We start from the raw sequence: 228,155 nt of genomic DNA, 5'->3' as shown, positions 1-228,155 counted from the left end.
CCGCATTGCCGCGATCGAGCCCCGGCTCGCCTGCGACGCCGTCGCAATCGACCTCGGCGGGCACCTGGCCCTGCCCGGCTTCGTCGACACCCACATCCATCTCGACAAGGCCTGCCTGCTTGGCCGCTGCGGGCACGATCACGGCAGCGTCTCGGAAGCCATCCGCGCCGTGGCCGGCATGAAGAAGGATTTTACCGTCGAGGACGTCTATGCGCGTGGCGCCCGCGTGCTCGAACGCGCCATCGTGCACGGCACGACCCGCATGCGCACGCATGTCGAGATCGACCCGCGCATCGGCCTCCGCGGCTTCGAGGCGGTCAAGGCGCTGAAGCGCGACTATGCCTGGGCGATCGACCTGGAGCTCTGCGTCTTCCCGCAGGAAGGCCTGACCAACGATCCCGGGGCCGAAGAGCTGCTGGTCCAGGCGCTGCGCGATGGCGGCGAAGCGATCGGCGGCTGCCCCTATATGGACACCGACCCGAACGCCCATCTCGCGCGCATCTTCGATCTTGCGCAGGATTTCGACGTCGACGTCGACCTCCATCTCGACTTCGACCTCGATCCCTCGTGGTGGCATCTCGACGAGGTCTGCCGGCAGACCGAGCGGCGCAACTATGGGGGACGCGTCGCGATCGGGCACGCCACAAAACTGTCGGCCTTGCCGCCGGAGCGGCTGAAGGCCGCCACCGCGCAACTGGCGAAAGCGGGCGTCGCCGTCACCGTACTGCCGGCGACCGACCTCTACCTCATGGGCCGCGAAGCCACCCACAACGCGCCGCGCGGGCTGACGCTGGCCCACAAGCTCGCCGGCGACGGCGTGCTGTGCTCGGTCGCGACCAACAACGTGCTCAATCCCTTCACGCCGTTCGGCGATGCCTCGCTGCTGCGGATGGCGAATTTCTACGCCAATGTCGCGCACGCCGCGGTCAGCGATTTCGACACCTGCCTCGATCTCGTGACCGACCTGCCGGCGCGGCTAATGAATCTCGGCGATTACGGCATCAAGGTCGGCAATCCCGCCGATCTCGTCGTGCTCGACACGCAAGACAGCCGCTTCGCCATCGCCGAGCTGCCGGATGTCGTGATGGGGTTCAAGCGCGGCCGGCAGACGTTTGAACGGCAACGGCCGACGCTGTTCCGCCCCGGACGCTGAACGGCCATCGCCTTCCCGCATCTTGCGCCGTCCGCGGCGCTTGCGCGACTATCGCTACAATCAATCAACGGAGGAACCAAAATGGCCTTCGAAAAGATCTTCCTGAACGCGCGCTTCGACGGCGGATCTCGCCATCACATCGCGGTCAAGGACGGCCGTATCGCTGCGATAACGCCCGTCGATGAGAGTCCCGCCGCGAACGAGGCCATCGACCTCAACAACGCCCTCGTCGTTCCCGGCTTCGTCGAAGGCCACATCCATCTCGATACCAGCTTCTACGGCGATGCCTGGCGGCCCCACAAGCCGTGCACCAACGGTTTCGACGTGCATGAGCGCGTCGCCTTCCAGGCCGAGAACATGGCTGAGGCTGCGCCGATGGATGTGCGGGCGCGCAACCAGCTCGATCTCTGCATCGGACACGGCACCACGCAGATGCGCAGCCATGTCATGGTGGACGGTTCCGTCGGCCTCAAATCGCTCGAGACCATCTTGCGCGTGCGCGAGGAGTACCGCGACTTGATCGATATCCAGCTCGTCGCCTTTCCCCAGAGCGGCATTTTGGCGAGCCCGGGCACGCCGCAATTGCTGGACGAGGCCATCGGTCTCGGTGCTGATCTCGTCGGCGGGCTCGATCCCGCGAGTTTCGACCGCGACGTCGAGAAGCATCTCGACGTGGTGTTCGGCGTCGCGGGCAAGCATGGCGTAGATGTCGACATTCACCTGCACGACATGGGCACGCTCGGTGCCTTCGAGATCGAGCAGATCGCGGCGCGCACGCGCGCGCTCGGAATGGAAGGCCATGTTGCGGTCAGCCATGCCTATGGGCTCGGCGACATCTCAGCCGACCACCTCAAGAAGATGGCCGAGTTGCTCGCGCGCTCGGGCGTCGCGATCATGACGAACGCGCCGGGCGCGCGGCCGTTTCCACCGATCCTTGCCTTGCGCAATGCCGGCGTCACCGTCTTCAGCGGCAACGACAACATCCGGGATTCCTGGTGGCCCTATGGCGACGGCGACATGCTGCGCCGGGCGACCACGCTCGGCTATCGCTCCGGCTTCAATATCGACGAGGAGCTGCGCACCGCGTTCGATGTCATCACCGAAGCTGGTGCAAAGGCTCTCCGGCTTGCAGGCTATGGCCTGCGCGTCGGCGCCAAGGCCGATTTCGTCACGCTCAACGCCGGACACGTTCCCGAGGCCGTCGTCGCGGTGCCGCAAGGCCGCGCTGTTTACAAGGCAGGTATGCTCGTTGCGTCGAACGGTAAGATGGTCGGGAGACATCGATGATCGCTGGACCATTCGGGCCCGATTCACCGCCAATTCGCCCCGAAATCCCGGTCCCGCAAAATCCCGGACCGTAGCTGCCCGCGTTGCGAGGTCGGCCGCAGTGATCATACTGGGAGATGCGCACTGACCAACTGCGCTCTCCGGGGAAGTCATGGATTTGTTCAGCGCATTCGGCGGCATCGATTATCAGTCGATCCGGGCCAGCACGCCCGCCGAAGCGGCCATCAAGCGATTGAACGGCATCGGCGAAGTGCTGTCGGGCCTCGATATCTCGGCGATCCAGACCGAGAGCGACATGGCTCACGCGCTCTGGGCGCTCGATACGGCCGACAAATGCATTCGCATGATCCTGACCGAGTTCCGCGCCGAGCGCAGCACTGACGTCGTCCGCAAGGCCAAGAGCCTGATCGGCTTGATCGAGCAAGCGCGCGACGAAATTTCCGGCTATGGCGACGGCGGCAAGCCCCCGAGCCGAACGCGCGCGGTCAGCGCTTGATCTTGGCGAGGATGCGGTCTGCCTCGGTGCGCCAATCGGCGCTGCGGGCGAACTCCTTCGTTCCCTTCTTGCCGAACAGACCTTCATCGGCGAGATCGGCAATCCAGGCCTGACGCTCAGCCGTGCCCTGCGCCGACCACGGCGTCAGCCCCGCCTCGCGCACGGTTTCGGCGACCTCGCGCACTTCCTCGGCCCGGCGGCGGCCGTGCTCGATCACGCGCTGGAAGAAATAGGCGCCCTGCTTCTCCCAATCGATGGCGGGAAAGGTTTCCCTAAGCGAGGCCAGCACCGCGTCCTCGACGCCATAGGCCCGCGCGGTGGTGAAGCTTTCGATGACCATGGCCTCGAGGCCCTTGATCATGATGCTGCGGCACATCTTGACGGCCGAGGACACGCCAAGCTTGTCGCTCGCGACCTTCGCGGCAAAGCCGATCGCGTTCAGGAGCGGCTCCAGCTCCTTCGCGCCGGGACCACCGAGCAACAGCGGCACCTTGATCCGGTACGGCGGCACCGAGGTCATCACGGCGCCCTCGACATAGCGTCCCGCGGCAGCGTCGATCAGCGCAGCGGCGCGCTGCTTGGCGCCGGGCGAGGCCGAATTGAAATCGAGAAACCACGTGCCCTGGTTGATCGCGGCCGCGCAGGCCTTTGCGACCGGAACGGCCTGGCTCGCGGTGACGGCGGAGATGATGAAATCGGATTTTGCAGTCAGCTCGGCGTGAGACGCCGCGAGCGTCACCCCGTGCTTCGCCGCATGCTCCGTCAGCGGCGCGCCGTGCTCGGTCCCGAGCTTGATGTCATAGGCTGCGACCTTGATGTCCTGCTGGCGCAAATCCTCGGCAAGGATGCGGCCGACCTCGCCATAGCCGACCAGCCCGATCTGCCACCGTTTCGGATCCGCCATCAGTTCAATCCTCGTGTCGTCTCGTCGAACAGTTCCTCGACCGCATAGCGGCGCGGGATCAGCGCCTGCTGGAATGCGTAGTCGACGATCAGCTCCAACGGTTTTCGGTTCGCCTCGATCCCGAACGGAACGAGGTCCGGTGTCGCCGCAGTGCCCATCTGCTGCTTGTTGCGCTTGAGCAGATCATAGACGCCCGCGACCACGTCGGGACGCGATTTCGCGAGCGGCTCGGTCACGACCACGAGATGATTGACCGGCACGACGCCGCGCCGCGCGTACCATTTGGCCGCTTCCGCGGAAGGATCGGGGAAGAGCGGCTTCAGCTTGGGATCGTTGGAGGTCTCGCCGAGGACGGCATCGAGCTCGCCGTCGATGAGCATCTGAAGGACCTTCTTGTCCTTCGGCGCACGCTCGGTGGTGTCGATATATTCGGCGACGTGCGGGTTCTCGAAGGTGACCCATTTGATCTTGTCGAGATTGACGCCGTAGTCGTTGGCGAGGATGCCCCTGATCCAGGCGCCGGTCGTGGTCGTAAACGAGCGGATGCCGACCCGCTTGCCTTCGAGATCGGACGGTCCGAGTGTTCCCTTCGCCGGATTGTAGAGCGCATAGGAATGCTGGAAGCGCCCCATCATGGTCGCCGGCAGCAGCACCAGCGGCTTGCCGTGCGCCTTCGCCATCAGAAAAGTGACGATCGCCATCTCGCAGACGTCGAACGCCTGCTCGCGCACCATCGGCTTGAACGCCGTATTGGTGGGTGTGTATTCAACGAAATCGAGGTCGAAGAGGTCGGAGCGGAGCTCGCCGCTCTTCACCGCTTTGACATGGGGATGACTGCCGAGCACGGCCTTCAGCTTGAGACGATCCATCCGCCCGCTCCGCTTCTCTTATCCGCTCAGACGTCCTCGGGATGGTCCACATAGACAAGGCCCGCCTTCGCCAAGGCCTCGCGCATGCTGTACATGTCGAGCCCCAGCTCACCCGAGGCGAGCCGCTTGCGCTTGCCGCCCTCGTCGGCGTTGCGCTTCTTCGCCTTCTCCGCGACCTCGGCGGCGTAACGCTTCGGCACCACGACGACACCGTCGTCATCGGCGACGATAATGTCGCCGGGATCGACGTTGACGCCGGCGCAGACCACGGGAACGTTGACCGAGCCGAGCGTCGCCTTGACCGTGCCCTTGGCCGAAACCGCACGCGACCACACCGGAAAGTTCATCTCGTGCAGCGCTTTGACGTCACGACAGCCAGCATCGATGACCAGCCCCTGCACGCCGCGCGCCTGGAGCGAGGTCGCCAGCAGCTCGCCGAACATGCCGTCGGTATTGTCGGTGGTGCAGCCGACGACGAGGATGTCGCCCTTCTTGCACTGCTCGACCGCGACATGGATCATCCAATTGTCGCCGGGCTGCGCCAGCACGGTGACAGCTGGACCGGCAATCGAGGCGCCCGCCCAGACGGGGCGCAGATACGGCTTCATCAGGCCGATGCGACCATAGGCCTCGTGCACAGTCGAGACGCCGTATTCCGCCATGCCGGCGGGATCGGCCCGCTCAATGTTGCGAACGACGACGGGCTTCATGCCAGCTCCTCCGCAACGGTCGGGAACAGGCGCTGATAGGCCTCGCCATAGGTCATGGGCACGCCGGTGTTGCGGCTGCCCTGGATGCCGCGGTTGAGCGCGACGCGCTCGTAATAGCCCCAGAGGTGCTTCTGCGCGGCCAGGATCTGGAACGCTTCGTACTTCTGCGTCCAGACCTCGTCGATCTTGAGTAGCAAGTCCGGCTTGTAGTTGCACTGCTCGGGCTGGTGCGGCTCGAACAGGAACACCGGCGGCGCGGAATATTTGTACTGCGCGCCGGGCTTGTGACCCATGGCCTGCGCGACCACGCGCGTCTCCTGGGCGAAATGCGCCGCGTTCGGATGGTCGAAATTATAGGGGTCTTCCAGTGCATGGGTCAGCACGAAGCTCGGATTGAGCTCGCGGTAGATGTCGACCATGCGGTCGAAATGCGCTTCCGTCAGCTTGAGCGGATAGTCGCCGCAATCGAAGAACTCGATCTCGGCCCCTAACAGCTTAGCGGCCCGCTCTGCCTCGTCCTTGCGGCCGGCCTTGACCGATTCCAGCGTCGCGCCCTTCTCCTTCCAGGCGAACTGACTCTCGCCGCGCTCGCCGAAGGACATGCAGACGATCTTCATGCGATAGCCCTTCTTCGCATGCAGCGCGATGGCGCCGCCGGCACGCCAAACGAAATCGCCGGGATGGGCGGTAACGACAAGACCTGTTTTCATGGGACAAACTCCCCTCTTCGTTCGTAAGCAGCATAGGCCGCCTGCCGCATGCAGGAAGCCAATTCATCAGGCCGCGACGGCCGCCGGTTCCTCGCCGTCGAGCACGCGCTTCAACCGCTCGCCGTCGAGCGCGCCTTCCCATTTGGCAATCGCGATGGTCGCAACCGCGTTCCCGATCAGATTGGTCGGCGTCAGTCCCTGCGACATCAGGCGGTGGATGCCGAGCACCAGCGCCACGCTCGTCACCGGGATGGAGCCTGTGGCCGAGAGCGTCGCCGCCAGCACGACGAAGGCGGCGCCTGCGATCCCCGCCGCGCCCTTGGAGGTCACGAGCAGGATCAGCAAGAGCTCGATCTGCTCGGCGAGTCCGAACGGCGTGTTGGTCGCCTGCGCGAGGAACACCGAGGCGGCGGCAAGATAGAGACAGGTGCCATCGAGATTGAAGGAATAGCCGGTCGGGATCACGAGCCCCACCACGCTCTTCTCGCAGCCGGCCTTCTCCAGCTTGGTCAGCATTCGCGGCAGCACCGTCTCGGACGACGTCGTGGCGATGCAGATCAGCAGCTCCTCCCAGATGTAGCGGATCAGCTTGAGCAGCGAGAAGCCGCACAAACGCGCGACGGGGCCGAGCGCCACGAAGATGAAGACCACGCAGGTCAGATAAAAACCGCCGAGCAGCTTGCCGAGCGAGGCCAGCGAGCCCACGCCGAACTTGCCGACGGTAAAGGCAATCGCGCCGAACGCGCCGATTGGCGCCGCCCACATCACGAAGCCGACCACCGCGAACACCATCTTGGCGGCGATGTCGATCAGGCTCACCAGCGGCGCGGCACGCTCGCCAAGCTGCACCAGCGCGAAGCCGCACAGCACGGAGATAAATAGCACCTGGAGGATGTTGCCTTCCGCGAAGGCACCGATGAACGTCGCGGGCACGATGTTGAGGAGAAACGGCACGAAGCCGATGGCGCCGGTCTGCTTGACGTAAGGCTCGATCGCGCTGGCATTGATGCTGGCGGGATCGATGTTCATGCCGACGCCGGGCCGGAGCAGGTTAACCGCGACGAGACCGATGATCAGCGCGATCGTCGTCATGATCTCGAAATAGATGATCGCCTTCACCGCGACGCGCCCGACGCGCGCCATGTCGGCCATATGGGCAATGCCGTGCACGACGGTGCAGAAGATGATCGGCGCGATCAGCATCCGGATCGCTTTGATGAAGGCATCCCCCAGCGGTTGCATCTTGGCGCCCGCCTCGGGGCTAACGATCCCAAGCGCGATGCCGGCCGCCATGGCGATGAGCACCTGGATCCAGAGCTCCTTCCACCAGGCGCGGCCGCGCGGCTTGTCGATCGCCATAGCGGTCATCGGTCGAACTCGAACAGGCGCGCGGGATTGTCGACGAGAATCTTCTGCTGGAACTCCGGCTCCGGCGCGAACAACGGAATCAGGTCGACGAGATCGCCGTCGTTCGGCATCACCTTGACGTTGGGATGCGGCCAGTCGGTGCCCCAGATGACGCGGTCGGGCGCGGTCTCGACGATCTTGCGCGCGAACGGCACCGCGTCGGTGAAGGGCGGGCCGGCCGAGGAGACACGTTCAGAGCCGCAGATCTTGACCCAGCACTTCTCGTCGCGCTGCATCAGCTCGATCAATATCTTGAAGGGAAGCTGATCAAGCCCCTCGGAGGCCTTCACCCGGCCCATATGGTCGATGGTGTAGCTCAGCGGCAGCCTCGTCAGCATGTCGGCATATTCAGGCAGGTCGATCGCATCGAAATGCAGATCGATGTGCCAGCCGAGCGGCGCGACCATCGCGATGATACGGTTGAACACGCGCTTGTCGGGGACGCCGCCGAGATGGCGGACGAAATTGAAGCGGCAGCCGCGGAAGCCGCCCTCGTGCAGCACCTGGAGCCCGCGCTCGGTGATGGTGTCGTCGATATTGGCGACCGCGCGATACGCGCCATTGCTTTTTGCGATCGCATCCAGCGCCACCGTGTTGTCGGTGCCGTGCACGCTGGCATTGACGATGACGGCGCGCTCGACGCCGAGCTTGGCGTGCAGCGCGCGAAAATCCTCAAGCGGCGCGTCCGGCGGCGTGTAGGAGCGATCTGGCGCGTAAGGATATTTCGAGCCCGGCCCGAAGATGTGGCAATGCGCATCGCACGACAGCTTCGGCAGCTTGAATTTTGGCGTGCGCGTGTTCGGATCGGGTGGCGGAATGGTGGGTGTGTACATCATCGTCGTCAGGTGAACTTGAATAGCCGAGCGGGGTTGTCGACCAGCAGCTTTTGCCGGATTTTCTCATCAAGCGCGTAGAGGGGAATGAGGTCGACGAGATCGCCGTCATTCGGCATGACCTTGACGTTCGGATGCGGCCAGTCGGTGCCCCAGATGACGCGATCGGGCGCATTTTCGATCAGCGCCTTCGCGAACGGCACAGCGTCGTGGAACGGCTTACCGGCCGCGGATGCGCGCTCCAGGCCCGTGATCTTGACCCAGCACTTCTCGTCCTTCTTCTGGAGGTCGAGCAGCGCGGTGAAGCCGGGATCATCCAACCCCTTCCCCGCCTGCACCGTGCCCATGTGATCGATCACGTAAGGCGTCGGCAGCGCGGTGAGGATCGGCGCGAACTCGGGAATCGTGCCCGGCTCGAAATAGACGTCGATATGCCAGCCGAGCTCGGCGACGCGATGCACGATGCGCTGGAACTTGTTCATGTCGCCGACGCCGCCGAGGCGCTTGAGGAAGGCGAAGCGGCAGCCGCAGATGCCGCCCTTGTCGAGCGCCGCCAGCTCCTTCTCGGTCATCTCGTCATTGACGTTGGCGATGCCCTTGTAGGCGCCCTCGCTCTGGGCGATGGCATCGGTGACGACGCGATTGTCGGTGCCATGCACGGTGGCATTGACGATGACACAGCGCTCGACGCCGATCTTCTCATGGAGGCTGCGGAACATCTCCAGCGGCGCGTCGGCCGTGTTGTAGGGCCGCTTTTCCGCGAACGGATAACGCGAGGCCGGCCCGAAGATGTGGGTATGGCTGTCGCAGGACTTTGGCGGCAGCTTGAAGGACGGCGTTTTGGGATTTGGGTCCGGCGGCGCGATGGTCGGCATCACCTTCGGCTCGATGCCTTGCGCGTTCACCTCCCCCGCAAGCGCCGCGCCGGCCAGTCCGGTCAAGAGATGCAAGCACTCCCGCCTGTTCATATCCTAAAGCACCCAGTCACATGGACCGCTTGCGAGCGGAAACGCTGGATGCGCTCCCCTCAGCGGTCTCTTTCAAGTCTTGCTGCTTGCGACACTCCGCCGCCGTGCCGGCGCGGCCTGATCAAGCGCCGGTGCCTGGAACGCAGCGACGGTGGCCTGCACCAGTTGCTCGATCGCGCCCGCGGCATCGCTGCCGTCGGCCTCGCCGCGCGACAGGCGCGAGACGCGATCCGGCGTCACCAGCGAATAATAGAGTGCACCGAGCAGGAAGTGGCTGCGCCAGACGATGTCGGTGCGCGGAATGTGCGGCAGGCTCTCGTGGATCGCATCGATGAAGGCGTGGCTGGTGTCGTCGAAGGTCTGCGCGATGATCTTTCGCGCGACCTCGTTGCCTTCCGCCGACATCACGGCGCGCAGCCGCGTGAAGCGCGCTCCCCCGCCGGCGAGATCGCTGCCGGAGGTAAAGGCCGGCACCACATAGGCCCGCACGATCGCCTCGAGCCGATCCTGGAGATCGCGCACGCGTTTTGCGGCGGCGAGCAGCTCGGAACGGCGCAAATTCATCGGCCCGCAATGGCGCCGGTAGATTTCCAGCAGCAGGCCGTCCTTGGTCTTGAAATGATAGGTGACGCTGCCGGGATTGGCCCCGGCGGCCTGTGCGATGTCGCGCACCGAGACGGCGTTGAAGCCGTTGGTGGCGAACAGCTCCTCGGCCGCGGCGAGAATCGCCTCGCGCATGTTCGGCTTGCGGGCCGTTTCCTTGCTGGTGGGCTTGCGTACCATGTGATTTGTACTATCGTACAAAAGATCAGGTCTCGTCAACAAAAACCATGGGCAGGGTCCGGACGGCTCGGAGACCGCCGCCAGGCGCGCAAACGCCCTTAAGGAGTGCTGGGAATGCTGGGTTTGAACAAGACAATCGGCCGACTCGCGGTCGGTGCAGGCTTGCTGCTGGCTGCGAACGCCGCGCAGGCCGCCGACACTTATCCGAGCAAGCCGGTCCACATTCTCGTGCCCTATGCGGCTGGCGGTGCGGTCGACGTGCTCGCGCGCACGCTGGCCCAGGCGCTGGCGAAGACTTGGGGCCAGCAGCCTGTGATCGACAACCGTCCCGGCGCCGGCGGCATCGTCGCCTCGCAGGCGCTGACGCAGGCCGCGCCGGACGGCTACACGCTGATCCTGGTCGCCAGCGGCCATCCGCTCAACCAGTTTATCTATCCAAGCGTGCCCTACGACACGTTCAAGGATTTCACCGCGATCACCGAGGTCGCCTCCTCGCCGCTCGCGATCGTGGTGGCGAAGGACAGCCCCTACAAGACGCTCGGCGATCTCCTTGCCGCCGCCAAGAAGGAGCCGGACAAGCTCTCCTACGGCATGTCCGGCAACGGCACCTCCGCGCATCTCGCCGGCGAGCTGCTCAAACACATGTCCGGCACCAAGATCGTCGCGATCCCCTACAAGGGCGGCGCGCCGGCGCTGACCGCCGTGATCGCCGGCGAGATCCCCCTCAGCATCAACCCGCTTGCGGAAGCGATCGGCCAGCTCGAAGGCGGCCCGGTGCGCGCGCTCGCGGTGACCTCGGCCGAGCGCTCCAAGGCGCTGCCGAACGTCCCGACCGTCGCGGAGTCCGGTGTCCCCGGCTACGACGTCTCGGTCTGGTGGGGCGTGCTTGGACCGGCAAAGATGCCGCCGGAAATCGTGGCAAAGCTCGAGACCGATCTGAAGGCGGCGTTGCAGGATCCGAATGTGCTGTCGACGCTCGGCAAGATCGGCGCAGCCCCGGTCGGCTCCTCCGCCAAGGACTTTGACGCCTACATGCACGCGGAGGCGACCAAGTGGGAGCCGGTGCTGAAGGCCGCCGACATCCGCGCGCAGTGAGGTCTTCCGCATGAGGACCTCTTCTGTGCTATTTGCGCGCACCGCCCTGCTCGCGGCGGCGATCATCGGTTTCATCGGCGCGCCCGCGCGCGCCGATGGCGAAGCAAAGCTGCTGGCGCCGAGCGGCACCCTGCGCGTCGGCATCTATCCGGGCAGCCCGACCTCGATGGTGACGGATGCGAGCGGCAAGCCGCACGGCCTCGCCTATGATCTCGGCGGCGAGCTGGCAAAGCGGCTCGGCGTCGGCATCGACTACGTCCGCTTCCAGCGCGTCGCCGACATCGTCACTGCGATCCATGACGGCCAGGTCGATTTCACCGTGACCAACGCCACGCCGGCTCGCGCCAATGAGGTCAGCTTCAGCCAGCCGGTACTCTCGATCGAGCTCGGCTATCTCGTTCCCGCGAACTCGCCGATCAGAGAGATCGAGGATATCGACAAGCCAGGCGTGAAGATCGGCGTGACCAAGGGCTCGACCTCCGAGCGCACCCTGCCCGCCAGGTTCAAGAACGCGACCATCGTTCCCGCCGAGAGCGTCAAGGTCGCCATCGGCATGTTTGGCCGAGCCGAGATCGATCTCTACGCCACCAACAAGCCGACGCTGTTCGAAATGTCAGATCAGATGCCGGGCGCAAAGATCCTCGACGGCAATTGGGGCGCCGAGCATATGGCGATCGCGATCCCCAAAGGACGCGAGGCCGCGCTTCCCCTGCTCAACAGCTTCGTCGCGGAAGAGCAGTCATCCGGCGCGCTGGATACGATCCAGCAGCAGGCGGGCCTGCGCGGCACGATCAAGGTTCAATAACGGCCGCGCTTTCAATTGTGGGCGCTCGCCCGCATCTTCTCCGGCGCGGCGGGGCGCTGGAGCAATTCGATATCGTCGCCACCGCCCTGTGGGATCAGGATCGCGCGCTCGCGCGGCAGGGCTTCCGGCATCTCGTCGCGGATGAAGGCGATCAGCTTCTCCCGCATCTCGCAGCGCAGGTCCCAGGATTGCGGTGCGTTCCGTGCGCTGACCAGCGCGCGAAGCTCGATGGTGCGCGAATCTGCGTCGATCACCTGGAGATTGACCACCGCGCCGTCCCACAGCTTGGATTCCTTTACCGCGCCCTCCAGCCAGCGCCGGATCCGCGGCACGTCGGCGCGATAATCGACATGGAGCGCGATCACGCCGATCAGGGACGCCGTGTCGCGGGTCCAGTTCTGGAACGGCTTTTCGATGAAATAGGACAACGGCACCACCATGCGCCGCCAGTCCCACAGCCGGATCACCACATAAGTGGCGGCGATATCCTCGACCCAGCCCCACTCGTTCTCGATAATCACCGCATCCTCGATGCGGATCGGCTGGGTGATCGCGATCTGGAGGCCCGCGATCAGGTTGCTGAGCAGCGGCCGCGCGGCGAGACCGACGATGATACCGGCGGCGCCGGCGGAGGCGAACAGGCTGACGCCGTACTGCCTGACCGAATCGAACGTCATCAGCGCGGTCGACACCGTGATGATGACGATGATGATGTCGGTGACGCGCTTGAACACCCGCACCTGAGTGACGTGCTTGCGTGCGACGAAATTCTCGGTGACGTCACGAAAGTTCTGCAGATAGCGCGCCGCGCTCATGTCGACGATCCGGATCGAGATCCAGCCGATCAGCGCGATGAAGGCGACCACGAACAGGCTGGTCAGCGGCATGCGGAACGCGTCGCTGAGTGGCGCGAGCGGCAGAACCAATGCGACGGCGGCGAGGCAAAGGGCCAGTTGGGCGGGCCCCGACGTGCGCTCGATGAACACGCTGATGAGAGGCAGGCGAGTTCCGAAGGCGCGGTTGAGCAGCCAGGCCGCGAATCGGTGGAACGACAGCGCAAGCAGGATGGCCCCGGCAACCAGCCCGAGACCGATGATCCATGAGGGAATCCACCCGAACATCTTATCGATGTCGGCCATGAGAGCCTGCCAATTCATTCACGTCCCCGGATTTGCATTCGCTGCTCGCCAACGCGTTCCGCCCGGCTTCGCTCCCCTGCCTTACGCAACGCAGCATTCTCCTGGTGCAACCGTGCCGAATTGCGCTAATTTGAGGCATACATGACCAGACGCACCGGCAGCGCCGATCTTCCTCTTCACACCGGGCGGGTTCCGCCGTGGCTGGCGAGCCGCATGGCCTCGCTCGGGGCGATCGTCACGCAGGCGATCGTGCTCCATTACGGGCGCGATGCATTCCTGCAGCGTCTATCGCATCCGTTCTGGTTCCAGTCTTTCGGCGCCGTGATGGGGATGGATTGGCACTCCTCGGGCATCACGACCTCGGTGATCGGCGCGCTGAAGCGCGGCCTCGGACCGCTCCAGGACGAGCTTGGCATCTATGTCTGCGGCGGCCGCGGCCAGCATTCGCGCAAGACACCGGACGAGCTGTTGCAGCTCGGCGATCGCGTCGGCTTCGACGGCGTGAGCCTCACCCGCGCCAGCCGCCTCGTGGCGAAAGTCGACAGCGCCGCGGTGCAGGACGGGTTTGACCTTTATCTGCACGGCTTCTTCGTCACGACCGACGGCAAATGGACGGTGGTGCAGCAGGGCATGAACGGCGACAAGCGCCAGGCCCGCCGCTATCACTGGCATTCCGAGGCGCTGAAGAGTTTTGTCGACGCGCCGCACAGCGCGATCGACGGGCCGCAGCAGGGCGAGATCGTCAACCTCACCGACCATCGCGCCGATATCTCGCGCACCGCGCAGCTCGAGCTGCTGAACGATCTCGGTCCGGATCGCATCCTCACCGAATTCGAGCGGCTCACTGGAACGGCGCCGGAGCCGGCACAGGCCATGCTGCCGCACCTGATCATGCCTGATCATCACGATGTCAGGCCCAAGGACGTGTTCGCGCGGCGCCTGCATGGAACCCTCGCCGCCGCGGCCGAGCGCGGCCCGGTCGATTTCCCGGAGCTATTGCTAACACCCGGCGTCGGCGCGCGCACGGTGCGCTCGCTGGCGATGGTCGCCGAGGTCGTGCATGGCGCGCCCTATCGTTTCAGGGATCCCGCGCGCTTCTCACTCGCCCATGGCGGCAAGGACCGGCATCCCTACCCCGTCCCGATCAAGGTCTATGACGAGACCATCCGTGTGCTGAAGGGCGCGATCCAGAACGCAAAGCTCGGGCGCGAGGAAGAGATGCAGGCGATCAAGCGCCTCGACGAGCAGGCGCGGCGGCTCGAGCGCACCGCGCGCGGGCCGTCGGTCGAAGCCTACATTGCCGGCGAGCGCGCGGCTTCGCCCGATCTCGACGGCCGCTCCGTGTTCGGCTGGGAGCGTGATCTTGCCGCCACAAAAAATCGGACCGGCTGAGGGCCGGTCCGCGAGGTCGTCGGTCGCGGAGGACACGACCGAAGTTGATCTTCTCAGGTCTCAGTCTTCATCATCGCTTCCGAGCCGGTTGGCAGAGTGATCCTGATATTGCTCGGTCTGGATCGACTTGCTGTCCATGCCGCGGATGTCGGAATGCTGCTTCTTGTCTCGGTTGGACAGCACCATGTTGTCGCCGATCTTCTCCTTGGGCACTTCGGCGAAGGCGCCGGTGCCGTCGCTCTTGCCGTGCATGCCGGACCTGAAATGCGTCTTGCTGCCATGTCCACTTGGCATTGATCTCTCCTCTTGCAGTGATCCGTCCGGCTCCTGGCGGATCATTTTCGCGGCTTCTGACCACCCTCGTTGGGGCCAGTGCCGCGCTCGCTGTCATCAGCGGCGCGCAATGCGTGATCCAGCTCGCGCGCATCGGGCGTGTCAGGCTTGCGCTCGAGAATGCGCATCTGCTGCTCGTGGGTTTTCTTGCCTTGCATCTACGGTCTCCGGCCTCTGCGGGGCGCGCCGCTGTGCGCGACGTCCTTGTCGATACCGCCTGCGAACGTCACGTCATTTTCGCGGTCGCCCTCGATCGTGTTCTCGCCGAGCGCATCCTCGATATCGTCGGGCGATGCGCTCGCCATGTTTGCGCCCTTGGATCCGCCGATCAGCGGATTGTCGCGAAGATCCTTGCTCGTCGGTGCGTATAGTTTCGCGTGCTTGCTGCTCATGCCCGATTAGCCTCCGCCCTTGTCCGCGGGGTCGTGCCGGTGATGGGAATCGCGCTCGCCTCCGCCGCCGGACACGCGGCTGTGGCTGCGCTGCGGATCGTCAGGCGCGGGCTTCTTGACCTCCAGCGGCGCCTTCGCATTTTCATGCGAGGCGCCGGGTCCGCCCTGACGAATGCTGTTCGGTGTCTTGGTGGATGTCGACATCAGTGTCGCCCTCCTCAGCGGTCCTGCTGGTAGCCTTGATTGGTCGTGTTCTGCTTGATGTTGCCTTGCTGGCCCTGCTGGTCAGGATTTTGCGCGCGCTGCTGGCCATGCGCCGCCTGATCCGCGGCCGCCTGCTTGCTGTCGCCAGTTCCCTTCGTGCTTTGATTGGCTGGTGGAACGGGTGGCATCTTGCCAGTCATGGTTTGCCTCCGAGAGATGGGAAACCCTTGCGGCGGGTGGCACGGAACTCGTGCCGGACTTTCGTCGCCGCGAGGTCTCAGGACAACGATGGCCACCACACCCCGTTCCTGACGGATCGCACCACGCGAAGATTTCGAAAGAAGATTTCGAGAGAAGAAGCGTCAGCTCGCTTGAGCCAGGGAACGATCAACTGTCGCGGATGCCGCAGCCGTCACCCGTGTTCCCTCGGACTCGGCTGTGACCGGAAGTTTCGCAATCATGCGAATGCCGGGCCGCTTGCGCCAACGAATCTGCGATGGATCGACGGCAAGACCGAGCCGCGGCCAGCGCGTGAACAAGGCCTCGAGCGCGCAACTCGCCTCGATCCGCGCGAGCTGATGTCCGAGACAGAAATGAATTCCCGTGCCGAAGGACATATGGCGGTTCGGCTTGCGTTCGAGATCGAGCCGTTCCGGCTGGTCGTGCACTGCAGGGTCCATGTTCGCGGCGGCGAGCATGACCATGACGCGATCGCCCTTCTTCAGGCGCACGCCGTCGAGCTCGATGTCCCGCCGCACATAGCGCGGTTTTGAAAATTGCACGGGCGAGACGAAACGCAAGAACTCCTCGACGGCGAGGGCCGCGCGGCCCCAGTCCTGTTCCAGCCAATCACGCAAGCCGGGATTTCTCAGCAGCTCGTAGACCGAGCCGCTGATGAGATGCGTCGTCGTCTCCGAGCCCGCCGCCAGCAGCAGGAACACCATTGCCACCATTTCGTCCGGCGTGATCTGGCCACCCTCGCGTTCGACCTGGACCAGCTCGGCAATCAGCCCCTCGCCGCCCTGCTCGCGCGCGATCTGCAACTGCTCCGCCAGATACGCGCGCATGTTGCGGAAGGCGAACAACAGGCGGACGAAGCTGACGACATTCGTCAGCGAGGACATCGCATTGGCCCAGGCGATGAATCTCGGGCGATCGGCCATGGGCAGGCCGAGCAGCTCCGAAATCACCGACAGTGGCAGGATGCGCGCATAGCGCTCGACGAGATCGGCCGGGCTTCCGGCCGCGAAAAGCTTTGACGCGAGATCGTCGGCAATGGCACGGATGCGCGGCTCCATCGCCACGATGGCGCGGCGGCGGAACGCCTCGTCGACGATGCTGCGCAGCCGCGTATGATCAGGCTCGTCCATCGTCAGCATGTTGTTGGCGATGGTGGTGACGAGTTTTGGCATCCACCAGCGGACGCCCGCGACGCCGCCGCCTTCTTTGCGCAGCGTGAAGGTCGCACCGTCCTTCAGCACCTGGGCAGTTGCATCGTGCGTGGTCGTGATCCAGACGTCGCCGACCAGGGGAAAGCGCGTCGCAACGACGGGGCCCTGCCCCCGCAACGCGGCGATCGCCCTGGGCGGATCGCGAAAGAAGGCCTCGCTGGTGAAATCGAGGCGCGGTGTCATGGGATCACCGGGATGGTTGGTGGCGCCTCAACCAGATGGGATGCGGGGCGGCAGGCGCAAGAGCCGGAAACCGCCTCGCGGGCGGGCGCGAGATGCCTATCCGCGCCCGGACGAGCGCTGGCCGGTCTTGCGCTGCTGCTGGTTGGTATAGGCGTCCCAATGGCTCCAGCTGCCGTTGCTGAGGCTTTGCAGATCGGTGCCGAGCGGACGGCGCGTGCGCTTGTCGTGATCGGCGATGACGCGCTCGGACTGCCCGATCTTGCGCTTGAGTTCCGCGATCGCCTTCTGGGTCTGCCCGTTCCGCTTCGAGGACGCGATCTCGCCGATCGTGAAGCGCGCGGTCTCGAGCGCCTTCAACTCGGCGCGGTTCTTCTTCAACTGGACCCGGTGCCAGGCGATGTTGCTGTCGCTGTCTGCAACCATGTGGGAACTCCGCTGATTCGTTCCCACAAGTGTATCAAGCGCCGAATCGACGGGGCAACGCCCGCGCCGCGGCGAAAATGCGGTCTTATTGAGCAGGAATTCCGGGTTTAGCGCTCTGCAAACGCCTTTTCGACCACGAACTGGGCCGGCTCGCCGTGATTGCCTTCGACGAAGCCGCGCTCGCCGAGCAGCACGCGGGTGTCCGCCACCAGCGCCGGACTGCCGCAGATCATGACGCGGTCGTGGGCGGCTTCCAGCCCCGGCAGGCCGATATCGCTGAACAGCTTGCCTGACGTGATGAGGTCGGTGATGCGGCCGCGGTTGCGGAAGGGATCGCGGGTCACGGTCGGGTAGTAGATCAGCTGCTCGCGGATGTACTCGCCGATCAGTTCATCCTTCGGCAGCGTCTCGGTGATCATCTCGCCATAGGCGAGCTCCTTCACGTGGCGGCAGCCGTGCAGCAGCACGACCTTCTCGAACCGCTCATAGGTCTCGGGGTCCTTGATCACGCTCAGGAACGGCGCGAGGCCCGTGCCGGTGCCGATGAGGTAGAGGTTGCGGCCCTCTTCCAGATTGTCGATGACGAGCGTGCCGGTGGCCTTGCGGCTGACGATGATCTCGTCGCCTTCCTTGAGGTGCTGGAGCCGCGAGGTCAGCGGTCCGTCCGGCACCTTGATCGAGAAGAATTCGAGGGTGTCCTCGTAATTGGCGCTGGCGACGCTGTAGGCCCGCAGCAACGGCTTCTCGCCGACCTTGAGCCCGATCATGGTGAATTCGCCGTTGCGGAAGCGGAAGGTCGGGCTGCGGGTGGTCTTGAAGGAGAACAGCGTGTCGGTCCAGTGGTGGACGCTCAGAACGCTTTCCTGATTGAAATTGCTCATCTCACCTTCCCTGTCGCGTCAATTGCGGTTTCCGAGGCGGGCAGCTATGCGTCGTTTGTACACGATCATTCGTGTACTAATGAATAATCCTGCTTGATCCCGGGGTCAAGCCTGCCCAAGATCGCGAGCGTTGCAGTTAGGAATAAGGAGCCCTTCCATGGCGCATGACGCACCCCAGGCCACCGGACCCTCGAAGCTCGTGATCCGCAATATCGGCCTGATCCTGTCCGGCGCTCTGGAAAAGCCGATCCTGGACGGCGACACCATCGTGGCCGAGAACGGCAAGATCACCGCGATCGGCCGCTTCAAGGACCTCAATACGGAAGGCGCGACCACCATCGTCGATGCCAACGGCACGACGGTGACCCCCGGCCTGATCGACAGCCACGTCCACCCCGTCGCAGGCGACTGGACGCCGCGCCAGAACCAGATCAACTGGATCGACAGCTCGCTCCACGGCGGCATCACCACCATGATCTCGGCGGGTGAAGTGCATATGCCCGGCCGCCCCCGCGACGTCGTCGGCCTCAAGGCGATGGCGATCTTCGCCCAGCGCGCGTTCTGGACCTTGCGTCCGGGCGGCGTGAAGGTGCACGCCGGTGCGCCCGTGATCGAATGCGAGATGGTCGAGGAAGATTTCAAGGAAATGGCCGCCGCCGGCGTCAAGCTGCTCGGCGAGGTCGGCCTCGGCGGCGTGAAAGACGGCCCCACAGCGCGGAAAATGGTCGGCTGGGCGCGCAAATACGGCATCCAGAGCACGATCCACACCGGCGGTCCGTCGATCCCCGGCTCCGGCCTGATCGACAAGGACGTGGTGCTGGAGGCCGACACCGACGTGGTCGGTCACATCAATGGCGGCCACACCGCCCTGCCCGACGACCAGATCCGCTGCATCTGCGAGGGTTGCAAGCGCGGGCTCGAGATCGTTCACAACGGCAACGAGCGCTCGGCGCTCTACACGCTGCGCATTGCGCGCGAAATGAACGAGCTGCATCGCGTTATCCTCGGCACCGACGGGCCGGCCGGCTCCGGCGTGCAGCCGCTCGGCATTTTGCGCATGGTCTCGATGCTGTCGTCGATCGGCGAGTTGCCGGCCGAAATCGCATTCTGTCTCGCCACCGGCAATACCGCGCGGATGCGCGCGCTCGATTGCGGTCTCATCGAGGTCGGCCGCGCCGCCGATTTCGTCATCATGGACAAGGCGCAGCACTCGCCCGGCAAGAACATCCTGGAGAGCGTCCAGCTCGGCGACCTCCCCGGCATCGGCATGACCATCATCGACGGCATCGTGCGCACCCAGCGCAGCCGCAACACCCCGCCGGCCGGCCGGGTGCCGGAGGTGGTGGCGAAGTGACGGCACTTGCCGTCATTCCGGGGCGCGCGTCAGCGCGAACCCGGAATCTCGCGCGACAATCTCTGGATTCCGGGTTCACGCGCGATGCGCGTGCCCCGGAATGACGAGCACCTCACCTCGGTATCGTAGGGTGGGCAAAGCGAAGCGTGCCCACCACAGCGCCTGTGAAGTGAGAGATCGTGGGCACGGCGCTTTGCGCCTTTGCCCACCCTACGGCACCTATTTTCGCGGCGCCGTCGTCACCGCAGCTTGTTCAACAGCCCCACCAGCAGTTCGCGCTCCTTGGCATCGAGCGGCGCCAGGGTCTCCCGCGTGATCGCGAGTGCGTTCGGCGCAAGCTTCTCCGCCAGCTGCTGGCCGGCGCGTGTGAGACTCACCAAGAGCCGCCGGCCGTCCTCGGGATCCTGACTCGTTTCGGTGAGGCCGCGCGCGGTCAGGCGGTCGATCACGCCCTTAATGGTCGCGACGTCCATTGCCGTCAGCCGACCGAGCTGGTTCTGCGAACACGCCCCGGTCTCGGCAAGCTTCGACAACGCCGCCCATTGCGTCGGCGTCAAGTTGGTGCCGATGTCGCGGGAGAAGATCGCGCTGTGGCGCTGCCAGACCTGGCGCAGGATGAAGCCGACCTGCTCGTCGAGCACGTAAGGCGACTTGGAAGGCGATTTGGCCGGCTTGACGCCCTTCTTCACCGCGACGCTTCTCGCCATCCCTTCCCCACCCCTCACAACGACAGATGCGCGTCGCGGATATCCGGACGCGCGTCGAGCTCGGCCATGGTACCGCCGAAGCAGATGCGGCCGCGCTCGATGATATAGGCGCGATCGGAGATCAACCGCGCGAAATGCAAATTCTGCTCGGAGACGACGATGCTGACGCCCTCCTTCTTCATGGTCAGGATGGCATCGACCATCTGCTCCACGATCTTCGGCGACAGGCCTTCCGAGGGCTCGTCGAGCAGCACCAGCGACGGATTGCCCATCAGCGTGCGCGCGATGGTCAGCATCTGCTGCTCGCCACCGCTCATGCGGCCGCCCGGGCGGTTCTTCATTTCGCCGAGATTGGGAAACAGCGCGAACAGCTTTTCGCGCGTCCAGTGCGGGGCGTTTGGCCGCTTCGGCTGACGGCCGACTTCGAGATTCTCCTCCACCGTCAAATCAGTGAAGATGCGCCGCTCCTCCGGCACATAGCCGAGCCCCTCGCGCACGATCTCATGCGTCGGCTTCGCCGAGACGTCCTTGCCCTCGAACATGATGCGGCCTGAGCGCTGCGCCACGAGGCCGACGATCGAGCGGAACGTCGTCGACTTGCCGGCGCCGTTGCGCCCGAGCAGCGCCACCACCTCGCCCTCGCCGACCTCGAAACCGATATCGAACAGGATGTGCGCCGGGCCGTAATGGCTGTTGAGGTCCTGCACCGAGAGCTTCATGCCGAGGTCCCCTCGCGATGGCGGGCATCGTAGACGAGGCCCTCGCCGAGATAGACCGCCTGCACCTGCGGATTCCCGCGCACCTCGGCCGGCGAGCCCTCGGCGATCAGCGTGCCGCGATTGAGCACGATGATGCGGTCGGCATGCTCGAACACGACGTCCATGTCGTGCTCGGTGAAGAGCACGCCGATGGATTTCTCCCTCGCGATTTGCGCGGTGAGCCGCATCAAATCGACGCGCTCGCGCGGCGCCATGCCCGCAGTCGGCTCATCCATCAAGAGGAGCTTCGGCTGGTTTGCAAGCGCCACCGCAAGCTCGAGGCGCTTGAGGTCGCCATAGGCGAGCTCGCCGCAGGGCCGATCGGCATAGCCCCCCATGCCGACCAGCTCCAGCAGCCGGCCGGCCTCGCCGCGATCGAAATGCGGCGCGGAGCCAAAGAGATTGAACAGCTGCTTCCCGTGCGAGATCAGCGCGACCTGCACGTTCTCGCGCACGGTCATGGTGGCGAAGGTCGCGGTGATCTGGAAGGTCCGCCCGACACCCATGCGCCAGATCTCGCGCGGCTTCTTGCCCGTGGTCTCCTCGCCGAGCAGACGAACATGGCCGCTATCGGGCTTGTTCTGGCCGTTGAGCATGTCGAAGCAGGTGCTCTTGCCCGCGCCGTTCGGCCCGATCAGCGCAAGGATCTCGCCGGCGCGCAGTGAGAACGAGACGCCACGCACTGCGTGGATGCCGCCATAGGATTTGGTCAGGCCTTCGACCACGAGAAGTGTGGGTGCAACGCTCATTCGGCGGACTCGATCGGCTTGGCCAACAAGGGTGATCCCGGCGGCGATGACTTCCGGCGGCGCTGCGCCAGCATCTCCAGCATGCCGACGATGCCCTTGGGGAAGACGACGACGATCAGCACGATGAAGCCGCCGAGCACGAGTTTCGACAGATCGGTCTGGCTCACCAGCCAGATGTTCAATGCCTTGTAGACGATGGCGCCGATCACCGCGCCCGACACGGTCTCGACGCCGCCGAGCAGCACCATGACCAGCGCATCGACGGAGAGCGAGATGCCGAGATTATCAGGGAAGACGCTGCCCTTGAGGTAGGCGAACAGCGCGCCGCCGATGCCGGCGGTGGTGCCCGCGATCACGAAGGCGGTCCACTGGATGCGCTTGGCGTTGATGCCGACGGCTTCGCTGCGCAGCAGCGAGTCGCGCGTGGCACGCAGCGCGTAGCCGAACGGCGAGAACACCATGATCCGCAACGCGACGGTGACGAGCGCGGCAACACCGAGCGCCAGCCAGTAGAAGTGCGACGGGCTCGCCGCCCACTTCTCGGGCCACACGCCGAGAATGCCGTTGTCGCCGCCTGTTACGTTCACCCACTGGAACGCGATCGACCAGACGATCTGCGCGAAGGCGAGCGTCAGCATTGCGAAATAGACGCCTGAGAGCTGCACGGCGAAGAAGCCGAACACGGCGGCGCCCATGCAGCCGAGCAGCGGTCCGAGCAAGAGGCACACGATCATCGGCAGCCCCGCCATCTTGGCGAGGAAGGCGACGCCGTAGGCGCCGAGGCCGAAATAGGCGGCGTGGCCGAACGACGCGAGACCGCCGACCGACATCAGGAAATGCAAGGAGACGGCGAAGATCACGAAGATCGCGATCTCGGAGCCAACCGTGAGGAGATAATTGCCGGCAAACAGCGGCAGCATCGCCGCGATCACGAGCGCGGCAAGCGCAGCCAGCCGCTCGTTCGAGGTCAGCGGCCGCCAGGGATTGACGGTGAGACCCGGTGTCTTGCGCGCGGCCGCCTCCGGCTTGCCGAACAGGCCCCAGGGGCGGACGATCAGCACCACCGCCATCACCAGGAAGACCAGGATGATGGAGATTTTCGGGAAGATCAGGATGCCGAAGGCATTGAGCTCGGACACCAGCACCGCCGCGACGAACGCGCCGACGATGCTGCCGAGGCCGCCGATCACGACCACGACGAAGACCTCGACGATGATGCGCAGGTCCATGGCGTGATGTACCGCATCGCGCGGGATCTGGAGCGCACCGCCGAGGGCGGCGAGGAAGACGCCGACCGCGAAGACGCTCGTGAACAGCCATTTCTGATTGACGCCGAGCGCTGCGACCATGTCGCGGTCCTGCGTCGCGGCGCGCACCAGCACGCCCCATCGCGTGCGCTGGAACAACAGCCAGAGAATGCCGAGCACGACCGGGCCGAGCACGATCAGGAACAGGTCGTAGCTCGGGATGTTCTGGCCGAAGAAATCGATCGCGCCCTTGAAGCCCGGCGCGCGGCGGCCGACGAGATCGTCGGGACCCCAGATCAGCACGACGAGATCCTCGACCATCAGGGTCAGGCCGAAGGTCGCGAGCAGCTGGAACAATTCTGGCGCATGATAGATGCGGCGGAGCAAGACCATCTCGACCAGCACGCCGATCAGCGCCACCGCAAGCGCGGCCAGCACGATGCTGCCCCAGAAGCCGAACGCGCCGGACAGCCGCTCCGTCAGCGTGAAGGCGATATAGGCGCCGATCATGTAGAAGGCGCCATGCGCGAAATTCACGATCCGCGTCACGCCAAAGATGATCGACAGGCCCGAGGCCACCAGGAACAGCGACGCTGCGCTGGCAAGACCTGTCAGAAACTGTACGACGTAAAAGGCCATCGGCGGTCCGGGTTAGGTGTTTGGTTCACCTCTCCCCGCTTGCGGGGAGAGGTCGAATTTGCGCAACGCACAAATTCGGGTGAGGGGGAGTCTCCGCGGGGCTCACTATCACCTCCCCCGCGGAGGCTCCCCCTCACCCCGACCCTCTCCCCGCAAGCGGAGAGAGGGAGAAGGAAGAAACTAATCCTTCGGCCGCAGCTTCTCGACTTCGGCGTCGCTCGGCAGATAATCCGAACCCTTCTTGTAGGACGAATCCACCATCACGCCCTTGCCGTCCTTCAGCGCGGTCTTGCCGACATAGGCCCCGAGCGTCGACTGATGGTCGATTTTGCGGAAGGTGATCTCGCCGAACGGCGATGGCATGGAGAGCCCCTCCGCAGCGGCAATCAGCTTCTCCGGATCGGTCGAGCCGGCCTTGGCCAGGATCGCAGCCGCCGCCTTGATGGTCTGGTAGCCGACGATCGAGCCGAGGCGCGGATAGTCGTTGTACTTGGCCTGATAGGCCTTCAGGAACGCGTCGTGCTCGGGCGTCTTGATCGAGTACCAGGGATAGCCGGTGACGATCCAGCCCTCCGGCGTCTCGTCCTTGAGCGGATCGAGATATTCGGGCTCGCCGGTCAGGAACGACACGACCTCGCGCCCCTTGAACAGGCCGCGGGTGTTGCCCTCACGCACGAGCTTGACGAGGTCGGCGCCGAAGGTGACGTTGAGGATGGCTTCGGGATTGGCGGCGGCAACCGCCTGCACAACGGGACCTGCATCGATCTTGCCCTGCGGCGGCCACTGCTCGTCGACCCACTGGATGTCAGGGCGCTTCTCCGACATCAGCTTCTTGAACACCGACACCGCCGACTGGCCGTATTCATAGTTCGGCGCGATCGTCGCCCAGCGCTTGGCCGGCAGCTTGGCTGCGGCTTCCACCAGCATCGCGGCCTGCATGTAGTTGGAGGGACGCAGGCGGAAGGTGTACTTGTTGCCCTTCGCCCAGGTAACGGCGTCCGTCAGCGGCTCGGCCGCGAGGAAGAACACCTTCTTCTGGTTGGCGAAGTCGCTGACCGCGAGGCCGATGTTCGACAGGAACGTGCCCGTCAGCATCGCCACGCCTTCGCTGGAGACGAGCTCGTTGGCCGCGGTCTGCGCATCCGCCGGCTTGCCGCCGTCGTCCTTGGAGATGACGACGAGCTTCTTGCCGTTGATGCCGCCGGCCGTGTTGATCTCTTCCACCGCGAGCTGCCAGCCCTTGCGATAGGGCTCGGTGAACGCCGGCAGCAGCGAATAGCTGTTGATCTCGCCGATCTTGATGTCCTGCGCCATGGCCGAATGGGCCATGCCGCCGGCCAGAAGCGCGAAGGCCGCGCCGACGAAGTAATTTCTTGCTCGCATCCCAACCTCCAGTTTTGAACTTTTACGCCTCGAACATGTCCCGAGAGCTGTGCCCGCCCCCGGATCATGCCCTCATCTCAAACCGTCTTCGCCCTTCACTTCCGCGACCGTCAGCCCGCCCACGCGCGGGAGCGGACGGCCGCTGTCTGTGACGGCGACCGCGACCATGATCTCGTTGGCGCGCGGCGCGTCGTTGATCTGCACTTCCATGCCGTCAAAGTGGCTACGCACGAAGGCCGCGTCCTTGTGCCCGAGCGGAATGTCGAGCGTCGTGCCGGGACCGCTGCGCTTTTTCGACGACGGGATCAGCGCCGCCCCCTTGCTCAAAACTTTCCGCACCGGCGCGCCCATCTTCGGATGAAGGATCGCGGCGGCGTGCTCGAGCTCGCCATTCTCGCCGACAGCCGCGGCCTTGCCGTAGCTCTGCGCCTTCGCGCCATCGATACCCAGCGCAGCCACCGCGCGCTTCGACAAGAGTTCGCCGAGCTCCTCGCCGATCGCGATCAGCGGCGAGAGATCCTCGACATATTTTCCGGCAAAGGGATTTTCGATCACGGCGATCGCGGCCGCACGCCGCGTCGGCGGCGAGACCTGGCGGCCCATCTCCATCTGCGTCTCTTCGACGACGGTGACGATCTTGCGGATGATCGCGCTCATGTTTCGCTTCCCTGTTCAGGCACTGACCGCGTTCTCCAGCACAAGCGGGCGCGGTCGTTGCTCTTCTATATCCTTGGTTCCGATGACAAGCATATCACCACAAAGCCTGAGCATGGCACCCTCAATCAATCCGCGATCGAATAATTGCCGTGCACATTCCGCGCCAGATTCCAGCGCAGCGGATATTTCCTTCTGCGACAATTCACCGACATTGCGGGTGACGAGACGTGCGCCGAGATCGCTGTCGGACTGAAGCTCGTTCGCACGCGTGCGGATGATGGCGGGATGCCCGGGCAGATCGACGGCATTGGCAACGATCGTCGCCGCCGCATCGGCCCGCGACGCCGTCGCCGCCAGCACCGTCACCGCATCGGCAATGCCGAGCGAGAAGCTGCGGCCGTGGCGGCCGCTGGTCGCAATGCCGCGCACGGGATCATCGGCATCGACCCGCATGGCTCGCATCACACCGTCGCGATCGGGCCGGTCCATCAGGCCAACAGAAAAATGTTCGCCCCCGCTCAAGTGAAGCGCGATGTCGCCGCCGTTGTTGACATAAGCCTGATCGAGCGTCGCGACGCCGAGCATCGCGCCCAGAACTTCCTCCGCGACGCTGCCGGCAACCGCGGCCATCGGCGTGATGAAGCAATCGGCAGCATAGGGCGCGACGGCGGCATGCATGCGACGCGCCACTACGCCCTTCAGCGAGGTCCGCGCCCCAGCAGCCGTCCGCAGCTCCGGCAGTTCCGCACAGAGTTCGTCGAGCAGTCCGGTGAACCTTCGCGCCGCAGCCTCATAAGCCGCGCGCACGGCGTCCGCGCGCCCCCTCGCCTCAACGATCAGATCAATCGGTCCATCCTGCAAATGCAGCCGCCGGCCATCAGACAGCAATGCGATTTGCGGGAGCCGTGTCATGCCCGCGGTCCCGGGATCGGATTCTGCCAGGGCAGCTGACGGACGTCCTCACCGTTCTGCACCTCGGCGAGCGGCTTGACGTAATCCATGTGGCCGCCGAGCGCAGCATAGTCGGTCAGCTTCATCGTGAACTCGATCGGCGCGACCAGCGCCGGCGTCGGCACATAGCCGAACGCGCCCGCCGGTATCTGCGTGACGTCGACCATGTAGGTGATGCCGCCGCCGGGCCAGACATAGACCGGCGCACCGCCGCTGGTGACGCGCGTCAGTGCATCCTTCACCGAGCGCGTCAGCCGCACCGGATTGTCGGTGACGCCGGCGCGCAGCGAGCCACCGGCACCAGCCATGAACAGCACCGTGCACAGCGCCGGCTCGCAATTCTCCTGGATCCGCTCGACCGAGAATTTCAGGTCGGCCGGCATCTCGGTCTCGACCGGGCTCAAGGCCTCGTCGAGCACGTAATAGGACGAATGCTCGCCGGTCGTGGAGACCATCAACATGGTCAACCCGGCCTTCGCCTCCTTCTTGTCGAAGGGCCCGAGAATCGACAGCGGATCGGAGATGTTGGTGCCGCCCCAACCGGTGCCGGGATCAGCGACCTGGAAGTAGCGGCCGGGTGTCGAGCGGCGGCCCTTCATCTTGATGCCGGTGTCGGCGATGTCGAGCAGTTTTCCGGCCTGGTGCTCACTGAGCACACCGGTGATGTGGTCATCGACCACGACGACTTCATCGACCTTGCCATGCCATTGCTTGGCGAACATGCCGATCGTCGCCGAGCCGCAGCCGACGCGCATGCGCTCTTCCTTGACGCCGTTGACGATCGGCGGCTGGCCGGCTTGCACCACGACCGTGGCGCCGCCGTCGATGGTGAGCTCCACAGCCTTGCAATTGGCGAGGTCCATCAGCGTGTCGCAGGTGACGCGGCCCTCCTTCTTGGAGCCGCTGGTGAGATGATGCACGCCGCCGAGCGACAGCATCTGCGAGCCGTATTCGCTGGTGGTGACGTGGCCCACCGCCTCGCCCTGTGCGCGCACGGTCGCGGTTTCGGGGCCGAGATAGCGGTCGGTGTCGATCTTCACCTTGATGCCGCAATAGGAGAAGATGCCCTCGGTGACCACGGTCACCATGTCGACGCCGTCGACCTCCGCGGAGACGATGAACGGCGCCGGCTTGTAATCGGGATAGGTCGTGCCGGCGCCGATTGCGGTGACGAAGGTGGAAGGCTCGTGGACGATCTTCCCGTCCCAGTCTTCGGTGCGGCTGAACGGCACCAGCTTGCCGCCGTGCTCGACGGTGCGCTCCAAAATCACATGCGGATCGACGCGAACGAGCTTGCCGTCATGGTTGGCATAGCGGTCGCAGGCGCCCGCCGCGCCCGGCTTGATGTAGCACATCACCGGACAGGCATCGCAGCGGATCTTGTCGGTGGCAGCGCTCGTCGTTTCCATCACCATGTCAGAGCCAGCGGAGACTTGGTTATCATTCGTATACGAACGATGTTGCGCGCGGTCCCCGGGGCTGTCAAGCACCGGTGCAGCGCAAAAGATGCCGCTGCCGCATAAAACCTCATTTGCCTAGCCGCGCTGTCCACAAACAAGGCAACCGCGCTGCAGTGCGGCATGCACGGCTTGCACGTTTGTGTACAAACGGTATCGTCGCGACGTCGATTTTCTTGCGGGCTTGGAAACGAGGATGACGCAGACACCGATCCGCCTCACGGTGAACGGAGGGATCCACGAGGTCACGGCGGCGCGCGAAACGCCGCTGCTCTACGTGCTGCGCAACGATCTCGCGCTCAACGGCCCGAAATACGGTTGCGGCCTCGGTGAATGCGGCACCTGTACTGTCCTGATCGACGGCGCCGCCGCGCGCTCCTGCGTGATTCCGCTCAGTGGCTGCGCCGGGCGCGACATCGTGACGCTCGAAGGGCTCGGCACCCGCGCCGAGCCTGACGTGGTGCAGCAGGCCTTCATCGACGAGCAGGCCGCGCAATGCGGCTACTGCCTCAACGGCATGATCATGACGACCAAGGCTCTGCTCGCGATCAATCCGCGGCCGACCGAGCAGGAGGCGCTCGCCGCGCTGCGCTACAATCTCTGCCGCTGCGGCACCCATGTCGAAATCCTGCGCGCGGTGATGCGCGCCTCCGGCCAGCTCACCGAGGCCGCGGATTGATGGCCTCCCCTGTCTCGAACGCAGCTGAGCGGCCATCGGGTTCGCTCGTCGTCGTCCGCACCGTGGACGAGGTCACATCCGAGACGTTCGTGCGCATCACCGCGGACGGTTCGGTCACGGCCTATAACGGCCATGTCGATCTCGGCACCGGCATCCGCACCGCGCTCGGCCAGATCGTCGCCGAAGAGTTAGATGTGTCCTTAGCGCGCGTCGTCGTCGTGCTCGGCGACACCGCCGTGGTGCCGAACCAGGGCGCGACCATTGCCAGCGAAACCATCCAGATCACCGCCGTGCCCTTGCGCAAGGCCGCAGCCCAGGCGCGGCAGTTCCTGATCGCGCGCGCGGCCGAGCGGCTGGAGCTGTCGGCGGCTGAGCTGACGATCGAGGACGGTCTCGTCCGCGGGCATAATCGCAGCGTCAGCTATGGGGAGTTGATCGGCGGCGAAGAAATCCGGCTCGAGCTTGCCGACGACGTTGAGGTCAAGCCTGTCGGCGATTACGCCATCGTCGGCCGATCCGTCCCGCGTATCGACCTGCCCGCCAAGGCAACGGGCGAATTGACCTTCGTGCACGATATTCGCCTGCCAGGCATGCTGCACGGCCGCGTGGTGCGTCCGCCCTATGCCGGCGTCGATGCCGGGCCGTTCGTCGGCACCAGCCTGATCGCCGTCGATGAATCGTCCGTCCGAGATATTCCCGGCCTCGTCGCGGTGGTGCGCATCGGCGATTTCGTCGGCGTCGTCGCCGAGCGCGAGGAGAATGCGATCCGTGCGGCCGAGCAGCTCAGGGTGAGCTGGAAGCCGACGCCTGCCCTCGCCGACCTCTCCGATGTCGAGACCGCGCTCCGCGCCAATCCGTCGACGCCGCGCACGCTGATCGACAAGGGCGACGTCGACAAGGCGATATCGGGCGCGGCCAAGCCGATGCAGCGCACCTATGTGTGGCCGTATCAGATGCATGCCTCGATCGGCCCCTCCTGCGCCGTCGCCGATGTCCAGGACGGCAACATCCGCGTCTGGTCGGGCACGCAGAACCCGCACGTCCTTCGCGCCGATCTCGCGCTGCTGATCGAACGTCCCGAAAGCGAGATCGAGGTCATCCGCTTGGAGGCCGCCGGCTGCTACGGCCGCAATTGCGCCGACGATGTCACCGCCGACGCCTTGCTGCTCTCGCGCGCCGTCGGCCGTCCCGTCCGCGTGCAGCTCACGCGCGAGCAGGAGCACGCCTGGGAGCCCAAGGGCACCGCGCAACTGATCGACGTCAATGGCGGCCTCGATGCCGACGGCGGCATCGCCGGTTACGATCTCGCGACGCGCTATCCCTCGAATGCCGCGCCGACGCTCGCACTGCTGCTGACGGGACGCATTCCATCCGAGCCCGTCGTGCTGCAGATGGGCGACCGCACGGCGATCCCGCCTTACGACTACGAAAATATGCGCGTGGTCGCCCACGACATGCCGCCGATCGTGCGCGCCTCCTGGTTTCGCGGCGTCTCGGCGCTGCCGAACACCTTTGCGCATGAATCCTATATCGACGAGGCCGCGACCGAGGCCGGCGTCGATCCCATCGAATACCGCCTGCGCTATCTAAAGGACCCGCGCGCGGTCGATCTCGTCAATGCGGTCGCCGAGCGCGCGGGCTGGACGCCGCGCCCGGTGCGCGAGGAGAAGGACGGCGAGATCGTGCACGGGCGCGGCTTTGCCTATGCGCTCTACGTCCACAGCAAGTTTCCGGGCTATGGCGCGGCATGGTCGGCCTGGATCGCCGACGTCGCGGTGAACAAGACCACCGGCGATGTCAGCGTCACGCGCGTCGTCGCGGGGCAGGATTCCGGGCTGATGATCAATCCGGACGGCGTGCGCCACCAGATCCACGGCAACGTCATCCAGTCCACCAGCCGCGCGCTGATGGAGGAGGTCTCATTCGAGCGCGGCGCGGTGGCGGCGCGCGAATGGGGCGCTTATCCGATCATCCCCTTCCCCGATGTGCCCAAGATCGACGTGTTGATGCTGCCGCGGCCGGACCAGCCGCCGCTCGGCGTCGGTGAGTCCGCATCGGTGCCGAGCGCAGCCGCGATTGCGAACGCGATCTTCGATGCCACCGGCGTGCGCTTTCGCGAGCCGCCATTCACGCCGGAGCGCATCCTTAGGGGTCTGCATGGCGAGACATCGCCCGTGCCGCAGGCCCTGCCCGCGCCGGCTGCGCCAAAACCGTCGCGCATCTGGGAAAATCCGTTCGCGAAGGGTGCCGGCATCTTTGCGACGATTGCGGCCGTCTGCACCGCGGCGATCGGTATCGGCGCCGCACTCCTGCCAGGCCGCGCCATCGCGCCGATCGCACGGCCCGATGCATCGGTCTATTCCGCAGCGACCATCGCGCGCGGCCAGCAGCTTGCCGCGCTCGGCAATTGCGCGGAGTGCCACACCAACCTTGGCGGTGTACTTAACGCCGGCGGCCGTGCGCTGGAAACGCCGTTCGGCACGATCTATTCAACCAACATCACCCCCGACGTCGAGACCGGCATCGGCGCCTGGTCCTATTCCGCCTTCGAGCGCGCGATGCGCGACGGCCTGCATCGCGACGGACGGCAGCTCTACCCCGTCTTCCCCTACACGCATTTTGCGAGGACCAGCGAAGCCGACATGCAGGCGCTGTACGCCTACCTGATGACGCAGCCTGCGGTGCGCGCAACGGCGCCCGCCAACACGCTCGCCTTCCCGTTCAACCTCCGCCCACTGCTCGCCGGATGGAACGCGCTGTTCCATCAAGCAAACGAGTTCAAGCCCGATCCCGCCAAATCGGAAGTCTGGAATCGCGGCGCCTATCTGGTCGAGAGCCTCGGCCATTGCAGCGGCTGCCATTCGCCGCGCAACGCGCTCGGCGCCGAGCAGCGTGGCGCCTATCTCGCCGGCGGCTTCGCCGAGGGCTGGGAGGCGCCGCCGCTGACCTCGCTCTCGCACGCGCCGATCCCCTGGAGCGAGGACGAGCTGTTCACGTACCTGCGCACCGGCCATTCGCGGCATCACGGCGTCGCCGCCGGCCCGATGGCGCCCGTTGTCAGGGACCTCAAGGCGCTGCCCGATCAGGACATCCGCGCGATGGCGGTCTATCTCAACTCGTTCAACGACACCGCGACTGACGCGCCCGCGCTCGCCGCAAAGCTCGAGAGCGCGACGCAGGTCACCGTCGCCTCGTCCACCGGCGCACGACTTTACCAAGGCGCGTGCGCCGTCTGCCATGAGGTCGGCGGCCTGCCGCTGTTCGGAAGCCGCCCCTCCCTCGCGCTCAACAGCAACCTGCACAGCGCGAAGCCCGACAATCTCTTGCAGGTGATCCTGCACGGCATCGCTGATCCCGTGTCAAGTAATCTCGGCTACATGCCAGCGTTCAGGAACAGCATGAGCGACGCGCAGGTCGAGGAGCTCGTCAGCTTCTTGCGCAAGCAGTTCGCGCCCGACAAGCCGGCGTGGACGGGCGTGCGGGAGACGATCGCACGCGTCCGGGCGTCGGTGCACTAGCGCCTGACTGGGATCAGCCCCGATGCCGCCTCAGCGGAGGTGTGTTCCCTCGCCCCTCGGGGAGGGCTAGGGAGAGGGGTGGCCCAGGAAAAGGCGCCAGTTGTTGACGATGCACCAAGTGCGGGTGCGCGACGGACAGAGTCCCCGTGTGGTACCCCCCTCCCTGCCCCTCCCCCACAAGGGGGGAGGGAACGGATAGAGCGCCGCTGTCGGTCCGACTAAATCCGACATCAATCCGGTACGTTCAAATGCTCACCCGTGCTTCTTCATCTCCACCGGCGGCGTGCCGTGGGTGTGGAAGGACTCGATCGTCTTCAAGCCCCAGGCCTGGCCCTTCTTGCGCTCCTCCTCGGTCCACACGATCGGCTTCCAGTCGGGTGCGAGGATGAGGCGCGCGCCGGCATTGGCGACCTCGACGCGGTTACCGCCGGGCTCGTAGACATAGAGAAAGAAGGTCTGCTGGATCGCGTGCTTGTGCGGGCCGGTCTCGATGTGCACGCCGTTTTCCAGGAAAATGTCGGCGGCGCGAAGGATCTCCTCGCGGCTGTCAAGCGCGTAGGTGACGTGGTGGAAGCGGCCGGGCGTACCGGAATGGTCGAGCGAATAGGCGAAGTCGTAGCTCTTGTTCGACATCGTCAGCCACATCGCCGCTTCCCGCCCGTCGTTGAGCACGATCTGCTCGGTCAGGCGGCAGCCGAGATAGTTCTCGAAGAACTCGCGGTTGGCCTTGATGTCGACGGCGAGGCAGTTGAGATGATCGAGCCGGCGGACATTGACGCCGCGTGCGGGAAAGCGCTGCGCCTGGTTCTTCAGCGCGGGCTTCAGCTCCGGCGGCGCCTGATACCATTCGGTCTCGTAATAGAGCTCGACGATGTGGCCGTCGGGGTCGCGGCAGCGGAAGGTCGGCCCCTGCCCCATGTCGCCGTCGATCCAGCCGATGTCGAAGCCGGAGCCCTTCAGCGCGGCGACGCGGCGCTCCAGCGCCTGCTGGCTGCGCGCGCGCAGCGCCATGTGCTCCATGCCTGAGGTCTTCGACGCCGTGAGCTTGAGCGAATAGCGCTCGTAATCGTCCCAGCCGCGCAAGTAGACCGACTCGCCCTTCTGGCCGCTGACGGTCATGCCCATGACGTCGACGAAGAATTTAAGGCTCTCATCGGGCTTCGGCGTCAACAGCTCCATGTGGCCGAGATGGGCGAGATCGAGGATCGGTTCGGGCTGCATGATGTCCTCCAGAGCGTGGCTTGCGATCCGCTGCACCAGATCGCGCATTCGGGCGCAGAGCTGCAACGCGCTCACGCCCGGGCGGCACCGAGGCCGCGGGGTTCATTTGTACTAATGTACAAATGATTAGGTCCCGTCAACAAATCAAACCGCGAAGGCCCGATCGACGGCCGCCTGTCCCCGATGACAACCATCCGTCAAACCACGGACGGACTCGTCGAATGGTAAAATCTTCCTTAAGCGCCTTCGGCCGCGCCGGCCCAGAAAAGCAGCAGTTTTCGGCCGTTTCTGCTCCAAAGTATGCATTGGGAACAAAGCGAGCGGCGGAATTGTCGCGGATTTAACGAAGCGGGCGCGCCTGCCGTTTAACCGTTTGTCCAGCGACGGCCCCGCATAGTCGGAGAAACATTCTGTCTTCTCGGGTTCATCCATCGTGACATCCTTTGGACGCGTGATTTCGGTTCGCGGATCGCTCGCCCGGGTCGGGCTTTTGGCGGCAAACCAATTGTCGATCTCGGAAGTTCGGGCGACCGTCGGCCGCTTCGTCAGCATTCGTTGCGCCAGCTCGGTCATCGTCGCCATGATCACCGAGGTGTCCTGCGAGAATTTGTCGAGCGCCGACAATTACATCGCCATCGCCTCGGTCGACCTGCTCGGCGAGATCCTCAACGCCGCCGACAAGGCGAAATTCCAGCGCGGCGTCACCAATTATCCGACCATCGGCGATGCGGTCGACCTGATCACCAGCCAGGAGCTGCGCACGATCTACGCGCCGACCGGCTCGGACCAGATCAATGTCGGCTTCCTCCAGCAGGACCGCTCCGTCGTTGCCTATGTCGACGTCGAGGAAATGCTGTCCAAGCATTTTGCGGTGCTGGGATCGACCGGCGTCGGTAAATCGACCGGCGTGTCGCTGCTGCTCAACGAAATCCTGAAGGCGCGGCCGAACCTGCGCATCTTCCTGCTCGACGTCCACAACGAATATGGCCGCTGCTTCGGCGACCGCGCGCTGGTGCTGAACCCGCGGAACCTGAAGCTGCCGTTCTGGCTGTTCAATTTCGAGGAAATCGTCGACGTGCTGTTCGGCGGTCGCGCCGGCGTGCCCGAAGAGCTCGACATCCTCGCCGAGGTGATCCCGCTCGCCAAAGGCGTCTACACCCAGTACCAGAACGCCGATCGCATCGGCCTCAAGCGCATCGATCCCAAGCAGATCGGCTACACCGTCGATACGCCGGTGCCGTATCGTCTCGTCGACCTGCTGTCGCTGATCGACGAGCGCATGGGCAAGCTCGAGAACCGCTCCTCGCGCATCATCTATCACAAGCTGATCTCGCGCATCGAAGCCGTGCGCAACGATCCGCGCTACGCCTTCATGTTCGACAACGCCAATGTCGGCGGCGACACCATGGCCGAAGTGATCAGCCATCTGTTCCGCCTGCCGGCCAACGGCAAGCCGATGACGGTGATGCAGCTCGCCGGCTTCCCGGCCGAGGTCATCGATTCCGTCGTGTCCGTGCTCTGCCGCATGGCCTTCGACTTCGGCCTGTGGAGCGACGGCGTCTCGCCGCTACTGTTCGTCTGCGAAGAGGCGCACCGCTACGCCTCCGCCGACCGCAACGTCGGCTTCGGCCCGACCCGCAAGGCCGTGTCGCGCATCGCCAAGGAAGGCCGTAAATACGGCGTCTATCTCGGCCTCATCACGCAGCGCCCCGCAGAGCTCGACGCCACCATCATCTCCCAGTGCAACACGCTGTTCACGATGCGTCTTGCCAACGACCGCGACCAGGCGCTGCTACGTGCCGCGGTGTCGGACGCGGCCGCGAACCTGCTGTCCTTCGTGCCCTCGCTCGGCACCCGCGAGGTGCTGGCGTTCGGCGAAGGTGTCGCGCTGCCGACCCGCCTGCGTTTCAAGGAGGTGCCGCCGCACCAATTGCCGCGCGGCGAAGCGACCATCTCGAGCGTGCCCTCCATGACCTCCGGTCACGACATGCATTTCGTCAGCGCCGTGCTCGAGCGCTGGCGCGGCGCCACCTCGCAGCGCGACGTGCCGAACGATCCGGTGTTCGCGGCCCCGCCCGCCAAGACGATGTCCAGCCTCGAAGCCCCGATGCTGCAACCGTCGATGGGCCTCGACCCCGATCGCTTCTCGCTGCTGAAGAAGCCGCTGCGGTAAGCCACAAATCACCGCACCCGTAGGGTGGGCAAAGGCGCGCCAGCGCCGTGCCCACCTCGTGTCAGCGCACGCGGACAAGAGTGGTGGGCACGCTTCGCTTTGCCCACCCTACGGCAGCGGTGCCGGCGACGTTGAGCACCGCCCCCGCATCGACTATGTTTCCCGGTCCCCAGCCGGAAAACATGCCAATGACAAAACCACAACGCTTCCCCGCTCCCGCCCTCGACACGCTGCCCGAGGACATCCGCACGCGCCTGCTCGCGGTGCAGGAGAAGAGCGGCTTCGTGCCGAACGTGTTCCTGACGCTGGCCTACCGACCGGACGAGTTCCGCGCCTTCTTCGCCTATCACGACGCGCTGATGGAGAAGGACAGCGGGCTGACCAAGGCCGAGCGCGAGATGATCGTGGTCGCGACCTCCGCGGCCAACCAGTGCCAGTATTGCGTGATCGCGCATGGCGCGATCCTGCGCATCCGCGCCAAGAACCCTTTGATTGCCGACCAGGTCGCGGTGAACTACCGCAAGGCCGACATCACGCCCCGCCAGAAGGCGATGCTGGATTTCGCGATGAAGGTGTCCGCCGACGCGCAGCGCGTCTCCGAGGACGATTTCGCGGCGCTTCAACCCCACGGCTTCAGCGACGACGACATCTGGGACATCGCCGCGATCTCCGCCTTCTTCGCGCTCTCGAACCGCCTTGCCAACTTCACCGGCATGCGCCCGAACGAGGAGTTCTACCTGATGGGACGGCTGCCGAAGACGTGACCGACAAGACATGACCGAGCTGGACTGGCCCGAGATCCTGCTGCGCCTTGGCGTTGCGACGCTCGCCGGCGCCGCAATCGGGCTTGACCGGGACCTGCACGACAAGCCGATCGGGCTGAAAACGCTCGGCATCGTCGGGCTCTCCACCGCAACCGTCGTGCTGCTCGCCGTGCAGTTCGCCGAGCCCGGCAAGATCACCGACGCGGCCAGCCGCGTGATCCAGGGCATCCTCACCGGCATCGGCTTTCTCGGCGCCGGCGTCATTGTGCGCGAGGGCCATCGCTTCCGCGTCCATGGATTGACCAGCGCAGCCTGCGCCTTCCTCGCCGCCTGCCTCGGCATCGCCTGCGGCGCCGGCGAATGGAAGATCGTCCTGGTCGCGCTGGTGATCGCGATCGTGCTGCTCACGGTCGGCCGGCCCGTCGAGCGCTGGCTGCACCGCCTGCTCGGCGGCAATGACACTCAAACATAGGACGGAAGCGACGCGATAAGTCTGATGCGCACGCAGATGCGGCTCGCGAGAGTGCCGGGTTCCATTTCATCGCTTGCGTCCAAGCACGATTATGTTCGAAATCGCCATCATCGCGCTTTAGACCGTTGTTCGCGCGTCGTCTTTTCGAAATGCGATTGCCTCATCTTCCGCATCATGCGCAAACCATCGCGCGCCGACATCCTGTTGGCGTAATCGCTTCGACGTACACGTGTCACATGCGCGTCGTCGGCCACACTCGATAATCGCTCCCCGTTGCAGACAACATCCGCGCAGATTGCGCAGCCAGCCTGGGGGCGATCACATGAACAAGAAGATTCTCCTTTCCATGATTGCCGCGATGTCGCTCGCCACATCGCTGGCCGGTGTTGCGACGCCTGTGCGTGCGGGTGACGACGACCGCGACTTCGACAACTTCCGCAATCGCGATCACGGTGGCGGCCATCACGGCCACAAGTCGAAGCAGGTCGTGCTGATCTCGCTCGACGGCGCCAAGCCGAATTTCATCCAGCAATTCATCGAGGAAGGCGTGTTGCCGCGGGACGGCGGCCTGGCGCGGCTGAGCCGCCATGGCGCGGTCGCGCTGCAGAACGTGACGGCCTCGCCGTCGCTCACGGCGGTGTCGCATATCGAGATTGCCACCGGCTCGAACGCGGTTCACAACGACATCCCCTCGAACACGTTCCAGGCCGCCGTCGCGCCGATCACCTCGAGCATCAGCGGCTTCGCAGCCCCGATCGGCGGCTATCAGGAGAGCCCGCTCGGGCCTTCGCCGCACCCGACGGCCGAACCGCTGTGGGTGCAGCTCCGCCAGCAGGGTAAGAAAGTCGCCACCGCGACCTGGCCCGGCGGCGACGGCGCCGACATCTCCATCAACGGCACCGTGGTGCAAGCGGCGCAGCCGACCCGCGTCGTCAACTACACCGTGCCGTTCGGCGCGTTCGGCGGCCTCTCCGCCCAGGGCTTCTCGTTGACCCAATCCGACTTCGCACCCGATGCGGGCGTCGTCGCAGGCCTCCAGGCGGCCGGCCATTTCTCCTTCAGCCCGGTGCTGGTGACGACCAACCCGATCGAGTCGTTCTCGTGCTCCTCGGCGCAGACCTCGACCTGCTCCAGCAACGCGGCGACGTTCGACGTCAAATATTCGATCCGCGTCGCGGCGATCGACACCACCAACGACAACAAGGTGAACTACGACACCCTGGTGTTCTTCGACAGCACGCAGGGCATCAAGCGAGGACCGTTCCACGCCCCCTCGACGGGGCCTGCCTATGCCAAGTTCGGCGACGAGAACGCGCCGTTCTTCTTCGAGGGCAGCGGCGCCAAGGTCGGTGCCGCCTATTACGTCTCGCAGCTGTCGGCCGATCTCTCCGTGGTGCGCTTCGCCCGCTATGGCGCCAACTTCATCCCGCGCAACACGCCGGTGCTGGCGGATGTCGACGACATCAACAACAACATCGGCTTCTGGCGCCCGCAGGCCGATTTCCGCATTCCGGAGCGGCTTAGCCCCGGCTTCACCAACTTCCCCGACGTCGAGATCGAGGCGATGTTCGAGGACATGGTCAAGACCTTCGTGCGCTACCAGGCCGAGATCGGCGAGCGCGCGATCCAGAATCATCCCGACGCCGACCTCGTCATGGTCTATATCGAGCAGCCCGACGGCTCCGAGCATCAGTTCCTGCTCACCGATCCGCGCCAGGGTACCAACCCGAAGGACCCGAACTCGATCGGCGCAGGCCAGGATCCGGCCAAGGTCAAGCGCTACGCCTCCTATATCCGCTTCGCCTATCAGGTTGCCGACAAGGCGGTGAAGAAGATCGCCGATGCAGCGGGCCCCGACAGCAACGTCATCGTGGTCTCCGACCACGGCTTCGCCCCGTTCCACACCTCGGTCAGCATGACCAACATCCTGAAGAACGCCGGCATCGACACCACCAAGCTGGCGATCCGCACCTCGGGTCCGGCGGTCAACATCTACGTCAACCTCCAGAACCGCGAACAGGGCGGCACCGTCGATCTTGCGACCTACAAGGCGCTGGTTGCGCAGATCACCGATGCGGTGAAGAACGCGGTCGATCCCAATCCGAAGTTCAACTACTCGCTCGACAGCGGACGTCTGTTCAACGTGGTTGAGACCCGGCCGCTGCAATGCAACGCCGGGACCGGGCTGTGCACCAGCAAGACCATCGGCCAGGATTTCGGCGATGTGTTCGCGCTGATGGCGCCGGGCTACAATTTCGACGGCATCCAGAGCCCCGGCGTCGCCCGCCTCGGCGACCCCGCGTTCAATGCGGCAACGACCACGGTGTCGATGCCGAACTTCTACGGCGCGCACGGCCATGATCCCGAGCTGCCGGTGATGAGCGCGACCTTCATCGCCGCAGGTCCCGACATCCGGAAGACCACGATCCGGCGCATGCGCAATCTCGACGTGGCGCCGACCATCATGCAGATCCTCGGCGTCAGGCCGCACCAGGTCGACGGCGAGGTGCTGCGTGAGATCCTACGCTAAAGCAGGTCGCATAACCTTCGAGCCCAGCCGATGGGCGCCGACCGGCGCTCATCGGCATTTTTCTTGGCGCCGTGCCGCTCACGTCTTCCGCCGCAGGCTCCAGAGCGTTCCGGCGCCCAGGATGGCGGTCACGAGCAGGATGGCGACGAAAGTCTGGATGATGGTGAAGTTGAGCGCATCGCGCGCCACGAACAGCGCGGTGATGGCGCCGGCCGCGACAAAGAGGATGCGAAAGATCAAGCTCATGGCCGTGCCTCCAGATCGGCATGACCTGGAGCCCCGCGCCCTGGACATCGGGGCGCAGCACGCCGTAGTCGATCATGCGGGGCGGACTCTAGCTGGCCGCCACGACGCGGATTTGCGGCAGATCAAGCCTGCCCCGAAGCGTATGCCGCTATTGCTTCGCCATCAGATCCAGCGCCGGCGCGAAGCGCTCGGCAAACGTCAACGACTTGGCGTGGTTGACCGCGGCGAACGATGCCGAGATTCCTGCTGAAGCAACCGCGAGCAAGGCAACTACCAAAACCAGACGGCGCATGTCCGCCTCCTGTGTGAGCTCGACTACCCCACAGAGATGGGACCGCTCTGTTTCAGGACGGTTTCATGGGCGCGGAAAATGATTTCGCTCAAGCGGCTGTGATCAGAGCCGTCTTATCGGGCCGCGTGCGCTAACCAACTAATAAGTGTTGCCGCTGTCTTGCGGCGAGCGCGGACCGGGTCGGGAATTTCGCACCCACGATCGCGATCGTGAAGGACAGGGCGACCGCAACAGCCAGCTTTTGCTGGAATGCGGAGTTATCGAGGAATTACGCAGATGAAAGTCGTCATCCGGAAGCTCAACGGCCTGTGGCACCTCATCGTCGGATCGAGCCAGATCCGAACGCCCTTCCTGGACACCCAGGACCGCGCGCTAGTCGTCACTTACGCCCGACGCGCCTATCCCGGCGCCAAGATTTTTCAGCGCGACTGATGCGGGCGCTGGCGCCTAATCATCATCCGCCGGCCCGCACCAGCCGGGCAGATAGATCGCGTCCTTGCTCTTGGCCGATGACAATGCCTTTTCCAGTGCCTTGTCGAAATTGGCGTCCACCGCCTTGCGCGTCAGCTTCCGGCGCAGAAAGTCGGCCCACAGGAATTCCGAGAACGGCGTCGTGTCCTTGGCGAAGCCGCCCATGCGGCGGAGCTCGCCGGCAAGGCTGCGGAACGGATCGTCCTTGAGATCGGCGACCGATTTCGGCAGATCGCGGAACGGGCGCCGCTCGCCTTTGGCGTCGTAGGGATAGACCCAGCGCTTGTTGTCCATCACGCCCCAGAACGCCTCGCGCTCGACCATCCGGAGATCACCGACGACGGTGACAAGCACCTCCTTCACACCCTCGTCATGCAGCGCGCGGCCGAGATGATGATGGTCGATCACGTAGTAGCGCAGATCAGGCCCGTAGACGACGGGGATCATGTGAGTGCCGAGCAGCTCGGACTGCTTCTTGCTGCCATGCTCGCGCCAGCGCTTGCGCTTCTCCTTGACCTCTCGCATGCCGACCGTCATCTGCGTCGGCCGCAGCGACAGGATCGGCACCGGATGCACTCTCGGCTCGCGCGCGTTGGTGGTGGTCATGATCGAAGATCCTTCGCATTGTTTCGCAACCGGTGGTCCCGGTTCCCGGATTATGACACGGGCCCGACAGCGGCAAAATGCATTCGGTTCCGGCAGCGGGATCACAAGCCGATGTATACGGCGACAGCGCCGTGGCCGTTGCTGCAGCGCAACGCGCGTCTTCCTGACTCAGAGATGACAACCGGCTCCGCGCTCGCCAGCAGCGCCCCGAGGCGAACAGTGCGAACCCACAATGCACGTGCGCGTTGAGAAGATTTTCTGCAACGCTTTGACCACGTGTGCTATCTAAAAATCGCTGCTTCGGAGTTGATCCTCACACATGAAGACCCAGCGGCCCATAAGCTCTGATGACGAGCACAGGGTGCTCCAGTTCAGGCCGCGCAATTCGCCCTCCCCGACGGTCCACCGGGGCAACGGTACCGTGCAGCCGCTCCGCGTTGCGCCAGAACCGCTCGACCTGTCGCGCTACGAGCAGCCCCGCACCGAGCCGGACGATTTCCGCCACCGCATGCTCGCCAACATCGCCGCCCTCGCCTTCACCGTCGCGCTGACCGCGATCGGGATCTGGCTCGCGGTGAGCATCGCCGACCTCAGGCGGACCCAGGATTGCGTGCTGATGGGCCGCCGCGACTGCGTCAAGATCACGACACCGCACATTTAGGCCCATGCCGCGGCCGGCCCCGGCCGAAAGGCTCCGGGAAGCATCCCCAGCCCTGTCGGAGCGGCCTGTCCGGCTCCATTGAACTCAGGGCGGCGCTCCGATATACGGGCTTTCGACCCGGCCAGAGGGGGGTTTGAGGGCGTCATCTGGGGCGCGATGCCCGCCCACCGTGCCACTCTGGAAATCTGACAAATATCCGCAATATATCAAAGGCTTAGTGATGTCTTCCACATTCGATCAGGTCGCCACGATCATCGCTGAAACCTGCGACATCCCGCGCGACACGATCACGCCGGATAGCCATGCCATCGACGATCTCGGCATCGACAGCCTCGATTTCCTCGACATCGCGTTTGCGATCGACAAGCAGTTCGGCATCAAGCTGCCGCTGGAAAAGTGGACCCAGGAGGTCAACGACGGCAAGGCGACCACCGAGCAGTATTTCGTGCTGAAGAATCTGTGCGCCCGCATCGACGAACTGGTTGCGGCCAAGGGCGCGAGCGCCTAAGCGCGCGGTCATGCAACTCGAATACTTCCACATGATCGATCGGATCGTCGACCTCAAGGTCGACGAGAAGAAGATCGTCGTCGAGGCCCAGGTCCCCAAGGAGAGCACCATCTTCGAGGGGCACTTCCCGGGCTATCCCCTGATGCCCGGCGTGCTGCTGATCGAATCGATGGCGCAGGCCTCGGGCTGGCTTCAGCTCGGCGTGTTCAAGTTCGAGCGCATGCCGATCCTGGCTGCGGTGAAGGAAGCCAAGGTCCGCGGCTCGGTGTTCCCCGGCGACCTCATGAGCATCGAGGCGAGCCTCACCCATGAGGGCTCGGGCTATGCCATGACCGAGGCCAAGATCCGGGTCGGCGGCAAGCTGCGCGCCAACTCAGCGCTCACCTTCACGCTGATCCCCTTCCCCAATGCGGATATGCGCGGCTACATGGCGAAGGTCGCCGAACGCGTCGGCTTTCCGCAACAGGCCGTATCGCCATGACTGACACTGCTTCGAAGCCCGGCCAGACGGAAGTCTGGATCACCGGCATTGGGCTTGCCACCTCGCTCGGCGAGGGCCTCGACGCCAACTGGGCCGCGCTTGAAGAGAAGCGCATCAATGTCGACGAGAAGGGCTTTGCGCCAAACGTCGTGCATCCCTTGATGCCCGTCTCCTTCGACAGCCAGATCCCGAAGAAGGGCGACCAGCGCCAGATGGAAGCCTGGCAGCGCATCGGCACCTACGCTGCCGGCCTTGCACTCGACTCCGCGGGAATCAAGGGCAACAAGGACATCCTGGCGAAGATCGACATGGTGGTCGCCGCCGGCGGCGGCGAGCGCGATCTCAACGTCGACAGCGGCGTGCTCACGGCCGAGGCCAAGGGGGCGAACGCGCCCGGCTTCCTCAATGAGCGGCTGATGAGCGACCTCAGGCCGACGCTGTTCCTGGCGCAGCTCTCGAACCTGCTCGCCGGCAACATCGCCATCGTGCACGGCTTGGGCGGCACCTCGCGCACCTTCATGGGCGAAGAGGTCGCGGGCGCAGATGCGGCCCGCATTGCGCTTGCGCGCATCGCCTCGGGCGAGAGCGACATTGCGCTGGTCGGCGGCTCGCATAATGGCGAGCGCAAGGACCTGATGGTCCTCTACGAATTCGGCGACTTCAACTTGAAGGACAAGTTCGCTCCGGTGTGGGCGCGCAAGGACCACCCCGGATTCGCGCTCGGCTCGGCCGGCGCCTTCCTGGTGCTGGAGTCGAAGGCGCATGCGGAAGCGCGCGGCGCCAAGCCGTTTGCAAAGCTGTCGAGCGTCGTTGCCGACCTCGCCCGGCGCAAGCAGCCCGGCGACATGGCCGCGACCTTGGAGAAGCTTTGGGAAAAGCTGCCGAAGCGCGAGGGCAAGGGCGCGATCATCTCGGGCGCGACCGGCACCGAGCCCGCGACCAGCGAGGAGCGCAGCTTCCTGAAGAATCATACCGACTTCCCGGTGCGCTCGACCGGCACGATGTTCGGTCACACCATGGAAACGCAGTTCCCGCTTGGCATCGCGCTCGCCGCGCTGTCGATCTCGCGCGGCGCACTGTTCCCGCCGAACGATTTGACCGGGACCGAGATTGAAATGCAGGGGGCGCCCACCCAGATTGTTGTGGTGGGAGCCGGACACTGGCGCGGCGAAGGCATGGCGCTGGTCGAGGCGGTGAGCTGAAGCGCGTCCGCGCTTTGGCTGGATGACGCTCTAGCTCTATCGGGGGATCGACATGACTGCACCACGCGACAAACTCGGGCGTCCCGTCGTCGTCGTCACCGGCATGGGCATCATGACCTCGCTCGGCAACGGCAAGGCCGACAATTGGGCCAAGCTCGTGGCCGGCGAATCCGGCATCCGCACCATCACGCGCTTTCCGATCGAGGGCCTGAAGACCACGATGGCCGGCACCGTCGATTTCGTCAGCGTCGATCCGTTCTCCTCCACCGCCCTGTCCGAGCGGATGGCCGAGATCGTGACGGAGGAAGCGCTCGAGCAGGCCGGCATCGGCGCCAAGGCCGATTTCCCGGGTCCCCTCTTCCTCGCCGTTGCGCCGGTCGAGGTCGAATGGCCGCAGCGCCGCGAGCTCGGGCGCGCCGTCGGCGCGCTCGACATCAACTATGACGATTTGCTGCGCATCTCCGGCGGCGGCAAATACACCGCCTATCATCACCGCTTCATGTTCGGCTCGGTCGCAGCCCACCTCGCCGAGACCTTCGGCACCAAGGGCTCGCCGATCTCGCTGTCGACGGCTTGCGCCTCGGGTGCGACCTCGATCCAGCTCGGCGTCGAGGCGATCCGCCGCGGCGAGACCGACGCTGCACTGTGCGTCGCGACCGACGGCACCGTGAATCCGGAGGCGCTGGTGCGCTTCTCGCTGCTCTCGGCCCTGTCGACCCAGAACGATCCGCCGCAGGCGGCCTCCCGCCCCTTCTCCAAGAACCGCGACGGCTTTGTCATGGCCGAAGGCGCCGGCGCGCTCGTGCTGGAAAGCTATGAAGCGGCAACTGCGCGCGGCGCAAAGATCCTCGGCGTGATCGCCGGCTGCGGCGAGCTCACCGATTCCTTCCATCGCACCCGCTCCTCGCCCGATGGCAAGCCGATCATCGGCTGCATGAACAAGACGCTGGCCGATGCCGGCATGACGCCGGACCAGATCGACCACATCAACGCGCACGGCACCGCGACGCCCGAGAACGACAAGATGGAGTTCAACACGACATCGGCCGTGTTCGGCGATCTCGCGCAGAAGATTCCGGTCACCTCCAACAAATCGATGGTCGGCCACACCATCTCGGCCGCAGGTGCAGTGGAGGCGATCTTCTCGCTGCTCACGCTCGAGCATCAGCGCATCCCGCCGACAATCAACTATGACAATCCGGATCCCACGATCCTGTTCGACGTTGTCGGCAACAAGGCGCGCGATGCCCGCGTCACCGCGGTGATGTCGAACTCGTTCGGCTTCGGCGGCCAGAACGCCTCGCTGATCCTGACGCGCGAACCGGCCTGACCCGGACGCATGGCGCTGATTTCTCTCGGCACGAAGATCCGCGCACGCAATGCTGCCAAATCGATCAGCGGAAGCCTGATCGGCGCTGCCACCGTCGGCATGTTGCGCACCACGCGCTATTTCGACCCGGTCAAGACCTCGGACTTTTTCGCGCGCGTCACCAAGACGATCGGCCCGCGTCTGCGCGAGCATCGCATCGGCCGCGCCAACCTCACCGCGGCGTTTCCCGAGAAATCGCCGGAGGAGATCGAGCAGATCCTGATGGGCGTGTGGGACAATCTCGGCCGCGTCGGCGCCGAATTCGCCCATATGGACCACGTCTGGGACTACGACCGCGAGCATCCGGAGAAAAGCCGGATCGAAATCCCGGCGCGCAGCATCGAGTTGTTCGACCAGATCCGCGACGACGGCAAGCCGGCGCTGATCTTCGCCGCGCATCTGGCCAACTGGGAGTTGCCGGCGCTCGCCGGCGTCGCGCACGGGCTGGACGCCGCGATCCTCTATCGCCGCCCGAACATCGCCTCCGCCGACCGCATCATCCAGGAGATGCGCCAGGTCAACATGGGCACGCTGATCCCGGCGGGCCGCGACGCACCTTTGCGGCTGGGTCAGGCGCTGAAAGAGGGCAAGCACGTCGCGATGCTGATCGACCAGTATCTGACCGGCGGCGTCGAGGTCACCTTCTTCGGCCGCAAGACGCGCGCCAATCCGACGCTGGCCCGCCTGCTCCGCCAGGTCGAATGCCCCATCCACGGCGTCCGCATCATCCGCCTGCCCGGCGGCCGCTTCACCGGCGAGCTGACCGAGGAAATCCCGCCGGTGCGCGATGCCGACGGCAAGATCGACATCCAGGGCACGATGCAGGCAGTCACCAGCGTGGTGGAGAGCTGGGTGCGCGAGCATCCTGAGCAGTGGCTGTGGCTGCACAGAAGGTGGCGGTAGGCGCCCCATTGTTGTCATTCCGGGGCGATGCGAAAGCATCAAACTACGGTGCGCAATTGCGCACCTGAGAATCTCGAGATTCCGGGTCTGGTGCTTACGCACCATCCCGGAATGACGCAGAACTTCACTGCTCCGGCAGTCCAGCATCCACCTCGGCCTGCACGACGCGCTCCCAGGCTGCGATGCAGATCGGACTTGCGTTCTTCATCGGCGGCCAGACGCTTTGTCTGTTCGTGCCGGGCCGCAAGCGCAGCCCCTCCGCGATCGCGGCCTTCGCCTCCTCGGCCCGGCCCGTTCTCTGATAGGCGGCAGCGAGCAGGAAATGCGAGCGGCCCGTCCCCGGCGTGATGGCGATCGAACGCTGCAGCCACGGCAGCGCCTCCTCGTAGCGGCCCATCAAGGCATGCGCCGTGCCTACGCCGAGCAGCCAGGTCCAGCGCGAGGCCGGCGGCGTGTCGTAGCGATCGGCTTGCTGGAACGTCGCGAGCGCATCCTCGAAGCGGCCGAGATAGATCTGGCCCAATCCGATCAGATAGAGCGCAGACCCGTTCCACGGATCGAAGCTCAAGGCCTTGGCGCAGGTGACAACGCTTTCGACGAAATGGTTGGTCGCGCTGAGGAAGCGGCAAGTGGCCTCGAGCACCGGAATCGAATTCGGCTTCGACCGCAATGCCTGCTCGAGCGTCGCATTGGCCCTCCCCTCGACCGCAGCAGCCTCCTCCGGGCCGAACCAGACCATCTGGATGCCGCGCATCTGCAGCGAGGCGAGCGCGACCGCGATGTCGAGATTGTCAGGATCGTCAGCGAGCGCCTTTTGCAGCATGGCCTGCGCCGCGCCGAAACGCTCGCGCGTGGTCTGGTTGATCGAGGCGAGCGCCTGCTCGACGGCCACCTTGTCGCCGCCGACCGAGGATTTGCGGCTCGCAGATGACGATCCGCTCGGCTCCAGAATCTCGTTGAGACGGCGCGCGAGCACATGACCGACGCCGGCAACGAGCCGCGACTGCGCAAGTTGCGCGTCCGCATCGTCCGCGGCGACCGAAGCTGCAACGACCGACTGAACCTCGCCGGTCGCGGCCTTGACGATACGCGCGCGCAGCGTCCAGGATCGATCGCCATGCTGCAACTCACCCTGCAGCTCGTAATCGGATGATGCGGCGGATGCAGCAGTGCCGTCGCCGCTCCTGGCCGCCATGCGTGGCGCAACCACGCTGATGTTCTGGATCTTGGCAAAGCCATCCGTCAGACGACCGGTGACCTCTGCCGCCATCGCCGCGCCACGCGGGTCGTTGCTGTCATCAGCGATCGGCATCACCGCGAGCCGCGGCGGCGTTCGCCTGAACAGAAGGTCCGGCTTCAGCACGGGCGCGGCAACCGCAAGCCCCATGACGATCACAAAGAGCGCGGCCACGGCGGCGACCGTGGCCTGCCGGCTCAAGCCGAACATCGCGCGCCGCGACCTCACGGGCGGCACAGCAGCCTCGGCCGGCGGCAGGGGCGCGACCTCGTCGCCCGGGTCCGGCCGGGCCTGCTCGGCCTGCACCGGGCCGGATTCGGGCGCAGCCTCAACCTCCGCCGCCAGCAGGTAGCCGCCGCCGGAGGCGAGCTTGATCAACTGCCGCCGGTCGTCGCCGAGCGCGTTCCGAAGCTCTCGGATGCATTGGAACAGGCTGTCCTCGCCGACATGGACATTCGGCCAGACCGCCTCCATCAGCTCCTGCTTGCTGAGCACCCGGCCGCCGCTGGTGGCAAAGAGCCGAAGCATCTCGAACGTCTTGGGCCGGAGCTTGATCGGCGTGCCATCGGCACCGCGCAGCTCCGCGCGCGGCAGGTCCAGCTCGAAGCCGGCGAAACGAAGCAAGTGATCCCCCAAAACGTCTCTCAAGGTGGCCCATATAGCGGAAGTCTGCCGAAAATGCCCGGAAATCGGGTCTGAAGCGCAAATATCAGAAACTTTCAGAAACTGGCCAACCCCTTATCAGGACACCAATCCCCACCCGATGCGATGAATCCGGTCGAGGACTCGGACCGCGTGTTGGGGGAAGTGGTGAGGACGGGGAAAGATTATTTTAAAGCGACCCGCCACCTGCGGGCCGCCCTGCTGACGTCGTCGGCGCTGGGCCTGGCCTGGGCGCTACCGTCCGCGCCCTCGCGCGCCGCCGCGAATGGCACCTGGCTCACCTCGCCCGGCAGCAACGATTACGGCAACGGCGCCAACTGGGACGGCGGCTTCGTGCCTGTCGGCACGGCCTCGTTCGGCACCTCCAATACCACCAGCCTGGCGATCTCGAGCGCCAGCGTCGGCGGCTGGACGTTCAATGCCGGCGCCGCGAACTACGTTTTTGACGTCAGCGGCCAGTTGAACTTCACGGGCGCCGGAATCACGGTCAATGGCGGCAGCGTCACGATCAACTACAACGTCAGCTTTTCGACGTCCACGTTCACCGGTTCAAGCACCGCGGGCGACGCCACCCTCAACGTCAACAGCGACCTTGCGTTCTACGGCAACAGCACGGCCGGCAATGCCACGATCAACAACAACAGTCAGATCGAGTTTTTCACGACCGGCCCCCTCACAGCCGGCTCGATCGCGGGCAGCGGGGTATTCGACCTTGGCGGCAACCAGCTGACGGTTGGCTCCAACAATCTGTCGACCGTCGTAACCGGCCAAATAGTCGACGGGTCGCTGGTCAAGATCGGCACGGGCACGCTCACGCTGTCGGCTTCCAACACGTTCGGAGGCGGCGTTACGCTCAGCGCGGGGACGCTGGGGCTTGCCAACAACAATGCAGTCGGCACTGGCGCGCTGACGATATACGGCGGGACCGTAGCCTATGCCGATGGCATCGCCATCGGCAATGCGATTGACCTTCGCGGCAGCGCAACGCTCGATGTCACGACCGGCAGCGCGACCCAGGCAGGCGCCATCGGCCAAACCGGCGGCGCGTTCGGAATCGTGAAGACGGGCACCGGCACGCTGATCCTGAGCGGCGCCAACACTTACACCGGTGGCACCACGGTCAACGGCGGCCTGTTGCAACTCGGCAGTGCCGGCGGCGTCGGCTCCATTGTGGGGACCGTCAACGTTGGCGCCAACGGCAGGTTCAGCGTCGTCAACGCCGACACCAGCGGCATCACTGACATCTCCAACGCCGGTCTCACGGTGTTCCAGAACGCAAACAGCGCCGGCTCCGCGACCATCTCAAATAGCAGCACCCTCTATTTTTCCGACACGAGCACGGCCGGCAACGCCTCCATCACCAACAGCTCCTTCGGCGGGCTCGGATTCGCTGGATTCGCCACAGCGGGCAATGCGAGCATCACCAACAACGGGGGCATATCTTTTGTCGGCAACAGCACGGCCGGCAGCGCGACTATCACCAACGGCAGCGGCGGCCTGCTCTCTCTCTTCGACAACGCCACGGCCGGCAGCGCAACCATCACCAATAACTACAATATGTTTTTCTACGCCAATAGCACGGCCGGCAACGCCACGATCACGAACAATGCCTCCCTGAATTTCAACGACCATAGCACTGCTGGCGGCGCGACAATCACCAACAGCGCCACAGGCAACGTCTACTTCAACAATTCGAGTTCGGCGGGCAGCGCGACGATCACCAGCGACAACAACTACCTGTATTTCAACGATACCAGCACTGCGGGCAGCGCAAACATCACCAACAGCGTCAACAGCAGAGCCATTTTCCAAGGAAACGCCACGGCCAGCAACGCAACCATCACCAACGGCGCCTACCTTTATTTCTACGGCAGCAGCACGGCCGGCAACGCTGCTATCACCAACAACAATTGGCTGTCTTTCAACGACACCAGCACGGCAGGCAGCGCTACTCTCACCAACAATCGCTGGCTGTATTTCTACAACGACAGCACGGCTGGCAGCGCGGCCATCACCACGTCCAATTTGCTGGTTTTCCGTGACAATTCCACGGCCGGCAACGCCTCCATCACCAACAGCAACACCATTAATTTCGTCGTCAGCAGCACCGCCGGCAGCGCGACGATTACCAACAATGCCGGCGGCACGACCTCCTTCCAGGACAACTCGACCGCCGGCAATGCGCAACTGATCAACAACGCGGCCAATGCCGTCTTCGATTTCTCGGGCAGCACCGGCCCGAACGGCGACCACAAGCTCAGCGCCGGCTCGATCGCCGGCAACGGCACCTTCTCGCTCGGTGCCAACGAGCTCACGGTCGGCAGCAACAATCTGTCGACCGCCGTCAGCGGCGTGATCGCCGATGGCGGCGCGAGCGGCGATACCGGCGGTTCGCTGGTGAAGACGGGTACCGGCACGCTGACGCTGTCGGGCGCCAACACCTATACCGGCGGCACCACCTTCGCCGGCGGAACGGTCAGCGTCTCATCGGACGCCAATCTCGGCGACCTCGCGGGCAGCCTGACCTTCAACGGCGGCGCCTTGCAGGTCACTGGCACGGCATTCACCGCCACCACGCGCACCATCAACTGGGGCGCAGCAGGCGGCACGTTCGACATTGCGAACGCCGCCAACAATTTCACCGTCAGCCAGACTCTCAGCGGCGGCGCGCTGACGAAGTCCGGCGCCGGCACGCTGACCTTGACCGGCGCGGACACATTTTCCAGCGTGACGGTATCCGCCGGCACGCTGGTGTTCCTCAACAACTCTGCCGGTAGCGCTGATATCGCCAACAACGCGCAGTTGACGTTCTACGGCAACTCCACAGCCGGCAGCGCGACCATCCACAACAGCGGCAATGTGCTGTTCGACGGCAACTCCACGGCCGGCAACGCGCAGCTCGTCAACACCACCTCCAGCGCCGTCATCGACTTCAACACCCCCGGCCCGGGCAGCGACGGCAAAATCAGTGCCGGCTCGATCGCCGGCGACGGCCACTTCAACCTCAACGGCGAGGAATTGACGGTTGGCGGCAACAACCTGTCGACCACCGTCACCGGCGTCCTCACCGGCGACGCACACAACACCGGAACATCGCTGATCAAGGTCGGCACCGGCACGCTGACGCTTTCGGGCATCAACACCTACACCGGCGCAACGATCGTGAACGGCGGCACGCTGGCGGTGAACGGCTCGATCGCGTCCTCCAGCGGCGTCACCGTGAACAGCGGCGGCACGCTCGGCGGTGCTGGCACCGTCGGTAACACGACGATCGCGAGCGGCGGCACGCTGGCGCCGGGCAATTCCGTGGGCACCCTCACCGTCAGCGGCAGCCTCACCTTCAGTGCCGGCAGCTTCTACCGGGTCGAGGTCTCCACGGCTGCCGTGGACCGGACCAATGTCTCGGGCACCGCGACGCTCACCGGCGCCACCGTGCAGGCGGTAGCGATTCCCGGCAGCTTCCGGAGCCAGACCTACACCATCCTCAATGCGACCGGCGGCTTTGGCGGAACGCAGTTCGCCGGGCTAAGCGTGAGCGGCAGCTTCAGCCCCACGCGCAATCCGCATCTCACCTACGACCTCAACAACGTCTACCTCGTGCTCGATCCCGGTACGATCGCGCTGCCGGCGGGCACCGGCGCCAACCAGAGCAACGTGGCCGGCGCCATCAACGGAGCCGTCGCAAGCGGCGGGACGCCGCCGGCCGGCTTCGATGCGCTGCTCAACATGGGCCAGCCGCAGCTCAACGGCGCGCTCGGCCAGGTCTCGGGACAGCCAGGCGCCGCCGGCACTCAGGCCTCGTTCAACGCCATGCAGCAGTTCGTCGGCATGCTCGATCCGCTTGGCGGCGGCGCGGATGGCGAGCGCGGCGCAAGCGCTGGCGATGGCGGGACGCTGGGCTACGCTTCGACCGCACCGAACGACGCAAGAGTACGCGAGGCCTACGCCGCGGTGACGCCGCGCGATGCAAGCGGCGATGTCATCGACCGCCGCTGGGGCGTCTGGGCCTCTGCTTACGGCGGCGCCAGCACGTTGAACGGCAACGCCGCGGCTGGTTCGACCACCACAAGCAGCCGCATCTACGGTACCGTCGTGGGCGCTGACTATCGCGTCTCCCCGAACACGCTGCTTGGCTTCGCCCTCGGCGGCGCTGGCTATAATTTTACGCTGTCGGACAGTCTCGGCGGCGGCCGCGCCGATCTGTTCCAGGCCGGCGTCTACGGGCGCCACACATTCGGGCCGGCCTACCTCTCGGCAGCGCTGGCCTATGGCTGGCAGGACGTCACCACCGACCGCACCGTGACGGTCTCAGGCACCGACAAGCTGACTGCGAATTTCAAGGCCAGCACCTTCTCCGGCCGCTTGGAAGCCGGCTGGCGCTTCGCACCGATTCCCGCCTCGACTTTCGGCGTGACGCCCTACGCAGCGGTGCAAGTCACCACCTTCCACCTCCCCGGCTACGGCGAGACCGCGATCGTCGGCAGCAACCAGTTCGCGCTCTCCTACACCGCGCAGGACACCACCAATGTCCGCACCGAGCTCGGCGCTCGCACCGACCAGCGCTTCCTGGTCAGCGACGGCGTGCTGACCTTGCGCGGCCGCCTCGCCTGGGCGCACGACACCAACACCAACCGGCTCGTCAGCGCGGCCTTCCAGACGCTCCCCGGCGCGGCGTTCACCGTCAACGGAGCGCAGCCTGCCGCGGACTCCGCACTCGTTGGCGGCCGCGCGGAGATGAAATGGAAGAGCGGTCTCTCGCTCGCAGGCACGGTCGAGGGTGAGTTCTCCCAGAGCACGCAGACTTACACGGGCAAGGGAACGGTGCGTTATGAGTGGTGAGCGGCGCTGCGCGCGGTGTTGCGCCCGCGTGTCGATTAGGCCAGCCCGGATCGTGACTTAGGCGCCGTCACCGACGGTGACCCGCAGATGGCGCTTCTACTGTGCAAGGGGTTGTTTTGCGGATTTGGTTTGCCGGGCTGGTTCCCGAGCCGACTACCGCCCCGTCTTCACCTTGGTCCAGAGCCGGTTGATGATGCGCTGCGTTGCCGGCTCGCGCGCCGTGATGACGAACAGTTTTGAAAGCGTCGCCTCGTCCGGATAGATGTTCTTGTCGTTCAGGATTTTTGGATCGACCAGCTTCTGGCTGGCGAGGTTGCCGCTCGCGTAGGACAGGAAGTCCGAGTTCTTGGCGGCGACGTCGGGGCGATAGAGATAGTTGATCAGCTCGTAGGCCTCCTTGACGTTCTTGGCATCCGCGGGGATCGCGAGATTGTCGAAGAACATCTGCGCGCCCTCCTTCGGAATGGCGTAGCCGATCTCGATGCCGCTCTTGGCTTCCGCCGCGCGGGCGCGGGCCTGCATGATGTCGCCGGACCAGCCGACCACGAAGCAGATCTCGCCAGTGGCCAGCGCGCTCAAATATTCCGACGAGTGAAACTTGCGCACGGACGGCCGAACCTTGGCGACGACGTCGGCGGCCTTCTCGAGGTCCGCCTGCTTGGTCGAGTTCGGATCGAGCCCGAGATAGTTCAGCGCCGCCGGAAAGATGTCGTCGGCGGAGTCGAGCATGTGGACGCCGCAGTCCTTGAACTTGGCGAGGTTCTCCGGCTTGAAGACGATGTCCCAGCTGTCGATCTTGGCGTCGGGTCCGAGGATCTGCTTCACCTTGGCGACGTTGTAGCCGATGCCCGTCGTGCCCCACATGTAGTTCGCGGCAAAATCGTTGCCGGGGTCGTAGGTCGCGAGATGCTTGGTCACCATCGGCCAGGCATTGCCAAGGTTCGGCAGCTTCGACTTGTCGAGCTTCTGGAAGATGTTGGCCTTGATCTGGCGCTGCAGGAAATAGGCTGTGGGCACCACGACGTCATAGCCGGACTTGCCGGCCATCAGGCGCGTCTCCAGCGTCTCGTTGGCATCGAAGGTGTCGTAGACCACCTTGATGCCGGTCTCCTTGGTGAAGGCCTCAAGGACATCCGGCGCCATGTAGTTGGACCAGTTGTAGAAGTTGACGACGCGTTCCTCGGCTCCCGCTGGAGCGGAGAGCAACGTCAGCGCGGCGGCGATTGCAAGACCGAGGCGAAACCGCGAGCGGCTGACGTTCGTCATCTCAAATCTACCTCTTGCGTCCACGCACCGCGTCCGACAGCCGCTCCAGTGCGGTGTCGAGGGTCTCGTCCTTCTTGGCAAAGCAGAAGCGCACCACCGAGGTCACCGGGTCCTGCTCGTAGAACGCCGAGACCGGGATCGCCGCGACCTTGTAGTCTTTGACGATCCGCCAGCAGAACTCGGTGTCGCTTTCGTTCAGCCCGAGCGGCGACAGGTCGACGGTGAGGAAGTAGGTGCCTTGCGACTTCAGCACCGGGAAGCCGAGGCTTTCGAGGCCCTTGGTGAGACGGTCTCTGCTCCGCGTCAGGTCCTTGCGCATCGACAGGAAGTAGTCGTCGGACTTGCCGAGACCGTAGGCAACGGCGGCCTGCAGGTTCGGCGCGGTGGTGAAGGTCAGGAACTGGTGCACCTTGGCGGCGACGCGCAAGAGCGGCGGCGCGGCGCAGACGAAGCCGATCTTCCAGCCGGTCAGCGAAAAGATCTTGCCGGCCGAGCCGACCTTGATGGTGCGGTCACGCATGCCGGGGATGGTGATCAGCGGGATGTGCTTGTGCTCGTCGAAGGTGACGTGCTCCCAGACCTCGTCGCAGATCGCGATGACGTCGAACTCCTGGCAGTAGCGCGCCAGGAGCTCGAGGTCCTCGCGCGGATAGACCACAGCGGAGGGATTCAAGGGGTTGTTGAACAGCACCGCCTTGGTCTTTGAATTGAAGACACTTTTCAGCATGTCCTCATTCAGCCGCCAGTGCGGCGGCTCGAGCCGGACGAGGCGCGGAATGCCGCCGGCCTGGCGGATGATCGGCAAGTAGGAATCATAGACCGGCTGGAAGCAGACCACCTCGTCGCCGGGCTGGACCACTGCGAGGATCGCCGACGTCAAAGCCTCGGTGCCGCCGGAGGTCACCATCACCTCGCTCATCGGATCGAGCTTGAGGCCGTGCCAGTGGCCGTAATGGGTCGCGATCGCCTGGCGCAGCTCAGGCAGGCCCATCATCGACGGATACTGGTTGTAGCCGTTCAGCGAGGCGTCGGCCGCGGCGCGGCGGATGTCCTCGGGGCCCGGATCATCAGGAAAGCCCTGGCCGAGATTGATGGCGGCATTGTCGCGCGCGGCCTGCGACATCGCCTCGAAGATGGTGACAGGAAGGTCGGCGAAGACCTTGTTCAGGGACGAGCTCTTGGACATCGGGCCGATCAGCCACCGACCTTGCTGGGAAGACCCGCCGCCTTCCAACCGAGCATGCCGCCGGCCAGATGCTTGTCGTAAGGCAGGCCCGCCGCCTGCGCCGCCAGCGAGGCCGTCACCGAGCGCTTGCCGGAGCGGCAGGCGAATACGACCTCCTTGCCTTGCGGATCGGGGATGGCCTTGGGATCGAAGGTCGAGAGCGGCACCACGACGCCATAGGGGTAGGCCTCGGCCTCGACCTCGTTCGGCTCGCGCACGTCGACGAGGAGATAGCGGCCTTCCGCGACACCCTTGGAGACCTCCTCCGGAGTCAGATCCTGTACTTGATTTGCCACATCATCCTCCAACGTCGCGGGGTCCTTGCCGGGGCGATCCCGGCGGGCGGCAACCTCGCCTCTCGGCAGACGAAAATCAAGCGCTACAAAGGCTTGAGCTGCCTTGCGCAAGTTAAAGCTAAATCGCAGCGACTTGAAGTGTGCTTTGAATCCTAGGCCGGGATGCCCGGCCTAGATCGTCACCTGCGTTCCGACCTCGACCACGCGGCCGCTCGGGATCTGGAAATAGTCGGTGGCATCGTTGGCCGAGCGGCTCAGCGAGATGAACAGCCGGTCCTGCCAGCGCGGCATGCCGGAATGGGCGGCGGGCTTGAGCGCCCGGCGCGACAGGAAGAACGAGGTCGACATGATGTCGAACTGCCAGCCGAGCTTCCGGGCGATGGCGAGGGCCTTCGGCACGTTGGGCGATTCCATGAAGCCGAACTTCAGCGTCACCTTGGAGAAGGTTGGCGAGATCTGCTCCAGCTTGACGCGCTCGGCCGGATCGATGCGCGGGGTCTGCGCGGTCTCGATGGTGAGAATGACGTTCTTCTCGTGCAGCACCTTGTAGTGCTTCAGACTATGCATCAGCGCGGTCGGCGCGCTGAGCGGGTCCGAGGTCAGGAACACGGCGGTGCCGGGCACACGCTGCGGCGGCCGCTTCTCCAGCATCGCGACGAGGTCGGCGAGCGGGAACTCGAGCTTGCGCGACTTCTCGAACAGCAGCCGGCTGCCGCGCCGCCAAGTGTACATCAGCAGGATCATCAGCGAGCCGAGCGCCAGCGGCACCCAGCCGCCCTCGAACACCTTGAGCAGATTGGCGGCAAGGAAGGTGAAGTCGAGGCACAGGAACGGGACGATCAGCGCCGCGGCGGCGACCGGCGACCAGCGCCAGGCCTTCCAGACCACGACGAAGCCCATCATTCCCGTGACGACCATCGTGCCGGTCACGGCGATGCCGTAGGCGGAGGCCAGCGCGCTGGAGGAGCGGAACAGCAGCACCATCAGGATCACGGCGACCAGCAGCAGCTGGTTGATGCGCGGGATGAAGATCTGGCCGGAATGGGCCTCGGACGTATGGCGAATTTCGAATCGCGGGAGCAGACCGAGCTGGATCGCCTGACGCGTCAGCGAATAGGCGCCGGTGATGACGGCCTGGCTCGCGATCACGGTCGCCATGGTGGCCAGCACGACCATGCTGCCGCGCAGCCAGCCTTGCGGGAACAGCTGGAAGAACGGGCTCACGATCGCCCCGGGGTCATCCAGGATGAGCGCGCCCTGCCCCAGATAGTTCAGCGCCAGCGACGGCAGCACGATGAACAACCAGGCGGTCTGGATCGGCCGCTTGCCGAAATGGCCGAGGTCGGCATAGAGCGCCTCGGCGCCGGTCACCGCCAGGAACACCGCGCCCAGCGTCACGAAGCCGATGATGCCGTGGTGGAGCATGAACGACACCGCATAGAGCGGGTTCAACGCGAACAGAATTTGCGGCTGCCGGATGACCGGCCCGATCGCCGCGACCGCAATCACGGCAAACCAGACGCACATCACCGGGCCGAAGAACGCGGCGACACGGGCTGTGCCGCGCGACTGCACGGCGAACAGGCAGACCAGGATCACAACCGTGAGCGGAACGATATAGGGCTCGAAGGTCAGCGTGACGTCCTTCATGCCTTCGATCGCCGACAGCACCGACACAGCCGGGGTGATCACGGCATCGCCGTAGAACAGCGCGCCGGAGATGATGCCGAGCAGGACGATGGTGGCCCCGCCGGTGCCGACCGCGCGCTGGGCCAGCGCCATCAGCGCCAGCGTGCCGCCCTCGCCATTGTTGTCGGCGCGCAGCAGGATCACGACGTATTTGAGCGTCACCACGACGATCAGCGCCCACAGGATCAAGGACACCACGCCGAGCACGGCCGCCGTCGTCGGCGCGCCCTCCGCGCCCGAGGCGGCCAGCACAGCCTCGCGGAACGCGTAGAGCGGGCTGGTGCCGATGTCGCCATAGACGACGCCGATGCTGCCAAGCGTCAGCGCGCCGAAACCGGCGGTGGTGTGGGCCTCGCCATGCCCATTGGCCGCCGCCGTTTCCGGGGCGGAAATCGCTACGTCGCTTGTCATGGGAGAGCCCGATGGCCTCTAAAAATGCTTCACTGCACAACGGCGGAAGAGCGCGCGGCTTATAGTCCTGCGCTGCCGGCATAGCCTAGCCCGATTCTGGGCCCTCGCCATGCGAATTTCGCATGGGTTCAGCAGTTGCGTTTTCAAATAGTCACTTGGGTTCCGACTTCAACCACCCGCCCGGTGGGAATCTGGAAATAGTCGGTGGCGTCGTTGGCGGACCGGCTCAGGGCGATGAACAGATGGTCCTGCCACAGCGGCATGCCCGACTGGGCCGACGCCTTCAGCGACCTCCGCGACACGAAGAACGACGTCGACATGATGTCGAACTGCCAGCCCTGCTTGCGTGCGATCGCAAGCGCCTTGGGCACGTTCGGCTGCTCCATGAAGCCGAAGCGCAGGCGGACCTTCGAGAACTTGTCGCTGATCTTCTCCATCCGGAACCGTTCGGAGAGATCGACCCGCGGCGTATGCGCGGTCTCGATGGTCAGGATCACGTTGTGCTCGTGCAGCACCTTGTTGTGCTTGAGATTGTGCAGCAGCGCGGTCGGCACGAAGGCGGGATCGCTGGTGAGGAACACCGCGGTGCCCTTGACGATGTGCGGCGGCCTCTTCTCCAGGCTCCGGATCAGGTCGTCCAGCGGCACCTCGATCCGGCGCGTCTTCTGGATCAGGATTCCCGAGCCCTTCCGCCATGTCCAGATCGTGCCCGCCATGGCCGCACCGAACAGCAGCGGCACCCAGGCGCCTTCGAGCAGCTTGAGCAGATTGGCGCTGAAGAAGGTCATGTCGACCATGACGAAGGGCAGGATCACGACCGCGGCGGTCGCGGCGCGCCAATTCCACAGCTTCCAGATCACGACGAAGCCCATGATGCCGTCGGCCACCATGGTGGTGGAGACTGCGATGCCATAGGCCGAAGCCAGATTGCTGGGCGTGTGGAACAGCAGGACCAGCAGCATCACGCCGATCAGCAGCAGCCGGTTCACCCGCGGCAGATAGATCTGACCGGCATGGGTCTCGGAGGTGTAGCGCACCTCGAAGCGCGGCAGGAGGCCGAGCTGCACCGCCTGATAGACCAGCGAATAGGCGCCGGTGATCACCGCCTGGCTCGCGATCACGGTGGCCGCGGTCGCAAGGCCAACCAGCGGCAGCACGAGGCTCTCGGGCACCATGCGATAGAAGGAATGTTCGATCGCGCTGGGATCAGACAGCACCAGGGCGCCTTGTCCGAAATAGTTGATCAACAGCGAGGGCAGCACAAAGAACATCCAGGCCGACTGTATCGGCTTGCGGCCAAAATGGCCGAGATCGGCGTAGAGCGCCTCGCCGCCGGTGACCGCCAGGAACACGGCGCCGAGCGTCACGAGACCAATCGTGCCGTGCAACAACAGGAATTGCAGCGCGTAGTAGGGATTGATCGCCGCCAGCACCGTCGGATCGTCGGCGATGTGGACGGCGCCCATCACCGCAAGGCAGGTGAACCAGATCACCATCACCGGCCCGAACGCCGAGGCCACCAGCGCGGTGCCCTTGCTCTGCACCGCGAACAGCAGCGCCAGGATCAGGACCGTGAGCGGCACGACATAGTGCTCGAACGCAGGCGTTGCGAGCTTCAGTCCGTCGACCGCCGACAGCACCGAGATCGCCGGCGTGATCATGGAATCGCCGATGAACATGGAGGCGCCGACCACGCCCAGCGCTAGCAGGAACCAGCTCCGACGTCCGAGCGCGCGCTGGCCGAGCGCCATCAGCGAGAGCGTGCCGCCCTCCCCGTTATTGTCGGCGCGCAAGAGCAGCAGGACGTATTTGGCGGTGACGACGATGAACAGCGCCCACAGGATCAGCGAGAGCACGCCAAGCACGATGACCCGCGAGACCGGCTCGCCACCGGCGGCGCCCCGTACCGCCTCGTGGAATGCGTAGAGCGGCGACGTGCCGATATCGCCGAAGACGACGCCAATGCTCCCGAGCGTGAGCGCCCAAAAGCCTGTTTTGACCGGCCCTTCCTGGGCCTCGGTCGATGTAATGCTCGCCGCCATGAGGGTGGAAAACGCTTCTTCCCTTGAATTGATCCGGCGCCTTTTGACGCTTCCTGCGCGCGTGTCAATTGGCACAACATAGCAGGCGCAGCGGCAGATGCTGTGACGGCGCAGCCACGCCGTCGCCTGCGCGACGAGATGCCTCAGGTAGAATGGTAGCGCAAGGGGTTACGGCTTCAGATTCGGCGGCAGCGGCGGATCTTCGCGCATCAGGGTGATGGTTACCCGCCGGTTGGCCGCGAGCGAGGGATCGTCCGGAAACAGCGGCTGGGTGTCCGCCTTGCCGGAGACGGCGAAGATGTGGGACGGCGGCAGGCCCTCGCGTTCGAGTATCTGGCGCACGGCGTTGGCGCGGTCGGCCGAGAGGTCGAAGGCGCCGTAGTCGCTGCGAGTCGGCACGAATCCGGCCGCAGTGTGGCCGGCGATGGAGACGCGCAGCGGCGTCGCCTTGAGCGGGATAGCGAGCTTCTCGATCAGACGGCGGGTGCGGTCGTACGGCACCTTGGAGCCGTCGGCGAACATCGAGCGGCCATCCTGGTCGACGATCTCGAGGTTAAGACCCTGCTTGGTCTCCTCAAACATGATGTGCTTGGACATCTCGGTTAGTTCCGGCATGTCCTGCAAGGCCTGGCGCAGCGAGGCCGCGGCGAGCGCGAAATTGCGATCGACCTTGATCTTCGCGCCGGAGGTCTTGTCGCGATCCTCCTGGTCCGGGGTCGGCGTGTTGGAGGCATCCTCGGGCTGGATGTGGTCGACGTTCTTCAGCCGCGGGCGCGTCGGCAGGCCGTCGGATTCGACGATGCCCGCATAGCGCGCTTCGCTCTGCACGCCGAAGGCGTCGCGCATCGAGCCGGCGACGATCTTCAGCTTGTTGGCGTCCTGCGTCGAGAACGCGACGAGCATCACGAAGAAGCTCATCATCAGGCCCATCAGGTCGGCGAAGGTCACGAACCAGCCGTGACCACCGCCGTGAGCATCGCCGCGCTTCTTCTTGGCCATCTCGCAAGATCCCGGCGGGCGTTACGCCGGCACCGGCTCGCCCTCGGCGTGACGATGCTTCTCCGGCAGATAGGCCAGCAGCATTTCGCGCACGAGCGTCGGGCTCTTGGAGTCGCGGATCATCAGGATGCCGTCGATGATCAGGGTGCGGTTGGTCTCTTCGTCCAGCAGCTTGCCGTGCAGCTTGTCGGCGATCGGCAGACAGAACAGGTTGGCGACCAGCGCGCCGTAGAGCGTCGCGAGCAGCGCGGTCGCCATGAACGGGCCGAGCTTGGAGGGGTCGGTCATGTTGGCGAACATCTGCACCATGCCGATCAGGGTGCCGATCATGCCGAAGGCCGGGGCGCAGTCGCCGATGGCGCGGTAGATCTTGCTGCCCTCGTCGAGGTGCATCAGGAAGTTGTCGCGGTCGCGCTCGAGATTGTCGCGGATGAAGTCGAGGTCGTAGCCGTCGGCGACGTAGCGGATGCCCTTGGCCAGGAACGGCTCGTCGGTCTCGACCTTTTCGAGGCCGACCGGGCCCTGCTTGCGGGCGATCTCGGCGATACGAGCGAGCTCGTCGACGAGGTCGTGCGCCGACAGCCGGCTCATGGTGAAGGCGAACTTGGCGCCGAGCGGAAGGCCGTGCAGGAGCGCCGAGAGCGGAAAGCGGATCATGGTGGCGGAGATCGAGCCGCCGAAGATGATGATCATCGCATGTTCGGAGATGAACATGTGGAGGTCGCCGCCCATGAAAATCATCGCCGTGATGACGATGATGCCGGCCGTGAGCCCAACGCCCGTCATGATATCCATGGGAGACTCCAACGCGTCCGCAACAACGGCCGTCCTGGCCGATGGCGCGGCCCAACCCCGAACCGCATCGGAAACCCTAGAGCGCCGCCCTTAAAGCCGCGTAAAGGTTAAGTTGAACGGGACCGCCGGACCGGCGCAGCACGCTGAGGGACGCCGGCTTTGCCGGCTGCCGACAGGAATCTCAACGTTTCACTAACCATGATTGCGGCAGCAGGCGATAATGTCTCCGGCGTCGAGGCATGGGCTCGATAGCGCGCAGCCGTGACCGATTGCCTTATACAAAGCGTCGAGGTGAATCTGATGGGTTTCTGGATAGCGGGTGCGATTGGGTCGGCGATCGCTTACCTCTTCGGTTCTCTGCCTACGGGCTACCTGGCGGGGAAGCTGCTTCGAGGCATAGACATCCGTGAGCACGGCTCCAGATCCACCGGCGCGACAAACGTGTTGCGCACTCTCGGGAAATGGCCCGCGCTGGTCGTGCTTTTGGTCGATGTGCTGAAGGGCGCCGCGGCGATCGTCTTCGCCCGCTGGTTCTATCGTTGGCTCTCGACATCGCCAACTGTCACGCCGACCGCGCTCGATCTGGAAACCTGGATCGCCTGGGCCGTGTGCCTTGCTGGACTTGCCGCGCTGTTGGGGCACAGCCTTTCGATCTGGCTCAACTTCACAGGCGGCAAATCCGCTGCGACTGGGCTCGGCGTCCTGCTGGCAATGTCCTGGCCAGTCGGTTTGGGGGCTGCAATCGCCTTTGGCGTTGTGTTGGCTGCTTCTCGCATTGTGTCACTGAGCTCGATCATGGCCGCGCTGACTGCGATCGCCCTCGTTTGCGGCCTGGAGCAACCGCTACCCTATCGGTTACTCGTGATTGCAGGCGGCATCTACGTGATCGTCCGCCACCGCGCCAACATTCAACGGCTGCTCGCAGGGACAGAGCCGCGGTTCGGACAATTCAGTCCAGAACCCGGGCCGGGATCGTAAGGAACTGCCGAGACGTCAGCTGCTTCCAGGCGACTGCGGCCCTGCGCCACATCCGCCGCGAGAGACAATGAAGTATCCTATGGCCCTGCGGCCTGCTCCATCGCGGGAGCCATCGCAATGCTGACGCTGTTCAGTCTTCTCACCGCGCTCCCCGCGGTGCTGGCGTTTCATCTGCTCGCGCCGGAGCTCGTACTTCCGGCCTTCAGCGCGCTGCTCTTCGTCGAGGCCGCCTTCGCCGTGGTTGCGGCGCGCTTGCTTCACAGTTCCGACAGCACGGATGAGATCACGCTGTGGGATCTCGCGGGCGGCTTCACCCTGATCGGATGCGCCGCCGCGGTGTTCGGCGAGCCGGATCAGGCCGCCCTGTTTCTGACAGAGCAGCAGGGCCTACGGCCGGCGTCGCAGCCGTAGGCCGTTTCATCGCCCGCTCAGTGAATCTCCGCCGAGCGCTTCAGCGCGGCCTTGAGCTTCTCCAGCGAGAAGTCGGGGCTGCGCGCGATCTCCAGGATCGGCGTCTCGCGGCGACCGCAAAGCTCGGCGGCCTCCGGCAGCTTTGCGGCGACATCGAGCGGGATCACGATGGCGCCGTGCTGGTCGGCGTGGATGAGGTCGTCGGACTTCACCGTCATGCCGGCGACGCGCACTTCGCCACCAAAGCTCTCCGCATGCACCCATGCATGCGACGGGCCGATCGAGCCGGCCAATGCCTGGAAGCCAGGGGCCCATTGCGGAATGTCGCGGATCGAGCCGTCGGTGATGACGCCGAGGCAACCGAGCGCCTTGTGCACATTGCTCTGCACCTCGCCCCAGAACGCGCCGTAGCCGACATCGGGACCGTCGATGTCCTGGATCACCGAGATGCGCGGGCCAAAGCCGGTGCCGACATATTCGTAATATTCGATGCGGCGCTTCGACTGCTCTTCAGGAGGCAACGACGATTTCAGCACCGAGCGGATCGCGACCGTGCGGGCGTAGCCGACGATCGGCGGCAGGTCGGGGAACGGGCAGACCAGTTGCTTGGTGGTGTAGCCGATCAGGCGGCGTTCGGGCGCCACGATCTCCATGGCATTGCAGATCGTCGGCGTGTCATAGCGGCCCAGCGCTTCGAGGACGGAAGCGGGCAGCGGCCCGGTCGCGGTATCAGTCACGGCGTTCTCTCCCAGATTGGCGGCCGCTGTTGGCGCGGTGCCGCCGGCACAGGGCGATATAGCCGAGATCGGGTCTCAACCCAATCGGGACGTCCTCATGGCAGATATCCGCGTGGGTCCGCTCAGTGCAGCCGGCCGGGACGATCGTCGTCGTGCGGCGGGTCGGACAGATTTGCCAGCGTCGGCGCCGACGGCGGCGACGGCACCTCGCCGCCCGCGGGCGCAGCGGCTTCGGTTGCCCGCGCCTGGTCGCGATAGGATTTGTAGCCGAGCGGCAGGCAGAGCAGATACAGCACCGTCCCGATCGAGAGCACGTGCCAGGGATAGGCGATCAGGATCGCGATGAAGACGATCACCGCGACGAAGGCCGGCAGCACCAGCTCGGGCGGCACGCGCATCCGCTTGGTCTTGCCGGAGAACACCGGCAGGCGCGACACCATCAGGAAGGCGATCAGGAGCGTGTAGGCCGCCGTCACCGCCGCGGGCCAGCGGCCAAGATCGAGGAACGCGACATAGATCGGCAGCAGCACCGTGATGGCGCCGGCCGGCGCCGGCACGCCGGTGAAGAAATTGGCAGCAAACGCCGGCTTGTTCGGATCGTCCATGGTGGCGTTGAAGCGCGCAAGCCGCAGGCCGCCGGAGATCGCGAACACCATCGCGGCGATCCAGCCGGCATTGCCGAGCTCGTGCAGCTGCCAGAAATACAGCATCAGGCCGGGCGCGACGCCGAAATTGACGAAGTCGGCGAGGCTGTCGAGCTCGGCGCCGAATTTCGACTGGCCCTTGATCAGGCGCGCAACGCGGCCGTCGATGCCGTCGAGCGCGGCCGCGAACACGATGGCGTAGACCGCGAGCGACATCCGCCCTTCGATCGACAGGCGGATCGCAGTGAGACCGGCGCAGATCGCCAGCAGCGTGATGACGTTGGGCACCAGCATCCGCACCGGGATCGGGCGGAACCGCCGGCGGCGTACATCGGGATCTCTCAAATCATAGGGCGTCATGGCTGTCCTCACCTCAAGGCGAGATATAGCAAGCCGCGTCCCCCTCCGCCATTGCGGCCGAAGGCCCCCAGGGACAGGCTTTTGGTTAATTGGCGCGGAAAGCGCGGCTCGGGTCGTCGCCGGCAAGGTCGGCCAGGATGGTCTCGCCGGCGATCGCGGTCTGGCCTTCCGAAACCAGCGCCTTGGTGCCAACAGGCAGATAGACGTCGAGCCGCGAGCCGAAGCGGATCAGGCCAAAACGCTCGCCGGCGCCGATCGCCTGCCCCTCCTTGACGAAGCAGACGATGCGCTTGGCGACCAGCCCTGCGATCTGGACCACGCCGATCCGCGCCGTCGGTGTCGAGATCACCAGCGAGTTGCGCTCATTGTCCTCGCTCGCCTTGTCGAGCTCGGCATTGATGAACAGGCCCGGCCGATAGGCAATGCGGTCCACCCTGCCCGCGATCGGGCTGCGGTTCACGTGGCAGTTGAACACACTCATGAACACCGAGATGCGCGGCAGCGGCCGGTCGCCGAGCCCGAGCTCGGCCGGCGGCAGCGCCATGGTGATCATCGAGACGCGGCCGTCGGCCGGCGACACCACGAGCCCCTCGCGCACCGGCGTCACACGGACGGGATCGCGGAAGAACAGCGCACACCACACGGTCAGGATCGTGCCGATCCAGCCCAGCGGCGACCACAGCCAAAACAGGATCAGGCTTGCCAGCGCAAAGCCGCCGATGAAGGGATAGCCCTCCTTGTGGATCGGCGGGATCTGACGCTGGATCGAATCGAGAATGGACATCGGTATCTGCCGCTCGAGGTTAATGGCACGGGTCGTTGCGCGGGCTTGTTTAGGCCAGAGTTGGGACCGGAGACAAGGTCACTCCGCGGCCGCCGGCGCCGCGAGGGCGTCCTCGACCGGCGGCGGCTCCCGGTTGGGCGCCTCGCTGTTGTCGGCCATCTGGGCCAGTTTCTCGCGCGCCGCCTCGGCCTCGCGCTGCCTGTTCCACATGCTGGCATAGAGGCCGCCGTGCGCCAGCAGTTTGGCGTGGGTGCCGCGCTCGGCGATGCGGCCCTGGTCCAGCACGATGATCTCGTCGGCCCCGACGATGGTCGAGAGCCGGTGTGCGATCACCAGCGAGGTGCGGTTCCTGGCGACGCGGTCGAGCGCACCCTGGATCTCGTGCTCGGTATGGGTGTCGAGCGCCGAGGTCGCCTCGTCCAGCACCAGGATCGGCGGCGCCTTCAAGACGGTGCGCGCGATCGCGACGCGCTGCTTCTCGCCGCCGGACAGTTTCAGGCCGCGCTCGCCGACCTGCGTCTCGTAGCCCATCGGTGCCATGCGGATGAAATGGTCGATCTGCGCGAGGCGCGCCGCCTCCTCGACGTCGGCATCGCTGGCGCCCCAGCGGCCGTAGCGGATGTTGTAGCGGATGGTGTCGTTGAACAGCACGGTGTCCTGCGGCACCATGCCGATCGAGGCACGCAGGCTCGCCTGCGTGACCTCGCGGATGTCCTGGCCGTCGATCAGGATCTTGCCGCCGGAGACGTCGTAGAGGCGGAACAAGAGGCGCGAGATCGTCGACTTGCCCGCACCGGACGGACCGACGATCGCAACCGTCTTGCCGGCCGGCACCTCGAAGCTGATGCCTTTCAGGATCGGCCGCGTCGGCTCGTAGGCGAAGCGCACGTCCTCGAAGCGGACCGTGCCGGCGGACACGTTCAGCGGCTGCGCGCCCGGCACGTCCTTGATCTCGGCCTCGCGGCCGAGCACGCCGAACATCTTCTCGATGTCGATGATCGCCTGCTTGATCTCGCGATAGACCATGCCCATGAAATTCAGGGGCTGGTAGAGCTGGATCATCATGGCGTTGACCAGCACGAAATCGCCGACCGTGTTGGTGCCGTTGCGCACGCCGATCGCGCACATCAGCATGGTCGCGGTTAGCCCGAGCGTGAAGATCACGGCCTGGCCGGTGTTGAGCACGGCCAGCGAAGTGTAAGTGTGGACGCTCGCCTCCTCGTAGCGCGCGACCGACTTGTCGTAGCGCTGCGCCTCGCGGGTCTCGGCGCTGAAATACTTCACGGTCTCGTAGTTGAGCAGCGAGTCGATCGCCTTGGTGTTCGCCTCGGTGTCGGAATCGTTCATCTTGCGGCGGATGCCGATCCGCCACTCGGTCGCGATGTAGGTGTAGTACATATAGACCGTGACCGTGATCAGGGTTGCGACCACGTAGCGCCAGTCGAACTGCCAGAGCAGCACCGCCATCAGCAGCGAGACCTCGACGATGGTCGGGATCAGCTGCAGGATCACCATGCGCACGATGACCTCGATGCCCTCGCGGCCGCGCTCGAGCACGCGCGTCAGGCCGCCGGTCTTGCGCTCGAGGTGAAAGCGCAGCGACAGCTCGTGCATGTGGACGAAGGTGATGGTGGCGAGCTTGCGCACCGCATGCATGGCGACGCGGGCGAAGATGCCGTCGCGCCATTGCGTCAGCACCGCCATCAGGATGCGCATCGCGCCATAGCTCGCGGTGAGCAGCAGCGGCGAGGCGATCACCCAGAGGTGCCAATTGTCGGCCGCCACCGGCGCGGTGTTGGCGCTGGTCAGCGCGTCGGTCGCCCATTTGAAGCTGAACGGGACCGCCAGCGTGATCAGCTTGGCCACGAGCAGCAGCACCATCGACCAGACCACGCGCATCTTCAGGTCGAAGCGGTCGCCCGGCCAGATATAGGGCCACAGATGCGCCAGCGTGCCCATCAAGGTGGCCCCGGCCGGCGCTCCGCCGGCAGGTTCAGGAACGTCGGCGCCGTCGAACGATTGAGGTTGGTCCATCAAGAAGCCTGAAAGCCCGCCGGATGCGGACGTCGCTGCGATTAACGGTTTTCGCCCGTCATATAGAGCCTTCCCGATGCCAGCGCACCCCGCCAGATGGCGAATCTTCGATTGTTTGTCGCCATTTACCGGTAGATTCCCGGTCAGGTCGAATCACCGATTGGGCTTGACGCCCCTTCGCTGCAATGCATCATGACACCAATGAGCACCATTAAAACCGTCTGTGTCTATTGTGGCTCCGGCCCCGGAACCAATCCCCGCTTCACCGAAGGCGCCAAGGCGTTCGGCAAGGCCCTCGCCGAGAACAACATCCGCCTCGTCTATGGCGGCGGCTCGCTCGGCCTGATGGGCTCGGTCGCGACCTCCGTGCTCGATCACGGCGGCACGGTCACCGGCATCATCCCCGAATTCCTCCGCAAGCGCGAGAACGCGCTGACGCGCGTGCAGGAGATGATCGTCACCCCCGACATGCACGAGCGCAAGCGGCTGATGTTCGAGCGTTCGGACGCTTTCGTGGCGCTGCCGGGTGGCGTCGGCACGCTGGAAGAGCTGGTCGAGCAGCTGACCTGGAAGCAGCTCGGCCGTCACGCCAAGCCGGTGTTGCTCGCCAATATCGACAATTTCTGGGAGCCGCTGTTCTCGCTGCTGTCGCATATGCGCCAGACCGAGTTCATCCGCGCCGGGCTTTCGGTCGACATCCTCAAGGCCGATCGCGTCGAGGAGATCTTGCCGAAGCTGAAGGCGGCAGCAGCCCAGATCGCCGAGGCGGAAAAGCAGCTCGCCCCGGAAGTCGCGCGCAGGCTGTAGCAGCTCCTGGTTTGAGCATGATCGTCCGGAAAACCGCTACACGCTTTTCCGGATCATGCTCTACTCGCCCGGAAACGTCACCGCCTCGATCCGGTTACCATCGGGATCGAGGACGAAGGCTGCGTAATAGCGCACACGGTCGTGTGGCCGCAGGCCCGGCGCGCCGTCGGAGACACCACCGGCGAACACCGCGGCGGCATGAAACGCATCGATCTCGGCCGTGGTCTTTGCCCGCAGGCAGATGTGCACCCCGCTCTCCGGCCCAACGCGCTGCATACCCTCGCGAAGATTGATCCAGAACTCCGGATAGGCCTTGCCGAAGCCGACCGTCCGCGGCCGCGTGACGAGACGCGTGAGGCCGAGCGTTGCGAGTGTGGCCTCGTAGAACTTTGCGGAGCGATCGAGATCGCTGACGCCGACGGAGATGTGGTCGATCATGTGACGCGCTCCCCTGCCTCCCCCTGTCATTCCGGGGCGATGCAAAGCATCGAACCCGGAATCTCGAGATTCCGGGTTCGCCTCTTCGAGGCGCCCCGGAATGACGGCACACAGTCTTACGTCGGCGCGCCCGATTTCACGAGCTTGTAGATCACCGAATCCATCAGCGCCTGGAACGAGGCGTCGATGATGTTCGGGGACACCCCGACCGTGGTCCAGCGGTCCCCGTTCTCGTCCTCGCTCTCGATCAGCACGCGCGTGACCGCCTCGGAGCCGCCGTTGAGGATACGCACGCGGTAGTCGATCAGCTTCAGGCCGTCGATGTATTTCTGGTACTTGCCAAGATCCTTGCGCAGCGCGACGTCGAGCGCGTTGACGGGACCGTTGCCTTCGGCCGCCGAGATCAGGCGCTCGCCGGCGACGTCGACCTTGACCACCGCCAAAGCGACGGTGACGCGCTCGCCGTGCGAATTGTAGCGCTGCTCGACATTGACGTCGAACTGCTCGACCTCGAAATAATGCGGCACCTTGCCGAGCGTGCGGCGCGCCAGGAGCTCGAACGAGGCATTGGCGGATTCATAGGCGTAGCCCTGTGCCTCGCGCTCCTTCAATTCCTCGACGAGCCGCGTCAGCTTCGGATCGCTCTTCTCATAGGGAATGCCGGCACGATCGAGCTCGGCGATGACGTTGGAGCGGCCGGCCTGGTCCGACACCAGCACCTTGCGGTGGTTGCCGACCGTCTCGGGCAGGACGTGCTCGTAGGTCTGCGGATCCTTCAGCACGGCGGAAGCATGGATGCCGGTCTTGGTGACGAAGGCGCTCTCGCCGACGTAAGGAGCATGCCGGTTCGGCACGCGATTGAGCATGTCGTCGAGCGTGCGCGAGACTTTGACGAGCGTCGTCAGCTTCTCAGCGGTGACGCCGACCTCGAAGACGTCGGCAAACTCCTTCTTCAGTTTCAGCGTCGGGATCAGCGAGCAGAGATTGGCGTTGCCGCAGCGCTCGCCGAGGCCGTTGAGCGTGCCCTGGATCTGCCGCGCGCCGGCGCGCACCGCGGCGAGCGAATTCGCCACCGCCTGCTCGGTGTCGTTATGGGCGTGGATGCCGACATGGTCGCCGGGGATGTGTTTTGTCACCTCGGTGACGATGGCCTCGACCTCGTTCGGCATGGTGCCGCCATTGGTGTCGCACAGCACCACCCAGCGCGCGCCGGCCTCATAAGCGGCCTTGGCGCAGGCAAGCGCGAAGCTGGAATCCTCCTTGTAGCCGTCGAAGAAATGCTCGCAGTCGAGCATGACTTCGCGGCCCGCGGCCTTCGCCACCGCGACGCTGTCGCGGATCGAGGCGAGATTCTCCTCTTTCGTCGTCTCCAGCGCGACGCGCACCTGGTAGGCCGACGACTTTGCCACGAAGCAGATCGCGTCGGCCTTGGCTTCGAGCAGCCCGGCGACGCCGGGATCGTTGGAGACCGAGCGCCCTGCCCGCCGCGTCATGCCGAAGGCGGTGAAGCGCGCATGATTGAGCTTTGGCCTCGCCGCAAAGAATTCGCTATCGAGCGGATTGGCGCCGGGATAGCCGCCCTCGACATAGTCGATGCCGAGATCATCCAGCATCGCCGCGATGATCTGCTTGTCGGTCAGCGTGAAATCGACGCCGTTGGTCTGCGCGCCGTCGCGCAGCGTGGTGTCGAACAGATAGAGGCGCTCTTTGCTCATTGCGGCGCTCCGAGCGTCTTCTTCATGGTGGTGTTGGCGAGCCACTCGTCATTGATGGTGACGCTGTTGCGCCGCTGGGCGGTGTAGCCGCGCTTGGCGAAGAAGTTTTGGGCGGTGTCGCTGGCATCGACGGTCAGAGCCGTTGCGCCGCGGCTGCCGGCGAGCTTCTCCAGCGCGTCGACCAGCATGGTCGCGATGCCCTGCCCGGCGACGGCCGGATGCACATAGAGCATGCGGATATGATCGGTGCCGCGCAGCGAGACGAAGCCGACGGGCGAGCCTTCCAGTGTCGCGATCAGGGTCAGGTCGGAGGCGAGGTGCTTGCCGAACTCCTCGTCCTCCGCGGCCTCCATCCAGGCCTGCTGCTGCGCCTCGCTGTAGTCGTCGCCGGTCAGCTCCTCGATGCTGGCGGTGAAGATCGCGGCGAGCACCGGCACGTCATCCGGCAGGAACGGCCGCAGGCCGGGCTTTGGCAAACTCTGTCCCATCGTCCTCACCACATCCCATAGAGTTTCAGCGCGATCGCCACGGCGGCGCCGAGCAGCAGGATCTTCAGCGCGATGTAATACAGCCAGTGCCGCGGGAACGGCGTGTCGGGCCGTTTCATCGCGCGATCTCCCAGGTCGTTCCGTCCTTGGAGTCCTTGATCGCAACGCCCATCGCCGCCAGCAGATCGCGGATGCGGTCGGACTCCTTGAAGTCCTTCCGACCACGCGCCGCCGTCCGCTCCGCGATCAGGCGCTCGACCTCCGCGGCATCGACGCCGCTTGCCTGCTGCTTGCGCCCTTCCCATTGCGCAGCGCTCTCGGAAAGGAACCCAAGCAGGCGCAACGAACCCGACAATGCATCGGCATCGCCACGCAAGCCGTGCAGCGCTGCAATCGCGAGCGGCGTGTTGAGATCGTCAAGCAGCGGCTCGACCACGGATGCCGCGGGCTTACCGGGTGCAACGTCGGCCGCGACGCGATACCAGTCATCGAGCGTCCTGGCGCTCTCTTCCAGCGACTTCATGGTCCAGTCGATCGGCGAGCGGTAATGCGTCTTCAGCATGTTCAGGCGCAGCACCTCGCCCGGCCAGTCCTGGAGCAGCTCGTGAATGGTGATGAAGTTGCCGAGGCTTTTCGACATCTTCTCGCTCTCAACCTGCAGGAAGCCGTTGTGCATCCAGTAGTTCGCCATGCGCTCCTGGTGGAAGGCGCAGCAGGTCTGCGCGACCTCGTTCTCGTGATGCGGAAACACGAGATCGATGCCGCCGCCATGGATGTCGAAATGCTCGCCGAGATGCTTCCACGCCATCGCGGAGCACTCGATGTGCCAGCCGGGACGACCCTCGGCCTTGATGCCGGCCGGCGACGGCCATGACGGCTCGCCCGGCTTGGACGGCTTCCACAGCACGAAGTCGGTATTGCCCTTCTTGTAGGGCGCGACGTCGACACGGGCGCCGGCGACCATCTCGTCCAGCGAGCGGTTGGACAACGCGCCGTAGCGCGGCAGGCCGGAATTGGCCGCGTTCATCGCCTGCGGCGAGAACAGCACATGGTCCTCGGCGGCATAGGCGAAGCCGCCCTTGATCAGCCGTTCGATGATCTCGCGCATCTCGACGATGTGCTCGGTTGCGCGCGGCTCGACGCTCGGCCTGAGCGCACCGAGCGCATCGACGTCGGCGTGAAACTGCTTGCCGGTCTGCTCGGTGACCTTGCGGATCGCCTCGTTCAGCGGCAGGCCGGGAAAATCGCGCGCGGCGCGGTCGTTGATCTTGTCGTCGACGTCGGTGATGTTGCGGACATATTTGACGTGCGCCTCGCCATAGAGATGGCGCAGCAGCCGAAACAGCACGTCGAACACGATCACCGGCCGCGCATTGCCGATATGGGCGAAGTCGTAGACGGTCGGTCCGCACACATACATGCGGACGTCCTTCGCATCGAGCGGCACGAAGGTGCGCTTTTCCCGGCTCAGCGTATCGTAGAGGCGTAATTCCATATGGATACCCGTCGGCTGTTGGCCGGGCGTCCAGTGCTCTCAATGTGTTTGAGAAAAGACGGCTCCAGCCAGCGAATCGCTAGCTCGTAATCTCGCAAATGATGCAAATGGCGAGGAGACCGTTCATGCCGGAACATATGGGCCATGAGGCGGCCCTGCGTCAAGGGAGCCGCGAAAATGCCGCTTTATTTCCGCAAAGCGCGGCCTCGCCGCCTTCATGGTTCGTCATCCTTAACCTTTTGAGACTATTCAGAAGCTGGCGGTTCCCCAAAGCCCCGGTATTTCCATGCGATCGATATTTGCGCTCATTTCCTGTGCCTCCATCCTTGCGGCATCCGGCGCTTTGGCCGAGACCCGTGTCTTCATCATCGCCAACCAGGCGGACGGCTATGGCATCGACCAGTGCCTGGCCAAGGGCGACAAATGCGGCGCACAGGTCGCGCGGACCTATTGCCAGTCACGGGATTTTGCCCAGGCATCAAGCTATCGCCGGGTCGATCCTGACGAAATTACCGGGTCTGTCCCCAAAACCGGCGCAAACTGCTCCCATGGCCATTGCGACGAATATGTCGCAATCACCTGCCAGCGCTGAATTCGCTCGGAGCTGGCGTACCTTAGGCCCGATCTTTGGCCCCTGAAACGACGTGACGATGCCGCAGGAAGCGGCTATGGGAGGGCGCGCTTCGGCCCTCCAAACTCACTTGGAATGTCACATTGGGCCGTGACCTCGCTAGAATGGCGGATATGCCTGAATTTTTCTCTCTCTCCCGTGCCCGCTCCCTCCTTGCCTGCACCGTGCTCCTCGGCACCGTCATGCTCGCCAACGGCGCTTTCGCGCAGGCCGGCCCGCCCCCAGGGCCGCCGCCGCAGCCGGGCCAGAACGGGCTCGGGCCGAACCCGATGTGCTCACGGCTGGAAGGCCAGCTCGCCGCGCTCGATCGCGGCGGCGGCGGTGGCGACCCCGCGCGCGAAGACCAGATCCGCCGTTACCAGGAATCCCAGAGCCGCCAGCAGGCCGAGCTCGACCGCGTCACCATGCAGGCCAAGCGCATGGGCTGCGATTCCTCCGGCTTCTTCTCGCTGTTCAACGGCCAGTCGGCGCAATGCGGCCCGGTCAACACCCAGATCCAGCAAATGCGCGCCAATCTGGACCAGATCACCGGCAATCTCGAGCGCCTGCGCGGCGGCGGCCCCGGCGGCTTCAGCCCGGAGCGCGACAATCAGCGCCGCTCGGTGCTGGCGGCGCTCGCACAGAACAATTGCGGCCCGCAATATGCCAACGCCGCGCAATCGCAAGGCGGCGGCAACTTCCTGAGCAATCTGTTCGGCGGCAACAACAACCCCAACAATCCGCAAGGCGTGCCGCCGGCCGATCTCGGCCCGCAGTCGGGCACCTATCGCACCGTGTGCGTGCGCACCTGCGACGGCGCCTATTTCCCGATCTCGTTCGCGACCGTACCGGCGCGCTTCGCCGACGACGAGAAGACCTGCAAGGCGCTGTGCCCGGCCGCGGAAGCCGTGCTCTACACCCATCGCAATCCCGGCGAGGACATGAACTCGGCGGTCTCCACCGCCGGCCAGCCCTACACGGCGCTGCCGACCGCGTTCAAATTCCGCAGCGAGTTCAACCCGTCCTGCTCCTGCAAGGCCGCCGGCCAGACCTGGGCCGACGCGCTGAAATCGGCCGACGACAAGGCCGCCGCCGAGCAGCAGGGTGACATCATCGTCACCGAGGAGAGCGCCAAGAAGATGCAGCAGCAGCGGCTCAGCAAGGGCACGCCGCAGCCTGCCAATGGCAAGAAGGGCGCGGCGCCCGCGCCGACGACGGCCACCGCACCTGCGGCAACGCCGCCGGCGGACAGCGGCGCGGCGACGACGTCCTCAGAGAACAAGCCGATCCGCTCGGTCGGGCCGACCTTCCTGCCGCAACAGCAGAAGTAAGCCCTAATCCGTCATGTCCTGTGAAGGCGGTCGCCAGGCGCGGCCGCTTCGCGGTTACTGTTCACCCTCGCGGCTCCACGGGAAGAGATTGGCCGGAAAATCCGCTGCGTAGCGCTTTCCCTTCGGGGGCGGCGGCAGCTCGTCCGGTGGATTTGGATTCGGCTCGACCACCCGCCGATAGAGATGCCAGGTGGCGTGACCGAGCACCGGCAGGACGACAGCGAGACCGACGAAGAACGGCAGCGAGCCGATCACGAGCAGTGCCGCGACGATGAGGCCCCATCCGGCCATCGCAACCGGATTCTCCGCCACCGCTCGGAGCGACGTGCGGATCGCGTCGATCGCAGTCGCATGCCGGTCGAGCATCAACGGAAACGACACGACGCTGACGCACAAGGCCACAACCGCAAACAGGAAGCCGACACCGCAACCGACGACGATGAGCGACCAGCCTTCCGGCGTCGTCAGCACGCGCGTTGCGAAGTCGGGAATGCTTGCGGCCGCCGCGTGACCGAAGATCGTGACATAGATTGCGTTCGCGACACCGATCCAGGCCCCGAACAGGACCAGCAGGAGCACGCCGAGTTCGACCATTGCGCCGAACGACGGTGCGCGCAGCACCTTGATCGCATCCCATGCATCGACCTGCTCGCCGCGCTCGCGACGCCGGCTGAGTTCGTAGAGACCGATCGCGGCAAAAGGGCCGATCAAGGCAAAGCCGGCAGCCAGCGGAAACAGGAGCGGCAGCACCGAATAGCCGAGAACCATCCTGAACAGGACGAGGCCGAGAACGGGATAAATCACGCACACGACGATCGCGTGGCTCGGCATCGCCTGGAAATCCTCCCAACCCAGGCGCAGCGCCTCGGTCAGGTCGGACAAGCTGATCTTGCGAATGGGATAGGAGGCCGCTTCGCCGAAGACGTGCCGCCTGATGACGTCGTGGGAGTACAGAGTGGCCATGAACGGACCCTCCCGTGCTGAAAATCGCGGTTTTCGATCACGCGCGCTTTCCAGCCACGCGCATCCGCCTGTCGAGCAGGAAACGCGGTGGGCCGAGTACGACAAGTCAGGTTCAGCGAAAAGAGCCTGGCCGGACGGAACCCGTCGCGACCTGCCCCGCAAGCTTAGCGCGCGCGGGGCACGGCTGCGCTCACGGTTAGGTGAATATGCACCTGATTTGTGCGTTGCATCGCCCGGAACGCCGCCACCCAACATGCACCTGATGCTTTGTCGACTGCCCGGGTGATGGCAACCACGCCATGTCGGAGCACCCGCATTGCTCTATTGACGCCGGATTGGGCTGGTATCATTTTAGACGCAGACGCCCTTAGAGTTTGGTCGCGAGCGTTCTGTTGATTTCGCGACCGGTAGAAGGGGCGAGGCAAGAGGCCGGCGATGGCATAGATGCCAGCCAAGAAAGGCCAGCCATCGCGACATGAGCTCCGCCCTGGATTCGTATCCGTAGCCTTCGATGGCAAGGATGGATCAGGATGGCTGTCGCACTGATACTGCTTCTGGTCGCGATCGGCTCGGTGCTGTTTCACCTCTACAGCCCGTGGTGGTGGACGCCGATCGCCACGAACTGGGCCTATATCGACCACACCATCAACATCACGTTCTGGATCACCGGCTTCGTTTTCGTCGCGGTCATCGCCTTCATGGCCTATTGCATCTTTCGCTTTCACCACAAAGACGGAAGACGGGCTGACTACAATCCGGAAAACAAAAGGCTCGAATGGTGGCTGAGCGTCGGGACCGGCGTCGGAGTCGCGGCCATGCTGGCGCCTGGCCTCGTGGTCTGGCACCAGTTCGTGACGGTGCCTGCGGATGCCACCGAGGTCGAGGTCATGGGCCAGCAATGGCAATGGAGCTTCCGCCTTCCGGGCAAGGATGGGCGGTTGGGCACATCCGATGTCCGCAACATCGCGTCCGACAATCCGATGGGACTCAATCGTGACGACCCCCACGCGCAGGACGACGTCGTGATCGAGAACGGCGACCTGCACCTTCAAATGGGAAAGCCGGTCAAGGTCCTCCTCCGCTCGGTTGATGTCCTGCACGATTTCTACGTGCCCGAATTCCGCGCCAAGATGGACATGGTTCCTGGCATGGTGACCTTTTTCTGGATAACGCCGATCCGAACCGGAACGTTCGACGTTCTGTGTGCGGAGCTTTGTGGCGCGGCTCATTATCAGATGCGGGCCAAGGTCATCGTCGACGAAGAGCGCGAATATCACGCTTGGCTGGAGCAACAAAAGACGTTTGCCGAATTGTCGCCGGCAAAAGCTGTGGTGAAGGCGACATACCAATCCGGTGGCAAGTAGCAAGCTGCCGCTGCGAAGACGGATCGGGTGCACGAGGCCAACGCCTCACCCCCGATGGAAACGACCGAGGAGGTTTCTAATGGTCGATATTCCATATGAAGGGATCGCAGGCATCCCGCCTGCCGAAGTACCTGATGTCGAGCTCTATCATCCAAGGAGCTGGTGGACACGGTATGTCTTCTCGCAGGACGCCAAGGTGATCGCCATTCAGTATTCGCTGACGGCCACGGCCATCGGGCTGGTGGCCCTGGTGCTGTCGTGGCTGATGCGACTGCAACTGGGATTCCCCGGCACCTTCTCTTTCATCGATGCCAACCAGTACCTCCAGTTCATCACCATGCACGGCATGATCATGGTGATCTATCTGCTCACCGCATTGTTCCTGGGCGGCTTCGGCAACTACCTGATCCCGCTGATGGTCGGCGCCCGGGACATGGTCTTCCCTTATGTGAACATGCTGAGCTACTGGGTCTACCTGCTCGCAGTCCTGGTGCTGGCCTCGACATTCTTCGTGCCCGGTGGCCCCACCGGCGCCGGCTGGACGCTATACCCGCCGCAAGCAATCCTCTCCGGAACGCCCGGGCAGGATTGGGGCATCATTCTCATGATGTCGTCCCTGATCCTGTTCATCATCGGCTTCACCATGGGCGGGCTGAATTACGTGGTCACGGTGCTCCAGGCGCGCACCCGCGGCATGACGTTGATGCGCCTGCCGCTGACGGTGTGGGGCATTTTCACGGCGACCGTCATGGCGCTCTTGGCATTCCCTGCCCTCTTCGTTGCCTCGGTCATGCTGCTGCTCGACCGTCTCCTGGGAACCAGCTTCTTCATGCCCTCCCTCGTCGAGATGGGACAGCTTTCGAAATATGGCGGCGGCAGCCCGCTACTCTTCCAGCACCTGTTCTGGTTCTTCGGCCACCCCGAGGTCTACATCGTCGCCCTGCCCGCCTTCGGCATCGTCTCCGATCTGATCAGCACGCATGCCCGCAAGAACATCTTTGGTTACCGCATGATGGTCTGGGCGATCGTGGCCATCGGCGCGCTCAGCTTCATCGTATGGGCGCACCACATGTATGTGAGCGGCATGTTCCCGCAATTCGGGTACTTCTTCGCCACCACGACGCTCATCATCGCCATCCCCACCGCGATCAAGGTCTACAACTGGGTGCTGACCTTGTGGCGCGGCGACATTCATCTCAGGGTGCCGATGCTGTTCGCACTCGGCTTCATCATCACCTTCGTGAATGGCGGCCTCACCGGCCTCTTCCTCGGCAACGTCGTCGTCGACGTGCCCCTCTCGGATACCATGTTCGTGGTCGCGCATTTCCACATGGTGATGGGCGTGGCGCCAATCATGGTCGTGCTCGGCGCGATCTATCATTGGTACCCCAAGGTCACGGGGCGGATGCTGAACGACGTCCTGGGCAAGTTTCACTTCTGGGTCACCTTCCTCGGCGCCTACCTGATCTTCTTCCCCATGCACTATCTTGGACTGCTCGGGGTTCCGCGCCGGTATTTCGAACTCGGGGACACGGCGTTCATCCCGTCCTCGGCCCATTCACTGAATGCCTTCATCTCCGTGGTGGCCTTGACCGTCGGCTTCAGCCAGATGGTGTTCCTGTTCAATCTTGCCTGGAGCCTGTTCAAAGGTGAGGCCTCAGGCGGCAATCCGTGGCGGGCGACGACGCTGGAGTGGCAGACGCCGGAGACGCCCCCTGGACACGGCAACTGGGGCAAGGAGCTCCCGGTCGTGTACCGCTGGGCCTATGACTACAGTGTGCCCGGCGCCGCGGAGGACTTCATTCCGCAGAACCAGCCGCCACGCGCGACGCAGCTCGTTCAGGGAGCTGCTTCGTGAGCGCCATCATCCTGTTCCTGACTGTGCTTGCGGTGATCGCCGGATGGTGGCTGTCGCAGCAGCGGCTGACGGCCAAGCCCTGGCTGGAGGAAGGCTCGGTCGGTGACTTCCCTGGCGGCGATAGCATGTCCTGGCCGGCAGCAAAGGTCGGACTTGGCGTGTTTCTCGCCGTCGCGAGCGCATTATTCGTCCTCTTCATCAGCGCCTACTCGATGCGCATGAGTGTGGTGGACTGGCGGCCGCTGCCGGTCCCGCGGCTGCTGTGGGTCAACACCGGCGTCCTGGTCCTGAGCAGTGCCGCGCTGCAATGGTCGTACGTGGCTGCCGGGCGACACGATACCGAGAACGTCAAGATCGGTCTGCTCGCTGGCGGAGCATCTGCCGTGATCTTCCTCGCCGGACAGCTCCTGGCCTGGCAACGGCTCGGGGCAGCCGGATATTTCGTGGCGTCCAATCCGGCGAATTCCTTCTTCTACCTGTTGACCGCGGTGCATGGGTTGCATCTGACGGGTGGCCTGGTCGCCCTCGGGCGAACGTCGGCCAAGGTGTGGCGTGGCGCCCCCGACACGCGCTTGAGCGTGGAACTGTGCGCCATCTACTGGCATTTCCTGCTGCTGGTCTGGCTTGTCCTGCTCGGTCTCCTCACGGGGTGGACCGACGATTTCGTCAACATCTGTCGCCAATTGCTGAGCTAGGGAGGCGAGACCAGATGGCTGAGACCGTACTGACACATTCGGGCCAATCGCCTGCGCGGCTTGAAGGCTGGCGCGGTATCGCCGCCGACTGGGCGTCCGATCAACGCGCCTTCAAGAACGTGTCCTGGGGCAAGGCCATGATGTGGATCTTCCTCCTCAGCGACACCTTCATCTTCAGTTGCTTCCTGCTCTCCTACATGACGGCGCGCATGTCGACGACCGTGCCGTGGCCGAATCCAAGCGAAGTCTTCGCCCTCAACTTCGCCGGCAAGCAGATTCCGCTGATCCTGATCGCGATCATGACCTTCATCCTCATCAGCAGCAGCGGCACGATGGCGATGGCTGTCAATTTCGGCTACCGCCGCGATCGCGTCAGAACCGCGGCCTTGATGCTGGTCACGGCGGCCTTCGGCGCGACCTTCGTCGGAATGCAGGCGTTCGAATGGACCAAGCTGATCATGGAGGGCGTCCGGCCCTGGGGCAATCCATGGGGTGCACCACAGTTTGGTGCAAGCTTCTTCATGATCACCGGCTTCCACGGCACCCACGTGACGATCGGCGTGATCTTCCTGATCGCGATCGCGCGGAAGGTCTTGCGCGGCGACTTCGACGTCGAGCGGCGCGGCTTCTTCACGAGCCGCAAGGGCTATTACGAAATCGTCGAGATCATGGGCCTGTACTGGCACTTCGTCGATCTCGTGTGGGTGTTCATCTTTGCATTGTTCTATCTTTGGTGAGGTCGGCGCATGACAAACGCGACGGTACACATGGAAGGCCAGCTCCACGCTCCGGCGCACGGCGCAGTCGCAACAGCAGCCGTGCACGCCAAGGGGCAACAGCACCCGATCAAGCTCTACCTCGTGGTCTGGGGCTGGCTGTTCGTCCTCAGCACGTGCTCCTACCTCGTCGACTACTTTGGCCTGCAGGGCTATCTGAGGTGGTCGCTGATCCTGCTGTTCATGATGTTGAAGGCCGGCCTGATCGTCGCCGTCTTCATGCACATGGCCTGGGAGCGACTAGCCCTCGCCTATGCCATCCTGCTGCCGCCGATCGCGGTGCTGGTGTTTGTGTCGATCATGGTGCTCGAATCCGAATACACCCACTTGCTGCGGGTGCTGTTCTTCGCAACCCCGTCGTAGCGCCCGCTGAAGTTCAGCCCTCGAACGCGTCGATCGACGCCTTGTTGCCGCGCGAGACCAGCGTTTCGTCGGGCGCGGGCAGCTTCTCGCCCTTGTCGCGGAAGCGGTTGGTGATGGGATAGCGGCGGTCGCGGCCGAGATTCCTCGCCGTCACTTTCACGCCGGGCGCGGCCTGGCGGCGCTTGTATTCGGCGACGTTGAGCAGATGGTCGATGCGGGCAACCGTGTCGCGGTCGAAGCCGGCGGCGATGATCGCCTCGAGCGGCTCCTCGCGCTCGATGAGGCGCTCCAGGATCGCATCGAGCACGTCATAAGGCGGCAGGGAGTCCTGGTCGGTCTGGTTCTCGCGCAGCTCCGCCGTCGGCGGACGCGTGATGATATCAGGCGGGATCACCTCACCTGCGGGCCCGAGCGCGTCCTCAGGCTTCCAGCCGTTGCGCAAGCTCGCCAGGCGAAACGCCTGCGTCTTGTAGATGTCCTTGATCGGATTGAAGCCGCCATTCATGTCGCCATAGAGCGTGGCGTAGCCGACCGACATTTCCGACTTGTTGCCCGTCGTCACCACCATCAGCCCGGTCTTGTTGGAGATCGCCATCAGCAGCGTGCCGCGGGTGCGGGCCTGCAGATTTTCCTCGGTGATATCGGGCGGCAGGTTCTTGAAGATGCCCGACAGGATCGTCTCGAACCCGGTCACGGCTTCCGCGATCGGCAAAACCTCGTAGCGGATGCCGAGATGGCCAGCGAGCTCGCCGGCGTCCGCGATCGAATGTGCGGCCGTGTAGCGATAGGGCAGCATCACGCCATGCACCTGATCGGCGCCGAGCGCATCGACGGCGATCGCCGCGCACAGCGCGGAATCGATGCCGCCGGAGATGCCGAGGAGCACACCGGGAAAGCCGTTCTTGGCGACATAGTCGCGAAGGCCGAGCACGCAGGCGGCGTAGTCGGCGCGGTCGCCCTCGACCTGCGCCGCGATGGGACCGGTACAGCGCCAATCGTCCCCGTTACGCGTGAAGCGCAGCGTGGCGATGCTCTCCTCGAACGCCGGCAGTTGCGCCGCGAGCGAGAGATCGCCGTTGAGCACGAAGGACGCGCCGTCGAACACCAGCTCATCCTGGCCGCCAACCTGGTTGAGATAGACCAGCGGCAGGCCGCTCTCGGTCACGCGCGCCACCGCGACCGACAAGCGCACATCGTTCTTGTCGCGAGCGTAAGGCGAGCCGTTCGGCACCAGGATGATCTCGGCGCCGGTCTCCGCCAGCGTCTCGACCACGTTCTCGTAGTCCTCGGACTCCTCCAGCCAGATGTCCTCGCAGATCGGCACGCCGATGCGCACGCCGCGCACGGTCACGGGGCCCGCGGCAGGCCCGCGCGAAAACAGCCGCTTCTCGTCGAAAACGCCGTAATTCGGCAGGTTGCATTTGAAGCGAAGCGCGGCGATGCGGCCGCCGTCGAGCAGCGCGCAGGCATTATGAAGCCTGCCGTCCTCGACCCAGGGCGTGCCGACCAGCATCGCCGGTCCGCCGTCGGCGGTCTCGCGCGCCAGCGCTTCGATCGCGGCGCGGCAGGCGGCCTGGAAGGCCGGCTTCTGCACCAGATCTTCCGGCGGATAGCCGGCGATGAACAATTCGGGAAACAGCACGAGATCGGCGCCGTCCGCGGCCGCCTGCGCGCGCGCGGCCCGTGCCTTGGCGGCGTTGCCCTCGATATCGCCCAGGGCCGGATTGAGCTGGGCGAGCGTGACCGCGAATGCGTTGAGACGTTCGGTCATGGCCACAGCGCTCCGATCTCGTGGCTAGAGCGTGATCCGGAAAAGTGTGAGGCGGCTTTCCGAAAGGATCATGCTCAAACAAAAAACTAAAGCGCAATGCGCGCTTTAGAGGAACCCCAGACGCTCGACGATGGCGATGATCCAGAACGCGCCGGCCATCAGCAGCGCGACGCCGACCGCGGCCGAGCCCATGTCCTTGACCCGCCCGATCTGCTTGTCGTGATCCATGGTGAGGCGGTCGGCGAGCTTCTCGATCGCGGTGTTGAGCAGCTCGACCACCAGCACGAACGCGACCGAGCAGACCAGTTCGACCGCGCGCATCGCGGTCGCGGCGACGAGCCAGGCCAGCGGCAGCGACAACAGGAGCGCAAAAATCTCCTCGCGGACGGCCTGCTCCGAGCGGAACGCAAAGGCCAGACCGTTGCGTGAATTGATCGTGGCCTTCCAGATCCGCAGCAAAGTCTTAGAGCCCCGCTGCGGCCGGCATCGGCTTGACCTTGCCGGCGCGTTCCTGCTTGAGCAGCTCGGCGACCAGGAAAGCCATGTCGATGGATTGCTCGGCGTTGAGGCGGGGATCGCAGACCGTGTGATAGCGGTCGTTGAGATCCTCGTCCGTGATCGCGCGGGCGCCGCCGAGGCATTCGGTGACGTCCTTGCCGGTCATCTCCAGATGCACGCCGCCGGCATGGGTGCCTTCGGCGGCATGGATCGCGAAGAACGACTTCACCTCGGACAGGATGCGGTCGAACGGCCGCGTCTTGTAGCCGGTGGTGGAGGTGATGGTGTTGCCGTGCATGGGATCGCACGACCAGACCACCACCCTGCCCTCGCGCTGGACGGCGCGGATCATGTTCGGCAGGTGCTCGCCGATCTTGTCGGAGCCGAAGCGGCCGATCAGCGTCAGCCGGCCCGGCTCGTTGTCGGGGTTGAGCACGTCGATCAGCTTGAGCAGCTCGTCGGGCTTGAGCGAGGGGCCGCACTTCAGGCCGATCGGATTCTTGATGCCGCGGAAATATTCGATATGGCCGTGATCGAGCTGACGGGTGCGGTCGCCGATCCAGATCATGTGGCCGGAGGTCGCATACCAGTCGCCGGTGGTGGAATCGACCCGGGTCATGGCCTGCTCGTAGCCGAGCAGCAGCGCCTCGTGGCTGGTGTAGAAATCGGTGGCGCGCAGCTCCGGATGGCTCTCGAGGTCAAGGCCGCAGGCGCGCATGAAGTTGAGCGCATCGGAAATGCGGTCGGCCAACTCCTTGTAGCGGCGGGACTGCGGCGAATCCTTCAGGAAGCCAAGCATCCATTCATGCACGCTGCCGAGATTGGCGTAGCCGCCGGTTGCGAACGCGCGCAGCAGGTTCAGCGTCGCGGCCGACTGGCGATAGGCCATCAGCTGGCGCTGCGGGTCCGGCACGCGCGCTTCCTTGGTGAAGGCGATGTCGTTGACGATGTCGCCGCGATAGCTCGGCAGCTCGACGCCGTTCAGCTTCTCGGTCGGCGACGAGCGCGGCTTGGCGAACTGGCCGGCGATGCGGCCGACCTTCACCACGGGGACGGCGCCGGCATAGGTCAGCACCACCGCCATCTGCAAGAGCACGCGGAAGAAGTCGCGGATGTTGTTGGCGCCGTGCTCGGCAAAGCTCTCGGCGCAGTCACCGCCCTGGAGCAGGAAGGCCTCGCCGGCCGCAACGCGGCCAAGCGCCTTCTTCAGGTTGCGCGCCTCGCCGGCGAACACCAGCGGCGGAAAGCTCGCAAGCTGCGCCTCGACGTCGGCCAGGGCCTTGGCGTCGGGATATTCGGGCACCTGTAGCACCGGCTTGCTGCGCCAGGACTCGGGCGTCCACCGCTCGGACATCGCAATCTCTCCGTGAAGCAAAAAAGTGCAACCTGATCTATGGGTTGCGAGGGCCGCCTTATACACAGGCTGGCACGACATCGCCAGTTGTAAATCCATTTCGCATTGCAAACCCTTGCGGGCAAAGCCGAATTCGCATTTGCTAGGGAACGCGACGAAACCGGCAAGACACCTCCCGCCCATGGACGCGGCACTGGACGACGTTTTCATCGACGAGATCAGCTTCCCGGCGACCGACGGGTATGCGCTGGCCGGCACCCTGTTCCTGCCGCGCGGCGCCAAGCGCCACGCCGTCCTGATCAATTCGGCCACCGCCGTGCCGCGCAAGATCTATCGCGGCTTTGCCTCCTATCTCGCCCATCGCGGCTGCGCGGTACTGACTTACGACTACCGCGGCATCGGCGGCTCCCGCCTGCCGGCGATGGTCGGCTACAACCAGCCGAAATCGCTGGTCGGCTTCAAGGCCTCGATGTCGGATTGGGCGGCGCTCGACGTCACCGCCGCGGTGCGCTGGATGCGCGAGCGCTATCACACCATGCCGCTCGCCTATGTCGGCCACTCCTTCGGCGGCCAGGCGCTTGGGCTGATCGCGAACAACAGCGAGATTTCGCGCGCGGCCTTCGTGGCCTCGCAGGCCGCGACCTGGCGGCTGATGACCTCGCCGGAGAAATACCGCGTCTTCGCCTTCATGAATTTCGTCGGCGTGCCGCTGGCCCACGCGTTCGGCTATGCGCCGGGCTGGGCCGGCGTCGGCGAGGACCTGCCCAAGGGCGTCTTCCTGCAATGGGCCGAATGGGTCTCGAGCCCGCGCTATCTGTTCGATTCAAAGCTGCTGGCGCTGGAGAATTTTGCGAAATTCAAGGGCGAGCTGCGCGCGCTCTGCTTCTCCGACGATCCCTGGGCGACGCGGCCCGCGGTCGAGCTGCTCACAGGCGGATTCACCGCGATCAAGCCGGAAGTGTTGACCGTAAAACCGTCAGACGTCGGCGCCAAGGGCATCGGCCATTTCGGCTTCTTCCGCCCCGACCACCGCGACACGCTGTGGCGCGGGGTGGCGGAATGGATCCAGGGCGAGTGAGGCTTCAGGCGTCCGCTCCAGGCAGCTTGACCAGGACCCGCAAACCGCTTCGGCCGCCCTCGGCAAGGTTCACGGCTTCAATTGTCCCCTCCAGGCGGTCGACGATTCGCTTGACGATCGAGAGGCCAAGGCCCGCGCCATCCCCTGCCGGGCGCTGTCCGCGGAAGAACGGATCGAAGATGCGGCCGAGTTCCGCGGAAGCAACGCCAGGCCCGCTATCCTCGATCTGGAGGAGTGCAGCATCGCCGTCGCGATAGACACATGTATCGATCCGTCCACCCTGCGGGGTGAAACGGAGCGCGTTGTCGAGCAGGTTACGGACCACCGCCGCAAGTATCACCGCTTCACCGCGGACCAATGCAGGTTCGAGGCGCGCAAAACCAAGATCGACGCCGCGGCCGGTCGCCTCGGGCAGAAGGTCGGCGACGACCTCCTTCGCGACATCGTCCAGCTTCACGACGGGCATTGCCCTGGTGTCATCCTGACCCGCATCCTGTCTCGCGAGGGCAAGCAACTGGTCGAGCAGATGCCTGGTCCTGCCAATACCCTGCCGGAGGGCCACGACACGACCGCGCGCATTCGCCGGCAGATCGACCGCGTCGAGATTCTCCGCCTGTAAGCTCAGCGCCGTGATCGGCGTGCGCAGTTCGTGCGCGGCGTCGGCAACGAAGCGCCGCTGCTGATCCATCAGCAGACCCACCCGCTGCAACAGCCCGTTGATCGAGGCGATGAAGGGATGCAGCTCGCTCGGCATCTGCCCGGCCGGCAGCAGCGTCATGTCATCGGCGCGCCGTCCGTCGAGATCATCGGCAAGGCGCACCATCGGCCGCAGCGAGCGCGCGACGACGATGGCCGTGACCAGCAGCAGGCAGGGGATGAGTGCCGCAATCGGCAATACGGTGCGGAACGCCATGTCGCTCGCGATCTCGTCCCGCACGGACGTGCGTTGCGCCACCGCGAACCTTGTTCCGTCAGGCCGCGTCCGCAGCAGCACGCGGATCGGCTGCCCCTTTCGCGTCGCCAGCGCGAGGCCGTCCTTCACGCTCCACAGCCTCGCCTCATCGCCGGAAGCCTGCGGCGTTGCGGCCTGGTCGATCAGCCAGACCTCGGCATCCTCGTCCACCCCGTGCAGCTCGCGACCGCCGGTAAGGCTGCCCGCCTGCACGAGGCTCGCGATCTGGATCAGGACGGAATCCTGCATTTCGATGGCCTCGTTGAAGGCCCAATGATGAGCGAACAGGCCGCCGATGAGTCCCGTCAGCAGGATGATCGCGGTAAGGCCGGCAAAGAGACGGCCCCGCAGGGATTTGATCATGGCCGGTCCACCATCCAGCCGACACCACGCACGTTGCGGATAGCGTCGGCCCCAAGCTTCCTGCGCACCGCATGGATCAGGAACTCGATCGCGTTGCTCGCGACCTCCTCGTTCCAGCCGTAGATTTGCCGCTCCAGCTCGCTGCGTGACAGGATCGCGCCTGGCCGCGACAGCAGCGCCTGCAGCAGCGCGAATTCGCGCGCGGTGAGCACCGCGGATTTCGTCAGAAACGACGCCTCGCGACTCGCGGGATCGAGGCTGAGCTTGCCATTGCCGAGCTGCGCCGGCGAACCGCTGGCCTCGCGGCGCGTGACCGCACGCATCCGCGCCAGCAATTCGCGGATCTCGAACGGCTTGATGATGTAATCGTCCGCGCCGAGATCTAGACCCTCGATCCTGTCGTCGATGGCATCGCGCGCCGTCACGATGATGATCGGGAGCTTGCGACCGTCAGAGCGCAGCCGGCGCAGGATGTCGCGGCCATCGACGTTCGGCAGGCCGAGATCGAGCAGCAGCACCTCATAGGATTCGTTTTTCGCGGCAAGCAGCGCAGTCTCGCCGTCCCTGACCCAGTCGACCGCGTAGGCAGCATCCTTCAGCGCCTGTTCGACGGCGGCGCCAACCATTCTGTCGTCCTCGATCAGCAGAACCCGCAAAGTCGATCCTCGAATTGCGCCGAACCATCCGGCCTCAAATCATGGCCGGCCCGACTTAGCGCAGAGTTAGCGAGCGCCAGCCGGCCCAAATTGCGGCGAAGGCCGCCCGATCAGGAAATTTCCCGTCCCTAAGTCGGGCCTAAGTCCCCGGCGCCACGGTCAGACATCGCTTCGGCTTTGGGAGATTTGGGCGTGTCGCAATATTCAGGGTTTGGCGCAAGACGGATACTGAACAAGGTTCCGGAGGTCACCGCGATCTTCTGGGTCATCAAGATCCTGTCGACCACGGTCGGCGAGACCGGCGCCGACTATCTCGCGGTCCATGTCGGCCTCGGCGCCGGCCTGACCGCAATCTGCATGACCGGCCTGCTGGTGGCCGCCCTGCTGCTGCAACTGAGCCGCCGTCTTTATGTACCCTGGATCTACTGGCTCACCGTCGTCCTCGTCAGCATCGTCGGCACGCAGCTCACGGACCTGCTGACCGACAAGCTCGATATCAGCCTTTACATCAGCACCGCGGCGTTCGCCGTGGCGCTCGCGGCGACTTTCGCGGTCTGGTACCGCGCCGAGCGCACCCTGTCGATCCACAGCATCGTCACCACGCGGCGCGAGCTGTTCTACTGGACGGCGATCCTGTTCACCTTCGCACTCGGCACCGCCTCCGGCGATCTCGCGACGGAAGCGCTCGGGCTTGGCTTCCAGCTCGGCGTCGTCGCCTTCGGCGCGCTGATCGTGGCAGCGGCACTGGCCTACGCCGTCGGTGCCAATTCCGTCCTCACCTTCTGGCTCGCCTACATCCTGACGCGCCCGCTCGGCGCCTCGCTCGGCGATCTGCTGTCGCAGGCGCGCGAATATGGCGGCATTGGCCTGGGCACGATCCAGACCAGCATCGTCTTCCTGACCGTGATCGTCGGCCTCGTCGCCTGGGTAACGTTCGAAGGCGACGGCGCGCGCCGCGTCGATCCCGCGCAATAATCCCAATCACGACTTCAACACTACCTGCACAGAAGCAGGAGCCAACTGGAGAACGACATGATGAAGCTTATTCCCGCCGTCGCCGTCTGCCTGCTCACAACTTTCACCGGCGAGCCAAACATGCACGCGAGCCAGCACTTCACCTTCGTGCCGCTCGTGGAGGCCGCGACCGCCAAGCTCGGCGATCTCACGCCATTCCGGACCATCGTGGTCGACGTCGCAGCACTGATCGACAAGGGCGACCTGCCCGGCGCCAAGACGCGCATCAAGGACCTCGAGACCAAATGGGACGAAGCCGAAGCTGGACTGAAGCCGCGCGCGGCTGCCGACTGGCACACGGTCGACAAGGCGATCGATCGCGCGCTGGAGGCGCTGCGCGCGGGATCGCCGGATGCCGCGAAATGCAAGCAGGCAATCACAGAGCTGCTCGCGGTGATGGATGGCGTCGCCAAGGCCTGATGCCGCTTCCGACCCATCAATCGGACGCGTCAGCCGCGGGCGGAATCCCCGGCTGACGCAACAAGGAGGATAGCATGCAGGATTCTTGGAAGAGCGGTGCCGCCAGCGAGAGCAAGGTCCCCGCAGTCACGCTCGGCTTCTGGATCATCAAGATCGCGGCCACGACGCTGGGCGAGACTGGCGGCGACACCGTCACGATGACGTTGAACTGGGGCTATCTCGCAGGAACCTGCCTGTTCCTGGCGGTCATGATCGGTCTGGTTGCGGCACAAATCCGCGCAGACAAATTCCACCCGGCCCTGTATTGGGCCACCATCGTCGCCTCGACCACCTTCGGCACGACCATGGCCGACTTCGCCGACCGCTCGCTCGGCATCGGATACACGGGCGGATCGACGCTGCTCCTCACCTGCCTCATGCTGGTGCTTGGCCTATGGTATCGCGCCGAGGGAACGATCTCGGTCAACAGCGTCAGCACGCCGAGGGTCGAGGCCTTCTATTGGGGCGCGATCACTTTTTCGCAGACGCTCGGCACCGCGCTCGGCGACTGGATCGCCGACACCGGCGACATGGGCTATCGCGGCGGCGCGCTGATCTTTGCGGCCGGGCTTGCAGTCATCGCAGCGCTCTATGTCTGGACCCGCGTCTCGCGCGTGACGCTGTTCTGGGCCGCCTTCATCCTGACGCGACCGCTGGGCGCCACGGTCGGCGATTTCCTGGACAAGCCGCTCGATCATGGCGGCCTGGCGCTGAGCCGGCCGATGGCCTCGGCTGTGATCGCTGCCTTCATGCTGGTCTGCCTGCTGCTGATCCCGCAACGCGCGGGACAGCATCCCGGAGATCATGCAGCCGAGCGCGCCTAGCGGATGATCGTCGTCAGCGACGAGTAACGCTTGGCCGGTTTTGCCTCGCTCGGCGCAAACTGCGCGAACGCTTCGCTGACACGCACCGCCGGCGGCGTGTCGCTCGCGAAGCGAAACTCCTTCGGCTTCGGCGCGTAGAAGCTGGCGCTGTAATAGTTGTCGTCGAAGCGCGTCTCGCCGACGCCGAACAATGCGTCGCAGACGAACAGGAGCGCGTAGACTCCCGCGACCGCCGCGACGATCTCCTTGAAAATTGACATGACAATGCCCCAGCCTTTTGCGGTGAGGATGCACGCCGGTTCCAAAGCCGAGGTTTAAGGCAGAGGCCTTCTTGCCCGCAGGGTTTGCCGCCGCTGACGGGATTGCAGACAATTTTATCGATCTCAAAAAAGAGCCCGCCTGACCGGATCAGGCGGGCTCAGGATTGGCCGATCGGGAGGTCTTCAGACGGCCAGATTCATCCAGACAGCCTTGGGCTCGGTGAAATTGTCGATCGCGGCGGTGCCGTGCTCGCGGCCGAGGCCGGAGTCGCGCTCGCCGCCCCAGGGCAGGCGCACGTCGGTATAGCCATAGGTATTCATCCAGACCGTGCCCGCCCGCGCCCGCTTGGCGAAGCGTTGGAGCCTGCCGATGTCGCGGCTCCAGACGCCGGCGGCGAGGCTGTAGGCCGTGCCGTTAGCGATCCGTAAAGCATCGGCCTCGTCGGTGAACTTGATGACGCTGACGACGGGGCCGAAGATCTCCTCCTGCGAGATCCGCATCTCGTGCGCGACATCGGCGAACACGGTGGGGCTGATGAAATAGCCGCGCTCGCCAACCTTCTCGCCGCCGGTGACGAGCCTCGCGCCTTCCTTGCGGCCGATGTCGACATAGTCGAGGATCGACTTCATCTGCTTCTCGGAGATCACGGGACCAAGCGCCGTCTTGCGGTCGAGCGGATCGCCGATCTTGATCGACTTCGCGCGCGCCGCGAGCCGCTCGACGACCTCGTCATAGGCCCTCTCCTGCACCAGCACGCGGGAGCCGGCCGAGCAGACCTGGCCGGCATTGAAGAAGATGCCGGAGGCCGCGGCCTTGGAGGCTGCTTCCAGATCAGCGTCGTCGAAGATGACATTGGCCGACTTGCCGCCGAGCTCGAGCGAGACGCGCTTGAAGTTGCTCGCCGCGCCTTTCATGATTCCGCGGCCCACGCCAGGCGAGCCGGTGAAGGTGACCTTGTCGACATCAGGGTGATTGACCAGCGCGTCGCCGACGACGCGGCCGGGACCGGTGACGACGTTGAAGACGCCCGCCGGAAGACCGGCTTCGAGCGCGAGCTCGGCGATGCGCAGCGCCGACAGCGAGGTCAACTCGGCCGGCTTCATCACCACGGTGCAGCCGCAGGCGAGTGCCGGGGCGAGCTTCCACATGCCGATCATCAGCGGGAAATTCCACGGCACGATCGCCGCGACCACGCCGACCGGCTCACGCATGGTGTAGGTCAGGGCATCGTCGCGCACCGGCACGACGTCGCCGCTGATTTTGTCGGCCCAGCCGGCGTAATAGATCAGCGTGTCGACCGCCGCCGGAAAGTCCTGGCGCATCGTCGCGGAGATCGGCTTGCCGGCATCAATCGACTCGAGCTCGATAATCTCTTCGGCGTTGCGCTTGAGCAGGTCGGCCCAGCGCAGCAGGATCTGGCCACGCTCGGAGGCCCGCATCGTCCGCCACGGGCCTTCGAAGGCGCGGCGGGCAGCTGCGACCGCATGCTCGACATCGGCCTCGCCGCCCTCGGCGATGGTGGCGATCACCTGGCCGGTGGCGGGATTGAGGGATTTGAAGGTACGGCCGGAGCTCGCGGGGACGCGGCGGCCGTCGATGAGCAGATGCTGCGGCCGGGCCATGAACTCGGTGGCCGGCGAATGCGCAAAATCATATGCAACAGACATCATATTTCCTCCTGATCTGGTATACCAGACTAGGCGCCCGATTGCGGTAGTAAATATGATATCTTCTGCAAATGGACGCCCCACATATGAAGCGCAGTTCATAAGGATGTCAGATGCTTCAGATCGAGATCGAGGCCGTCTGGCGGTTTCGCCGCGAGGGCAGCCCGCGCACCGCCGTCGTCATGCTCGGCGTGCTCAACGAGATCCGGAAGACCGGAAAGATCACGAGTGCGGCGAGCGACGCGCACCTCTCCTACCGGCATGTCTGGAATCTGATCGAGCAATGGTCGGAGTTCTTCGGCACGCCCTTGGTCGAGACCCAGCGCGGCAAAGGCTCGAAACTCACGCCGTTCGGTGAGCGGCTGGTGTGGGCCGGCGAGCGCATGCAGGCGCGGCTTGGCCCGCAGCTCGACAACCTCGCGCAGGAGCTCGCCAGCGAGATCAAGCCGTTCCTCGAGCAGCGCCCCTCCGTGATCCGCGTGCATGCGAGCCACGGCTTTGCGGTGGCAAAGCTGCGCGAATTCCTCGACCGCGAGCCCGGCATCGGCGTCGATCTGCGCTATGTCAGCAACCAGCATTCGCTGGTCTCGCTGGCGCAAGGCGCGTGCGACCTCTCCGGCCTGCATCTGCCGCACGGCGCGCTTCGCGCCCAAGGGATCAAGGCGGCGCGCGAATGGCTCGATCCGCGCGAGGACCGCATCATCAGTTTTGTGACGCGTGAGATGGGCCTGATGGTCGCGCGCGGCAATCCGCTGCGGATCGCCTCGCTTCACGACCTGACCAAACCAAATGTCCGCTTCGTCAACCGCGACCACGATTCCGGCACGCGCCTGTTGTTCGACCAGTTGCTCGCCGCAAACGGCATCGACGAGAGCAGGATCAACGGCGCGCAGCAGATCGAGTTCACCCACGCCGCGGTTGCCGCCTATGTCGCGAGCGGCATGGCGGACGCGAGCTTCGGCGTCGAGGCCGCCGCGCGGCATTTCGGCCTCGATTTCATCCGCATCCTCACCGAGGATTATTTCTTCGTCTGCAAGCGCGCCTTCCTCGATACCGCGCCGATGCAGCGCATCCTCGAAATCATCCGCAGCGCCGATTTCCGCGCCGCCATCGCCACCCTGCCCGGCTACGTGCCGTCCGATACCGGCAACGTCACCGGCGTGAAGGCGTTTCTGGAGATGCACGCCGTGCGGTGATACGGCCTGCCGCGCTCGCCTTGTCGGCGGCGGGCAAGAGTGGCAATCTGCGCTGCAATCATCAGAGACCCCGTCATGCCGCGCGCAAGCGCCAAATCGCTTCCTCAACTGAGCCTTCGCATCGACCTCGACGGCCAGGATCGGATCGGGCCCGGCAAGATCGAGCTATTGGAGCAAATCCGCGAGCAGGGCTCGATCTCGGCGGCCGGCCGGGCCATGGACATGTCCTACAAACGCGCATGGGATCTCGTCGACGAGATCAACCGCATCTGCGGCCATGCCGTGGTCGAGCCTCAGGCCGGCGGCAAGAACGGCGGCGGCGCGATGCTGACACCCTTCGGCGAAAAGCTCGTCGCGCGCTACCGCAAGATCGAGCGCGACGCCGCGCGCGCCGTCCACAAGGAGCTGGAAGCGCTCCGGAGCGACATCAGCCGTTCGCGCAAGTCCTGAACGCGGTTTCCGACAGGAACCGGCCGTCCGTAGCCTCGGGCGGCCACTTGCGATTTAACGACCGATCGGTCTATATATCGGCAAATGAACACCCAAGCGCGATCGCAGCCGTCCCGTGGCCGCCCCCGAAGCTTCGACATGGACGCCGCCGTCGAACGCGCGATGGAGGTGTTCTGGTCGCGCGGCTATCACGCCACGGCGCTGCCGGACTTGCTTCGTGCGACGAAGCTCTCGCGCGGCAGCCTTTACGCCGCTTTCGGTGACAAGCACTCGCTCTTCCTGCGCGCGCTCGATCGCTACATCGCCGACGCCGTGACGCGGATGGATGTTGAGCTCGCCGGAGAACCGGTCGACGGTCTCAGGGCCTATCTCGCCGGCTATGTTGACCGCACCAGCGGCGCGAAGGGGCGCCGCGGATGCCTGCTGGTGGCGACGGCTATGGAGCTGGCCGGCGAGGATGCCGAAGTCGGCCGTCGCGTTGCGGGCTTCTTCAAGGCGATGGAGACAAGGGTCGCGGAGGCACTGTCCCGCGCGAAGACGGCCCACAGGCTCGCCGATGGTGTCGAGCCCTTGAGCGCCGCCAAGATTCTCGTCTGTTTCGTCGAGGGACTGCGCGTGGTCGGCAAGACGGCGCCTGCCCGCGCAACGTCGCAAGCCACCGCCGACGCGCTCCTCGACCGTTTCATCAGGTAACGACCTCATGGACGCCTTCGCCCGTGGCGCGCTCATATTTGGACTAAACGGTCTTGAAAGGAAGATTGCCATGACTGCCATCCAGATTGTCTGCGCGATCTTCGTTCCCCTGCTCTGGGGTTATCAGTTCGTCGTCATCAAGGTGGGCGTGACGCAGTTTCCGCCGCTCTTCTTCCTCGCGCTGCGCTTCCTGGTCATCGCGGTGCTGCTCGTCCCGTTCGTCGCGCGGCCGACGCGCCGACAACTCGGCCCCGTCGCGGCGATCTCGCTCTTCCTCGGCGGACTAAACTTCGGGCTCTTCTATGTCGGCCTCGGGCTTGGCTCGGGAAGCCTGTCGGCTGTCGCCTATCAACTCGCCACGCCCTTCACCGTCTTGCTGGCCTGGCCGCTTCTCGGCGAGAGGCCGTCCCCCACCACGTCCGCCGGAGTGGCGCTTGCCTTCATTGGCGTCGTCGTGCTGGGAGCGGGGCCATCGGCAAACGCGCTTCCGCTGCTGCTTGTAGTCGGAGCGGCCTTCTCCTTTGCGGTGTCCAACGTCCTGACCAAACGCCACGGCCCCTTCGATCCGTTCATGCTGATGGGCTGGTCGTCGTTGCTCACGGTGCCGCAGGTCGTGTTGATGTCGCTGCTGCTTGAGCATGGGCAGCTAGCGAGCCTCGTCACGGCGGATGGACGCGGCTGGCTGGCCCTCGCCTACACGATCGTCATCGGAGGAATTGCCGGCTTTGGCTTATGGTTCTGGCTGATCGCGCGTTGCTCCATGAGCCGCGTCGCCCCCTTCGGCCTGCTGCTTCCGGTATTCGCCTTGATGTCGAGCGTGGCGTTCCTCGGCGAGCACCTGACCTCGAAGTTGATTGCAGGTGCGCTGCTCGCAATCTCCGGCGTGGCAATTACGCAAATCAGACCGGGCGCGCAGTCTGCTCTGCGGCGCGGGACCGAGTCCGTGACCTAGTTCGGTCGCACCGACATTTCCGGCATCGGCTGGGTCAGGGCTTCGCCGAGCAGGCTCTGCTCGTCCCTGGGGATCGAGAAGCGGACCTTGAAGCCGTCCTCGGTCTGGAGCGTGATGATGCGCTGGGTCGTATCGGTCGACTGCTCGATCGCCCAGGAGGCCAGCGGATAGGCGTAGCGCAGGCTCTGGTCGCCGTAGCGGGCCTTCAGCGCCGCCTCCAGCAGTCCCGGCAGGGTCATGATCAGCGCGCCGACCTGGTTGAGCGAGACGCTGACCGCTGCGGGATTGCCCGTCACGTCCTCGAAGCCCAGCGAGATCGCGCCGCCGTCAGCCGCCACCGCGCAGGTCGTGAGCTGCCTCACCTTGATTTCCATCGCCAGTCCCGAAAAGCGCACTTCGCTATATCCATCACGATATATCGATAAGTCCACCCGCGTCCAGCCCGCTTTTTCTGGAATTGATCGAGCCCGCTGCCATGGCCGGTCAGGCGCAAGCGTGATATATAGTTCGATATAACGAGGCCCCGAACGGCCCGTTTCTGCAAGGGAGCGCAAAGCCAATGAGTGACTTCAATCTTCTCATCGACGGCAAGATGGTGCCCGGCGACATGACCATGCCGGTTCTCAATCCCGCGACCGAAGAGGTGCTGGCCGAGTGCCCGCGCGCCTCCAAGTCCCAGTTGGACGCGGCCGTGGCCGCCGCGAAGGCCGCCTACCCCGCCTGGGCCGCGACGCCGATGGAAGATCGCCGCAAGGTCGTGATCAAGATGGCCGATGTGATCGAGGCCAATTCGGGCGAGCTCGCGCGCCTGCTCACCTCAGAACAAGGCAAGCCGCTGGCGGATGCCACCGGCGAAGTGCTCGGCATGGCCGCCTTCTTCCGCTATCTCGGCTCGCTCGAACTACCGATGAAGGTGATCGAGAATTCCGGCGACCGCAAGGTCGAGGCCTATCGCCGTCCGCTCGGCGTCGTCGGCGCCATCATCCCCTGGAACTATCCGCTGCTGATCCTCGCCTTCAAGCTTCCCTCCGCGCTGCTCGCCGGCAACACGCTGGTGGTCAAGCCGGCGCCGACCACGCCGCTGGCGACGCTGCGCTTTGCCGCGCTGATCAAGGATGTGGTGCCGAAGGGCGTGCTCAACTTCATCACCGACGCCAATGATCTCGGCGGCGAGATGACCAAGCACCCAGATATCCGCAAAATCTCCTTCACCGGGTCCACCGCGACGGGGCAGAAGGTGATGGCGAGCGCGGCACAGACACTCAAGCGCATCACGCTCGAGCTCGGCGGCAACGATGCCGGCATCGTGCTCGACGACGTCGACCCGAAGAAGGTCGCGCCCGGCATTTTTGAAGGCGCGTTCCAGAATTCCGGGCAAGTCTGCCTCGCCATCAAGCGGCTCTATGTGCACGAATCCGTCTATGACGAGCTTTGCAACGAACTGGTCGCGATCGCCAAGAACACGGTGGTCGACGACGGCTCCAAGCAGGGCACCAAGCTCGGGCCGCTGCAGAACAAGATGCAGTACGAGAAGGTGAAGGCGTTCCTCGAGGACGCGCACAAGAACGGCAAGGTGGTTGCCGGCGGTGCCGCGATGGACAGGCCCGGCTATTTCATCGAGCCGACCATCGTGCGCGACATCCAGGAAGGCTCGAAGCTGGTCGATGAGGAGCAGTTCGGCCCGGTGCTGCCGCTGATCAAATATTCCGACAAGGACGACGTGATCCGCCGCGCCAATGCCACCACCTACGGCCTCGGCGCCTCGGTCTGGTCGTCCGACATCAAGCGCGCGCATGAGGTGGCGACCCAGCTCGAGTCCGGCACGGTCTGGATCAACAAGCATCTCGACATGGCCCCGCACATCCCGTTCGGCGGCGCCAAGCAGTCGGGCATTGGCACCGAATTCGCCGAGGAAGGCCTCGCCGAATTCACCCAGCTCCAGATCATCAACGGCCCGCCGGCGGCTTAAGCTGAAAATCGGGCCGCGGCGGAACCGCCGCGGCCCCTCTTAATTCGTGCTGGAAACGGAGGCCGACCATGTTCGATGCGCAATGCGACCTCGGCGCCCTCGTCTACGAGCCGCATCAGGATCCCGACGCCGTCCTGCGCGACTTCGCCGCGGATTTGAGAGCGCACGGCCGCCGCGTCGTCGGGATGGTGCAGGCCGGCCAATGTGCGGACTCCAGTCTCTCGGCGGTGCTGCTCCACAGCGGCGAGAAACTCTTGCTCGCCCAGGATTTCGATCCGGCCGCGCAAGGCTGCCGGCTCGATCTCGCGCGGCTGCAAAATGCCGCCGAGCGTATCGCCGGCGCCCTCGCCCACGGCGCCGACCTCGTCATCATCAATCGCTTCGGCAAGCGCGAACGCGACGGCAAGGGCTTGTCCTATCTGATCGAGCGCGCGCTCAATGCCGACATTCCCGTGCTGATCGCGGTCGGCAGGGACCATTTCGCCGACTGGATCAAATTCGCCGGCGGCATGAGCGTCAGGCTCGGCTGTGACCGCGATGCGCTGGAGGCGTGGTGGCAGGGCGTCACGGCCGTAGGTGCGCAGCCGGACGGCGGATCACGTCCGACCGTCTGCGAGATTCTCAAATAGACACCTGTCCGCAGACGTCCTGCTCGCCCGGCGCTCAGCCGTGCCGCGCCTCCTTGCGGTGCCCGTTCTCGCTGAGACGGTCGACCCAGGCGATGCCGATCGCGGAGATGATGAAGGTCAGGTGGATCAAGACCTGCCACATCACACCGCCCTCGGTGAAATTGCTGCGCGTGGTGCCGAGATTGCCGGCCTCGATGAAGGTCCGCAGCAGCGAGATCGAGGAGATGCCGATGATGGCCATCGCAAGCTTGATCTTGAGCACGCTGGCATTGACGTGGCTCAGCCATTCCGGCTCGTCGGGATGGCCGTTCAGGTTCAGGCGCGAGACGAAGGTCTCATAGCCGCCGACGATCACCATCACCAGCAGGTTCGAGATCATGACGACGTCGATCAGCCCGAGCACGACCAGCATGATCTGCTGCTCGCTGGCGTCGAACGAATGCACGACGAGGTGCCAGAGCTCCTTCAGGAACAGCAGCACGTAGACGCCCTGCGCGATGATGAGGCCGACATAGAGCGGCACCTGCAGCCAGCGCGAGCCGAAGATGAGCTGGGCGAACGGGCCGATTTTCGGCTGCGGCACGACGTGCGCCGAAGGTGCTTTGCGTTCGGACGTCATATATCACTCCGGATTGCGGACAAGAAGGTTTGCCTTAGAGACTCGCAATGACCGGCGCAAGCTCGAGCGAGCCGCGATAGATCATCTCGAAGGCGACGTAAACGATGATGGCGAGGCCGACATAGGCGATCCAGCGCTGCTTCTGCAGCACGCGGCCGAGCAAATCGGCGGCGACGCCCATCAGCGCGACCGACAGCAGCAGGCCGAAGGCGAGGATGTAGGGGTGCTCGCGCGCGGCGCCGGCAACGGCGAGCACGTTATCGAGTGACATCGAGACGTCTGCCGCGACGATCTGCAACGCCGCCTGCCCGAAGGTTTTGCGCGGCACATCTGCGGTGCCACCGTTACCGCCGTGGCTGAACGCGAGCTGGTTCGCATGCGCGGCCTGCTCGCGAATCTCGCGCCACATTTTCCAGCACACCCACAAGAGCAGCACGCCGCCGGCAAGCAGGAGGCCGATCACCTGGAGCAGCTGGGTCGCGACGCCGGCAAAGACGATCCGCAGCGCGGTGGCGGCGACGATGCCGACGATGATGGCGCGCCGGCGCTGCGCGGCCGGGAGGCCGGCGGCGGCAAGGCCAATGACGACGGCATTGTCGCCGGCGAGCACGAGGTCGATCAGGACGACTTGAAACAGCGCGGTCAGCGCTTCGGGCGTGATGAATTCGGTCATGATTGATCATTTTTCGATGCGGAGGGATCGAGCCATTGCGGCTTCTTCCGCTCGACCCAATCCAGGACCTTTGCGCGCGAGGAGCGCAGCGCAGGCACGTCTTCGGCAAGCAGCGCCAGGCCGAGCGGCAGCATCCAGACGCCGAGTATCGGCAGGAACGACAGCACGCCGCCGACGATGAGCAGCGCGCCCGAGGGAATCCTGACCCAGCGGCTGGACGGCTTGAGCAGATAGGTGACGGTGTCGCTCATGCGCGGCGGCAGGCGATGGACGAGCTTGTCGAGGCGCGGGTCACCGCCGGCCATCTGGCCGGTGGTGCCCTCGTTTACAGTCGTCGACTCGTCCGAAGCTGCGCTCATGCTCACTCCTGTTTGGCGGCGCTCCCCGCGCCCGGGCCGACCGGTTTTGCGCGCGGCAGCACCAGGGTCAGCAGGCGCAATAGCTTGATCGCCTGCACCTCGTGCGGATGCACGTCCTCGTCGGCGGCCGCAACGTGCTCCGACAGCTCGATCAGATGGGACGACAGCGGCATGTTCGAGACCGGCCGCAACGTGTCGATCACCACATTGGCAAAGTCCGGCTCCTCCAATCGTTCCGCCAGCTCGTCGAACATCGAAAACAGCCGCTCGTCATCGATATGCGGCGCCAAGCCGCGGTCCCGGATGAAGCGGATCACCTCGTCGCGCTCGACCGGCGAGACCCGCCGATCAGCCACGGCGACCAGCGCGCCCGCAATGACCAGCGCCACCGCGGCCTGCTCGTTTAGGCTGGACGGCTCGGTGATCTCGATTTCGATGGGATTTGAAGTGGCGTCAGACATCGTTGCTCCTCAATCTTGCGAAATGGCCGCACGGAGCTGCGATGGGGACGATGAGTCGGAAGGAACTCGAGAAGGCCCGACGATCGGCCGATCCATCGCATTCGCGCGGGACAGGTCATCCGACATCGCGAGGTTTACCGACATTCGTCGGCGTCCTCGCCAGAGGGGCCCGGATTCTTGTTCGGTTCACAGATAAAGATGGGTCGGACGGAATCAAGGCGACAGACGTGCGACCAGCCGCCGCATCGGGTTCCGTGTTTACGTCCCCGCTCTCATCGCCCGCGAAGGCGGGCGATCCAGTACTCCGAGACGTCAGTGGTTCGTCGAGAACCCGCGGCGTACTGGATTCCCCGCCTTCGCGGGGAATGACAGCGGAGCGTCGAGCTCGCAGCCTATCCCACCTTCTCCACAAGATACGCGCGCGACGGCGACGGATCGAACCGGTCGCCGAAATACTGCGTCTCGTGCGCCACCAATCCCTCGCGGAATTCCATGATGCTGACGACGTAGGACGGCACGCCGTCATAGCTCAGGACGAACTCGCTCACCCAGAGATCGCCACCGCCGATGATCCGCCGGACCATGAAGCGCTTCTTGTTCGGCTGCACGAACCGGCTTTCCTGAATCTTCCTGCGACCATGGATGCGCTCGCCGGACTGCGGATAGTCGAGCACGGCGTCCTCGCGATAGATGTCGTGCTCGGCCTCGAAATCGTTCGCGTCGGACGCAGCCCAATGACGCTGCAGCGCCGCCAGCTTCGCCTGATCGTCCATCGCGACCTCCCATCCTTGCGGTTTCCAGCCTCAGATTGGCGCACAGTCGGGCGGCAACAAGGCTCCCTCGCAACGTCTAACAACGACTAACGCGCCAAAAATCCGACTTGGGTGCAGATTGACATTGCCGCGATCTGGAACTCGCCGGGTCGCGTCACGCCGGGAAATGCCCATGGCACGTTTGCTCTCCGTCAATGTCGGCCTGCCGCGCGACATCGCTTGGCAAGGCAGGACCGTTCATACCGGCATCTGGAAAGCGCCCGTCAGCGGCCCGCGCAGGGTGCGGCGGCTCAACATCGACGGCGACGGCCAGGGCGATACGGCCGGTCACGGCGGCGAACAGCGTGCCGTGTTCGTCTACCAGGACGATTCCTATCGCTATTGGCAGAAACATCTGGGCCGATCGAACCTCGTCTACGGTCAATTCGGCGAGAATTTTACCGTCGAGGGCCTCGCCGACACGGAGGTCTGCATCGGAGACCGTTACAAGATCGGCTCTGCCCTGTTCGAGGTGACGCAGCCGCGCGTCACCTGCTACCGGCTTGGCATTCGCATGGAGGAGCCGGACATGGCCGCGCTGCTCGTCAAGCACGGCCGCCCCGGTTTCTATTTCCGTGTAATCGAGGAAGGCGATGTCGAGGCCGGTGACGAGATCACGCAGGTCATTGATGGCCCCGAGCGCATGAGCGTGTTCGAGACCAATGCGCTGCTTTACCTGCCCCCGCACCCGCGCGAGCGTCTCGAACGCGCACTGAAAATTCCGGCGCTGAGCCGCGGCTGGCGTCATTCATTCGAGGCGCTGCTCGACCAGCAGCGCACCGACCATGCGGCAGTGGGAAACGCCGGACTTGGCCCGGCCGCAAGCCCGCCTCCGGCCTGGCGCGGCTTCCGGCCGTTTCGCGTCTCGCGCAAGATCGCCGAGAGCGGCAACGTGACATCGCTGGTCCTCGATCCCCAGGACGGGCATGCCGTGGCGGCCGCCCTGCCCGGCCAATTCGTGATCGTGCGGCTCGGGCCTTCCGCCACGGCCGCGATGACGCGCAGCTATTCGCTGTCGAGCCGCGCCGATGCCGCGTCCTATCGCATCAGCATCAAGCGGGAGGCGCACGGAGCGGCCAGCAAATATATCGCCGATGAGCTCCAGATCGGCGACCTCGTGCAGCTCGGCGCGCCGCGCGGCAGCTTCACGCTGCGGCAGGATGCGCGGCCCGTTGTCTTGCTGAGTGCCGGCATCGGCGTGACGCCCGTGCTCGCAATGCTTCACGCACTTGCCGCGGAAGGAACGACGCGAGAGGTCTGGTGGCTGCACGGCACCCGCAACGGCCGCGAGCATGCGTTCGCCGCCGAGGTGCACAGACTGCTGGCCGGACTGCCGCATCATCACAGCCATGTCTGCTACAGCGCGCCTGATCCTGACGATCGCGCCGAGGTGGACTACGACACAGCCGGACGTCTGGATGCGCCTCTACTCGAGCGGCTCGACGTGCCGCGCGACGGCGACTTCTATCTGTGCGGCCCGGCCGCCTTCATGAGCGATCTGACCGCTGGCCTCGCCGCATTGGGCATCGCACCCGATCACATCCACACCGAATTGTTCGGCTCCAAACCGTCGCTGACACCAGGCATCGCGGCGGCGCCGAAAATGCCCGCGCATGTGCCGGCCGGGGCACCGGGTCCGGGGCCGTTGGTGTCATTCGCGCGCAGCGGCCTCAATGTCTGCTGGGGTCCATCCTACGCCAGCCTGCTCGAGCTCGCCGAAGCCTGCGACGTCCCCGTGCGCTGGTCGTGCCGGACCGGCGTATGCCACAATTGCGAGAGCGGGCTCGTGGCCGGGACAGTGAGCTATGCGCCCGATCCGCTCGACGCGCCGGCCGAGGGCAATGTCCTGATCTGCTGCGCGCGGCCGCAGAGCGACGTCGTGATCGATCTCTAGACATGGGAGAGTTTGATGCGGACTGACATGGTGCCGGGAGCGACCTTCCCGGATTACGAGCTCAGCGACCACACCGGCAAGCACCGCAAGCTCTCCGAGCTGCAGGGCGGCGATCCCATGATCGTCGTTCTCGGCCGCGGCGGCTTCTGTCCGAAGGATCGCCGCCAGACCGACGGCCTGTTGCAGCTTCATCGCGAAATGGAGGTCGGCTATTGCCGGCTGGTCACGATCACCACCGACAACATCACCGAGACCAACGAATACCGAAGCGGCGCGGGCGCGCACTGGCCTTTCCTGTCCGATCCCAGGCGGATCGTTCAGAAGGACCTCGACATCGCCGAATATACCGATCCCGTCCACAACCCGATGATTCCGCATGTCATCGTGCTGGAGCCGCGCTTGCGCATTCACAAGATCTACAACGGCTACTGGTTCTTCGGACGTCCGACGGTCGAAGAGCTACGCCAGGACCTGCGCGCCGTCAGCATGACGTGCCGCCCGGATTGGGACATCACCGCACCCGGTTTCAGGGCCCTCTGGGACCAGGGCCGCAAGGAACATTTTTACCCCTACGGCAAGCCTTTTGTCGCAACTCTCGGCGACCAGGGTTAGAAACACATTCCGACCTTGTCCATTCGGCCTGGAATGTGAATGACCCGGATGCAAACCAATCCCGGCGCGCGTGCCGGCCACATCGGCGCGCGCCAGATCTACGAGGCGCTGCGCGATCAGATCATGGCACGGGTGTATGGCACCGACGGCCAGTTGCCGTCCTCGCGCGCGCTGGCCGGCGAGATGGGCGTGGCGCGCTCGACCGTCACCGTCGCCTACGAGCAGCTTGCGGCCGAAGGCTTCATCGAGACGCGCCATGGCGCCCGGCCCCGCGTCGCTCGCGCCGTCGTCGAGCGCGGACGCACGCGCGTCGCCTCGCATGCGCCGGCGCGCAGGGTGCACCTGTCGCGCTTCGGCGAGCGGCTGCGGCAGGACCCGCCGCGATGGATCGAGCCGCCGCGCGGCCTCGTTGCCAACTTCCGCTACGGCGAGCTCTCGCCATCGGACTTCCCGGTGCTGGCCTGGAAGAAGGCCGTGACCGCGGCGATGGCGCGCCGGCCCGAGCGGCTCGCCTATGACGACCCCTGCGGATCGCTGCGGCTGCGCACCGCGCTGCAGGGTTATCTGTGGCGATCGCGCAGCGTCCGCTGCGAGGTCGAGCAGATCGTCGTCGTCAACGGTTCGCAGCAGGGTCTCGACATCTGCGCCCGCCTGCTGCTCGATGCCGGCGACCGTTTCGTGATGGAGGATCCCGGCTACCAGATGGCGCGCCACACCTTTGCGGCGACGGGCGCCGAGACGGTGCCGATCCCGGTCGACGCGGATGGGCTCGAGACCGGGCGGCTCGACGGCGTCGAAGCCCGCCTCGCCTATGTGACGCCGTCGCATCAATATCCGCTCGGCGGCGTCATGCCGATCGGGCGCCGGCATCAACTGCTCGCCTGGGCGCGCAAGAACGACGCCTATGTGATCGAGGACGATTACGACAGCGAGTATCGCTACGACACCAAGCCGATCCCGCCGCTGCATGCGCTGGAAGGCAGCGGCAGCGTGATCTATCTCGGCACCGTCTCCAAGACGCTCTCCCCTACTTTACGGATCGGCTATCTCGTGGTGCCCTCGGGGCTACGATCGCTGTTCGCCGCCGCCAAGCAGGTCATGGACCGGCACACGCCGCTGATCGAGCAGGAGGCGCTTGCCGCGATGCTGGAGAGCGGCGCCTACGACAGCCATGTCAGGCGCGTGCGCCGGCATAATGCCGAGCGCCAGCAGGCGCTGCTCGGCGCGCTGCGCCGCCGGTTCGGCGATCGCGTCCGCATCGACGGCACGGCTGCCGGCCTGCACGTGGTGGCCTGGTTCGATGACCTGCAGCAGAAGCGCGAGGATGCGTTGATCCAGGCCGCCCGCGCCAGGGGCGTCGGGATCTATCCCGTCTCCGCGCTGCGCGTCGGCCCGCGCCGGTCGAAGACGGTCGGCCTCGTCATGGGCTATTCGGCGCTGGAGATCGCGCAGATCGAACGCGGCTGCAAGCTGCTGGCGCAGGCCGTCGCCGAACTGGACTGACGAAATCATTGGAAACTGGCAGTTTCTCACAGGCCAGATGGCCGCTATCTCCGTCACCAGAACGGAGACACGCCATGTACATTCCCCCCGCCTTTCGCGACGACGACATCGAGAGCATCCGGGCGACCATTCGCAGTGCCCGCCTCGCCAGCCTCGTGACGGCCACGAGCGAGGGGCCGGTCGCAACGCCGCTGCCGCTGTTCCTCGACGAGAGCGAGGGCGAGCACGGCGTGCTGTACGGGCATGTGGCGAAGGCCAATCCGCACTGGCAGCTCGCCCCGATCGGCCACGCGCTGGCGATCTTTGGTGGGCCCGAAGCCTATGTGACGCCGTCCTGGTATGCGACCAAGCAGGAGACCGGAAAGGTCGTGCCGACCTGGAATTACGTCGCCGTGCACGCCTATGGCCCGGTCGAATTCTTCCAGGAGCCCGAGCGCCTGCTCGACGCGGTGACGCGGCTGACCAACCGGCATGAAGGCGCGCGCGCCAAGCCGTGGGCGGTCAGCGATGCCCCCGCCGATTTCATCGCCGCGCAATTGCGCGGGATCGTCGGCGTGCGCATCCCCGTGGTGCGGTTCGAAGGCAAGCGCAAGATGAGCCAGAACCGCCCCGAAGCCGACCGCGTCGGCGTTGCCCAGGGGCTTTCGGCGAGCGACAACCCGCACGACCGCGAGGTCGCGCCGCTGATCCCGATTCCGGCGTGAGGCGCAACGGCGGGCTGAACAAGGAGACCAACCGGCCATGCTGAAACTGGCGCTTCCGATTGTGCTCGCCGTGACGGCGGGGATCAGCCTCGTCGTGCAACAGGCGCTCAATGCGAACCTGCGCACCGCGCTCAATTCGGCGGCGTGGTCGGGCTTCATGAGCTACTTCCTCGGCGTGCTCTGCATGGCGGCGCTGGCGATGCTGATGCGCGATCCCGTCCCCTCAGTGGCGACCGCGGCCCGCATACCCTGGTTCGCATGGAGCGGCGGCCTGTTCGGCGCCATCTTCATCGGCCTTGCAATCTTCCTCGTGCCGCGGCTCGGCGCCGCGACGTTCTTTGCGCTGCTGATCGCCGGCCAGATGCTGGGATCGATCGCGTTCGACCATTTCGGCGTGCTCGGCGTACCCGTGCATCCCGTGAGCGCCGTCCGCATCGCCGGCGCCGCGCTGCTGGTCGCCGGCGTGGTCCTGATCCGCATGTAGGTGGAACCATCGTGCCATCAGGCCTGTTGGTGGACCTCAGGACACGTCCGCGACAGGAACACCCATGTGCCGCTGGATCGCATACCGGGGCGAGACCACCTCGTTCGAGCCTTATGTCACCGAGCCCGAGCACTCGCTGGTGGCGCAGAGCATCCGCTCGCTCCAGTCGACGGCAGGATCGAACGGCGACGGCTTTGGCCTCGGCTGGTATGGCGAGCATCCGGAGCCTGGCCTTTATCGCGAGACGCGGCCGGCCTGGTCCGATGAAAACCTGCGCTATCTCTGCCGCCATCTGCGCTCGCACCTGTTCTTCGCCCATGTCCGCGCCGCCACCGGCACGGCGGTGACGCGGCAGAACTGCCATCCTTTCGCCTGCGGCCACTGGATGTTCATGCATAACGGCTTCGTCGGCAGCTGGAACAGGCTGCGGCGCAAGGTCGAGGCGCTAATCCCCGACGCCTATTATCCATCGCGCCTCGGCACGACCGATTCGGAAGCCGTGTTCCTTGCCATGATGGGCGCAGGTCTCGAGAACGATCCGCTTCGAGCGACGCAGGCCGTGCTGCAAGCGCTCGTCGGCCTCGTCAATGAAGGCACGCTGCGCGAACGGCTGCGCTTCACCAGCGCCATCGCCAACGGCCGGGATCTCTACGCCTTCCGGATCGCGGTCAATGACGCCGCCAACACGCTCTACTTCCGCGAGGATGGCGGCCAGGTCATCGTCGTATCCGAGCCGTTCGACAAGGAGACGGACTGGACGGAGGTGCCGCCCAACCACGCCCTGATCGCGCGCGCATCCGAAAGCGCGAAAATTGTTCCGTTCGACCTTGCAATTTCCAATGGGTCCGCGGAACCGGCTCCGGTCAGGCGGATTATAGCCCGCAGATAGCACTCCTGCCGGGCAGGCATGATGACAATTGCTTCGGACGTCTTGAAACTGCTGCGGCTGGATCCCTCCGACGGCGGGCAGCACCTCGTCATTCGCTCGGCCGGTGCGCGCGGCAAGGCGGCGGACTATTCGTTCGGCATCGAGGAGGAATATTTCCTCGCCGACCGCCGCACCCTGGAGGTCGCAATCCAGACTCCCAACGAGCTGTTCGAATCCGCGAACTGGTCGACCGGCGGCCAGGCGATGCGGGAGATGCTGCAGTCCCAGCTCGAGGTCGCCACCAACGTTCACGTCGACGTCAACGACGCGCGAGAAGAGCTGAGGTTCCTGCGCCGCGAGGTCGCGACCGTCGCCGCGCAGTATGGCTTCGTGATCATGGCCTGCGGCACGCATCCGACCGCAATCTGGCGGATGTCGCAGCCGACCCCCAAGCCTCGCTACGAGGAGATGATCGAGGATCTGCGCAGCATCGGCCACCGCAACATGATGTGCGGCATGCATGTGCATGTGCAGCTGCCCGATCCGGAGAAGCGCATGGCGGTGATGCGGGCCATGCTGCCGCATCTGCCGTTGTTCATCGCGCTCTCCGCCTCCTCTCCGTTCTGGAATTCCCACAAGACGGGCCTGAAGGGCTACCGGCTCGCCGCCTATTCCGAGCTGCCGCGCACCGGCCTGCCCGAATTGTTCGAGAGCCGGCAGGACTACGACGAATATGTCGGCGCCCTGCGGCGCTCCGGCGTGATCCCCGACGAGAGCCACATCTGGTGGGCGATGCGCCCGTCGATGAAGCATCCGACCCTCGAGCTTCGCGCGCCTGATACCTGCACCTTCATCGATGACGCCGTTGCCATCGCTTCGCTCTACCGCTGCCTGACGCGCCACCTCTATCTGCGGCCCCATCTGTCGAAGCAGGTCACCGTGGTCGAACGCGCCATTGCCGTCGAGAACAAATGGCGCGCCCAGCGCTACGGCACCGACTGCATCTTCGCCTCCAGGGACGGGCCGGTCACGATCTCGGAGCTGCTCTCGCGCGTGATCGACGACACGGCCGAGGACGCCGCCGCGCTGAATTGCGCAGCCGAGGTCGAGCACTGCCGAACCATCGTGGAGCGCGGCAGCTCGGCGGAGTTCCAGCTTCGCGTCTACCGCGACAACGCCGACGACATCGCAGCCGTGTCACGTTGGATCGCTACATCTACGATCTCCGGCACGAGTGCGCCGATGGATCGCAGCCCCGCGCCGTCATAGCGCCCGCGCAAGCTTCGGCAGCCAAGGTGCCGCCCTCGAATTCGACGATCGTGGAGAAAAACATGAACCGCATCACATCGTGCGCCGGCTGCGGCCATGCCCTTGTCCCGATGCTGACGGCCAAGGGCCGCGCGGAGCTGAGCTGTCTCTGGTGCGAAGGCATCGACGCGCGTGCGCTGGAGATGGCGAAGTGGGCGGACAGCCCCTCCGGCAAGCCCGAGCGGTCCGCCCGTACCTCGTTCGAATGAGCCGTTTCCGCCGCCGGGCCGCCGGCGTTCGATGATCCCAGCGGCTTTGGCGGCTGCATGCCCTTTGCAGGGCATGCCGACAAATTAGACAAGGCGCGTCTCTTCTCCGGGCTTGCGCGTCTCGTGAACAGAGCGAGGCAAGCCGGTGAAACGGCTGATCTAACCTCAGGTGCAACCTCGGCTTTTCTTGCCGCCGCGCGGGTCGGAGCGCCCATGCGCGGGTGACGCGCGCCGACTGGCCCAGAATTCGCAAGACGGCATCAGGCCTCAGTCCCTGCTCCTCTCACCACGTGGAGCAGCAAGATGCGCGCGCCAGCTCCGGGATCGATGGCCCAGAATCGGAGAATGCCATGAACGTGCATGCCGCGGGCGATCTCAAATTCACCGGCCTCACCCGCCCGGATGGCTCACCCCTTCGCTTGAACGATCAGGATTTCGTCGCGATCGACCGCGACAAGAACGCGAAATTCGAGGCGACCTACCGGCCGCAGGCACTCTACAACCGCGCCAACGAGGGATTTCACGCCAACAACGAGACCTTCCTGCTGCACGAGGTCGCGACCAATCTGCCGATCTATCGCCCCGACACCGGCCCGACCGATTTCCATCTGCATCTGCCGCCGGGCGGCTTCCAGCTCGTGCTGGTCACCTCGGGCGCGTTCACCTTCGACTACGACGGCCGCTTCTACAATGTCGGCCCAGGCGCGGTCATGCTGCAAAGCGCGATCGTGCACCGCCAGCTGTTCTACACCTGGTCGGGCCTGTCGACCGAAGAAAACCTGAAGACGCCGCAGACGGTCGTGCCCGATCCGATCTCCATGGGCTACTCCGGCAAATTCCTCGAAGCCTTCGTCACCGACCCGACAACCTTTCCGAACCCGACCATCGTCGGTCCCGATCAGATCAACGAAGCCGAGACGCCGCGCGTGGCCTGGAGCCACCCGCTGCACAACCGTCCGGCCGATGCCGGCTTCTGGCTGCAGGATCCCCTTGCGCTGGATGCGCTGTTCAGGCCGCTCACCGACGGCTCCGTCAAATCGGCGATGCCGGTTTGCGTGCGCGATATCGGTATCGAGATCCCCAGCGGCCATCTCGTCACCGGCCACATCATCGCCACCGACCCGAGCGGCCAGTCGCTGCTGCCAAAGAGCACGTCGACGCCCGCGGACCCGGCCTGTTTCGCCAAGGGCGAGGTCGTGATCTACCGCGTCATTCGCGGCACGGCCGAGTTCAAGAAGAAGTCCGGCGAGAGCTTCGAGCTCTCTGCCGGCGATGTGGTGACGGCGGGCAAGGAGTCGGTCAGCCTCATCGGCCTCAGTGAAAACACCCAGGTCCTCCGCCTCGGCCTGCTCAAGGGCATGAACGAGTTGCGCAGCTGGACCCCGACGCAGCGCGACGAGATCGACGGCCTCGCCGGTCAGATCATCACGCAGAAGGACATCCGCCCCCTGCGCACGGAAGGCAAGCCGGTCGGGTATCTGTACGGCTAGGCCCTGCTGCGCCAAAGCTTGGCGGGCATCTCGCTCGCGGCCATCCTTCGAGACGCCCGCCTGCGGCGGGCCCTCAGGATGAGGTCATGCTGTACAGGCGAGTTTTCGGACCCTCATGGTGAGGAGCCCGCCTAAGCGGGCGTCTCGAACCATGCAGGCCGAGTTCTTCCGGAAGCCCCTACTCCGCCGCCTGGCGCACATGCCGCGCCGTCGGCGTGCGCATCGTCACAAGCTCTTCGGCCGCGGTCGGATGCAGCGCGATGGTGGCGTCGAAGTCGGCCTTGGTCGCCTTCATCTTCACCGCGATCGCGACCACCTGGGTCACCTCGGCGGCGCAATCACCGACGATGTGGCAGCCGAGCACGCGGTCGGTTGAGCCGTCGACGACCAGCTTCATCAGTACACGCGTGTCGCGGCCCGACATCGTCGCCTTGATCGGGCGGAACGTCGTCTTGTAGATGTCGACGTGGCTGAACTGCGCGCGCGCCTCGGTTTCGGTCAGACCAACCGTGCCGACCTCCGGCTGCGAGAATACCGCCGTCGGGATATTGGCGTGGTCGACCTGCACCTCCCGCTTGCCGAACACGGTGTCGGCGAAAGCATGGCCCTCGCGGATCGCGACCGGCGTCAGGTTGAAGCGATGGGTGACGTCGCCGATCGCATAGATGCTGTCGACCGAGCTCTTGGAGAAATGGTCCACCGCGATGCCGCCATTCCCAGGGTTGATGGCGACGCCGGCGTTGTCGAGGCCGAGATTGGCGACGTTGGGATGGCGGCCGATCGCAAACATCACCTGGTCGGAGGCAAGGCTCGACCCGTTCGACAGATGGGTGGTGAACTCCTCGCCGTGGCGATCGACCTTGTTCACCGTGCAGCCGGTGAGGATGGTGATGCCCTGCTTCTCCATCTCGGCTCGCACATGCGTGCGCACGTCCTCGTCGAAGCCGCGCAGGATATTGTCGCCGCGATAGATCACGGTGACGTCGGAGCCGTATCCGGCGAAGATGCCGGCGAACTCCAGCGCGATATAGCCGCCGCCCTGGATCACGATCCGCCGCGGCAGCTTCTTCAGATGAAATGCCTCGTTGGAGGAGATCACGTGCTCGATGCCGGGGATCGCCGCACCATGGTTCGGCGCGCCGCCGGTGGCGATCAGGATGTACTTTGCGGTGATCTTCTTGTCGTCGGTGAGCAGACGGACGGTGTGCTTGTCCTCGATCACCGCGCGGCTCTTGACGACCTGCGCGCCCGACTTCTCGACATTGGTCGTGTAGGCCGCTTCCAGCCGCGCGATCTCCTTGTCCTTGTTGGCGATCAGCGTCGGCCAGTCGAAGGTCGCGGGCGGAACGGTCCAGCCGAAGCCGGCGGCGTCCTCAAGTTCATGACGGAAATGCGAGCCGATCACGAACAGCTTCTTCGGCACGCAGCCGCGGATCACGCAGGTGCCGCCCATGCGGTACTCTTCCGCGATCATCACGCGGGCACCAAAGCCGGCCGCGATGCGGGCGGCACGCACGCCGCCCGAGCCGCCACCGATGACGAAGAGGTCGATGTCGAATTCAGCCATTGTCCACTCCGACCTCTTTCAAAGCATGATGCGGATTCTGATCAGATAGTATCGATCAGATTTCCTTGCCACGCTTGCGCATCTCGGCGCGGAAGGCACCCATCACGGTCTCCGAGAAGTTCTGGGCCCAGGAGTTCATGAAGGCCATGCTGAGACCGATGGCGCGCGGTTCGGCCTCGATCAGCTTCTTGCCCAGCGGCGACTTGTAGAAGGTGACGAGGTCCTTCAGCTCCTGCTCGGTGAACTCGCTGGCGTAGATCTGGGCCATGCCCTCACCGATCTCGTTCTGGCGGCCCTGGAGCTGCTGGGCCACGATCGGGGCGACCTCGTTGAGGTCCTTCTGGTAGTTGAGGTTCTGCTGGGTCAGCGCGATCTTGGTCTTCTCGACGAGGCCGGGCACGGCACCCTGATACATCGCCGTGGCGTTCTTGATCTGCAAGATCTCCTTGGCCGCAGCGATCGCCGCCGGCGAGGCCTTCGGCGGCGGGCTCTGCTGCGCGAGAGCCGGGGCGGCCGAAAGCGCCAATCCCATAGCGAGGGTCGCGGCCGGCAAGAACTTCAAAACACTCTTCATTCCTAGTCTCCTTTCGGCTTTCGCCGTTCAATCACGCGAATTCCCTCGCCACCCGCCAAAACGGCCGAGCTGGCCAAGCCGATGAACAACCCGTGCTCGACCACGCCGGGGATCGCGCTCAACGCCTTGGCGAGGCTGGGCGGATCCACAATACGTCCGAGCTGGGCATCGACGATCCAGTGGCCGCCATCGGTGACGAAAACGTGGCCATCTTTGGCCTTGCGGACCGCCATTTGCCCGGAAACGCCACACGCCGCAAATGCCTTCTCGATCGCCCGGCGCGTCGCGCCAAGGCCGAACGGGATGACCTCGATCGGCAGCGGAAACTTGCCGAGCGTCGGCACCCATTTGCTGTCGTCGGCAATCACGATCATGCGATCCGAGGCGGCCGCCACGATCTTCTCGCGCAGCAGCGCACCGCCGCCGCCCTTGATCAGATTGAAGTCGGGGTCGATCTCGTCGGCGCCGTCGACGGTCATGTCGAGATGGTCGATCTCATCGAGCGTGGTCAGCTTCACGCCGCAGCGGATCGCATCGAGGCGCGTCGCCTCGGACGTCGGCACGCCGATCACCTTGAGCCCGGCGGCGACACGCTCGCCGAGCAGCTCGACGAAATGCTTTGCGGTCGAGCCGGTCCCGAGCCCGAGCTGCATGCCCTCACGCACCTCCTCGAGCGCGCGCGCCGCAGCCTGCCGCTTCAACTGGTCCATGTCCAAAATGCGCCCGCCTCTCGATAAGGGTGTTTGCGGCGGCCTATGTAGCCTCGTTTTTCCCGCCGGAACAGGCCTCTGGGCCGATCTTATAAGGTGAACTTATGGCGTCGGCCCTTGCGCCGATCCGGCCGGCCCGATAGCGCTTGGACCATGAGCTCCCCCTACACCCTCGTCTTCGATCTCGACGGCACGCTTGTGGATACGGCGCCCGACCTGATCACCGCGCTGAATTACGTGCTCGACCGCGAAGGGCTGCCGCCCGTGCCGATGGCCTCGGCCCGCAACATGATCGGTGCCGGGGCCCGCAAGCTGATCGAACGGGGGCTGGAGGCCGAGGGCCGCAGCGTCACGCCCGCGGATATGGACCGCATGACCGCGGATTTCATCGACTACTACGCCGACCACATCGCGGTCGAATCCCGCCCCTTCGAGGGGCTCGAAGCCGCACTCGACCAGTTTGCCGCCCAGGGCCACCGCCTCGCGGTCTGCACCAACAAGCTGGAATGGCTGTCCAAGCGGCTGCTGGACCAGCTCGACCTGACCCGCCGCTTTGCGGCGATCTGCGGCGCCGACACCTTTGGGGTCCAGAAGCCGGATCCGACCATTTTCCGCGAGACCGTGGCCCGCGCCGGCGGAGCGGTGAAGTCCAGCATCATGGTCGGCGACGCCGGAACCGATGTCGGCGTCGCGCGGCGGGCCGGGGTGCCCGTGATCGGGGTCAGCTTCGGCTATACGGACGTGCCGATCGCCGACCTGAAGCCAGACCGCCTGATCCATCACATGCGCGACCTGCCGGCCGCCGCGCACAGCCTGATGACGGCTTAGCGTCTGCAATCCGCTGATATCGTTCGGCTATTCCGCGGAACCCTGCATTAACCATCTATTAACTATGCGCGGCCCGCCGGTTGCTTGCCCAAAGCGACGCACCTAAGGTCCGGCCGGGGTATGTGGCGGTTCGTCGCACTAGAAGTGGATGGTCATGCGTCGTGTCATCGCGATTGCGTTAGCGGGAGCGAGCCTTGGCGGCTGCTCCTCGATGTCTTGGGACATGTTCAAATCGGCCCCGCCGACCGTCCAGGTCCGGCTTGAGTCCAATCCGCCGGGCGCCGACGCGAGCACCTCGCTCGGCCCGGGCTGCAAGACCCCCTGCTCCGTCTCGGTTCCCGCGCCCGACGCGCCGTTCACGGTCGCCTTCGCGCTGCCGAAATACCAGCCGGCCAGCGTACCGGTGAACGTGATCAAGAATCCCGGCGATTTCACTACGTCCGCTTCGGTCACGACGGATCCGAATCCGGTGTTCGCGGAGCTTCAGCCCGCGGTGCCGCCCAAGCCGGTGAAGAAGAAGCCGCACCGGCCGAGGGCCAAGCCGGCCGCAGCCGCGCCCGCCGTAGAACCGGCCGAGGCCACGCCGGTCGCGGCCTCGCCGTTCCCCGATCCGGGCGCGGGCAAGCGCTGATCCGGGCCGTGATCCAGACGGTGATCTACGTATACCACCCGATTGTCCTAGCCGCGTCCGATGCTTAGATTGCTTCCAAGGCACCGCTGAAGCAAAGGTGCCGCCCGTCGCCGTAAGTGACAAGGCATTGGTATGAACGGACCTTCCGCTAGCCCCCGCGCTGCGCTGTCGAGCGCAATGACCGATCCGTTCGGGCGGACCATCTCTTACCTGCGCGTATCCGTCACCGACCGCTGCGACCTGCGCTGCTTCTACTGCATGTCGGAAGACATGACGTTCCTGCCCAAGGCCGATTTGCTGACGCTCGAGGAGCTCGACCGGCTGTGCTCGGCCTTTATCGCCAAGGGCGTGAGGAAGCTGCGGCTCACCGGCGGCGAGCCGCTTGTCCGCCGCAACGTGATGACGCTGGTCCGCTCGCTGTCGCGGCACCTTAAGACCGGCGCCCTGAACGAGCTGACGCTGACCACCAACGGCACCCAGCTTGCGAAACATGCGCAGGAGCTGGCCGATTGCGGCGTCCGTCGCATCAACGTCTCGCTCGACACGCTCGATCCCAAGAAATTCCGCGAGATCACCCGCTGGGGCGAGATCGACAAGGTGATGGAGGGCATCGAGGCCGCGCGCGCCGCGGGCCTCGCCGTGAAGATCAACGCGGTGGCGCTGAAGAACCTCAACGAGGACGAGCTGCCCGAGCTGATGCGCTGGGCCCACGGCAAGGGCATGGGCCTGACGCTCATCGAGGTCATGCCGATGGGCGAGATCGGCTCGGGCCGCATCGACCAGTATCTGCCGCTGTCGCTGGTGCGCGCCCGCCTCGCCCAGCAATTCACGCTGACCGACCTCGCCGAAAGCACCGGCGGCCCGGCGCGCTATGTCAGCGTCGCCGAGACCGGCGGCAAGCTCGGCTTCATCACGCCGATGACGCATAACTTCTGCGAATCCTGCAACCGGGTCCGCATCACCTGCACCGGCACGCTGCACACCTGCCTCGGCCACGAGGACGCCTCCGACCTGCGCAAACCTCTGCGTGCATCGGACGACGACATGCTGCTTGCGGATGCGATCGACCGCGCCATCGGGCTGAAGCCCAAGGGCCACGATTTCATCATCGACCGCCGCCACGACCGCCCCAGCGTCTCCCGGCACATGAGCGTCACCGGCGGCTAGGACTCAGCCTCCACCGCGTTAAGCTTTTGAGCGCGCGTCAATTTGTCCATTTTCCGATTGACGGCGCCTGAAGCCGCTGGTTTGGTGCGACCGCCTTTGCTTGCCCGGCAACAATAAGCCGGCCCGCCCGTTGGCGGTCGCGGTCAAGACGGCAAGGCACGAGGGGAGGACTGACGCCGCAATCGCTTTCGGAAAATCATCCGTGCGGTCGCGTGCTTTTTGCACGCAGGCCCAGCGATGCGTGCTGAAGCCTCCCGTGAAGTGTTAGGCCGCGACGGAGAAAAAGTAAGATGCGTCCATTGCTGGCGGTGAGCAACGCCATCGACGCCCTCAATGAAAAGATTGGGTACGTCTGTAACCTGCTCGTGCTCCTGGCCTGTCTGGTGAGCGCGGCCAACGCCATGATCCGCTACGCGTTCAGCTACTCGTCGAACGGCTGGCTGGAGCTGCAATGGTATATGTTTGCCATCCTGGTGATGTTCGGCTCGTCCTACACCTTCAAGCGCAACGAGCATGTGCGTGTCGAGATTTTCTATCTGACCCTCTCCGAGCGCGGCCAGCTCTGGCTCGACATGGTCGGCACGCTGTTCTTCCTGATCCCCTCCTGCCTCCTGCTCGCCTATCTGTCCTGGCCTTTCTTCATGCAGGCCTATGACGTCGGCGAGATGTCGGGCAATGCCGGCGGCCTGATCCGCTGGCCGATCAAGTTCGTGATTCCCGCCGGCTTCGTGATGCTGGCGCTGCAGGGTGTTTCCGAAGTCATCAAGCGTATCGCGGCTCTCCAGGGCTATGTGACGATCGACGCCAAGTACGAGAGGCCGACCCAATGATTACGCTGGAGATGATGCCGCCGTTGATGTTCGGCGGCCTGGTTCTGGCGATGCTGATCGGCTTCCCCGTGGCGTTCACGCTTGCCGCGGTCGGTCTCTCCTTCGGCTTCCTCGCCATCCATCTCGGGTTCTTCGACCTCAACTTCCTCCAGGCGATTCCGGGCCGCGTGTTCGGCAGCGTGCTCTCCAACGAGCTCTTGCTCGCGATCCCGTTCTTCACCTTCATGGGCGCCATATTGGAAAGATGTGGCCTCGCCGAGGACATGCTGGATTCGATGGGCCAGCTGTTCGGCCCGGTCCGCGGCGGCCTCGGCTATTCCGTCATCATCGTCGGCTTCATCCTCGGCGCCATCACCGGCACGGTGGCGGCGCAGGTCATCGCCATGGCGCTGATCTCGATGCCGGTGATGATCCGCTACGGCTACAACATGCGCTACATCACCGGCGTGCTGGCGGCCTCCGGCACCATCACGCAGCTGGTGCCGCCCTCGCTGGTTCTGATCGTGCTCGCCGACCAGCTCGGCAAGTCGGTCGGCGACATGTATCTCGGCGCCTGGGGCCCCTCGGTGTTCCAGATCATGCTGTTCGCCGGCTACACCTTCGTCCTCGGCCTGATCAAGCCGAGCCACGTGCCGCCGGTGCCGCTGGAAGCGCGCACGCTGACCGGCTGGGCGCTGTGGAAGAAGTGCCTGATGGGCATCATCCCCTCGGCCGTGCTGATCTTCGTCGTGCTCGGCACCATGATGATGGGCCTTGCGACCCCGACGGAAGCCGGCGCCATGGGCGCGGTCGGCGCCATCGTGCTCGCCGCGATCCACCACAAGGACTTTTCCTCGACCGATCGCAAGATCCTCGTCGTCGGCATCATCGCCGCCGGCATCGGCACCATCGTCGCGATGCTGTTCACCGAGAATTTGATCTTCAAGCTCGCCTTTGCCGTGACTTATCTCGCGGTGGCCTGGATCTGCTTCTCGGCCGCACGCATCCCGGACCTGCGCGACCTCATCAAGCAGGGCTACGAATCCACCATGCGCCTCACCTGCATGGTCACTTTCATCCTGATCGGCTCGACCTGCTTCTCGGTGGTGTTCCTCGGCGTCTCCGGCGGCGTCTGGCTCGAGCATCTGCTGACCTCGCTGCCCGGCGGCGTCTGGGGCTTCCTGATCTTCATCAACCTCTTCATCTTCTTCCTGGCGTTCTTCCTCGACTTCTTCGAGATCGCCTTCATCATCCTGCCGATGATCGCGCCGATCGCGCAGAAGATTCTCGGCCCCGTCGTCGGCGACGGGCCGGCGCTGATCTGGTTCGGCGTCATGCTGTGCGTGAACATGCAGACCTCGTTCCTACATCCGCCGTTCGGCTTTGCCCTGTTCTACCTGCGCGGCGTCGCGCCGAAGGAAGTGAAGAGCTCCGACATCTATTGGGGCGCAATGCCCTGGATCGGCCTGCAGATGATCATGGTGCTGATCGTGATCGCCTTCCCGGTCGTGGTGACGGGCCTCCTCGACAAGCCGCTCAACGTCGATCTCGACAAGGTCAAGATCGAGGTTCCGCAGATCGACCTGCCCCCGCTGGATCTCGGCCCGCCGCAGAAGTAGCGGTCGGGCCTTCGTCGTCATGCTCCGCCCCTGGCGGAGCATGACGCGCGTGACACGTGCGGGAAACACGGGCATACCGGGCTATCCTCCAACTCATGGACAGCCGCCTATGCTCCGATCGCACCCTGCTCCATCGTTCATCGTTTCCTTGTTTGCTTCGCTCTGGCTGGCCTCCGCAGTGACTGTCGCGTACGCCGAGCCGGTGGCCGATGTTCATGCGCTGGCGCAGAAGGAGCAGCAGCCGCTGCTCGACACGCTGCGCGATCTCGTCAACATCGAAACCGGCAGCAGGGACATCGAGGGCCTGAACGTGATCGCAGGACGCGTCGCCGACCAGCTCAAGCAGCTCGGCGGCACGGTGGAGATCCTGCAGCCGACCGACATCTATCGCCTCGACGACACGCCCGAAAAGATCGGCCCGGCCGTGCACGCCGTCTTCAAGGGGACCGGTACCAGGAAGATCATGCTGATCGCCCACATGGACACGGTGTACCTGAGGGGCATGCTGAAGGACCAGCCGTTCCGCGTCGACGGCGACAAGGCCTTCGGCCTCGGCATTGCCGACGACAAGCAGGGCGTCGCGCTCATTCTCCACACCGTGGCGATGCTGCAGAAGCTGAATTTCAAGGACTACGGCACGCTCACGGTGCTCACCAATGGCGACGAGGAGATCTCCTCGCCCGGCTGGCGCGGCACCATCACCAAATTCGCTTCCGATCAGGACGTGGTGTTCTCGTTCGAGGGCGGGGGCACCGACGGCACGCTGCGGCTCGCCACCAGCGGCATCGGCTCGGCCTATCTCACGGTGACCGGCCGATCCTCGCATGCGGGCGCAAGGCCCGAGGGCGGCATCAACGCGCTGTACGAGCTCTCGCACCAGGTGCTGCAGATGAAGGACCTGTCCAAACCCGAGCAGGGCCTGAAGCTGAACTGGACCGTTTCCAAGGCCGGCACCAACCGCAACGTCATCCCTGCCGAAGCCACCGCGCAAGCCGATGCACGCGCGCTGAAGGTGTCGGATTTCGACGAGCTGGAGAAGGCGCTCCACGAGAAGATCAAGAATCACCTGCTGCCGGATTCCAAGGTCGAGCTGAAATTCGAGGTGCGCCGTCCGCCGCTCGAGGCCAACGACGCCTCGCGCCGCGTGGCGGCCCACGGCAAGACCATCTATGAGGAGATCGGATTCCCGCTGAAGGTCGACGAGAAGGCAACCGGCGGCGGCACGGATGCGGCCTTTGCCGCGCTCAAGACCAAGGGCGCCGTGGTCGAAGGCATGGGCCTGTCGGGCTTCGGCGCGCACTCCAATGATGCCGAATATGTGAAGATCGACAGCATCGTGCCGCGTCTTTACCTGACCACGCGCATGATCATGGACCTGTCGACCGGCAAGCTGAAATAGCTGTCAGCTCCGGCCGAGGGCGGAGGCACCCTCCTCCGCCAGCCTGAACCGCAGCGTGAACTCGGCACCCCCGCCGGGAAGATTGTCCACCGCAACCGTGGCGTCGTGATCGTCGGCGACGCCGCGCACGATCGAAAGGCCGAGGCCCGCGCCGTCGCTGCGCTGGCGATCCCTACGCCAGAAGCGCTGGAAGATCAGCTCACGCTCGCCATCGGCAACGCCCGGGCCGCAATCGCGCACGCGCACCGAGCCGTCGTCGCCGACCTCGACGTCCACGGCGGTGTCCTTCGCCGTGAACTTGATGGCGTTTTCGGCGAGGTTGAAGATCGCGCGCTGGAGCATCTCGGCATTGCCGTGGATCAGCACCGGCGCGTCGGCGCCCTTGAGCGCGATGTCCTTGTGCTGGGCGATCGCAAGCGGCGCGATCGCGCCCACCACCTCGGCACAGACGGCGCGTAAGTCAGCGGTCTCGCCGGGATCGAGCACCAATGTATCGAGCTCGGCGATCTCCAGGAGCTGGGCGACGATCCGGCTCATGCCCTCGATGTCGTCATGCAGCGCCTGCCGTGCGGCACCATCACCAAGTGTCTCGATCCGCGTCCGCAGGATCGTCAGCGGTGTGCGCAATTGATGCGCGGCGTCGGCGGTGAACTGCCGCTGCACCCGAAAGCCGTCCTCGAGGCGGTCGAGCGCCTGGTTGACGGCGGTGACGAGCGGCAGGATCTCGCGCGGGATTTGCTCCGTCGGCAGGCGGATATGGGTGCGCGCCGGGCCGATATTGCTGGCCTCCTCCGACGCCTTCCACAGCGGCGCGATGGCGCGGCGGAAGATGACGATGTCGATGCCGAGCAGGATCAGCAGCACCGGAATGGTGATCCAGCCCACCCGCCGGAAGAAGTTCGAGATGATGTCGTCGATGATGACGTCGCGGTGCGCGAGGTCCTCCGCGACGCGGATGCGCACCACCTTGCCGTCGATGATGCGCGTGACGCTGGCGCCGGAAATCGTCTCCGACGGCGGCGGCGCAGACACGGCCGCACCGGTCTTGCGGCGGGACGAGAACAGCAGATGGCCGTCGGCATCGCGGATGTCGTAGAGATAGCGGCCGTAGGCTTCCGAATAGAGGCCCCGCAGACTGTCCGGCAGGTTGAACGTCAAGAGGCCGTCCGGCTGCGCGACGATGCGCTCGGCGAGCACTTCGGCCTGGGCGCGCATCGCATCGCGGTGCAACTGGTCGACCTCGGAATTGAGCAGCCAGAACAGCACCAGCGGCAGGAAAATCGCGACCACCGCGACCGCCACGATGTGCATGAACACGATGCGCCAGATCAGCGATTTGAAGGTCGGCGATCGGCCATAGGCCGGCGCGGCGGCCACGCTATTTCTCCTCGGCCAAGAGATAGCCGACGCCGCGGATGGTGTGGATCACGACCCGGGCGCCGTGCTCGGCAAGCTGCTTGCGCAGCCGCGACACGTAGACCTCGACCGCATTGGAGGCGACCTCGCCTTCGAGACCGAAGATGTGGTCCTCGACGTTCTTCTTCGGCACCACCCGCCCCTGCCGGCGCAGCAGGATCTCCAGCACCGAGGTCTCGCGCGCGGAGATGATCCGCGGCTGATCGTCGACGAAGATCTGGCGGCTCTCGGTGTCGTAAACAAGGTTGGCGAGACTGAGCGAGCGGCCGAGCAGCTGGCCGGGCCGGCGCAGGATCGCCTCCAGCCGCGCCACCAGCTCCTCCATCGCGAACGGCTTTGCCAGATAATCGTCGGCGCCGCTGCGCAGGCCGCTGACGCGGTCCTGCAGGCCGCCGCGCGCGGTCAGCACCAGCACCGGCAGCGGCTCCATCTGGCGGCGCAGCTCGCGCAGCACCGACAGGCCGTCGCCGTCGGGCAGGCCGAGGTCGAGGATCATCGCGGCATAGCTGACGCTGCTGACCGCCTCGCGCGCCTCGGCCGCGCTGCCCACGATGTCGCTCTCATAGCCGGCCGCCGCCAGCCCGCTGGCCACGAGCCGCGACAGCTCGGCATTGTCCTCGACGATCAGAAGGCGCATCGTAATCCCGGCATCACCGCACGGCTCGCGCCGTATCCCTGCTCTCTTCCACCATTCCGGACGCCCCTGCCAGCGAAAAAGTGCCCGGCTGGTCGGTCGGCCAGCCCTGTCAGGCTGGTGTAAGCCGATCCGGGCGCGTAGCCGCGGATCGCAGCTCTGGAGGAATGGCACTGTCCGCCCATGCGCCCCCGTCCGTGGTTTACTCGATCACCTCGTCTGCGCCGGCAACGATTGCGGATGAGAACGCATGACCGAGCAGTTTGGCTGCCTTCAAGTTGATAACGAGCTCTACCTTCGTGACGAGCTGGACGGGAAGATCAGAAGGCTTCTCGCCCAACAGGACCCGTCCGGCATAGATACCCGCGCGCCGGTGCGACTGCATGAAATCTCCCCCATAGCTCATCAAACCTCCGGCGGTGGGAAAGTCCCGGGTCTGTGTGATTGCGGGCACGCGATATTTCATTGCCAGAGCAGCGAGCCGCGAACTGCGAAATGCAAAATAGGGGTCGGAGGTAAACACAAGTCCACTTGCCCCGTCCCTGGTCGCCGCAGCGAACACAGATTCAAATTCATCCTCCTTGCTTGCGTTCAATATCTCCAGTTGAACACGCATCGTTTCCGCCGCCGCACGAAGCTTCTGCAGTTGCGATTCTGCGGTCGGACTTGTCGGGTTGACGACGATCATCAATTTGGTCGCCGTAGGCAACAGGTCGCGCATCAACTCAAGCCGCTTTGGCGACACGTCGACACTCAGGCTCGAAACTCCCGTGATGTTCCCGCCCGGCCGCGACAAGCTATCCACCACGTGCAGCTGAACGGGATCGCCGCCCATCTCAAAAACGATTGTCTTGGTCGGGCTCGCAGCTTTCGCGGCAAGTGCCACGGGAGCGCCCCCGGGCGCCACGAGGACATTCACATTTCGGGCGACCAGTTCGGCGGCCAACGCAGGTAATCGGGAATATTGTCCGTTGGCCCACTGAAAGTCGATTTTCACATTGCGGTCCTCGACAAAGCCCGCTTCCGCCAATCCCTGTCGGAAAGCCTCAAGTCGACTGGCAAAGAGCTCGGGCGACTCCGGACAAAGATAGCCAATGACGGGCATGGAGGACTTCTGCGCATACGCGTCGGCCGTCCACGTCGCGGCGCCCGCCATCAAAAGCAGAAAGTCCCGCCGCCTGGCGCATCTTCGCGGCGTTACCGCTCCAGAGTTGGCGCATCTCATGGCTACGAACCCGTTGCCGTCAGCCGATTGTCGAAGCATAGCCCCGGATGCTCGAACAGTCTTCAACTTGATCGTGCCGGGCATCCGGAGGCCGGCCCCGGCTAGGGAGCATCGAAGGATATTCCGAAGACCGGAATCGCTTCGTCAAATCCCTTGATATTGCGATACCCGAGGTCCTCGACGGACCGCCGACCCCTGACGTCAGCGGCGACTTTGGCGTCGACCAGAATTTCCTTGTCTGCGGCAGATGCGCACAGTCGGGCCGCCAGATTCACAACGCTGCCAATGGCGGTGTAGTCGAGCCGGTCCTTGTAGCCGATCCGGCCGACGGTCGCCGGCCCGCTGGCAAGGCCGATTCCGAAACCAACATGGTAGCCGCGCGATCGCCAACCCGCGATAAGGACTTGCACGGTCCTCTGCATGTCGACGGCGAGATCGATGGCTCTCAATGCAGGCTCTTCGATCGGGACAGGTGCGTTCACCAGCACCATCAGCCCGTCTCCGGAGAAATTGATCAGCGTTGCCTCGAATTTCGCGATGACCCTGCCGAGGTCTTCATAGTACTCCGACAATACGCTCATGACGTCCTCAGGCGCAGCTCCCGCTGAAAAAGCGGTGAACCCCCTCAAATCGCAGAAGACAACGACAACCTCCGTGCGGCGACCATCCAGCACGCTGTCATCGCCGGCTCGATCGACGAGATCGGCGACCTGGGGAGCGAGGAATCGCCTGAGCCTGGCGATGCGCTCCTGGTGCTGCTGCGCCAGCGCCAGCTCGGAAGCCATCTTGTTGAAACTGTTTGCAAGACGCTGGAACTCGTCCCCGGTGTGGATCAGGATCCGGTGGTCAAAGGACCCGGCACCAATCCTCTCCGTGCCCTCCTCGAGCAGCTTGATCGGCTCTGTCATCCGGTCGGCCAATGCATAGGCAAAAATGCCTGCGAGCATCGTGCTGACCGCAAGGAGCATTGCCGTCCGCCACAGGGCGGCGTAGATCGGCGCGTAAGCTTCGGATAGTGGCTGCGCGACCACGACTGTCCAATCGGTGCCCTGCACGGCAGCCGCGCTGGCGGCAACGAATTGTCCTTGTGCATCCTGGCTCGTTGCGAAGCCCGCCTTCGACCCGATCGCGTCCCGCACAGCCCGAAATGGCTTGGAGGTTGCTTCTTCCGCACCGCGGAGGACGAGGCTGATGTCGGGATGGGCAATAAGGCGACCCGATCGGTCCAGGACGAAAGCGAAGCCGGTCCTTCCGACCTGGATCGCCGAGATCACGTCCCAGATCAGCTTGAGGTTGACTTCGGCTATGACTGCGCCAACGGCCGGCCGACTGCCGACAATCGCAACCGTCAGGTACGGTTCGGAGCCGCGGTTGTAGCTGACGTCGCTGAACCAGATCTGAGTTGCCCGGGCCCCGACCAGGGCAGGATCAGCTGATCGGTCCGTCCGGCTCTCAATCCGATTGAGGCCGATCCGCGAGATGTAGAGACGCTCCAGACCGCTGGCGTCGAGGAGTGTAAGACTGGCAATGGCAGGCGCTTGTCGAAGGAGGCGCAGCGCGTCGGTCCGCCGGCGTTCGTCAGGCTCGTCGGTCCACGGAAGCTGCACCAGCCAGCCGAGCTGCGTTGTGATGCCGTGGATGAAATCGTGTATTTCGGCGGCCGCGGACGCGGACTGGAGGCCGAGCCACTGGTCCAGCCTCGCACGCTGATCGCGATAGCCGAACCACGCTTCAATAACGCCGTTGAAGGCGAGTGGGACCGCGACCGCCACGAAAAGCGCGAGCAAATATTTATGAAAAAGGCCGCGAAACCGATCTTGAGGAATCATGATCCGGTCACCCGTACAATCGCACAGATAATATGGACCCAGACTAACACGTCGCTTTGCGGTCAGGCGGAGTTCATTTGACCCGAGCGTACGGTTGCACCCTTCGCGCCTGCAAGGCGGACTGGTCACGCGGTCAGGCGACAAGCGACCCGGCAGGGGCAGCCCGGCGTCATCGCCACTGTTGATCTAGGTCAAACATCAGCCACCCTCCGGCGTCACCCTCCCAGCGTTCTCCTCTCCCTCCCGATCCTGAAGAAGGCCTACTCAAGGTTCGTCGACGAAAGTGGGAGCTCGCTCATGATAACGATTCCAGAACTGACGTCCCAGGCGCTCGGTGCGTTCCTGATCTCGGAGACAAGCGGCCGCTTCGGCTCGTCTCACGCCAGCTTGCCGGAACTGCTCCCCTACGCAGCAAAGCTGGCCCTGGAATGCATTGGTAATAGCGACGCACTCTACCACAATGTCGAGCACACCTTGTTGGTCACGCTGGTGGGGCACGACATTCTGATCGGGCGCTCGCTTCTGAGGCCGACGACGGCTAGCGATTATGCTCACTTCATTCTGGCGTGCCTGATCCACGACATCGGCTACGTCAGGGGAATAGTCCACGGAGACCAGGACGGAGCCTACGTTGTCGATGGTACCGGTCGAACGGTCGAGTTACCGATCGGCTCCTCCGATGCAGCGCTTGCGCCCTATCATGTCGACCGCTCAAAATTGTTTGCCGTGGAGCGTCTTGACGCAGTCGACCAGATCGACGCCGCTCGCGTCGCTCAGGCCATCGAGTACACTCGTGTTCCCTATGCAGACGCACCAACGAGCGAACTCAGGGATGATCTGGACGAGGAGGAAGGTTTGTTGCTTCGCGCCGCCGATCTGATCGGTCAGCTCGGCGATCCCAACTACATGAAGAAATCAAATGCGCTCTTCTACGAATTCGAGGAGATCGGACTCAACAAATCGCTGGGATACGCCACGCCTGCGGATGTGGTGTACAAATATCCTCAATTCTACTGGACCAAGGCCTCACCGCAGATCCAAACCGCCATCCGCTATTTGAACGTAACCGCGAGCGGAAGACAATGGATCAGCAATCTGTATGGCAATGTCCTGCGCGCTGAGCGCGAGGTCGGACTATCTGGTCCGCAGCTATAGATCGGGACGCTGCGAACGCCCCGGAGCCTTCGCCCCGGGGCGCTGCGTTCGGCAGACAGTGGCGCTCAGCTCTGCGAGCGTCGCGCCATGAAGATGTCGTAGCCGACCTCCGCGACCTGGAACCAGGCGTAGCCATCGCTGGAGAATTTTGCCAGGGAGTCGTGCACCTTCTTGAAGTTGGCGTTGGTCGCGCCGACCTCGGCATGCAGCTCCTTGGCCGCCTTGTAGCAGGCGTCCATGATCGCCGGCGAGAAGGCGTGCAGCTTGGTGCCGCTGGCGAGCAGCTTCTTCATGGCGAGCGGATTGGCGGTGTCGTAGCGCGCCATCATGTAGTTGTTGGCGGTGTGGCCCGCCTGCTCCAGCACGCTCTGGTAATATTTCGGCAGCGCGTTCCATTTGTCGAGATTGACGAAAGCGAGCAGCATCGGCCCGCCTTCCCACCAGCCGGGATAGTAGTAATGCGGCGCGATCTTGTAGAAGCCGAGCTTCTCGTCGTCATAGGGGCCGACCCATTCGGCGGCGTCGATCGTGCCCTTCTCCAGCGCCGGATAGATGTCGCCGCCGGCGAGCTGCTGCGGCACCACGCCGAGCTTCTGGAGCACGCGGCCGGCAAAGCCGCCGATGCGGAATTTCATGCCGCTGAGATCCCCGGGCGTGTTGACCTCTTTCCTGAACCAGCCGCCCATCTGGCAGCCGGTGTTGCCCGCGAGCAGCGAGATGACGTTGTAGCTCTTGTAGAACTCGTTGAGCACCTCGCGCCCGCCGCCCTGCATGTACCAGGCCTGGTTGATGCGCATGTTGGGGCCGAACGGCACCGATGAGCCGAAGGTGAAGGTCGGGTCCTTGCCGAAATAATAGTAGGAGGCGGTGTGGCCGATCTCGCAGGTGGCGTTCTGCACGGCGTCGAGCACCTGGAGGCCCGGCACGATCTCGCCGGCCGCGAAGATCTGGATCTGGAATTTGTTGTCAGTCGCCTCGGCGACCATCTTGCACATCATCTCGGCGCCGCCATAGAGCGTATCGAGCGATTTCGGCCAGCTCGTCGGCATGCGCCATTTGATTTCCGGCATCGACTGCGCGATCGCGGGCGCCGCGAGCGTGGCGGCACCGGCCGCACCAAGTCCTGTGACCTTGATGAAGTCTCTTCTCTTCATGATTTCCTGCCCTGATGGATCTGATTGTGGGCCTTCTTGCCGAGGCTTGGAGACCAGCATGGCGTAACGACCGGCGAAATGCCATCGTGATCGCACTGCGGCAAAGAAAAAGGCCGGCCTGCGATGGGGCCGGGCTGCTCTGGCAATCACGATCACGCCGCGGCTTCGGATGACCAGCCGGCGTACGAAGCCGCTTGCGGACTCGGCGGCCGAGCCCAGACGACAACGATAGAGGTCCCCTGGGCCGGAATGATGGGTTTCGCTTCGCTCTACCCATCCTACGGTCTGAGCGCGCACGATGAGGTTCGCTTCTGCGCTACCTATCGTTCTCTCTCAAAAGCGGCCCTCAGTTCGGCGAGTTGCTCGGCGATTGCTCCCAACTCCGCGTCGGCGCGATCCGTCGGAACGTCCATGTAAGCGATCGGAGAATCGAACTGGCTCGCCGTGAAGTCGTACCTCTTGCCGCCGATCCGATTGTAGAAATGGTCGCCAGCGGGCAGCGGCGTCTTCAGCAGGTCGCCGCCGAAGAGCCCGTGGACCAGCAGCGAAGTGACGTTGCATTGCCCCGCCGCCGGATTGTCCGCCGTCCATTTGCTGGCCGTCGACAGCGACCATGCCTTGCGCAGCGCGCGCTGGATGTCATCGGGATCGAAGCTCATCGTCGCTCCTAAGGATCGGTGACGGCCGATTTCGGATTTTACGATTATCGCTTTATGCCACTGTTTTGCCCGACGTGTCAAACCGCCGCGCCGGCTGGCTGAGGCCCAACGCCCTGCGCCCGTCATTGCGGCCACGGTCGCAAAAATCGGCGCGTCGGCACCGGCTGCTCCGTGATCGCACGTGTACCGCTGAATTGCCCCGTTCGGTCAAGCTGTTGGCAGCATCGACGAGCGAGCCCGCCCTCATCTCGTCTCTACTGTGCATGGGGTTGTTTTCGCTATTTTGTTTTGAGCCCCCTCCGCACCAACGAAAAAACCCGGCCTCGCGAACGAGGCCGGGCTCTGTCGTCTTGCGACGTGCTCGAACGATCAGCCGCGGGTGCGCGAGCGGATCATGAAGCTGTCATAGGTGTATTCGGCGACCTGCCACCACAGATATTCGTCTGAGCGGTAGGCCTGCATGGCGTCGATCGACTTCTTGAAGTCGGGGTTCTTGGCCGAGATCTCCGCCCACAGCTCGTTGGTCGCCTTGAGGCAGGCCTCGAGCACTTCGTTGGTGAAGGGACGAAGCTGCGTGCCGCCGGCGACCAGACGCTTCAGCGCCCCCGGGTTCTGCATGTCGTAGCGCGCGGCCATCCAGCTGTTGGCATTGGCCATCGCGTTGGTGAGGATCGCCTGGTAGTTTTTCGGCAGCGAATTCCACTTGTCGAGGTTGGTGAAGGCGTGGACGGTCGGACCGCCTTCCCAGAAGCCCGGGTAGTAGTAGTACTTGGCGACCTTGGCGAAGCCGAGCTTCTCGTCATCGTAGGGGCCGACCCACTCGGCCGCGTCGATGGTGCCCTTCTCCAGCGCCGGGTAGATGTCGCCGCCGGCGAGCTGCTGCGGCACCACGCCGACCTTCTGGAGCACCTGGCCGGCGATGCCGCCGATGCGCATCTTCAGGCCCGAGAGATCGGCAACGGTCTTGATCTCCTTGCGGAACCAGCCGCCCATCTGGGTGCCGGTGTTGCCGCAGGGCTGGCCGATCACGTTCGACTTCTTGAAGAACTCGTTGCCGAGCTGCTCGCCGCCGCCCTGGTACCACCAGGAGTTCTGCTGGCGCGCATTGAGGCCGAACGGCACCGAGGCGTAGATCGCCCAGGTCGGGTCCTTGCCGACGTAGTAGTAGGACACGGTGTGGCACATCTCGACCGTGCCGTTCGAGGTCGCATCGAGCGCCTGCAGGCCGGGGACGATTTCACCGGCCGCGAACACCTGGATCTGGAATTTGTTGTCAGTCATCTCGGCGACGTACTTCGCCACCTGCTCGCCGCCGCCATAGATGGTGTCGAGCGACTTCGGGAAGCTCGAGGTCATGCGCCACTTGATCTCGGGCGAGGATTGCGCGATCGCCGGCGAGGCTACCGCGGCGGTCGCCGCCGCGCCTGCTGCCGACACTTTCAGGAAATCACGACGCTTCATCTTCAGGTCTCTCCTTGCTGGGGCGTTTCCCCTCAACTTCTCTTTGTGCCGCCGCTCATTCCGGCGACGCGTTCAGGCCGCGTCGAACCGAAGGGGCTTGACTGCCGTGGGCGTTTAACACGGACGGGGCGCTTTCGGAACGCGACAATGGCATGACGGGGCTCTACGAAAGTCGCATGTCCCCAACGGATTGCCCTTGCAGCCTCAGGCTGCGGCGATCACGCCCTTGAGCTGGTCCCGGACCTGTCCCGCAATGGCGCGGTAGATCGCCGCATGGGGCCCGTCCGGCTCGCTGTCGACGACGGGATTGCCGGCGTCCGAGGTGGCCCGAATCGCCATGTGCAAGGGTATCTCGCCCAGGAACGGTACTCCGAGCTTCTCGGCCTCGTGGCGGGCGCCGCCATGGCCGAAGATGTCGGATTTGGTGCCGCAATGCGGGCACTGGAAATAGCTCATGTTCTCGACGATGCCGAGCACGGGCACGTTGACCTTCCTGAACATCGCAAGTCCCCGCCTTGCGTCGATCAGGGACAGGTCCTGCGGGGTCGAGACGATCACCGCGCCCTTGAGCGGCACGTTCTGCGCCAGCGTGAGCTGGGCATCGCCGGTGCCCGGCGGCATGTCGACGACCAGCACGTCGAGCTGGCCCCATGCGACGTCGCGCAGCATCTGCGTCACCGCCGACATCACCATCGGCCCGCGCCAGATCATCGCGGTCTCTTCCTCCACGAGGAAGCCGATCGACATGATCGCGAGGCCGAAGCGGCGGAGCGGAATCATCTTGCGCTCGGCGTTCAGCTCCGGCTTGTCGCGCAGGCCGGTCAGGCGCGGCACCGAAGGGCCGTAGATATCGGCGTCGAGCAGCCCGACCTTGAGGCCGAGGTCGCGCAGGCCGAGCGCGAGGTTGAGCGCGGTGGTCGACTTGCCGACGCCGCCCTTGCCCGAGGCGACCGCGATCACCGCGGCAACGCCGGGAATCTCTGACTGCCGCGCCATCGGCGATTGGGCACCGCCCTGCGGCGGCGGCTTGTGGGCATGGACCGGCTGCACGCCCGGCGCGCCGCGGCTCGGCTGCGGGGGTGGCGGCGGCGCGGAGCCCGGCTTGCGTTCGGCGGTCAGCGCCACCATCACGGTGGTGACGCCGGGAATGGCGCGCACGGCGGCCTCGGCCTCGGCCCGGATGGATTCCCAGGCCCGCGCCTCGGCGGCATCGACATTGATCGAGAAGAACACCTTGCCGTCCGAGGCGCTGATCGCGCTCAGCACATTGGCATTGGTGAGCGCGACCCCGCGCGGCGACTTGATCCGGGCGAGGCTGTCGAGAACCTGTTGCTGCGTCACGCTCAAAGCGCATCTCCTGGAGAGAGCATGAAGCGGTTTTCCGACCAGATCATGCTCAGGACTTTAAGATGCCCCATTAGAGCGGAAACGGCCAAAAGGCTACTGCCTGCCGATATCGTCAGCCATCTCGGCGGGCGCGGCCCCCTGCTCGCTGGCGGCCTCGTAATTGAGCTCGATCATGACCCCGTTGGGGTCGTGGACGAAGATCTGCCAGAGGTCGCCGCCGGGCACCTGACGGGAGTCGAACTTCATCCCCTTGGACGCCAGCCGCTGCTTCATGTCGTCGAACCCGCGGCTGACGAAGGCGACGTGGTGGACAACGCCGGAATCCGGCTTTTGTGGCTCGGCGGTCGGAGAAATATCGACGAGGTGCACCACCGCCTTGCCCTCGCTGTACATCCAGGCGCCGGGGAAGGCGAAATCCGGCCGCGGGCCTTTTTCCAGGCCGAGCACGTCCTCGTAGAAGCGGACCGTCTCGGCCAGATGCCGGGTCCGGATGTTGAAATGATCGAGCACGCCCACGCTCACGCCGCCCATGCCTTTGCTCCCTTTTTTTAAAGTGCTTGTTGAAGGTCCGAGATCAGCCATCCTAGCACAGGGGGGCGTCAAACGAAGCCGTTGCCCTTCCGCCTCAAGGGTTTATGGTGCGCTCGTTCCCCTTCATGTGGAACTTTAGGACCCCCGGCTGGCGTCCCTCGCCCGGCTGCAACCGTAAAACTCAAGCTACGGACACACACATGGCTAAAGTCGCTTTCCTCGGTCTCGGCGTGATGGGTTTCCCCATGGCCGGACACCTCGTGAAAAAAGGGGGCCATGAGGTCACCGTCTACAACCGCACCGCGGCCAAGGCGAAGGAATGGGCGGACAAGTTCGGCGGCAAGACCGCACCGACCCCGAAGGCCGCCGCCGAGGGCCAGGATTTCGTGATGTGCTGCGTCGGCAACGACAACGACCTGCGCGCGGTCACGATCGGTGCTGACGGCGCATTCGCCGGCATGAAGAAGGGCGCGACCTTCGTCGACCACACCACCGCCTCCGCCGAAGTCGCCCGCGAGCTCGATGCCGCCGCGACCAAGGCCGGCTTCAAGTTCGTCGACGCGCCCGTGTCCGGCGGCCAGGCCGGCGCCGAGAACGGCGTGCTGACGGTGATGTGCGGCGGTGCGCCGGATGCCTATGCCGGCGCCGAGCCGATCATCACGGCTGCCTATGCGCGGATGTGCAAGCTGCTCGGGCCCGCCGGAAGCGGCCAGCTGACCAAGATGGTCAACCAGATCTGCATCGCCGGCCTCGTGCAGGGCCTCTCCGAGGGCATCCACTTCGCCAAGAAGAGCGGCCTCGACGTCGCCGCGGTGATCGAGACCATCTCCAAGGGCGCGGCGCAGTCCTGGCAGATGGAGAACCGCTACAAGACCATGAACGACGGCAAATACGATTTCGGCTTCGCGGTCGAATGGATGCGCAAGGACCTCTCGATCTCGCTGGCCGAAGCCCGCCGCAACGGCGCAAACCTGCCGGTGACCGCGCTGGTCGACCAGTTCTACGCCGAGGTCGAGAAGATGGGCGGCAAGCGCTGGGATACGTCGAGCCTGCTTGCGCGCCTGCAACGCTGACGTCTGAGGGACCGTCCCCACTTTGCTGACCGCGATTGCCGTCATCTTCGTCGTCGCCTATGCGGCGATCGCGCTCGAGCATCCGCTCGGGATCAACAAGAGTGCCACGGCGCTGATCGGCGCCGTATTGCTCTGGACCGTCTACGCGGTCACCACGGGCGACCATGCGCTGGTCAACCACGCGCTCAACGAGTCCGTCGCCTCCACCGCACAGATCGTGTTCTTCCTCATCGGCGCGATGACCATCGTCGAGGTCATCGACGCCCATGACGGCTTCGAGGTCATCACCTCCCGCATCAGCACCACGAGCCAGGTCCGGCTGATGTGGCTGGTCGGCTTCGTGGCCTTCGTGCTCAGCGCGATCCTGGACAATCTGACCACCACCATCGTGATGGTCTCGCTGATCCAGCGGCTGATCGCCAAGCGCGACGACCGGCTGCTGTTCGCCTCTCTCATCGTCATCGCCGCGAACGCCGGCGGCGCATGGACCGTGATCGGCGACGTCACCACGACCATGCTGTGGATCGGCGGGCAGATCACGCCGCTGAACATCATGGGCGCGGTGTTCCTGCCCTCACTGGTCAATCTGCTCGTCCCGCTCGCCTTCCTCAGCTTCCTGGTGAGGGGCAAGACCATCGCGCCGCCGCCGAAGGAGGACGGCTTGCAGGTGATCGGGGCATTCGAGCGCAACCTGATGTTCTATCTCGGGCTCGGCACGCTGATCGCCGTGCCCGCCTTCAAGACGGTCACGCATCTGCCGCCGTTCATGGGCGTGCTGCTCGGGCTCGGCATCGTCTGGCTGGTCGGCGAGATCGTCCACCGCGGCAAGGACGAGCATGTCCGCCATCCGCTCACCCTGGCGCATGCGCTAACGCGGATCGACATGGGCTCGATCGTGTTCTTCGTCGGAATCCTGCTCGCCGTCGCCTGCCTCGAACATGCGGGCCTGCTGACGATGCTGGCGCGATGGCTGGAAGCGACCATCGGCCGCCAGGACATCATCGTCGTCGTGCTCGGCCTGCTCAGCGCCGTCATCGACAACGTCCCGCTGGTCGCCGCGACCATGGGCATGTACGACCTCGGCCACTACCCGCCAGACAGCTTCATCTGGGAGTTCATCGCCTATTGCGCCGGCACTGGCGGCTCGATCCTGATCATCGGCTCGGCCGCAGGCGTCGCCGCCATGGGGCTCGAGCGGATCGAGTTCCTCTGGTACGCCCGCCGCATCGCCGGCCCGGCGCTTGCGGGCTATCTGGCGGGCGCCGTCGTCTACGTCGCACAGCATGCTGCGCTGCATTGAACGGCAGTTAGCGGACTGAAAATTAACGCGCGGTTAACGCAATTCTTTAGCTCCTTAAGTCACCTCTTAAGGATTTCTTGCCACAGATAGAGAATGCAGAAGGCCCGCCTCGCGCGGGTCAGGAATCGTTGTTGTTTCGATGAGTAACCCCGCTGAAAAGCCAGAGGTAGTTCAGCTTCCGGCCGAGCCGGTCAGCGCTCCGTCGGCGAGCAGCCGAAGGGCCGCCGCGCAGCGGGTGCGCGAGGCGCGCGACAAGTTAACGTCGACCAGCGGAACCCGGCCGGCCTTCGACGCCGAGATGCTGCGCCAATATGCGCAGACCCGGCTGTCGGCCTCCTATGTCGTGATGCTGCTGGTGGTTGCCACCGGTGTGCTGTTCGGGTTGTGGATGCAACCGATCCCGGCCGCGGCCTGGACCTGCGGCATGATCTGCATTCACGCCGCGATGATCCGCAGCTGCCGGCGCTTTCTGGCCGAGCCCGCCTCGCCGACATCGACGCGCGCCTGGCGGACGCGCTTCGTCCTGCTCGACCTGCTCTATGGCCTGTGCTGGATGGCGATCCTGATCCATCCCGTGCTCGACATGGTCACGGAAACGCTGATGATGTTCCTGATGCTTCTGGTGATCGCAGTGTCGAGCATGCTCGCCGCCAATTTGCCGATCGCGGCCCTCGCCGCCACCGCGCCGGTCGCGGTCGCGATGGCGCTGAGCTTCGTGATGACCGGCTCGCTGGACAATTATATCCTGGCGGCGCTCGCGATCGCAGCCGAAGGCTATTTCGTGCTGCTGGCGCATCGCCTGCACTCCTCCACCTTCGCAACGCTCGAGGCGCGCGCCGAGAAGGATGCGCTGATCGGCGAGCTGGAGCAGGCGAAAGCAATCTCGGACGAGGCGCGTCACCGCGCCGAATCCGCCAATGTCGCCAAGTCGCGCTTCCTCGCCCAGATGAGCCACGAGTTGCGCACGCCGCTGAACGCCATCCTCGGCTTCTCCGAGGTGATGAAGAGCGAGATTTTCGGTGCGCATGCGGTCGGCGTGTACAAGGAATATTCCGCCGACATCCATAATTCCGGCGTGCACCTGCTCAACCTCATCAACGAGATCCTCGACCTGTCGCGGATCGAGGCGGGCCGCTACGAGCTGAACGAGGAAGCGGTGTCGCTGGTCGGCATCGTCGCCGACTGCCATCATCTGATGAAGCTGCGCGCGTCCAGCCGCGGCATCACGATCCACGAAGTGTTCGAGCAGGCGATGCCGCGGCTTTGGGCCGACGAGCGCGCGGTCCGCCAGGTCGTGCTCAATCTGCTCTCCAACTCGATCAAGTTCACCCCGCAAGGCGGCGAGATCTGGCTCAAGGCCGGCTGGACCGCCTCGGGCGGACAATATCTCTCGGTGAAGGATTCCGGCTCGGGCATTCCCGAGGACGAGATTCCGGTCGTGCTCGCCTCGTTCGGCCAGGGCTCCAACTCGATCAAGTCGGCCGAACAGGGCGCCGGGCTCGGCCTGCCCATCGCCAAGAACCTGATCGACCTGCATGGCGGCACGTTCACGCTGAAATCGAAGCTGCGCATCGGCACCGAGGTGATCGTCACCTTCCCGCCGGAGCGCGTGATGAGCGCGCTGGCGCCGATGTCGGATGAGGCTCCGCCGCTCCAGCCGGACAGTTCCGCGCTTGCCGACGAGAAGCGCCGGCCGCGGCACAAGCCGATCATGAGCGCAGGCACGGGCTCTTAAACGAGATGCTTGCAGAGATGCCCGACCATCCCCCACTATGTCCGAATGAGCAAAGAAACGCCGTGCGTCGCCGTCTGCATGATCGATCCCAAGACCAAGCTGTGCTTCGGCTGCGGCCGCACCTTGCCGGAGATCGCACGCTGGCACGCCATGGAGAGCGCGGAACGGCTCGCGGTCATGGCGCTGCTGCCGGCGCGGATGACGGACGCCGGGCTGACGCCGATCGCAGGAACGCCGAAGCGCGCCTGACCGCCTCGCGTGCCCTCGGAGGCGCGCCATGATCCGCTTCCTGCTCGTTCTCATCATGCTCGCCGGCACGGCCGGTGCCGTTGTCGCCTATGGCGATCCCAGCCAGATCGTGCGCGCCAGCAACAAGGTCTCGCAAATGTTCCGCGCGCAGACCGCCTCCCCGCCCCCTGCCGTGCAGATCCAGCGCGGCCAGGGCGGCGAATTCGCGCTGCGCGCCAAGATCAACGGCGTCGCCGCACCGATGGTGATCGATACCGGGGCGACCTCCGTGGTGCTGACCTGGGAGACCGCGAAGGCGATCGGACTGCCGCTCGAGATGCTCGAATATGACGTCGATCTCGAAACCGCGGGCGGCCACACCAAGGCGGCCCGGCTCACGCTCGATCGCCTCGCGGTCGGCCACCTCGTCGAAAAATCGGTGCCGGCCCTCGTCGTGCAGCGCGGACAGATGAAGACCAACCTGCTCGGCATGAGTTTCCTCGACCGCCTGGAGAGCTGGGGCGTTCGCGCCGACAAGCTGATGCTCACCGGCTACCCGGAGCTGCAGAGCGGCCATCGCCGCGCGCGCACAGCGGTGGATTAATCCCTCCGGCCCATCCACAGCCTCGGACAACTTGCCGCGAAAGCGCAGAAGTGTGGCATTTGCACTATTTACAAACCGCCTAGTCGGTTTATAATAAACTCATTCCTGGATCGGGGTTGGACGAGCGCTGCCTCCTTCAGGGAGCGGCCAAATGGGAGATCGAGACTCATGACTGCCACAGCCGCCTTACGCTGCGCGATGCGCGCCCTGCCCTTTGTCGCGGTGTTCGCCGCAGGCAGCGCCAGCGCTGCGGATCTGTCGCCGCGCTATGCCGCGCCCTCCTCCGCCTACACGGCACCGCAGCCGGTGTACTCGTGGACGGGTCTTTATGCGGGCTTCAACGCCGGCTATGCCGAGAGCGGCGACGACGCCTTCAACAATCTCGTCGGCACCAACGGAGGCAAGGTCAAGGGCGCCGTCGGCGGCGTGCAGATCGGATACAACTACCAGATCTCGCCGATGTTCGTGGTCGGCATCGAGAACGATTTCGAAGGCGGGGACATCAAGAACCACGACGCGCTGAGCAGTGCCGCGGTGAGCCTGCCCTGGTACATGACCGGCCGAGCCCGCGCCGGCATCGCGACGATGGATTCACGCCTGCTGTTCTTCGGGACCGCGGGTCTGGCCACCGGCGAATTGAAGGATGGCCCGATCAACAAGATGAAGATGGGCTGGACCGCAGGTGGCGGCGTCGAATGGGCGTTCCTGCCGAAATGGTCGGCCAAGGCCGAATATCTCTACACCGAGTTCAAGCACGACGATCTGCCGGACTGGAACGCGCCGAAATTCCACACCTTCCGCGTCGGCGTGAACTACCACTTCGACCTGTTCCGCTAAGACGGATCGAAAGAGCCGGATTATGCGATCCGGCTCTTCATCTGACTGGAGCTACGCGGCCGCTTCCGCTGGCGCACGCGCGCCGACACGCGCGATCGCATCACGCAACACCTCGACGCCGGCCCCCGGCTTGACGCCTTGCTCGGCAAGATGGCGACGAAAAGCGCGCGCACCCGGCACGGCGTGGAATGCGCCGACGAAATGCCGCGTGATGGCGTGCAGCCGCGTGCCGCGGGCGAGCTGCTGCTCGATATAGGGCATCATCGCTTCGAACGCGTCCTGCATGGTCGCATGCGGCGGCGCCTCGCCGAAGATGTCGCGATCGACGCTGAGCAGCCGCCACGGCTCCTGATAGGCAGCACGGCCGAGCATCACGCCATCGACGTGATCGAGATGTGCCCTGGCCTTGTCGATGCCAGGGACGCCGCCATTGATGATGATGGGCACATCGGGCATCGCGCGCTTGAGGCGATAAACGCGATCATAATCGAGCGGCGGGATGTCGCGGTTCTCCTTCGGAGACAGACCGTTGAGCCAGGCCTTGCGGGCGTGCACGATCAGCGCGTCGCAGCCGGCAGCGACCACCCCGCGCGCAAGCGTATCGAGCGCAACTTCCGGATCCTGCTCGTCGATGCCGATGCGGCACTTCACCGTCACGGGAACGCCGACCGCGTGCTTCATGGCCTCGACGCATCGCGCCACGAGCTCCGGCTCCGCCATCAGGCAGGCGCCGAAGCGGCCGTCCTTCACGCGGTCGGAGGGACAGCCGACATTGAGATTGATCTCGTCATAGCCGAAATCTTCGCCGATCCGCGCAGCAAGCGCGAGCTCGCGCGGATCCGACCCGCCAAGCTGCAGCGCCACGGGATGCTCGCACGCATCGAACCCGAGCAGCCGCTCCCGATCGCCATGAACGACGGCGCCGGTGGTCAGCATCTCCGTATAGAGCAGCGCGCGCCGGGTCAGCTGACGGTGGAACACCCGGCAGTGCCGGTCAGTCCAATCCATCATGGGGGCCACGGAGAATTTGCGATCTAAGCCATTCATTTTACTGATATATTTCACATCGTGTCGGCCCTATGTGTAATTGGACCGATTGAGAAATCCGGTTTGATGAGGCTTCCGCTGCCAGCCTCTTCTAGGGCCATATAGGCATAAATTGGAAGTGAAAATCACATCTTCGGATTATCGGTGCACACGCCACGGACACGAGAGCAAACCGTGTACAGGCCCACCAACTCGCCCGATGCAGCCTTCATCCTTCTCGGTACGCTCGTCAACGTTCTCGTCGGGACGAGCAATCGCATCGAAGGCTATATTACTGGCTTGCTCCGTCTCGCCTGAGACGGAGCCACCTTCCGCAGGTTCCAGCCTGCAATTCGATGGTGGCAAAATTCATTTTTCGATTGCCAGCATCGGTCCCGTTCTACAGCGCGCGAGATTCTGCAGAATGTCTTTTCAAATCAGCGATACACCACGAGAGCTGACGAGCTCGGGAGGATGATTTCGACGCCGTGCTCGAATTAACGTACGACCAACGGCGTAAATCGACGGATGTTCGAGGCATAAGACGATCTCGAGCGAGCGCGTTCGCGCTGCCTCACGAATATTCGATGATCGAAACCAGCTTCTTGCCGTTCGGGCTGGTCCAATCGAGTGCCAGCTCGGAGACGATCTGTGGAACGGTCACGATAGCCGCGCCCGCCTTGTGCATGCGCTGCAGTGCCAGATCATGACCGAGCTGTGAAAACGAAGCAGAGGCGTCAGCCGCTACCTGAACCTCATAGCCCTCCTCCAGCATTTGCAGCACTGGAAAAGTGATACAAATTTCGGTGGTGATACCGGCCACGAAAAGCTTCTTGCGACCGGTTGCCTTGACGGCTTTGTTGAAGCCTTCGTGGTGCATCGCGTTGACGATGCCCGGCCGCCTGATCCTTGCAGCAAACGCCTGAGGCAGGATTTGTTCGAGCTCCGAGATGAGCGGGCCGGTGAAACTGACCTGATCCTCCATGCTCGAGGTCAACACCGCCGGCATTTCCAGGGCCTTCGCGATTTGTGCGAGCCTGAGCGCGTTTTTCCTGACGATATTGATATCGAGAGAGTGCGTCCACGACATCGTACCGACCTGGTGGTCGATCAGCACCATCGCGGCATTCTCGGGAGTGAAGGCGTTCTTGTGCATGTCAAAATCCTTTGAGTCGACATTTTCGCAGCGGCGGAGCGCCCAAGCCTCAAACAAGCTGCTTGCGCGCAGCGAAAGCTAGTGAGTGGACGACTCGTCCAAAAGGCGGAAAAATAGCAACACATCGTCCGGTTTTTATGGACGACCCTCGGATTTTCTCCGGCGCGATATTGCTGGAGATATGCGGAGGCTTCCCTGTCACGCGGCCGTCACGCCCACTGCAAGAAGCGCTTACAACTGCAGCTCATGGCGCCACGTCTTCACCATCACTGCTGTCTCCCTCCGTCACGCGCAGGATCCTTCGGGAGCCCGTCCGCGTTCGCGCGTAGCATCCACTTGCAATGTCGTATCCTAGAACGGCTCGACGGGAATGGTGAAGACGTAACCAACGCCGCGCTCGGCCTGGATGATGCGCGGCGCGCTCGGGTCGGTCTCCAGTTTCCGCCGCAATCGCAGCACTTGAACGTCGACGCTCCGGTCAAAGATGTCTTCGTGGACGCGGGTCGCCTGAAGCAGGTACTCGCGCGTCAGCGGGCGTTGCGGCGCTTCAAGAAAAGCCAGCAACAAGGTGTATTCGCCCTTGCTCAGGGGGACCTGCGAGTTGTTGACGTCTATCAGACTGCGGCCGCGACGTTCGAGTTTCCAGCCGTTGAAGCGATAGCCGCCGCGTTCTGGTTCACGGGCACGCGCGGCCCGCCCCATCTCCTGACGCCGCAACACGGCGCGGACTCGCGCCAGGAGCTCTCTCAGGCTGAATGGCTTGATGATGTAGTCGTCGGCGCCGAGCTCGAGCCCAACGATGCGGTCGCTTTCGTCGAGCCGGTGCCCGGTCGTGATGATGACAGGCACATCGGAATGTGCGCGAATTTCCCGCAGCATATCCAATCCATCGTCCTGATCTAGACGAAGGTCGAGAATGATCAGACCAGGCTCCGCTCGTTGAAGATGAATATGCAGTTCAGCCCGGCTGGATACGGCCCTGCTCGGCACACTGTGCTCTTCCAGATATCCGATCACCATCTGCCGCAAAGCGGCATCATCATCGACGACAATAATATGGCCGACGTCTGCCAACATATTTGATCTCTCAAACTTGCCGTAGCAGCAATCCCGGTTGCTGCGTTGGGACAGGAAATGCTGCTTGCTCCGGCTGAAACTTGAATTAGCCCCGGTCTGCCGCCGGCGATCTTGCCCGCACCGTGCCGCGCGCGAGGCATGGGCTGCCTTTGCCTACCCTGCACGCCCCGCAACAATGACAGGCAGGTCAGGATTCACCGTGTGCGTCCGCCGGCGCCCGCGCCGCCTTGAAGCCGGCGACGAACCGCGCCAGTGTGTCCGACGTCCTCCCGCGGGGCAGCATCACCTCGATCAGCGCGAAGCGGCCGCGGTTCTGTGCCGCCCGCTCCAACGCGGCCGCGAGCACGCGCCGCGTCGTCACCCGCTCGCCGGTGCCGCCGAGCGACGGCGCGATCTTGGCGAAATGCCAGTCGTCGAGATCGTTGAACGCGGAGAAATCGCCCGGGATGCCGAAAATCTCGCGCGCCGGGCTTCTTCAGGCCCTCGAGCAATGCGGTCGCGAGCGTGGTCATGCTTCGCGCGCCCGAGCTTCGGCAACGATCGGCAGCGGGATAGCGGACCGGAACACATTGTCCGGGTCATAAAGACGCTTGGCCTTGAGCAGTCGATCAGCGTTCTGGCCAAAGCTCGCTGCAGCGCGCGCGACCTCACCCTCACCCAGCATGTTTGGGTATCCGCCAGGAAGCGCGATATTCGTAAACGCCTCGCGGGCCTCACGTACCCATTGTCGATGCCGCCGTTCTTCCGTCCGCGATCCGTCGTCAAATGACGCAAGGATTTCGATGGACACATGGTCCCGACGCAAGCCAAACGCAGTCGTTTCCAATGGGACCTGCGAGGCTGCTCCCTTGAACTCATGGGTGATCATGGAACAGCCGGCCGATGGCGCATTCGCCATTGCTTTCAAAAGCATGTCGATGCCAGCCTCGTCGAGCACGGGAAGCAGGCACGTTTCCATAAACACACGCTGCCCATTCACGATGGCCGGATCAAACAGCGACACGGAAGCGCCGTAGCGAACCGTTCCCACCGTATTGGAGAGCGCCGTCCCAAGCTCAAGGAGTGGCGCTAGATGGGTGTCGGCCTCGTCGGGCGAACCACTCCAGGTCGGCACAATCATGATGACCGGCGCGCCATCAGGCCCCGCCCCCGCGACGACCTGCACCGTCAGTTCGTCCGGCGCGAAGCGAGCCTCGTCGGCGCAGCGTCGAAGTACGTCCCGGGCTTGCGAGAACGGATAGACCAGCGCGCCGGAAACGACAAAGGGCAGTTGGTGCAGCCGAATCCGCATAGCCGTCACCACGCCAAAATTGCCGCCGCCGCCGCGCAAGGCCCAGAATAGGTCTTCGTTGCGCCCGCGCTCCGCGATCACCAGCCGGCCGTCCGACAGGACGACGTCGGCCGCTATCAGATTGTCGAGCGCGAGCCCAAAACGTCCGTTCAGCGGACCGTAGCCGCCCCCCAGTGTAAGCCCAGCCATGCCGACCGTACTGCACGAGCCTGTCACTGCGGCGAGCCCGAGTGGATCGGTCGCCGCGAGCAGATCGGAGGCACGGCTCCCGCCGGAGACCCAGGCAATGTCGGCCTCAACGACCACATCCCGCATACCACCAAGGTCAAGCACGAGCCCATCGCACAACGCGCGACCGGCCCAATCATGGCCGCCGCCTCGCACGGACAGCCGAAGGTCTGCAGAACGCGCGGCCGCAACGGCAAACTGGATGTCCTGCGGCGCCCGACAATGGACGATGGCACGAGGCTGGCGCCCGACCGGCTTCGCCCAGATGGCGCAGGCGGCCTTATAGTCTTCATCGCCTTGTGTTGAGATCCGACCTTCGATCTGGCCACTGAGCCTACGGAGGGCACCATCAATATCCTGAGCCTTTTCCAACATACCGGCCGTCCTGACGCTTGTTCGTGAAGACTTCCCCAACAGCAGGCGTGAAGCTTGGCTGCCGAGCCGTACCAAAGCCATTTCAAGTGCGGTCCAATTCGTTACAGATGTTACGGATTGTAGCGTCAGCGCCAGCCTTGTAGTGTCTTGCCATATGCTCACAATTCGCGCGCCCGGTCGGTCCCCGATCTCGCCGCGGAGAAGGCCGGCTGCACCGGCGATACAGCGACAATTGTCCGGTTTTGTCGGATACAGAGTATGTCTGCAGAGCACTACTTGGACTGTCCGCCCCTCCTTAGGCTTATGACTCTTCCGCAACGAAGTGCTCACGACTCAAAGGAAAGACAATGCCGACTAGTTTCCTCCTGCATGTCTCACCCGAGGACGCAGCGCTCGTTATTGATTTACAGCCGCAGATGTTCATGGGCGTTGAGAGCCATGACCGCCTGAAACTCGGAAGCAATCTGCAGACCATCGCCATGGCTGCGAAGCTCTCCAAGTTTCCGACCTTGCTGACGACCGTAACCGCGAACGCCTCCGCCGGCCCCTTCGTGCCCGAGGTCGTGAAAGGATGTCTTCTCCAATGATCCGATCCAGGTCGCGCGTCGATCAATGCCTGGCTCGATTCCAGCTTCGTCTCCGCCGTGGAGGCAACCGGACGGAAAGCGGCTGGTCATCACCGAAGGCGTGATGGACATTCTCAAGGAGCACACCGCCTTCCGCATCAATGGCTACTTCTCGAAGTGGGCAGTCGGCGAAGAGATCACGCGGAAGTAACAGGTCGACCAAAGGGGGCTCGTGTTGGGATGAATCAAAGGGAGGTGTAGTTGCTCAAGAACTCACACGGAACGGCATGAAACCCGCCAACCTTCGTATCGATGTCATCACGACATTTATCGCAATCGTCGAAGCGGGAAGCATGAGAGAAGCCGGTCGGCGTCTTGGCATCTCCAAGTCTGTCGTCAGTCAACGCCTCAGCGCGCTGGAGGCAGCCCTGAATGTCCGGCTGCTGAGCCGGTCGACGCGGCAGCAGGCCCTCACCGAGAGCGGTAAATATTTTTTTGAGCGTTGCCAGAAAATCGCCGAGGATTTCCAGCTCGCAGCCGAAGAGGTGAGCGATCGGCAGGATGAGTTCTCCGGCACGATCCGCATCGCCGCCCCGATGAGTTTCGCTGTACTGCATCTGACTGACGTGTTTTCGACTTTCTTACAGACCCATCCCTTGATCGATCTCCAGATCGAATTCGACGACCGCATGCATGATCTGGTCGGCGACTCCTTCGACGTGGCGGTCCGAATTGGAAGGCTGAAGAATTCCGCGCTGATTGTGCGCCGGTTCGGGCTGAGCAATCGGGTCGTGGTCTGCTCGCCGCGCTACATTGCCGAGAACGGAAAACCCCACTCGATCGAGAGTCTCGAGAACCACTACGCCGTCAGCTATGCCAATCTCACCGCTCAGTCGGAATGGATTTTCCGCCGGGGCGACGAGATCAAGAGCGTGACGCCAAAGAGCCGCATGAGGGTCAATAGCGGCGATATCCAGCTGGCGGCTGTGAAAGACGGCGTGGCGATTGCAGCGCTGCCCCTCTTCATCGTTCACAAGGCGATCGAGGCGCGGGAGGTCCAGATCGTCGATCTCGATTGGCAGTTGGTGCCGGACGACCTTTGCATCGTTTATCCGCAGAACCGTTTTCTGGCCCGGAAAGTAAGAGCGCTGTCCGCTGCCATCATCGCCCACATCGGAAGTCCGCCTCGCTGGGAGAGCCGGCTTAGCGCAGAACAACAGGAGAAGCTAAAATCATGAATCAGATGATCATCAACGGCGTCAACAGCCAGACCTTCGTCTGCTCGGATCTCCAAAGAGTCGAGCATTTTTATACGCTCATACTCGGTCTTCGCGTTGTCAAGCGCACTGTCAGCCATCTCGATGGACGATTGCCAGTGATCACCTTCGGCTTCAACAGCCTCGCGGAGGAGCCACGATCGCAAACCATAGCCTATCTCGAATGGAATCCGATCTTCTACATGATGCCGAAGGAAGGATTTACCGATCCCTCCCTCGTGGCAGATGCTGTTTCAAACCCGCGCGCAGGTGATCCCAAGGGGCGCTGGGGCGCCGGCACCAACCATCATCTTGCCCTTCACGTCCCTAATCGAAACGGACTTTTGAAGTGGAAGCGGCGGCTTACGGACTTTGGCATTCATGTCACTGGCCCATATAACCGACACTACTTCCATGCGATCTATTTTCCCGACCCGGACGGCGCGATCATCGAAATCGCAACGTCGGAACCCGGCTTCGGTCATGACGAAGTTGTTCTGGGATCGGAATTCAAGCAACAGCCTGCGGAAAATCTGGTCGGCGGCCGGAGCGAATTGTCCATCGCGTCAGAAACCTGGCCGGCTCCGATGCCTGTTATCGGCGATGATTACGCGTTGCGTGGCTTCCACCATATCACGTCAATTTCCAGCAACGCAGAGCGAACGGAGAAGTTTTTCGTCGAAACAGTTGGACTGCATCTGATCAAGAGGACCGACTACCTCGACGAGAAGGGGGGAACGCATTACTACTATGCCTGCGATCAAGACCTTTCGCCCGGTTCGGTGATCACATTCTTCGGCCTGCCCAACTATGCTCCGGGACGGCTCGGAACCGGTCTTTCCCATCATTTCACGTTGGAGGTCGAAAACGAGCCGGCGCTTGCCGATCAACGCGTACGCCTGAAGCGCGCCGGCGTCGAGGTCTCCGGCATTCAGGACGCAATCTATTCGAAGCTCTTCCATTTTCGTGATCCCGACGGCCATATCTGTGCCGTCTCGACGCCCAGCGACTTTACTGTAGACGAGGATAGGGAAGATCTCGGTCAATCCCTCTGTTTGCCCGAGTCACTTGAACCGCGCCGCGCCGAAATTGAACGGCACCTTGCGTTTCGGCCAGCACCGACGCCGATCCTCCCTGAGTGAGAGCCGTTGGGGCGCGGTGCTGCCGCACCCCGCCCCATCGAAAGGAAGTCACTTCCAGGCCCTCTCCATTTCCGGCGAAGCGTTCATGCAGTCGGAAATCGACCAGCGCACCGATGTAATCGTGTGCACGTGCTGCCAACGGAAAGGTCGTAGTCGGCCCCTTAAAGCGCCCATTTGGCAAATCGATACGAATTGATTTCACGACCGACCTTTTCGCATCAGCGCTGCAACCAACGCTTGTGGTGGCGCAGCCACTTACTTGATCCGCGGACTAGCGTCGCAAGACGCGCATTCGATATGGCGCATCCCAAAGCGATCCGGGAGCGTCGGAGAAATAAAATGGACGAATGTATCGATAGAACAACCGTTCTTTTCGCCGGCGCGGCAGGTGGACCGCTTGGACCAACGGACCCACCCAGCAAAGAGCACCCGACGTTCACATGCCTCCTCGTCGAGGACGATGACGCCCTCCGCCTCCTGGTAGCGAATTATCTGGAGGAAAATGACGTCCGCGTGATCTGCGCATCCCGGCTGTGTGACGTGGCACCGCTGCTTGCGCGCAACCAACCCGACCTGATCGTGCTCGATTTGCGGCTCGGGCGAGAAGATGGCCTCGATCTGCTTCGTGAACTCCGCGCGCGATCCGATATACCCGTCATCATCACGACCGGGCACCGGCCCGACGAGATCGACCGTATCGTCGGGTTGGAGCTCGGAGCTGACGACTACATCACCAAGCCATTTAGCTTGAGGGAATTGTTGGCCCGCATCCGCACCATCTTGCGGCGTCGAGACGCGGAACCGACCAAACGGCAACGCGAAAGCGAGAGAGGCAGCCTTCGCTTTGGGGGATGGCGCCTCGAGCGGCGGACGCGCCGCCTCACCAATCCGCGAGGCGAACCGGTCGCCCTTACCAAGGGGCAATATGCGCTATTGACGGCATTCCTCGATGCACCACAGCGGCCGCTGTCCCGCGAATACCTGCTGCAAGCGACGCGCGTCCACGAAGACGTATTCGACCGCAGCATCGACATGCAAGTCATGCGCTTGCGCCGCAAGCTCGGGGACAGCGGGGGTAGCCCCTCGATCATCCGCGCCGAACGCGGCGTCGGCTATGTTTTCATGCTTCCTGTGGCGACCTCATGATATCGAGGCTCAGGCTTTCCAGCCCTATTGCCTGATGACGGGCTGAAATTGATACGATGAAACTCCGGCAATTTGCTATCAAGGTCGAACGACAATGCAGCAAGTACAGTTGCCCCGGCTTTATCGGTCGGCTGACGAGGACCCTGCACAGCGCAGGACTTCCTGGAGGCTCCGCGCCAAGTCTACAGAGCGAAAAGGTTTGCGTATGATCGGAAACTCATCCACCGCATCATGTCGTTGCAACACATCTCTCGCGTAACCCGACGTGAGCAATATCTTGATGCCTTTCCGCAGTCGCCTCGCTTCGCGAGCAAGCTCAACTCCGCTCATACCTTTTTGCATCACGATATCGCTGAACAAAAGTTCAAATTCCTGGTCACTCTGAAGGATCCGAAGCGCCTCCGCGCCGCTCCGGGCACAAGAAACCTGATAGCCATGTACGGTCAGCATTTCCGACGTGACTTCCAGAATATCGTCGTTGTCATCGACCAACAGGATTCGCTCCGAGCCGGTTGCTATATCCTGAGCCTGTCGGGTTTCTTCCTCCGGTTCAAGTTTCTGCGTGGCCTTAGGCAGATACAGAGCAATCGTGGTTCCCGCTCCAGGTGCACTTTCAATGGTAATGTGTCCTCCGGACTGTCGGACAAAGCCATAGACCATGCTGAGGCCAAGCCCGGTCCCTTTGCCGACCTCCTTGGTCGTGAAGAAGGGCTCAAACACCCGATCCAGCACTTCAGGAGACATCCCGCACCCGGTGTCTGTGACGGACAGCTTGACGTAGGCCCCCGCCAAACACCCCGCAATGGCGCCCTCTTCCGCCACGATGTTCCGCGTTTCGATCTGGAGCACACCGCCATCCGGCATGGCATCACGTGCGTTCAGTACCAGGTTGAGGAGAGCGGTTTCCAGCAGCGACGGATCAACCTGGCACAGCCATAATTGATCATCGGTCCGCAGCTTGACCTCGCATGCCGCCCCGACGGCCTGCCGAACGAGCCCCTGAAACGCGGAAATGAGCTGGTTGGCGTTGACCACCTTTGGGTTCAATGTTTGCCGCCGTGAAAACGCCAGAAGCTGCGCTGTCAGTTCTGTCCCCCGGTCAATGGCACGCCGTGCGGCCGCGGCGAACTTGCGAACCTTGCCGACATCCGTGGCCGCCTCGACGAGTTCGAGATTCCCGGAGACCACCGTGAGCAGGTTGTTGAAGTCGTGCGCAACTCCGCCAGTGAGCTGGCCTACGGACTCCATCTTGTGGCTCTGGTGCAACTGCTCCTCGGCCAGGCGGCGCGCCTCCAGGGCATGCTTGTGTTCGGTGATATCGCGCAGAAAAATTGCGATGCCCTGGCTGGAAGGAAACGCATTGATTGCGTACCAGATACTCCGGCGCGGGCAGTACACTTCGGCGAACGACGGATGATCCTCCGGCACTGTCTCCCGAATTTGGTGCAAGATTTCCTTGTCACGGTCGCCTCGAAACGCCTCGAACAGAGTCATGCCGATGATATCGCGGCCCTCGGCGACCTGTGCCCAAGCGGGCCCGTTGATATAGCTGACGCGCCAGTCCCGATCGATGATGACTACGCTGTCGTTTGTGCTTTCAAAGATCGTAGTGATCCGGGCGGCCGCCTCCTCGGCTATCTCCTTTGCCTTGGACAATTCCTGCTCACGGTGCTCCAACGCGTCCGCCATGGTGTTGAACGCGTCGGCCACCCGCGCGATTTCTGCATTTCCGCTGATGTCTACGCGGCGGGAAAATTCACCGAGCCGCCATTGGTTCGCGGCATCGACCAGCTGCCCAAGCGGGCGATGGATGAACTGCCGGGCGCCCAACGACACCAGTGCCAACACCAGCGCGGTGCTCAAGAGGATCAGGAATGTGTCGCGCAGCGTTTCACGTCGGATCTCAGCGAAAGCCTGCGCCTTGTCGAGGCCGAAGCTGACAACAAGCCCGCCGGAGTCGTCCTGAAGGGCGGAGTAGCCTTCGATCCGCTCGACGCCATCGACATCGACGATATCGACCGCGCCGCGGTCGTCCACCGTCAAATGTTTGTCACCGGGCATCTTTGTACCGACAAACCGGTCGTTGTCGGGATAGCGGGCAAGATAGGTTCCGTTGCGGTCCATGACGGCGAGCGCGACTCCTTTCGAAGCTCCCTTTTGAGCGATGTCGTCGGCGAGCCACTCCAGGCTCAGACTCGCAGCGACAACGCCGCCCATACTCCCATTGTCGTCGTAGAACGGCAGTGCAAACAGTATGACCTTCCGGCCTGACGCCAGACCTATCGAGAATTCTCCGACCGCGAATGCACCGGTCGCGAGCGCTCTCGCGAAGTAGGCGCGCTTGGAAACGTCAATCTGCTTTTGATCGCCGGTGTGACAAAAACTCACGCCGTTCAAGTCGGTCGCGAAGAAGGTAATGAAGGCAGGAAACCGCTCCTTCACCGCAGCGAGGTAAGTCGTGCATCCCAAGCTATCCCTCGACTTGATCTGTGGGAGTTCCGACAGCGCGACCAGGACCTGACGAATTCCCTGGACGATTTGTTGCTGGTCTGCCGCCGCGAGCTTGGCCAGGCTGAGCGCATGGTCCTGCACTTCGAGTTGGCGCGCGCGCCGACGATCGAATTCGTTGTACGCTTGGAGCGCGATCGCCGGCAAAAGCGCGACGGCCACCAGCACGAATAGCCTTGACAGGAGAGTCACTTGCGAGCTGGCTCCAAACTTGGAATATTCGTTCGCCGAAGATGATTGCGCCTCTGCTTAAGACGGGTTTTTCAGAGGAGTGCTGGTTGCCGCCCTGATGGCGATATCCGATCCTCCTCACGCAAGGCTACCGGAGTACGAATCGCACCGGGAGCGTCTTGGGGCCTCCGACCACGAGGAGGCGAAGCGTTTCGGTTCGCCGGCAAGCTCCAGAGTGTCGAGCCGGGGATCAACTCGTCCAACAGGATGCGCATCTCCAGCCGAGCGAGATGCTGTCCAAGGCGGGCATGGGCCCCCGCACCGAACGCGAAATGCGGGAACCCGTCGCGATCGACCCGAAAGCGCTCCGGTTTGTCAAACACGCTCTCGTCGTTGTTGGCCGAAAGATATGACAGCATCAACCAGTCGCCCTCGCGAATAAGCCGACCTCCCAGCTCGGCATCCTCAGTCGCCGATCGCATGAAATGGCTGACTGGGTTAGTCCGAACACTCCGTCGCAGCAGCCGCCATCCTCGCCGAAGTGCGCAGGTATGAGGCGACAAGCCGGTCACAGCATGGTTTCAGCCCGGACGAAGCGCGTTACAACTGTGATTTGGGGATTTTGATCGTTCGCCGGCAGCGATCGGCGCGCAGTTCTTCCTGCCACTCGGCGAGCGCGGCAGAGGCCGCGGCACTACAACGGGTGGATGGTGGAATTACCCGCTGGCTGGGCACCGGTGCCGCGCTATTGGCGTACACGCTCACTGTCCGGCGCCGTCGTTTGGTCAAGTCTATGTCCATCCAATGAACGCATCTCCAGAACGCTTCACTGGCTTGGCCATCGCCGTGACGACGGCGGTCGAGTAATGGTCGCGCGAGACGTTGCTGGTTTCAAATGAAGACTATCACCAGAAGCTTTGCTGGCTTGGGAGGTCAATTAGACGACCTGATGCGCGCAGTCTGGACGGCCTTGATCTTCTGCCAAGCTTCAGCCCGCTCCGATCAGTAAGGAGCATCTGCTCCCTTCGAGATGATGCCCTCGTACTTCAGCTAGCTGGCCGCCTCGAACTTGGGACCCGCTGATTAAGAGACACATGATTCCATTGCAAAATCAACGACCATTCCGACAAACGTGTCGTTGATCCCGCTTTGGACCAGCAGTTGGATTTCCTTTTGTCGGAATGGCCCGGCACCGAGCAAGAGCCGCTCGCACCAGCCTGCAAGGTAAGGCGGCGGGAGTTCGAGAAAGGCAACGCGACCGCCCCCCAACAGCAGTGGCGGTCCTTGCAAATGATCCGCAACACATTCTAGAAATAGTGGATCAACAATCTTCTCAGGTAATCGCTCGCCATATTCAAGGACCATGCGGAGTAAGGGATACTACAGCCTTGTTCGAACTCTTCTGAAGGAGAACATCCGTCAGGGCCGGATTCCACATGGAACACGTCTCTATACGGCCGCCGTCGCAGACCGGCTGGCACTGAGCCCCCCGCCCGTCCGCCGGGCACTCGACCAGCTCATGGAAGAAGGTGTCCTAATCCTCCATCCCCAGCACGGCTACGTTGTGGGCGGCAATGTCCAGGAGGCTGGACAGCCAGGGCGCGAAAACCTGCATCTGCTGGACCTCGATCTGTCGCTGCTCGAGGGCGGCAAATCGACGCCACTGGCGCCTCGTTGGGAAACGATCCTCGAAGAGGTCAAACGGGGCGTCCTGCGCGCGATTCCGTTCGGTACCTTCCAGATTTCCGAGACTGGAATCTGCGACCATTTTGGAGTCAGCCGCACCGTATCCCGCGAGGTGCTTGCGCGGCTAGATACACAGGGGCACGTCGAGAAGAGCCGCAGCTCCCACTGGATCGTCGGCCCGCTCTCGGCCCGGGCGCTCGACGAAACGCACGAAATGCGCCGCCTTCTCGAGCCGCAAGCGCTGATGGATGCGGCGCCGCGCGCCGACCAGAAGCGTCTGCTGGTCATGCGGCGCGAGATCGAGACGTTGCGCAGGAGAGACGACGTCCTGACAATCGAAGACATCGCCGCCGCCGAAGCGGCGTTGCACCGCGAACTCCCGGGCGGATGCCGTAACCGCCGCATGGTCGCCAACGTCTTGAACTTGCAGATTGCGCCGGTTGTCGATGATCTGTTCCGTGAGCATATCGGCGTGCAGGACGAATCCGCCCTGCTCGACGAGCATGACATTGTCCTTGCACATCTCACCCGCAGGGATCCCGAAGGCGCCGGACAGGCATTGAGGCGTCATCTCGACCTTCAGCACCAACGCACGCGGGCAAGACTCAAGGTCCTATCGATCTTCGACGCACCGAACGATCTGCCGTATCTCACGCGAATCCACTGATATGAGCCGCCCGCGCCTCCGTGTCATCGCTCGCCGGGAATTCGTGCCCGAGCCGCTGAAGGTCGAGGCTGCGCGCGCGCTCGACATCGACATCGTCTTCGACGTCGTCGATACGCTGGATGGACTGCGCCGCGTGGTCACGGCGCCCGAGACTTTCGATGTCTATCACCAATGGCACACGGTCGATCTCATCTGGACGTCCAGGGCGATCCAGCCGATCGCGCTCGATCGCCTGAGCTGCGCCGCCGCCCTGCGCGCCATCTCGCGGCCTCCGCTTGATGCGTTGTCGCCCCCCACCGTCACGCGTAAACTGTTCGTCCAGGCGGACGGCGAGCTCGAAGCCGCACCGAGCGGTCACGTGTCGATGTTGCCGGTTCTCCGCGGCGTCGATTGCTTCGCCTATCAGCCGGCAGTCCGCGACCTGATCGGCCCGGTTGCCCGTGAAAGCTGGGGCTGGTTGTTTGACGATCGGTTGCGGGGCCATGTCGGGTTGCTGTCAGATCCCGTTCTCGGAATGATCGAGGCGGCTCTGGCGACGGAAGCGTCCCGGAACATCAGCTTCGACGACATCGGCAATCTCTCCATTGAGGACATCGATCTGGTTGCCGATACGCTGATCCAGCTCAAGAAGCTCGGCCATTTCCGCGGTGTCTGGTCAAATTATGAGGAGGCCGCGCGTCTCATGCAGCGCGGCGCGCTGGTACAGAGCATGTTTACGCCGGGTGCGACGCGTCTGCGCCGGGAAAAATTGCCCGTGACCATTGCCAATCCCATCGAGGGGGGGCGCGGCTGGCATTCCGATCTCTGCATCTCGTCGGCGACGCATGGGAAGGCGCTCGACGCAGCCTACGCCTATCTGAACTGGTGGGCCGAGGGCTGGCCGAGTGCGTGCCTCTCGCGTCAAGGCTATTACGCCTTCTTCCCCGAACGCGCGCGCAGCTATCTGGAGCAGGACGAGTGGGACTATTGGTATGATGGCCTGCCCGCCGCACGTGCCCTGCCCGATCCTTTCGGCGAGCCCGCGATTCCCGCCGGGCACGTGCGCGAGGGTGGCTCTTATGCGACTCGCATGGGGCGCGTGCGCGTGTGGAACACATTCATGGACGAGCACACCTATCTGGTCCGCCGTTGGCGGGAATTCCTCGAAGCGTGAGGATCCCCGGCAGCGGCCTGCCGATCACTGGCGGCTCAGCCGTTCGGCGCGTGTCGCGGCGAGATCAACGCCTGTTTCGTTCACAACGACCCCATAGTCCCCAAGTGCGGTGTCGGGACCGAAATAGCCTTCGCGCACGTCGTGCAGCACAGCTTCCGGATCACGCTCCAGCGGATTGCCATAGCCTCCGCCGCAGGGGCCAAGGCAAATCAGACGGTCACCCGGCCTCGCCTTGAGATAGGAGACCTTCGAGACAAGATCCTTCGCAACTTGATTGTCTGAAACGAGCGTGATCGATGCGGTCCTGCCATCGTGGCCGCCGTCATAGCCCCATGGCCGGTATTTGTGGCCATCGCCCTCGATCGAGAAGCCGCCGTCATTGAGAAAGGCGAATTCGCGCACGCTTCCGATGCCGCCACGCCAGCGGCCCGCCGGCACAGCCCCTTCGCGCAATTCGTAGCGGTTGACGCGCAGCGGCAGGTGCATCTCGATGTCTTCGATCGGGTTGTTCCTCGTGTTGGCATAAAGTGTGTCGACCGCATCCATGCCGTCGAGTCCGGCGCGGCCGCCATAACTGCCTTCGAGGATCTCCATGTGAACCCAGTGCCGCCCATCCTTGAAGCCCGAGAACGAGGCGATGCGGAGATTGCCGATACCTGCCGATACCTTGGTCGGCACCACCTGCGCCAACGCCTTCATCAGCGTATCGGCGAGCTGATTGCCGGGACAGAAGCGCGCGATCACCGGCGCCGGAAATTCGGGATTCGCAAGACACCCCTTCGGCGCGACGATAGTGATCGGACGCGTCAAGCCCTCGTTCTGCGGAATGTTGCCGCAAATGACGCTATCGAGCAGGATCGAGCGCAGCGTCAGCCAGACGGCGCAATCCACCGTTCCCTCAAACGGCATGTTGACCGGCTTGTCCGGAATCTGCGGCGCCGTTCCGGTAAGATCGACGACCATGGAATCGCCGCGAATGCGGAGCGTGACTGCCAATGGCATGTCCTTGCGGGCCGGATCGGGATCGTCGAGATAGCCGTCGATATGGCCGACCGCGCCATAGTCGCCGTCAGGCAGCGCACGGATCGCGTCGCGCATCAGTCGCTCGGAATAGTCCATGAGGTCCGCATGGGCGGCCCTGAGCTTGTCGAGGCCCCACGTGCCGATCAGTTCGAGATAGCGATCCGCTCCGATCCTGGCCGCCTTGATCTGGGCTTCCATGTCACCGACCACGAGATGCGGCGCGCGCAGATTGGCTTCCAGGATGTACCAGACCGGATCGACGCGGCGGCCCTGATCGTAGACTTTCACCGCTTTGAATTGCAGCCCCTCGGCGTAGGTGTCGACGGCATCGACGATACCGCAGCTCCCCGGCGAGAGGGCGCCGATGTCGAGATGATGCGCCGTCGTGGCCGAGAAGCCGACAAGCTCGTCGTCGTGAAACACGGGCACGCAGAAGGCAACGTCAGGACCGTGGCTTGCGCCGCCATAGGGATCATTGTGCATGATGACGTCGCCGGGACGGATCACGTCGCCCCGCTCCTTCATCGTCTTCAACAGATGACGAATGTAACCGGGAATCGGACCAGACTGCAGCGGCGTCGACATCCGGCACTCGCAGAGCTGGCTACCCTCGGCATCGGTCAACGCGGTGCCGAAATCCTCGGACTCTCGGATGATGGACGAATAGCTCATGCGCATGAGCTTGTGGCCCATCTCGATGGCGATGTTATCGAGCGCCCCCTGAATGACTGCAGCAGTGATCGGATCGATGCGGCTTTCGCCCTTCGGCTGATCTGGGGTCATGCGCGGCCTCCCAAAGTGATGATGATGCTGCCCGATGGATGGACGCAGGCCTCCGCTCCCGGCGGCACGACCGTCGTGCTGTCCTGCTGGACGACGATGGCCGGTCCCGCGAACGGGATCTCGACCGGCAGGGCCGCGCGCCGATAGACCGGCGTGTCGAACATCTTCAGCGTCCCGGCGATGCGGAATGTACAACGATTGTGGCGCAGTTCCGCTTGCGCGAGCGAGCCACCCTCGGACGCTCCCTGCGGCGGCAGCTTCGGCAGCGCACCGATGCCGGTGACCCGAATATTGACGATCTCGATGACGCTGGCCGTGAAGGCATGGCCATATTCCTCGGCATGCCTGTCGTGAAAATCCCGCCAGACCTTGGCCATCGCTTCCGGCGTCGTCGGACCTGCCGGGAAGTCGATCTTCAACTCGTAGCCTTGACCGACGTAGCGCAAGTCGCCGCTGCGCAGGAAACCGACGGCATTGTCCGGCACGCGATCAACCCTGAGGCGCGCGGCCAATGACGCTTCCATCTCCTCGAAATTGCGGCTCAGCCGATCGATATCGAGCGCCTGCGACGTCTGGAACTGCGTGCGCACCTCGTCATATTTCAGATCCGTCGTCAGCAATCCGATCGCGGAGGTGATACCGGGATATGGCGGCACAATGATCTCCGGGATCGACAGCATCGCGGCGACTTCCGCCCCATGCAGCGGCCCGGCGCCGCCCATGGCGACCAAGGCGAAGCCGCGCGGGTCGATGCCTTTCTGCACTGTGCGAGAGCGGATTGCGTTGGCCATGTTGGCGTTGAGCACCGTCAGCACGCCTTCGGCGGCCTCGTCGATCGGCAAGCCAAGGCGCTCCGCGAGCTCGGCAATGACCCGATGCGCGGCCTCGGCATCGAGTTTCATGCCGCCACCGAGGAAATTATCCGGATCGAGCCGGCCGAGGACGATATTGGCGTCGGTGACTGTGGGTTCGTTGCCGCCGCGTCCATAGGCCGCCGGTCCCGGCACAGCGCCTGCGCTCTGCGGCCCGACGCGGAAAGCGCCGCCGCGATCGATATGCGCAATCGAGCCGCCCCCGGCACCGATCGTGTGCACGTCGATCATCGGCATCAGCAGAGGAAAGCCGGCCAGCGAGGTCGATCGCGCATCCGTCTCTGCAAAGCGGCCGCCGCGAATGATGCCGATATCGGCCGACGTGCCGCCGATATCGAAGGTGATCAGATCGCTTCGGCCGGCGAGGTCGCCGACCCAAGCTCCCCCCAATACGCCGGCCGCAAGGCCGGACAGCAATGTCAGCGCCGGCTTCTCCGTCACCATACGCGCGGTTGCGGCGCCGCCATTCGAGGCCATGATCCGGAGTTCGCCGGCGATGCCGAGATTGGACAGCGCGGCTTCGAGATTGGCGATATAGCGCTCCACCTTCGGACCGATGGAGGCGGCAAGTGCAGCGGTGGTGAAGCGTTCGAATTCGCGGAACTGGGGAGATATGAACGACGAGGTCGTGACGAAAGCCTCCGGCATGACCTCTTCCACGATCGCACGGGCGCGGAGCTCATGAGCGGAATTGAGGAATGAAAACAGGAAACAGATAACGACGGCTTCAACACCCTCCGCTTTCAATTCCTCCGCCGCGCGACGGACGCCTGCTTCATCGAGAGCAATGAGTTCCCTGCCGTCGGGCGGTGCAAGGCGGCCGGCGACCGTCTTGCGATAGCGACGCGCGACCGGCGGCCGGTTCTGCCAGGGCAGCTCCTGCATGATGGAGTAGTGCTCGACGCGCTGGTGCCGGCCGATGTGCACGATGTCACGAAAGCCTTCGTTCGTGATCATGCCCGTACGGGCAATCTTGTTCTCCAGCACCGCGTTGGTCGCCGTAGTCGTACCATGGAAGACGTAGGCGATCTCCGATGGCTTGGCCCCCGCGCTCTCGCACAGCTCCTTCACGCCCTGCATGACGCCGACGGACGGATCGTGCGGGGTCGTGGACACCTTGTGAATGACAACCTGACCGCTCGTCATGTCGCAGCAGACGAGATCCGTGAACGTTCCGCCCACATCAACGCCGATCGTTTTCATCTCACCTCGTCTTCTTGCACTGATTCTCGACAGTCATGCCGCGGCGGATGCCGCCTCACGCGGACTGGCTGTAGGGGCGGAAATTCGCAAAATCCCAGTCGCGACCGGGAGCTGCGGTAATTAGCTCTCGCGTATAGGTGTGCTCGGGCGTCGCCAGCACCGCATGAGCCGTGCCGGCCTCGACCACCTGCCCGTCCCGCATCACCGCGATCCGGTCGCAGATCTGCGCAGCGACGCGCAGATCATGGGTGATGAAGAGGATGCCGACACCACGCTCGTCGCAGATGCCGCGCAGGAGTTCGAGCACCTGCTTCTGAACGGAGACGTCCAGAGCCGAGACGGATTCGTCGGCGACAAGGACATCCGGATCGAGCGCAAGCGCACGGGCGATACAGATGCGCTGGCGTTGCCCGCCGGAAAACTGGTGAGGGAAACGCATCAGCATGTCCCGCGACAATCCGACCCGCTCGAGCAGCACCGCGGCGCGCTCATAAGCCTCGCTCTTCGGCGTCCCGAAATTGAGCATGCCTTCTACGACGATGTCACGCACACGCTTGCGCGCATTGAGCGAGCGGAACGGATCCTGAAATACGACTTGGAGGCGGCGGCGATGCGGACGGAGCGCTGTTTCCCCGAGCCGCGAGATGTCGACGCCATCGAGCACGATCGAGCCCTGGGACGGGCGGATCAACCGGGTGATGCATCGGGCAAGCGTCGTCTTGCCGGAGCCGGACTCGCCGACAATGCCCAGGATCTCGCCGCGTCGCAGGCTGATGTCGGTCGCTTTCAGCGCGTGCACCGGCGGCCGGGGCGAAAAGAGGTCACCAACCTTGTACGACATCGCCAGATTCGAAACGCTCAGCACCTCGGCATCGGTCGAGGCCGGCCTCTGCGGCGGCACCAGGCTCGGAACCGCCGATGCCAGCATCCGCGTGTAGTCGGCTTGCGGGTTCGACAGGACGTCCGCCCGGCTGCCGATTTCGACCATCTTGCCGCGATTCATCACAACGATCCGGCCGGCGATTTCCGAGACGACTCCGAAATCATGGGTGATGAACAGGACAGCCGTGCCGAAACGTTGCTGCAATTCCGAGATCAGCAACAGGATCTGCCGCTGAGTAGTGACGTCGAGCGCCGTCGTTGGCTCGTCCGCGATCAGGAGCTTCGGGTTCATGATCAGCGCCATGGAGATAACGATACGCTGACGCTGTCCGCCCGAAAGCTCATGCGGATAGGAGGCGCGGATGCGCTCCGGGTTCGGCAGCCGCACCGCCTCGAACATCTCCAGCACACGGCGGCGGCGTGAGGCCGCATTGCCCTCACCGTGCACTCGCAGCACCTCCTCGACCTGCGCCCCGACCTTCTCGACCGGGTTCAGCGCGGTCATCGGTTCCTGAAACACCATCGACATGCGGGACGCCCGCATCCGGCGCAGTTCCTCGGCACTGGCCGACAACACGTCCGCACCATCGACCGTGATGTGGCCACCTGCGACCTCCAGCGCGGCTGGATCCAGCAGGCCCATCACTGCAAGCGACGTCACCGACTTGCCAGAGCCGGACTCTCCGACCAGGCAGAGCGTCTCGCCGGCGCGAACGCCAAAAGTGATGTCATCGATGACCGGCGCACCAGACTGTTTCAACGCGACGGTCAGCCCCTCGATGCGCAGCACGTCAGCGGCCGCATTGATCTCCGTCATGGATCAGCCTCTCCGCGCGAGTTTTGGATCGAGCGCATCGCGCAAGGCATCGCCGATCAGATTGATGGCAAGCACTGTCAATGCGAGCGGGATGCCGGGAAAGAAAACGAGGCCGGGCCTGAGCTGGAAATAGGAGCGACCGTCGGCGATGATGTTGCCCCAGGACGGGACCTCTGGCGGCAAGCCGACGCCAAGGAAGCTCATCACGGCCTCCGTCAGGATGGCCGACGCCAGAATGAAGCTCCCCTGGACGATCAACGGCGCCAGCGTATTCGGCAACATATGGCCGAGCAGGATGCGCCAGGCCGGCGTCGCGAGCGAGACGGCCGCCTCAACATAGGCTTCGTTGCGCAAAGAGAGAATGAGGCCGCGGACAAGGCGCACAACACGTGGAAATTCGGGGAGCACGATCGCGAGCAGCACCGTGACCAGATTGGCGCCGGTGATCGCGACGAGCGCCACGGCGAACACGATCGACGGGATCGACATGATGCCGTCCATGACCCGCATCAACACGCTGTCGACGATCGGGAAATAGCCGCAGACAAGGCCGATCACGAGGCCAAGCAGCAGCGATGCACCCGCCGCGACGACGCCGACGACCAGAGACGTCCGCGCGCCGTAGACGACGCGGGCAAACAGATCGCGCCCCATCGTGTCGGCGCCGAACCAGAATTGCGCCGAAGGCGGCTTCAACCGGTTCACGGCGTTGATCAGAATCGGATCGGCGCTGGTCAGCAGCGGCGCAAGGATCGCAACCAGAACAAGACACACCAGGAAAGCTGAAGCTGCGATCGTAAGCCCATTGCCGCGCAGGCGTGCGCGCCACTGCCCGGCACGGCGCTCCCGCGCGGCAGGCAAGACGGCGGACATTTTCATGTCGAGTTCTCCCACCGATCAGGCCCGGATGCGAGGATCGAACACCATGTAGAGGACGTCGACCGCGAGGTTGATGAGGATGTAGATCAGCGACAGGAGCAGCATCAGGCTCTGGATCAGCGGATAGTCGCGCGCAAGCACCGATTCCACCATCAGCCGGCCAAGACCGGGGATGTTGAAGACGCTTTCCGTCACGACCACGCCGCTGATCAGGAAAGCTGCGCCCGAGCCTGCCACCGTGACGATCGGCACGGCTGCGTTGCGCAGCGCATGACGAAGCACGACGCGCGCCTCGGGGACGCCCTTGGCCCTGGCCGTCCTGATGAAATCTTCGCCCAGGATCTCCAGCACGCTCGAGCGGGTGATGCGCGCGATGAGGGCGACATAGACCGCCGACAGCGTCAACGTCGGCAGCGTTGCCGTTTGCAGGAAACGGACGGGATCCGTCGCGAGCGGGGTGAATCCCTGTACCGGAAACCAGCCAGCGTTCAGCGAAAAGAGGTAGATTAGCGCATAGCCTGTGACGAAGACGGGCGTCGAGAAGCCGAGCACGGCCATCATCATCACCAGGCGGTCGCTAAGCCGGCCGCGCGCCCAGGCGGCGTAGACGCCCATGGGAATGGCGACCAGCAGAGAGAATGTCATCGTCGTCACGGCGAGCGAGAGCGTCGGCCCGATGCGCGACGAGATCATCTCGGCGACCGGCTTGTGCGAATGCAATGACGTTCCGAAATGCCCCTGGCCGAGCTGACCCAGCCAGTAGAAAAACTGGATGTGGAGCGGTTGATCGAGGCCGAGCCGTGCGCGGATCTCGGCAAGCTGAGCCGGAGAGGCCGAATCGCCAGCCATGATCGCCGCCGGATCGCCCGGCGCAAAATGCAGCAGGGCAAACACGATCAGTGCGACCACCCCCATCACGGGGATGGTCATCACGGAGCGTCTGACGATATAGCCAAACATCGTCTTACGGCACGCCCTTGGAGACGTTCCAGAAGATGTTCGCCGGCGCCGGCAATACGCCCTTGACGTCCTTGCTGTAACCGCTGATGCGGGCGAAAGAACCAAGAGGCGCGAAGACGCCTTCGTCATAGACGATCGACTGGATCTTGGTCGTGATCTCCTTGCGCTCGGCTTCCGACCCCGCGGTCAGGAAGGCCTTGGTGAGCTGCGGAATGGCGGGTACGTCGGCCCAGCCGGCATAACCGCCCTTGCCTTCCGACACGATCATGAAGTTGCGCAGCGGCTCCTGGATTTCCGTGTTGTGCCAGCTGGTGATGAAGATGCTCCAGCCACCTTCCGTCGTCGGTCCCTGATTGGCACGGCGCGACAGCATGGTCATGAAGTCCATCGCCTGCAAGTCGACCACAAAACCAGCAGCGCGAAGCTGTTGGGCCATGACCGGAGCGACCGAGGACAGCGAGGGAATGTCGGAGATGTGCAGGATGGTAACCGGCTTGCCGTCGTAGCCGGCTTGCTTCAGCAAGGCCTTTGCCTTCTCGACGTTCGGCTTCATCACCATCTTCGCCAGGACATCGCTCTCATACGGCAGCCCACAACCGAACACCGCACCGCAGAGCTTGTAGTTTTCCGGCGCGCCGAACTGGGCCTGCATGACTTCCTGCTGCCCGATTGCCCAGAGTGCCGCCTGGCGGACCAACTTGTTGTTGAACGGCGCCTGGAGATGATTGAAGCGATAGCTGATCTGGTAGCCAAGCTGGTCCAGACGCGCCGTCGTCACCTTCGACGCGTTCACGAGCGGCATCAGGTCGGAGTTGATGTTCTGGACGTAGTCGACTTCGCCACTGTTCAGCGCATTCAGCGAGGTCAGCGGATCGGCCATTTCGATACGGGTGATCCGATCGACCTTTGCGAGCTTGCGCCCGGCAAACCAGCTCGGCTCTTCCTTGCGCGGCACGTAGCTCTCGTTCTTGACGTAGACAGCCTTGACGCCCGGCTGATATTCGTCGGCCTTGAAGATGAACGGCCCGGAGCCGGTGTAGTCGGTGATCGCCTCGGTCACCGGGGTCTCCGCGACCTTTGCCGGCATGATGAAGAGCGGAACGCCACTCGGCTTGGCAAAGGCGTCGAGGATGACGCCGGACGGGGTCGACAGCGTGAGCGAGAAAGCCTTGGCATCGGCGGCAGAAACGTCCGACGTGATCGACATCAGGGCGATGCCCATACGATCGCGTTTGCCCCAGCGCTTGATCGACGCGACCACGTCCGCCGCGGTGACGGGAGCGCCGTTGTGCCACCTCAGGCCGTCGCGCAGCGTGAACGTATAAACCTTGCCGTCCTCGGACACCTTGTAGCTATCGACCATCTGCGGATGAATCTTCTGCTGCGCATCGAGCGCGAACAGCGTGTCATAGATGAGATAGCCGTGGTCACGCGTCTGGTGCGAGGCGCTGAGGATCGGGTCGAGATTGCCGAGCCGGCTTTCCATCACGATCTTCAGCTCGGTTCCCGTTACCGGTGCGCAGATTAACAACGTCGATACGACGGCAGCCAGAAGCGACGATGCCATCTTCATGTGCAGCTTCATTTCAGTCCCCTAAATTGCGCGGTGATGCAGTGCCTCCGCGCGGGCTTCATCGCGGATGAGGTCGTCAATCAGGCTAGCGTTTGAACGCCGGATAGCTCTCCGGTGAAAGGATATTGATGTCGCGATGGGCCCAATCCTCGCGGTGCATGTTGGCCCACATGTGCTGAGCGCCCGCCTGCAGATCGGCCAGCAGCGCATCAACGTCGAAACCCGGGACGACACGATCCTTCATGACGAACTTGCCGTCGATCATCGTTGCGTTCAGGTCTTCCGCCTGCGCGGAATAGACGATGTTACGCACGGGATCGCGCACCGGCGTCATGAACAGGCTCGCACCTTCCCAGAACAGCAGGTCGGCCTTGGCGCCAGGTGCGATCCGGCCAAGATCGTCGCGGCCAAGCGCCTTCGCGGCCGACAATGTCGCGGAGTTGAACACGTCGGCGGCGGTCGCTACCTCCGTTCGCCGATCCATGATCTTGCTGATGACGGCCGTCCAGCGCAGCGCCTCGATCATGCTCTGCGGGCAGGTGTCCGTCGCCAGGGTCATGTTGACCCCCCGCGCCAGGTATTTGGAATAGCTCTCCATCGCGATGCCGCGGCGGGCGAACACCCAGACCGCGTGCGCGACATTGGTGCCCGTATCGGCGAGGATGCCGACGTCGTCAGCGTGATAATTTGTCCAGCTCGATCCACCGGGCATGATGACATGGCCGAGGATGACGTCGTTGCCTAGGAAGCCGATCTTCTCCAGCCATTCGACGGGCGAGCAGCCGTTGCGACGAACCATCTCTTGGAATTCCGGCACCGACTGCGAGACATGCAGCGCGAGCGGCACCTTCAGTTCGGTCGCCATCTCGCGCGAGCGGCGCAGCAGCGCCTCGGAGCAGGTATCCACCTGCACCGGCGTCAGAAAGCCCTTGATCCTGCCATTGGCGCGGCCATCGACTTCCTTGATGAAATTGACCGCGTGCTGCATCGCTGCCGCGCCGTCGTCGGGCGACCACTCGTATTGAACGCTCTTGCCGTCCTTCGTGTACCAGCGCCCCGAGCGATAGAACTCGCCGATATAGGCACGCAGTCCGGCCTTCTCCGCCTGTTCGGCAACGTACTGGCCGTGCCTGCCCATCTCCACGACGGTCGTCGTGCCCGTACGGATCAGTTCCGGCATCGACGCGGCAACCGACGCGCGGCGCGCCTGGTCGGTGATGGCACCATCGCGCGCCGTGAGAAACTCGAAGAGACCGGAAAGGTAGAAATTCCGCGGGCCGCGATCCTCGACGAACGAGCGGTCGAGCGGCGACTCGCTCAGATGCGTGTGCGTGTTGATGAAGCCCGGCGTGACGATCTTGTCTCTGGCATCGATGAACTCGTCGGCCTGACCGTCGAATTCGCCGCTGCCAACATGCGTGATGCGGTCGTCCTCGATGACGACCACGCCGTCTTGCAAATGCCGATGACCGCCATCCTGAAAGGCAATGACATGGCCAGCCCGGACCACCGTTCGCACCATCGGTCACTCCCACTCTCAAATTATGTATCCATAGTTTGCATCATGATTTTGGATTGTCCATCAGAAAATCCGATCATTTCGACGCCACGCGCCCATCGCGCAGGCAGCGAAAAGCCTATTATTGCAGCGCATGAACGCTCAAGTGCCTCCGCACGTGCCGGGCGCCGGAGCCGTGTTGAATTTCCCGGCGAGCCCGCTTCCGACATTTTCCGTATGATGGAATCTTACCCCGAAGGCGCAGCACGCCCCATGGCTTCACGCCCGGGCTTCGCGCGGAAATGCCACGACGTCGTCTGATCCCACGATCAGTCCCACTTCAGTGCCGGCCGGGCACGAAGACAATGCCGCGACCCCCGGCGCGCGCAGCAGGATGGGCTCGCGCACAACGCCGGCAATCTCGATGTAGAGGTCAATGTGATCGCCCTGAAAGACCTGCGCCGTCACCGTTCCGCGCAGCGATCCCGGCGTGCTTTCCGACGTCACTGCGAGATGCTCCGGCCGAATGAAGACGTCTACGACGTCGCCAATGGCAAGCTTCGCGAGCGGCGCCGCCGGGACCTCAAGGCGCATGTCGCCGACGGATACTGTTGCGACCTCTCCGCGCCGCTCGAGGAGACCCCCAGTGAGCACATTCACGTTCCCCACGAAGGATGCAACGAAGCGATCCGCGGGACGGCGATAGACATCACCGGGCGCCGCGATCTGACGTATGCGCCCCGCCGACATCACCGCAATACGGTCGGACATCGACAGCGCCTCGCCCTGGTCGTGGGTCACGAAGATCGTGGTGACGCCGAGCTCGCGCTGGATCTGCTTCAGCTCAACCTGCATCGACCCGCGCAGATTCTTGTCGAGCGCCGAGAACGGCTCGTCGAGTAACAGCACCTTCGGCCGGATCACGAGCGCACGCGCCAGCGCGTCGCGCTGCTGCTGGCCGCCCGACAGCTGGCGCGGCTTGCGATCACCGAATCCGTCCAGCTTCACCAGCGCCAGCGCCTCGTCAAGACGACTTTGCCGAAGCAGATGTGGGATGGAATCCTGCTTCAGGTAAGCCCTGTCATCGCTGCCGCATCCGTCGTCGTGCTCATTGTCGTGATCTTGATGTTCGCGATCATCGAAATGCTCCAGGCGCGCCGCTCGCGCACGTCCGGAGCAGAGGTCGCCTCCGATTCTTGAGGCCTGCCACAATGTTCCTCGCGCCTCCCCCTTATGAGCGACTTGGCTTACTGCCGAGCACAGAGAGTAGCATGTTGAACCATCATGGCATGCGGCCGCGAGTTCTAAGCATGTGGACGACGTTCGTCTCGCCCGATGCAAATCGCCGGCGTTCAAGACGGCAATCCAGGCTAACCATCTCCATGATGGCTTCGCCTTGTCTGACGAGATGAAGTGAGGCGTTCGCGAAGCAACAGCGACACGTGGGGTCAGCATGCTCAAATTCATCCTGGAATGGATCGACCTTCGCTCTCCTCTCGCGCGAGCGATCGACGCGAGAGCAGTGACGGATCGTATCGGCACGCATGAGGCATTGATCGTGCCGCTCGTCCTACTGGTCGCACTCCTCTTCGCGCTCGGCACCATGACAGGGGCGCCTCAGCATACGCCCACCGACCGTACCTCGTTCTATGCGTCGTTCGGCAGCATGGGCATGCCAACGCTTTCTGTACCATCGGACTCCTGCCGCCGGCCCCTGAACGTCGGTTCCACGCCGCGCCTGCGCCACGCAGACGTGCTCGCGTTGCTCGCGAACGACTGATCCAGCGCCGCCGCGCCCGATGCTCCGCTTAAAAACGAATGGCGGCTTCAGTACGATCCAACCAAACTGATGGCCGCCGACGGAATAGCTGAAGCGCTTCCGGAATAGCTGACGCGCTTCGCGGCTGCCGTCAATACATTCTGCGCGTCGTCATCCCTGACCAGCAGAACTGCGACTTGTTCTACAAGAAGCTGATCCACGCCGTCCCGCTCAAGAACGTCACCTCGCGCTTCGCGATGGAGAAGATCGAGTCGATCACTGCGTTGCCGATCCCGCTGATCGTGATGGAATAAATGCTAACGAAGGGCGAGCCTACAATCGCGACGTTTCAACAATGGCGCACCAAAGCATCCTCACCTGACGACGCCGCGAAGTCCTGCATCTCTGATCGATTTGAGTGCTTGGTCAGCAGTGACGCCTCTATCAACGGATGGCTGCCATCTCTTGTCGACACGCCACATATCACCCTATCCTCAACACGTGCGGCTTGCTCGAAAGAGCGCCTAGATCCATTCTCGGATGCCCGGGTCACGCTGGCCCAGATGGGATTTTTCTTGATCTCCCGGTGCACACGTCGCGCACACGCGGCCATCTAACTACTTGAGAAACTTGAAGTCTCGCTCCAATCCATCATGGGCCAATTTGAGCTAACGTAAGGAAGCGTCGTCGGAGAAAGTCAAATAAGCGCACGCGCTCGAGCGGCGGGAGAAAACGGTAAACTGGTTCAGTTCGGGGAGGCACAACCACCAATGCCGACATTCGCTGCAAATCAACATTTGAGACGTGACGGGCACAAGCGGACGCCATCTCGTGCATAACCCGCAGCTTCCTCGGCGTCGGCGCAGCCGCCTGCATCGGAATGGGGGCTGATGGTGGCCGTGCGCGGCAGTACATGTATCTTCCTCTCGGGTCGCCGTCTTGGCCTCGTTAAGGCATTGCTGTATTGCTGCACCAATCTAAACGCGCTACAAGTATCTGCCGTGAATGTCGATGGTCGAACGCACACCGATATGGCAATAATTTGCGGCTAACCACTCCTCAGCGCAGGTACGGCCCACGTCGCGCAGATAGGTGAGAAACTCCCAGTCTGCATTAAACTTGGAGGCGACGCCGAGGCCTTTCATGAACGATTCCGCCTCTATGGCATGAATCAGCATCGTCTTTATCTCGTCGTGCAGCGCGCCTCTGCTGACGAGCTTGTTGGCGAAGGCAATTGCTCGCATCTCGCGCATCAGCGACGAATTGAAGCTAATTTCGTTCAATCGGTTTAATATATCGCTCGCCGTGCGAGGAATTTCCCCACGCACAATTGGATTGATGTGAATAACAATGATGTCGGTGGATTGGCAGCCATAGATCAGCGGGAAGATTGCTGGGTTGCCCATGTAGCCGCCATCCCAATAGGCTTCGCCATCGATTTCAACAGCCTGAAAGAGCTGCGGAAGGCACCCGGAAGCGAGAACGGCGGAGACGGTGAGCTCATGGTTCTCAAAGATCTTCACCTTTCCAGTGCGGACGTTTGTCGCACAAAGGAACAGCTTGACGACACTCTCCCTGCGCAGTCGGTCGAAATCGATGGTCTTCTCGAGCACGTCACGCAACGGGTTATAGTTCAATGGGTTAAACTGATAAGGTGACAACAGTCGTGTCATCATGTCGAAGAACATGAAGGCTGGCGATTTCTCGATCGAATGATTTTGCGACAGACGATCGAAAATGGACGGCTGCAGCGGTCCCCAGACTGCAGCTTCGCTGATGCGGCGCCAATATTCGGCGAGAGTGAGTTTTGCGCCTTCGCGGCCGCCGATCGTCAGGCCGTACGCCATGACCGTGCCGTTCATGGCGCCAGCGCTGGTAGCGCAGATCCCCTCAAACGACATCCGCTCATCTTCGAGCAGGCGATCCAAAACGCCCCAGGTGAAGGCGCCATGCGCACCGCCACCCTGTAAAGCAAGGTTGACCGTCTTGCTTGCTGTACCCATCAGCGCTTACCGACCACGCTGTGCGCCACCGCTGCGCCGCCTAGCAACCTAATGAACTCGCGGCGTTTCACTGTGCAGTCCCTCCACTTCTTGCGACTGAAAGGATATCACACGGCGATACGGCAGGAGACGGCCCGGTGCGAGATTTCAGGCCGGGCTATGACCGCTCTGGGTCACAGCCCGAAGAACTCGCTTTGAGCATATCGAGCCCGCTTCACCCCACGTGAGCGGACAGGCAGCTGACATGCCGGGTCGGCAGCTTCGGGCCAATACCGGAAGTCAGCTTGCCACGATCAGGCTCAGAATTGCTTTCGCGGTAGCAAGTAGCGGGCAGTGGTTCACCTTTTTGGACTGTCCAGCCGCCATTCGAAATGGTTCCATCCCTCGCTGTTAGCGAACCTGATCAGTCCGCATTCCCGACAGGTGTAGCGCTCAGTGCCATCCATGTGGGTCTGGGGCAGACCGTGAGCGGTACCCGGTCGAAGCCCAGACAGGCCGGCCACACCTATAGGTGTGGTGTCCGTGTCCGCTCGGTGTCCGTGGTGAAAGAGGTCGTCGGGGACGGGTTACGGTCTCCCAGATGTGCCGGGTGGATAGTATACGACGGTTGTGCTTTTATCGGACATGTGAACAAGAAAATTCCCTATCGGGGCCGCTTGAATGTATGCGACGTCCTTTCCGCCTGTGACGATGTCGAGGTCGTCATCCGTTAGTGCTCTCGCGACATCGAACTCTGCGGTCGTCAGTTCTTTGATCGTAGTCATGTCGCTCTCCTATGAAAGTGTTTCAGGCGAGGACCATTCCTCGCCTTGATGGGGAGCGATATAGATGTTTTTGGCGAGGTGATGTGATCTTGATCGCGCATCGTGATGGTGGACGTGTTCTGGCATGTCTTCGTATTGTCGGCACGGTTGGTTGGGTTCATCGGGCTAGTTTCCGGCCCGGGCCATGAAGCCGTTTTGCAGATCGATGCCGATGTGCGTCGTGCGGCGCGGTCTCAAACGGTCAAACACCGCGACGCCACCACGGGCGGAGGATCAGGCGCTCTCGCACTTCGTCGAAGATACCCAACCGATGCACGGGTTCACCTTTGCTAATGATAGGCTCCGCTGCCCCAACATTCTGGAGAGAGCTTCGGCCAAGGTCAACGTCCTCTTGGGGTCACAAGCGGCGGTGAAGGCTTGCGGCAGCTATGCATGGACAGCTGCACAAAGCGGACCCCGTCTGAATGGCCTGCGCGGTAGTAGCGTCCGGTCGGAACGAGATCTCCGACGTCTCAGCATCGGATCGTGCAACTGACGAGCGCGAGAACGCGGCCCATCTGCGGCCCATCTCAATGTTCATCGAGCTCACGTTATCAAGCAACGCCTAACGCGAGCTTGGATCAGCCAGCCCGATCCATCATGGCGCCCCGGAAAATTCACAACTTAAGCCATTCATTCCGTTTATCTATTTAGCCCTAAACTGATCCTTCGTGTGATTGGGACCGACTGAGAAATCCGGTGCGACGAAGCCACTGCAGCTTGGCTCTTCTTGGGCCATATAGGCATGATTTGGAAGCGGAAATCGCGTCTTTGGATTCTCAGTGCACACGCCAGATCGGCTTGAGGATCGCGGCGACAAGAGAGAGCAATGCCGATCAGAAATGCTGCAACTGGAAGAAGCTTCAGCCCGCCGCGCCACAGTTCATCCAAACACATCAACAGAAGTGAGCAGTCGGCTCACATCCAACAGGCCTTTGGGCTGCTCGACAAAATCGTGCAACGCGTTTTCAAAAGCGGCATCCCAGCCTTATGCGCATCTCGCCAAACCGAGCATAAACTCCTCGTTGGCCTACAGCCTTCGCTGCCGGCCAACACGGACTCATCTTGGCGCCACAACGCCTTGCCTGTGGCGAGTCTCAGCAGGAAACGGCAGATTCTCTGACCTACAAGCCGCAGCGACATCGATACCGCCGCAATCTCAGCCAGCGCGGCCTGACAGGTTGAAGATGAGCACGGCTCGACCAACGCTCAGAAGATCCTGTTAGTGTGCGCCTACCTCTCCTGGCTGGCCTTTATCGACCCGACATAGTTGGCGCTCAATGATGACGAGCCGCTCCTGATTACTGCTCCCGCCGGACATAAACATCACTTCGTCCCTAACTCGCATGAAGCCTCTGCAGCTCCGCAATGCGATTGTCGGCACGGCGAAGCCGCCGACAAAGCTCGCGGTTGATATTCTGCATCACCATCACATACGCGTAGATGTCGGCCTTGTAGTACGCGTAGAGTTGTCGAGCCGCCAGCTCGTACAGCAGGGTTGGGCTCTGCGCAACGATAGTCGCTGATCGGTTCTGCATCTCGATAAGCGTCATTTCGCCAAAAAAGTCGCCAGGCCCAAGGCTCGCCATGCGAACTATGCGCCCCGAGCCCCCGAGCTTGCTCACCACGAGATGGCCGGAGTGAACAACGAACATTGAGCGGCCCGGCTCTCCTTCCGCCACGACAATGTCGCCGACGTCGAAGCGGCGCTCGACCAGCATAGAGACCAAGAGATCGCAACTCGTGTCTGAGAGACCACCGAAGAATGGTGTGGCAAGCAAAAACGCTTTCAGATCGAGCGAGCTGACAGCCATCGAGAAACTATACTCCCGCGACCAGCGCTGGCAAGCCGCCGAGACGTCGACGCTGCTGCCACAGGCAGCAGGGAGGGCGCGGTGATCAAACTTCGGGAACTTGTCATGATCCTGGATTTGCATCGCCAAGATCTGTCGGATCGCCGCCCTCGCCCAGCAACTTGGGGCCGATCGAAGACAGTCAGGCCTACACCGCCGGACGCTTGCCGCCGGTTTACAAAAAGTGGCACCAAGGTGTTCTCGATGGTGCTCGGCTACTCACCGGTCGACCTGGGCGCGCTTTTCTCGATTAGGATCTGCAAGGGGTCCTTGGCTGTCACCTCCGCACGTGGAGATCGCTTACCGCGCGGGCCCTTCTTTCGCACGGTCAAAGGCGAGCTCGAATGGAAGCCAATATGCCTGTCGTCGTGTCGATGATGGTTAGGGCCTGCTCAATCTTTCCTTGCCCTAACGGATATTTGGTACACCGCTCGGATATTTGAACCAACCGCTTTCTTTCGCTCATCAGGATCGCGCTGCTCTTGTCGACGGCAAACTTGACGATATCACGCATTGGATTTTTGTCGCCAAAATCGATCAGATCTTTCTCCATCGTAATCAAATACTCATAGCTTGCCAGTTCGTCGGAGATCTGAAGAAGTTCCCGAATAGCCGAGTTGACACAGTCGGCGTCCCCGCTCGAAACATCGGGACGCTTTGCGGTTGCGACAAGGTCGTTCATGAGGTTGGCAAAAAGCGGCCTAAGGCTCTCCGCTTGCCTGAAATCGCCCTCGGACAGGACGCCCGCACAGCACATACCCGGTAGGAAAAGCCCAAGCCCCAAGCTTGCCGCCAGCATCTTTCGGTGCGTTCGCGCAGGGAACGAAAATCTCGTGGTGCCGATCAGCCCGTACATCCCAATTGGTCCTTCCCCTGCCACCCCTTATTGATTGTTAGATGGTTGCTTCTGTGCAAAGATCGGGGATCGTCGGCTTCAGTTCACACTTGCTTTTGAGTGCAGACATGTCGGCGTCTGAACCGCTCCCAAACCCGGAGCATAAGAGCATGACCGGTGGGCCGCAACGGGCGTTTCGCGCCGCGGCCCTTGACCGGGCTGCGTCTCCCGAGCAGCTCGATCATCTCGTTGTTATCACCAAGCCTGCTGACTGGATTCTTACCCTTGTACTGTGCATTGCGCTTGGGGCGGCCGTGCTGTGGAGCATTTTCGGGCGCGTGCCCACTCGCGTCTCCGGTGAGGGAATCCTGATCGGCAGTGGCGGTAAGGTCGTCGAGGCCGTATCCGCCGCGGCCGGACGGCTGCAGTCGGTCGCAGTCACGGTGGGCGAGCACGTCAACAAGGACCAACCCATCGCCCAGATCGTTCAAACCGAGATCCAGCAAAAGCACAACGCAGCCACCGAGGTCTTTCATGAACGCCAGCGAGAGCACGCCGATCGGGTGTCGAAAGCTGCAAGCGAACTCGCCGCTAAGAGCCAGAACTTTGCAAAACTTGAAATGGCTCTGCAACAGGTAATCAAGGCAACGAGCCAGCGTATCGAATATCTCACCGTCGATGTCAAAAACCTCGAGGATTTGCTGGCCAAGGGATACACGACGCGGCGCAATTTGGAAGAGCGACGCCAGGAGCTGGCCGATGCGCAACAGCGCCGTACTGACGCCCAAAACGAGATTTTGAAGCTGCGGTCGCAGAAGACGGATCTGGAAACGGAGCGTGGTCGCGAAATTCAGCAATCCGAGTTTTCCCTCAACGAGGCCCGGCGGCAGATGAATGCCGCCGCCGAACAGCTGAGCCAGAACACCCAAGTGATCAGCCCGATGGACGGGCGTGTTTTGGAAGTGAAGATTTCGCCCGGTTCGGTGCTGGCCATCGGCACACCGGTGATTGCGATCGAAAGCGAAGGCGCCAAGCTCCAAGCCCTCGTCTATGTTCCCGCCGAACGGGGCAAACAGATCAAGCCTGGCATGCAGGTGCAGCTCGAGCCAAGCACGGTCAAGCGCGAGGAATTCGGCATGATGCTCGGCAACGTAATCAGCATCTCTGATTTCCCGATGACGCCGCAAGGCATGGCCGCGCTGCTGCATAACGAAAGCCTGGTTTCACGCTTCTCGCGCGACGGTGCACCTTACGCCGCGATGGTTGCGCTCGATGAAGACGCCTCCACTCCAACCGGATATCGATGGGCCGTGGGCGAGGGGCCGAACATTCATCTCACGAGCGGAACGTTGGCTCGGGCCGAGATCACAACACGCCGGCAGCGCCCCCTCGATCTGGTGATACCCCTGCTCAAGCACCTCACGGGCATTGATGGATAGGCGCTCTCCAAACCAGCCAACCAGCGGGCGCGGCCGGCCCAAATCCTACGTCAGCCGCATGGCGAGCTGGTTGCCGCAGCGACGCAGCCAGCGGACACCCATCATACTGCAGATGGAAGCCGTCGAATGCGGTGCGGCAGCGCTTGGCATCATTCTCGGTTATTACGGTGCGTGGATTCCGTTGGAGGAGCTTCGCGTCGCATGCGGCGTATCGCGTGACGGCAGCAAGGCGAGCAACATCATCAGAGCGGCGCGCCGATACGGACTGACGGCGAAGGGGTACAGCGTCGAGCCTCCGGCACTTGCCGAGATTCCAACGCCTTGCATCATTCACTGGAACTTCAACCACTTCGTGGTTCTGGAAGGAATTAATAGAAAGCGGGCCTACATAAATGACCCCGCGAGCGGGCGTCGGCAGATCGATCTGGTCGAGCTTGACCACGCCTTCACCGGCGTTGTCCTGGTGTTCGAACGGGGCGAAAGGTTCGAGAAGGTCGGCAGCAAACCGAAGGGAATAGGCCTGCTCATACGGGAGCTGCGCCACTCAAAGCAGGCGGTGGCCCTGCTAGTTGTTGTCAGCATCGCCGCGGTCCTGCCCAATATTGTTGCCGCGGGATTTTCAAAAATCTTTGTTGATGAGATTTTGATCCAGCACACGCGCAGCTGGCTTGTGCCGCTCCTGATCGGCATGGCGCTGACGGCGGCTCTCCGGGCCGTTCTGACCACCATACGCCAATCGCTGCTATTGCGGCTGCAGACCAAGCTCGCCGTCGTGATGACCAGCCGTTTTCTGTGGCGCCTCATGGCGCTGCCGATGGAATTTTTCACCCAACGTCACGCCGGCGACATTGCGGGCCGTATTGCAGCCAACGAACAGATCGCCCGGCTGCTTTCAAGTGGCATTGCCGCCAATGCGCTCAGCCTGATGTCGGTGGTCTTGTTCGCCGCGGCCATGGCCGTCTACGACGTCAGCCTAACCGCGCTTTGCGTCACAATCTCATTGATAAATGTTCTTCTCCTGCGGCTTGTCGCTTCACGCCGCCAGGAACTGAGCTATCGGCTGGCGCTCGATCAGGGAAGGCTACTCGGGGCGACCGTGAGCATGGTGCGGACTATCGAAACCATCAAAGCAAGTGGATTGGAAGACGACGCCTTTGGCCGGTGGGCCGGTCTTCAAGCCAAAAACCTCAACGCCGAACAGAGGATCGGCGCCTCCGCCATCATATTGGACATGGTCCCGACCTTGCTTACGGGTCTCATGATCGCAGCGATTCTTGGTGTCGGAGGCTTGCGGGTCATTCAGGGCTCGTTGACGCTGGGAAGCCTCGTGGCCTTCCAATCCTTAGCATTGAGTTTCTCCGAGCCTTTCGTCAACCTCGTGAACTATTTCGGTGGCCTGCAAACCATCAAGGGAGCGCTCGAACGGCTCGAGGATGTCTACCGATACCCGCTAGCGCCGCAACCTCCGACACATGCGGGTGCCTTGCCGCCGAAGCTTACCGGCCGACTCGAACTTCACAATATCAGCTTCGGCTATTCGGTGCTCGAACCGCCGCTTTTGGCGGATCTTTCGCTGGTGATCCCTGCCGGTTCGCGCGTGGCACTCGTTGGCATGTCGGGCAGTGGAAAATCAACCCTCGGCAAACTGATCTGCGGACTGTACAAACCCTGGTCCGGCGAGATTCGTTTTGATGGATGTAAGCTGACGGATGTCCCTGCGGACATTTTTGCGAACTCCGTCGCCTATGTCGACCAGGACGTCTTTCTGTTCGAGGGAACGGCGCGGGACAATTTAACGCTCTGGGATTCAACAACCGATGAGCGCCACCTCCTGACGGCGGCCAAGGACGCGCTCATTCATCAAGACCTTGCGACTAGACCAGGCAATTATGACTGCCACGTCAATGAGGGCGGTACGAACTTCAGCGGTGGTCAGCGTCAGCGCATCGAAATCGCCCGCGCCCTGGTTTGCAATCCCTCGATCCTTGTCTTGGATGAAGCGACGGCTGCACTTGATCCGATCACGGAAAAATCCATCGACGACAACCTGCGGCGCCGCGGCTGCAGCTGCATCATCATCGCCCACCGCTTGAGTACTATACGCGATTGCGACGAAATCATCGTGCTCGAACGCGGTCGCATCGTTGAACGCGGCACGCATGAAGAGCTTCTTGCGCTTCAGGCTTCCTATGCCAAACTGGTGGCGCGCGAATGACGGATCGATTTGTCAGCGAGAATTTCGTCGGACAACAACGCGAGGCGCCGATCGGTCTGTCGCACCGGACTTCGCTCGATGCGCGTCGCCCAATGCTTCTCAGCGACCACGAACACGTTCTTCAAGTGGCAGCCGGTCACGTCGATTTATTTGCAGTTCAGCCGACGGGCACGCGCCAGCATTTATTTCGTGTCGAAAACGGCGGATGCATTCTGGACCTGCACAATGCCTGCGAAACCTCGGGCAGCCGGCTCCAAATCATCGCTGTCGGCCCGCCTGGGAATGCGCTTTTGGAGATACCGCGCAGTGCAGCGTCCTTTGTCCCTGTGTCTGGCTGGATTGCCCAATTGGCGGTGTTCATGGTCCGCTCGGCGGCAAACGAAGCGATTTCCGAGTTGGTGAGCGGTGAGGAGATTGAACTACACCCGGGCGAGCGACGTCGCGGTCCGATGCGGGACCTCCTGTGGGCACACCTCGACACCGGGACAGCAAAGGTCATGAACCTCGGCTCGAGCTTCGCTCCCGGGCAGCCTCCCTTCCCTTTGACCGCTGGGGTGTGGGTGGAAGCCGGCGAGCGCGGGTGCAAATTGCGTCTCGACCCAAACCCGCCAGGTACCCAGGTTCTGTGGTCCGCGATTGATCGATTCCAGGTAACAGTTATCGCTCATCTTGAGCGCAGCCTGGCAGAGGGCGTCATTCGAGAGCGGGAACGCCTGGTCCGCCGCGACGAACTCACTGCGTCGCAAACCCTCGACTCGTTTGAGCGGCTCGCTGATGTCGTGGTCAAGAAAGCCGATCGTGCGCAATCCGAATGGGACCCGACAGACCCACTGCTTTGCAGTTGCCGGGTTGTCGGAGAAGAACTGGGAATACCGGTTACACTTTCGCAGCGCGCTCAACCCACAAGACAGGCCTTCAGCGACATTCTGGAGATCGCTCGCACAGCCCAGTTGCGGATCCGCCGTGTACTCCTGCGCGATGTCTGGTGGAAGACCGATGCCGGACCGCTCCTCGGTTGGCACGGAGACCAACGCAGTCCAGTGGCTCTGGTGCGCGAGCGGGCGAACACCTACACGATGTTCGACCCAAAGGGTGGAAGTCGTCGCCCGGTCGATCGCTCCGTTGCTGGCGAACTCAAATCAGAGGCCATCACTTTCTATCCGGCGCTGCCGTCCCGCCCGCTCCAATATCGCGATCTGCTTACCTTTGCGATGCGAGGCGTTTCCGGCAGCATCGCGCGCATCGCGTTGGCTGTTATAGCAATCGGGCTACTGTCGCTGATGCCGCCACTGATCACCAATGTCCTTGTCAATTCGGTTATCCCGCGCACCGAGATCGATCAGCTCCTTGTTTGTGCGCTTGCGCTGACGGTCACCGCTTTGGCGATGGCCGGTCTGCAGGCGATGCAAGGACGGGTCACGTTAAGGCTCGAAGGTCTGCTCGACTATAAGCTGCAGGCCGCGCTGATCGACCGACTGCTCCGCCTGCCCACCTCTCTATTTCGCGAATATACAAGCGGCGATTTGGTCGATCGCGCCATGGGCATCGACGCCACTCGCCGGATCTTCACCGGGCGTGTGCTGGGCGGCTTTACGGCCTCGTTCTTTTGTCTCTTCAGCATTGGACTGATGCTCTACTATGACCTCCGACTGGGCGGCATTGCACTGCTGCTTACCATGATTAGAGCAGCTGCAATTCTTGGCACGAGCGCCGTGCGACTCTACTACGAAACCAAGCAGTTCAACCTGCAAGGCAAGGCCAGTGGCTTTGTGCTGCAATTGATTGCGGGAGTCGGCAAGCTGCGCGTGGCAGGCGCAACGGCGCGCGCGTTAGCGCGATGGTCGCAACAATTTGCCGTACAGAGGCGCTATTTTATTACCTCGCAGCAAGCGGCCAACGCGCTGAGTACCTTTGATACCGCCTTTCCGATGCTGGCGACATTGGTCATCTTTGCGCTCGCCTCCTACACAAACAGTCACGTCCTGCTCGATCTCGGCGCGTTTCTCGGCTTTCTGGCAGCGTTCGGACAGGCCACGGCCGCGATCGGCAGTTGGGCCTCGAGCGTCAGTGAATCACTGGTGGCGATTCCTCACCTCAGCCGCTTGAAGCCCGTGATTTCCACTCCAGCCGAGATCTCTGAGGAACGGCGATCACCCGGAGAGCTATCTGGAGAGCTCGAACTTTCCGGCATCGTGTTCCGCTATATGAAAGGCGGGCCGAAGGTCCTGGATGATATCAGCTTGAGCATTGCGACGGGTGACTACGTCGCGATCGTCGGTCCCTCAGGTAGCGGGAAATCGTCGCTCTTTCGTTTGCTGCTCGGTTTTGAGCGGGCGGAAGCTGGCACGGTGTTTTACGACGGCAAGGCTCTCAACACGCTCGACATCAGCGCCGTGCGCCGGCAGCTTGGCGTAGTTCTGCAAGATACCAAGCTCGCAACCGGAAGCCTTTACGACAACATTTGCGGCGGCGTTGATCTGCCGCTGGAGAAGGCCTGGGAGGCCGCCCGACTGGCGGCGCTGGATGCCGACATCGCGCAGATGCCGATGGGCATGCATACGCTGGTTGCGGAAGGCGTGACTACGCTGTCAGGCGGTCAGCGGCAGCGACTATTGATCGCCCGCGCTCTTGCGCGCTCACCACGGATTCTTCTGTTTGATGAGGCAACCAGCGCACTCGACAACCAAACCCAAAGCATCGTCGGCACCTCGCTGGAACGATTGAGCATTACGAGGATTGTGATTGCGCATCGCCTCAGCACCGTGCGCAATGCGGATCGTATTGTCATGCTCTCGCGCGGCAAGGTCGTGCAAGCGGGAAGCTACGCGGAGCTCATGAACGAGCCGGGGCCGTTTGCGGATTTTGCCAAGCGGCAGCTGCTTGAATCGGCTCATCACTAGCCTAACGGCGGACGCATCGCTAGGCCGGGCCATTCCCTGTGGATGAGGATCTCTCGGCAGGTGGGCACGAGTACGCTCGTTGGGCATCGACACCGTGTCAAGACCTCTGCCCCAGTTCATTGCGCGAGGATGCCTGTGTCCATGAGAGTTCTCGATTGAAATGAGTACCCGCACACCCCCGGAAGTAGCCAAGGAGTGTGCGGGCATTGGTAACTTAGCCGATCGAGCTGGTGTTCGACTGCGCGAGCAGCTGCGTGACGGCAGCGGCGCCACCGGCACCGAAGACGCTGGAGCCGCCCTGAGCCACACCGACCTGCGTGGCAGAGTTCGCCTGCGCGACGATGTTGTTGGACAGATTGCTCAGGTCGAAGAACCCGCCAGACACGGCGTCGAGTTCCATATCGATCAATTCACACGCTTCAATCATGTCTTCCCTCTTGTTGCTGTGATCGACATCTGGCTCAAAGCAAACCAGCGCCTCACTGCCCGTGTTCTTACCGGATGGTTGCCTTTCTATCTGTGAGAAGAATCACGCACGCTCCACAGTGGCAGCCTTGGCTGCGATATCGCTCGAACGAACCTGACTGTCTCAGACACCTTCATAACCCGGGGGCCTGGTCTCATAGCGCAGAGCGAGAACTCTGACGCGAGCTGAACGTATGCGAGGCAGTTGACCGCAAGGCTGTCGAAGCGCGTTGCGATCCGACGACATTGCTCGATCCTGTTGAAGACGCGTTCATCGATATTGCGGGCTCGGTAGACGCATGAGCGATGCACCCCGACCGTGAGCATACGCACTCGAGAAGCAACCGTCAGCTAGGTCGGGATGTTTCCTGCCGCGTGCGGCGCGCTGGACGCGATCGCCGATGCGCCGCGCATGTGCTACTTGAGCTGTAAGCGTGGAGCGGGCGTTAACGCAGTCATGATTGCGAGCCTCCGGAGCCTGGTGCTGTTGGCTTTTAGGCACTCTCCTTTCAAAGCACGGCGAGAGCTCTCATAGGGGCGGTCACCGGCCAGCATCCGACTATTCGCGAATGGGAACATCGCGGAAGTGTAACGCCACGAGAAAAAGCATCTTCCTGCTGAATCGAGCCGCTCATTTCAGAGGGCGGACGATCACATCGCAGCTCCGTGGCGGTATGTCAGCGAATGCAAGGCTCGGATAACGAGCGCGGGCGTGTTTCCCGCTCGGAACCGCTCGCCAGGCCGATGTCTATAGGTCTGGCTCGTCAGTTCATGCCTCGGAGAGTTCGTCATGCTCCACGCCGGCCCGCCAATGACGGCGACGTAGTGTTTCCTCGCACTAGGACGTTTGAGGTAGGCGTAGGGCATGGAACGGAGCTGCTTTCTACAAGCAGCGATCAACCTGGATAAGCGCGGCGTATTTCATGCTCTTCCCGCCGCCGTTGCAGCGCGACTCCGCTGGCTTTTCTGCCTCGCCTCTAGACCAGGGGCGCAATAGAATCGGATACCCAAGCGCTCGACCGGCCAAGTACTCACCCGAGTGGTCTTGGGTTGTGAAAACTATCGCGACTTGAAGCCTCGGTCCCAATATTTCTTCCGCAGGGAGGCTGTGAACCTGCCCGTCTGGTCATGTACGCCACTCGCGTTCAGCACTGGTGGCCGATCGCGTAATTGCTCTGGCCGCACCAGCATGCGAGGCTTTCTCGGCTCGTCGCTCGTAGTCGTCGGCGAGAGCCTTGAGCTGGGCGGCAATCGCTCGGTCGGTCATGGTTTGGACAGCGCGGAGCAAGCTCTGTGCTATTTGTAAGTATTCCCTGCCTCGTTGTGAAATCTGGGAAGTCATCAAGCCCTCGCTCGGTTCTCTGGCGCCTGGTCTAAAGCGAGAAGCCAGGATAGCCAATTGCCATCACTCGCCCGACGAGCTCTGAAGCGATTGACGCACTTCTTGGAGCAGAGAGGGGTTCGCCACGAGTAGTGCCGGACGAGTCCAAACTTGCGATCACAAACTGCGCATCGTGTGGCTTTGCCAGATCCAGCGCTCTCGTTACCAGGGGTGCTTGTGTCCATGAGAGTTCTCGATTGAAATGAGTACCCGCACACCCCGAGGGCAGCCAAGGAGTGTGCGGGCATCGCTGACTTAGCCGATCGAGCTGGTGTTCGACTGCGCGAGCAGCTGCGTGACGGCAGCGGCACCACCGGCACCGAAGACGCTGGAGCCGCCCTGAGCCACACCGACCTGCGTGGCATTGTTCGCCTGCGCGACGATGTTGTTGGACAGATTGCTCAGGTCGAAGAACCCTCCAGCCACGGCGTCGAGTTCCATGTCGATTAGTTCACACGCTTCAATCATGACTTCCCTCCTCTGGTATCTGTGACTTAGCCGATCGAGCTGGTGTTCGACTGCGCGAGCAGCTGCGTGACGGCAGCGGCACCACCGGCACCGAAGACGCTGGAGCCGCCCTGAGCCACACCGACCTGCGTGGCAGAGTTCGCCTGCGCGACGATGTTGTTGGACAGATTGCTCAGGTCGAAGAACCCGCCAGACACGGCGTCGAGTTCCATGTCGATCAGTTCACACGCTTCAATCATGATTTCTCTCCTCTGGTCTCTGTGACTTAGCCGATCGAGCTGGTGTTCGACTGCGCGAGCAGCTGCGTGACGGCAGCGGCACCACCGGCACCGAAGACGCTGGAGCCGCCCTGAGCCACACCGACCTGCGTGGCAGAGTTCGCCTGCGCGACGATGTTGTTGGACAGATTGCTCAGGTCGAAGAACCCGCCAGACACGGCGTCGAGTTCCATATCGATCAATTCACACGCTTCAATCATGTCTTCCCTCTTGTTGCTGTGATCGACATCTGGCTCAAAGCAAACCAGCGCCTCACTGCCCGTGTTCTTACCGGATGGTTGCCTTTCTATCTGTGAGAAGAATCACGCACGCTCCACAGTGGCAGCCTTGGCTGCGATATCGCTCGAACGAACCTGACTGTCTCAGACACCTTCATAACCCGGGGGCCTGGTCTCATAGCGCAGAGCGAGAACTCTGACGCGAGCTGAACGTATGCGAGGCAGTTGACCGCAAGGCTGTCGAAGCGCGTTGCGATCCGACGACATTGCTCGATCCTGTTGAAGACGCGTTCATCGATATTGCGGGCTCGGTAGACGCATGGACTGCTTTCCGCAGGGATGCTGGCCAGGCGCCGTTCCTGATGGCGAGTTCTCCGACTCGATGTCGTGGCCACCGCAGCAGCACTTGCTTGGTTGTGACAGCAGGCGCAGGACATCGGCCTATGAAGATCGTGATCCTCTCAAACCGACGCAACAATTTCTGCGAACCTATCGGATGGAACGATTGATGTCGTATCGTACATTGCTATCGCCGCCGCTAGCTTCAGCGGTCAGGCGATCGGAATTGATACGAACCTGCCCGCGGCGACGGATTGGAAGTCCGGCCGCACGGTGTGCCAGCACTCAATTCCGCGAACGCGTTGGGCGGATCCGATACTCACTGAGATCTACCAGGGAGGGTTTTGGCCGTAGCATTCGGCCCGCTCTCCGCTGTATCGCCGGCCGTCTTGCTCGTCCGGCGCCGCGGCCAATAGACGGTTCAATCAAGCTGCTGACAACCGATTCCTTGGTCCTTTCACCAACGGGAAGACCTTTTATTGAAGGAGACTGTACGACGACAGCACGCCGATCCGATCAAATGCCATGCGGATGCCGGTCACGGACCACCGCTTCATTTCGCTGCCGCGCAGCAACCGCGTCGCTTTAGGACAGCAAGACGGCCATCAATTTCGGTGCGCCAAGCCACCGGCTTTATGAATTCATGGCCTAACGCTACTTTATGCAGGCTGTTGGTCGGCGATCACAAAAGCGATTCCCGAACCGATTTCTCAATGATTCATGGATGGTCGGCTCTTGGAGGCTAACCGTGGGGAATGGAGAGAGGAGCTCGGATGCAGGCTGACGCCACTCCCGGATCGGCGGGTCATAAGATCTGACAGCGGGATGTGTCCGATTACGTTGCGGGATTTATCAGCCTTGGTGGCCCGAAGGCGTTTAGCCGATGGCGGAACACCTTGGTAACGGGCACCTTACAGTGAGCGAGTTGTACCCGCACCCCCCGGGAGCGGCCGGGAGTGTGCGGGGCATCCTGGACTTAGCCGATCGAGCTGACGTTCGCCTGAGCGAGCAGCTGTGTGAGGTTTGCGTTGCCTCCATTGCCGAAGACGCTGAAGCCGCCGACGGCAACACCGACCTGCGTAGCAATCTGCGGCTGTACGACGATATTGCCGGACAAGTTGCTCACGTCGAAGAGTCCCCCACCAGACACCGCGTCGAGTTCCATATCGATCAGTTCACGCACTTCATTCATGATTCCATCCTCAGGTTTGCGGGTGAACAACATCCAGCTCAAAGCAAGCCAGTGCCTCACTACGCGTGTTGATACTGGAGGACGGTTTTTCTATCTGTGACAGAAATCACGGGGGGCCCGGCGTGGCAATCAGCTTTAGCGACGATATGGCCCGTTGGATAAATGCCGTGTGCGACATTTGCTCCCACGGCGCTTCTGTTCTGATTCGTGTGGCATGGACTCTCGCATGTCTCGAACGGATCTGGCTGTCTCAGGCACCACGTGTAAGAATTGAGCGCGACGCAACGCCCATTCAGCGCAACAAACGGATCGAACGCGAGTGAGGTGGCCGCAGGCTCGCCGCAGGGCGACGCGTTCCACGACATTGCGAGTTCTTTGATCCCAATCGGCGTCGCAGCCGCGGTCGACAAGCAATGTTGAGCCCTGAGGCGAGACAGGACCTTTCCCGACAAGGCGTTGCCGCGAGCCGGATCGGCAGGCCGTTGGTATCAACGACCGCAAGAATCCTGCGCGCCACCCCACCCGTGGAGCGTCCCATCGACTGAACCCGCTCCGGGTGATGCACGCTCGATGCTGATGGATGCCGACAATAAAGGTGTCGATCGCCTGGACAGCGGCATCATTGGCGGCGGCAAGCGCGTCCATGACATGGCTCCGCACGCTGGCCTACCGCCAGCGAACGAAGCGGTTGCAGAAGTGGTCGCTGGCTTGGGCGGTCAAGCGATCGGAATGGACACGAACTTGCGCGCGGCAGGATGAGCAACAGGTACGCTCGTTGAGCATCGACACCGTGTCGAGAGTCTTGAGCGACGGTGCCCGTGTCCATGAGAATTCTCGATTGAATTCGTACCCGAACACCCTCGGCAGCGGGTAAGGAGTGTTCGGGCATCCGCGATTTAGTGGATAGAGCTGAAGTTCAGCTGACCGAGCTGCTGAGTGACGCTGGCGTTATTGCCGATAGCCACACCAATCTGCACGGCAATGTTCTGCTCTATGACGATATTGCCGAAATGGCCGATATTGCCGATGTTGCCGAAGCTGAAGAGCCCGTGATGCCCGTGATGCCCATGATGATGCCCGTGATGTCCTCCACTCACGGCGTCGAGTTCCGTATCGATCAGCTCACGCATTTCACTCATAACTCCCTCCTCAGGGGTTGCAATGAACAACATGTGGCTCGAACCATACTGGAGGGTGACTTTTCCATCTGTGACGAAAATCACGGGCGGCCATGGCATCACGGCCATCGCGAAGATAGCCAAGCAAATGACCGTTGCGTGACTCAGGGCAGGCAGAGGAGGCAATTCTCTAGATGTGAGCGCCGTCACAGAAGATTCGGGTCGATCTCTTCATCCTCCGGTTCATGGCTGTATGATTCGGCCCCAAACGAAAGGCGGCGAGGAACACAGATGAACCTGAACCACTTTTTTAGTCTTCTCATCTTCGCGATCGGAGTGCTGTGCTTTGTGGCATTCATGACCACCCTAAAGCCACCGCTTTATCACACAGAGTTGGCGGTGGGTTCTATTTATGGCCGCGGGGTAACGACCTAGACTAGCCGATAAATATAGAAATGCTTGTACGGACCTCTGTGGGTCAATGGCGGGGCAATTCGGTCCCGCCACCATTGATAGACAGACCTCCTAGCCTTCTCCCCTGCATCGCGTTTGCAAGCACTGCAAGATGATGCCGCGCTCTGTTGCAATCTCTGCCGGCAATGCGCCCGCTTCCAGCGGCGCCGGACCAGCCGAACCCGACGGGACGCAGGTACGATCGACAGCAGCCGCGGAGGTTTCGGCTGCTGACAGAGCAGGCACGGCTGACGCCAGCCATTGGCCTAACGCAGACGTTGGATCCATACCTTGTCCGTGGATGTGTGGCGTGCACGATCACGGCCCCGCGGGGCCACCAAACCGCGCAATGTGCGAGTGATCACGGACAATCCGCTTTGCGGCCTAGTATGACTCCGACATGCAGGGTCGGGCTTGCTGACCCGAATATTGCAGGGAGGCGTACATGACTCAGGTCTATTTCCATTGCTCGAACACCAAGGGAGTACTGATGGATCGTCGCGGTACATTCGTATCCGACCTGATCGAAGCGTGTGAGGAGGCCACCCGCAGGGTGCGATCTCTCGTCGCAACCGCCAACCTGGAAGATTGGCGTCAGTGGGCCCTGCATGTCAGCGATGAGGCCGGCGACGAGATTTTCGTTCTGCCGTTCGCATTCGTGCTCGGCAATCCGCACTGAGAGGATGCCATGCTGTCAGAGCTACCATCGTTCATACTTCTTCGTCAGGGGGTGAATGCGCTCACGACAGCAATCATCCGGCGTTCGCGGAGGGGCCAAGCCAGTCGCGGCCGCAGCAACGTGTGTTGGCGCGGGCGCCGGAATCATAGTCGTCACGGACAGTCGGGCGGCGAACAAGCAGCACTTCGGAACCGCAGCGCTCTAAAGTCGCGCGCGATCAGCCGCTTCGGTCTCCACCGCCTTGCCGATCAGGAGAGTGATCGGAACGTCTTGTCCGCTGCCGCAGGTCAGCTGCCCCGAACCTGATGATCCGGATGCGACGATCCGGCATTGATCCTCGTCCATGATCAATACACCTTCCAGCCGCCCGGGGAACACTTTCAGCTGCAATCGCGCCTGCTTTTGCTCTACGCCATTGACGCTGCACAGACCGACGTGGCGCAGCGTGATCGTCCCCGAATATTCCGCACCTGGACGCTTAGCCGTTTTCCCGAGATTTCCCGTTATTTCCCATTCGTGCAGATAGCCGATTTGCCCGCTGGCGGAGTAGGATTGCGCCCGAGCGGCAGGGGCTGCAGCAAGCAACGCAAGTGTCGCCACGACGATCGCGCGCATTGTTTCCGCCCGCGGCATGATTACGGCAACTCCCGCACGACGCGAAAGCCGTTGGCGTAGTAACGCACGTCTACGTCGTAGCGAAACCTCGCCGAAGATCTGACGTCGTTGGCCTTGCTGAGGAAGTTGCCCCCGCGCAGCACTCGCAGACGGCAGTCGCCCGACGTCCAAGGCGACGCGTCCTTTGGCGCATTCCGATAGGAATCGTTCCAGCAATCCTCGACCCATTCCGCAGCATTGCCAGAAGTATCGTAGAGCCCGAAGCCATTTGGCCGGAACGAGCCCGTTGGCACGACCTGCTGCTTGATCGGACTGCCACAGCCGTCGCACTGCGCATGACCCGCGCCTGCCTCTCTGCCCCACCAGAACGGCGTTCTGGTTCCCGCGCGCGCGGCATATTCCCATTCCGCTTCGCTGGGGAGACGGTATTTCTGCCCGGTCTTCTGCGACAGCCAGGCGACGTACAGCTTGGCGTCTTCCCAGCTGATATTGATCACTGGGCGGTCGCCGCGCCCCCACCCGTGATCCTCGGGCCGCACTTTGCACGCGCCGGCATCGGCGCACGGATCCCACTCCGCGAACGTCACCTCGCGGCGCCCGATGGCGAAGGGCTTGCGAATGCTGATCAGGTGCTCGGGTTTCTCATAGGGCGTGTCATTGGATCCCATCACGAAGTCTCCCGGCGGCACAACCACGAGCTCAGCGCAGTTATCGCAGTCGCGAAACAGTTCTCCCGGATCCAGACTGGCGCCCTGTTGTTGAGCCATTCTGGTGTCGGATGGCGCGGACGGCTGGTCGACAGACGGGCCGCTGCTCAGCCCTCGCTGCGCGCTTGCCGCAGCACTTGCAAAAAGCGCTGTGAGACAAATCACAGTCAGAACGGCGAAATTCATATTGTGATCTCCGGTCGGCTCGAACGATCGGGAGTATGCACACGTCACATTCAATGCCGCATAGCATGCTTCATTCGACCGCGACCGGCAAGGTGCAGTCGCGCCGCGGGATTTTGGTTTACATTGGGCGGCAAAGGAATATCGTTTTAATCGTTTCATCCCGTCCGTTTGGACGGGCATATTATCGATGCTTGCAATTAATCAGATTCCCCCGGGCCCTCGGTCCAAGTTGTGCTCTGTGCATTGGGAAGATTGCGATGATGCAACGATTGCTGATATCCATTCTAGTTCCATTTGTCGGCGGTTTGATGCACTGCCACGCCGCACAGGCCCAAGCCCAGACGGGCGGACCGACGCCTTCGCCGCCCGGGGCGGCCGTCTATTTCATCGGCTTGAAGGATGGCGACACACTGCCAACCAAGACCACTTTACATTTCGGTCTCCATGGCATGGGCGTTGCGCCGGCAGGTTCGGACCGCGCCAACAGCGGTCACCATCATTTGATCGTCGACTCGCCACCCCCAGCACTGAACGCTGAAATTCCGAACGATTTCCAGCACCTCCATTTCGGCGCGGGGCAGACCGAGGCAGAGGTTTCGCTGACGCCCGGCGAGCACACGTTGCAGCTGGTGTTCGCTGACAAGAATCACGTTCCGCATTCGCCGCCGGTGATCTCCGAGCGGATCAGGGTCAAGGTCGCTGACCAAACTGGCCCCGCGGTAGCTCAAGCCGCTCCTGCGGCGAGCGGACGTCGTCCCGCGCCGAAGGATGCCAAGGTCTATTTCATCTATCCGAAGAACGGTTCCTATATTTCTCAGACCCCGGTTATCCGCTTTGGTTTGTTGAACATGGGCGTGGCGCCGGCGGGCTACGACAAACCCAACACCGGCCATCATCATTTGCTTGTCGATGCCGAGTTGCCTCCGCTCAACCAACCGATCCCGAACGACTTCAACCACCTGCACTTCGGCGCGGGCCAGACCGAGGCGAAAATCACACTCCCGCTCGGCCAGCACAAGCTGCGCCTGCTGTTCGCCGATTTTGCCCACGTGCCGCACGATCCAGCTGTGTTCTCCGAAGTCATCAACGTAACAGTGACGGAGAGCGGCCAGCCGCCGAGAAAACGCAAGTACCGCCAACGCACCTGGCGGAGTTACGGATATTGATGCAGCGATGAAACCGCGCCGGCATATAATCTACGTCCTCTGCCTCATCGTCAGCGCGTTGTTCGCCGATGCGGCTGCAGCAGAACGACGGGTCGCGCTGGTGGTCGGAATCTCCTCCTATACGAACGCACCGAAGCTGACCAATACTGCCAACGACTCCAAAGCAATCGCCGCGCTGTTCAAATCTATCGGTTTCGACGTCGTCATTTCGCGCAACGATCTCGGCGTCGTCGACCTCAAGCGCGCTGTGCGCGAGTTCCTCATTACTGCAGAGAACGCCGATGTGGCGGTGGTCTATTACGCCGGTCACGGCATCGAGATCGGCGGCATGAATTATCTGATACCGATGGATGCCAAGCTGAGCCACGACTACGACATCGACGATGAGGCTATCGCGCTCGATCGCATCATCTGGGCGCTGCAACCGGTACGCCGCCTGCGGTTGATACTGCTCGACGCCTGCCGCGACAACCCGTTTGCGGCCAAGCTGCGGTCCGCGAGCCGCTCGCCGACCAGAGGCGGGCTTGCGAAGCTTGATGAAATCAGTGCCGATACGCTGGTGGCTTTCGCGGCGAAGGCCGGCTCGATTTCCTATGACGGCGACGGCGTGAATAGTCCTTATGCAGCCGCTCTGCTCCGACACCTTGCCGAGCCCGGTATCGACATTCGGATCGCGCTTGGCCGCGTGCGCGATGAGGTCATCGCCATGACCGGTGGACGGCAGGAGCCTTTCATCTATGGCTCACTCGGCGGCGCGACCATCTCCTTAGTGCCGCAGCTCGGTGCAACCAATGTCGCGCCGGTACCGCCCCCTCCGCCAGTTTCGGCGCCGGCCCTGCCGAAGCCGGCCGTAGTCAATCCGACGCCGCCAAGCGTGCCGCCGGCGGTGAAGGCGGAACTCCCCAAGCCGCCGCTTCCGGCGGAGCCGGCCCCCGAAATCACGGATCCCTGTATCCGCGAGGAAGCGAGGCTGGCGCGTCTGCGCGCCAACCCAGCGCCGGACGAGATCACCAACTTCCAACGCGAGGTCGCCTGCAAGCGGCTGCGTTCGCAAGTACAGCGTCTATTTGAGAGTGTTGGCAGCAATGCCGCTCTACCTTCCGGCGGAAATGCGGCGCCGCAAGCGGCTCCGAAGCAGCAGGCACAGAATGAGTCTGTCCGTTCCGAAGATACCTGCACCCGCGACATGGCGCGGTTGCAGACCCTGCGCGCTGAACCAACGCTTGAGGCGATCACCAAGTTCGAGAGGGAATTGGGCTGCGAGCGGCTCCGGTCCCAGCTCCGGCGATTGCGCGAGAGCCTCGGTCCTTGATCTTGTCAGGACACAGCGTGATATGTCCATGACATTTCTTGATTGAAATTTGCGCCCCCACAGCCGGGAGCAGTCGACCGACGCGTCGCTGTTAAGATCAGTCGCGTTCGAAGATTTTGGCACCAGGGTAAGCTCGCCGGGCGTACGTAACGACCAGCTCCCGGTCCTGAGTCTCCAGGAAGGGAGTTCGGAGCTGGCACGCCCCGACGACAAGGTGCCACAGGCCATTAAGTCTTTTAATCACGATGTTCATGGTGTGCTCCTCGAAGAACAGCAAGCAACTGATCGACACGACAATCTTGCAGGTCACGCGTTAGCGCCGTGATCCTCATCACATATTGGAGAGCACAACTCGATGGGGCATGCTTCGATCACCGTTGGAGCGCCTGCGATGTACTCATCCAAGCTTCAAGCATCACTTCGAAGATGAAGCCTGTACGCGTCGCCGTGTGCAGCATGGACGAGCTGAGAGAGTGCGGGACCGAGAGCGCCGATCGCATCCGATGCCTTACCGGTCTAGTGCTTCATGCAATCACCATTGCAGCAAGACCGCGCCTACTTGCCGTTGTCACTGCAGGTTGGTGCCTAGCAGCCTGTGTCCAGGATCGACGCACCATCCCGAGATCGCGCGAGATGAAGAGGTAGGCGAGCCTCAGCTCGCGCTGTAGATCGACCAGAAGGTTGAGAATCCGTGCCTGCCCGACATGTCGGGCGCGGAGACCGGCTCGTCGACAACCAGCAGCTTCGGCCGCAACATCAATGCGCGCGCGACCGCGATGCGTTGACGCTGGCCGCCCGAGAATTTGTGCGGAACGGCGCATCTGGCCGGTATCAAGAACCGTCGGGGGTACGCGCTACGACAGCGGATAGGGATACGCGCTATGATGACACCGAACCTACGACGGCGGGACACAATCCGAACATGTGGTCGAAGTTCCAGTGACGCGCATCACGGTCGTTGACGTTGGGATCGGCTATCTCGGGCGTGTGTTGCAAAGCAAGTTTGCTGAGACAACCGTTACCATTCATTGAACCTGGAGGTTAAATGACTCGGATTAGAATTTCCCATAGCTGGCGGACCATTCGGGGTGCGCATATCCGTATCGTTCACCGGCGTAAGGTTGCGGTCAAGTCGGGCTCAAGCATTCTCCAATCGGCACGTCAGGGAATGGCCACTTATGGCGACGAAGGGGCCACCATAAGGGTGAAAGTATCGCCATCATCGTGATCGCCATCCTTCAGCGGGTGACGAGGGCAGTTAGGCCGCCTTGGTCGGCGGCCTCTTTTGTTTCAGTTTGCATCAACCGTCGGCGGCGTGTCGCCAGAGCCATGCCAACTATTCACCACCGAGCATCATCAACGAGCCTTGCTGGCGAAGCCCCTACACGGGCGGCTGCAAGTTTTCATTTCGACGCCTTCCGCCTCGGTCGTCTCCGCCAGACGCGACTTCGACCCCCGTCACCCGCCTCGCGTGCGCGGAAATTCGGGCGACGAAAGGTTTCAAATACAGGAGGCAGGAAATGAGTCTTCTTTCGGTTATCGGCTGGGATATTATTGGGTGGAATAACCTCACGCCACAGGGCATTCGGTTCGGCATTGCGGCCATCCTTGCGCTGTTAGCGGTAGGCCGCCCTGGGCCGTCGATCTTTGAACTCTTTACCGGACTAATCTGCGTCCTGGGTGCTGGCCTCATGGTGGCGCAGGCAATCTCGCTTGGTTGAATCCTCACTGCCGGGTTTTCACGTACGCACTGGCCGCCGGGTCGCGAAGCTCGGCCAGACTGTCCGCAGCCGCCAGCGCCACGTCCGTCTCGGGACCGACAAGAATGCCGCCGCGTTCGCGCAGAATCCTGGTGCGGCGATATCGATCGCCGGCGGCACGCTCCGCCCGCTCGACCGGGACATCGTCGGCGAGGCGGCCGTAAACATTTTCGCGGGCTTGCAGGCCGACTATGGCATCGTCGGCGTCGATCAGGATGGCTCACTCCTGGACTTTCACGTCGGCGAAGTCCAGGCGCGCCAGTCCATCGGCGCGAATTCACGGATGACCGTGCTCGTTACCGACACCACCAAGTTCGGCCGCGGCGCGACCGTGCGAGGTGGCCAACTCGAGGATTGCCGGCGCACAAGGGCCCGAACCTGAGACCCGCTGATTAAGAGCTGGTCGGTCCCACCCGTCGCGTCATTGATAAAATAGCTTGCAAGTAGCTGCGCGAGTGCAAAGAAGCTGCGCTTTCCGCGACCAATCTGCCTGCTTCAAAACGCCTGCTCACGTTGGCCTGCGCAGGATTTATCTTGATCTCCCGGTGCACACGTCGCGCACACGCCGCCTTCTAACCGGTTGAAAAACCTATACACCCGCTCCAATCCATCATGGGGGCGACGGAAAAGCGATAGTCTTGCGATTTCAAATGCTATTCTTTCATCGAACCGACAGCACGGAGGTGCGCATGCACCCGAACCAGCATTTTGCGTGGCGTGGAGCATACCCTTCGCCTGAATGGGCGTCTGATGCAACCGCAACAGTAAAGTGGTGCGGACAAGAGAAAGCAACAATGATCCCGCATGGCATAATCCGAGGCAGCCTTGTCCAATCTGGACACGGCTGGTCTAACACCTCAATTGTCGGTGAATAGCCGGCCCAAATTGGATAAGGGTGCCATCCGGGCCGCATCGGAGTGATTATGATTGAGAATGCTCATTCGAGAGGTCGACCAGTCGACCCCCGTTCCGCATGGTCCGGGCTGTCCCAGGCAGAACGTGACGCCGCCTATGACAACAACGCGGCCGTCAAGAACAGCACGGCCCTGATTGCCGAACGGAACGAAGCCTCTGGCCGGCTGCGAAGCACGCTGAAATCCCATCTCGATCTGGCTTACGGTCAGCGGCCGAACAACAAGATCGATCTCTACCCGGCCGGCAGGCCTGAGGCGCCCTGCTTGGTATTCCTGCATGGCGGCTATTGGCAGCGCAATTCGCGCGAATTGTTCGCGATGCTCGTCGAAGGCATCGCCGCCCATGGCTGGTCGGTTGCCATTCCCGGCTATTCGCTGGCGCCGGAGGTATCCCTCACCGACATCGTCGCCGAAGTGCCGCGCGCGCTCGACTGGCTTGCCGCAAATGGCGCGTCCTATGGCGTTGCCGGACCGGTCGTCTTGTCGGGTTGGTCCGCCGGAGCCCATCTCGCAGCGATGGCGCTGAACCATCCGAGTGTCCATGCGGGACTGGCGATCTCAGGCGTGTACGAGCTCGCGCCAATCCGCGATACCGGCCTCAACAACGCGCTGAAGCTGACGGATGAGGAAATCGCCGCGCTGTCGCCGCTGCGCCTGCCCGTCACGCCGAAGCGGCTCGACATCGCCTATGGCAGCAACGAGCTGCCGGCGCTCGTGTGCGATTCCATCAACCTCCACGACAAGCGCACGGCGGCGAAGGCGCCCGGCAAGCTCATTCCGGTCGACGGCGCCGACCATTTCACCATTCTCGAGGCCCTGCGGCGGCCAGAGGGGGTCCTCGTCGACGCCGTTCGCCGGTTGCTGGACTGAAACGTGAAAACAACCCCATGCACAGTAGAATGCCGTTGTTTTCAAAGACGAATTTTGCAGGCAAGGCGACACCATCGATTATTCTGACTCGTCGGGCAAAACAGGGGCATGACGTCGCGCTTGCCGCTCTCGCACTTCCACGCAGATTTGTGCTCCCGTGATCCGTATCGGGTAAAGCCGCAACGGCGGGCTCGGCCATCCCGGATTGATCGCCCCGTCCCGCAAATCGAACGATGCCGCGTGACGCGGACAGAACAGCCGGCCGGCCCTCACCTGTCCGAGAGCCAGGTCCGCCTGTTCATGCGGACACGCGCGGTCGCATGCGACGGCATCGCCGTCGTTCCAGATCACCAGCAGGTCGAGGCCTGCAACATGTACGTGAACGATCGTCTCCGCTCTCAGGCGGTCGAGATCGCAGACCGGCGTCCAGCCGAAGCCAGCCGAGCCGGCGGCATCGTCATCCACCGAGATAGGCCTTCCGCACATGCTCGTTCTCGATCAGCTCGGAGCCTGCGCCCGACAGCACGATGCGGCCATTCTCGAGCAGATAGGCGTGGTCGCACATCTCGAGCGCGGCGAACGCATTCTGCTCGACCAGCAGCACCGTGGTGCCGGCATCGCGGATACCGCGGATGATCGCAAAGGTTCGCTCGACGATGTTGGGCGCAAGGCCGAGCGAGGGCTCGTCGAACATGATCAGCCGCGGCCGCGACATCAGCGCGCGCCCGATCGCCAGCATCTGCTGCTCGCCGCCCGACAGCGTGCCCGCCGCCTGCCGGCGTCGCTCGGCGAGCCGCGGAAATTCCGCGTAGATGCGGTCGCGGTCCGCCGCGATCTCGCCCGAACCACGACGGAGGTAAGCCCCCATGTCGAGATTTTCCTCGACGCTCATGTGCGGAAATACGCGCCGGCCTTCCGGACAATGTGCGATCCCGCTGGCGAGCACGCGCGGTGGTCTCGCCCCGGTGATGTCGATGCCCTCGAACCGCATTTGCCCTGCGCGCGGCGGCACGAGGCCGGAAATCGCACGCAGCGTCGTGCTCTTGCCGGCGCCGTTGGCGCCAATCAGGGCGACGAGCTGGCCGGCCTTGACGTCGAGCGAGATGCCACGCAGCGCAGTGACGCCGCCATAGCCGCACACCATGTCGCGGATCTCAAGCACGCCCCGCTCCATGTCCGAGATAGGCCTCGATCACGGCCGGATCGTTGCGGATCACATCCGGTGTCCCCTCGGCAATGATGCGGCCATAGTTCAGCACCACGATGCGGTCCGAGACGGTCATCACCATCGGCATGTCGTGCTCGACCAGCAGGATGGTGATGCCACGGTCGCGGACGCTGCGGATCAGCTCGACGAAGCGGTGGGTTTCCGAGGCGTTCATGCCCGAGACGGGCTCGTCGAGCAGCAGCATCGAGGGCTCCGCCGCCAGCGCCAGCGCGACACCGACAAGGCGCTGCTCACCGTAGGACAGCGAGCCGGCCGCATCATGGGCGCGGCGTTCGAGGCCGACCCATTCGATCAACTCGCTCGCGCGCTGCCGGAGCCTCCGTTCCGAGGCGCGCGCGCCCGGCAGCCCGAGGATGGCATCGAGCAGCCTGACCCGACCCTGACGATGCAGGCCGATCAGGAGATTGTCGTAGACGGTGTCGTTGGGAAACACGCTGGTGCGCTGAAAGGTGCGTATCAGGCCGAGATCGGCGATCTGGTGCGGCTTCAACCCGGTCAGCGTCGTACCCTGATAGGTGACCTGGCCTGCGCTCGGCGTCAGGAAACCAGTCATGACGTTGAAGGCGGTGGTCTTGCCGGCGCCATTCGGCCCGATCAGGCTGACGATCTCGCCCTCACCGACCGTAAAACTCATGTCGGAGATCGCGACTAGGCCGCCGAAGCGAACGGCGACCTGCTCGATGGTCATGGCAATGCTGCGCGCGGTCATCACGCCGGCTCCTTGGCACCGGTTTCGGTGAGCGCGACCGATGCCAACGCCGGCGCGCCGCTGCGCCGTCGGATGAAGCGCTGTGCGAGCGAGGGCACGATGCCACGGGGCAGCACGAACAGGATGGCGATCAGCACGCCGCCATAGGCGATCCACTGCGCCTCCGGCGCCATGACCGGCCGCAACGCGACCGGCAGCAGCCCGAAGATCAGGCCGCCGACCACGGGCCCGGCCAGCGAGCCCTTGCCGCCGCTGATCACCATGATGACCATGGTGACGGTGTTGATGAAGGCGAACACTTCGGGGTCGATGATCCGGATGTAGTGCGCATAGAGGCTGCCGGCCGCGCCCGCGATCGCGGCCGAGATCACGGCTGCCACCGTCAGCGTCCTGGTGACGTCGATGCCGACAGAGACGGCGAGCGTCTCGTTCTCCATCAGCCCCCGCATCGCACGGCCGAAATGGGAATGAACGAGGCGGGCGATCAGGAGATAGGCGACCAGCGCCACGACCAGCACGAGATAGTAGTTCTGCATCTTGGTGCGCAGCGTCAGCTCACCAAGGCCGGGCAAGGGCAGCGCGATGGATGGAATGTTGGTCAGTGCCAGCGGACCCTGCGTCAGCTCGACCCAGTTCAACGCGACCAGCCGGACGACCTCGGCAAAGGAGATGGTCACGATGACGAAATAGGCGCCGCGGACGCGGAAGGAGAGCAACCCGACGAAATAGCCGCACATTCCGGCGACCAGGATGGCCAGCAAGAAGCCTGCAATCGGCGGCCAAGGTGCGTGAACCAGGCGGACGTCTCCGGGCAGACCGACGTCGAAGCCGAGCGATGTCAGCGCGCTGACATAGGCGCCGATGCCGAAGAAAGCGATGTGGCCGAGGCTGAGCTGGCCGGTGAAGCCTAGCAGCAGATTGAGGCTCATCGCGCCGATGACGAAGATGCCGGTCGTGATCAGCGCGTTCAGGAGATAGGGATCGCGCAACCAGAGCGGCACCGAGGCCAGGGCCGCGACGGCGAGAATGGTGACGGCGGCTCTCATCCAACCCGCTCCGCGCGCGCAAACAGGCCGGTCGGCCGGAAGATCAGGACCGCGATGATGATCACGAAGCCCATGGCATCGCGGTAACCCGACGAGACGTAGCCCGCCCCCAATTCCTCGGCCAGCGCCAGGATGAAGCCACCGATCACAGCGCCCGTGATGTTGCCGAGGCCCCCGAGGATGACGATGGCGAAGGCCTTGACGGCGGCGAGATCGCCCATTTGCGGGAAGATCACGTAGACAGGCCCGAGCAGAGCGCCGGCGGCGGCGGCAAGGCTGGAGCCGATCGCGAAGGTCGAGGTGTAGATCATGTCCACGTTGACACCCATCAGCGAGGCCGTGTCGTGGTCCTGGAACGTCGCCCGCATTGCACGTCCCAGGCTGGTCTTGTTGATCAGGAAGTACGTCACCAGGATCAACATTGCCGCTGCGGCGAGCACAAACAGGCGAAGCCAGGATACCGACACCGGTCCGAGCACCAGCGGCGCTTCGGGAAACGGCGTCGCCACCGATTTGGCGACACCGCCCCAGATCCATAGCGTGCCGGACTGCATCGCGATCCAGGCGCCGATCATGACCAGCATCGTGGTGTCGATGTCGGAGCCGCGCAGCGGTCGCAGTAATGTCAGCTCGATGGCTGCTCCGAGCAGCCACCCGGCAAGCACCGCGACGGGCAATGCCAGGAAGAAATTCAGCCCGAGCTGCTGCACCACGATGAACATGATGTAGGCGCCGAACGTGTAGAGCACGCCGTGCGTGAAGTTCACAACGTTCATGATGCCGAAGATCAAGGTCAACCCGATGCCCAGCAGCGCATAGGTGCCGCCGAGCACGAGCATATTGACCAGATGCTGAAGGAATTCGCTCAAAGCCGTTCCCGAATAAATCGCACATGACGAGGGCAGTGATGTACCGCCCTCGCCGTCGACGAAGCGCGTTATTGTTTGAGCATGATCTTGCCGGAAAACCGCTTCACACTTTTCCGGATCATGCTCTAGAGCGTCTTCAGCTCGACCTTGCCGTCGTTGATCTCGATGAGATAGACGTTCGGCTGGCTCTGCCCACTCTCCTTGCCTTCCGGACCGGACTTGCGGAAAACGATATCGCCGTTCAGTCCCTTGATATTGATGTCCCAGAGCGCCGCCTTGATTGCGGCTGGCTCGGCCTTGCCGGCCTTCTCGATCGCCGCCGCCGCAGTGCGGATGCCGTCATAGCCGCGAAAACTCTCGGTGCAGCCGGCGAACTCGAAACCGCGCTTCTTCCATTCCGTGATGAAATAGTTGGTGGCTTCCGGATTCGGCGTCTTGTCCGGGAACCACGGCAGGAAGGTGGTCAGATGCATGGTGCCGTTGGCGGCGGCACCGGCCTGGGCGATGATCTGGTCCGGGTTCTGCGAGCCGCCGGTGGTGATGATGCGCTTCTTCAGGCCGAGCGCGGCCGCCTGCTTGAAGATCAGCGTCAGCTGATCGACCGCCGTCGTGACGATCACCGTCTCGGAATCCGAGCTCTTGATCTTGGAGAGCTGCGCGCTCATGTCCTGCGCGCCCTGGTCCATGGTCTCGACGAGGCCGATGCTGATGCCCTTGTCCTTCATCATCTTGCTGAAGTCCTCGGCAGTGCCCCGGCCCCAGTCGTTGTTGATGACGAGGAAGTCCACCTTCTTCAGCGCGAGCTTGTCGACAATGCCCTTGAACGCGGCGGCCTCGACCGCCGAGGGCGGCGAGATCCGGAAGATGAAGGGATTGCCCGTCGTCGTGATCTTGCCGGAGGACGAGGTTTCGACGACCATCGGGGTCTCGTATTCCATCAGCTTGGGCATCACCGCGAGCGTCAGGCTCGAGCCCCAGGCGCCCATCAGCACCGGCACCTTGTCGCTGGTGATGAGTTTTTCGGCGACGGCGGCAGCTTCCGTCGGATTGCTCTTGTTGTCCTCGATGACGAGCTCGATCTTCTTGCCGAGAATTCCGCCCTTGGCGTTGATCTCGTCGGCGGCGATCTTGGCGCCGTTGACCACGTAGGTGCCGGAGGCCGCGAACGCGCCGGTGAGCGGCTCATTGACGCCGATCTTGATGGTCTGCGCCCCTGCCGTGCCGCCGAACAAGGCCGTCGCCAGCGCGATGGCCGGAACCAGTCCGAGTGCTCGTGTCATGTTGTCTCTCCAAATCCCACGCTGTTGATATCCAGGGTCGTCCAATCCAAGGTCGTTCAAGGCTTCGTCACTCCACGGCGCCGGCACGCCGATCATCCCGCGCCACCTTTTCCAGTGAAGACGCGGCCAAACATGCGCGCCAGCCGGGCGCGCAAAACGTCCGAGGCAATCGACCAGCCACTGAGCTCTGCCGCGGCCACCTGCCCGGACGGCGCGCCGGACATGTGGCGGTCGAGATTGCCCGCGAACTCCGCAACGAGGCGCTTGGCAAGACCCCGCACCAGGCCGGGCCGGCCGACCTGCGCCAGCATTCCCGTGAGCGTGTACCCGATCGAGACTTCGACGGCGGTCGCCGCGCCGCCTTCGAGCGGAAGCAGGCGATATCGGATCTCTCCTTGCGTCGCCGAATGGCTCCGCTGGTCGGCGCCAACGCCGACGATGCGTCCCGATAGCGCTGCGGGATCGCGTTCGACGCGCGCGGCGCCCTCGAAGGACGCCGCGATCGGCCCGAGCCTGACGCTGATCATGCCCTCCACGCGCTCCGGCGTTGGCGGCGCCGTGAGCGATACGCCGGGCAGGCAGGATGCAATACCGGCGATGTCATCGAACATCGCGAACACCCTTGTCGGTGCATGCGGCAGCGTGAAGCGCTGATCGAGAACGGTCGCCGGAATGAAATCGGAAATTCGGACCAGTGCAGCGCCGTCTGATGCCGGCGCTGAGACCTGCCGCGCAGGCCTCGGCTCGTCGCCGCTGAACGTGGCTCGCCCCGATCCGGCGGGGCCTAGACTGATCCGGCCGCCGTCGGCAAGCGGCGCGATGTTGCGCGCACGCCTCGCCTCGATGACGGACTGGACGGCCCGCACAATCCCGACATAGCCGGTACAGCGGCAGAGATTGCCGCTGAGGCCGACACGGATGCGCCGCTCATCGGCATCGGGCAGACGCAACACCAGATCGCGCGCCGAGACCAGCATCCCCGGGGTGCAATAGCCGCACTGAAGGGCATGCTCGCGGGTGAAGGCTGCGCGCAACTCGGTCGTGACCTCGTCCTCATCGAGCCCTTCGATGGTGGTGATGTCGGCGCCCGCACAGGCCACCGCATAGGTGATACAGGAGCGCGCCGGCACGCCGTCGAGCAGCACGGTGCAGGCGCCGCAGACGCCGTGCTCGCAACCGAGATGGGTGCCGGTCAAGTCCAGCTCATCGCGGACGAAATCGGCCAAGCTGGTCCGCGGCTCGGCCGAAACTTCGACCGCACGGCGATTGACCTGAAGCGCGATCGTGGTCATGCGGTGGCCTCCAGGACGGCGCGCTTCAACACGCTGACATGGATGTGACGCTGCGCGACGTCGTTGATGCCGGCTTTGGTCAGAAGGCCATCCGCGACGCGAGCGTCGAAGCGCTGCTTGTAGTCGGCCGCGATCCGCCCGCCGAACAGCTCGGCGGCATCGGTGACAACGATCGGCGTCGTGTCAATCGCACCGATCACGACACGCGCCGAGGCAGCAACTGGATCGATCAGGACAGCGCCGATGGCGTGGGCAAACTCGCCGGTCTTGCGGCAGCTCTTGGCATAGCCCCAATGGGCCGAGGCCGCGCGTGACGGGACGTGAATCGCCTCGACGATTTCGCCCGCATGCAGCGCCGATTCCAGCGCGCCGACGACGAAGGCCTCGATCGCCATGGTGCGAGCGCCGCCAAGGCTGCGCAGCGTCACGCGCGCACCCAGGGCGGCGAGCGACGAGATCCAGTCAGCGGCGGGATCGGCATGACTGAGGGAGCCACCGATCGTGCCGCGGTTGCGCACCGCGCGGTATGCGATGTTGGCGGCGACGCCGCGCATGGCGCCGCGGGTCACGTCGGCCGTGCGCCCATCCTCGATGTCGGCATGGGTGACCAAGGCGCCGAGCACGAGTTCGCCACGAGAAACCTCGGCCCGCTTGAGCTCGGCCAGGCCGGAGATGTCCACGATCAGCTCCGGCTGCACCAGCCGCAGATTGAGCATCGGTCCGAGCGACTGCCCGCCGGCGATGATCTTTGCCGAACCGCCGCTTGCGGCCAGCATCGACAGCGCGGCGTCGAGATCGCGTGGACGCTCATAACTGAAGGGCGCCGGTTTCATGCCGCGCTCCTTTCGGCGGCGCGTGCAGCCAGCACGGCTTCGACGACGCGATGCGGCGTGATTGGCGACTGCATCAGCTCGACGCCGAGCGGACGCAGCGCGTCGTTGACGGCGTTGGCGATGGCCGCCGGCGGCGCAATCGCACCGCCCTCGCCGATGCCCTTCACGCCGAACTGCGTATAGGGCGACGGCGTTTCCATGTGATCGAGGCGCGCGGCCGGAACCTCGGTCGGGCCCGGCAGCAAATAGTCGGCGAGCGTCGTCGCCAGCGGCTGGCCGGAGGCATCGAACGGCATCTCCTCGTAGAGCGCAGTGCCGATGCCCTGCGCCAGACCGCCATATATCTGGCCGTCAACGACGAGCGGATTGACCAGCACGCCGCCGTCCTCGACGATCACGTAATCCAGAATTTCGACTTCGCCGAGATCAGGATCGACCGCGACCACGGCCGCATGCGCGGCATAGCTGAAGGTCCCGCTGTCGCGGACAGGCTTGTAGCCTTGCGTCACCTCGAGCCCGCCGGGATCGACATCGGCCGGGAGATCCTGCGGGCGACGATACCAGGTGTGGGCGATCGCCCTCAGGCTGACATGGCCATTGACGCCGCGCACTTCGCCATTCTGCAACACCACGGCGGCCGGATCGTGCTGCAACAGCTTGGCGCCGATGCGCCTTGCGCGTTCGCCGAGCTCGCGGCAAGCCGTCGCCACCGCGCCGCCGGCCATCACCATCGAGCGCGAGCCCCAGGTTCCCGTCGAATAGGGCGTCATCGCGGTGTCGCCGAGGATGATGCGGATCTTTGCGACGTCGACGCCGAGGATCTCGTGCGCGACCTGGGCAAGCGTCGTTTCCATGCCCTGCCCGTGCGAATGCACGCCGACGCGCAATTCGAGGCCGCCGTCCGGCGTCAAGCGCGCCGAGGCCTGCTCGTGACCCGGCACCATGGGGATGCCCCAGCCGGAATAGACCGAGGTGCCGTGCGCCGCCTGCTCGCAATAGATGGAGACGCCGACGCCGATGCGGCGACCGTCAACCTCGCCCAGCCTCTGTTTGGTACGAACGGAGTTGACGTCGATGGCGGCGAGCGCGCGCCGCATCGCTTCCGGGTAATCGCCGCTGTCAAAGTGCTTCCTGGTGATGTTGTCGAACGGCATCTGCTCCGGCAGCACCAGGTTGCGCAGCCGCACCTCGCCGGGCTCAAGCCCGGCTTCGGCCGCGACGAGATCAAGCATCAGCTCCAGCGCGAAGCAGACACCGGTGCGCGCAACGCCGCGATACGGCAGGATCGGGCATTTGTTGGTAGCAACCGAGAAGGTGCGGCAGCGATAGGCCGGCATCTTGTAAGGGCCGGGCAAAATGCTCGCGACCTGCGCGGCCTCGAGACAGGCCGAGAACGGATAAGACGAGTAGGCCCCGGAATCCACGGTCGCCTCGCAATCGATGCCGCGCAGCGTGCCGTCACGGTCCGCATAGACCGTGATCTTGTAATGATGCTCGCGGCAATTGGAGCTGGCGACGAGATGCTCGCGGCGATCTTCCAACCAGCGCACGGGATGGCCGTTACGCATGGTCAGCCAGGATAGGCAGACCTCTTCCGGCAGCAGAATGCCCTTGTGGCCAAAGCCGCCACCGACATCGGGCGAGATGACGCGGATCTGGCCCTCCTCCATGCCGAGGCATTCGGCAAGGCCGCTGCGGGTGATGTGTGGCATCTGTGCCGCGGAATGCAGCGTGAGCTGATCGAGCCGCCGGTCGAAGGTCGCAACCACGCCGCGGCCCTCCAGCGGCGACATGCATTGCCGTGCCGTCGAGATCTCGCGCGTCACCTTGATCGGCGCATCCAGCGCGGCGGAGATATCGACCTCGTAATTGGTCTCGAGGAAGACGTTGTCGCCCCAATGCTCATGCACCAGCGCCGAGCCGGGCTCGCGCGCCTTCAGCATGTCGTAGACTGCGGGCAGCTCCTCCAGATCGAGCGTCACGGAGGCCGCGATGTCCTCGGCCTCGGCGCGCGTCGGCGCCAGGCACATCGCAACGAGCTCGCCGACCTGGCGCACCTTGCCGGTGGCGAGCACCGGTTGTTCGGATATCTTGAAGCCCGGCAGCCCCGATACCGCCCGGATCGGCTTGATCCCGACGAGATCGGCCGCCGTGAACACGCTGCCGCGATAACGCTCGGGCACGTGGATGCCGCAGATGCGTGCATGCGCCATCGGGCTGCGCACGAAGGCGACGTCCTGAAGGCCTGCGAGCCTGATGTCGGCGACGTATTGGCCGCGGCCGCGCATCAGGCGGTCATCCTCCTTCCGCGGCAGCCGTGCGCCAACGCCCTGCCCGGACTTGCCAGAAGGAAACTCTCGTTCGTTGCGCACGCCGGCGTTCTCCCTCACCGCGCGGACTTATGCCGCGACGGCCTGCGGCAGGATCGGTGCGACCGCGTCGAAGCGCGTGCCGGCGCGCAGGCAGAAGGCCGGCTGCAGCAGGCGCTCGGCGATGACCTCGTTCTTCTCGTTGTCCTTCAGGACGAACCGGCCGTTCTTCTCCGTGAGCACGGAGACGTCGGCACCCATGCCGACCTTGAGCGCGCCGATCTCCTCGCTGCGGCCGAGCATCTTTGCGGGATTGGAGGTGACCATCGGCACCACCTGCTCCAGCGACAGACCGAGCGCCATCATCGAGCTCATCGCCTGCACCAGGCTGAACTTGGCCTGTCCTGCAAACGGATGGTTCTCCTCGTCCTCGTGCTGGTCGGGCGTTCCGGCCGGCGCGGGCACATGCGTGTTGTAGCCGTGAATATCGGCGCCGAGCGTGCTCGGAATGATCCCTGCGGCAATTGCCTTCTTGGCGAGCCGGTAAGAGAAGTGGCTACCGTGACCGACATCGACCTTCAGGCCGCGGTCGAGCGCGGCCTGGATCACCGGATGCACCTCCCCCTCGCGGTTGACGAAGCCGCCGGGATGACGCGTGAACGGATGAGCGAGAACATCGCCTTCACGCAAGAGCGGGATCACGCGCGTAAGAATCGTGTCAGCATCCTCGCCATTGGCGCCGCTCTCGGGCAGGCCCCAGAGCTGGCCGAAATGCACGTAGACCGGAAGATCGGCGCGCTTGCCGATCTCCGCCGCCATCTCGATGACGCGAATGCCCCAGCGCGCGAAACCACCGATCTCGGCATGCGCCTTGATGCCGCGTACAATGTCGAGATTGGCCGTCGCCGCCTTGACCGTGGCGTCGATGTCGACGCCATCGGGACTGTAGAGTTGCGGATAGAAGTGCCCTTCGAGGCCGCCGACGAGGTAGGCGGACAGGAAGGCGTAGACGCGCGACGCCGAAGGCTCCGCGATGAAGTGACGAAAGCCGGGCAGCGTCATGCAGGACGGGCCGCCCTGGTCGACCAGCGTCGTCACGCCCGACTGCACGCCGACCATGTCCGGATTCATGCCGAAGCGGCCGGAGACATATTGATAGACATGCGCATGGGTATCGATCAGCCCGGGCAGCACCAGCTTGCCGCTGACGTCGACGACCTCCTTGGCGCTGGTCGGCAGAATGTCCGACGCGACGGCTGCAATCCTGCCGTTGCGGATGGCGACGTCCTTGATGCCATCAACGCCGGAGGCGGGACAGATCACGCGACCGCCTCGCAGCAGAAGGTCGAAGCTGGCAGTAACGGACATGGGCGCTCTCCTCTCCCTGAACGAGCGACGGCATCGCCCGAATTACGAAGCATGCTTCGCATTTTGACAAAAGCAAGCTTCGTGCCATGATCCGGCGGTGGCAGGCGCACTCGAATCGAGCTAAGCGCGGCAGGGTTTGGATTGGGAGAGTGTGCATTGCGGCAGGCGAAGACACGTCGCGGCGGGAGTAGGCACCGCCCCTGGCCCTTGTCGCAACGACCCGGATATCTGATCCGCCGGCTGCACCAGATTCACGTCGCACTGTTTCAGGAAGCCTGCGGCGCGTTCGAGGTCACGCCGCTGCAATACAGTCTCCTCTCGGCATTGGCGGTGCGCGAAACCGCCGATCAGACCACTTTGGCGGCCGATATCGCCCTCGATCGCACCACCACGACCGGCGCATTGAAGCGTCTGGCGGCACGAAACCTGGTCGAGCGCGCGGTCAACAAGGACGATCGCCGGGCGCGCCTGTGCCGGTTGACGCCGGCAGGCGCCGCCTTGCTGGTCAAGATCGAGGGCGCGGCGCGACGGGCGCATCGCGCAACGCTGGGAGATCTCAGCGAGCGGGAGCAGGCGCAGTTCATCGAAATGATGCAGCGCATCGTGGCTGGCCACCCCAGTCGCGACAGTGCCACTGCCCTATTCGACTAGACGCAGCTGCCGCGCTTTTGGATTGGGCTGCTCAATTTATCATCGTACCGCTGCTCAGCCATGCAACGTCCCTTGCCTCTCGCCCACTGGCTCGCGCGCGGGATCGCCACCTCGTCGTTGCGGCAGCCAGTTCACACCCGAGGTCGAAGCGACCTTGAGAATCCAACAGCAATCCGACGCAAGCGAGACTGCATCAGGCATGGATGCGGGCCCTGCTCCGGCCGGCCACAACCGATGGCACGATTTATGCTGCGATGATGCGAAGCGTGCTTCGTATTGGGGGATGTCATGACGGATTCCGAACTTCGCGCTGATCTTCACAGCATCGAGCCAATTCCGGATGCGGACCGGGACTCAACCGGGCCGCAGCAGATGTGGATCTGGGCCGGCGCCAACATCGCGCCAGTGAACTGGGCGCTCGGCGCGCTCGGCATCATCCTCAAGCTAGGCCTGATGGAGACGATCGCAGTCATCGTGCTCGGCAATATCGTCGGCTGCGCGATCTTCGCGACCTTCACGGTGATGGGACACAAGACCGGCGTCAACCAGATGGTGCTGAGCCGCTCCGCGTTCGGGGTCCGCGGCGCCTACCTGCCGAGCATCCTGATGTTCCTGATGACGCTGGGCTGGATCGGGGTCAACACCTACTTCCCGGTCAAGGTCTCGATGGGCATCCTCGGGCAGTTCGGCGTGCCCGACACATGGCCGATCGAGATCGTCGTCATCACGCTGGTGATGGCCGTGCAGGTGCTGATCGGAATCTACGGCTTCTACGCGATACGCACCTTCGAGAAGTACACGGTGCCGCCGACCATCGCCATTATGGTGCTGATGAGCGTCTTGGCATGGACGCGCCCGGGTGTCGTCAACTGGAGCCTGACGAGCTCGCTGGCTCCGGGCGCACATCTGGCGATGCTGACGCTGCTGACGACCGCGATCGGGGTCGGCTGGGGCATTTCCTGGGTGACCTGGGCCTCCGACTATTCGCGCTTCGTGCCGAGAAGCGTGCCGTCGAAATCCGTCTTCTGGTACAGCTATGTCGGCATGTTCGTACCCACGGTCTGGCTCGGCATTCTCGGCGCGACGATCGCCTCGACGACGCTGGATACCGATCCCGCCAAGATGGTGAGCGCGGTATTTGGGGGGCCCGTCAGCATCCTGGTCCTCCTGATGGTGTTGCACGGCCCGATCGCCACCAACATCCTCAACGTCTATTCGGCGACATTGGCAGCGCTGAGCGCGGGGCTGAAATTCTCGCGCTTCTGGCTCACCGTCATCGTCGGCGTCGCCGGCTATCTGGTCACGCTGTACTTCATCTTCGCGCCGTCTTTCGCGAAAGCGTTCGACAACTGGATGATCAGCCTGCTCTTGTGGATGAGCCCATGGGCCGGGGTGGTGCTGGCCGACTTCTTCATCAAGCGGAAGGGCAAGATCGACATCGCCGAGCTCTATCGCTCGCCGGAGACCAGCGCCTATGGCGACATCAACTGGGCCGGCATGATCGCCTTCCTTGCGGGCCTCGTTGCCGGATGGCTGGTCGAGGACGGCCTCGTCGGCGCGCTGCAGGGGCCGATCTCGACCAACCTGCTCGGCGGTGCCGACTTGAGCTGGCTGTTCGGCATCGGGGTTGCGGGCCTCGTCTATCTCGGGCTCGGCAAGCTCTCGACCTCACCCTCCTCCATCGTAGCGAGTGGCGCAGGCAGATAGCAGCGGCAGTGACGGTAGAGTGATGGACCACGTTCTGCGATCCATTCCCGGAAACGTCCAGTGGGGACTCTGGGACGGACGATTGAAGCCGGTGCTCCGGATCGCATCCGGAGACCGGGTGACCATCGAAACGCTTTCGGGCGAGCCGGACGATCTGCCTGATCCGTCGCTCGGCTTTGACATCGTTCCCGGGCATGCGGAGGTGCTGGCAAGCACGTTTCGCGGTCCGGGGCCGCACCTGCTCACCGGGCCGATCCACATCGAGGGCGCCGAGCCCGGCGACGTGCTGGAAGTGCGCCTGCTGAGTATCGAACTACGCTGCAATTGGGGCTGGAACCTCCAGGTGCCGATGCTCGGCACGCTGCCCGAGGATTTTCCCGAATTCCGTCGCATCCACATTCCGCTTGACCGCGCGCGTAACGTGGCACGCCTGCCCTGGGGACAGGAGCTGCCGCTGTCCCCCTTCTTCGGCAATTTCGGCGTCGCGCCGCCGCCGGGCTGGGGCCGGCTGTCCTCGAAGGAGCCGCGGGCGTTCGGCGGCAATATGGACAACAAGGAGCTCGGCGCTGGCAGCACGCTTTATTTTCCCGTCTTCGTGCCGGGCGCGCTGTTCTCCGCCGGCGACGGCCATGCGCTGCAGGGCGATGGCGAGGTCTGCCTTACGGCGATCGAGGCTGCGCTCACCGGCACCTTCGAATTCCACGTCCGGCGCGATCTTCGCCTCGCCTCCCCACGCGCGGAAACCGCGGTCGACTGGATCACGATGGGATTCGATGAAGACCTCGACGATGCGGCCAAGGCGGCGCTGCGCGACATGATCGCGCTGATCCGCGAGAGGAGCGGCCTCAGCGCGCAGGACGCCTATACGCTGTGCTCGATCGCCGCCGACCTCAGGATTACGCAGATGGTCGACGGCAACAAGGGCGTCCACTGCGTCCTGGCAAAATCCCGCATGCCCTGACTGCGTTCTTCGCTGGACCAGGCGCCGCGCGAGCTGCGCCTGGTCAGATCAGGCTCGACTTGCCGCGGCTCAGCACCTCACCCGCGCCTTTGTCGCCGACGATCTCGCCCTGGTCGTACACGACCCGGCCGCGGGCAATGGTGGTGACGGGCCAACCGGTGACATCAAAGCCTTCCCAGGGCGTATAGTCCGCGCCGTGGTGAAGATCGGCCTGCTGAATCTTCTTCTTCAGCTTGGGATCCCACAGCACGATATCGGCATCGAAGCCGACGCCGATCGAGCCCTTGCGCGGATAGAGACCGTAGATCCTCGCGTGGTTGGTCGCCGTTAGCTCGACGAACCTTTGCAGGGTGATGCGTCCCTTCGAGACGCCTTCTGAGAACAGGATCGGCAGCCGCGTCTCGACGCCGGGAATGCCGTTCGGCACCCAGCGGAACGAGGTGCGGGCGTTCGGCGTCAGCTTACCCTTGGGATCATCGTAGCGGAATGGGCAGTGATCGGACGAGAAGGTCTGGAACACGCCTGACGTGATGCCCTCCCAGATCGCCTGCTGGCTCTCGACATCACGCGGCGGCGGCGAGCAGACATATTTCGCGCCCGTGATGTCCATGTTCAGGCCCTTCATGTCGTCGGCCGTGAGCGTGATGTATTGCGGGCAGGTCTCGGCATGCACAGGCAAGCCGCGCTGCTGGGCCCAGCGCACCTGCTCCATCGCCTCGCGCCCAGAGACGTGCACGATCATGATGGGAACGCCGATCACCTCAGCATGGCTGATGGCGCGATGTGTCGCCTCGCGCTCGACCGCTTGGGGCCGCGAAGTGCCGTGATAGTAGGGCGCGATGTGGCCCTCGCGTTCGAGCTTGCTGGTGAGGAAGCGAATGGCGTCGTAGCCTTCGCAATGAACCATGACCAGTGCCTCCTCGCGGCGCGCGACCTCGAACACCTCGAGCAGCTGCTTGTCGCTGAGCACGAGGTCGTCATAGGTCATGAACACCTTGAACGAGGTGTAGCCGTCCTTGACGAGGGCCGGCAGCTCCTGCCCGAGCACCACTGCGGTCGGATCGGAGATGATGAGGTGGAAGGCGGTGTCGATGTAGCACTCACCCTCGGCGAGCTTGCGATAGTCCTCGACACAAGTGCGCAGCGAGGTGCCTTTCTCCTGCAGCGCGAAGGGCAGCACCATGGTGTTGCCGCCGGCCGCTGCCGCGCGCGTCGCCGAGGCAAAATCGTCGGCCATCACCACGTCGGGGCCCGAGGGCTGGGAGATGTGGACGTGGCTGTCGATGCCGCCCGGCAGCGCCAGCAGACCCGTCGCGTCGATCTCACGGGCCGCGCCCTCGATGCGGTCGGCGATGCTGACGATGCGGCCGCCGCGAATTCCGATATCGGCGCGAAACTCGTCGCTGGCCGTCACGATGGTACCGCCGCGAATGGCGAGATCGAGCTGCGTCACAGGGCTCTCCGTCATTTGATGATCGCCGATGTCTGGAAAATGCGTCCCCACTGCGCGAGGGCTGCGATGTCGCCGCCGGCCAGCTCCAGCGTTCGCCACAGCGTGACCGCCACCGAATCGAGCACGGCAACGTTCAATTCCCGCTCGAGCGAGGCCGCAAGCGCCGCGCCATCGAGATTGGTGCAGAGGACGATTGCGGCATCGGCCCCCTCCGCCGCGACGGCGCGGATCATGTCCGCTATCGCCGCGGGCGTGACCTGACCGAAGGAAAAATTGTCACGCAGACCGAGATGCCGCTCAGCATGCGGCGCGATGCCTTCCGTCGCCCAGACGTCGGCGATCCGCCGCTGCACATCGTCCGTGTAGGGCGATACGAGGCCGACGCGCTTGCTGCCGAGCGCGCGGGCGGCATCGATGCAGGCCAGCGTCGACGTCGTCGCGGGCTTGCCGGTGCGCGCGGTGATCGCCTCGCAAAGGCTCCGGTCGCGGTCGATGCCGAGCCAGCTCGCCGACGTGCCGTTCCAGGCGATGGCATCGACCTTGGCGTCGGCCAGCAGATCCGCCGCCGGCAGCATCGCCGAGGCGTCGAACTGGCTCAGTGCCGCGGCATCGAGCGCGATCTCGGTGACGCGAAAGCGCGAGAAATGCGCGGTGACGTCCGCCACACCATGCAGCATGGCACTGGTGACGGGCTCCAGTACCGAATTGGAGGACGGGGTGATCATACCGAGACGCATGTAGGGCCATATAGCCATGAATTGGAAGTGGAAATCAGGCGGGCAGAAGCGAAACAGGCGAACCAATGTGTGGGATAGCTTCGACCAGCTCGCGCGTGTAATCCGTCTGCGGATTGGCAAACAGAGCGAGGCTCTCGCCCTGCTCGACGATGCCACCGGCGCGCAGCACGATGGTCCGGCTGCACATCATGCGTACCACGTTGAGGTCGTGGCTGACGAACAGGAAAGCGAGATTGTCCTCGCGCCGAAGCCGGTCGAGCAGCTGCAGCACTACGGCCTGCACCGAGACATCGAGCGCCGCAGTGGGCTCGTCAAGCACCAGCAAACGCGGCCGACATGCAATGGCGCGGGCGATGCCGATGCGCGCCTTCTGGCCACCCGACAATTGATGCGGGAAGCGTGACAACAATTCACGCGGCAGGCCGACGCGGTCGGCGCACTCCTCGACCCGGGAACGCAGCGCGTCGCCGGGGCGCAGGCCGGTGAGCCTCAGCAGCGGATGAGCAATGCAGTCGAACGCGGTAAAGCGCGGATTGAGGCTCTCGTGCGGATCCTGAAAGACGATCTGGATTTCCCTGCGTAGCGGCGAGCGATGAAAATCACGCGCCGGCAGCTTTGCGATCGAATAGCCGTCGAACAGGATGTCGCCTGCGCTCGGATCGATCAGCCGGCAGATCATGCGGGCGGTGGTGCTCTTGCCGGAGCCGGACTCCCCGACCAGGCCGACGCTCTCGCCCGCCGCCATGGTCATCGAGAAATCCGCCACCGCAGCGGCGCCATCGTCAAAACGCTTGACGACGTGCTGGACGTCGAGCAGCGGCGGCGTGCCCGGCGCGGGCGTCGGCCGCTCCTTCACCTCGACAACCGGCAGAGCTTCGTCGGCCGGCACGAGGTCGCCGACACGCGATGTCGCGGTCGGCGACGATGCCACCAGTCGCTTGGTATAGGCGTGCTGCGGCGCCCGAAACAATGTCTGCGGCGCGCCTTCTTCAACGAGCCGCCCCTGCTCCATCACCACCACGCGCCGACAATAATGTGCCGCAAGACCAAGATCGTGGGTGATGAGGATTGTCGTCATGCCCCGTTCGGCGACGATGCGCGCCAGGAGGTCCATGACCACCTTTTGTGTCGTCACATCGAGGCCGGTGGTCGGCTCGTCGGCAATCAGAAGTGATGGATTACAGGAGATCGCGATCGCGATCATCACGCGCTGGCACATGCCGCCGGAGAGCTCGTGCGGATAGGCATCCAGCCGCCGGTCGGGATCGCGGATCTGCACCGCGCGCAGCAACTTCAGCGCCTCGGCCCGCGCCTCCTGCTTCGAGAGCCGCCGATGCGAAAGGACGGCATCGGCGATCTGGGCACCGACGGTGCGGATCGGATTGAGCGCGGCGCGCGGATTCTGGAAGATCATCGCCATGTTGGCGCCGTGCAGGTTGCGCAGCTCCGCCCCCGACGCGCGCGTAATGTCCTGGCCTCTGAACTTGACACGACCGGCCGTGATGCGACCCGCTTTGTCGAGCAGGCCCGTGACCGCGAAGCCGGTGACTGATTTGCCGGACCCGCTCTCACCGACGAGGCCCAGCATTTCACCCGGCTGGAGCGACAGCGAGACGCCCCGCAGCGCCTCGACGAGCCCGCGCCGGGTCGAGAACGTCACGCCGAGATTGTCGATTTCGAGCAGTGGCGACATCATGTGCGCATGCGCGGATCGAGGATATCGCGCAACCCGTCGCCGAGCAGGTTGAAGCAGAGCACGGCCAGCATCAGGGCCAGCCCCGGAAACGACACCAGCCACCACCTGCCCGTCGAGATGAAGCGCGCGCCCTCGGCGACCATGATGCCCCATTCCGGGGTCGGCGGCTTGACGCCCAGGCCGATGAAGGAGAGGCCCGCGGCATTCAGGATCGCCCAGCCGAGATTGAGCGACATCTGCACCGCCATCGCCGGCAGCACGTTGGGTAGCAGGAAGCGCAGCACGACGGAGACATGCCCATCGCCGCAGGCGCGCGCCGCCTCCACCCAACCGAGATTGCGGCGGATGTTGACCTCCGCGCGCGCGAAGCGGATGTAGAACGGCAGATTGATGATCGCGGTCGCGATGACGATATTCTCGACCCGGTTGCCGAGCGCCGCGACCATGGCCATGGCGAGCACGAACAGCGGAAAGGCCATCAGCACGTCGACGAACCGGCCGACCGCGCGATCGAGCTTGCCGCCGACATAGCCGCAGAGCGAGCCGATCACCGCGCCGATCACGAAGGACACGCTGACGGCCGTCACGGCGATGGCGAGATCGAGCCGCGTGGCGACGATCAATCGGCTGAAGACATCGCGGCCGAGCTGGTCGGTGCCGGCCCAGTGGAGTGCGCTCGGCGGCTGCAGCGCACGCGGCACGTCCGAAGCGACGGGATCATAAGGCACCAGCATGGGGCCGAAGATCGCGACCAGCGCCAGCAATATCGCCGCCGCGGCGGCAATCGCGGTAACGAGGTTACCGCGCAGCACCCACACGGTGTGACGCAGCCCCGACGATGTTGCTGTAAGGCTCATGCGACCGTCGCCCTGGGATCGGCGATGCCGTAGAGCACATCGACCAGGAGATTGACCGCGACGAAGATGCTGGCCATCAGCAGCACGAAGCCCTGCACCGGCGCATAGTCGGAGACCAGCAGCGCATCGAGCGCGTAGGACGCAACGCCCGGCCAGGAGAACACTTTCTCGACCAGCACATTGGCACCGAGCATGGTCGAGAACACAATGCCGGCGATGGTGATCACGGGCAGGATTGCATTCCGCAGCGCATAGGTCACCACGATCTGCCAGCGCGACAGGCCGATCGAGCGCGCGGTACGCACGAAATCGCTGCCGAGCGACACTAGCATCGAGGCACGGGTGATGCGGGCGAGCGGCGCGATCACGAACAGCGCCATCGTGAAGGCAGGCAGCATCAACTGACGCGCCGCGGCCCACCAACCCTCGACGTCACCCGCGAGCAGGAAATCCACCATCAGGAAGCCGGTGCGTGCCGGCGGCACCGAGGCGAAGACGTCGATCCGTCCGGTCGGATCGGGGGCAAGACCCAGCAGATAGTAGAACACGTAGATCAGCAGCAGTCCGGAGACGAAGGTCGGCACGCAGACGCCGAGCGAGCAGAACAGCCGTACGCCGTGATCGATCAGCGAGTTCGGCCGCAGCGCGGCCAGCACGCCGAGCGGCACCGCCGCGATCAGCGCGATCACGAGCGCGGTCAGCGTCAGCTCGAGCGAGGCCGGCAGGCGCTGCTGCAGGTCCTTGGCGACCGGCTGCCCCGTCATCATGGAACGGCCGAGATTGCCGCGGCCGACATCGTAGAGATAGATGCCGAGCTGCTCCGGCAGCGACCGGTCCAGCCCGAGTTGCTTGCGGACGACCTCGATCTCCTCCTTGCCGGCACTGGGACCGGAGGCAAAGAACACGGCGGGATCGCCTGGCAACACCCGCATCAGGAGGAAAGTGAAGACCAGCACGCCGAACAGCGCCGGCAGTGACGAGAGAAACCGCCGCCCAGCCCGGATCAAAGTTGCACCGATCGTGCCCATGCTCTTCGCCGTGCTCCCTGCTCCGCTGCTATTTGCGGCTCAGGTTACGATAATCCACCTGGCGGGTGAATTGATAGACATAGCCGTCAAGATTGGCGACCATCACTGCGTCCTGCGCCGGCTGCCAGAGCGGGACCTGGAACATCTGCTCGAAATGGATGGCGTTGAGCTCCTTGCCCTCCGCCTCGTACTTCGCCTTGTCCGCCTCGAAGCGCGCTGCCTGCGCGATCTTCTCCAGCTCGGCATTGTCCGTGGAGGAATAGTTCCAGCGCTGATTGCCGGTATAGAAGTTGCGGTAGAAATAATCGGTCGACGGCAGCCAGGCGACAATGCCTTCGGTGAAGAATGGCAGCTTCTTCTCATTGATCGAGGTCGACATCTGCGCATCCGGCAGCTTCTGGATGTCGACCTTGATGCCGATCTTCTCCAGCGATTCCTTGACCAGGGCGGCCATCGGTTCGGCAGTCGCGGCCTGACCGACGTTGAAGCTGAAGGTCGTGGCGAAACCTTCGGGCACGCCGGCCTCCTTCAGATAGGCCCGCGCCTTCTCCAGATCGAGCTTGACCGGTTGCGGGATCGGATAGCCGCCGCTCGGCGGCGTACCGTCGGCCCAGCTGGCACCGAACAGCGGCGTGCCGCGGCCGAACAGCGCCGCCTTGAACATGTCATCATAGGGTAGCGCCGCGGCGACCGCCCGGCGGACGTTGACGTTGTCGAACGGCGGGATCTTGTTGTTCATCGAGATGAAGGTCACCGCATTGTATTGCGGCGTCGAAATCACCTTCAGCTTGCCTTTGGCCTCCAGCGCCTGGACGTCGCTGGCCTGCAGGTCGATCACGAGGTCCGCGTCGCCGCGCTCGACCAGATTGGCGCGCGTCGCCGGCTCCGGTACCGACTGGATGATCAGCCGCTTGAAGGACGCCGGCTTGTCCGGCGAGCCGCGATTCCAGGCCTCGTTGCGCTTGGCGATCGCCTGCTCGCCCGGCTTGAAGGTTTCGACGATATAGGCGCCGCTGCCCGCCTCGTTCTCCTTCAGCCAGCTCAGCGCCCAAGGATCCTCAGGAGTCGCATGCGATTTGGCGAGCTTGGAATTGATGATGATGGGATAGACGGTCGCAAGGTTCGGCAGCGCCAGCTTGTCGGGCCGCGGCAATGTCACTTCAAGGGTCAGCGGATCGATCACCTTGAACTGGTCGGCACTGGTCAACGATCCCGTCAGCAATTGCGCCTTGCCGAGTACCGGCGCGGTGACGCAGCGGTCGAGCGACCACTTCACGTCTTCTGCAGTAACCGGCGAGCCGTCGTGGAACTTGGCGTCGGGACGAAGCTTGAAGGTGATCTTCAGGCCATCGGAGCTGACGCTGAAGGACTCCGCGAGCTCGCCATTGATGGTATCGAGATCGAACACCCATTTGCCGTTGAGCTGTTTGCGGCCGAACGACACCAGCCGGTCATAGCTGCTCATGCTGAGCGCGAAGGCTTCGCGGGTCGAGCCGGGAATGTTGGGATCGAGCGTGTTGACCGTTGCCGCCGTCACGTAGCGCAAGGTCTCAGCGCGGCTCTGCGCACGGGCCGCGGGCGCAATCAATGTCGCCGAAAGAAGAACGGCGGACGCCGAAATCAGATGCCTGGAAATCACGGAGTACATCGCCTCTGTCCTTTGTTAGGCCGCGCACGCCCGAAATGGCAGCAAATCATGTGCCAGAAACAGGCAGTTTGGCATGCTTCTTCGTCGCAGTGGAATGCATATGCGCTCGCCGGCATCACGCGCTCCCCTCCGCCGCCGCGGGCGCGCGCCGGATTACAGCTTGAGGGACATCATAGGCCTGGAATGCCGCCCAGTGCTTGTCGATATCGGCGCGGAACAGGTCGCGCGTGAGGCCGTGGACCAGCTTCGGCACTGCCGTCGTCATCGCATTGATCGAGGAGCCGGACGGACCAAAGCTCATGGTCGAGGCGATGGCGAACAGGTGAATGCCGGAGATCCACGGTGTTCGTCCAACCGCGCGCTCGCAGAAGGCATAGTCGTCCGACAAATAAGGAAAGGCGCCAAGGCGCGGGCTCTGTTCCTGCGCCGGCGGCGTGTAGCAGTCGGCCCAGCGCGCGATGTTATCGGCGCATCGCTTCAGCTCGGGGCGACCGGCAAAGTCCATCATGACGCCGGTGGCGCAGATGACGAAATCGACCGCGATCTCGCCACGTGGCGTGCGCAGCAGCACGCCGTCAACAGTCTCCCGCGCTCCATCGACAGGTGCGCCCTCGCGCAGATGGAACGTCGCGTGCCGGGCGCAGCGATCATAGGTGGCTTGCGGAAATCCCTCGCGCAGCTCGAGCACCGCGCGCATGAAGCGCCAGCGCCAGGAATCGTCGAGCTCGGAAAAATGCCTGAGGAAGCCGCGGAAGGTCAGCCATCGATAGGGCTGCACCAGCTGGATCGCAGCGCGCCGGCACAGCAAATGCACGGCGCCCGCACCAGCCTCGAGTGCCATCGCTGCGTTATCGAAGGCCGAGGCGCCCGCGCCAATCACCGCGACGCGCTTGCCGCGTAGCGCGGTAAAATCGATCGGCGCCGCGCAGGTAACGCATCGCGACGCCGGCAGATGCCGCAATGGTTCGGGAATGCTCCAATCGCCCATGCCTTCCTGTCCCGTCGCGAGCACGATCTTGCGGGCGTAAAGCACCTCCTCGCCATGAGCAGTGCTCACTGTTGCCTGCAATAGGCCGTTAGCCTCAGGTGCAATATCGGTCACCTCGCAGCCATTGTGCACCGGTAGACCGAGCACCTTGCGATACCACGACAGATAGGCCGCCCAATATTCGCGCGGGATCAGACCAAGATCGCGCCAGCTCTCCGTTCCGAATTTGGCCTCGTGCCAGGCCTGATAGGTCAGGCTCGGCAGGTCGAGATCAGGGCCGGTGTAGTCCTTCGGACTGCGCAGGGTCGGCATCCGCGCATAGGTCAGCCATGGGCCTTCGCAATCCTCATCCGCCTTGTCGAGCACGCGGATGTTGGTGACCTGCGAGCGCTGCAGGCCGAAAGCCGTCGCAAGTCCGGATTGACCAGCCCCAACAATGAGCACGTCCAGAGCGCGGCTGCCATCGGGAGCCGTCATCGGCGTCAGCCAGGGCATGCCTGGATGCGCCGTCTTGGCAAGATCGGCGCGGACCTGAACTGCAAGTGCTGCAAGGCCATCACTCATGCCGCAAGCCACCCGCCATCGACTGGAAGCACCGTGCCGGTGACGAAGGAGGAATCGTCACTGGCGAGATAGAGCGCGGCCGCCGCCACCTCGTCGGCGCGGCCGAATCGCTTCATGGCATGACGCTGCCGCGAGGCCTCGCGCACCGGCTCGGGATCGGCATGGCGCGCAAAACTGCGGCGCAGCAGCGGCGTGTCGATCGCGCCGGGCGCCAACGCGTTGACACGGATGCCATCGGTCGCGAAATCGATGGCCATGGTGCGGGTCAGGCTGACGATGGCGCCCTTGGCAGCAATATAGGCGCTGTTGCCCTTGCCGCCAGCGATCGCCAGCTGCGACGCCAGCGTGATGATGGCGCCCTTGCCTTGCCGCTGCATGATCGGCACCGCCGCGCGCGCCCACAACCAGGTGCCGCCGACATTGGCACGGAATACCGCCTCCCAATCCGCCAGCGCGGTCGTGATCACGGTACCGCCGCAGGAGAAGCCGGCAGACGTCATCAGCACGTCCAGCCTGCCGCCGCTTGTTGCGACACTTTCGACGGTGGCGCTTGCAAAATCGGCGTCGCCGACATCGCCAACATGGACGCTGCCGCTGCCACCCTGTTCGCGAAGCATCGCCAGCGTTTCGGCTGCGCTGTCAGCATCGCGATCGACCAGCGCAACGAAGGCGCCTTCGCGGGCGAACAGAACGGCGCTGGCCCGGCCGATCCCGGAGCCGCCGCCCGTGATGATGGCCACCCTGCCCGCCAGCTTCATCTCAGGCGCCCCCTCGATCATGATCATGCAACCAGCGCCGCATATGCTCCGCTGACTCCTCGCAGCCAAATTTGGCACGCCATCCGAATTCGTCGGCCATGCGCTGTACCGACAGCGGCGCCCGGGTCGGGCCGTGCACCGTCACGGTTGGTGTCTCGCCGGAGACAGCCACGCGGCAAACGAAACCGCTGTCCGGGTCGGCAAAAGCCTTGCCCCAGGCCTCGGCGGTGAACGTCACACCGCTCGAGATATTGTAAAGCATGTGACGGGGCCGGGCGGCATCGAGCAGCACGCCGACGGCGGCGGCGACGTCGGCGGCATAGACCCAGTCCCGTGCACCGGGCTCGCTGAGCAACGCCGGCGCGCCCCGCCGCGCGCAATCCACAATCAGCGCCTGCGGCGATGGCGTGTCGCGGACACCGCCTGCCCGCTCGTACGGGCCGAACACGCCCGAGAGCCGGACGCTGATCACATCGGCCTGCCAGAGGTCGGAGAGCCGCGCCACCACACGCTCAGAGGCGAATTTCGTGATCGCATACAGCGATTGCGGATCACAGGGCGTCGTCTCTTCGAGCAGCGGATAATGCAGGCCGCTCGCGCCATAGCTTGCAGCGGACGAGAGGTTGATCACACGCCGCACCTTTGCCTTGCGCGCAGCGGTCAGGATCGGCACCTGCGCCAGCAGATTGACGGCCAGGATGCGCTCCGGCTCGGCGGCATCGCGCGCTGCGCCTGCCGTGATCGCGGCGCCAAGCACCACGGCATCGCATCCCGGCCCGACTGCTGCCTCAACCGCGCTGCGCTCGGTCACGTCCCCTCGCAGCACCCGCAAGCGTTCACCGTAAGGCGCAAAGGCGCAGCGCGGCTCCAGCGGCAACTCGGCCTGATCGAACAGCGTGACCGCATGGCCGCGGGCAAGCAGCAGCTCCGCGATATTGAGCCCGACAAAGCCTGCGCCGCCGAAGATCACGACGCTCATCTCGCGGTCCGCTCACAATAGCTTGGCGCCAAAATTCTGCTCCGGGTTCATGTCCGAGACCAATCGACCGGTCGGTTTCGCCGCCTCGCCGCCGCTGCGCGCCAGGAAGCGGCCGGAGCCCGGCGAGGCGTTCAGCTTGCCGCTTTCGACGATGACGCGGCCGCGGGAGAGCACTGTCACCGGCCAGCCCTGCAGCGAACGGCCGGCGAACGGCGTGTAGCCGGCCAGATCATGCATCATCGCGTCGGTGACGGTCACGCGGCGATCGGGATCCCAGATCGCGATATCGGCGTCAGCGCCGACGGCGATCGAGCCCTTGCGCGGATGCAGATTGTAGATCTTGGCCGGCGCGGTCGCGGTCAGCTCGACGAACTTCTCGAGGCCGAGCCGTCCCTTGGAGACCATCGCATCGAACAGCAGCGGCAGCCGCATCTCGAGGCCCGGCAGGCCGTTGGCCACCTGCTTGAAGTTCGGGTTCGGCCCGGCGCGAAGCTTGCCGGTCTCGTCGAAGCGATACGGCGCATGGTCGGAGGAGATGGTTTGCAGATCGCCGAGCGATAACGCCTTCCACAGCGCCTCCTGGTCGTCCTTGCGGCGTGGTGGCGGGCTACACATCCATTTGGCGCCTTCCGCGCCCGGCTTGTCGAGATCGTCGGCGGTGAGGAACAGGTATTGCGGGCAGGTTTCGGCAAACACTTTCAACCCCTCCCCGCGGGCATCGCGGATCGTCCGCGCGCCTTCGGCGGTCGAGACGTGGAAGATCATGATCGGCTGGTCGACCAGGGCCGCCATGCCGATCAGGCGGTTGAACGCCTCTGCTTCCGAAAAGCGCGCATGGCTGATCGCGTGATATTTCGGATGAGTGTAGCCGCGCGCGAGCAGGCGCTTCACCATCCAGGAGATGATGCCGTGATTTTCCGCATGGGCGCACAGCATCGCGCCGCCCTCGCGCGCGGCGATGAGGATATCAAGCAGCGGCTCGTCATCGATCTTCAGCCGGTCATAGGTCATGAAGATCTTGATCGAGCCATGGCCCTGGCGGATCAGCGCCGGAAGGTCGCGCTCAAGCGCTTCCTTGGTCGGATCGGCGATGATCATGTGGAAGGCGTAGTCGATCACCGCGCCATTTCGCGCGAGTGCGTGATAATCCTCCAGAACCTGCCCCAATTGCATGCCGACATGCTGCGCGGCAAAGGAGATGACCGAGGTCGTGCCGCCGAAGGCCGCCGACGTCGTGGCACTCTCGAAGGTGTCGGCATTCATGATGCCGGCAGCGGACAGCTGTTCGATGTGACAATGGCTGTCGACGCCACCGGGCAGCACGAGCTTGCCACGCGCATCGATCTCGCGCTTGGCCGGACCGAGCACGCGCCCCATCGCAACGATGACCTCACCTGCGATCGCCACGTCGGCCTCGAACACGTCGGTGGTCGTGGCGACGCGCCCGCCACGGATGATCAGGTCATAGGCGGGTTCGGTCATGACGATGTCTCCTTTAATTGTTGTCGTCCGGCGCGCACCTTTGCGGCGCGCCCTTGCGCCCTGCGCATGACCGCTTCATGCTGTCCATGGCATAGTGATTGCCTCTGTTTCGCACCGTCAACACTGCCCAAACAGGAACCTCCCATGCCCCGACCGCGCATCATGGTCATCAACCCGAACTCCAACCACGTGGTCACCGCCGGCCTTGCCGAGGCGTTGAAGCGGCTGTCCTTTGCCGACGGTCCGGAGATCGTGTGCGAGACCCTGACTGAGGGACCCTACGGCATCGAAAGCCAGGCCGACGCCGAAAGCGTGGTGATGCCGCTGCGGCGCACCGTCGCCGGCGACAACGAGTCGGCGGCCTTCGTGATCGCCTGCTACAGCGATCCCGGCCTGCATGTCTGCCGCGAAGCCACCACGCGGCCGGTGCTGGGCATTGCCGAATGCGGCGTGCTGACCGCGCTGACCCGCGCCGAGACCTTTGGCGTGATCGCGATCGCGCAGCGCTCGATCCGCCGGCACATGCGCTATCTGCGCCAGATGGGCCTGATGGATCGGCTGGCCGGCGAGCGGCCGCTCGACATGAGCGTGGCGGAAACCGCATCGGGCGAAGGCACGCTCGCCAAGATGATCACAGTCGGCCGCGCCCTGAAAGAAGAAGATGGTGCCGGCGCCGTCGTGATGGGCTGCGCGGGCATGGCGCGTCATCGCAAGCCGCTGGAGGACGCGCTCGGCATTCCCGTGATCGATCCGACCCAGGCCGCCGTGACCATGGCGCTGGGCGCCGTGCAATTCGGCGCGTCGTGACGCGGTGGTTGGCAGGCTAGCGTGCTTCACGCGCCCGCCTCGCCTGCCAATCGTCATAGCTCTCGCGATCCATCGCGAACATGTCGCGCTGGGTCGAATAGAGATTGCCGAACAGCCGTCCGATCGGCTGATAGGTCGCCATGTCGACATACATGCGCGCCGGATCAAGCAGCCCTTCGCGCGCATGCAGATGAAGCACTTCGCCAACCAGCAACTCGCGGCCTGGACCAAATGCGAGCGAGACCTGACGCCGGCATTCCAGCGCGAAGGGCGCTGCGGCCAGCCGCGGCACCTTGACCTCGGCGCTGGCCTCAGCCGTCAGACCCACCGCCGCAACCTCGCTCTCGCCGGAGGGGAAGTCCACCGCGCAGTCGTTCATCACTTTCGCCAGCGCCTCGTCCACCATATGCACGACGAATTCACCGGTGCGGTGGATGTTGCGCGTGGTGTCCTTGAACCGGCCGTCAGGATGATGCTGAAGGCCGAGCACGATCAACGGCGGGTCCTCGGAGAACACGTTGAAGAAGCTGAACGGCGCCGCGTTCAGCGCGCCGTTCTCGTCCATGGTCGTGACGAAGGCGATCGGCCGCGGCACCACCACGCCGCACAGCAGCTTGTAGCGGTCCCGAGGCGCAAGGTCGCGAAAGGAAAGGCTCGTCATCACACCACGTCCTTCACGGCGGCGGGATTGCGCCGGTACGGCTGGTGATCAGGCCATAATGCTCGGTGCGACGGTGGGCGGCGAAATTGAAGATGGTCTGCTTGCCGAACGCGGTGGCGTCGAGATCGCAAGGATGCACCAGCAGCTCGTCATCCTCGGTCTTGGCTTCGGCGACGATCTCGCCGTCGGGATTGACGATGAGGCTACCGCCGATCAGGGGATGGCCGTCCTCGTCACCGGCCTTGGCGACCGCGACGACCCAGCAGGAATTCTGGTAGGCACCGGCCTGCGCCGAGAGGCGGTTGTGGAACAGCCGCTTCTCCGGCCCTTCGTCGCCCTTCTGCGCGTTGACCGATGGCGTATTGTATCCGATCAGCACCATCTCGACGCCCTGCAGCCCCATCACGCGGTAGGTTTCCGGCCAGCGGCGGTCGTTGCAGACGGCCATGCCCATGATGCCGCCGAGATTGCGCCATACCGGAAAGCCGAGATCGCCCGGCTCGAAATAGCGTTTCTCCAGATGCTGGTGCGTACGTTCCGGATCGAACTCGGCATGGCCGGGCAAATGGATCTTGCGGTACTTACCAGCGATATTGCCGCTGCGGTCGGTGAGGATCGCGGTGTTGAAATGATGGCCATCCGGCGTCAGTTCGGCATAGCCAAAGCTCATCGCCATCTCGTGGCGGGCCGCGCGCTCGAACAGCGGCCGCACGGCGTCATTGGGCATCTCGCGCTCGAACCAGCCATCGGCATCGGCGCGGTTCTCCATGTACCAGCGCGGGAAGAAGGTGGTCAGCGCGAGCTCGGGATAGACGATCAGGTCGGCACCTTTCGCCTTGGCTTCGTCCATCAGCGCGAGCATGCGCCTGACCACGACATCGCGTCCCTCCGCGCGCTGGATCGGGCCCATCTGGGCTGCGGCGACGTTGATCGTGCGCATAGTCGTTGCTCTCCTTGCAGACTCAGCCGGCAAACGCCGCCTGCGCTTCCGGCAGATCCCAGATCTTGCCGATCGCAGCGGCCCCCGCCGAGGTGATGGCAGCTTCATCGCCATGAACGTAACGGCCGGCATCGATCAGCACCCGCCCATCGACGATGACCTGATCGACATTTGCGCGGTTGCCGAGCGCGACCAGCGCACGGCGCGGATCAAACAGCGGCTGCAGGTGCGGATGGGTCATGTCAATGATGGTCAGATCGGCCGTTGCGCCGGGCGCAATCGCCCCGAGATCCGGACGCTTCACCAGCGAGGCAGTGGTCGCGGTCACCGCCTCGATCAAGTCAGGGGCGCTCGCGACCTCGGCGCGTTGCAGCGCAAGTTTCGAGATCATCGAGGCCGCGTTGAGCTCGCCGAGCAGGTCCATGTTGTAACCGTCGGTGCCGACCACGGTGCGCACGCCATGTTCGGCAAACCGGCCGAATGCCGCCGTGACGCCGGATCGGGCGAACACCCGCGGGCAATTCAGCACCGCGGCGCCGCGCGCCGCCATCAGCTTCAGATCGCTGTCGGAGCTCGCGATGCAATGCGCTGCGAGGAGATCGGGAGCCAGCAGGCCCAGCCAATCGAGATATTCAGCCGGCGTGCGGCCGTCATAACGCTTGCCAATCGTCTCCACCTCGGCCCGGCTCTGCGCCAGATGGGTGGTGATGGGCACGCCGAGCTCGCGGGCGCGCGCCGCGCACGCCTTGAGCAGGTCAGGTCCGCAGGTGTCGGTCGCATGCGGGCTCATCGCAAGGCCGATCCGGCCGTCGCCGCAACCATTCCAGCGCTGATAGAGCGCGTTCCAGGCGGCCAAGTCTGCCGCGCCGTCGTCGCCGGCATATCTGACCACGCCGTCCGGGCCAGCCTTGGCGTCCGAGGTCGAGAACAGATAGGGCGCGCCATAGAAGCGGATGCCCATCTCCTCGGCGGCGTCGAACATTTCAGGGATGGTGTTGCGGAACGGCTCCATCACCGTGGTCGCCCCGCCCTTGAGTAACTGCAGAATACCGAGCCGCGCGACTGCAAGGCGCTCCTCGGCCGAAAGCAGATCAGCGCCACGCTTGGTCAGCGGTAGCAGCACCGTATACACGATGCTCTGATTGTTGCGCCGACCATTGCCGTCCTCGGTGTGGCTGCGGGCCACCGCCTCGCTGAAGCAGTGATTATGCAGGTTCATCAGGCCCGGCAGGATGAAGCGGCCGGGACGATCATGAACCTCAGCGGCGAACGGCCTGTCCTTGGTGACCGCCGCGATCGTCTTGCCTTCGATCAGCACCCAGTGATCGCGCAGCACATCCTGCGCGCCGTCGCGGCGAGATAGTACATAGCTGCCGAAGATCGCGATGCTGCTCATGATGGACGCACATTCCAGAAGACCGCGGTGCCGTCGAGGATGCCGGTGATGCTCTTGCGGTAGGCGGTCGGTTGCTTGTACAGGCCGATCGGAAAATACGGGATCTCGTCAAACGCCAACGCCTGGATTTCGCGGCAGATCCGCTGCTGCTCTTCGAGCGACGACGCCGTGAGCCACTGACCGCGCAGGCCGCCCATTCTCTCGCTGCTGTACCATCCGGCGACCTTCCCTTCGCCGCGCAGGTTGGTGTTGCCGGCCGGGTTGAGCCAGTCGATGCCTTGCCAATTGCCGACGGCAGCGCTCCAGCCGCCCTTGTCGATTGGATCCTTCTTGAGCTGACGCTGCAGCACGACTGCGAAGTCGAGTGTCTGATGATCGACGTTCATCCCGGCCCTCCGCAGCATGTCGGCCGCAACCTGGCCGAGCGGCTTTTGCGCGGCCGAATTGCCCGGCGACAGCAGCACGACCTTCTCACCACTGTAGCCAGCCGCCGCCAGGTCGGCCTTCACCTTAGCCATATCGCGCGGGCCGCGGAAGACGTCGAGCCCGACGTCATTGGCCATCGGCGTTCCCGGCGCGAAATAGCCGATCGGCGAGAGCTGGTACGCCGGATCTCCACCCGCGACTGCGGTCATGAAGTCGGCTTGATCGATTGCACCGAGCAGCGCACGGCGGATCGCCGGATTGTCGAACGGCGGCTGCAGGTGATTGACGCGGAGCATGCACGCATAGCCGCGGGGGTCGAGCACACGCGTTTCGACCTCGTCGGACTGCTTCAGCACGGGCAGCAAGTCGTGCGGCGTGGTTTCCTGCCAATCCTGCTCGCCGGTCTGGAGGGCCGCCACGGCTGTCCCCGGGTCCGGCGTCGTGGTCCACACAACGCGGTCGTAGTGCACGATCTTGGGACCGGCGGTCCAATCCGGCTTGCCGTCCTGGCGAGGCTGATAGCGCTCGAACCGGGCATAGGCGTTGCGTACGCCGGGCACGCGCTCATCCGCGATGAAGCGGAATGGCCCGCTGCCGATCACTTCGGTGACCGGCTTGAGCGGATCCTGGCTCGCAAACCGCTCGGGCATCATGAAAGCGGCATGCACTGCGGCCTTGCCGAGCGCCTGCGGCAGCAGCGGGAACAGCCGCCGCAAGCGGAAGCGGATGGTACGGTCATCCGGCGCAGACAACTCTTCGGTCGCCGCCATCAATTCGCCGCCGAACCCGTCGCGCGAGGCCCAGCGGCGGATGCTCGCGACGCAGTCACGCGCCAGCACCCGCTCGCCGTCATGCCAGAAAAGCCCGTCGCGCAGCGTCAGGTCCCACTGCTTGGCGTCATTGGAGACGACATGGCCCGACACCATCTGCGGCGAGACTTCCAGCGCCGCATTCATGCCGTAGAGCGTGTCGTAGACCATGAAGCCGTGGTTGCGCGACACCTGCGCGGTGGAATAGACCGGATCGAGGAAAGCCAGATCGATCACCGGGATGAAGCGCAGCGTGGTCTGCGATTGCGCGCGCACGATGCCCGGCAAGGAAAAGGCAGGCGCCATAGCGGCCGCACGAAGCAATGACCGGCGGGAGAACTGCATCGAAGACTTGCCCATGCTCATCAGCGCGACTGACCGGCGGCTTCATGCTTCTGGAAATTCGCGGCGATCGCCTCCCCGGTCGTGATCCACAGGTCCGGACAGGATTTGGCGTAGGTCAGGAACTCGCGCAGCAGACGGAGCCGCATCGGACGGCCGCTGCATTGCGGATGCAGCACGGTGGTCACCATCGCGCCCCAGTCACGGACCTCATCCAACTCGTCCTTCCAGATCGAGAGCACATGCTCCTTGGGAAAGATCGAGCGCGGGCTGAAGCGCGCCGAGAGGCCGTGCATCCAATCGTCATAGCTCGCGGTGACCGGCAGCTCGATCGTGCCGGGTTTGCCGTCGGCCAGGCGATGACGGTAAGGCCGCACGTCATCGCGGAACGATGATGTGTAGACGATGCCGTGCCGGACCAGCGCCCGGCGCAGCTCCTCGGTAAATTCGCCATAGGGCGCACGATAACCGATCGGCTTGACGCCCAGCCGCCGCTTCAACGCCTCGAAACCACGCTCCAGCTCCTCCTCGATCCAGGGATCGCCGGGATCGGGCAGCAGATGATGATAACCGTGATGGCCGATCTCATGACCGGCCTTGAGGATGGATTCGGCCATTGCCGGATGCGCATCGACCGACCAGCCGGTGACGAAGAACGTCGCCTTCAGGTCGAGCTGATCGAGCAGCTCCAGCAACTTCGGTGTGCCGACCCGCGCCTCATAGCCGCCATAGCTCATGGTGATCAGGCGCTGGGCGTGCACGGCGTCCTTGCTGGTCCAGGCGCTCTCAGCGTCGACATCGAACGACAGGAACATCGCCGACCTCCAAGGCTTCGGCCAGGGATAATTCGGTGCCGGATCCGCGGTGTTCGCCGGGACGAGCGGGATGCTCTGGAGTGCCTTACTGTCCAGCATTGATGGTCGCCTTCTCCACGCCGTTGTCGTTCAATTTCCACTTCGCCAGCAGGGCGCGGTAGGTGCCGTCGGCGATCAACGCGTCGAGCGCCTCCACGAAGGCCTGATGCAGGGCTTTCTCCTTCACAGGCAGCGCGATGCCGGTGAACTGCGCCGCAATGGCCTGGCCGAGCGGTGCGTAAACGCCGGGCTCCTGATTCATGATGTAGGGCAGCGTCTCGTTGCCCTGGACGGCCGCGTCGATCCGGCCCTGCTTCAGCTGCGTCCGCGCGTCTGCCGAGCCTTCGGTGCCGACGAACACAATGGGATTGCTGCCACAATGGGCCGCGCTCCACGCCGCGATCTGATCCGGGAACATGGTGCGGCGGCTCGCTCCGACTTTCCTACCGCACAGCGCCGCCATGTCCTTGAATTCCGCGGCACGCGACTGCTGCACAAAGAACTGCGGACCGCTGCGCAGATAATCGACGAAGGTTGCCGCCTCATGCCGCGTCGCATAGTCGGTGAAGCCGGACAGGATCGCATCCACCCGCCCCGACGCAATCGACGGCATGAACTGCGCGAAGCTTGTCTCTTCCCACTCCAGTTTGACGCCGAGCTTGCGACCGAGCGCCTCGCCGAGATCGATATCGAATCCAGTCAGCGCATTGGTGGCGGGATCGCGGAACTCCATCGGCGGGTAGTTCGGCACGATGGCGACTTTGATGCTGCCGCGCTTCGCAATCTCCGCAGGCAGCTCGACCGCGAAGGCCGGACCGGCCACAATCATCCCCAGTGCGCCCGCAATAACCAGCCTGATCATCAACTCTCCCCCCATCAGATCACCGCCGCCAGAAACGCCTGTGTGCGCGCCTCACACGGCGCCCCGAGAACGTCGGCGGCGCGCCCGGACTCCACGATTGCGCCATCGTCCATGTAGACGACGCGGTCCGCGACCTCGCGGGCAAAGCCAAGCTCGTGCGTCACCACCATCATGGTCATGCCGCTCTGCGCGAGCTCCCTCATGACAGCCAGCACCTCGCCCACAAGCTCGGGATCGAGCGCGCTGGTCGGCTCGTCGAACAGCATTAGCATCGGCTTCATCGCCAGCGCCCGCGCGATCGCCACGCGCTGCTGCTGGCCGCCCGAAAGCTGCGACGGATAGGAGTCCGCTTTCGTCGCAAGCCCGACGCGCCGCAGGAGCTCGATTGCCTCGGCGCGCACCTCGCCCGGGTTGCGGCCCTGCACCTGCACCGGTCCTTCCGTGATGTTCTCCAGCGCCGTCTTGTGCGGAAACAGGTTGAAGCGCTGGAACACCATGCCGGTTTTCAGCCGCTGCTGCGCGATCTGCCGCTCGGTGAGGCGGCGCAGCTTGCCGCCCTCCTCGCGGACGCCCAGCATCTCGCCATCCAGCCAGATACCGCCGCTGTCGATCACGGTGAGCTGGTTGATGCAGCGAAGCAGCGTCGTCTTGCCAGAACCTGACGCACCGATCAGACACAGAACCTCGCCCGGCCACACGTCGAGCGAGACATTCTTGAGAGCCTGGAACTCTCCAAAGGCCTTGCTGGCGGAGCGGATCGCGACGAGCGGTTTCGTCATCGGATGATCCGTGCCGTTCCACGCGCAAAATGGCGCTCGAGCAACATCTGCAGCGGCGTCAGGATCGATACCACCAGCAGATACCAGCAACCGGCGACGATCAGAAGCTCGATGACGCGCGAATTCGCGTAGTAGATATTCTCGGCGTTGTGCAGCACCTCGGGATACTGGATCACGCTGGCGAGCGAGGTCGCCTTCACCATGCCGATGAACTCGTTGCCGAGCGGTGGGATCACCACCCGCATCGCCTGAGGCAGGATGATCCGCCGCAGCGCCCGCAGCCGCCCCATGCCGATCGCCTGCGCCGCCTCATACTGCCCGGCGTCGACCGACAGCATGCCGGCGCGCATCACTTCCGACGTATAGGCACCCTGGTTGATGCCGAGCCCGAGCAGCGCTGCGAGGAACGGCGTCATGACGTCAACGGCCCGCGCCGTCCACAGGCCGGGAATACCGATGGTCGGAAACACCAGCGCGAGGTTGAACCACAGGAGGAGTTGCAGGATCAGCGGCGTGCCGCGGAACAGCCAAGTGTAACCTGCGGCAACCGACTTCAGCACCGGATTGGGTGACAGCCGCATGATTGCCGCGACCACGCCGAGGACGATGCCGAGTGCCATCGCGAGCACCGCCATCACCATGGTGTTGACGATGCCCTGGAGGATCACCTTCGCGGTCAGGAAGCGGCTGACATAGGACCATTCGATCTGGCCATTGGCAAAGGCGCGAGCGATCGCCGCAAGCACCACGACGATCGCGGCCGCTGCCAGCCACCGCCGCCAGTGGATCTCCCGCGCGATCTGCATCTGCGAGAGATCAGGAAATCCGTCTGCGAGGGTCGGGGATGCCCTCATTGCGGCGCTGCGTTCATCATGGGCTTCTCGACCGCATTCGCACCCAGCCCAAATTTGTCGAGGATCCTCTTGTAGGAGCCGTCGGCGATCATCACCGCGAGATGTTCTGTCACTACTTCGCGCAGTGCGGCATCGTCCTTGCGGAACATGATGCCCTGATAACCCGTGGACAACTGCTCGCCGATGACGCGATATCTGCCGGCCTCCTGCTGCTGTGCATAAGGCAAGGTCTCGCTGCCCTGCACGGCGGCATCGATGCGGCCCTGCTTGAGCTGATTCCGTACATCGATCGAGTTCTCGCCCGGAACATACTGGATCGCTGGCTTGCCTGCGGCCTCGCAATTCTGCTTGCTCCACTTCTCGATCTCGAGCGGGAAAGCGGTGCTGCGCGTGGTACCGACCTTCTTGCCGCAAAGATCGGTGGCGATCTTCGCCACACTCTCGGCCATGACAAAGAATTGCGGTCCCGTCGTCAGGTAATCAATGAAATCCGCCGTCTCGCGCCGCGAGCTGCGATCCTGAATGCCGCTGATGATGAAATCGGCGCGCTTTGTCTGCAGCGATGGAATAAGCTCGGCGAACGGCGTCTCGCTCCAGACGATCTTCACACCAAGCCGCTTGGCAAGCTCGTTCGCGAGATCGATGTCGAGCCCGACCAGTTCGTTGGTCGCGGGATCGCGATATTCCATCGGTGCATAGGTCGAGTTTACCGTCAGCTTCAGCGTACCGGCTTGCTTGATCTCCGCAGGCAGTTCAGCTGCCCGCACCGAAGTGGCTGCGACGAGCACGGCAAGGCCAAGCAAAAGCGAGAGGCGTGTCATGTCAGCTCCTTTGCCAACGCTGCAACCGGCCGCGTGTCAATCCATGTCGAGAAGCGCCGGCTCGATGACACCGGCGCGTTCGGTGATCGCCCGGTATTGCTCGGGCCGCCGGTGGGCCGCAAAATTGAACATCTTGTCCTTGCCCTGACGGCAGAGATCGAGATCGATGTCGGCGACGATGACTTCGTCGGCGAGGGTCTTCGCCTGTGCAACGATCCTGCCATTCGGATCGACGATGCAGGAGCCGCCGATCAGGCCGGAGCCATCCTCGTCGCCCGCCTTCGCCACCGCAATCGCCCAGGTCGCGTTCATGTAGGCGTTGGCCTGTGCGACCAGCGTCGAATGGAAGGTGCGCAGCGCGGCATCCTCGCCGGTCCCGCCGTTCGGATCGTAGGCCGCGGAGTTGTAGCCGATGCACACGAGCTCAACGCCCTGCAGGCCGAGCACCCGCCAGGATTCCGGCCAACGGCGATCGTTGCAGATCATCATGCCCATGATCGCTTGTCCCCACGCCGAACCGGTGCGGAAGGCCGGAAAGCCGAGATCGCCATACTCGAAATAGCGTTTCTCGAGTTGCTGATAGCGCGCGCCCGCCCGCGGCTCGACCGAGCCCGGCAGATGCACCTTGCGATAGCGGCCGATGATCTCGCCGACGTCGTCGACCAGGATCGCGCAATTGTAGCGCCGGCCATCTGCTGTCAGCTCGGCATAGCCGACATAGAAGCCGACGCCGAGCGCGCGGGCGCGGTCGAACAGGGCTTGGACAGCCGGGTTCGGCATGCCGCGCTCGAAATACTGATCGAGCCCATCGCCTTCGAGCAGCCAGCGCGGAAAGAACGTCGTGAAGGCCAGTTCGGGAAACACCACGAGGCGCGCGCCTTGTTCAGCCGCCGCATCCAAAAGTTTCAACATGCGATCGAGCGTATGCGCGCGGGTGTCTGCTCTTTGCGTCGGCCCCATCTGGGCGGCGGCAGCACGAAGGACGCGGGTCAAACATTGCCTCCAAACCAAGCGGACTGCTGCCTCGTTAGGCGAACCGATTTTCCCTTCGGCAGCGCACTTTCCGCAGTGCATTACAAGAAAGCTGGACAGCGTTGGCAATCACTCGTGCTATGATATTTTCGGCCGGACTATAACGGGCACGAATAGATGAACCTGCGCCAACTCGAAATTTTGCGTGCGGTCGTTCGACACCGGACGACTGTCGCAGCAGCCGAGGAGCTGTCACTGTCACAGCCGGCGATCAGCAACGCGCTGAAGGCGATGGAGACGCAGGCGGGCTTCGCCTTGTTCGAGCGCGTCAACAACCGCCTGTTTCCGACCGCGGAGGCGATGGCGCTCTACAAGGAAAGCGAGACGATTTTTGCGCTGCATGCCAAGCTGGAAAACCGCGTCCGTGACCTCAGGGAATGTCGCACTGGGCATCTGTCGATCGTCGCAACGCCGCCGCTGGCCTACAGCATCATCCCGCCCGCATTGTCGGTCTTCCTGCGTCGGCGGCCGCAGACGCGGATGTTCTTCGACGTACGCCGCTATGAGGGTATTATCGACGGATTGCTGAGCCGGGTCGCCGAGCTCGGCTTCGTGCTCGGCTTCTCGCATCATCCGGGCATCGCGCATGAAGTGGTCCACACCGGCGAGATGGTCTGCGTCATGCCGCCGCAGCATCCGCTGGCAGACCGCGCGGTGATCACCGCGTCCGATCTCGTCGATCTCCCCTTCATCGGGCTCGAGCGTGGAACACAGTTGGGTGAGGCCGTGCGCGCGAGTTTTGCTTCGGCCGGCGCTCCATTCCAGCCGACCGTCGAGGTGCGATACTGCAACACCGCCTGCGTGCTCGCCGCGGCAGGCGTCGGCGCGGCGGTGGTGGATCCATTCTCGCCGCACCAGGCTGGCAATCAAGGGCTGGTCATACGCCCCTTCCTTCCCAAGACACCTGCTCTGGCATACATGCTGTGGTCGGAGGCCGAGCCGCTCTCGCGTCTTGCAAGAGTGTTCCTCGATGAAGTCCGCCGAGCAAGCCGACAGCTTGAATGATGGGCGCATTTACTCTGACTGCACAAGCCGACGTCGTACCTAGTCAGGCCGCCCGACCACGCGCGAAATCGTTCTGACGTGCCGCCATCATCCCTGTCCGGCGATCCGCAAGGCAAGGTCGAGTGCCCGCAACTCATCCGGTGTCGCCGGCGGCTGCGGCGGCCGCACCGCGTCGCACGACAGGCGTCCGAGCAGCTTCAGGCAGGCCTTGAGCCGCACCGTTGCCCGTCCTCCGGGCGGATCGCGGTAGATCGC

At 63.8% G+C, this 228,155-nt stretch carries 216 protein-coding genes and 6 pseudogenes (2 of these 222 cut by a window edge); 88 read left to right on the top strand and 134 right to left on the bottom strand.

The genetic code is table 11. From position 1 onward, the window contains the following. The 3 genes from WN72_RS20175 to WN72_RS20165 all read left to right on the top strand — a co-directional run. Positions 1–1,153, top strand: the 3' portion of a protein-coding gene (locus tag WN72_RS20175) for an amidohydrolase family protein (RefSeq protein WP_027557323.1). Its footprint begins 89 nt before the window's first position; 1,153 of the gene's 1,242 nt are visible here — the last part of the coding sequence; its start codon lies off the left edge, out of view; it ends in the stop codon at positions 1,151–1,153. Between the two features lie 81 nt (positions 1,154–1,234). Continuing rightward, positions 1,235–2,440 carry an amidohydrolase family protein gene (locus WN72_RS20170; protein ID WP_027557322.1) on the top strand — a complete coding sequence of 402 codons (1,206 nt, stop codon included), beginning with the start codon at positions 1,235–1,237 and terminating at the stop codon, positions 2,438–2,440. A 157-nt stretch (positions 2,441–2,597) separates the two neighbouring features. Continuing rightward, positions 2,598–2,936 carry a hypothetical protein gene (locus WN72_RS20165; protein ID WP_035731322.1) on the top strand — a complete coding sequence of 113 codons (339 nt, stop codon included), beginning with the start codon at positions 2,598–2,600 and terminating at the stop codon, positions 2,934–2,936. On the opposite strand, the gene WN72_RS20160 is transcribed toward WN72_RS20165, so the two are convergent. The 8 genes from WN72_RS20160 to WN72_RS20125 form a co-directional block, all read right to left on the bottom strand. Beyond that, the gene (locus WN72_RS20160) at positions 2,926–3,843 is read right to left on the bottom strand and encodes a DUF1932 domain-containing protein (protein ID WP_167380854.1); all 918 of its coding nucleotides are present in this window, start codon (positions 3,841–3,843) and stop codon (positions 2,926–2,928) included. The two genes, WN72_RS20165 and WN72_RS20160, sit on opposite strands and share 11 nt — an antisense overlap. Beyond that, positions 3,840–4,709, bottom strand: coding sequence for an ABC transporter substrate-binding protein (locus tag WN72_RS20155; RefSeq protein WP_027557319.1), 870 nt, complete (start codon positions 4,707–4,709; stop codon positions 3,840–3,842). Before WN72_RS20155 ends, WN72_RS20160 begins: the two co-directional genes overlap by 4 nt. A gap of 26 nt (positions 4,710–4,735) precedes the next feature. Next, on the bottom strand, positions 4,736–5,419 hold the full coding sequence (locus tag WN72_RS20150; protein WP_027557318.1) for a 4-carboxy-4-hydroxy-2-oxoadipate aldolase/oxaloacetate decarboxylase: 684 nt from the start codon (positions 5,417–5,419) through the stop codon (positions 4,736–4,738). Further along, entirely contained in the window at positions 5,416–6,129 is a 714-nt protein-coding gene (locus tag WN72_RS20145) for a PIG-L deacetylase family protein (protein WP_027557317.1), read from the bottom strand. The genes WN72_RS20150 and WN72_RS20145 overlap by 4 nt, the downstream gene beginning before the upstream one ends. Positions 6,130–6,195: 66 nt before the next feature. Further along, entirely contained in the window at positions 6,196–7,497 is a 1,302-nt protein-coding gene (gene dctA, locus WN72_RS20140; protein ID WP_027557316.1) for a C4-dicarboxylate transporter DctA, read from the bottom strand. Then, a complete protein-coding gene (locus tag WN72_RS20135; protein WP_092216461.1) occupies positions 7,494–8,372 on the bottom strand; it encodes an amidohydrolase family protein in 879 nt (292 codons plus the stop codon). The genes dctA and WN72_RS20135 overlap by 4 nt, the downstream gene beginning before the upstream one ends. A 5-nt stretch (positions 8,373–8,377) precedes the next feature. After that, complete coding sequence (locus tag WN72_RS20130; RefSeq protein WP_092216460.1) at positions 8,378–9,337, bottom strand: amidohydrolase family protein; 960 nt, start codon at positions 9,335–9,337, stop codon at positions 8,378–8,380. A 72-nt stretch (positions 9,338–9,409) separates the two neighbouring features. Continuing rightward, positions 9,410–10,120, bottom strand: coding sequence for a TetR/AcrR family transcriptional regulator (locus tag WN72_RS20125; RefSeq protein WP_092216459.1), 711 nt, complete (start codon positions 10,118–10,120; stop codon positions 9,410–9,412). 114 nt (positions 10,121–10,234) lie between these two features. On the opposite strand from WN72_RS20125, the gene WN72_RS20120 reads away from it, so the two are divergent. Together WN72_RS20120 and WN72_RS20115 are read left to right on the top strand one after the other, a co-directional pair. After that, positions 10,235–11,215 carry a tripartite tricarboxylate transporter substrate binding protein gene (locus WN72_RS20120; RefSeq protein WP_027557312.1) on the top strand — a complete coding sequence of 327 codons (981 nt, stop codon included), beginning with the start codon at positions 10,235–10,237 and terminating at the stop codon, positions 11,213–11,215. Between the two features lie 10 nt (positions 11,216–11,225). After that, positions 11,226–12,020, top strand: coding sequence for an ABC transporter substrate-binding protein (locus WN72_RS20115; protein WP_092216458.1), 795 nt, complete (start codon positions 11,226–11,228; stop codon positions 12,018–12,020). 11 nt (positions 12,021–12,031) lie between these two features. Here WN72_RS20115 and WN72_RS20110 read toward each other — a convergent pair whose 3' ends face one another. Continuing rightward, entirely contained in the window at positions 12,032–13,177 is a 1,146-nt protein-coding gene (locus WN72_RS20110; protein WP_027557310.1) for a mechanosensitive ion channel family protein, read from the bottom strand. Between the two features lie 123 nt (positions 13,178–13,300). Between WN72_RS20110 and WN72_RS20105 the strand changes: the two genes are divergently transcribed. Further along, positions 13,301–14,551, top strand: a complete 1,251-nt coding sequence (locus WN72_RS20105; protein WP_092216457.1) for a DUF763 domain-containing protein — start codon at positions 13,301–13,303, stop codon at positions 14,549–14,551. 60 nt (positions 14,552–14,611) lie between these two features. Here WN72_RS20105 and WN72_RS20100 read toward each other — a convergent pair whose 3' ends face one another. From WN72_RS20100 to WN72_RS20065, 8 genes are all read right to left on the bottom strand, one after another. Next, complete coding sequence (locus WN72_RS20100; protein ID WP_027557308.1) at positions 14,612–14,845, bottom strand: hypothetical protein; 234 nt, start codon at positions 14,843–14,845, stop codon at positions 14,612–14,614. Positions 14,846–14,886: 41 nt separating this feature from the next. Further along, complete coding sequence (locus tag WN72_RS20095) at positions 14,887–15,042, bottom strand: hypothetical protein (protein ID WP_167380838.1); 156 nt, start codon at positions 15,040–15,042, stop codon at positions 14,887–14,889. Beyond that, on the bottom strand, positions 15,043–15,276 hold the full coding sequence (locus WN72_RS20090) for a hypothetical protein (protein ID WP_092216456.1): 234 nt from the start codon (positions 15,274–15,276) through the stop codon (positions 15,043–15,045). It abuts the gene before it with no gap. Between the two features lie 6 nt (positions 15,277–15,282). Beyond that, the gene (locus WN72_RS20085; RefSeq protein ID WP_027557306.1) at positions 15,283–15,480 is read right to left on the bottom strand and encodes a hypothetical protein; all 198 of its coding nucleotides are present in this window, start codon (positions 15,478–15,480) and stop codon (positions 15,283–15,285) included. Positions 15,481–15,494: 14 nt separating this feature from the next. Next, the gene (locus WN72_RS20080) at positions 15,495–15,680 is read right to left on the bottom strand and encodes a hypothetical protein (RefSeq protein WP_027557305.1); all 186 of its coding nucleotides are present in this window, start codon (positions 15,678–15,680) and stop codon (positions 15,495–15,497) included. Positions 15,681–15,842: 162 nt separating this feature from the next. Continuing rightward, positions 15,843–17,114, bottom strand: coding sequence for a cytochrome P450 (locus WN72_RS20075; RefSeq protein ID WP_092216455.1), 1,272 nt, complete (start codon positions 17,112–17,114; stop codon positions 15,843–15,845). Positions 17,115–17,210: 96 nt separating this feature from the next. Then, the gene (locus WN72_RS20070; protein ID WP_092216454.1) at positions 17,211–17,537 is read right to left on the bottom strand and encodes a hypothetical protein; all 327 of its coding nucleotides are present in this window, start codon (positions 17,535–17,537) and stop codon (positions 17,211–17,213) included. Positions 17,538–17,644: 107 nt separating this feature from the next. Continuing rightward, a complete protein-coding gene (locus WN72_RS20065) occupies positions 17,645–18,418 on the bottom strand; it encodes a ferredoxin--NADP reductase (protein WP_027557302.1) in 774 nt (257 codons plus the stop codon). 157 nt (positions 18,419–18,575) lie between these two features. Here WN72_RS20065 and WN72_RS20060 point away from each other — a divergent pair, with 157 nt between their 5' ends. Further along, positions 18,576–19,772, top strand: coding sequence for an amidohydrolase family protein (locus WN72_RS20060; protein ID WP_092216453.1), 1,197 nt, complete (start codon positions 18,576–18,578; stop codon positions 19,770–19,772). A 239-nt stretch (positions 19,773–20,011) separates the two neighbouring features. Here the strand turns inward: WN72_RS20060 and WN72_RS20055 are convergent, their stop codons facing one another. The 8 genes from WN72_RS20055 to WN72_RS20020 form a co-directional block, all read right to left on the bottom strand. Then, positions 20,012–20,479: a MarR family winged helix-turn-helix transcriptional regulator gene (locus WN72_RS20055; protein WP_092216452.1), complete on the bottom strand. Its 468-nt coding sequence runs from the start codon at positions 20,477–20,479 to the stop codon at positions 20,012–20,014. A 14-nt stretch (positions 20,480–20,493) separates the two neighbouring features. Next, a complete protein-coding gene (locus tag WN72_RS20050; protein WP_092216451.1) occupies positions 20,494–21,198 on the bottom strand; it encodes an ABC transporter ATP-binding protein in 705 nt (234 codons plus the stop codon). Beyond that, complete coding sequence (locus WN72_RS20045) at positions 21,195–21,986, bottom strand: ABC transporter ATP-binding protein (protein WP_027557298.1); 792 nt, start codon at positions 21,984–21,986, stop codon at positions 21,195–21,197. Before WN72_RS20045 ends, WN72_RS20050 begins: the two co-directional genes overlap by 4 nt. Next, positions 21,983–23,872: an ABC transporter permease gene (locus tag WN72_RS20040; RefSeq protein WP_027557297.1), complete on the bottom strand. Its 1,890-nt coding sequence runs from the start codon at positions 23,870–23,872 to the stop codon at positions 21,983–21,985. The genes WN72_RS20045 and WN72_RS20040 overlap by 4 nt, the downstream gene beginning before the upstream one ends. 180 nt (positions 23,873–24,052) lie before the next feature. Next, complete coding sequence (locus WN72_RS20035; protein ID WP_092216450.1) at positions 24,053–25,255, bottom strand: ABC transporter substrate-binding protein; 1,203 nt, start codon at positions 25,253–25,255, stop codon at positions 24,053–24,055. A gap of 72 nt (positions 25,256–25,327) precedes the next feature. Next, complete coding sequence (locus tag WN72_RS20030) at positions 25,328–25,912, bottom strand: amino acid synthesis family protein (RefSeq protein ID WP_027557295.1); 585 nt, start codon at positions 25,910–25,912, stop codon at positions 25,328–25,330. Between the two features lie 15 nt (positions 25,913–25,927). Then, on the bottom strand, positions 25,928–26,824 hold the full coding sequence (locus WN72_RS20025) for a UPF0280 family protein (protein WP_092216449.1): 897 nt from the start codon (positions 26,822–26,824) through the stop codon (positions 25,928–25,930). Next, on the bottom strand, positions 26,821–28,278 hold the full coding sequence (locus WN72_RS20020; RefSeq protein ID WP_092216448.1) for a 6-hydroxynicotinate reductase: 1,458 nt from the start codon (positions 28,276–28,278) through the stop codon (positions 26,821–26,823). The genes WN72_RS20025 and WN72_RS20020 overlap by 4 nt, the downstream gene beginning before the upstream one ends. Before the next feature lie 238 nt (positions 28,279–28,516). On the opposite strand from WN72_RS20020, the gene WN72_RS20015 reads away from it, so the two are divergent. Both WN72_RS20015 and WN72_RS20010 read left to right on the top strand, forming a co-directional pair. Continuing rightward, positions 28,517–28,999, top strand: a complete 483-nt coding sequence (locus WN72_RS20015) for a (2Fe-2S)-binding protein (protein ID WP_092216447.1) — start codon at positions 28,517–28,519, stop codon at positions 28,997–28,999. Continuing rightward, a complete protein-coding gene (locus WN72_RS20010; protein ID WP_092216446.1) occupies positions 28,999–32,517 on the top strand; it encodes a molybdopterin cofactor-binding domain-containing protein in 3,519 nt (1,172 codons plus the stop codon). The genes WN72_RS20015 and WN72_RS20010 overlap by 1 nt, the downstream gene beginning before the upstream one ends. Positions 32,518–32,769: 252 nt before the next feature. Here WN72_RS20010 and WN72_RS20005 read toward each other — a convergent pair whose 3' ends face one another. Further along, entirely contained in the window at positions 32,770–33,738 is a 969-nt protein-coding gene (locus WN72_RS20005; protein ID WP_027557290.1) for a catechol 2,3-dioxygenase, read from the bottom strand. Between the two features lie 144 nt (positions 33,739–33,882). Further along, the gene (locus WN72_RS20000; protein ID WP_244553769.1) at positions 33,883–34,320 is read right to left on the bottom strand and encodes a hypothetical protein; all 438 of its coding nucleotides are present in this window, start codon (positions 34,318–34,320) and stop codon (positions 33,883–33,885) included. Between WN72_RS20000 and WN72_RS19995 the strand changes: the two genes are divergently transcribed. From WN72_RS19995 to WN72_RS19980, 4 genes are all read left to right on the top strand, one after another. Beyond that, on the top strand, positions 34,319–35,911 hold the full coding sequence (locus WN72_RS19995; RefSeq protein ID WP_231164338.1) for an ATP-binding protein: 1,593 nt from the start codon (positions 34,319–34,321) through the stop codon (positions 35,909–35,911). The two genes, WN72_RS20000 and WN72_RS19995, sit on opposite strands and share 2 nt — an antisense overlap. A 188-nt stretch (positions 35,912–36,099) precedes the next feature. Then, complete coding sequence (locus tag WN72_RS19990) at positions 36,100–36,675, top strand: peroxidase-related enzyme (protein WP_027557288.1); 576 nt, start codon at positions 36,100–36,102, stop codon at positions 36,673–36,675. Positions 36,676–36,685: 10 nt separating this feature from the next. Further along, positions 36,686–37,147 (top strand): MgtC/SapB family protein, encoded by a 462-nt coding sequence (locus WN72_RS19985; RefSeq protein ID WP_027557287.1) that lies wholly within the window; start codon positions 36,686–36,688, stop codon positions 37,145–37,147. A gap of 322 nt (positions 37,148–37,469) precedes the next feature. Then, positions 37,470–39,677, top strand: coding sequence for an alkaline phosphatase family protein (locus WN72_RS19980; protein WP_092216445.1), 2,208 nt, complete (start codon positions 37,470–37,472; stop codon positions 39,675–39,677). A 78-nt stretch (positions 39,678–39,755) separates the two neighbouring features. Here the strand turns inward: WN72_RS19980 and WN72_RS19975 are convergent, their stop codons facing one another. Both WN72_RS19975 and WN72_RS19970 read right to left on the bottom strand, forming a co-directional pair. After that, positions 39,756–39,923 (bottom strand): hypothetical protein, encoded by a 168-nt coding sequence (locus tag WN72_RS19975; RefSeq protein ID WP_167380847.1) that lies wholly within the window; start codon positions 39,921–39,923, stop codon positions 39,756–39,758. 148 nt (positions 39,924–40,071) lie between these two features. Next, positions 40,072–40,215 carry a hypothetical protein gene (locus WN72_RS19970; protein ID WP_167336517.1) on the bottom strand — a complete coding sequence of 48 codons (144 nt, stop codon included), beginning with the start codon at positions 40,213–40,215 and terminating at the stop codon, positions 40,072–40,074. A 276-nt stretch (positions 40,216–40,491) separates the two neighbouring features. Between WN72_RS19970 and WN72_RS19965 the strand changes: the two genes are divergently transcribed. Continuing rightward, positions 40,492–40,647 carry a hypothetical protein gene (locus tag WN72_RS19965; protein WP_167336518.1) on the top strand — a complete coding sequence of 52 codons (156 nt, stop codon included), beginning with the start codon at positions 40,492–40,494 and terminating at the stop codon, positions 40,645–40,647. A 15-nt stretch (positions 40,648–40,662) separates the two neighbouring features. Here the strand turns inward: WN72_RS19965 and WN72_RS19960 are convergent, their stop codons facing one another. Then, positions 40,663–41,292, bottom strand: a complete 630-nt coding sequence (locus tag WN72_RS19960) for a ParB-like protein (protein WP_027557285.1) — start codon at positions 41,290–41,292, stop codon at positions 40,663–40,665. Between the two features lie 319 nt (positions 41,293–41,611). Between WN72_RS19960 and WN72_RS19955 the strand changes: the two genes are divergently transcribed. The 6 genes from WN72_RS19955 to WN72_RS19930 all read left to right on the top strand — a co-directional run bounded on the left by WN72_RS19955 (position 41,612) and on the right by WN72_RS19930 (position 46,416). Next, on the top strand, positions 41,612–41,953 hold the full coding sequence (locus WN72_RS19955; protein WP_027557284.1) for a hypothetical protein: 342 nt from the start codon (positions 41,612–41,614) through the stop codon (positions 41,951–41,953). Positions 41,954–42,173: 220 nt separating this feature from the next. After that, positions 42,174–42,461 (top strand): acyl carrier protein, encoded by a 288-nt coding sequence (locus WN72_RS19950; protein ID WP_007592476.1) that lies wholly within the window; start codon positions 42,174–42,176, stop codon positions 42,459–42,461. 10 nt (positions 42,462–42,471) lie between these two features. Next, the gene (locus WN72_RS19945; RefSeq protein WP_092216444.1) at positions 42,472–42,942 is read left to right on the top strand and encodes a 3-hydroxyacyl-ACP dehydratase FabZ family protein; all 471 of its coding nucleotides are present in this window, start codon (positions 42,472–42,474) and stop codon (positions 42,940–42,942) included. Next, on the top strand, positions 42,939–44,144 hold the full coding sequence (locus tag WN72_RS19940; protein WP_027557282.1) for a beta-ketoacyl-ACP synthase: 1,206 nt from the start codon (positions 42,939–42,941) through the stop codon (positions 44,142–44,144). Before WN72_RS19945 ends, WN72_RS19940 begins: the two co-directional genes overlap by 4 nt. A gap of 52 nt (positions 44,145–44,196) precedes the next feature. Continuing rightward, on the top strand, positions 44,197–45,474 hold the full coding sequence (locus tag WN72_RS19935) for a beta-ketoacyl-ACP synthase (RefSeq protein WP_027557281.1): 1,278 nt from the start codon (positions 44,197–44,199) through the stop codon (positions 45,472–45,474). A gap of 9 nt (positions 45,475–45,483) precedes the next feature. Next, positions 45,484–46,416, top strand: coding sequence for a lipid A biosynthesis lauroyl acyltransferase (locus WN72_RS19930; RefSeq protein ID WP_027557280.1), 933 nt, complete (start codon positions 45,484–45,486; stop codon positions 46,414–46,416). Positions 46,417–46,540: 124 nt separating this feature from the next. Here WN72_RS19930 and WN72_RS19925 read toward each other — a convergent pair whose 3' ends face one another. Next, complete coding sequence (locus WN72_RS19925) at positions 46,541–48,277, bottom strand: tetratricopeptide repeat protein (protein ID WP_092216443.1); 1,737 nt, start codon at positions 48,275–48,277, stop codon at positions 46,541–46,543. 186 nt (positions 48,278–48,463) lie between these two features. Here WN72_RS19925 and WN72_RS19920 point away from each other — a divergent pair, with 186 nt between their 5' ends. Next, positions 48,464–53,155, top strand: a complete 4,692-nt coding sequence (locus tag WN72_RS19920; RefSeq protein ID WP_167380846.1) for a beta strand repeat-containing protein — start codon at positions 48,464–48,466, stop codon at positions 53,153–53,155. A gap of 153 nt (positions 53,156–53,308) precedes the next feature. Here the strand turns inward: WN72_RS19920 and WN72_RS19915 are convergent, their stop codons facing one another. The 7 genes from WN72_RS19915 to WN72_RS19885 all read right to left on the bottom strand — a co-directional run bounded on the left by WN72_RS19915 (position 53,309) and on the right by WN72_RS19885 (position 61,878). Next, positions 53,309–54,421, bottom strand: coding sequence for a polyamine ABC transporter substrate-binding protein (locus WN72_RS19915; protein ID WP_027557278.1), 1,113 nt, complete (start codon positions 54,419–54,421; stop codon positions 53,309–53,311). Between the two features lie 7 nt (positions 54,422–54,428). Further along, positions 54,429–55,607, bottom strand: a complete 1,179-nt coding sequence (locus tag WN72_RS19910; RefSeq protein WP_092216441.1) for an aminotransferase — start codon at positions 55,605–55,607, stop codon at positions 54,429–54,431. A gap of 8 nt (positions 55,608–55,615) precedes the next feature. After that, positions 55,616–55,942, bottom strand: coding sequence for a rhodanese-like domain-containing protein (locus WN72_RS19905; RefSeq protein WP_027532212.1), 327 nt, complete (start codon positions 55,940–55,942; stop codon positions 55,616–55,618). 171 nt (positions 55,943–56,113) lie between these two features. Next, complete coding sequence (locus WN72_RS19900) at positions 56,114–58,042, bottom strand: potassium transporter Kup (protein ID WP_027557276.1); 1,929 nt, start codon at positions 58,040–58,042, stop codon at positions 56,114–56,116. Between the two features lie 143 nt (positions 58,043–58,185). Continuing rightward, positions 58,186–60,084, bottom strand: a complete 1,899-nt coding sequence (locus WN72_RS19895; protein WP_167380845.1) for a potassium transporter Kup — start codon at positions 60,082–60,084, stop codon at positions 58,186–58,188. 168 nt (positions 60,085–60,252) lie between these two features. Then, positions 60,253–61,083 carry an OmpA/MotB family protein gene (locus tag WN72_RS19890; protein ID WP_027557274.1) on the bottom strand — a complete coding sequence of 277 codons (831 nt, stop codon included), beginning with the start codon at positions 61,081–61,083 and terminating at the stop codon, positions 60,253–60,255. Between the two features lie 21 nt (positions 61,084–61,104). Continuing rightward, entirely contained in the window at positions 61,105–61,878 is a 774-nt protein-coding gene (locus WN72_RS19885; protein WP_018645542.1) for a motility protein A, read from the bottom strand. A 300-nt stretch (positions 61,879–62,178) separates the two neighbouring features. On the opposite strand from WN72_RS19885, the gene plsY reads away from it, so the two are divergent. Then, entirely contained in the window at positions 62,179–62,856 is a 678-nt protein-coding gene (plsY, locus tag WN72_RS19880; protein ID WP_092216439.1) for a glycerol-3-phosphate 1-O-acyltransferase PlsY, read from the top strand. Positions 62,857–62,973: 117 nt separating this feature from the next. Beyond that, positions 62,974–63,267 (top strand): hypothetical protein, encoded by a 294-nt coding sequence (locus WN72_RS19875; RefSeq protein WP_027557273.1) that lies wholly within the window; start codon positions 62,974–62,976, stop codon positions 63,265–63,267. 17 nt (positions 63,268–63,284) lie between these two features. Here WN72_RS19875 and WN72_RS19870 read toward each other — a convergent pair whose 3' ends face one another. The 4 genes from WN72_RS19870 to WN72_RS19855 all read right to left on the bottom strand — a co-directional run bounded on the left by WN72_RS19870 (position 63,285) and on the right by WN72_RS19855 (position 67,826). Further along, positions 63,285–64,004 (bottom strand): RraA family protein, encoded by a 720-nt coding sequence (locus WN72_RS19870; RefSeq protein WP_027557272.1) that lies wholly within the window; start codon positions 64,002–64,004, stop codon positions 63,285–63,287. 122 nt (positions 64,005–64,126) lie between these two features. Then, positions 64,127–65,008 carry a CDP-alcohol phosphatidyltransferase family protein gene (locus WN72_RS19865; protein WP_092216438.1) on the bottom strand — a complete coding sequence of 294 codons (882 nt, stop codon included), beginning with the start codon at positions 65,006–65,008 and terminating at the stop codon, positions 64,127–64,129. Between the two features lie 85 nt (positions 65,009–65,093). After that, a complete protein-coding gene (locus WN72_RS19860; RefSeq protein WP_092216437.1) occupies positions 65,094–65,792 on the bottom strand; it encodes a phosphatidylserine decarboxylase in 699 nt (232 codons plus the stop codon). A gap of 78 nt (positions 65,793–65,870) precedes the next feature. Next, positions 65,871–67,826: an ABCB family ABC transporter ATP-binding protein/permease gene (locus tag WN72_RS19855; RefSeq protein WP_092216436.1), complete on the bottom strand. Its 1,956-nt coding sequence runs from the start codon at positions 67,824–67,826 to the stop codon at positions 65,871–65,873. 201 nt (positions 67,827–68,027) lie between these two features. Between WN72_RS19855 and WN72_RS19850 the strand changes: the two genes are divergently transcribed. Continuing rightward, the gene (locus tag WN72_RS19850; protein WP_027557268.1) at positions 68,028–68,633 is read left to right on the top strand and encodes an LOG family protein; all 606 of its coding nucleotides are present in this window, start codon (positions 68,028–68,030) and stop codon (positions 68,631–68,633) included. Positions 68,634–68,693: 60 nt separating this feature from the next. Here the strand turns inward: WN72_RS19850 and WN72_RS19845 are convergent, their stop codons facing one another. From WN72_RS19845 to cysS, 4 genes are all read right to left on the bottom strand, one after another. Continuing rightward, positions 68,694–69,071, bottom strand: a complete 378-nt coding sequence (locus tag WN72_RS19845) for a VOC family protein (RefSeq protein WP_092216434.1) — start codon at positions 69,069–69,071, stop codon at positions 68,694–68,696. A 116-nt stretch (positions 69,072–69,187) separates the two neighbouring features. Further along, a complete protein-coding gene (cimA, locus tag WN72_RS19840; RefSeq protein WP_092216433.1) occupies positions 69,188–70,786 on the bottom strand; it encodes a citramalate synthase in 1,599 nt (532 codons plus the stop codon). Beyond that, positions 70,783–71,274 carry a GNAT family N-acetyltransferase gene (locus tag WN72_RS19835; RefSeq protein WP_027557265.1) on the bottom strand — a complete coding sequence of 164 codons (492 nt, stop codon included), beginning with the start codon at positions 71,272–71,274 and terminating at the stop codon, positions 70,783–70,785. Before WN72_RS19835 ends, cimA begins: the two co-directional genes overlap by 4 nt. A gap of 115 nt (positions 71,275–71,389) precedes the next feature. Beyond that, complete coding sequence (gene cysS, locus WN72_RS19830; protein WP_027557264.1) at positions 71,390–72,769, bottom strand: cysteine--tRNA ligase; 1,380 nt, start codon at positions 72,767–72,769, stop codon at positions 71,390–71,392. 286 nt (positions 72,770–73,055) lie between these two features. Here cysS and WN72_RS19825 point away from each other — a divergent pair, with 286 nt between their 5' ends. Then, on the top strand, positions 73,056–73,361 hold the full coding sequence (locus WN72_RS19825) for a hypothetical protein (protein WP_027557263.1): 306 nt from the start codon (positions 73,056–73,058) through the stop codon (positions 73,359–73,361). A gap of 143 nt (positions 73,362–73,504) precedes the next feature. Continuing rightward, positions 73,505–74,710, top strand: coding sequence for a DUF2865 domain-containing protein (locus WN72_RS19820; RefSeq protein ID WP_092216431.1), 1,206 nt, complete (start codon positions 73,505–73,507; stop codon positions 74,708–74,710). A gap of 54 nt (positions 74,711–74,764) precedes the next feature. Here WN72_RS19820 and WN72_RS19815 read toward each other — a convergent pair whose 3' ends face one another. Further along, the gene (locus WN72_RS19815; protein ID WP_092216430.1) at positions 74,765–75,673 is read right to left on the bottom strand and encodes a DUF2189 domain-containing protein; all 909 of its coding nucleotides are present in this window, start codon (positions 75,671–75,673) and stop codon (positions 74,765–74,767) included. A 530-nt stretch (positions 75,674–76,203) separates the two neighbouring features. Between WN72_RS19815 and WN72_RS19810 the strand changes: the two genes are divergently transcribed. The 5 genes from WN72_RS19810 (at position 76,204) to WN72_RS19790 (ending at position 80,729) form a co-directional block, all read left to right on the top strand. Next, positions 76,204–77,037 carry a cytochrome c oxidase subunit II gene (locus tag WN72_RS19810; protein ID WP_027557260.1) on the top strand — a complete coding sequence of 278 codons (834 nt, stop codon included), beginning with the start codon at positions 76,204–76,206 and terminating at the stop codon, positions 77,035–77,037. 79 nt (positions 77,038–77,116) lie between these two features. Continuing rightward, entirely contained in the window at positions 77,117–78,895 is a 1,779-nt protein-coding gene (locus WN72_RS19805) for a cbb3-type cytochrome c oxidase subunit I (RefSeq protein WP_027557259.1), read from the top strand. Next, a complete protein-coding gene (locus tag WN72_RS19800) occupies positions 78,892–79,590 on the top strand; it encodes a cytochrome c oxidase subunit 3 (protein WP_092216429.1) in 699 nt (232 codons plus the stop codon). The genes WN72_RS19805 and WN72_RS19800 overlap by 4 nt, the downstream gene beginning before the upstream one ends. Positions 79,591–79,604: 14 nt before the next feature. After that, positions 79,605–80,327 (top strand): heme-copper oxidase subunit III family protein, encoded by a 723-nt coding sequence (locus tag WN72_RS19795; protein ID WP_027557257.1) that lies wholly within the window; start codon positions 79,605–79,607, stop codon positions 80,325–80,327. A gap of 9 nt (positions 80,328–80,336) precedes the next feature. Then, the gene (locus WN72_RS19790; RefSeq protein ID WP_027557256.1) at positions 80,337–80,729 is read left to right on the top strand and encodes a cytochrome C oxidase subunit IV family protein; all 393 of its coding nucleotides are present in this window, start codon (positions 80,337–80,339) and stop codon (positions 80,727–80,729) included. A gap of 13 nt (positions 80,730–80,742) precedes the next feature. Here the strand turns inward: WN72_RS19790 and WN72_RS19785 are convergent, their stop codons facing one another. The 3 genes from WN72_RS19785 to WN72_RS19775 all read right to left on the bottom strand — a co-directional run bounded on the left by WN72_RS19785 (position 80,743) and on the right by WN72_RS19775 (position 84,352). Further along, positions 80,743–82,500, bottom strand: coding sequence for an NAD+ synthase (locus tag WN72_RS19785; RefSeq protein ID WP_092216427.1), 1,758 nt, complete (start codon positions 82,498–82,500; stop codon positions 80,743–80,745). 105 nt (positions 82,501–82,605) lie between these two features. Further along, positions 82,606–82,959, bottom strand: coding sequence for a diacylglycerol kinase (locus WN72_RS19780; RefSeq protein ID WP_027557254.1), 354 nt, complete (start codon positions 82,957–82,959; stop codon positions 82,606–82,608). Between the two features lie 4 nt (positions 82,960–82,963). After that, on the bottom strand, positions 82,964–84,352 hold the full coding sequence (locus tag WN72_RS19775) for a class II 3-deoxy-7-phosphoheptulonate synthase (protein ID WP_092216426.1): 1,389 nt from the start codon (positions 84,350–84,352) through the stop codon (positions 82,964–82,966). Positions 84,353–84,533: 181 nt separating this feature from the next. Here WN72_RS19775 and WN72_RS19770 point away from each other — a divergent pair, with 181 nt between their 5' ends. Next, positions 84,534–85,430 (top strand): alpha/beta hydrolase family protein, encoded by an 897-nt coding sequence (locus WN72_RS19770; protein WP_092216425.1) that lies wholly within the window; start codon positions 84,534–84,536, stop codon positions 85,428–85,430. A gap of 4 nt (positions 85,431–85,434) precedes the next feature. Here the strand turns inward: WN72_RS19770 and WN72_RS19765 are convergent, their stop codons facing one another. Continuing rightward, positions 85,435–86,745, bottom strand: coding sequence for an ATP-binding protein (locus WN72_RS19765; RefSeq protein ID WP_035729882.1), 1,311 nt, complete (start codon positions 86,743–86,745; stop codon positions 85,435–85,437). Beyond that, complete coding sequence (locus WN72_RS19760) at positions 86,742–87,371, bottom strand: response regulator transcription factor (protein WP_283818688.1); 630 nt, start codon at positions 87,369–87,371, stop codon at positions 86,742–86,744. Before WN72_RS19760 ends, WN72_RS19765 begins: the two co-directional genes overlap by 4 nt. Before the next feature lie 222 nt (positions 87,372–87,593). Here WN72_RS19760 and WN72_RS19755 point away from each other — a divergent pair, with 222 nt between their 5' ends. The 3 genes from WN72_RS19755 to WN72_RS19745 all read left to right on the top strand — a co-directional run bounded on the left by WN72_RS19755 (position 87,594) and on the right by WN72_RS19745 (position 89,698). After that, the gene (locus tag WN72_RS19755) at positions 87,594–88,376 is read left to right on the top strand and encodes a COG4705 family protein (protein ID WP_208617497.1); all 783 of its coding nucleotides are present in this window, start codon (positions 87,594–87,596) and stop codon (positions 88,374–88,376) included. A 120-nt stretch (positions 88,377–88,496) separates the two neighbouring features. After that, positions 88,497–88,835, top strand: a complete 339-nt coding sequence (locus WN72_RS19750) for a hypothetical protein (RefSeq protein ID WP_051378478.1) — start codon at positions 88,497–88,499, stop codon at positions 88,833–88,835. A gap of 74 nt (positions 88,836–88,909) precedes the next feature. After that, positions 88,910–89,698, top strand: coding sequence for a COG4705 family protein (locus WN72_RS19745; protein WP_092216423.1), 789 nt, complete (start codon positions 88,910–88,912; stop codon positions 89,696–89,698). Here the strand turns inward: WN72_RS19745 and WN72_RS19740 are convergent. Then, complete coding sequence (locus tag WN72_RS19740; RefSeq protein WP_027557247.1) at positions 89,695–89,958, bottom strand: hypothetical protein; 264 nt, start codon at positions 89,956–89,958, stop codon at positions 89,695–89,697. The two genes, WN72_RS19745 and WN72_RS19740, sit on opposite strands and share 4 nt — an antisense overlap. Positions 89,959–90,141: 183 nt before the next feature. Further along, entirely contained in the window at positions 90,142–91,626 is a 1,485-nt protein-coding gene (locus WN72_RS19735) for an aldehyde dehydrogenase family protein (protein WP_167380844.1), read from the bottom strand. Positions 91,627–91,739: 113 nt separating this feature from the next. Here WN72_RS19735 and WN72_RS19730 point away from each other — a divergent pair, with 113 nt between their 5' ends. The 4 genes from WN72_RS19730 (at position 91,740) to WN72_RS19715 (ending at position 94,917) form a co-directional block, all read left to right on the top strand. Then, complete coding sequence (locus tag WN72_RS19730) at positions 91,740–92,822, top strand: substrate-binding domain-containing protein (RefSeq protein ID WP_027557245.1); 1,083 nt, start codon at positions 91,740–91,742, stop codon at positions 92,820–92,822. Positions 92,823–92,897: 75 nt separating this feature from the next. Further along, on the top strand, positions 92,898–93,272 hold the full coding sequence (locus WN72_RS19725; protein WP_092216421.1) for a winged helix-turn-helix domain-containing protein: 375 nt from the start codon (positions 92,898–92,900) through the stop codon (positions 93,270–93,272). A gap of 138 nt (positions 93,273–93,410) precedes the next feature. After that, the gene (locus WN72_RS19720) at positions 93,411–93,965 is read left to right on the top strand and encodes a TetR/AcrR family transcriptional regulator (protein WP_092216420.1); all 555 of its coding nucleotides are present in this window, start codon (positions 93,411–93,413) and stop codon (positions 93,963–93,965) included. Between the two features lie 70 nt (positions 93,966–94,035). Beyond that, entirely contained in the window at positions 94,036–94,917 is an 882-nt protein-coding gene (locus tag WN72_RS19715) for a DMT family transporter (RefSeq protein ID WP_092216419.1), read from the top strand. Here the strand turns inward: WN72_RS19715 and WN72_RS19710 are convergent. Next, a complete protein-coding gene (locus WN72_RS19710; RefSeq protein ID WP_092216418.1) occupies positions 94,914–95,291 on the bottom strand; it encodes a hypothetical protein in 378 nt (125 codons plus the stop codon). The two genes, WN72_RS19715 and WN72_RS19710, sit on opposite strands and share 4 nt — an antisense overlap. A 185-nt stretch (positions 95,292–95,476) precedes the next feature. On the opposite strand from WN72_RS19710, the gene WN72_RS19705 reads away from it, so the two are divergent. Beyond that, entirely contained in the window at positions 95,477–96,886 is a 1,410-nt protein-coding gene (locus tag WN72_RS19705) for an aldehyde dehydrogenase family protein (protein ID WP_092216417.1), read from the top strand. A gap of 68 nt (positions 96,887–96,954) precedes the next feature. Continuing rightward, on the top strand, positions 96,955–97,515 hold the full coding sequence (locus WN72_RS19700) for a DUF2478 domain-containing protein (protein ID WP_092216416.1): 561 nt from the start codon (positions 96,955–96,957) through the stop codon (positions 97,513–97,515). A 34-nt stretch (positions 97,516–97,549) separates the two neighbouring features. Here WN72_RS19700 and WN72_RS19695 read toward each other — a convergent pair whose 3' ends face one another. From WN72_RS19695 to WN72_RS19675, 5 genes are all read right to left on the bottom strand, one after another. After that, positions 97,550–98,134, bottom strand: a complete 585-nt coding sequence (locus tag WN72_RS19695) for a TIGR00645 family protein (RefSeq protein WP_027557238.1) — start codon at positions 98,132–98,134, stop codon at positions 97,550–97,552. Between the two features lie 34 nt (positions 98,135–98,168). Further along, positions 98,169–98,807, bottom strand: coding sequence for a YjbE family putative metal transport protein (locus WN72_RS19690; protein ID WP_027557237.1), 639 nt, complete (start codon positions 98,805–98,807; stop codon positions 98,169–98,171). After that, a complete protein-coding gene (locus tag WN72_RS19685) occupies positions 98,804–99,166 on the bottom strand; it encodes a hypothetical protein (protein ID WP_027557236.1) in 363 nt (120 codons plus the stop codon). Before WN72_RS19685 ends, WN72_RS19690 begins: the two co-directional genes overlap by 4 nt. Positions 99,167–99,168: 2 nt before the next feature. Further along, positions 99,169–99,627 (bottom strand): tellurite resistance TerB family protein, encoded by a 459-nt coding sequence (locus WN72_RS19680; RefSeq protein ID WP_092216414.1) that lies wholly within the window; start codon positions 99,625–99,627, stop codon positions 99,169–99,171. A gap of 392 nt (positions 99,628–100,019) precedes the next feature. Continuing rightward, complete coding sequence (locus WN72_RS19675) at positions 100,020–100,400, bottom strand: nuclear transport factor 2 family protein (protein ID WP_092216413.1); 381 nt, start codon at positions 100,398–100,400, stop codon at positions 100,020–100,022. Between the two features lie 172 nt (positions 100,401–100,572). On the opposite strand from WN72_RS19675, the gene WN72_RS19670 reads away from it, so the two are divergent. From WN72_RS19670 to WN72_RS19630, 9 genes are all read left to right on the top strand, one after another. Further along, positions 100,573–102,333: an MOSC and FAD-binding oxidoreductase domain-containing protein gene (locus WN72_RS19670; protein ID WP_092216522.1), complete on the top strand. Its 1,761-nt coding sequence runs from the start codon at positions 100,573–100,575 to the stop codon at positions 102,331–102,333. Positions 102,334–102,348: 15 nt separating this feature from the next. Next, positions 102,349–102,945, top strand: coding sequence for a redoxin domain-containing protein (locus WN72_RS19665; protein WP_092216412.1), 597 nt, complete (start codon positions 102,349–102,351; stop codon positions 102,943–102,945). A 39-nt stretch (positions 102,946–102,984) separates the two neighbouring features. After that, positions 102,985–104,448 (top strand): MocR-like pyridoxine biosynthesis transcription factor PdxR, encoded by a 1,464-nt coding sequence (gene pdxR / locus WN72_RS19660; protein WP_092216411.1) that lies wholly within the window; start codon positions 102,985–102,987, stop codon positions 104,446–104,448. Between the two features lie 74 nt (positions 104,449–104,522). Next, on the top strand, positions 104,523–105,152 hold the full coding sequence (locus tag WN72_RS19655) for an FMN-binding negative transcriptional regulator (protein ID WP_027557230.1): 630 nt from the start codon (positions 104,523–104,525) through the stop codon (positions 105,150–105,152). A 37-nt stretch (positions 105,153–105,189) separates the two neighbouring features. Next, the gene (locus WN72_RS19650) at positions 105,190–105,636 is read left to right on the top strand and encodes a DMT family transporter (RefSeq protein ID WP_092216410.1); all 447 of its coding nucleotides are present in this window, start codon (positions 105,190–105,192) and stop codon (positions 105,634–105,636) included. Positions 105,637–105,700: 64 nt separating this feature from the next. Then, complete coding sequence (locus WN72_RS19645; RefSeq protein ID WP_092216409.1) at positions 105,701–106,525, top strand: class II glutamine amidotransferase; 825 nt, start codon at positions 105,701–105,703, stop codon at positions 106,523–106,525. 21 nt (positions 106,526–106,546) lie between these two features. Continuing rightward, positions 106,547–107,773 carry a carboxylate-amine ligase gene (locus WN72_RS19640; protein ID WP_092216521.1) on the top strand — a complete coding sequence of 409 codons (1,227 nt, stop codon included), beginning with the start codon at positions 106,547–106,549 and terminating at the stop codon, positions 107,771–107,773. Between the two features lie 62 nt (positions 107,774–107,835). Next, the gene (locus tag WN72_RS19635; protein WP_027557226.1) at positions 107,836–108,021 is read left to right on the top strand and encodes a hypothetical protein; all 186 of its coding nucleotides are present in this window, start codon (positions 107,836–107,838) and stop codon (positions 108,019–108,021) included. Between the two features lie 350 nt (positions 108,022–108,371). After that, the gene (locus WN72_RS19630) at positions 108,372–109,511 is read left to right on the top strand and encodes a hypothetical protein (protein ID WP_092216520.1); all 1,140 of its coding nucleotides are present in this window, start codon (positions 108,372–108,374) and stop codon (positions 109,509–109,511) included. 178 nt (positions 109,512–109,689) lie between these two features. Here the strand turns inward: WN72_RS19630 and gor are convergent, their stop codons facing one another. Genes gor through rpiA form a run of 3 tightly spaced genes read right to left on the bottom strand, consistent with a single transcriptional unit; the run spans position 109,690 to position 112,368 of the window. Beyond that, positions 109,690–111,078: a glutathione-disulfide reductase gene (gor, locus tag WN72_RS19625; RefSeq protein ID WP_092216408.1), complete on the bottom strand. Its 1,389-nt coding sequence runs from the start codon at positions 111,076–111,078 to the stop codon at positions 109,690–109,692. A 55-nt stretch (positions 111,079–111,133) separates the two neighbouring features. Further along, the gene (locus WN72_RS19620; RefSeq protein ID WP_027557223.1) at positions 111,134–111,652 is read right to left on the bottom strand and encodes a DUF2059 domain-containing protein; all 519 of its coding nucleotides are present in this window, start codon (positions 111,650–111,652) and stop codon (positions 111,134–111,136) included. Positions 111,653–111,654: 2 nt separating this feature from the next. Continuing rightward, positions 111,655–112,368 (bottom strand): ribose-5-phosphate isomerase RpiA, encoded by a 714-nt coding sequence (gene rpiA / locus WN72_RS19615; protein ID WP_027557222.1) that lies wholly within the window; start codon positions 112,366–112,368, stop codon positions 111,655–111,657. A 147-nt stretch (positions 112,369–112,515) separates the two neighbouring features. Between rpiA and WN72_RS19610 the strand changes: the two genes are divergently transcribed. The 6 genes from WN72_RS19610 to WN72_RS19585 all read left to right on the top strand — a co-directional run bounded on the left by WN72_RS19610 (position 112,516) and on the right by WN72_RS19585 (position 118,815). After that, the gene (locus WN72_RS19610; RefSeq protein WP_035729892.1) at positions 112,516–113,190 is read left to right on the top strand and encodes an HAD-IA family hydrolase; all 675 of its coding nucleotides are present in this window, start codon (positions 112,516–112,518) and stop codon (positions 113,188–113,190) included. A gap of 154 nt (positions 113,191–113,344) precedes the next feature. Continuing rightward, positions 113,345–113,821 (top strand): hypothetical protein, encoded by a 477-nt coding sequence (locus WN72_RS19605; protein ID WP_092216519.1) that lies wholly within the window; start codon positions 113,345–113,347, stop codon positions 113,819–113,821. A 132-nt stretch (positions 113,822–113,953) separates the two neighbouring features. Further along, a complete protein-coding gene (gene moaA, locus WN72_RS19600) occupies positions 113,954–114,988 on the top strand; it encodes a GTP 3',8-cyclase MoaA (RefSeq protein WP_027557219.1) in 1,035 nt (344 codons plus the stop codon). Between the two features lie 290 nt (positions 114,989–115,278). Further along, positions 115,279–115,818: a TRAP transporter small permease subunit gene (locus tag WN72_RS19595; protein ID WP_027557218.1), complete on the top strand. Its 540-nt coding sequence runs from the start codon at positions 115,279–115,281 to the stop codon at positions 115,816–115,818. Beyond that, positions 115,815–117,416: a TRAP transporter large permease gene (locus WN72_RS19590; protein WP_027557217.1), complete on the top strand. Its 1,602-nt coding sequence runs from the start codon at positions 115,815–115,817 to the stop codon at positions 117,414–117,416. The genes WN72_RS19595 and WN72_RS19590 overlap by 4 nt, the downstream gene beginning before the upstream one ends. Positions 117,417–117,525: 109 nt before the next feature. Next, positions 117,526–118,815, top strand: a complete 1,290-nt coding sequence (locus WN72_RS19585; protein WP_167380843.1) for a M20/M25/M40 family metallo-hydrolase — start codon at positions 117,526–117,528, stop codon at positions 118,813–118,815. Positions 118,816–118,818: 3 nt separating this feature from the next. On the opposite strand, the gene WN72_RS19580 is transcribed toward WN72_RS19585, so the two are convergent. The 4 genes from WN72_RS19580 to WN72_RS19565 all read right to left on the bottom strand — a co-directional run bounded on the left by WN72_RS19580 (position 118,819) and on the right by WN72_RS19565 (position 123,919). Next, positions 118,819–120,126, bottom strand: coding sequence for a sensor histidine kinase (locus WN72_RS19580; RefSeq protein WP_416207786.1), 1,308 nt, complete (start codon positions 120,124–120,126; stop codon positions 118,819–118,821). Positions 120,127–120,193: 67 nt separating this feature from the next. After that, positions 120,194–120,868 carry a response regulator gene (locus WN72_RS19575; protein ID WP_027557214.1) on the bottom strand — a complete coding sequence of 225 codons (675 nt, stop codon included), beginning with the start codon at positions 120,866–120,868 and terminating at the stop codon, positions 120,194–120,196. A 199-nt stretch (positions 120,869–121,067) separates the two neighbouring features. After that, complete coding sequence (locus tag WN72_RS19570; protein WP_092216406.1) at positions 121,068–122,021, bottom strand: ABC transporter substrate-binding protein; 954 nt, start codon at positions 122,019–122,021, stop codon at positions 121,068–121,070. A gap of 170 nt (positions 122,022–122,191) precedes the next feature. Beyond that, the gene (locus WN72_RS19565; RefSeq protein ID WP_092216405.1) at positions 122,192–123,919 is read right to left on the bottom strand and encodes a cache domain-containing protein; all 1,728 of its coding nucleotides are present in this window, start codon (positions 123,917–123,919) and stop codon (positions 122,192–122,194) included. Between the two features lie 297 nt (positions 123,920–124,216). On the opposite strand from WN72_RS19565, the gene WN72_RS19560 reads away from it, so the two are divergent. Beyond that, on the top strand, positions 124,217–125,074 hold the full coding sequence (locus WN72_RS19560; protein WP_027557211.1) for a hypothetical protein: 858 nt from the start codon (positions 124,217–124,219) through the stop codon (positions 125,072–125,074). A 65-nt stretch (positions 125,075–125,139) separates the two neighbouring features. On the opposite strand, the gene WN72_RS19555 is transcribed toward WN72_RS19560, so the two are convergent. The 5 genes from WN72_RS19555 to WN72_RS19535 all read right to left on the bottom strand — a co-directional run bounded on the left by WN72_RS19555 (position 125,140) and on the right by WN72_RS19535 (position 130,226). Beyond that, positions 125,140–126,228 carry a TRAP transporter substrate-binding protein gene (locus WN72_RS19555; protein ID WP_027557210.1) on the bottom strand — a complete coding sequence of 363 codons (1,089 nt, stop codon included), beginning with the start codon at positions 126,226–126,228 and terminating at the stop codon, positions 125,140–125,142. 320 nt (positions 126,229–126,548) lie between these two features. Then, positions 126,549–126,887 (bottom strand): YunG family protein, encoded by a 339-nt coding sequence (locus WN72_RS19550; RefSeq protein WP_092216403.1) that lies wholly within the window; start codon positions 126,885–126,887, stop codon positions 126,549–126,551. A gap of 369 nt (positions 126,888–127,256) precedes the next feature. Then, the gene (locus WN72_RS19545; protein ID WP_027557209.1) at positions 127,257–128,348 is read right to left on the bottom strand and encodes a TRAP transporter substrate-binding protein; all 1,092 of its coding nucleotides are present in this window, start codon (positions 128,346–128,348) and stop codon (positions 127,257–127,259) included. Between the two features lie 204 nt (positions 128,349–128,552). Further along, complete coding sequence (locus WN72_RS19540) at positions 128,553–129,695, bottom strand: Mrp/NBP35 family ATP-binding protein (protein WP_092216402.1); 1,143 nt, start codon at positions 129,693–129,695, stop codon at positions 128,553–128,555. Positions 129,696–129,788: 93 nt separating this feature from the next. Then, positions 129,789–130,226 carry a VOC family protein gene (locus WN72_RS19535; RefSeq protein WP_027557207.1) on the bottom strand — a complete coding sequence of 146 codons (438 nt, stop codon included), beginning with the start codon at positions 130,224–130,226 and terminating at the stop codon, positions 129,789–129,791. Between the two features lie 200 nt (positions 130,227–130,426). Here WN72_RS19535 and WN72_RS19530 point away from each other — a divergent pair, with 200 nt between their 5' ends. The 6 genes from WN72_RS19530 (at position 130,427) to WN72_RS19505 (ending at position 136,003) form a co-directional block, all read left to right on the top strand. After that, positions 130,427–131,299: an NAD(P)-dependent oxidoreductase gene (locus WN72_RS19530; RefSeq protein ID WP_027557206.1), complete on the top strand. Its 873-nt coding sequence runs from the start codon at positions 130,427–130,429 to the stop codon at positions 131,297–131,299. Positions 131,300–131,321: 22 nt separating this feature from the next. After that, positions 131,322–132,599, top strand: a complete 1,278-nt coding sequence (gene nhaD / locus WN72_RS19525) for a sodium:proton antiporter NhaD (protein WP_027557205.1) — start codon at positions 131,322–131,324, stop codon at positions 132,597–132,599. A 139-nt stretch (positions 132,600–132,738) separates the two neighbouring features. Beyond that, positions 132,739–134,334, top strand: coding sequence for a sensor histidine kinase (locus WN72_RS19520; protein ID WP_092216401.1), 1,596 nt, complete (start codon positions 132,739–132,741; stop codon positions 134,332–134,334). 45 nt (positions 134,335–134,379) lie between these two features. After that, a complete protein-coding gene (locus WN72_RS19515; protein ID WP_027557203.1) occupies positions 134,380–134,583 on the top strand; it encodes a DUF1289 domain-containing protein in 204 nt (67 codons plus the stop codon). Between the two features lie 28 nt (positions 134,584–134,611). After that, the gene (locus WN72_RS19510; protein ID WP_092216400.1) at positions 134,612–135,166 is read left to right on the top strand and encodes a TIGR02281 family clan AA aspartic protease; all 555 of its coding nucleotides are present in this window, start codon (positions 134,612–134,614) and stop codon (positions 135,164–135,166) included. 168 nt (positions 135,167–135,334) lie between these two features. Continuing rightward, positions 135,335–136,003, top strand: a complete 669-nt coding sequence (locus WN72_RS19505; protein ID WP_092216399.1) for an outer membrane protein — start codon at positions 135,335–135,337, stop codon at positions 136,001–136,003. Between the two features lie 51 nt (positions 136,004–136,054). On the opposite strand, the gene dusA is transcribed toward WN72_RS19505, so the two are convergent. The 5 genes and pseudogenes from dusA to WN72_RS19480 all read right to left on the bottom strand — a co-directional run bounded on the left by dusA (position 136,055) and on the right by WN72_RS19480 (position 141,156). After that, positions 136,055–137,014: a tRNA dihydrouridine(20/20a) synthase DusA gene (gene dusA / locus WN72_RS19500; protein ID WP_244553767.1), complete on the bottom strand. Its 960-nt coding sequence runs from the start codon at positions 137,012–137,014 to the stop codon at positions 136,055–136,057. A gap of 589 nt (positions 137,015–137,603) precedes the next feature. After that, a complete protein-coding gene (locus WN72_RS19495; RefSeq protein WP_092216397.1) occupies positions 137,604–138,185 on the bottom strand; it encodes an isochorismatase family protein in 582 nt (193 codons plus the stop codon). Positions 138,186–138,536: 351 nt separating this feature from the next. Then, positions 138,537–139,262 (bottom strand): response regulator, encoded by a 726-nt coding sequence (locus WN72_RS19490; protein ID WP_092216396.1) that lies wholly within the window; start codon positions 139,260–139,262, stop codon positions 138,537–138,539. A gap of 187 nt (positions 139,263–139,449) precedes the next feature. Next, positions 139,450–139,695: pseudogene (locus tag WN72_RS19485) on the bottom strand (thiamine pyrophosphate-dependent enzyme); the annotation flags it as partial. A 75-nt stretch (positions 139,696–139,770) separates the two neighbouring features. Further along, entirely contained in the window at positions 139,771–141,156 is a 1,386-nt protein-coding gene (locus tag WN72_RS19480) for an FAD-binding oxidoreductase (RefSeq protein WP_244553766.1), read from the bottom strand. 347 nt (positions 141,157–141,503) lie between these two features. On the opposite strand from WN72_RS19480, the gene WN72_RS19475 reads away from it, so the two are divergent. The 5 genes from WN72_RS19475 (at position 141,504) to WN72_RS19455 (ending at position 145,266) form a co-directional block, all read left to right on the top strand. Beyond that, a complete protein-coding gene (locus WN72_RS19475; RefSeq protein ID WP_167380842.1) occupies positions 141,504–141,743 on the top strand; it encodes a cysteine hydrolase family protein in 240 nt (79 codons plus the stop codon). Positions 141,744–141,768: 25 nt separating this feature from the next. After that, a complete protein-coding gene (locus WN72_RS19470) occupies positions 141,769–141,933 on the top strand; it encodes a hypothetical protein (RefSeq protein ID WP_167380841.1) in 165 nt (54 codons plus the stop codon). 76 nt (positions 141,934–142,009) lie between these two features. Next, a complete protein-coding gene (locus WN72_RS19465) occupies positions 142,010–142,960 on the top strand; it encodes a LysR family transcriptional regulator (protein WP_167380840.1) in 951 nt (316 codons plus the stop codon). Then, the gene (locus tag WN72_RS19460) at positions 142,957–144,120 is read left to right on the top strand and encodes a VOC family protein (protein ID WP_092216393.1); all 1,164 of its coding nucleotides are present in this window, start codon (positions 142,957–142,959) and stop codon (positions 144,118–144,120) included. Before WN72_RS19465 ends, WN72_RS19460 begins: the two co-directional genes overlap by 4 nt. A gap of 339 nt (positions 144,121–144,459) precedes the next feature. Then, positions 144,460–145,266: a response regulator gene (locus WN72_RS19455; RefSeq protein WP_244553765.1), complete on the top strand. Its 807-nt coding sequence runs from the start codon at positions 144,460–144,462 to the stop codon at positions 145,264–145,266. 120 nt (positions 145,267–145,386) lie between these two features. Here WN72_RS19455 and WN72_RS19450 read toward each other — a convergent pair whose 3' ends face one another. Both WN72_RS19450 and WN72_RS19445 read right to left on the bottom strand, forming a co-directional pair. After that, the gene (locus WN72_RS19450) at positions 145,387–147,942 is read right to left on the bottom strand and encodes an ATP-binding protein (protein WP_244553764.1); all 2,556 of its coding nucleotides are present in this window, start codon (positions 147,940–147,942) and stop codon (positions 145,387–145,389) included. A 95-nt stretch (positions 147,943–148,037) separates the two neighbouring features. Then, positions 148,038–148,427, bottom strand: coding sequence for a cytochrome P450 (locus WN72_RS19445; RefSeq protein ID WP_092216390.1), 390 nt, complete (start codon positions 148,425–148,427; stop codon positions 148,038–148,040). Between the two features lie 881 nt (positions 148,428–149,308). On the opposite strand from WN72_RS19445, the pseudogene WN72_RS47885 reads away from it, so the two are divergent. The 3 genes and pseudogenes from WN72_RS47885 to WN72_RS19435 all read left to right on the top strand — a co-directional run. Next, positions 149,309–149,452: pseudogene (locus WN72_RS47885) on the top strand (hypothetical protein); the annotation flags it as partial. A 12-nt stretch (positions 149,453–149,464) separates the two neighbouring features. Then, positions 149,465–150,298 (top strand): GntR family transcriptional regulator, encoded by an 834-nt coding sequence (locus WN72_RS19440; protein WP_244553763.1) that lies wholly within the window; start codon positions 149,465–149,467, stop codon positions 150,296–150,298. Between the two features lies 1 nt (position 150,299). After that, positions 150,300–151,451 (top strand): ABC transporter substrate-binding protein, encoded by a 1,152-nt coding sequence (locus tag WN72_RS19435; RefSeq protein WP_092216388.1) that lies wholly within the window; start codon positions 150,300–150,302, stop codon positions 151,449–151,451. Between the two features lie 24 nt (positions 151,452–151,475). Here WN72_RS19435 and WN72_RS19430 read toward each other — a convergent pair whose 3' ends face one another. From WN72_RS19430 to WN72_RS19395, 8 genes are all read right to left on the bottom strand, one after another. Then, the gene (locus WN72_RS19430; protein WP_092216387.1) at positions 151,476–153,257 is read right to left on the bottom strand and encodes a hydantoinase B/oxoprolinase family protein; all 1,782 of its coding nucleotides are present in this window, start codon (positions 153,255–153,257) and stop codon (positions 151,476–151,478) included. Continuing rightward, positions 153,254–155,332 carry a hydantoinase/oxoprolinase family protein gene (locus tag WN72_RS19425; protein ID WP_092216386.1) on the bottom strand — a complete coding sequence of 693 codons (2,079 nt, stop codon included), beginning with the start codon at positions 155,330–155,332 and terminating at the stop codon, positions 153,254–153,256. Before WN72_RS19425 ends, WN72_RS19430 begins: the two co-directional genes overlap by 4 nt. 55 nt (positions 155,333–155,387) lie before the next feature. Beyond that, on the bottom strand, positions 155,388–157,031 hold the full coding sequence (locus tag WN72_RS19420) for a dipeptide ABC transporter ATP-binding protein (protein WP_092216385.1): 1,644 nt from the start codon (positions 157,029–157,031) through the stop codon (positions 155,388–155,390). 3 nt (positions 157,032–157,034) lie between these two features. Beyond that, a complete protein-coding gene (locus WN72_RS19415; protein ID WP_092216384.1) occupies positions 157,035–157,910 on the bottom strand; it encodes an ABC transporter permease in 876 nt (291 codons plus the stop codon). Between the two features lie 18 nt (positions 157,911–157,928). Beyond that, on the bottom strand, positions 157,929–158,870 hold the full coding sequence (locus WN72_RS19410; RefSeq protein ID WP_092216383.1) for an ABC transporter permease: 942 nt from the start codon (positions 158,868–158,870) through the stop codon (positions 157,929–157,931). Positions 158,871–158,874: 4 nt separating this feature from the next. After that, entirely contained in the window at positions 158,875–160,455 is a 1,581-nt protein-coding gene (locus WN72_RS19405) for an ABC transporter substrate-binding protein (RefSeq protein ID WP_092216382.1), read from the bottom strand. 73 nt (positions 160,456–160,528) lie between these two features. Beyond that, positions 160,529–161,965 carry an amidohydrolase family protein gene (locus WN72_RS19400; protein ID WP_092216381.1) on the bottom strand — a complete coding sequence of 479 codons (1,437 nt, stop codon included), beginning with the start codon at positions 161,963–161,965 and terminating at the stop codon, positions 160,529–160,531. Positions 161,966–162,220: 255 nt separating this feature from the next. Next, the gene (locus WN72_RS19395) at positions 162,221–163,153 is read right to left on the bottom strand and encodes an ABC transporter ATP-binding protein (protein WP_245003237.1); all 933 of its coding nucleotides are present in this window, start codon (positions 163,151–163,153) and stop codon (positions 162,221–162,223) included. A 241-nt stretch (positions 163,154–163,394) separates the two neighbouring features. Between WN72_RS19395 and WN72_RS19390 the strand changes: the two genes are divergently transcribed. Both WN72_RS19390 and WN72_RS19385 read left to right on the top strand, forming a co-directional pair. After that, positions 163,395–163,721, top strand: a complete 327-nt coding sequence (locus WN72_RS19390) for a hypothetical protein (RefSeq protein ID WP_092216380.1) — start codon at positions 163,395–163,397, stop codon at positions 163,719–163,721. 131 nt (positions 163,722–163,852) lie between these two features. Further along, positions 163,853–164,014 (top strand): annotated as a pseudogene (locus tag WN72_RS19385) (transcriptional regulator); the annotation flags it as partial. A gap of 672 nt (positions 164,015–164,686) precedes the next feature. Here WN72_RS19385 and WN72_RS19380 read toward each other — a convergent pair. The 4 genes from WN72_RS19380 to WN72_RS19365 all read right to left on the bottom strand — a co-directional run bounded on the left by WN72_RS19380 (position 164,687) and on the right by WN72_RS19365 (position 169,215). Continuing rightward, positions 164,687–165,703 carry a patatin-like phospholipase family protein gene (locus WN72_RS19380; protein WP_027564504.1) on the bottom strand — a complete coding sequence of 339 codons (1,017 nt, stop codon included), beginning with the start codon at positions 165,701–165,703 and terminating at the stop codon, positions 164,687–164,689. Positions 165,704–166,269: 566 nt separating this feature from the next. Then, on the bottom strand, positions 166,270–166,467 hold the full coding sequence (locus WN72_RS19375) for a hypothetical protein (RefSeq protein ID WP_028146192.1): 198 nt from the start codon (positions 166,465–166,467) through the stop codon (positions 166,270–166,272). A gap of 1,376 nt (positions 166,468–167,843) precedes the next feature. Then, on the bottom strand, positions 167,844–168,320 hold the full coding sequence (locus tag WN72_RS19370; RefSeq protein WP_027564505.1) for a Crp/Fnr family transcriptional regulator: 477 nt from the start codon (positions 168,318–168,320) through the stop codon (positions 167,844–167,846). Between the two features lie 367 nt (positions 168,321–168,687). Continuing rightward, positions 168,688–169,215, bottom strand: a complete 528-nt coding sequence (locus WN72_RS19365; RefSeq protein WP_027564506.1) for a hypothetical protein — start codon at positions 169,213–169,215, stop codon at positions 168,688–168,690. 149 nt (positions 169,216–169,364) lie between these two features. Between WN72_RS19365 and WN72_RS19360 the strand changes: the two genes are divergently transcribed. The 3 genes from WN72_RS19360 (at position 169,365) to WN72_RS19350 (ending at position 175,748) form a co-directional block, all read left to right on the top strand. Continuing rightward, on the top strand, positions 169,365–170,633 hold the full coding sequence (locus tag WN72_RS19360) for an NHLP bacteriocin system secretion protein (RefSeq protein ID WP_027564507.1): 1,269 nt from the start codon (positions 169,365–169,367) through the stop codon (positions 170,631–170,633). 112 nt (positions 170,634–170,745) lie between these two features. Then, positions 170,746–172,848 (top strand): NHLP family bacteriocin export ABC transporter peptidase/permease/ATPase subunit, encoded by a 2,103-nt coding sequence (locus WN72_RS19355; protein ID WP_231164100.1) that lies wholly within the window; start codon positions 170,746–170,748, stop codon positions 172,846–172,848. Then, entirely contained in the window at positions 172,845–175,748 is a 2,904-nt protein-coding gene (locus WN72_RS19350; RefSeq protein WP_027564509.1) for an NHLP bacteriocin export ABC transporter permease/ATPase subunit, read from the top strand. Before WN72_RS19355 ends, WN72_RS19350 begins: the two co-directional genes overlap by 4 nt. A 214-nt stretch (positions 175,749–175,962) precedes the next feature. On the opposite strand, the gene WN72_RS19345 is transcribed toward WN72_RS19350, so the two are convergent. The 7 genes and pseudogenes from WN72_RS19345 to WN72_RS19315 all read right to left on the bottom strand — a co-directional run bounded on the left by WN72_RS19345 (position 175,963) and on the right by WN72_RS19315 (position 180,089). After that, complete coding sequence (locus WN72_RS19345) at positions 175,963–176,175, bottom strand: hypothetical protein (protein WP_028146191.1); 213 nt, start codon at positions 176,173–176,175, stop codon at positions 175,963–175,965. A 215-nt stretch (positions 176,176–176,390) separates the two neighbouring features. Continuing rightward, a pseudogene (locus WN72_RS47880) lies at positions 176,391–176,510 on the bottom strand (IS5/IS1182 family transposase); the annotation flags it as partial. A 1,339-nt stretch (positions 176,511–177,849) separates the two neighbouring features. Beyond that, positions 177,850–178,062 carry a hypothetical protein gene (locus WN72_RS19335; RefSeq protein WP_156950831.1) on the bottom strand — a complete coding sequence of 71 codons (213 nt, stop codon included), beginning with the start codon at positions 178,060–178,062 and terminating at the stop codon, positions 177,850–177,852. A 26-nt stretch (positions 178,063–178,088) separates the two neighbouring features. Continuing rightward, positions 178,089–178,301 (bottom strand): hypothetical protein, encoded by a 213-nt coding sequence (locus tag WN72_RS19330; RefSeq protein WP_028146191.1) that lies wholly within the window; start codon positions 178,299–178,301, stop codon positions 178,089–178,091. A 26-nt stretch (positions 178,302–178,327) separates the two neighbouring features. Continuing rightward, on the bottom strand, positions 178,328–178,540 hold the full coding sequence (locus WN72_RS19325; RefSeq protein ID WP_028146191.1) for a hypothetical protein: 213 nt from the start codon (positions 178,538–178,540) through the stop codon (positions 178,328–178,330). Between the two features lie 215 nt (positions 178,541–178,755). Beyond that, positions 178,756–178,937: pseudogene (locus tag WN72_RS46970) on the bottom strand (IS5/IS1182 family transposase); the annotation flags it as partial. Between the two features lie 936 nt (positions 178,938–179,873). After that, positions 179,874–180,089, bottom strand: coding sequence for a hypothetical protein (locus WN72_RS19315; RefSeq protein WP_028146188.1), 216 nt, complete (start codon positions 180,087–180,089; stop codon positions 179,874–179,876). 570 nt (positions 180,090–180,659) lie between these two features. Here WN72_RS19315 and WN72_RS47875 point away from each other — a divergent pair. Beyond that, entirely contained in the window at positions 180,660–180,848 is a 189-nt protein-coding gene (locus WN72_RS47875; RefSeq protein ID WP_027560421.1) for a hypothetical protein, read from the top strand. A gap of 137 nt (positions 180,849–180,985) precedes the next feature. Here WN72_RS47875 and WN72_RS19305 read toward each other — a convergent pair whose 3' ends face one another. Further along, positions 180,986–181,351, bottom strand: coding sequence for a hypothetical protein (locus WN72_RS19305; RefSeq protein WP_092218525.1), 366 nt, complete (start codon positions 181,349–181,351; stop codon positions 180,986–180,988). Positions 181,352–182,105: 754 nt separating this feature from the next. On the opposite strand from WN72_RS19305, the gene WN72_RS19300 reads away from it, so the two are divergent. Continuing rightward, a complete protein-coding gene (locus WN72_RS19300; RefSeq protein WP_027560423.1) occupies positions 182,106–182,339 on the top strand; it encodes a DUF6894 family protein in 234 nt (77 codons plus the stop codon). Between the two features lie 201 nt (positions 182,340–182,540). On the opposite strand, the gene WN72_RS19295 is transcribed toward WN72_RS19300, so the two are convergent. Together WN72_RS19295 and WN72_RS19290 are read right to left on the bottom strand one after the other, a co-directional pair. Then, positions 182,541–182,954: a hypothetical protein gene (locus tag WN72_RS19295; RefSeq protein ID WP_028146187.1), complete on the bottom strand. Its 414-nt coding sequence runs from the start codon at positions 182,952–182,954 to the stop codon at positions 182,541–182,543. Positions 182,955–182,974: 20 nt separating this feature from the next. Continuing rightward, complete coding sequence (locus WN72_RS19290; protein ID WP_027560425.1) at positions 182,975–183,847, bottom strand: formylglycine-generating enzyme family protein; 873 nt, start codon at positions 183,845–183,847, stop codon at positions 182,975–182,977. A 257-nt stretch (positions 183,848–184,104) separates the two neighbouring features. On the opposite strand from WN72_RS19290, the gene WN72_RS19285 reads away from it, so the two are divergent. Both WN72_RS19285 and WN72_RS19280 read left to right on the top strand, forming a co-directional pair. After that, on the top strand, positions 184,105–185,013 hold the full coding sequence (locus tag WN72_RS19285; RefSeq protein WP_027560426.1) for a DUF4399 domain-containing protein: 909 nt from the start codon (positions 184,105–184,107) through the stop codon (positions 185,011–185,013). A 7-nt stretch (positions 185,014–185,020) separates the two neighbouring features. After that, on the top strand, positions 185,021–186,325 hold the full coding sequence (locus WN72_RS19280; RefSeq protein ID WP_092218526.1) for a caspase family protein: 1,305 nt from the start codon (positions 185,021–185,023) through the stop codon (positions 186,323–186,325). A gap of 97 nt (positions 186,326–186,422) precedes the next feature. Here the strand turns inward: WN72_RS19280 and WN72_RS19275 are convergent, their stop codons facing one another. Both WN72_RS19275 and WN72_RS19270 read right to left on the bottom strand, forming a co-directional pair. Further along, a complete protein-coding gene (locus tag WN72_RS19275; RefSeq protein WP_167336479.1) occupies positions 186,423–186,578 on the bottom strand; it encodes a hypothetical protein in 156 nt (51 codons plus the stop codon). 355 nt (positions 186,579–186,933) lie between these two features. After that, positions 186,934–187,136 (bottom strand): annotated as a pseudogene (locus WN72_RS19270) (ATP-binding cassette domain-containing protein); the annotation flags it as partial. A gap of 709 nt (positions 187,137–187,845) precedes the next feature. Here WN72_RS19270 and WN72_RS19265 point away from each other — a divergent pair. From WN72_RS19265 to WN72_RS19255, 3 genes are all read left to right on the top strand, one after another. Next, the gene (locus WN72_RS19265; RefSeq protein WP_027560427.1) at positions 187,846–188,046 is read left to right on the top strand and encodes a hypothetical protein; all 201 of its coding nucleotides are present in this window, start codon (positions 187,846–187,848) and stop codon (positions 188,044–188,046) included. Then, a complete protein-coding gene (locus tag WN72_RS19260; RefSeq protein WP_051377667.1) occupies positions 188,039–188,467 on the top strand; it encodes a DeoR/GlpR family DNA-binding transcription regulator in 429 nt (142 codons plus the stop codon). Before WN72_RS19265 ends, WN72_RS19260 begins: the two co-directional genes overlap by 8 nt. 541 nt (positions 188,468–189,008) lie before the next feature. Then, a complete protein-coding gene (locus WN72_RS19255) occupies positions 189,009–189,869 on the top strand; it encodes an alpha/beta hydrolase (protein ID WP_092218528.1) in 861 nt (286 codons plus the stop codon). 78 nt (positions 189,870–189,947) lie between these two features. Here WN72_RS19255 and WN72_RS19250 read toward each other — a convergent pair whose 3' ends face one another. The 10 genes from WN72_RS19250 to WN72_RS19205 form a co-directional block, all read right to left on the bottom strand. After that, entirely contained in the window at positions 189,948–190,355 is a 408-nt protein-coding gene (locus tag WN72_RS19250; RefSeq protein ID WP_092218529.1) for a Rieske (2Fe-2S) protein, read from the bottom strand. Beyond that, entirely contained in the window at positions 190,327–191,031 is a 705-nt protein-coding gene (locus WN72_RS19245) for an ABC transporter ATP-binding protein (protein ID WP_027557197.1), read from the bottom strand. Before WN72_RS19245 ends, WN72_RS19250 begins: the two co-directional genes overlap by 29 nt. After that, complete coding sequence (locus WN72_RS19240; RefSeq protein WP_167381067.1) at positions 191,024–191,806, bottom strand: ABC transporter ATP-binding protein; 783 nt, start codon at positions 191,804–191,806, stop codon at positions 191,024–191,026. Before WN72_RS19240 ends, WN72_RS19245 begins: the two co-directional genes overlap by 8 nt. Then, a complete protein-coding gene (locus WN72_RS19235; RefSeq protein ID WP_092218532.1) occupies positions 191,806–192,852 on the bottom strand; it encodes a branched-chain amino acid ABC transporter permease in 1,047 nt (348 codons plus the stop codon). The genes WN72_RS19240 and WN72_RS19235 overlap by 1 nt, the downstream gene beginning before the upstream one ends. Then, the gene (locus WN72_RS19230) at positions 192,849–193,721 is read right to left on the bottom strand and encodes a branched-chain amino acid ABC transporter permease (RefSeq protein ID WP_167381068.1); all 873 of its coding nucleotides are present in this window, start codon (positions 193,719–193,721) and stop codon (positions 192,849–192,851) included. Before WN72_RS19230 ends, WN72_RS19235 begins: the two co-directional genes overlap by 4 nt. A gap of 125 nt (positions 193,722–193,846) precedes the next feature. Further along, positions 193,847–195,001: an ABC transporter substrate-binding protein gene (locus WN72_RS19225; protein WP_092218533.1), complete on the bottom strand. Its 1,155-nt coding sequence runs from the start codon at positions 194,999–195,001 to the stop codon at positions 193,847–193,849. Positions 195,002–195,093: 92 nt separating this feature from the next. Further along, entirely contained in the window at positions 195,094–196,293 is a 1,200-nt protein-coding gene (locus tag WN72_RS19220; protein WP_092218534.1) for a xanthine dehydrogenase family Fe-S subunit, read from the bottom strand. Next, positions 196,290–197,126 (bottom strand): FAD binding domain-containing protein, encoded by an 837-nt coding sequence (locus WN72_RS19215; protein ID WP_092218535.1) that lies wholly within the window; start codon positions 197,124–197,126, stop codon positions 196,290–196,292. Before WN72_RS19215 ends, WN72_RS19220 begins: the two co-directional genes overlap by 4 nt. Beyond that, entirely contained in the window at positions 197,123–199,516 is a 2,394-nt protein-coding gene (locus WN72_RS19210; RefSeq protein WP_092218536.1) for a xanthine dehydrogenase family protein molybdopterin-binding subunit, read from the bottom strand. Before WN72_RS19210 ends, WN72_RS19215 begins: the two co-directional genes overlap by 4 nt. 9 nt (positions 199,517–199,525) lie before the next feature. Continuing rightward, complete coding sequence (locus WN72_RS19205; RefSeq protein ID WP_092218537.1) at positions 199,526–200,803, bottom strand: amidohydrolase/deacetylase family metallohydrolase; 1,278 nt, start codon at positions 200,801–200,803, stop codon at positions 199,526–199,528. Positions 200,804–200,959: 156 nt separating this feature from the next. On the opposite strand from WN72_RS19205, the gene WN72_RS19200 reads away from it, so the two are divergent. The 3 genes from WN72_RS19200 to WN72_RS19190 all read left to right on the top strand — a co-directional run bounded on the left by WN72_RS19200 (position 200,960) and on the right by WN72_RS19190 (position 204,122). Further along, on the top strand, positions 200,960–201,454 hold the full coding sequence (locus tag WN72_RS19200; RefSeq protein WP_063708485.1) for a MarR family winged helix-turn-helix transcriptional regulator: 495 nt from the start codon (positions 200,960–200,962) through the stop codon (positions 201,452–201,454). A 288-nt stretch (positions 201,455–201,742) separates the two neighbouring features. After that, positions 201,743–203,161: a cytosine permease gene (locus WN72_RS19195; RefSeq protein ID WP_167381069.1), complete on the top strand. Its 1,419-nt coding sequence runs from the start codon at positions 201,743–201,745 to the stop codon at positions 203,159–203,161. Positions 203,162–203,180: 19 nt separating this feature from the next. Beyond that, a complete protein-coding gene (locus WN72_RS19190) occupies positions 203,181–204,122 on the top strand; it encodes an acetamidase/formamidase family protein (protein WP_430640396.1) in 942 nt (313 codons plus the stop codon). Between the two features lie 43 nt (positions 204,123–204,165). Here the strand turns inward: WN72_RS19190 and hydA (WN72_RS19185) are convergent, their stop codons facing one another. The 10 genes from hydA (WN72_RS19185) to hydA (WN72_RS19140) form a co-directional block, all read right to left on the bottom strand. Beyond that, a complete protein-coding gene (gene hydA, locus WN72_RS19185; RefSeq protein WP_092218539.1) occupies positions 204,166–205,590 on the bottom strand; it encodes a dihydropyrimidinase in 1,425 nt (474 codons plus the stop codon). Further along, positions 205,587–206,312, bottom strand: coding sequence for a maleate cis-trans isomerase family protein (locus tag WN72_RS19180; protein ID WP_092218540.1), 726 nt, complete (start codon positions 206,310–206,312; stop codon positions 205,587–205,589). The genes hydA (WN72_RS19185) and WN72_RS19180 overlap by 4 nt, the downstream gene beginning before the upstream one ends. Before the next feature lie 34 nt (positions 206,313–206,346). Next, positions 206,347–208,008: a nickel ABC transporter ATP-binding protein NikE gene (gene nikE, locus WN72_RS19175; protein ID WP_092218541.1), complete on the bottom strand. Its 1,662-nt coding sequence runs from the start codon at positions 208,006–208,008 to the stop codon at positions 206,347–206,349. Then, entirely contained in the window at positions 208,005–208,865 is an 861-nt protein-coding gene (locus tag WN72_RS19170; protein ID WP_027557182.1) for an ABC transporter permease, read from the bottom strand. Before WN72_RS19170 ends, nikE begins: the two co-directional genes overlap by 4 nt. Continuing rightward, positions 208,862–209,893 carry an ABC transporter permease gene (locus WN72_RS19165; protein ID WP_092218542.1) on the bottom strand — a complete coding sequence of 344 codons (1,032 nt, stop codon included), beginning with the start codon at positions 209,891–209,893 and terminating at the stop codon, positions 208,862–208,864. Before WN72_RS19165 ends, WN72_RS19170 begins: the two co-directional genes overlap by 4 nt. A 28-nt stretch (positions 209,894–209,921) precedes the next feature. Beyond that, complete coding sequence (locus WN72_RS19160) at positions 209,922–211,541, bottom strand: ABC transporter substrate-binding protein (RefSeq protein WP_092218543.1); 1,620 nt, start codon at positions 211,539–211,541, stop codon at positions 209,922–209,924. A 115-nt stretch (positions 211,542–211,656) separates the two neighbouring features. Continuing rightward, positions 211,657–213,093: an NAD(P)-binding domain-containing protein gene (locus WN72_RS19155; protein ID WP_092218544.1), complete on the bottom strand. Its 1,437-nt coding sequence runs from the start codon at positions 213,091–213,093 to the stop codon at positions 211,657–211,659. Further along, positions 213,090–213,851 carry an SDR family oxidoreductase gene (locus WN72_RS19150; protein ID WP_027557178.1) on the bottom strand — a complete coding sequence of 254 codons (762 nt, stop codon included), beginning with the start codon at positions 213,849–213,851 and terminating at the stop codon, positions 213,090–213,092. The genes WN72_RS19155 and WN72_RS19150 overlap by 4 nt, the downstream gene beginning before the upstream one ends. A 1-nt stretch (position 213,852) precedes the next feature. Then, positions 213,853–214,830 carry an NAD-dependent epimerase/dehydratase family protein gene (locus WN72_RS19145; protein WP_092218545.1) on the bottom strand — a complete coding sequence of 326 codons (978 nt, stop codon included), beginning with the start codon at positions 214,828–214,830 and terminating at the stop codon, positions 213,853–213,855. A 12-nt stretch (positions 214,831–214,842) separates the two neighbouring features. After that, positions 214,843–216,312, bottom strand: coding sequence for a dihydropyrimidinase (gene hydA / locus WN72_RS19140; RefSeq protein ID WP_092218547.1), 1,470 nt, complete (start codon positions 216,310–216,312; stop codon positions 214,843–214,845). A 144-nt stretch (positions 216,313–216,456) separates the two neighbouring features. Between hydA (WN72_RS19140) and WN72_RS19135 the strand changes: the two genes are divergently transcribed. Next, the gene (locus WN72_RS19135; protein WP_027557175.1) at positions 216,457–217,119 is read left to right on the top strand and encodes an aspartate/glutamate racemase family protein; all 663 of its coding nucleotides are present in this window, start codon (positions 216,457–216,459) and stop codon (positions 217,117–217,119) included. 16 nt (positions 217,120–217,135) lie between these two features. Here the strand turns inward: WN72_RS19135 and WN72_RS19130 are convergent, their stop codons facing one another. Genes WN72_RS19130 through WN72_RS19085 form a run of 10 tightly spaced genes read right to left on the bottom strand, consistent with a single transcriptional unit; the run spans position 217,136 to position 226,823 of the window. Beyond that, the gene (locus WN72_RS19130) at positions 217,136–217,780 is read right to left on the bottom strand and encodes a flavin reductase family protein (RefSeq protein ID WP_092218549.1); all 645 of its coding nucleotides are present in this window, start codon (positions 217,778–217,780) and stop codon (positions 217,136–217,138) included. Between the two features lie 13 nt (positions 217,781–217,793). Beyond that, positions 217,794–218,720, bottom strand: coding sequence for an N-carbamoyl-D-amino-acid hydrolase (locus WN72_RS19125; protein ID WP_092218551.1), 927 nt, complete (start codon positions 218,718–218,720; stop codon positions 217,794–217,796). A gap of 22 nt (positions 218,721–218,742) precedes the next feature. Further along, on the bottom strand, positions 218,743–220,116 hold the full coding sequence (locus WN72_RS19120; protein ID WP_092218553.1) for an amidohydrolase family protein: 1,374 nt from the start codon (positions 220,114–220,116) through the stop codon (positions 218,743–218,745). Beyond that, positions 220,113–221,696 carry an ABC transporter substrate-binding protein gene (locus tag WN72_RS19115; protein WP_027557171.1) on the bottom strand — a complete coding sequence of 528 codons (1,584 nt, stop codon included), beginning with the start codon at positions 221,694–221,696 and terminating at the stop codon, positions 220,113–220,115. The genes WN72_RS19120 and WN72_RS19115 overlap by 4 nt, the downstream gene beginning before the upstream one ends. 20 nt (positions 221,697–221,716) lie before the next feature. Continuing rightward, positions 221,717–222,607, bottom strand: coding sequence for a polysaccharide deacetylase family protein (locus tag WN72_RS19110; RefSeq protein ID WP_092218555.1), 891 nt, complete (start codon positions 222,605–222,607; stop codon positions 221,717–221,719). Then, positions 222,594–223,409: an ABC transporter substrate-binding protein gene (locus WN72_RS19105; RefSeq protein WP_092218557.1), complete on the bottom strand. Its 816-nt coding sequence runs from the start codon at positions 223,407–223,409 to the stop codon at positions 222,594–222,596. The genes WN72_RS19110 and WN72_RS19105 overlap by 14 nt, the downstream gene beginning before the upstream one ends. Positions 223,410–223,423: 14 nt before the next feature. Then, on the bottom strand, positions 223,424–224,188 hold the full coding sequence (locus WN72_RS19100) for an amino acid ABC transporter ATP-binding protein (protein ID WP_092218559.1): 765 nt from the start codon (positions 224,186–224,188) through the stop codon (positions 223,424–223,426). After that, a complete protein-coding gene (locus WN72_RS19095) occupies positions 224,185–225,042 on the bottom strand; it encodes an amino acid ABC transporter permease (protein ID WP_092218561.1) in 858 nt (285 codons plus the stop codon). The genes WN72_RS19100 and WN72_RS19095 overlap by 4 nt, the downstream gene beginning before the upstream one ends. Further along, the gene (locus tag WN72_RS19090; RefSeq protein WP_092218586.1) at positions 225,039–225,863 is read right to left on the bottom strand and encodes an ABC transporter substrate-binding protein; all 825 of its coding nucleotides are present in this window, start codon (positions 225,861–225,863) and stop codon (positions 225,039–225,041) included. The genes WN72_RS19095 and WN72_RS19090 overlap by 4 nt, the downstream gene beginning before the upstream one ends. Before the next feature lie 36 nt (positions 225,864–225,899). Next, positions 225,900–226,823 (bottom strand): N-carbamoyl-D-amino-acid hydrolase, encoded by a 924-nt coding sequence (locus WN72_RS19085; protein WP_244553922.1) that lies wholly within the window; start codon positions 226,821–226,823, stop codon positions 225,900–225,902. A gap of 189 nt (positions 226,824–227,012) precedes the next feature. Between WN72_RS19085 and WN72_RS19080 the strand changes: the two genes are divergently transcribed. Then, on the top strand, positions 227,013–227,900 hold the full coding sequence (locus tag WN72_RS19080; protein WP_036055481.1) for a LysR family transcriptional regulator: 888 nt from the start codon (positions 227,013–227,015) through the stop codon (positions 227,898–227,900). Between the two features lie 87 nt (positions 227,901–227,987). Here WN72_RS19080 and WN72_RS19075 read toward each other — a convergent pair whose 3' ends face one another. Next, on the bottom strand, positions 227,988–228,155 hold the end of the coding sequence (locus WN72_RS19075) for a dihydrodipicolinate synthase family protein (RefSeq protein WP_244553919.1). 708 nt of this gene lie beyond the right edge of the window; only the last 168 of its 876 coding nucleotides appear in the window; the start codon falls outside the window, past its right edge; it ends in the stop codon at positions 227,988–227,990.

The sequence above is a fragment of the Bradyrhizobium arachidis genome (genome assembly GCF_015291705.1).
Lineage (GTDB): Bacteria > Pseudomonadota > Alphaproteobacteria > Rhizobiales > Xanthobacteraceae > Bradyrhizobium > Bradyrhizobium arachidis.
Note: the sequence above shows the minus strand (reverse complement) of the source record. Positions and strands in the feature narration are given on the sequence as shown.

Coding starts and splice junctions, on each gene's coding strand:
- WN72_RS19090 (WP_092218586.1), bottom strand. CDS start 225,863: ATGACACGCCTCTCGCTTTTGCTTGGCCTTGCCGTGCTCGTCGCAGCC.
- WN72_RS19325 (WP_028146191.1), bottom strand. CDS start 178,540: ATGATTGAAGCGTGTGAATTGATCGATATGGAACTCGACGCCGTGTCT.
- WN72_RS19805 (WP_027557259.1), top strand. CDS start 77,117: ATGGTCGATATTCCATATGAAGGGATCGCAGGCATCCCGCCTGCCGAA.
- WN72_RS19425 (WP_092216386.1), bottom strand. CDS start 155,332: ATGAAAACGATCGGCGTTGATGTGGGCGGAACGTTCACGGATCTCGTC.
- WN72_RS19420 (WP_092216385.1), bottom strand. CDS start 157,031: ATGACGGAGATCAATGCGGCCGCTGACGTGCTGCGCATCGAGGGGCTG.
- WN72_RS20115 (WP_092216458.1), top strand. CDS start 11,226: ATGAGGACCTCTTCTGTGCTATTTGCGCGCACCGCCCTGCTCGCGGCG.
- WN72_RS19895 (WP_167380845.1), bottom strand. CDS start 60,084: ATGGCGGCGAGCATTACATCGACCGAGGCCCAGGAAGGGCCGGTCAAA.
- WN72_RS19155 (WP_092218544.1), bottom strand. CDS start 213,093: ATGAGTGATGGCCTTGCAGCACTTGCAGTTCAGGTCCGCGCCGATCTT.
- WN72_RS20065 (WP_027557302.1), bottom strand. CDS start 18,418: ATGAGCAATTTCAATCAGGAAAGCGTTCTGAGCGTCCACCACTGGACC.
- WN72_RS19845 (WP_092216434.1), bottom strand. CDS start 69,071: ATGATCGACCACATCTCCGTCGGCGTCAGCGATCTCGATCGCTCCGCA.
- WN72_RS19250 (WP_092218529.1), bottom strand. CDS start 190,355: ATGTGCGGAAGGCCTATCTCGGTGGATGACGATGCCGCCGGCTCGGCT.
- WN72_RS19700 (WP_092216416.1), top strand. CDS start 96,955: ATGTTCGATGCGCAATGCGACCTCGGCGCCCTCGTCTACGAGCCGCAT.
- WN72_RS19980 (WP_092216445.1), top strand. CDS start 37,470: ATGAACAAGAAGATTCTCCTTTCCATGATTGCCGCGATGTCGCTCGCC.
- WN72_RS19220 (WP_092218534.1), bottom strand. CDS start 196,293: ATGACCACGATCGCGCTTCAGGTCAATCGCCGTGCGGTCGAAGTTTCG.
- WN72_RS19650 (WP_092216410.1), top strand. CDS start 105,190: ATGCTGAAACTGGCGCTTCCGATTGTGCTCGCCGTGACGGCGGGGATC.
- WN72_RS19295 (WP_028146187.1), bottom strand. CDS start 182,954: ATGCGCGCGATCGTCGTGGCGACACTTGCGTTGCTTGCTGCAGCCCCT.
- moaA (WP_027557219.1), top strand. CDS start 113,954: ATGAACGGACCTTCCGCTAGCCCCCGCGCTGCGCTGTCGAGCGCAATG.
- WN72_RS19910 (WP_092216441.1), bottom strand. CDS start 55,607: ATGTCCAAGAGCTCGTCCCTGAACAAGGTCTTCGCCGACCTTCCTGTC.
- nikE (WP_092218541.1), bottom strand. CDS start 208,008: ATGATGTCGCCACTGCTCGAAATCGACAATCTCGGCGTGACGTTCTCG.
- WN72_RS19730 (WP_027557245.1), top strand. CDS start 91,740: ATGCTTCAGATCGAGATCGAGGCCGTCTGGCGGTTTCGCCGCGAGGGC.
- WN72_RS19875 (WP_027557273.1), top strand. CDS start 62,974: ATGCTGACGCTGTTCAGTCTTCTCACCGCGCTCCCCGCGGTGCTGGCG.
- WN72_RS19855 (WP_092216436.1), bottom strand. CDS start 67,826: ATGGACCAACCTCAATCGTTCGACGGCGCCGACGTTCCTGAACCTGCC.
- WN72_RS19455 (WP_244553765.1), top strand. CDS start 144,460: ATGGACGAATGTATCGATAGAACAACCGTTCTTTTCGCCGGCGCGGCA.
- cimA (WP_092216433.1), bottom strand. CDS start 70,786: ATGAGCAAAGAGCGCCTCTATCTGTTCGACACCACGCTGCGCGACGGC.
- WN72_RS20090 (WP_092216456.1), bottom strand. CDS start 15,276: ATGAGCAGCAAGCACGCGAAACTATACGCACCGACGAGCAAGGATCTT.
- WN72_RS20080 (WP_027557305.1), bottom strand. CDS start 15,680: ATGACTGGCAAGATGCCACCCGTTCCACCAGCCAATCAAAGCACGAAG.
- WN72_RS20005 (WP_027557290.1), bottom strand. CDS start 33,738: ATGCAGCCCGAACCGATCCTCGATCTCGCCCATCTCGGCCACATGGAG.
- hydA (WP_092218539.1), bottom strand. CDS start 205,590: ATGACGGAGAGCCCTGTGACGCAGCTCGATCTCGCCATTCGCGGCGGT.
- WN72_RS19130 (WP_092218549.1), bottom strand. CDS start 217,780: ATGACGAGCCTTTCCTTTCGCGACCTTGCGCCTCGGGACCGCTACAAG.
- WN72_RS19790 (WP_027557256.1), top strand. CDS start 80,337: ATGACAAACGCGACGGTACACATGGAAGGCCAGCTCCACGCTCCGGCG.
- WN72_RS19765 (WP_035729882.1), bottom strand. CDS start 86,745: ATGATCAAATCCCTGCGGGGCCGTCTCTTTGCCGGCCTTACCGCGATC.
- WN72_RS20095 (WP_167380838.1), bottom strand. CDS start 15,042: ATGCAAGGCAAGAAAACCCACGAGCAGCAGATGCGCATTCTCGAGCGC.
- WN72_RS19810 (WP_027557260.1), top strand. CDS start 76,204: ATGGCTGTCGCACTGATACTGCTTCTGGTCGCGATCGGCTCGGTGCTG.
- WN72_RS19795 (WP_027557257.1), top strand. CDS start 79,605: ATGGCTGAGACCGTACTGACACATTCGGGCCAATCGCCTGCGCGGCTT.
- WN72_RS20035 (WP_092216450.1), bottom strand. CDS start 25,255: ATGCGAGCAAGAAATTACTTCGTCGGCGCGGCCTTCGCGCTTCTGGCC.
- WN72_RS19360 (WP_027564507.1), top strand. CDS start 169,365: ATGACCGGTGGGCCGCAACGGGCGTTTCGCGCCGCGGCCCTTGACCGG.
- WN72_RS19145 (WP_092218545.1), bottom strand. CDS start 214,830: ATGAGCGTCGTGATCTTCGGCGGCGCAGGCTTTGTCGGGCTCAATATC.
- hydA (WP_092218547.1), bottom strand. CDS start 216,312: ATGACCGAACCCGCCTATGACCTGATCATCCGTGGCGGGCGCGTCGCC.
- dusA (WP_244553767.1), bottom strand. CDS start 137,014: ATGATGGATTGGACTGACCGGCACTGCCGGGTGTTCCACCGTCAGCTG.
- WN72_RS19105 (WP_092218557.1), bottom strand. CDS start 223,409: ATGATCAGGCTGGTTATTGCGGGCGCACTGGGGATGATTGTGGCCGGT.
- WN72_RS20105 (WP_092216457.1), top strand. CDS start 13,301: ATGACCAGACGCACCGGCAGCGCCGATCTTCCTCTTCACACCGGGCGG.
- WN72_RS20040 (WP_027557297.1), bottom strand. CDS start 23,872: ATGGCCTTTTACGTCGTACAGTTTCTGACAGGTCTTGCCAGCGCAGCG.
- WN72_RS19760 (WP_283818688.1), bottom strand. CDS start 87,371: ATGGTTGGCGCCGCCGTCGAACAGGCGCTGAAGGATGCTGCCTACGCG.
- WN72_RS19965 (WP_167336518.1), top strand. CDS start 40,492: ATGAAAGTCGTCATCCGGAAGCTCAACGGCCTGTGGCACCTCATCGTC.
- WN72_RS19820 (WP_092216431.1), top strand. CDS start 73,505: ATGGCGGATATGCCTGAATTTTTCTCTCTCTCCCGTGCCCGCTCCCTC.
- WN72_RS19675 (WP_092216413.1), bottom strand. CDS start 100,400: ATGGACGATCAGGCGAAGCTGGCGGCGCTGCAGCGTCATTGGGCTGCG.
- WN72_RS19135 (WP_027557175.1), top strand. CDS start 216,457: ATGCCCCGACCGCGCATCATGGTCATCAACCCGAACTCCAACCACGTG.
- WN72_RS19835 (WP_027557265.1), bottom strand. CDS start 71,274: ATGGGACAGAGTTTGCCAAAGCCCGGCCTGCGGCCGTTCCTGCCGGAT.
- WN72_RS19555 (WP_027557210.1), bottom strand. CDS start 126,228: ATGAAGAGAAGAGACTTCATCAAGGTCACAGGACTTGGTGCGGCCGGT.
- WN72_RS19715 (WP_092216419.1), top strand. CDS start 94,036: ATGACTGCCATCCAGATTGTCTGCGCGATCTTCGTTCCCCTGCTCTGG.
- WN72_RS19255 (WP_092218528.1), top strand. CDS start 189,009: ATGATTGAGAATGCTCATTCGAGAGGTCGACCAGTCGACCCCCGTTCC.
- WN72_RS19400 (WP_092216381.1), bottom strand. CDS start 161,965: ATGGTGCGAACGGTGGTCCGGGCTGGCCATGTCATTGCCTTTCAGGAT.
- WN72_RS19725 (WP_092216421.1), top strand. CDS start 92,898: ATGCCGCGCGCAAGCGCCAAATCGCTTCCTCAACTGAGCCTTCGCATC.
- WN72_RS19285 (WP_027560426.1), top strand. CDS start 184,105: ATGATGCAACGATTGCTGATATCCATTCTAGTTCCATTTGTCGGCGGT.
- WN72_RS19460 (WP_092216393.1), top strand. CDS start 142,957: ATGAATCAGATGATCATCAACGGCGTCAACAGCCAGACCTTCGTCTGC.
- WN72_RS19825 (WP_027557263.1), top strand. CDS start 73,056: ATGCGATCGATATTTGCGCTCATTTCCTGTGCCTCCATCCTTGCGGCA.
- WN72_RS19215 (WP_092218535.1), bottom strand. CDS start 197,126: ATGAAACCGGCGCCCTTCAGTTATGAGCGTCCACGCGATCTCGACGCC.
- WN72_RS19560 (WP_027557211.1), top strand. CDS start 124,217: ATGATAACGATTCCAGAACTGACGTCCCAGGCGCTCGGTGCGTTCCTG.
- WN72_RS19970 (WP_167336517.1), bottom strand. CDS start 40,215: ATGCGCCGTCTGGTTTTGGTAGTTGCCTTGCTCGCGGTTGCTTCAGCA.
- WN72_RS19580 (WP_416207786.1), bottom strand. CDS start 120,126: ATGCACATCGTGGCGGTCGCGGTGGTCGCGATTTTCCTGCCGCTGGTG.
- WN72_RS19440 (WP_244553763.1), top strand. CDS start 149,465: ATGGAAGAAGGTGTCCTAATCCTCCATCCCCAGCACGGCTACGTTGTG.
- dctA (WP_027557316.1), bottom strand. CDS start 7,497: ATGACCGCTATGGCGATCGACAAGCCGCGCGGCCGCGCCTGGTGGAAG.
- WN72_RS19495 (WP_092216397.1), bottom strand. CDS start 138,185: ATGCACAAGAACGCCTTCACTCCCGAGAATGCCGCGATGGTGCTGATC.
- WN72_RS19690 (WP_027557237.1), bottom strand. CDS start 98,807: ATGACCGAATTCATCACGCCCGAAGCGCTGACCGCGCTGTTTCAAGTC.
- WN72_RS19720 (WP_092216420.1), top strand. CDS start 93,411: ATGGACGCCGCCGTCGAACGCGCGATGGAGGTGTTCTGGTCGCGCGGC.
- WN72_RS19655 (WP_027557230.1), top strand. CDS start 104,523: ATGTACATTCCCCCCGCCTTTCGCGACGACGACATCGAGAGCATCCGG.
- WN72_RS19235 (WP_092218532.1), bottom strand. CDS start 192,852: ATGAGAGCCGCCGTCACCATTCTCGCCGTCGCGGCCCTGGCCTCGGTG.
- WN72_RS19590 (WP_027557217.1), top strand. CDS start 115,815: ATGATTACGCTGGAGATGATGCCGCCGTTGATGTTCGGCGGCCTGGTT.
- WN72_RS20015 (WP_092216447.1), top strand. CDS start 28,517: ATGACGCAGACACCGATCCGCCTCACGGTGAACGGAGGGATCCACGAG.
- WN72_RS19745 (WP_092216423.1), top strand. CDS start 88,910: ATGCAGGATTCTTGGAAGAGCGGTGCCGCCAGCGAGAGCAAGGTCCCC.
- cysS (WP_027557264.1), bottom strand. CDS start 72,769: ATGGAATTACGCCTCTACGATACGCTGAGCCGGGAAAAGCGCACCTTC.
- WN72_RS19265 (WP_027560427.1), top strand. CDS start 187,846: ATGAGTCTTCTTTCGGTTATCGGCTGGGATATTATTGGGTGGAATAAC.
- WN72_RS20145 (WP_027557317.1), bottom strand. CDS start 6,129: ATGAAAACAGGTCTTGTCGTTACCGCCCATCCCGGCGATTTCGTTTGG.
- WN72_RS19935 (WP_027557281.1), top strand. CDS start 44,197: ATGACTGCACCACGCGACAAACTCGGGCGTCCCGTCGTCGTCGTCACC.
- WN72_RS19995 (WP_231164338.1), top strand. CDS start 34,319: ATGATCACCGAGGTGTCCTGCGAGAATTTGTCGAGCGCCGACAATTAC.
- WN72_RS19565 (WP_092216405.1), bottom strand. CDS start 123,919: ATGATTCCTCAAGATCGGTTTCGCGGCCTTTTTCATAAATATTTGCTC.
- WN72_RS20075 (WP_092216455.1), bottom strand. CDS start 17,114: ATGACACCGCGCCTCGATTTCACCAGCGAGGCCTTCTTTCGCGATCCG.
- WN72_RS19085 (WP_244553922.1), bottom strand. CDS start 226,823: ATGGGGCCGACGCAAAGAGCAGACACCCGCGCGCATACGCTCGATCGC.
- WN72_RS20155 (WP_027557319.1), bottom strand. CDS start 4,709: ATGGATCGTCTCAAGCTGAAGGCCGTGCTCGGCAGTCATCCCCATGTC.
- WN72_RS19605 (WP_092216519.1), top strand. CDS start 113,345: ATGCGTCGTGTCATCGCGATTGCGTTAGCGGGAGCGAGCCTTGGCGGC.
- WN72_RS19640 (WP_092216521.1), top strand. CDS start 106,547: ATGACAATTGCTTCGGACGTCTTGAAACTGCTGCGGCTGGATCCCTCC.
- WN72_RS19860 (WP_092216437.1), bottom strand. CDS start 65,792: ATGTCCATTCTCGATTCGATCCAGCGTCAGATCCCGCCGATCCACAAG.
- WN72_RS19100 (WP_092218559.1), bottom strand. CDS start 224,188: ATGACGAAACCGCTCGTCGCGATCCGCTCCGCCAGCAAGGCCTTTGGA.
- WN72_RS19120 (WP_092218553.1), bottom strand. CDS start 220,116: ATGAGCAGCATCGCGATCTTCGGCAGCTATGTACTATCTCGCCGCGAC.
- WN72_RS19945 (WP_092216444.1), top strand. CDS start 42,472: ATGCAACTCGAATACTTCCACATGATCGATCGGATCGTCGACCTCAAG.
- WN72_RS19570 (WP_092216406.1), bottom strand. CDS start 122,021: ATGGCGGGCGCCGCGACGTGGACGGCCGACGCGTATGCGCAGAAGTCC.
- WN72_RS20100 (WP_027557308.1), bottom strand. CDS start 14,845: ATGCCAAGTGGACATGGCAGCAAGACGCATTTCAGGTCCGGCATGCAC.
- WN72_RS20150 (WP_027557318.1), bottom strand. CDS start 5,419: ATGAAGCCCGTCGTCGTTCGCAACATTGAGCGGGCCGATCCCGCCGGC.
- WN72_RS20085 (WP_027557306.1), bottom strand. CDS start 15,480: ATGTCGACATCCACCAAGACACCGAACAGCATTCGTCAGGGCGGACCC.
- WN72_RS19290 (WP_027560425.1), bottom strand. CDS start 183,847: ATGAATTTCGCCGTTCTGACTGTGATTTGTCTCACAGCGCTTTTTGCA.
- WN72_RS19545 (WP_027557209.1), bottom strand. CDS start 128,348: ATGAAGCGTCGTGATTTCCTGAAAGTGTCGGCAGCAGGCGCGGCGGCG.
- WN72_RS20135 (WP_092216461.1), bottom strand. CDS start 8,372: ATGATGTACACACCCACCATTCCGCCACCCGATCCGAACACGCGCACG.
- WN72_RS47875 (WP_027560421.1), top strand. CDS start 180,660: ATGCTGATGGATGCCGACAATAAAGGTGTCGATCGCCTGGACAGCGGC.
- WN72_RS20030 (WP_027557295.1), bottom strand. CDS start 25,912: ATGAGCGCGATCATCCGCAAGATCGTCACCGTCGTCGAAGAGACGCAG.
- WN72_RS19940 (WP_027557282.1), top strand. CDS start 42,939: ATGACTGACACTGCTTCGAAGCCCGGCCAGACGGAAGTCTGGATCACC.
- WN72_RS20060 (WP_092216453.1), top strand. CDS start 18,576: ATGGCGCATGACGCACCCCAGGCCACCGGACCCTCGAAGCTCGTGATC.
- WN72_RS19225 (WP_092218533.1), bottom strand. CDS start 195,001: ATGACACGAGCACTCGGACTGGTTCCGGCCATCGCGCTGGCGACGGCC.
- WN72_RS19695 (WP_027557238.1), bottom strand. CDS start 98,134: ATGACGTCCGAACGCAAAGCACCTTCGGCGCACGTCGTGCCGCAGCCG.
- WN72_RS19635 (WP_027557226.1), top strand. CDS start 107,836: ATGAACCGCATCACATCGTGCGCCGGCTGCGGCCATGCCCTTGTCCCG.
- WN72_RS19515 (WP_027557203.1), top strand. CDS start 134,380: ATGAGCAAAGAAACGCCGTGCGTCGCCGTCTGCATGATCGATCCCAAG.
- WN72_RS19350 (WP_027564509.1), top strand. CDS start 172,845: ATGACGGATCGATTTGTCAGCGAGAATTTCGTCGGACAACAACGCGAG.
- WN72_RS19165 (WP_092218542.1), bottom strand. CDS start 209,893: ATGGGCACGATCGGTGCAACTTTGATCCGGGCTGGGCGGCGGTTTCTC.
- WN72_RS19110 (WP_092218555.1), bottom strand. CDS start 222,607: ATGCTGGACAGTAAGGCACTCCAGAGCATCCCGCTCGTCCCGGCGAAC.
- WN72_RS19205 (WP_092218537.1), bottom strand. CDS start 200,803: ATGTCCGTTACTGCCAGCTTCGACCTTCTGCTGCGAGGCGGTCGCGTG.
- WN72_RS20125 (WP_092216459.1), bottom strand. CDS start 10,120: ATGGTACGCAAGCCCACCAGCAAGGAAACGGCCCGCAAGCCGAACATG.
- WN72_RS19685 (WP_027557236.1), bottom strand. CDS start 99,166: ATGAGCGCAGCTTCGGACGAGTCGACGACTGTAAACGAGGGCACCACC.
- WN72_RS19275 (WP_167336479.1), bottom strand. CDS start 186,578: ATGAACATCGTGATTAAAAGACTTAATGGCCTGTGGCACCTTGTCGTC.
- WN72_RS19365 (WP_027564506.1), bottom strand. CDS start 169,215: ATGTACGGGCTGATCGGCACCACGAGATTTTCGTTCCCTGCGCGAACG.
- WN72_RS19735 (WP_167380844.1), bottom strand. CDS start 91,626: ATGTCTGTTGCATATGATTTTGCGCATTCGCCGGCCACCGAGTTCATG.
- WN72_RS19740 (WP_027557247.1), bottom strand. CDS start 89,958: ATGTCAATTTTCAAGGAGATCGTCGCGGCGGTCGCGGGAGTCTACGCG.
- WN72_RS19885 (WP_018645542.1), bottom strand. CDS start 61,878: ATGGATATCATGACGGGCGTTGGGCTCACGGCCGGCATCATCGTCATC.
- WN72_RS19975 (WP_167380847.1), bottom strand. CDS start 39,923: ATGAGCTTGATCTTTCGCATCCTCTTTGTCGCGGCCGGCGCCATCACC.
- WN72_RS19535 (WP_027557207.1), bottom strand. CDS start 130,226: ATGGGCGGCGTGAGCGTGGGCGTGCTCGATCATTTCAACATCCGGACC.
- WN72_RS19410 (WP_092216383.1), bottom strand. CDS start 158,870: ATGTTTGGCTATATCGTCAGACGCTCCGTGATGACCATCCCCGTGATG.
- WN72_RS19705 (WP_092216417.1), top strand. CDS start 95,477: ATGAGTGACTTCAATCTTCTCATCGACGGCAAGATGGTGCCCGGCGAC.
- WN72_RS19335 (WP_156950831.1), bottom strand. CDS start 178,062: ATGATTGAAGCGTGTGAACTAATCGACATGGAACTCGACGCCGTGGCT.
- WN72_RS19530 (WP_027557206.1), top strand. CDS start 130,427: ATGGCTAAAGTCGCTTTCCTCGGTCTCGGCGTGATGGGTTTCCCCATG.
- WN72_RS19670 (WP_092216522.1), top strand. CDS start 100,573: ATGGCACGTTTGCTCTCCGTCAATGTCGGCCTGCCGCGCGACATCGCT.
- gor (WP_092216408.1), bottom strand. CDS start 111,078: ATGGCTGAATTCGACATCGACCTCTTCGTCATCGGTGGCGGCTCGGGC.
- WN72_RS20130 (WP_092216460.1), bottom strand. CDS start 9,337: ATGAACAGGCGGGAGTGCTTGCATCTCTTGACCGGACTGGCCGGCGCG.
- WN72_RS19505 (WP_092216399.1), top strand. CDS start 135,335: ATGACTGCCACAGCCGCCTTACGCTGCGCGATGCGCGCCCTGCCCTTT.
- WN72_RS19850 (WP_027557268.1), top strand. CDS start 68,028: ATGAGCACCATTAAAACCGTCTGTGTCTATTGTGGCTCCGGCCCCGGA.
- WN72_RS19125 (WP_092218551.1), bottom strand. CDS start 218,720: ATGCGCACGATCAACGTCGCCGCAGCCCAGATGGGCCCGATCCAGCGC.
- WN72_RS19390 (WP_092216380.1), top strand. CDS start 163,395: ATGCTCAAATTCATCCTGGAATGGATCGACCTTCGCTCTCCTCTCGCG.
- WN72_RS19770 (WP_092216425.1), top strand. CDS start 84,534: ATGGACGCGGCACTGGACGACGTTTTCATCGACGAGATCAGCTTCCCG.
- WN72_RS19405 (WP_092216382.1), bottom strand. CDS start 160,455: ATGAAGCTGCACATGAAGATGGCATCGTCGCTTCTGGCTGCCGTCGTA.
- WN72_RS19985 (WP_027557287.1), top strand. CDS start 36,686: ATGACCGAGCTGGACTGGCCCGAGATCCTGCTGCGCCTTGGCGTTGCG.
- WN72_RS19775 (WP_092216426.1), bottom strand. CDS start 84,352: ATGTCCGAGCGGTGGACGCCCGAGTCCTGGCGCAGCAAGCCGGTGCTA.
- WN72_RS19680 (WP_092216414.1), bottom strand. CDS start 99,627: ATGTCTGACGCCACTTCAAATCCCATCGAAATCGAGATCACCGAGCCG.
- WN72_RS19415 (WP_092216384.1), bottom strand. CDS start 157,910: ATGAAAATGTCCGCCGTCTTGCCTGCCGCGCGGGAGCGCCGTGCCGGG.
- WN72_RS19465 (WP_167380840.1), top strand. CDS start 142,010: ATGAAACCCGCCAACCTTCGTATCGATGTCATCACGACATTTATCGCA.
- WN72_RS20120 (WP_027557312.1), top strand. CDS start 10,235: ATGCTGGGTTTGAACAAGACAATCGGCCGACTCGCGGTCGGTGCAGGC.
- WN72_RS20045 (WP_027557298.1), bottom strand. CDS start 21,986: ATGAGCGTTGCACCCACACTTCTCGTGGTCGAAGGCCTGACCAAATCC.
- WN72_RS19480 (WP_244553766.1), bottom strand. CDS start 141,156: ATGTTGGAAAAGGCTCAGGATATTGATGGTGCCCTCCGTAGGCTCAGT.
- WN72_RS20025 (WP_092216449.1), bottom strand. CDS start 26,824: ATGACACGGCTCCCGCAAATCGCATTGCTGTCTGATGGCCGGCGGCTG.
- WN72_RS19630 (WP_092216520.1), top strand. CDS start 108,372: ATGAACGTGCATGCCGCGGGCGATCTCAAATTCACCGGCCTCACCCGC.
- WN72_RS19170 (WP_027557182.1), bottom strand. CDS start 208,865: ATGAGCCTTACAGCAACATCGTCGGGGCTGCGTCACACCGTGTGGGTG.
- WN72_RS19375 (WP_028146192.1), bottom strand. CDS start 166,467: ATGACTACGATCAAAGAACTGACGACCGCAGAGTTCGATGTCGCGAGA.
- WN72_RS19815 (WP_092216430.1), bottom strand. CDS start 75,673: ATGGCCACTCTGTACTCCCACGACGTCATCAGGCGGCACGTCTTCGGC.
- WN72_RS20010 (WP_092216446.1), top strand. CDS start 28,999: ATGGCCTCCCCTGTCTCGAACGCAGCTGAGCGGCCATCGGGTTCGCTC.
- WN72_RS19180 (WP_092218540.1), bottom strand. CDS start 206,312: ATGCGTCTCGGTATGATCACCCCGTCCTCCAATTCGGTACTGGAGCCC.
- WN72_RS19150 (WP_027557178.1), bottom strand. CDS start 213,851: ATGAAGCTGGCGGGCAGGGTGGCCATCATCACGGGCGGCGGCTCCGGG.
- WN72_RS19890 (WP_027557274.1), bottom strand. CDS start 61,083: ATGGCCAAGAAGAAGCGCGGCGATGCTCACGGCGGTGGTCACGGCTGG.
- WN72_RS20020 (WP_092216448.1), bottom strand. CDS start 28,278: ATGGTGATGGAAACGACGAGCGCTGCCACCGACAAGATCCGCTGCGAT.
- WN72_RS19665 (WP_092216412.1), top strand. CDS start 102,349: ATGCGGACTGACATGGTGCCGGGAGCGACCTTCCCGGATTACGAGCTC.
- WN72_RS19380 (WP_027564504.1), bottom strand. CDS start 165,703: ATGGGTACAGCAAGCAAGACGGTCAACCTTGCTTTACAGGGTGGCGGT.
- WN72_RS19930 (WP_027557280.1), top strand. CDS start 45,484: ATGGCGCTGATTTCTCTCGGCACGAAGATCCGCGCACGCAATGCTGCC.
- WN72_RS19490 (WP_092216396.1), bottom strand. CDS start 139,262: ATGTTGGCAGACGTCGGCCATATTATTGTCGTCGATGATGATGCCGCT.
- WN72_RS19520 (WP_092216401.1), top strand. CDS start 132,739: ATGAGTAACCCCGCTGAAAAGCCAGAGGTAGTTCAGCTTCCGGCCGAG.
- WN72_RS19080 (WP_036055481.1), top strand. CDS start 227,013: ATGAACCTGCGCCAACTCGAAATTTTGCGTGCGGTCGTTCGACACCGG.
- WN72_RS19595 (WP_027557218.1), top strand. CDS start 115,279: ATGCGTCCATTGCTGGCGGTGAGCAACGCCATCGACGCCCTCAATGAA.
- plsY (WP_092216439.1), top strand. CDS start 62,179: ATGGGTTTCTGGATAGCGGGTGCGATTGGGTCGGCGATCGCTTACCTC.
- WN72_RS19750 (WP_051378478.1), top strand. CDS start 88,497: ATGCACGCGAGCCAGCACTTCACCTTCGTGCCGCTCGTGGAGGCCGCG.
- WN72_RS19990 (WP_027557288.1), top strand. CDS start 36,100: ATGACAAAACCACAACGCTTCCCCGCTCCCGCCCTCGACACGCTGCCC.
- WN72_RS20170 (WP_027557322.1), top strand. CDS start 1,235: ATGGCCTTCGAAAAGATCTTCCTGAACGCGCGCTTCGACGGCGGATCT.
- WN72_RS20055 (WP_092216452.1), bottom strand. CDS start 20,479: ATGGCGAGAAGCGTCGCGGTGAAGAAGGGCGTCAAGCCGGCCAAATCG.
- WN72_RS20000 (WP_244553769.1), bottom strand. CDS start 34,320: ATGGCGACGATGACCGAGCTGGCGCAACGAATGCTGACGAAGCGGCCG.
- WN72_RS19915 (WP_027557278.1), bottom strand. CDS start 54,421: ATGACGAACGTCAGCCGCTCGCGGTTTCGCCTCGGTCTTGCAATCGCC.
- WN72_RS19585 (WP_167380843.1), top strand. CDS start 117,526: ATGCTCCGATCGCACCCTGCTCCATCGTTCATCGTTTCCTTGTTTGCT.
- WN72_RS19345 (WP_028146191.1), bottom strand. CDS start 176,175: ATGATTGAAGCGTGTGAATTGATCGATATGGAACTCGACGCCGTGTCT.
- WN72_RS19195 (WP_167381069.1), top strand. CDS start 201,743: ATGACGGATTCCGAACTTCGCGCTGATCTTCACAGCATCGAGCCAATT.
- WN72_RS19300 (WP_027560423.1), top strand. CDS start 182,106: ATGACTCAGGTCTATTTCCATTGCTCGAACACCAAGGGAGTACTGATG.
- WN72_RS19620 (WP_027557223.1), bottom strand. CDS start 111,652: ATGAAGAGTGTTTTGAAGTTCTTGCCGGCCGCGACCCTCGCTATGGGA.
- WN72_RS20110 (WP_027557310.1), bottom strand. CDS start 13,177: ATGAATTGGCAGGCTCTCATGGCCGACATCGATAAGATGTTCGGGTGG.
- WN72_RS19610 (WP_035729892.1), top strand. CDS start 112,516: ATGAGCTCCCCCTACACCCTCGTCTTCGATCTCGACGGCACGCTTGTG.
- WN72_RS19960 (WP_027557285.1), bottom strand. CDS start 41,292: ATGACCACCACCAACGCGCGCGAGCCGAGAGTGCATCCGGTGCCGATC.
- WN72_RS19280 (WP_092218526.1), top strand. CDS start 185,021: ATGAAACCGCGCCGGCATATAATCTACGTCCTCTGCCTCATCGTCAGC.
- WN72_RS19550 (WP_092216403.1), bottom strand. CDS start 126,887: ATGAGCTTCGATCCCGATGACATCCAGCGCGCGCTGCGCAAGGCATGG.
- WN72_RS19510 (WP_092216400.1), top strand. CDS start 134,612: ATGATCCGCTTCCTGCTCGTTCTCATCATGCTCGCCGGCACGGCCGGT.
- WN72_RS20070 (WP_092216454.1), bottom strand. CDS start 17,537: ATGGTTGCAGACAGCGACAGCAACATCGCCTGGCACCGGGTCCAGTTG.
- WN72_RS19160 (WP_092218543.1), bottom strand. CDS start 211,541: ATGTACTCCGTGATTTCCAGGCATCTGATTTCGGCGTCCGCCGTTCTT.
- WN72_RS19785 (WP_092216427.1), bottom strand. CDS start 82,500: ATGACCGAACGTCTCAACGCATTCGCGGTCACGCTCGCCCAGCTCAAT.
- pdxR (WP_092216411.1), top strand. CDS start 102,985: ATGACCCGGATGCAAACCAATCCCGGCGCGCGTGCCGGCCACATCGGC.
- WN72_RS19710 (WP_092216418.1), bottom strand. CDS start 95,291: ATGGAAATCAAGGTGAGGCAGCTCACGACCTGCGCGGTGGCGGCTGAC.
- WN72_RS19240 (WP_167381067.1), bottom strand. CDS start 191,806: ATGACCGCGCGCAGCATTGCCATGACCATCGAGCAGGTCGCCGTTCGC.
- WN72_RS19950 (WP_007592476.1), top strand. CDS start 42,174: ATGTCTTCCACATTCGATCAGGTCGCCACGATCATCGCTGAAACCTGC.
- WN72_RS20050 (WP_092216451.1), bottom strand. CDS start 21,198: ATGAAGCTCTCGGTGCAGGACCTCAACAGCCATTACGGCCCGGCGCAC.
- WN72_RS19475 (WP_167380842.1), top strand. CDS start 141,504: ATGCCGACTAGTTTCCTCCTGCATGTCTCACCCGAGGACGCAGCGCTC.
- WN72_RS19575 (WP_027557214.1), bottom strand. CDS start 120,868: ATGCGCCTTCTGATCGTCGAGGACAATGCCGAGCTGTCGCGGCTCGTG.
- WN72_RS19435 (WP_092216388.1), top strand. CDS start 150,300: ATGAGCCGCCCGCGCCTCCGTGTCATCGCTCGCCGGGAATTCGTGCCC.
- WN72_RS19955 (WP_027557284.1), top strand. CDS start 41,612: ATGAAGACCCAGCGGCCCATAAGCTCTGATGACGAGCACAGGGTGCTC.
- WN72_RS19470 (WP_167380841.1), top strand. CDS start 141,769: ATGCCTGGCTCGATTCCAGCTTCGTCTCCGCCGTGGAGGCAACCGGAC.
- WN72_RS19900 (WP_027557276.1), bottom strand. CDS start 58,042: ATGACAAGCGACGTAGCGATTTCCGCCCCGGAAACGGCGGCGGCCAAT.
- WN72_RS19330 (WP_028146191.1), bottom strand. CDS start 178,301: ATGATTGAAGCGTGTGAACTGATCGACATGGAACTCGACGCCGTGTCT.
- WN72_RS19095 (WP_092218561.1), bottom strand. CDS start 225,042: ATGAGGGCATCCCCGACCCTCGCAGACGGATTTCCTGATCTCTCGCAG.
- WN72_RS19430 (WP_092216387.1), bottom strand. CDS start 153,257: ATGACCCCAGATCAGCCGAAGGGCGAAAGCCGCATCGATCCGATCACT.
- WN72_RS19315 (WP_028146188.1), bottom strand. CDS start 180,089: ATGAATGAAGTGCGTGAACTGATCGATATGGAACTCGACGCGGTGTCT.
- WN72_RS19355 (WP_231164100.1), top strand. CDS start 170,746: ATGGAAGCCGTCGAATGCGGTGCGGCAGCGCTTGGCATCATTCTCGGT.
- WN72_RS19445 (WP_092216390.1), bottom strand. CDS start 148,427: ATGCGATCGGCGACTGAGGATGCCGAGCTGGGAGGTCGGCTTATTCGC.
- WN72_RS19645 (WP_092216409.1), top strand. CDS start 105,701: ATGTGCCGCTGGATCGCATACCGGGGCGAGACCACCTCGTTCGAGCCT.
- WN72_RS19865 (WP_092216438.1), bottom strand. CDS start 65,008: ATGACGCCCTATGATTTGAGAGATCCCGATGTACGCCGCCGGCGGTTC.
- WN72_RS19115 (WP_027557171.1), bottom strand. CDS start 221,696: ATGCAGTTCTCCCGCCGGTCATTGCTTCGTGCGGCCGCTATGGCGCCT.
- WN72_RS19370 (WP_027564505.1), bottom strand. CDS start 168,320: ATGGCTGTCAGCTCGCTCGATCTGAAAGCGTTTTTGCTTGCCACACCA.